Here is a 198172-nt window from a genome sequence, read left to right as displayed (position 1 = left end):
GAAAGGCAACATTACAGGCAAAAAAGAAATCCGGCAGCAACATCCTCCCCCTTATATGCGTCCCTTCATTCAGGAGGAGTGGGCTCATAGAGCTGCTGCTGCCGGACTTAATGCCGTTTTATCTTATGCATCAACTATTTAAGCTTGCCGCCGGCAATATATTTCTCATTCAGAAAGGCGAAGCCTGCCGGATTTATACCAGCATCAAATGAAAATTTTCGCTTGCCTGACTGATCAAAAACATACACTTTGCCTGCACCCGTAAAACCTTGCGCATCCGACACATAAACCAAACCAGAAACCGGATCGGCCGCCACGCCATACACCGTTTGCAACACCGTTCCATCGGTTATAAATGAGTTGCGGATAACCGTTTCTGTTTTCACATTCAACATCAGTATGCTGCTTTCTGCTGTAGCCCAATCATAATTATACACATAAGCCGTATCACCGGCAATTGAAAAATTGATGGCTTCAAAATCCTCAAAAGTATGCTTCACGGCCCCGGTAGCTCCATCAATAATCTGCAACCGGCTCTTGATATCACCATAATTCCCGCGTGCGACCAGGTAAATATCGCCGTAATTGTCTGCAGCCATTTTAAATGGATTCAAACCCACTGTAAGTTGTTTCTCTTCGGTTAAGGCCACAGGGTCAATCACCGAAAGGGTATTGTTATAATTGGGGAAGCTGAGCCCACCCGAGTTGGACACCCATATTTTTCCACCTGTTGCCAGAATGCCATCAGGGTTTAGCCCCACCTGTATGTATTTTTCCACAGCCAGTGTTGTGGTATCAATCACAGCAACAGTTCCGTCGAAATTGCAGACAAAAGCCTTAGAACCATAGAAAGCTATTTTGCGGGGTTGCCGGGCCTGCGTTCCATCAAACAACGGAATCTGTTTGATGCTCATACACGTAGTGGCATCCACCACTTCAACCTGGCTGGAAACATTTACCACCACATACAATTTACTACCGTAAATAGCCAGATCGCTGCCTGTATCACCCAGTCCGCGACCATTCTGCCGGGCAAAAATATCCGGCACAGCAGTTGAATCATTGAAGGTAAAACGTGTAAGCGATGCATTGTTGCCATTAAAGGAACCTTCGTTGATAACATAAACCCCCGAACTTCTTAGCAGCGTATCCTGTGGCAGAGGTTGATTATCTTCGGGTTCGTCGGTGCATGAAATGGCCAGCCATACCAGCGGCAGTGACCACAAAAGAAATCTGAGTTTCATAAAGTTGATTATTTAGTATTTGTAAGAAAACGTTATATAAAATCCCCTGCCGTTCATCGGAAACCCTTTAATTACCTCATATTGGGTATTTAACAGATTGATTACTTCCGCTTTCAGGATAATGAAATGCGATTTATAAGGCTGCTGCCAGCTGGCCGACACATCAGTCACCCACCAGGATGGCAGAAAGTTAGCGGCAATATTTTCGCCCTGTGTGTACCTGTGGCTGTTGTATAGCATATTGCAGGTAAATGAAAGCTTACGGAATCCCATGGATAACATTCCTGAGAATGTTTGAAACGGAATATATGGAATTTGCTGCCTGTAGGTTGCGCTTCCGGGCGTACTCATATCCAGCGCCTGCTGGTGTGTATAGTTCAGGTTCAGTGAAACAGCGCCTTCATGATGCAGCCTGTATTTGATGCCGGCCTGCAAATCCAGCCCTTTGGTATCGGCTTTGCCCAGATTGCGCATCGACCACACAAACAGGTTTTGAGTAGGCACCGCCACAATTTTATCCTTCACACGGTTCAGAAAAATATCGGCCATAACATCCAGTGTGATGTGAGCGGTTTCGCCTGAAAAAATTAAGCCGGCATTGAGCTGATGAACATACTCAGGCTTCAGATTTACATTGCCTATATGATTATAGTATAGATCGTGAAACGTGGGCATCCTGAAACTGTTTTTATACATGGTCCGCAGCCGAATCAGAGGAGCACTGCCAAGCCTGGTTACCACCGACAGCGAAGGGGTAACTGCCGTATTCCAGTTTTTATCCTTTCCGGGAGCCGACTCATTGACAGCGGTGGCCAATAAAATGGCAGTGGCTTCAGTCCTTCTGGTTTTAGCCCTCAAACTCAACGATCCCATGCCTGAATAGCGCAGGGGATTGCCCGTTTGATACAAATCAGTTTGCAACCCATTAACCACAATATCGCCGGCAGCGCCCATGCTGAATATGCGGCCGGGCGACCACGACAAAGCCTGTGAAGCATAATATTCCTGTTGATTGTATTGATTATCAAGACCTCCACTGTTGTTCAGGTAAGCCGGATCGCGGTAATGCAGCCTGCTGTCTGAAAAATTCAGATTAGTCAATAACTTCAGTTTTCTGCGCTGCACCTGGTACTGAACATTGCCGTAAAAATCGTTGTTGTTCAAACGCTGCACTGAATAAGGGTTGTAATAAATAACCGCACCGGGCAAACCCCGTTTTGACGCATAATAAGACAGCCTCACCTTCAGTTTACTGCTGTCGCTGTAGCGGGTCTCCGTTCTGAAAACCAAATTGACAGACTCCATCTCAGCATTTGTTCTTCTGAGGGTGGTATCGGGCAGATTGCCATTCTTTAAAACAAAGGGATAATCACCCCTGGTATGGTTATAGTCAGCTGTAACACCGGCCAAAGTACGTGAACTTAGCTTAAAGCCAGCGCTGGCAAAGGGATTGATTACGCCAAAGGAACCGGTTTTAAGACCTGCCCTGAGCTGTAGTTTTGTATCGGAAAAATCAGGTGCCTGAGAAAAAAACTCAACCACACTGGCAGAAGCCTGGGCCCTGGCCGACTGGCACAAAGGACTGACCTGCCCAACAGACAGCTCAATGGTTTCCAGATTTTCAAGAGGGATTTTCCCCAGATCAATCTGGCCGCTGGCCGCATCGCTCAATGGAACCCCGTCAACAAAAATACCGGTATGATTTGCGCCCATGCTGCGCACCACCATCGTTTTAAGCCCGCCCAGTCCACCGTAATCTTTAATGGTAACACCGGCGAAGTGCCGCAAAGCTTCGGCTGCAGAGGTTCCGGGCAACTCTTTAAGCACTCCTGCCTCCATCCGCTGAACAGGCGAAGCAGCCCGGCTGACTACAGAGGGCGCTTTGCCTGTTACTTCAAAAGCCTTTAAATTAACCGTATCGGCAACCGGTTGCTGCGCACCAACATACGTGAGCGAAACAAAAAACAACAGACCGGTAACGACAGAATACTTCAAAACGAACCTTGTTAAAATGAATTTATGCCAACGTAAAAAATCAGGCGATTACAGGAGACACTTCCCCAATACTAAAGTTTAACCACCCTGATTGACTGCACCTTTTCGTTTTTACTCACCCTGAGCACATAAACACCAGGTTGCAGATGCGAAACAGGAATGTTCAAATGATCAGTTTCACAGAAAGCATCATACACTAAACATCCTCTGCTATCAAACAGCCTGAGGCCTGTGCTGGCAACGCCGCTGAGGTTTAACTGCTCCGCACAGGGATTGGGATAAACCAAAGCCATAACAGGACTAACTTCATTTACCCCGACTGAAGAATAGACTTCAACTGTAAACGTATCGGTTACAGTTATCCCGTTGGCCGAAGCAGCAATGCTAATTTCCGAAAGGCCGGTAACATCAGGCATAAATTCAAGCCCAAGCTGATGATCACTTACAGAAGCGAATACGACTGCAGGGTTGCTGTTAACACTTATTTCAAATGTAATGGGCGCCCCTGAAGCAGAAAAATGAGACAAGAGGTCAATGTTTACAGGAGCTGCATTTACCGGCACTGAGATATCAGCCAAAGGTTGACTGATAAAAGGAGCCTGTGCAGCCATCACCGTCAGGTTATCCATGCAGAAATAGGCAGGTGTGTTGATACCGAAGTCACCCGAATCAGAAGACTCAAGCACAAAACTCAGCGATTTGACTTCGCCCAGCGCCGAAAGGTCGAACCACCGCCAATCCTGCACAATGTAGTCGAGTGAGTTATCGGTAAAACGAAAATCGGCCAGGTAAAACACAAGAGGTTCGGTCAGACTGTTGTCGGCACGCACACCTCTCACTTTAATTCTGAACCAATCGGGGTCGTTGCCTGAGTCGCCGCCAAACTTCTTGTTGTAAAGCGTTCCGTCGCGCATGGTAATATAGGCCATGGCATTGTTTGAAACGTAGCAACCGCTAAAAGTGGCCATTTGCCCGTCGGCCAGATTCACTACCGAAGGAATAGGGTCATAGGTACCACCCATCCAGTCGGATGCAACATAAGCTATTGCAAAAGTGGTTGAATCGCCATCCATTCCTCCGTTGGTAACTGCCACAAACTGATCGTTGGTATAATCACCATTCAGGGTTACACGGCTTGAATAGGAAAAACCCGACCAGTAACCGGTGCCGGCTTCATAAGGAAAAGAGCAGATGCCTGAATTGAAAGTACCATTTTCGGCAGGCAGAAAATAACTATCCGGGGCAAGTTGCAGATCAGTTAAACCAGCCAGATAGTTGGGTGTTCCTCCGTTAATAACGGCAACGCCATCCAAATCAAAGCCTCCAGAGTTAAAAGGGGTGGGCCACGGGTCGTTAATAATATTGCCCTGTGCATCGTGCGAAGCATAGGCAGGCTGGATACAACCTACCACATCTGTCACCCTTACAAAACGAATGGCATTTACGTCCAGCAATGGTTGATCGGCCACATCATCCAGGTTGAAGGGCGTACCAAACCCCTGGCGATACTTTCCGGCAAGGTTGTGAATAAGGGTCGGATCCGTTTCCTCCCAGGCACCAGTCTGCACAGCCGTGGGCGTAAGCGAAACCGATGGAAATCTGACAAAATGAACGCCATCAGAGCTTACCTCTACAAAGGCCAGTTCGAGAAAGGTATCGCCGAATGAATTTTCAAACACGGCAAAATCAGCGCCCGGACCATTCACAATGTAGCGGTCAAAAGTAAGGGTAGCCATACCTCCGTCGCCCAGACTAACCACCCCGGTTGACGAACCTTCGGCCATACCCAGCGCATTGGCCGGATGACCAAACGTAGCTTTGTTAGAGCCTGCATTGTACACAGTAGTATCATCTACCTGAATATAACCCCGCACTATTTCAATACCCGAAGCCCATGACTGAATAATGGCAGAGTCTTTTGAAATGGCGGTTGTGCCAGGCACACCGGCAGCCGGTGGAAACGGGCCCTGTGCAATGGAAGTAGCTGACAGAAATATCAGAAAAGCAGAAAGTAGTTTTTTTAGCATGATTGATTGATTTGTTGAATGAAAGCTATGTAAGGACAGGCAGAAGCCGGTTTACCAAAGGAAGTAACTGCGGCCAGTCTGAATCCGGTTGACTAATTGGCAGTTTTCAGCAAGGGAACTTTGCTGCCCGCAAATTCGAATGCGTAAAAAATAGCAAAGCTGTAAACCAGGTCGCCGCTCAGCGTGTTGCGGAAGAATGGAATGGCAGCTGCAAAACAGGCGCCAAGCCCTGAAGGCGTTAAGGTATACATGCCACTGAAAGCCCACACACCCAGATTGGAGACCACAAAAAAGATAACTGAAGCAGCCAGGGATGTAAACAGCAGTTTACGGGCAGAAAAACAGCGCAACGCCCGCGAGCCTAATAAAACAATAAGAGCAAAAGCGGCATATGTTACAAAGGCTCCATCGTAAAAAGCCACAAAGCGGCCGTAATAGGCATAATTCAGAACAAGATCGCTGCCCCATACTGCTGCCAGCGGAATCATATATGCTGCCACCCGGCTTTTATAACGCGCTCCGCCAAACAATGCCAGCGCAGCCACGGGTGAAAAGTTAAACGGATGAGGAAACAAACGGCTAAAAGCCATGAAAAGTACAATGGCAGTAATCACAACAAAACCCAGGGAAAATTTTTCGTTTTTCATTACAGCTGCATTTTTTGATGAATGAATAAATGTGCGGATTCTGCAGCAATGGTGAAAAACCTGTAAGTAAAAGGGCCGGATTAAAAAGGTAAACAGGGCCAGGCTTTCCGATCAGCAGTTCATTCTCCGTAAACTACAAAATCCACAAGGCAAAGGCAGGTCTTCTGACTTACTCCGTTTGTTTTCAACGCCTTCCCGTCCGTTTGGAGATGAACAGTGGCACTCAGTTGAAACCTTTAAAGAGCTCACAGCAGCGGGAACTGTAGCCGAATTTCACGACATTCCCTATTATCCGTTTCCGGAACCATTGCGCTGCAAAATTAGACAGATTCATTGAAGCAAAGCAAATTTTTCATGTTAAGTTTTTATTTGAATTTACATCCTGTTGATTCATAATATATTAAATCACACCCTTTAAAAAGTTTTGTTTTCCCATTGGCCTGTTTATTCACTTTCAGATAACTCATATATACTGCTTTATAGCATGATCAAATACCTAAAGCCCAACATTCCAATGAAAAAAGCGCTTGCCTGACAGCGCTTTAAGCACATATCAACTCCGATCAAACTACGGGGTTAAACCAATGTTTAACCAATTATAATTGGTTAAACATTGGTTTAACTACAGACTTAACATAGCCCTTAACCGTACCTGACCCGGAGTATATACTGCGTCCCCAACAAAACAGGATATTTTACGAAAAAAGGAGATAAAACAGTTACAGCATTGAAACCATCAAAAAATTGACTGCAAAAAAAGGAGGTCATCTGAAAAGTAATTGTTTTTTCGTAAATTTGTGGCCAATTAAATAACCACCATGAAGTCAGCCGTTGCTGTATTTACTTCCTCCTTTTTCACATCATGGTCATGGTGGTGGCCCAACCAGGCCTCCTAAATAAATATACACCCCAGCCGGGAGCAGTCTGCTCCTATCCGTTTCCGGATAACCGATTCCGTTATGGACGCTTTGTTTAACCAATAAGCTTCATTTTTCCGATTTTTTATTGCCATACAGCCAATTTCAATAGGTTTTATGCGAAAAAAGTCAAACCTGTCTTATTGTTTGCCAAGCGCAAAGCGCCAGTCATACTAAATCTGACACCTGATGTCAGCCCACCGGAATACGAACAAGATTCTAACCTTATTTATACTTTAAAACACTCATCAAAATGCAACGTAAATTTAACCTCACTGAACAGGAAATACCCCGCTTTTATTACAATATTGTGGCTGACATGCCCAACAAACCACTTCCGCCATTGCATCCCGGCACACGACAACCTATCACTCCCGATTTGCTGGAGCCGCTTTTTGCGCGGGAACTGATACAACAGGAAGTATCGACGGAGCGCCTGATTGAAATTCCGGAAGAAGTCAGAAAAATATATGCCCAATGGAGGCCCACCCCACTCTTCAGGGCTGTAAATCTTGAAAAAGCACTGAATACTCCTGCCCGTATTTATTACAAATACGAAGGCGTAAGTCCTGCAGGCTCGCACAAGCCCAACACCGCGGTTGCCCAGGCTTTTTACAATAAAATTGAAGGAATAAAAAAGATAACAACCGAAACCGGAGCGGGACAATGGGGAACGGCCCTTTCGTATGCCTGCCAGATGTTTGATATGGAATGCGAAGTGTTTATGGTAAAAGTTAGTTACGACCAAAAGCCATATCGCAAAATTATGATGAATACATTTGGAGGCAGCGTATATGCATCGCCATCCAACTTAACAGAGGCCGGCCGGGGCATTCTCAGTGCCCATCCCGATTCTTCAGGAAGCCTGGGGATTGCTATTTCTGAAGCCATCGAACGTGCAGTATCCGACCCGACTGCACACTACGCCCTGGGCTCGGTGCTGAACCACGTATTGCTGCATCAGACCATCATCGGACAGGAGGCTATGGTTCAGATGGAAAAAGCAGGACAAATGCCCGATATCATTGTTGCCCCTTTTGGCGGAGGCAGTAACTTTGCCGGAATTGCTTTCCCCTTTTTGAAGTTAAATCTGACCGAAAATCAAAAAATCAGATGCATCGCGGTAGAACCCGAATCATGTCCAAAACTTACACGCGGTGAATTCAGGTATGACTTTGGCGACACCATGGGCATGACCCCGTTGCTGCCCATGTTTACCCTGGGGCATGATTTTATGCCATCGCCCATTCATGCCGGAGGACTCAGATACCATGGAGCAGGAGTTATTGTAAGTCAGCTACTTAAAGACGGGTTGATTGAAGCTGTTTCGCAAAACCAGCAACGTTGCTTTGAAGCTGGCATGCAGTTTATCAAAACCGAAGGCATTATTCCTGCACCTGAGGCAACCCATGCCATTGCAACGGTGATTGACGAGGCCAACCGTTGCCGCGAAGAAGGCATCTCCAAAACCATTCTCTTTAACCTGTGCGGCCACGGATATTTCGACATGGCAGCCTATGAAATGTTTATGTCAGGAAAACTCAATGGCGAGTCACAGGTATCCGACAGCAGCATCAGAGCATCGATTGACAGTCTTGAAATGCTGCAGCCCTGAATACACAACACTCCGGCCTCTGTTATCAGCAAACTGTATGACGGGGCCGGAGATTATTTACCCCTGATTATTCATTCATCAGCATCTGCCTGATTTCGTCAAGTTTTGCTTTTTCGGCATCAGGCAGTTGCGGATAATCAAGGTTGAGCTCTTTGAGGCGATGGATAATGATATTGCTTACCGCATAACGCATATACCATTTGCGGTCAGCAGGAATCACATACCAGGGTGCATATTCGGTGGAAGTAGCTGTAAGCATATCGCTGTAAGCACTCATATAATCATCCCAGTAACCGCGTTCTTTGGCATCGCTGGCCGAAAACTTCCAGTTTTTCGACGGGTCGTCAATGCGCTCCAGAAAACGTTTCTTCTGTTCTTCTTTCGACACGTTGAGAAAGAATTTAAGAACGATGGTTCCATTTTCCACCAGATGTCTTTCCAGGTCATTGATTTGCCGGTAACGCTTTTCCCAGAAATGGTCATCTACATCACCGGGCGATTTGATACCGGGAAGGTTTTGCGCCATCAAAAAGGCCGGGTGTACTTTTACCACCAGCACTTCTTCGTAATACGAACGGTTAAAAATACCGAACCGCCCGCGCTGCGGCAGGCATTTACTGGTTCGCCACATATAATCATGGTCCAGCTCGTTGGCTGAAGGCGCCTTAAAACTGTACACTTCACAACCCTGTGGATTCAGGCCCGACATTACATGCTTGATTGTACCATCTTTGCCAGCAGCATCCATTGCCTGAAAGATTAACAGCACTGCATAGCGGTTATCGGCGTAAAGCCTGGACTGCAGTTCAATAAGTTCCTCCACATTCTCCTGCAACATTTTTACACCATCGTCCTTTCCATTCAACACGCCTTTATATGAAGGGTCATAATCAGAAACCCTCACTTTCTTGCCGGGTGTAGCAATGACTTCAGGCACTTTCAATAAATTTCTCATAAAACAGGGTTTAAAAAGCTTTTAAATATACTTTATTTTTAGCAAAAACAGATGAAAAACAATCCAATGATACGGCTCACCCCAGTTTCGAATTCAGGCAGCCAGTAGCCAAAAAATTACACTTAAACCAAAACCGGAATAAACCACAGACATAAAAAGAACCCTGACACACCAGTTGTTAAAACAAACACCAGTGCATTGCTTTTCATCTCATGACATCTTTAAAGATAAAGAAAAATAATCACACATAGGACGCCATACAAATTAGCAAAAATAAATGATTGACAATCACATAGATACTATTTTTATTTGGCCTGTAGCACAAAAATGCTTACCTTGCAAACCGAATAGTCAAATAATCCTGTTTCGGTTCCAAAACTGAAACCTCATTCAGAAACCACAAATCAACGGGAAAATAAAAACACCTCACTCCCCGGTTTCAACACGAATGACCATTATACAGTATTCATGAAAAAAAATCAGGCTTTTCGGAAGAAGTACAGCGTTGATTGCTGAATCAGCATTTCAGACAATACTTGACCCTTTGGCAGTGATTTTTTTGCACTAACTGTCAATAAAACCTTAAATACTATGGCATATATTACGCTCGACAGAGCAAAACTTAAAGACAATTTTAACTATCTTAACAAGCTGTTCAGTCATGAAGGGATAATGTGGGCAGCAGTTTCAAAGATGCTATGCGGCAACCGCCTCTTTCTGCAGGAATTAATCAACCTAGGCGTCAAGCAACTATGCGATTCGCGCATTACTAACCTGCGGGCCATCAAAAAAATGTCGGAAGAAATAGAAACTATTTACATAAAGCCACCTCCAGCCAGGTCGATACCCGAACTGGTTAAATATGCAGATATCAGTTTCAACACAGGACTTAAAACCATGAAGCTGATTTCGGCGGAGGCCGTTAAGCAGCAGAAGATTCATAAAGTAGTGATTATGATTGAGATGGGCGAGCTACGCGAAGGCGTTATGCGCGAAGATTTGATTGAATTTTATGAACAGGTTTTTACTTTACCCAATATCGAAATTGTGGGCATTGGCACCAATCTCAACTGCCTTTACGGAATACTGCCCAACCACGACAAGCTCATACAGCTCAGCCTCTACAAACAATTGATTGAAGCAAGATTTAACAAAAAAATACCTTATGTTTCAGGCGGTTCGTCAGTTTCTATCCCCCTGATATTTGAGAAACTGCTACCCAAAGGGGTTAATCATTTCAGGGTAGGCGAAACCCTTTTCCTGGGAACTGATGTTTACCACGATACAACCATCCCCGAAATGCACAATGATGTATTCAGGCTTTTTGCCGAAATTATTGAACTGATTGAAAAACCGACTGTCCCCATGGGCGAGATGGGCACCAATGTCGAAGGACATTCATTTGATTTCAGCAACGACGAGGTTGGCAAAACTTCGTTCAGGGCCATTCTTGACCTCGGCCTGCTCGACGTGGAAAGTGAACACCTGAAACCGGTAGACAAAGAAATTGAGTTTGTGGGCTCCAGTTCCGATATGATTGTCATTGATTTGGGCAAAAATGAGCAAAAATACAAGACGGGCGACTTGGTTGAATTTCAGCTCGATTACATGGGTACGCTCCGCATTATGAACTCCCGCTATATCGAAAAAAGGCTATCCTGATTACAGAAAACCTCCAGGCTGTTCCTGCTTTTCAGGCATCACATGTCAAAAAAAAACATGCCAGCTGTGCCGGCAGCCTTTATGCCATCCCTATAAACCTTACTTCAGCATACCGCATAATTAAAAAGCGGATTATCTTTGTACTTTTCAGAAAACTATAAACCCAACCTTACCACTTATGCCATATTTGGTTGTTGACCTTGAAATGAGCGGCCCCGAGCCGGGCTATCACGAAATTATCCAGATTGGAGCTGTTCTGCTCAACGATAACTGGGCCGAGCTGGGCACCTTTCTCAGCAATGTTTATCCTGAAAATCAGGAAGCTTTTACGGCTTCAGCTGAAAAAGTACACGGCCTTTCACTCGATGAACTTCAGGAAGCGCCCATGATTTACGAAGTACTTGAAGATTTTGAAAAATGGATTCGCAAAATGCTGAAGAGGCAGAGCGGCGATTTGCGCGACCTCGTTATTTGCGGTCAGAGCGTCATTTTTGATGTAAACTTCCTCAAGTTTGCCTACAGTGGTGAAAACCTCGACTGGCCATTCAGCAACAAGCTTATCGACCTGCACACCATTGCTTATTATACATTCAAAATTCTGGAGGCCAATGGAAAAAGTGTACCCCGTTCGCTCAGTTTGAAATCCATCTCGGCCTGGTTTGGCTTTGAACGCGAAGGCACAACGCATAATGCGCTGGAAGACTCACAACTGACCATGCTGTGCCTGCAGAAATTTTTTCAGATGGCAGCCCGGTTTAAGGTCACAGAGTTGTAACAGCGCAAGCAAAAAAAAGCAAGCAGGCCGAAAGCATCACCCCTGCCTGTTTGCACAATTTAAAATCATCACTTTACATCTTCAAATCCGGTGTTTGAAGAAAAAAAAAACATCAGAATCAGATTTTTATGAATCTCTTATAAAAAACCAATTGGATCAATTTACATATTTCACTACCTTTGCAGGTTGATTATCGAATCTCTCATGTTGCCTGACTTTGCTCATATAAACTCCATTGCCGCTTCAATCCTGACGGAAAACGCCTATCTGTTTCCATCAAGTTACCCTGACATACCTTTAAATGTCACCATGTTGAAGAATGCATTGTTGAAAGCAGGCATTGAAGCAGATAAGACGGAGTTTCGTGTAATTATGCAGCAGGTTGAACTTGCGCTGGCTTCCATGGTGCCACTCAACTGGAACAATTACGGTTCGATTGCCCTTTTGCTGAATCAGCAAAATCCACAGGAAAACCTTTTAGCCATCAGCGAGCAGAGAATCATAGAATTAACCAGGGGGCTGCCCAATTTCAAGGATGAAAGCGAGCCCGATGCCGACATCATTGACTCGGTTATTTACACCTGGATAAGCCTTACCGACGCTGAAATTGATTTTATTGAAAACGAATCCTGGTCATAACCCGGGTTAAATGCTTACCTTTCCCGTTTATAAGAAACCCATCGGAAAATATGCTCAGATATATAACTGGAGTGCTGCTTGTAGCCTGCACCCTTGGCTCATACGCCCAGAAAACCCAATTCGCCGCCCCGGATTATAAAAAAATCAGCAAAAGCATTGAAAAAAAGGGTGCCTCCACCTCTTATCAAACTCTGATGGAGCGCTACAAAGCCCATGACACCACCCTGAGCCCCAAAGAATATCACTTACTATATTATGGCTTTCCGCTTCAGACTGAATACAACCCAAGCGTTTCGCAACCACTGGCCGACAGCCTGATGTTTTTTATGCAGAAAGACCAGAAAACCAACATAGAATACAGCGAAATTATCAGGCTGGCTCATGCCATTCTCGAAAAAAATCCTTTTGAAATGCGTTATCTTGACCCTCTGATATTCGCTTACCGCATGCAAGGTAAAAACGAACTTGCCACCAAACTGGAGTTTCAACTGGGCCGGATTGCCGAAACCATCTTTTCGTCGGGCGACGGACTCACTGAAAATACTGCCTTTTACGTTATTTCGCCCACTCATGCCTATGACATGCTGCGCGCACTGGGCTTTGGCTACAAGGGCGGGCAAAGCATAAAAAAAGGCACATGTGAGTTCATCAAAGTGGAGTCCAACGATTTTGGCATTGAAGGTATGTTTTTCAAAACAGCCTCACCAACAACCTCCCGCAAATAAGTACACAACTGCCTATATTAGCTGTGTATGCGCCCATACAAAACACGGCCTTGTAATCACAGATAAAAACCTGTGGCAGGCCAGCCATGCAAAACCTGTATACCAGGCCAGTTAAACAATCCGGCTTACAGTCCGGCAATACTTTCGCCAAAAAACCACAATGCGCAGGATTCCTGCTGCATCATTCCCACCTCAGCTGCCCGAAGCCCACTCTCCTAAAAAGCTAATTATCAGACACAAGCCCCGATTAACCAGATTACACACTTCATTACCCTCCCAACATCTGCCTGCCCTCACCGTATTATCCCTATATACTTTCGGCCGGCAGATATTTTGCCAGTTCAGGAAAATTCCCGAAATTTGAGCGTAACATATATCAAAAAGTATCTATGTTGCCCATATAGTCATCATTTACGCCTTGTAATTATACCACAAACCCAGGCTGTTTCAGCATGATTTTTGCAAATGAAAAGCAGTATCAACCATTGAAAACCTGAAAAACAAAAAGCAACTCACCAAAAAAATAACCTGGTAGCCATATACCCGGAAAAAATCACGAATGAAAAACAAGGCTTTCAAACAAATGCAAGCACCGCGGTTTTAAATATCAATATGAAAATCAACCCAATAACCCTTCTGAGTATCTGGTTAATGACCTGGTTGGCAGGTTGCTTCGCTTACGGACAAAATCCGGAGCAACATCTGGTTGCCGGGTATAAGCTCAATGGCAATGCCAAAGAAATCAGCCAATCGGCACTCAGAGGCAAGCCAAACGGAATAAAGCCAGCCACCGATCGGTTTGGCCAGGCAGGGCAAGCTACTCAGTTTACAGAGGCAGGCTATGCCATCAGGGGCTACATCACCCTTCCCGTTCAGATTTCGCCCGAAAAACTACCTCAAATCAGCATTTGTTTCTGGATTAAGGCAAATGAAACCTACCAGAAAGCATCGCCTCTGCGCAGCGGCAACGATAAAGCCAGGGGCATTTCAACCACATACAGCAACGGAACACAGCGCTGGGCAGCTTCAGCCGGAAAAGATGGCGTAATTGAAGGCCCTGCAGTCCTAAAAGATCAATGGACTTTTATAGCCATCGTCTATGATCACCCGAATCAACAGGCCAGATTAATCGTGAACAATGAGGTTTTCGCTGGCAGAGCACGCATGCAAAAGAGCGAAGCTAACCTGGAGATAGGCTCAATCAATGGCGCCATGGACGACTTGCAGATATTTGACACCGTATTAAGCCTGGCCGAAATTGAAAAAATATACGGGAAACCAATCGATAAAAATACAGAGGCTTACACCATTGACGACCGCAGCGAATACCGGAAACGGCTTGAAGAACGACGCACGTGCAAGGTTCAGCCCGGCGACATATTCATTGTTGGTTACGATGAAATACTCATCCGCGACAGCGTAAACAGCCCCAATACCCTGCATGTATTCAAAGAGGGTGACACAGTAAACGTTTTAAATTCAATGAGAAACGAGTGGTTTGAAGTAAAAAACCAGCAAAATCTCACGGGCTTTATCAGCGGTCATCAGCTTGAATCTGCCTGCTATAAAACCGGAGGTTTAAAAACCATGCTCCGGCTCAACAACCTGATTGGCAACATCTTTCGCTTCAACCGGTTCAGCAATTGGCTGATTATTGCTGTTTTTACCTTTATACTTATCATCATTATCAGAAAAAGGGACGAGTTGAATGCCTGGTTTCAGATGAAAGGTCACACAGATCCGCGTGAAGCATATGCCTCAAAAAGTGGCGGCACACCTGCAATCAGACGAACCAGTATTTTTGACAGGTATTTTCCTGTAGAGCGCCCCAAGTGGTGGATAATCTCGCCGGGGCTTGTTTTCGGGTTTATGCTCATAGCAGGCTCTCTTTGGGACAGCCGCGAGCTGGAATGGTTTTTCAATGAAGGCGCAAGTATGATTCCAAAAGGTTTTAGCCTTCCGATACACTGGGCACTATGGGGGTGCTCCATCGTCATCATCATGCTCCTGCTTGCTCTTTTTCTTGAAAGCCTTACCATTGCAGGCCCGTTTTGGGGGCTATTAAGAATGGGATTGCTCATGGTAATGAATATAATGGCGATGATAGTCGCCTTTTATCTGATAGCCGGATTGTTGTTTGTCATGATCGGGCTCCTGCTCATCCTTTTTGCCTTGTTTGCCTTGCTTGGCCGGCGCCGGCGTTATTAAAAACCTGATTTCATATCAGTTTATCAGTAAAACCAATCTTTATGCAATCTGAAACTTATCATACCTGCAGTAATTATCCTGACAAAGAAATCAATGCTGCCTGGGAAAACAACGAACAAATACAGGGCATTGCCTTCGGCGAAGGCAAATGGATACTGCTCACTTCAGCCCAAACAAGCTATGGACTTCAGCGATGGGCTACCAATGCCGTATTTCCGGCCGATGAAATCAAGGAAGGCTGGGACGAAGGCTTTGACATTATTTTCCTTTCGTATGTTAATGACCGGTGGGTTGTTATACAAGCCAAACAATCAGGGTTTACTGATCAGATTTGGCGCACCAGCAGCCAGTTTCCTGAAAAAGAGATACAGCAGGGATACAAGGATGGATATGCTGTTACGAGCCTTTCATATGGTGTTGACCGATGGGCCGTTGTGATGTCGAAAGGCACCAAAACACAAACCCAGTATTTTGAAACGCTCTCCTCGTTTCCCGAAGACCTCATTACTGCAGGATGGAACCGCGGCAGAGACATTACCTCTTTGGCTTACGGCGATGGCAAATGGGCGCTCATTATGTCAGACAACACCGGTTTTGTCACCCAAAGCTGGGCCACCAGGGGAAAATTTGACAAAGCACTCATTCAGGAAAAAGCAAAAGCCGGTTTCAGCATCAGCGAAATGTTCTATGCCGACGAAATGTGGGTATATGTATTTACAAAATTCCCCAACGCCAAAACCACTGAATCATCAGGTGCTACAGCCCGCGACCTGATAAATACACCGTTGCCTGAACCTTCAAAAAACCCGGCAGCGGTCACGCTTTTTGAAAAAGGCAAAAAGCATTCCGAAGACAGCGAATATGCGCAAGCCATCGATTGTTTCAAAAAAGCCATCAAACTGGAGCCTGAATATTATTCTGCTTACAACTCACTGGGCGTAACACTCGACCTGGCAGGCAATAAAAATGAGGCCCTTGATAACTTTCGCAAGGCTTTTGAATACTGCGAAACAGACCCGGTTATCCTGAGCAATCTTATTTGCCAGGTTATTGACTGCGAAACAGATGTAGATGAAATAATACAGGCTGTTGAAAAAGCGAAGCCCGAAGTAACAGAAGGCATTGAAAATGCGATAACCTACAACAATATCGGATTTGCCTACGCCGAAAAAGACAAATTTGAAACAGCCATTGCCTATTATAAAAAAGGACTGTTACTTGACCCGGAGAATGAAATACTGAAAAGCAATCTGGCTGAAGCCGAAAAGTCGCAGGCCGAAAGTCATATCGGCCGCTACGAGCCCGGCGAGCCAACGCCCGTTGAAAGTCCTGACACCATAGAAAGCCTGATGAAGGAGTTGAACAAACTTACAGGACTGGAAGAGATAAAGAGCGATTTGGATGCGCTCATCAAATACATTAAAGTGGAGAAAAAACGGAAAGAAAGAGGTATAGCCCTGGGCAACACCACTTTGCACACCGTATTTGCAGGGCCTCCGGGAACCGGAAAAACCACCATGGCCCGGCTCATGGGACGCTTTTTTAAAACCCTCGGAATATTGAAAAAAGGTCATGTTGTTGAAGTTGACCGCACCGCGCTGGTTGCCGAATTTGTAGGACAAACAGGCATCAAAACCAATAAAGTTATTGATTCGGCTTTAGATGGTATTTTGTTTATTGATGAAGCTTACAGCCTTGTTCCTTCCGGATCAAAAGGCGATTTTGGCGAAGAGGCCGTCAATATTCTGGTAAAACGAATGGAAGACCACAAACACAACCTGATTGTGATTGTGGCCGGGTATACCGATGAAATGAAACGCTTTATCAACTCTAACCCCGGACTTCAGCATCGTTTTACACGCTATTTTTACTTTAAAGATTACTCTGCAGCACAGCTCACCGTTATTTTTGAGGCCATGTGCAACGAAAATAAGTTTCTGATTACCGATGAGGCCGAAGCAAAAGTCAGACGGTATTTCGACTTTCTTTATCAGTCGAAAGACAAGCAATTCGGCAATGCCCGTACTGCCCGCAACCTGTTTGAAGAGGCAGTCCGTTACCAGTCGGCCAGACTGGGATTGCAGGATGTAGACCGGCTTTCTGACGAAGAGCTGCTCACCATCACCGTTGACGATATCAAAGCTTCGGTTCAGGATGAGTTTGAAGACAAAGATGTTGAAACAGTTGAAGAAATAATGGCCGAGCTCAACAAGATGGTTGGCCTGAAAGAGATAAAGGAAAATGTAATATCGCTGGTCAACTACATTAAAACGCAGCAAAAGCTTATACAAAACGGGTATGAAGCGGACCCGATAACGCTTCACAGTGTATTTTTCGGCCCTCCGGGAACCGGAAAAACCACCGTAGCAAGATTGCTGGGCCGTATTTACAAAGCCCTGGGCCTTTTGCCCAAAGGCCATTCGGTAGAAGTAAGCAGAGCCGATTTGGTAGCTGAATTTGTAGGACAAACAGCGCCCAAAACCAATCAGGTAATTGACTCAGCCATGTATGGCGTATTGTTTATTGATGAAGCCTATGCCCTTACTTCCGCCAAAGGGAGCAACGATTTTGGCAGTGAAGCGGTTCAGGCTTTGCTTAAAAGAATGGACGATGAGCGCGATAAATTTGCAGTAATTGTGGCCGGTTATACTCAGGAAATGCAAGACTTTATTCGCTCGAACCATGGGCTCGAATCGCGTTTCAGCAATTATTTCTTTTTCAATGATTACACTCCTGATGAGCTGCTCGATATCTTCAAACGGATGGTTATGCGCAAAAGATTTGAAATTGAGCCTGAGGCACTGCAGCTGGTCAACCATTTAATCAACAGGCTTTATCATGACAAAACAGCGAGCTTTGGTAACGGAAGAATGGTAAGAAACTTTTACGAAAAACTGGTAAAAGCGCATTCAAACCGCATAGCCAACATGTCAGACTTACCAAAAACCGACATGGTAACCTTTACGGTTTCAGACGTTGAAAATGCTGAAAAAATGCTGACTTCCATTTTTTCAAAGTCTTCAGGAGAGGGCTCAAGAAAACCACTGGGTTTTTAAACAAAAAGGGCTTTCTTCAACAGAAAGCCCTTTTTGTTTTCAGGCAACAGCCTAATCCATATCAATATTAGGTTGAACCTTGAGCTCCATGGTACCCAGTTCGAGTGCCACAAGATTACCAAAACCATTCCGGTTGGCCATATAACATCCATTATCCAAATCGATAAACGGATAGCTGGAAGATTTTATGGTAAGATCAATAAAATCGAGGCTAACCGGAACATGACCATGAATAAGCCTGCGATAACCAATCTTATAGGATCTGACTTTAAATTCGCGCACCCACAGCATGGTGTGAGTATCCTCAAAAGGATTGGGGATATCAAAATTTAATCCGGCATGAACCAGCACAAACTTATCCAGCTCATGATACAAGGGAAGATTGCGCATCCATTCAATGTAATGTTCAGGAATATCAAGCAGGTTTTCGGTATGGAAGCTTTGCATGGCTTCCAAACCTCCGTGCTTCAGCCACTGCAGTTTGGATTTGTTTCTTTGTTTAAAGAAAAGAAAACTCTTCAGCTCCTTTTCTTCATCGAACGATTTCACAAAAAACTCTTCGTGGTTCCCTTTCAGGGGAAAAACAGTGTATCCTTGTTGCTGAAGCCCCATCACATAATCAAGCACGCCTTTTGAGTCAGGGCCACGATCAACAAAATCGCCCAGAAAATACAAATGATCGTCTTTTGCGGGCACAATATGCGATTCGACCAAAGCACGCAGACTCCGGCTACAGCCATGAATATCAGGGACAACCCACTGTTTAGGCATCAGCTCAGCTATTTGGCTTTCCCTTGATTAGCCACAGCATCCATCAGTTTTTTAATCTCTTCAGGATCGCCCAGGAAGTAATCTTTCTGGAGGTTCAACTCATCATCAAATTCAAAAACATAAGGAATACCAGTGGGCAGATTGAGGTTAACAATATCCTGATCGCTGATATTTTTCAGGTATTTGATCACAGCCCTGAGGCTGTTGCCATGAGCAGCCACCAAAATCTGACTGTTATTTTTCAGCGACTCGCGAATTTCGCCTTCCCAGTAAGGAATCATGCGGTCAACAGTATCTTTCAGCGATTCAGTCAATGGAATCAATTCAGGATTTTCGCTTTTGTAGCGGGCATCCAGGCGAGGGTTACGTTCGTCGTTTCCGGCCAGTGGTGCGGGTGGAATATCATAGCTGCGGCGCCAGATATGCACTTGTTCATCACCGTATTTTGCAGCTGTTTCAGCCTTGTTGAGGCCCTGCAGGTTTCCGTAGTGTTTTTCGTTGAGTCTCCAGCTTTTCTTCACAGGAATCCACAGTTGATCCATTGATTCCAGAGCCAGGTTCAGCGTTTTGATAGCCCGTTTCAGGAAAGAAGTATACGCCATATCAAAATTGAATCCGTTTTCCTTCAATACCTTACCTGCTTCAGCAGCTTCTTTTACACCTTTTTCCGAAAGGTCAACATCAGTCCAACCGGTAAAACGGTTTTCCTTATTCCATTCACTTTCGCCATGACGCAATAAAACGAGTTTTTTCATAAAATGAAGATAATTAATGTAATAATGATGCTTTGATTTGCTTTTGCAAAGATACGAAATTGTTATCAGAGATCTCAAATATGAGATGGGAGGCTCAGGCAAATTACTCAATATAATGGGGCAGATTACCAGTGTTTTCATCAGCAGATTATCATTTTTAGCACAGTGTAAGTTTGCTCAAAAAGCCAAGGCCAAAAAATATTACCTTCGCATCTTCAACCGGTTTACGGGAAAAGCATAAAAATAACACGCTATGAATCTTTACAGGCGCATCAACAACATGGCAGGCTGGATAGTTTTTGCCATAGCGAGCACAGTTTATCTGCTCACTGCCGAGCCCACGGCCAGTTTCTGGGATTGCGGCGAATACATTGCCACAGCCTTTAAACTGCAGGTTGGTCACCCACCGGGAGCACCACTATTTCAAATGATTGGCCGTTTTTTTTCTCTTTTTGCTTTTGGCGATACATCTAAAGTGGCCTTTATGGTCAATGCCATGTCGGCCATCAGCAGCGGATTCACCATTTTGTTTTTATTCTGGACCATCACCCACCTTACACGGAAGCTGGTTTTGAAGGAAAACACAGCAGAAAAAGGCGACATCATCACCATTATCGGCGCCGGTCTTGTGGGCTCTCTGGCCTACACTTTCAGCGATTCATTCTGGTTTTCGGCAGTTGAAGGAGAGGTTTATGCCATGTCGTCATTCTTCACTGCATTTGTTTTCTGGGCTATGCTCAAATGGGAAGACGCTGCCGAAGAGCCACATTCCATCCGATGGATAGTATTGATTGCCTTTATGATAGGCCTAAGCATTGGGGTTCACCTGCTCAATTTACTGGCCATTCCAGCCATTACACTCATCTTTTACTTTAAAAAGTACAAGCCTTCAGCCAAAGGCATGGTGATTGCACTTCTTGCCTCAATAGTGCTGCTGGGGCTTATCATGAACCTGATTATCCCCTGGGTGGTAAAACTTGCCGGGCTTTTCGAGCTGTTTTCCGTCAACATCATCGGACTACCATTTAACACAGGCACCTTGCTCTATTTTTTGGTTTTGGGCTCTGCCATTATCTGGGGGTTATCCTATACCCGCAAAAAGAAAAAAGTGTTGTGGAATACTGCTATATTGGCCTTTACTTTTATCCTTATCGGATATTCGAGTTTCTTTATGCTGATAGTGCGCTCCAATGCCAACACCCCCATCAATGAGAATCAGCCTGACAATGCCATCAACCTGCTCAGTTACCTTAACCGTGAACAATACGGCGACTGGCCATTGCTGCACGGACCCTATTACAATGCTCCTGTGGTTGACCGCAAAGACGGCAAACCCGTGTATATAAAAGACATTAAGTCAGGAAAATACATCATTATTGACGAGAAAAAAGGGAATGAGCCCGTTTATGACCCGGCCTTTTCCACCATTTTTCCACGTATGTGGAGCAGCAGCGAAAAATCACACGCTGCCAATTATATCAAATGGGGAAAAGTTAAAGGAACACCCATTACAACAACCAACAGCGATGGCGAACAGGTGGTCATCAACAAACCCACCTTTACCGAAAACCTGAGGTTTTTCTTCAGCTATCAGCTGCAGTTTATGTATGTGCGTTATTTTATGTGGAATTTTGCAGGCAAACAAAACGACACACAAGGCTTTGGCAACGACCTTGACGGCAACTGGATCAGTGGCATTCAGGCTCTTGATTCCATGCGGCTGGGACCACAAAGCCAGTTGCCTGAAAGCATGGAAAGCAAAGGACGCAACAAGTTTTACCTGCTGCCATTGCTGCTCGGCTTTGCAGGGCTTTTATGGCACAGCAACCGCAACTCAAAAGATGCCCTGGTAGTAGCCCTGCTTTTTATCATGACCGGTATTGCCATTGTGGTTTATCTGAACCAGTATGCATACCAGCCCCGTGAACGCGACTATGCCTATGCCGCCTCATTTTATGCATTTGCCATATGGATAGGCATTGGCGTTGCAGCATTGATAAGCCTGGCTAACCGATGGATCAGCAGGATTCCGGCAGCTGTTCTGATTACAATCATCTGCCTGGCAGCCGTACCCGGCATAATGGCCTCGGAAGGATGGGACGATCACGATCGTTCAGGCCGCTACACTGCCCGCGAAATTGCCCGCAACTACCTTGAGTCATGTGCCCCAAATGCCATTTTATTTACCATGGGCGACAACGACACCTTTCCTTTGTGGTATGCACAGGACGTTGAAGGCATCCGCACCGATGTAAGAGTCGTAAACCTGAGCCTGCTGAATGCTGACTGGTATATCAGGCAAATGCAGCGCAAATTGTACAATTCGGAACCCCTGCCCTTCAGCCTCACCTACGACCAATACAGAACAGGAACCCGCGATGTGGTGTATCTGACCAATGATAAACGGCTGGATGGCCCGGTTAACCTGAGCGACCTGTTCGACATCATACATACACAGCCCAAAGCACTTCAGGTAAACAGCTCCATTGGACTGGTTGATTATTTTCCGACCAACCATTTCTTTATCCCTGTTGATTCAGCCAAAGTTGTGAGCAACGGAACTGTACCCGCGGCTGATGTACCTTACATGGTTGATTCACTCTCATGGACCATCAACAGCAGTATGCTAACCAAGGGATCGCTGATGATACTCGACCTGCTGGCTCATAACAACTGGGAACGGCCTGTCTATTTTTCAACCACTACCGGCGAAAGTGCCTATCTGGGACTTACGCCCTATTTCAGACTCGAAGGCATGGCTTATCGTCTGGTACCGGTTAAAAAACCTGTGGACGAAAACGCCATCGGATATGTAAATTCAGCCATCCTCTATAACAGACTGATGGAAACTTTCCGCTTTGGCAACATGGAAAAACCAGGCATTTACCTTGATGAAACCAACCGGCGTATGGTTACCAACCTCCGCAACAACTTTGGCAGACTGGCCACGCAACTGGTATCGGAAGGCAAATATAAGGAAGCCATTGCGGTGTGCGATCGCTGTGTGGAAATCACGCCCGACCAATCGGTAAGGTTTGATTATTTTATTCTGCCGGTTGCCGAAGCCTATCTTAAAGCCGGTGCAGCTGAAAAAGGCAATGCTATCCTGTCAAGGCTGCTCGAATTAAGCACACAGGATTTGAACTATTATTTCAGATTCCCGAAAGGTAAAATAGCCGGACTGGAAATGGAAATGCAGCAATCGCTGGCCATCATTAACAGAATTGGATATATAGCCGAGATGCATGCCAGCAGTGAACTTGCCGGAAAAGCCAAATCAGAATTACAGAAACAGTATGAGATTTATATGCAAAAAACCGGCAAACAATAAGTGCACTTGATAGAAAAACAACAGAAACCGTTATAGCGATTTTATAAAGTAAAGTAATCTTACCCAACGGGCACTCCAACGCAATCAAAGGCTTGGTTTGCCCGTTTTTATTTCACCGCTTTAAGCACCCGAAGGTTAAAGAGCCGTGGAAACAATAACTTCATGCAGGTATTGCCACGCGAAAAGCTGTTACATGCGCTTATTTATTAATTTAGCTGAATCAAAGCCCTAATCTGAGCACCATACATGTCACTGGTAATTGACAACATCCGCCTCGACGAAGACAACGCTGAATTTCGGTATGCCGCTGAGTTTGTAATACATACAAATAAACTGCTTTACCTTACCGGGAAAGCAGGAACAGGAAAAACCACGTTTCTGAAATACCTGAAGGCGACCTGTGATAAAAACATGGTGGTACTGGCTCCTACCGGAGTAGCAGCAGTGAATGCAGGCGGACAAACCATTCATTCATTTTTCAACATCAAGCCCAGTGTATATGTGCCGGGCGACAAAAGATTGCGGGTACGGGCACCTGAAAACGACCCTGATAAAAGCGTAATTGCTGACCATTTCAGATATAACCGCGACAAGCTGGACATCATCAGGGGGCTTGAACTGCTGGTGATTGATGAAATTTCGATGGTGCGCTGCGATTTGCTTGATGTAATTGATCGCCTGCTCAGGGTCTTTCGCAAACGCGAATTCACCCCGTTCGGAGGGGTACAGGTTGTGCTGATTGGCGATACTTTTCAGCTCCCTCCTATTGTTAACCACGATGACTGGAACATCCTTGGACAGTTTTACAGAAGTTCGTTTTTTTTCAATTCACGGGTTCTTCAGGAGCAAAAACCTGTCTATATAGAGTTAAAGAAAATCTACCGGCAGCGCGATCAGGAATTTATTGATTTGCTTAACCGGGTCAGGGTAAACAATCTCCATCCCGATGATATACGCCTGCTGAACAGCCGGTATCTGCATGGATTTACACCTGAGGAAGAAGAAGATTATATCATACTGGCCACCCATAATCGCATGGTGGAGGAGACCAACGAAAAACGACTGCGCGAAATTGACGAACCCCTCCACCGTTTTGAAGCATTGGTTGAAGGCACTTTCCCCGAAAACAGTTATCCTGCCGACGCAGTACTCAAATTAAAAGAAGGCGCTCAGGTAATGTTTCTGCGCAACGACAGAAACAAACGCTTTTACAATGGCAAAATAGGCCACGTAATCGAAATTTCAGAAGAAGGCTTGTTTGTTGAATTACCCGAAGGGGATATTATTACTGTTGAACGGGAAGAATGGGCCAACATCCGCTACTCATGGGACAGCGCTGGAAAGAAAGTTATTGAAGAAGCCATAGGTTCATTTGTTCAGTATCCGCTTAAACTGGCCTGGGCCATAACAGTACACAAAAGCCAGGGTCTGACTTTCGAGAAAATTATTGCCGATTTGAGTGAAGCCTTCGCTCCCGGTCAGGTGTATGTTGCATTAAGCCGGTGTACTGCTTTTCAGGGTATTTTGCTTAAATCTCCAATGAACGCCCGGGCAGTTATGACCGACCCTGTAGTGCTTGAATTTGCCGGGCAGGCCACGCCTGAAACGCTGATTGTAAAAGAACTGGAAGCCGGAAAAGCCAGCAATTATCTAAAACGTGCACTGGCTGCTTACATGAACCATGATTACATCAAAGCTAGTGATATGATGCTGATTGCCATAGGCCAACAGGCTAGCGAACCTCGTTTAAAATCTGTTCGGCTGGCAACTTACGCTATTGAGCGCTTTTTCAGAAATGTGCAAGCCTTGTGCGAGCAAGCCAACACAGTGATTCAATCGCTGGAGACAGAGTTCACTCACCCTGATAAAAATCAACCGGCTAATGAGCTGCTCAGCCAGCGAAAAGAGATGCGAAAACTGGAATCCAGCCTCAAGTCAGAGCTCAGACAAGCCGAAGCTATCACGACTTTTTTCAATAAACTTCAGGTACAATCCGTTGTTTTACCCGACCATTCACCCTTACAGGCAAAAATCGACCTGCTGGCCGGTGATCTGAATCAATCCATTGAAAAAATCAAAGAGGCCAAAAAGAAACTGGTCAGAAAAAAGAAAAAGTAGACGGAGTTTCCTGCCAGCTTGTTTAATCTGACCATAATTCAAATACAAAAGCAAGTCATTGCAGCCTGCGTTGCAAAGGCATGACCTGCACTTTCAAAATCAATAATAAAAACAGCCTGACACCCTGACAGATACAACAATCAGCTTCCCAGTTGAAACCAGACCATCAGTTTTCAGCCATTTCGCACAATATTAACTTCCAAACAGGCCTTTAACTTTTCCGAACAAATCGCCACCATCGCTACCGGTGAGCGAACCAATAATACCCTGCAAATCGATGCTGTTGTCATTCGGATCATTGGTCTTGCTTTTCAGCTGATTCATTACCACAGGCAATATCTGGTTAACAATATTACCGGCAGTAGCCTCATCAATCCCAACTTTCTTCATTAAATCACCGGCAACTCCCGAGGTAAGGTTGCTCATCACCGGGCTGGCAGAAGCTTCGCCACTGTTTTTAAAGATATCAAGAACAGCGTCAAGTTGCCCGCCGCCAGCCACTCCCTTCAAGCTATTGAGCAATGAACCGGCAGCGGTTTCAATAGTCAGGTCATTTTTTTCGTTAGGAACAGCAGGATTATTGACAATGGCCTCCGCTGCGTTTTCTTTTACTAATTTCAGGATCTGGTCTAACATAATTTGATTGATTAAAAAATGAAACATGTATTTTCCGGCACTTAATATTCGGCCTATTTCTTGCGCGGGCCATTTGAGTAAACACCGGCCAGTTTGATTTGTTTGATACTGCGAACAGACATTAAGGCATGACACTCATTGGATGAAGATTTTTTCGCTTTAAAAACCTTCACCCGGGAAGCATACGAATTGTTAACTTTGCCCGAAATTAAAATCAGATGGAAGATTATACTGACGATGACCGCTTACCGGTTACCATACTCACCGGATTTTTAGGCGCCGGAAAAACCACCCTGCTTAACTCACTGATAAAAAAACACCCCGATCATAAATTTGCTGTCATTGAAAATGAGTTTGGTGAAATCCCCATCGACAACGACCTGATTGTTGGGGTTGAGAGCGACAATATTTATGAAATGTCAAACGGGTGCATTTGCTGCACACTTAATGGTGAACTTGCTGAGTTGCTGTTTGACATACTGAACATTCGCCACAAGCTCACCCACATGGTAGTTGAAACTACAGGCATAGCAGATCCCTCCACGGTAGTGCAGGCTTTTATGTCATCAGAACAGATTGAAATGTTCTATCGTATTGACAGCGTTGTATGCCTGGTTGATGCACGCAACATTAAAGTAATAGCCTCTGATACAGAAATGGCGGCAAAACAAATCAGCTATGCCGACACCATTATCATCAATAAATGTGATTTGGTGAACGATGCAGAACTGGCTGAAGCAGAAGCACTCGTTCGCTCATTCAATCCATTTGCCGTAATCAGTTACAGCAGTTTTGGCGGTTTGGATGGTACAGAAATTCTGGACACTTATGCCTATGCCCCTCAAAAGATTGAATCCTTTTCGGTAAACGCCGGGAAGCTGCGGCTTAGCACAGGTACGTTGAAACCCGCAGGATTTGCCATGGTAGCCAAACAGGAAACACCGCTGGCTCACGATATACAATCCCACAGCTATACCTTTACACGCAACTTCGACCCTCACCAGTTCAACTTCTGGCTCGACCATCTGATTGAATATTATGGTGCAGGCATATACCGCATCAAAGGAATTATCAGTTTTGAGAAAGTAGCGCAAAAAGTGGTAGTCCAGTCGGTGCGCGACCATATCATGATCTCGGCCGGCGAGGTATGGCAACCAAACGAAGAACGAAGCAGCAGAATAATTTTTATCGGCAAAAACCTGGGGAAACTCAAATTAGAAGAAAGCCTGATAAAGCTGCTAAGCGGAGAGTTACAGGACAGTGTAAGCGTTCTTCAGCGAAATTTCTGACAAACGGGAGTTCTGCCCCGGATTTTTCCAGCATCAATAGCCGCACAACTGCTATTAAAACACGGCCCTGGCAATATGATAAATATTGTCGCTCTTGCCCATTGTATAAAAATGCAACACCGGCACTCCCGACCGGATGAGCTCGCGGCTTTGAGCAATCGCCCATTCAACGCCTAACTGACGGACATCATGGTTGGTGCGGCACTTCTCGGCCTCATTCACCAGCACTTCAGGCAGGTCGATAGAGAAGGTCTTGGGCAGGTTTGACAATTGCGCTTTTGTTGACAAGGGCTTTAATCCCGGAATAATCGGAACTGTAATTCCCGCCTCACGGCAAGCTTTCTCAAATCTGAAAAATACGGCATTATCGAAAAACATCTGTGTAACAATATAACTGGCTCCGGCATCAATTTTCTGTTTTAAATGCGCAATGTCAGCAGTCAGATTGGGTGCTTCTGCATGTTTTTCGGGATATCCGGCCACGCCAATGCAAAAACCGGTGGGATGCGCATTTACAATATCTTCCTCAAGATAAATCCCTTGATTCATATTCACAGCCTGCCTGACTAATTCAAGCGCATATTTATGACCATCAGGCTCAGGGTGAAACACCTTCTCACCAGCAGGATTATCGCCCCGCACAAGCAGTACATTGTGAATACCCAAAAAGTAGAGATCAATCAACGCATTCTCCGTTTCTTCACGGGTAAATCCGCCACAAATAATGTGTGGCACCACATCCACATTGTATTTAAACTTAATGGCAGCCGAAATACCCACTGTTCCAGGCCGTTTGCGCACAGTTCGTTTTTCAATCAAACCATCTGCTCGCTGTTTATAAACAATTTCTTCGCGGTGATAAGTCACATCAATCAATGCCGGGTTAAATTCAATTAATGGGTCAATGGCCTGACTGATAGAGTCAAAGTTTTCACCTTTTAAAGGAGGCAGCAATTCAAAGCTGAATAAAGTTCTGCCCATGCGCCTGTCAATGTGTTCTGTCAATTTCATCGTCAATCATATAATTTTTTCAGCTACCCAACCAGCTTGTGAATGGCAGGCAGAGTTTCTTTGAGTTGTTTTAAATAACTGATTCACAATACTGCAAGCAACCATAATTATCGTTTACCCTGATGATGGATGGCTTAAACCAATCTTACTAAAAAACAATAAAGTGAGGAACATCAGCATTTACGATAAAACCATGGTATAAAGCTGCCGGAGAAACTCAATAATTGAGGTTCTGGGCCAGCAATTTTTCAGCCTCTGCCACGGTAATATGCTTGCGTGCAGCATAATCAGCCACCTGATCAAGGCCCAGGCGGCCCACATTAAAATACTGAGAACCAGGGTGTGAAAAATAATAACCGCAAACAGATGAAGCAGGATACATCGCATAATTTTCGGTAAGTGAGATACCCGACTTTTCTACCTCGAGCAAATCGAACAACTTTCGTTTTTCGCTATGTTCAGGACAAGCCGGATAACCCGGTGCCGGACGCGTACCCTGATAATCTTCCACCAAGATGCGTTCAAGTGCGAGATGCTCGTCAGGGGCATAACCCCAATACTGTTTTCTGACATAAAGGTGCAGCACCTCGGCGAAAGCTTCAGCCAGGCGATCGGCCAGTATCTTTATCATAATGGCGTTGTAGTCATCGTTTTCGGCAGCGAATTTTTCAGCATGTTTTTCGACACCCAGCCCTGCTGTAACTGCAAAAAATCCGATATAATCCTCCACCCCGGAATCAGCAGGAGCAATAAAATCGGCCAGACAGAGGTTTGGAACCCCGGGTTCCTTTTCTTCCTGATTTCGCAAAAAATGGAATGTTGTTGAATTATTGCCAGTCATTTCGCCAAAAACTTCCACAGTATCGCCCACCGAACGGGCAGGGAAAAGTCCGATAACGCCATCAGCCTGCACCATTTTTTCATCTATCATGCGGCGCAGAATCAATTGAGCATCTGCAAACAATTGGCGGGCTTCTGTTCCCTTTTCGGGATCTTCAAATATTTCAGGATATCGGGCTCCAATCTTCCAGGCATAAAAGAAATATGTCCAGTCAATATACCGGCTGATTTCTTCCAAAGGCCAGTCAGTAAAGCGCGTTACACCTGTTTTTAACGGTCGGAAAGGAGAATATGATTTCCAATCGGGACTAAAACGATTTTTCCGTGCCATATCAAGAGGCAGATAAGTAATGCCTGCCTTAGTATTTTGATGTTTGATGCGCAAACTGGCATACTTATCGCGCAAAGCAGCAGAAAATGCAGGTTCCTGTCCGGTTGACAATAGCGCAGCAACCACCGCGGCTGCCCTGCTGGCATCACGCACATGCACCACAGATCCGGTGTATTCAGGAGCAATTCTGACAGCTGTATGCATTTCGCTGGTAGTGGCACCTCCGATGAGCAATGGTATTTTCAGATTGGCTTTCTCCATTTCGCGGGCCACCTGAGCCATTTCTTCCAGCGAAGGAGTAATAAGCCCGCTCAGTCCTATGATATCAGCTTTATGCAGGATGGCCTGTTGCAGAATTTCAGAAGCCGGTACCATAACCCCCAGATCAATCACTTCATAGTTATTACAGCCCAAAACTACCCCTACAATGTTTTTTCCTATATCGTGCACATCTCCCTTAACAGTGGCCATCAGTATTTTACCTGCCTGGTGGCTGCCACCAGCAGCTTTCTCAGCTTCCAGAAAAGGTAATAAAGTGGCAACAGCCTTTTTCATAACTCTGGCACTTTTAACTACCTGAGGCAAAAACATTTTTCCTGCACCAAAAAGGTCGCCTACTACATTCATTCCGGCCATTAAAGGCCCTTCAATCACGTCGAGAGCCCTGGGGTAAGCCTGACGGGCTTCTTCCACATCGCCGGCAATATATAAATCTACTCCGTGTACAAGAGCATAAGAGAGACGTTCGTCAGATGGCAGCGAGCGCCATGCCAATGTTTTTTCTTCTTTAACTTCACCGGCTTTCATCTGCGACGCAAAAACGGTCAGACGTTCGGTAGCGTCGGGTCGGCGGTTAAACAAAACATCCTCTATCAGTTCAAGTTCATCAGGGGCGATATCATCATAAACCGGAAGGCTACCCGCATTTACAATACCCATATCCATTCCCGCTTTTACAGCATGGTAAAGAAATACCGAATGCATGGTTTCACGCAGTACATCATTTCCGCGAAAAGAGAACGAAAGATTACTTATACCACCACTAACACGGGCTAATGGCAGATGACGTTTTATCCAGGTTATGCTCTTCAGAAAATCAACTGCATACTGGTTATGTTCTTCAATACCAGTAGCAATCGTTAAAATATTCGGATCAAAAATAATATCTTCGGCCGGAAAGCCAACCTCATGAACCAGAATTTGGTAAGCTCTTTGGCAAATTTCTATGCGGCGTTCAAAGCTGGTAGCCTGACCTTGTTCGTCAAAAGCCATCACCACTACAGCGGCCCCATAACTGTGAATAAGGCGGGCATGATCTTTAAAAACCTGTTCGCCTTCTTTCAGGCTGATAGAATTGACGATGGCTTTCCCCTGAAGACATTTTAAACCTGCCTCTATCACTTCCCAACGCGATGAGTCAATCATTACAGGTACTTTGGCAATTTCAGGCTCTGCCATCAACAGGTTCAGAAAACGAACCATGGCCTTTTCGGCATCCAGCAGGGCATCGTCCATATTCACATCAATAATCTGAGCCCCATTTTCAACCTGGTGCCGGGCAATGGCGAGTGCTTCGTCAAATTTTTCGTTACGAATGAGCCGGGCAAATTTACGGGAGCCTGAGACATTGGTTCGTTCACCAATATTGATAAAATTGCTTCCCTCATAAGTTTGAAAAGGCTCAAGTCCGCTAAGCCTGAGTTTTTTAGGGACAACAGGTCTTGGCCTTACTGAAGCTTTCGCGGCTAATTGGCTTAAAGCCCTAATATGATCAGGTGTTGTTCCGCAGCAACCGCCAATAATGTTGACAGAACGATTGGCGAGAACAGGTTTTACAAGGCGGGCCATTTCGTGTGGTGTTTCACGATATTCCCCGAATTGGTCGGGCAAACCGGCATTGGGATAAGCGCTCACAAAAAAAGGAGAAATCGATGACAATTCTTCGATAAAAGGCCTGAGCTGTTCGGCACCCAGGGAGCAATTAAGCCCGATACTGAGCAAATCGATATGAGATACTGAATTCAGGAACGCTTCGAGGGTTTGCCCCGACAAGGTTCTGCCACTTAAATCGGCAATTGTCCCCGACACCATTACCGGAATTCTGGTTTGGCGCTCACGCAACACTTCATGAATGGCAAACAACGCTGCTTTGGCGTTGAGTGTATCAAAAACTGTTTCAACCAGCAACAGATCCACCCCGCCATCCAGCAAACCATCAATCTGCTCAGTGTAAGCAGCAACCAAGTCATCATAATAAATGGCTCTGAATCCGGGGTCACTTACAACAGGCGACATGGATGCCGTTTTATTGGTTGGCCCGATAGCTCCGGCAACAAAGCGTGGTTTTAAGGGTTGTAGCCGGCTGTATTCATCTGCGGCTTTTACAGCGATTTCAGCAGCTGCGCGGTTCATCTCATACACCAGATGCTCCATATGGTAATCGGCCATTGAAATACGGGTGGCATTAAAAGTGTTGGTTTCAATAATATCGGCTCCGGCATCGAGGTAAGCCAGGTGAATTTCGCGGATAATATCTGGTCTTGTTATAGACAGCAGGTCGTTATTGCCTTTAACATCCGATGGGTGATGGCGAAAACGCTCACCACGGTAATCTGCCTCTTCGAGCCGGTAACGCTGAATCATGGTACCCATAGCACCATCAAGAACCAACACCCTGCTTTCAAGCTCTTTACTAATATTTTTTTCAGTATCCATAACATACATTTTAACCAGCTCCGGCAAACATGTAAAGCATGCTGCAGTGAACAGTGAATGAAACAATAAAACACATCTGGCTAAGCGGGAATGCGCAACGCACTGGTGTTTCAATTATAAGCTTCCCTTCACAGGGAACAGGTATTGGCACCGTTCAGCTTGTGGTGGCTGTGGTTGCCAGAGGTTCGCAGAGCCTGGTCTCTCCCCTCTTCTTTATAATTCAAACTTTTCCCTTATGGAATATTAGGTTTGAAGATGCAAAATTAATAAATAATGCACTGGAATAACAGTTTTTGACGGCAATTGTTTAAAGGCATTTGCCAATGAGGAAGTTCATCAGGCATTTAGTGCAAATACCCGACGCTTAAAAAATCTTTGTCAGGCAAAGCATATGGTGAAGCAACCCGCAATGACCTCAGGCATTGCAAGAAAGCAAAAAAGAGACTCCTTAGCGGAGTCTCTTTTCAGTTAATAAATTCAAAATCGATTGAAGTCCTGAAGAATTATTTCCTTGCGTCGATCAAAATTTCAAGCATTTTGATGGCAGCATCAGGAATAACAGTACCCGGGCCAAAGATGGCCATTGCACCGGCTTTGTAGAGGAAGTCATAATCCTGATGAGGGATTACGCCACCCACAATCACCATAATATCTTCGCGACCAAGCTTTTTAAGTTCTTCAATAACCTGAGGAACGAGTGTTTTATGACCGGCGGCGAGGCTGGAAACGCCCAGCACATGCACATCATTTTCAACTGCCTGGCGGGCAGCTTCGGCCGGGGTCTGGAACAAAGGTCCGATGTCAACATCAAATCCTATATCGGCATAGCCGGTTGCTACCACTTTGGCACCCCGGTCATGGCCATCCTGCCCCATTTTTGCAATCATGATACGAGGCCTGCGGCCTTCCATAGCTGCAAATTTATCGGCCAGTTCACAAGCTTTTCTGAAACTGTTGTCGTCTTTCGACTCAGAGGAGTAAACTCCGGAAATTGAACGAATCACGGCTTTATACCTTCCATACACTTTTTCGAGTGCCATAGAAATTTCACCCAATGAAGCACGTTTGCGGGCTGCATCAATAGCCAGTTCGAGCAAATTGCCTTCGCCGGTTTCAGCCGAACGGGTAAGTGCATCAAGTGCCAGATGCACATCCTGATTGTTGCGGTTAGCACGCAGTTCAGCCAGACGTTTAAGCTGGGCTTCCCTTACGGCAGTATTGTCAACTTCAAGTGTATCAATCGGGTCTTCTTTGGCAAGACGATATTTGTTAATACCCACAATTGTATCGCGACCTGAGTCGATGCGTGCCTGTTTACGTGCCGCAGCTTCCTCAATACGCATTTTAGGAATTCCGGTTTCAATGGCTTTGGCCATACCGCCGAGCTGTTCAACCTCTTCAATCAGTTTCCAGGCCTTATGCGCCAACTCATGGGTCAGAGATTCAATATAATATGAACCAGCCCAGGGGTCAACCACGCGGGTAATATTGGTTTCTTCCTGAAGATAAATCTGTGTATTACGGGCAATACGGGCAGAGAAATCAGTGGGCAAAGCAATAGCTTCGTCCAAAGCATTGGTATGCAAACTCTGTGTATGTCCGAGTGATGCAGCAAGCGCTTCAACAGCTGTACGGGTTACATTGTTGAAAGGATCCTGCTCGGTCAAACTCCATCCTGAAGTTTGAGAATGGGTACGCAGCGCCATTGATTTGGCGTCTTTCGGGTTGAACTGTTTCACAATCTTAGCCCAAAGCAGGCGTGCAGCGCGCATTTTGGCTATTTCCATAAAGTGGTTCATACCAATGCCCCAGAAAAATGAAAGACGGGGTGCAAAGGCATCTACATCAATACCGGCCTGAATACCTGTGCGGATATACTCCAGACCATCGGCCAGGGTATAAGCCAGCTCAATATCGGCTGTAGCACCTGCTTCCTGCATGTGGTAACCGCTAATGGAAATAGAATTGAACTTCTTCATGTTTTTTGAAGTAAATTCAAAAATATCAGCGATAATTTTCATGGAAGGAACTGGTGGATAGATATAGGTGTTGCGCACCATAAACTCCTTCAGAATATCATTCTGAATAGTTCCGCTCAATTTTTCCATTGGTACTCCCTGTTCTTCGGCAGCAACAATATAGAAAGCAAGAACTGGTAGAACAGCACCGTTCATTGTCATAGAAACCGACATTTTATCGAGCGGAATCTGATCGAACAAAATCTTCATATCGAGGATAGAGTCGATGGCAACACCAGCCTTACCCACATCACCCACAACACGTTCGTGATCTGAGTCGTAGCCACGGTGGGTTGCCAGGTCAAAAGCCACTGAAAGGCCCATCTGACCGGCTGCCAGATTACGACGATAAAAAGCATTGGATTCTTCGGCTGTTGAAAACCCTGCATACTGGCGGATAGTCCATGGCTTCATCACATACATAGTACTGTATGGACCACGAAGGAATGGAGCAATCCCGGCCGCGTAATTAAGGTGTTCCATTTTTGCCAGGTCAGCCGCCGTAAAAACGGGTTTGACCGGAATCTGTTCGGTAGTCATCCATTCACTTCCCTTTTCAGGAGAAGCAACGGATTCCTTTTCAACCGGGTTAAGATTCACATTTTTAAAATCGGGACGCATATGATTTTTGTATAAGTTACTTGTTGTTAACTGATTTTGAACTGACAGTCATTTTGATTCAGCGAAGGTTTGTCACAAGGGCAAAATCGATACTTCCGAACCCAGGTTTTGTCATTTCAAAGCACTTCAGGCATTAAACAGCAAATCCGGCAAAGGATTTACAGCATTACGCCAAGTTTCTGCTGAAAAGCATATAAAGTTTCAAGAACATTGGTGCGGACATGAATAAATTCATCAACGCCGGCAGCTTTCAGAGACTCTACAATTTCTTTCGGGAAACCGGCCACAACGACCTGAATTTCGGGATTAGCTTTTTTGAGTGCCTGAGCAGCGGCAGGTGCAATTTCGGCATACTCTTCGTCGCTACTGCACAAAACCACAATATCGGCATCGGCATCAATGGCAGCTTTTACACCTTCATCGATGGTTGCAAAACCGGCATTATCGGTAACTTTGTAACCGGCACAGCCAAAGAAACCAGTGCTGAAACCTGCACGTGCTTTTCTGAAAGCAAGGTTGCCGATGGTGAGCATGAATACATGCGGCCTTTTATTGCCTTCATTTTCCCATATTTCAGTAGCAAGCCTCAAATCTTCAAATCCATCGGCACCACGGAAAACTTCAATGGTTTTATAGCGGGGAGTCAAACCTGGTGCTTCCGACTCATCCCCTTCATCTTCAGCCTGTATTTTATCAAGCATATTCTCAAGGGTATTCGGATGCTGGTTGGTTCCCAGAACAATCGTTTTGCGGGATGCAATCTCGGCCTTACGCTGTTTGGCACTTTCGTTTACCAAATCCTGAACAAATCCGGCTTTTACAGCCTCAATCATACCTCCCTTTTCTTCTACTTCAAGGAAAAGTTTCCAGGCAGCATCAGCCAGCGCAGCAGTAAGTGATTCAATGTAATAAGAACCAGCTGAAGGATCCACCACTTTATCGAGGCTTGATTCTTCTTTCAATATAATTTGCTGGTTACGTGCAATACGTACAGAGAAATCATCGGGCTCCTTGTAATTTAAATCAAAAGGAAGCACCGTAACCATATCGGCTCCGCCAATAGCGGCTGACATGGCTTCAGTTGCTGTACGCAACACATTTACATACGGGTCGTAAATGGTTTTGTTCCAGTTGGCTGTGGTTACATGGATGCGCATTTGAGCCGAAGCAGATTGAGCAGGTTTGTATTGTTCAACAATTCGGGCCCACAACATACGGGCAGCACGCAGCTTGGCAATTTCCATAAAATAATTGGAGCCTGTGGCGAAAGCAAACACCATACGCGGCGCAACCTGGTCAACACTCAGGCCTTTGCCAGTAAGATAAGCCAGATACTCATTGCCCGAAGCGAGTGCAAAAGCAAGCTCCTGAACCAGTGTTGAACCTGAATTATGAAAATACTGACCATTTACAGTCATTACTCTGAAACCCGGCAAATCAGTTTCTGCCAGTTTAATCAGATCATAACCTTCATTCAGATCTTCTTCCTGTGAGTAATGAAAATTTCCTTTTAACAGAAGATAACTGATCGGGTCAAAGTCAAAAGAACCTTTTATCTCAGCAGCATTACTGCCCGATAAGGAAATTCCTTCCTTTAACCATCCCAGAAATTCAATATAGGAACTTGAAGAGTTGAAATGCAGACTGGTACGAGCAGTATCCAATCCTTTGAGCAAAGTAGCTACCGCAGCAGCTCCTTTAAGGTTTGCAGCATTAATTGACAAAGCATTGGCGCCTTTTTGGGTAGCATCAATTGCACACTCATTGGCACGTTCAGGCATGGCCGTTTCAATATCCTGACATATTTCCCAATCGTTGGTCACAGCCTTTGTGCCGCGAACATAAGGAAATTGCCCGGGCAGTGAGCCCAGCTGACTCTTCAGACTCTCCAGGTCTTCAGCCCTGTAATAAGGTTTTACGCTGAATCCCTCGGCTGTTTTCCAGATGAGTTTCTTCTCATAGTCGGCACCCTTTAGGTCCTGCAGGATTTTGGCTTCCCATTCGGACGTAGCCACGCAAGGGAACTCAGTTAAAAGCCCTCCCGGTTTGCTATTCTTTTCTGTATTATCCATCGAGGTATTGGTTATTGGTTTTTTACAACCTTTTACTTACTTTTATTGTTTACCATTTCGGTAAAAACGGTGCAAAGGTATAGGTTTTTTTATCCTGCAAATATTTTTAGACCATAATTTTGTCTGTAAATCAATGTCAGAACTTTGCCCGGATGCCATATGTAATATTCTATATATGAAAGTATTAATCAGTGGATCAACCGGTTTAGTAGGCACCCAGCTCATGTCTGCCCTCAGGCAACGTAACCACGAAGTAACAACCATCGGAAGAACTGATTTTGAAAAGGATATAAAATTCCTGGCAGAAAAGGTAAGCCATGCGGATATAGTAATTCATCTGGCAGGCGCCCCGATAGTTGCGCGCTGGACCGAATCATACAAAAAAACTATTGTTGCCAGCCGGATACTCACCACCCGGATGATAAGCCAGGCCATTGAAATGGCCGAAAGTAAACCCGGACTATTTATCTCAACCTCAGCTGTTGGCATATACCCCGGCGATAAAATTTACACTGAAAGCAACACCGCACACGGCACCGACTTTTTGTCACAAGTTTGCATCGACTGGGAAGCTGAAGCCCTTAAATCAAAGGCATTTACAAAAGTAGCCATTTTCAGATTAGGCGTAGTGCTTTCCAGAGATGGCGGCGCTTTACCTAAAATGCTTCTACCTTTCAAAACAGGTCTTGGAGGACGGATTGCCAGCGGCCGGCAGGGATTCTCGTGGATTCATATACAAGATTTGATAAATGCCTATTTATTTGTAATCGAACAAAATATCGATGGCATTTTTAATTTAACATCTCCTGAAGTAACCAACAATGCAGGTTTTACAAAAGCACTTGCGAAAACCCTTCACAGACCGGCTCTTTTGCCAGTCCCGGCCTTTGCGTTAAGGTTGATCTACGGAGAAGGAGCAGTCACACTTACTTCAGGCCAAAAAGCAATTCCTGAACGGCTTCAAAAAGCCGGATTTATGTTTCAATTTCCTGAAATTCATGAAGCACTTCGCCATCTGACAAAGAGCAAACAGCACATATAAAAAACGAAGCACATTTTTATAAAACACCGGGTGTTTCAAAATTAATAGCGAATAGACGGGAAATTACATATGCTCCAGGCAAAAAAGCAAAACATCCTTCTAAAACATAAAAAAACAGGGATTTACAACGAAAATTTAGTACTTTTATACTGAAAATCAACTTTTTCCAACAAAAAGCCTCTTTTCAAATAAAACAGGCCTCATCACAAAAACCAAGCAGCATGAATGAATTCAACGATACCGATATCCTTTTGGTAGAAGACAACCCGGATGATGCCGAATTAACAATCAGAGCATTAAAGAAAAACAATCTTGCCAATAACCTGGTACATGTTTGGGATGGAGAACAGGCATTTGATTATCTGTTTGCACGAAACAAATTTGCAGGGCGAAATAAAGAAATCCTTCCCAGGCTGATACTCCTTGATCTCAAGCTGCCAAAAATTGACGGGCTGGAAGTATTACAGGAAATCAAAACAAATGAAATGACCAAAACTGTTCCGGTTGTCATCCTCACCTCTTCGAAAGAAGACCGCGACATTGTGGAAAGTTACAAATTTGGTGTAAACAGTTATATAGTAAAGCCTGTTGACTTTGCCAGTTTTATAACTGCTGTAAAAGAAATAGGTTTATACTGGCTTATCTTAAATCAGCCACCTGTTTAATCAGCATAATCAGAAATTTCTGCTCTTTTTGCAGAAAAATGACCTGTTTTTTTCGGGGCTGGCCCAAGCTGTCAATGAAAATTCACATTTTTAACATCTTTTAACCTTCAGATTAACGCATACCGTTTAACTTGCGACTTTTTTTTAACCAACCACCTATGAAAAACCACTTTTATAAAATTCTGGCTTTCACTCTGCTCCTCTGCATTTCAACAGGAGTGAAAGGCCAAAACGACGCGCGTTTACTGCGGTTTCCCGACATCAATAAAAACCTCATTGCCTTTGTATATGCAGGCGACATATGGACTGTTGAGGCCACAGGCGGAAATGCGCGCAGGCTTACCTCACACGAGGGGCTCGAACTTTTCCCCAAAATATCTCCTGATGGCAAATGGATTGCTTTCTCTGCCGAATATTCGGGCAGCAGGCAAGTATTTGTGATTCCTTCAGAAGGCGGTTCGCCCCGGCAGCTTACTTTTTACAACTCTGTAGGCGTGATGCCACCACGCGGCGGATATGACAATGTGGTACTTGACTGGACACCTGACAGCAAGCAGATCATGTTCAGGGGCAATCGCACTGAGTTTGGCGATCGCAACGGAAAATATTTCCTTGTGGGACTCGATGGAGGGTTCGAAAAGCCTCTGCAAATAGTAAACGGTGGATTTGCAGTGCTTTCGCCCGATGCTTCCAAAGTTTGTTTTACACCGGTTGACAGGGAATTCCGCACGTGGAAACGGTATAAAGGAGGAAGAGCAAGCAATCTGTGGATTTACGACCTGGCCAATAACACTTCGGAACAAATTACCGACTTTGCAGGAACAGACCAATGCCCTACTTGGTTTGGTGATAATATTTATTATGCATCCGATCGCGATTTAAGGCTCAACATTTATCGATATAACACCCAAACCAAACAAACTGACCAGCTTACCTTCCACAAGGACTTTGATGTAATGTGGCCTTCGGGTGAAAACGGACAGCTTGTTTATGAAAACGGCGGTTATTTATACAAACTGAACCTCACCACCGGCGTTTCAGAAAAAGTTACGGTAAATCTGAATTTTGATAATCCTAACCTGGTGGCCTACTTTAAAAACGTAAAGGACGACATCAACAACTTTTCCATTTCACCTACGGGTAAAAGAGCTCTTTTTGACGCCCGCGGCGACATCTTTTCGGTTCCGGCTGAAAACGGAATGATTGAAAATCTGACCCAGACACAAGGCATTCGCGAACTTTACCCCTCATGGTCGCCCGATGGCAAATACATATCCTACTATTCAGATGCAACGGGTGAATATGAAATTTACCTGCTCGAAAATAAGAAAGGAGCTAAAGCCAAACAACTTACCAGCAACTCAGCCGCATGGAAATATGAAGCTGAATGGTCGCCCGACAGCCGCTACATGGTTTATTCCGATCGCACTTTAAAACTGTGGTTGCTCGATACGCAAACAGGCAAACAAACCGAAATTACCCATGCAGCCAATTCAGAAATCCGCTCTTACAGCTTTTCTCCTGATTCAAAGTGGATTACCTATCAAAAAGAAGGAAGCAACGAACAATCAGCCATATGGGTATACAACATTGCTGATGCAAAGAATTACCAATTGACCGACAACACCTTTGATGATGTTTCACCGGTGTTCTCCAAAGACGGCAACTATATTTTCTTCGCTTCAAACCGCGACTTTAACCTTGCATTTTCAGGATTTGAGTTCGACTATTTATATAACAAAGCAACCCGCATCTATGCCATTGTCTTAAAGTCGGACGGCCCCAGGTTGATTAAAGACAAGAACGACATTGAGGAAATCAGGGAAACGGCCAAAGCAGATGAGCCTAAAAAGCCAGCCGGTAAAAAAACCGAAACTACGGCCAATAAACAGGATGAAGGCATAAAAGTAAGCATTGACATGGAAGGCATTGTCAACAGGATTATCGCCTTACCCATGGAAGCCGGCACTTATTTCGGTCTGGCTGCTGCCGATGGCGGATTGCTTTATATCAGCAACGGCAAACTGATGCGCTATAACCTATCGGAAGAAAAATCAGAAGAGATTCTTGACAGAACGGGTGGTTATGTTGTTAGTGCCGACGGCAAAATGGTATTGTACGCTTCGGGAGGCGATTACGGAATCACCAAAATTGCACCGGGCGTAAAACCCGGTACCGGCAAGCTCGACCTTAGCCAGATGGATATGAAAATTGACCCACGCAAAGAATGGAATCAGATATATACCGATGGCTGGAGAATCTTCCGCGATTACTTTTATGTAAACAACATGCATGGCGTCGACTGGGCTGGTCTCAAACAGCGCTATGGAGCCCTGCTTCCATATGTTGGACACCGCGCCGACCTTGACTACATTCTAAGCGAAATTATTGCTGAGACCAACGTCGGTCATGCCTACAACAACTGGGGCGATTTCAAAAACGTTAAACGCGTGGATGGCGGATTGCTGGGCGCAGAACTGGTGGCAGATGAGGCTGCCGGACGATATCGTATTGCAAAAATTTATGATAGCGAAAACTGGAATCCTGAACGCCGTTGCCCGTTAACAGAGCAAGGAGTAAATGTAAAGGAAGGCGACTACCTGATTAGCATCAATGGTCATGAAATAACAACAAAGGAAAATCCTTATGCATTCCTTGAAAATCAGGCCGATAAAAAAGTTGAAATAACTGTAAACGCCACCCCTGAAACCGGTGGCGCCCGCACCTCGCTGATTGTTCCAATCAAAAGTGAGCTGGAGCTTATGTACCTCGACTGGGTAAATGAGCGCAGGGCAATGGTAGACAAGCTATCGGGCGGCCGGATTGGATATATTCATGTGCCCAACACCGCTGTTGAAGGCAACCGCGAACTGTTTCGTGGCATGTATGCCTACCACACCAAAGAAGCGCTGATTATTGACGACCGTTACAACGGAGGTGGTTTTATTCCCGACCGCATGGCCGACCTGCTCGACCGGAAAACACTAAGCTATTGGCAACAAAACGGCCTGCTTCCCGGACGTGCTCCAGCCATTGCCCACGACGGCCCAAAAGTTATGCTCATTAACGGTTATTCCTCATCAGGAGGCGATGCCTTCCCCTATTACTTCAAAAAACTTGGACTTGGTAAACTTATAGGAACCCGCACCTGGGGCGGACTTGTTGGAATATCCGGCAATGCCGGACTCGTTGACGGTGGCTACATCTCAGTACCCCGCTTCGGCATATTTGACGAAAACGGAGAATGGATCATTGAAGGAATTGGCGATTACCCGGATATTGAAGTGGTAGATCGCCCTGAACAGTTAGCCAAAGGCATCGACCCCGGAATTGAAAAAGCGGTGGAAGTATTGCTCAAAGAACTGGAGGCAAATCCGGTGAAGAAAGTAACGCCTCCTACACCACCTGACCGTTCAAAATGGATTGAAAAAGAGATAAAATAAATATCACCCACTCATTCCAGCGAAAAATCCGGCCGGTAAGCTAACTGACCGGATTTTTCATTTTTATCATGCAACTACTTATCAATCAAATTATTTATAGAACAATCATCTTTTTATAATTACATCTGTATCTATCAAAAAAAAACACCACTTTGGAAGTATCATCAAAACACAGGCGTTTTGCAAAAAATACAACCTCTTTTTCAATCAACTCACAATCAATGCATCACACTTCATTTCTTGTAATTCAGACACAATATTTGTACCTTTGAGAAAGTCCGGTTGTTTCCGAATCAACTTTCAGCAAATTCCAGGTCAGTTGCCGCTGTAAAACACCACTTTCACTCCCTTCCATTTACATTCAGGCAATGTAAATTCACCAAAAAAACTTGCAATCCGCTCTTTCACAGGTTCCCATGAATCGTTATTTTAACCCACGGCCATGAAAATAATGATAAGCTTTTTATTGACACTTGCCCTGTTTTCAAGGGGAGAATCACAAACAACCTATCGCAGTGGTGTATTTCTCCATCATTCAACCGGCGAAAACATATGGGGGCCTAATGGCTCAGCAACCAGTATACCTTCAGAGATAATCAGCTACAACAACCAGCATGGATATTCAGGTGCCGACCAGGTATCGATGCAGGAACAGGACTGGCCGTTAAACCCCTGGGTGAATGAATGGGAACGCTGGCACAGGATTTTTGACAACGAGGACCCAAACGCAGATCTGTCACCCATCCTTTCCTCTCAAAAAATCATTGTCATCAAATCATGTTATCCATCGTCAGAAATGACCGGATACGGCCAGGCATCAGATACGCTGAACTATAGCATCAAATCGGTGTACAACTACAAATGGCACTGGAGGCACATGGTAAGAAAAATGTCGCTCCACCCTGAAAACTTTTTCGTCATCTGGACCAATGCCCCACTGGTAGAAGGCGCCACAAATCCGCAAGCCGCAGCATTATCGAAAAGCTTTACCAGCTGGGCCAAAGACACCCTGGCCCAGGGACTGGACCCGGAAACGGGCGTTTTCCCATCCAATGTTTATGTATTTCACTACTTCGAAAAACTGACAGATGAAAACGGATACGAACAATTGCAATATGCTGTCAGCAATACTGACAGTCACCCAAATGCAGCAGCTACCGCATTGGTAGCACCTCAGTTTGTAACGGAAATATTTGACGCAGCCATTGCATACGAACAAGCAGGCACCATACTGAGTGTTACCCCGATATCACAATCTGTATCGGCCAATGCCGGCAGCGTTACGTATTCGGTACAGTCAAACACCAGCTGGACAGCACAATGTGATGCTGACTGGTGTACAGTAACCCCATCGGGCAGCGGGAACGGAATCATCACAGCCAGCTATACCGAAAACCAGAATCTGACAGACCGGACTGCCACCATTACAGTTTCGGCAACAGAAGGAGGCGACCAGCTAGTTACGTTACAACAGGCTGGTATAACCGCAAATCTGCAGGTAGAGCCCGAAATACAAATAGTGAACCCACCGGCCGGTACAACTTATTTTGCGGTGACATCCAATACAAATTGGAACGTAGAATGCGATGCAAGCTGGTGCACAACAGCATTTTCAGGCTTTGGCAATGGCGTAATTGATGTTTCATATGCAGCAAACCCTTCTACTCAAATCAGAACCGCTAACCTTATAATCAGTGCATGGGGAATAAGCCCGCACACAGTACAGGTCATACAATCAGGGTTACCTGTAGCAGTTGAAAAACAGGAATTACTGTTATTTGAGGCATATCCCAACCCGTCAACAGGCGAAATTCATCTATATTATGATAATCTGCTAAACAGAACTATTGATGTAATTATAAGCAATCAGGCCGGAAAGCTGATTTATGTCAAGTCCTTCCGTAAAGGCATATCGGAAATAATAAATCTTGAAGAATCGGGAAAGGGGGTTTACACTCTTCGCATTTCAGACAATAAAAGCCTGATATTCAAAAGAATTATCATTATTTAAATCCTAAAGAGCCTGAAAAAGCCGCCTGACTTCACTTAAATTTCAAAACCTGGAGCAAATCAGTCAAAAACAAGGGCAGTGAACGGCTAAGCATCAGCATTGAACAAAATACATATAATGCTGATTAATTGCACATTACCAGCATGAAAATCAATCAGCTGCAGAAATATTTCAACAAAACAACCCTCGGGATTAGATTAAAATCCTTTTTATCAAAACATTATGTTTATCTTTGCAGCTCATTAAAGTAGCTGATACTCATTTATAGGTTTATATCCTTTCCCGCCAATCGAACCTTCGTTAATACAGGAAATCTTTCAGAATTAACACAGGACACTCCGAAAAGCCACGGTTGTTTGCCGGCTGCGATCATTTTATTAATTATACATGACATTCGAAAATCTGAACATCATTGCGCCCATAACCCAGGCGCTTAAACAAAAGGGTTACACAGAACCAACCCCCATACAGGAAAAAGCAATACCGCATCTGCTCAAAGGCTCCGATGTATTCGGCACCGCCCAAACCGGAACGGGCAAAACGGCGGCATTTGCCATTCCAATTTTACAGAAACTTTACGCCGGACAGGCCGACAGAAGAACTGCAGGCATCAGGGCACTGATATTGGCCCCTACCCGCGAGCTGGCCATCCAGATAAGTGAAAGCTTTTCTGATTACAGCAAAGGTTTAAGGCTCAGACATACCGTTATTTACGGAGGTGTATCGCAAAACCCTCAAACAGCTATCCTGAAAAAAGGGGTGGATATATTAATTGCTACACCAGGTCGTTTACTCGATTTAATGAATCAGGGCTTTGTCAAGCTCAACAGTATTGAATTTTTTATCCTTGACGAAGCTGACCGCATGCTCGACATGGGCTTTGCACCTGACATTAAACGTATCATCGGCAAGCTGCCAACATATCGCCAAACAGGCTTTTTTACAGCCACTATTCCGCCTGAAATCAGGTCGTTGGCCGACAGTTTGCTGCGCGAACCGGTAATGATACATGTAGCACCGCTCTCAGCTCCTGCAGAAAGTGTGAATCAATCTGTTTATTTTGTTGAAAAGGCCGATAAAAAAGCACTGCTTCACCAGGTATTTGCTTCGGAAGAAATTGAAACCGCATTGATATTTACACGCACCAAACATGGCGCCGACAAAGTAACCCGCGAGCTGATCAAAATAGGCATTCCGGCAGTAGCCATCCATGGAAACAAATCGCAGCTTGCCCGCCAGAAAGCATTACAGGGATTTAAGAACCGCACCATAAAAGTGCTGGTTGCTACCGATATTGCATCGCGTGGCATTGATGTGGACAAACTTTCACATGTAATCAATTTTGAGTTGCCGGAAGTGCCGGAAACCTATGTACACAGAATCGGACGTACAGGACGCGCCGGGGAATCTGGAACAGCTATCTCTTTCTGCGCATCAGATGAACGCGGAAACCTCAAGGACATCAACAAACTTTTACCTCAGAACATTGAAGTTAAAAAAATGGATGGATTTGTAGCCAGCACGCCTGTTGCTGCCGAAGTTACAGTAGCCGACAGGTCGCGTAAGCCCGCACATCAAAAAAGGCCTGCACGACCCTCATCGTCTGCGCAGCGCCCCTTCCAGAGAAAACGTTGGTAATTTTCCAAGGGGCATTGCACCGATGCTAATCCTCAGGCATATGCACCTTTACTTATAAAAAATGCGCTCTTGTAACAACAGGAGCGCATTTTTTGTTTTACCGGGTTCATCAACAATCCCACTTATATTATAACTGGTCATTAAAAAAGAAGGATTAAATTTGTGGGCTAAAAATAAACCGAGTGAACCAATGGAATCCGGACTTAAATTCCACTGGTACAAAGAAACGCATTCTGAACACATCCTGTTCAGACTCTATTCTTCAGAGGCCCTGACCTAAACCTGCTTCATGTACATTTCCAAATCTCCCGGGCTGCTGCGCAGTCTTACACGAAAGAACCTCACCTGGCAAATAGACAATCAGCCTGGTAAGATATTCCTGACATTTGACGATGGACCAATCCCTGAAATTACGCCGCAAGTGCTGGATATTCTTAAAGAATACAATGCCAAAGCCACTTTTTTTTGCGTTGGAGATAATGTAAACAAGCATCCTGATGTTTATGGCAAAGTACTGGCAGCCGGACATACAACCGGTAATCACACCTATCACCACCTGAACGGCTGGAAAACCCCTTTGAATGAATACCTGGCCGACATCGGGCAATGCCATCGCATGGTAAAAAGTCCGCTATTCAGACCGCCCTATGGCCGCATCAGGCCGTCATACATCCAATCAATAAAGCCTGACTATCAAATTATAATGTGGTCAGTATTAAGTGGCGACTTTGATTTAGACTCCAGTCCCGAAAAGGTACTGAATAATGCCACGCAAAACACTTCAGATGGCAGCATCGTTGTTTTTCATGACAGCCTGAAGGCCGCCGACCGGTTGTTTTATGCCCTGCCCCGCTTTCTTGAACACTTTTCACAACAGGGCTTCACTTTTAGTGCCATCACACCTGAACTGACTAAACAGCAAAGCGGATGATAAAAAGCTTTTATTAAGTGGCCCCCTTTTCCAACTGCCACCCTTATCAATCATGAACTGCAAGTTTTGCACTTTCAGGAACTTCACCCGTTAGGGTTTTAAGAAATGCTACAATGCCGGCAGTTTGTTCGGTTGAAAGCTGTTTGTTCAGCTCTGCCCTGCCCATAATTAAAACCGTCCTGTCAAGCTCTTTAACACTACCATCGTGCAGATATGGCCAGGTTTCAGCCACATTTCTAAGCGAAGGTACCTTAAACAGGTACTTGTCAGTTTCAATTTTTGTAGCCTGCATTTTGCCCAAATCATCAGTTTTACTGCCGGTAAGCTCCTGATGAGTGCCAAACAAAGGATATTTCTGAAACATACTTCCTCCTTTAAGGGGACCAATATGGCAGGCTGTACATCCGGTATTTATAAAAATTTCCACCCCGTTGAGCTCCTGCAGGGTTAATGCCGTACGATCACCCTTCAGAAAATCATCAAACTGCGATGGCGTAAGCAAAGTACGCTCAAAGGCGCCAATGGCTTTACGCATATTTTCAAAAGTAATCGGTTCTTTTAAACCGGGGAAAGCCGATGCAAACATCTTTTTGTAACCAACATCACCTGCGAGCCTGGTTATCACCAGCTCCTCGCTGGGCATATTCATTTCTGCCGGATTTACAACCGGCCCGCCGGCCTGTTCTTCAACATCCTTCATCCGTCCATCCCAAAATTGCGCAAAATGCAGGGCAGCGTTGAGCGTAGTAGGCGAATTACGGGTTCCGGGCACCCCATTATCGCCCGGGCTGGTAGCCTTGTTATCTACACCATATGTATCAAGATTATGACATGTATTACAACTTTGTGTGTTGTTTGCCGACAAGCGATTATCATAATACAGCATCTTTCCCAACGCTATTTTTTCTGGTGTTAATGGGTTATCCGGATTTATAGCTTCGTCGGGCAAAGGCTTGAAAACACGTTTTGCCTGCACAAGCACACTGTCAGCTTTCAGGGCCAGCAGCTTGTCTGCAGTTGATTTACTTTTACAAGAACCTGTTATGACCAACAGTGCCACCGCGAATAAAAGAATCAGGTTTTTCATCTGCTCAAAATTTGAATAATCTAAAATAAGCATCTTATCCCATGCCAGCAAATATTTCAACATATATCCCCTATCAATCCAGCCGGGGTCTGCAATCTGACAAATTATCACATGAGCACATCATTCCTCAAAAACAACCGGTTTAAGAAAGCCGGCGTACATCTGTTACATTGATTTAAAACCTATAATTTCAAAAATTTAGCCACTCTGCTTCCATTCACACTATTAATCCGTATCAAGTAAATCCCTGCAGACAAACTCGTTGCATCTACTGAAATGCCATTGCCTTCAACAGAAAAATCCACTTTTACTTCACGTCCTGCGCAGTCGGTTACCGAAATTCCGGTCAGGCTCTCATTTGCAGGAGTAACTCTGAAAACGTCAACAACCGGATTCGGATAAATTTCAACGAGATTTGACTTTCGTATCAGTGTGTCAAGATTATTAGCAGAAACAATCCATTGGTCAGGGTCGAAAACGACCTGCTCGATTTCAAAATCAGGAAAAATAGTAAAAACCTGTTTATCTGCCTGATGGTTGAACACAATGAGCGTATCTTTACCCGAGCCCGAAAACCTTACCGGCACAGGCATTTCGAAAAATGAGACAGAAGGGTGCGACTGAGATTGACTAATCTCTACCTTATAATCGTTGGCCGCCATCTGATAGCACCTGATTTGGTAGGCCGGAAAACCCTGCCCGTAGTACCAGTCGTTGAAAAATTCAGTCAGATCAATTCCGGAAGCTGATTCAAGATGTGCTTTGAGTTGCGCTGTTCCGGCAAAACTATACTTCAGGGCCGGATCCTCAAGATAATTCCTGCAGGCAGTAAAAAAGGCCTCATCTCCGCAAACCCACCGCAGCATATGCAAGAGCAAAGCACCTTTGTAATAAGAAAGGCGGGCGCTGAAAATTCGGCTGACATCAGTTGTATCTTCAACAAAAACAGCTCCGCCAGGTTCAGAGGTAACAAATCCTATACTTTGCGACTTCCAAACAGGCCAATAATAACCATCAAAAAAATGTTCATAAGTAAGCGCCGAAAGATAAGTGGCAAATCCTTCATTTAGCCATATATCCTGCCATGAGTTCAGGGTAACCATATTGCCAAACCATTGATGAGCAAGCTCGTGCGCAATAATTTCAAAATCAAAACGCCCCATAAATGACATCGTTTGGTGCTCCATTCCTCCACCCCATCCAAACTGCGCATGGCCATATTTTTCATTGGCAAACGGGTAAGGTGAAAACAAATCACTGTATAGCTCCATTACCGGAACTGTTTGTGCCGTGCGGGGCATGATGTCAGCTTTATCTTCCGGATAAACATAGTTCAGAATTTCAACAGGGCTGCCACCGGGATAAGCTACATCGGTATAAACATCATAATTAGTAACAGCAACAGCAATAAGATAAGGAACTACGGGATAACGATGTTTCCAGTGACAGGTGCGTACACCTGCGCTTACGGTATCGCTCACCAGCACACCGTTGGATGCAGTACGGTATTTTTCGGGAGAATGAACAAAAATATCTACTGAGTCTGCCTTATCTGTCAGATCATTTTTACCGGGCCACCAGTCGCGACAACCGTAGGGTTCGGAGAGTGTCCACATAGCCCATTCGCCATTGTGTTCCTTGCGGCCAACAGAGCCAAATCCCTCACCCGGAGAAGGAACTCCATGGTAAAAAACCTCGACTGCGGCAAAACTCCCTGATTGAAATGAGTGAGGGGCATTTATGGTTAGAGAAAATTCGCCCATGTGTGAAAAAGACACAGATTGACCGTTAAAAGTAACCGAATCTACCTGCAGCGTTGTAGACAACTCCATTTTCAGGCCTTCCGACAAATCGCCTTTCACTTCAAACAGGGTATAAACAGAGCCGGATATATCTTCCCTCGAAGGATCAATAAAAAGATTAAACCTCAGGTAATGTACATCATAATTAGCAAACGCTTCTTTAGCTTCAGGCCTCAAACGTTCAGTCACGCCTGTTTTAAAGCAACAATGCCTGACGCCTGCGCCCACAATGATACTATCCTGCGCCAAACTATAAAAGGCAACCGATATAAAAAGCAAGAAAAGCAAACATATTTTCCTCATTCTTATCAATTTAACAAAATAATGAATGTTTGATAAAGTTAATCAATTCCAACAGGTATATGGCAAAAGAAGGATGTAAAAAAACAGAACACCAGCCCAAACTTTGCATGGATGCCCACAGTCACCTCTTATTTTTAACAAACAAATCATCATCAGGTTGTCAGAATATTGGCAAGATGAACAGTAAAATACCAGTGTATTCCGTTTTGCCTTAGCTTAAAAATTCCCATCTTTGCAAAGTAAACCAAATTATGGGCAATCTCACTTCATATTTAAAACCAATATACAGACTATCAATAGCCTGTGTACTGTTTTTTACTGCATGCGCCAATCCTGTTTCACCCACAGGAGGCCCCAAAGACACAACTCCGCCGGAGGTTACCAAATCGGAGCCTGCCAACCAGAGCGTCAATTTCACTTCTGACAAGGTAACGCTTACTTTCAGCGAATTTGTATCACTCAAAGAAATTTCGAATCAGCTGGTTATATCACCGCCTATGGGAGAACAGCCCGAATTTACCATTCGGGGCAAAAGCCTGATAATGAAATTCAAAGAAGCGCTACGCGCCAATACAACTTACAATTTCTTCTTTGGAGATGCCATTGTAGACATCACAGAATCAAATCCGTTGGCAGGCTTTCAATTCACCTTTTCAACCGGAGCAGTTCTCGACTCCTTATCTGTTTCGGGCAATTTAACCAATGCTTTTACCAATCAGCCGGTTAAAGGAGCATTTGTAATGCTGTACGACACCATTTACGACTCCATTCCATACAAAGAAAGGCCTTACTATCTGGCCAGAACAGGCGCATCAGGTGAATATAGCCTCAACAATCTGCGCCAGGGGAATTATCTCATGTTTTCGCTGACAGATATCAATGCCGACTACATTTACAATCTGCCGACAGAAGAAATTAGTTTTTCCGACTCTATCATTAAGCCCGGATTTGCAGGCAGCCCTGCCGAAAAACCGGACAGCCTTACTAATGAGGAAACTACAGAGGGAACAACAATGCAAGCACCCACGATAAATCTGCGGCAATTCAGAGAAGCCGACACTGTTCAGCGTATTCTGAAAGCATCGCTTTTAAGTGAAAACGTGCTGAGCCTTGCCTTCAGCTGCAGCACTGTGTCGCCTGAATTTAAAGCCCTTCAGCCTGAGCTCAATGGCCATTGGTATTATGAGAGCATCAATCGCACACGCGACACCATTACCTTGTGGATACCTAACCCGGGAGCCGACAGCCTGACAGTAGCTGTATCAGACACCGGTATGAAAACCGACACACTCGAGTTTTCATTGAAGCCTCGCACAAAACTTACGGGCAAAAAACAAACATCAGAACCCACTGACAAAAAAACAGCCCTTTCCATTAAAAATTTTCTGATTTCGAGCCGAATAAAGCCTGACCAGCCATTGGTTCTCAAATTTTCAGAACCTGTCATTGCCGCTGATTTTGATAAAATTCAACTGACAAAGGATTCAATTCAGATAAAGCCATCCATTGCCTTTACTGACTCCGTTAAAACCCGCCTTGAATTATCGTATCCATGGGCTGAGGGCTCAACGTATCGCCTGATTTTACCCGACAGCATATTTACGGGTGCGTTTTCTTCTGTGAACGACAGTACTGCCATGAAATTTACGGCATATTCAGAAACTGAAACAGGCTCTTTAAAAGTAAATATAAGCATCCCGAAACCCGGTATAAATTATATTGTGCAATTACTCGGCGACAAAGAAACACTGATAGAACAACATATTATTGAAGATAATGCCATAGTGGAATTTAAATATCTGAGTCCCAAAAAATACAGGTTAAAGGTTATTATCGACAGCAATAAAAATCAAAAGTGGGACACTGGCCGCTATCTGAAAAAGCTCCAGCCGGAGTTTGTGATCTACCATCCCAAAGAATTTGAGCTTAGATCAAACTGGACAATGGAAGAAGACTGGCAAATTACAATGCCTGACTAACGGGTAACAAAAAAACAAAACAAGGTTGTACAAGGAGCAATAAAAAATATCCGGAAGAAGTCTTTAAATAAAGCTTCACCCGGATATTTTTTTACAATGTAAAATTGCAAATACTTAATTATCAGCCATTACATTTATCAATACACTGAATAATCTCAGTAATTGAGCTTGTTCTGACAGAATAATGAATTTGTTTTCCTTCTCTTTTGGACGCTAATATTCCTTTACTTTTCAGAATATTGAGATGATGAGAAGCAGCAGCCTGTTCAATACGCAAATATTCATATATTTCAGTTACGCTCAGTTTCTTTTTCTCATTCAGAAGATCAATAATTGCAATCCGCATTGGGTGGGCAATAGCGCGCAACTTACTGGCGGCAGCCTCTAGTTTTACAATGTCTAAGACGATTTCTTTTGCCATGACGCGATGTGTTTAAAATTTTTCACAAAGTTACATAATAAATTCTTAATTAATAGTATATGTTACGTATGTAATTTATTTTATTCAAATAAAGAGGTAAAACTGAAGGAATTACCATCAAATATTCCCCTATCACTAAGTTTGATAGCCGGAATCACCAGCAAAGCCATAAAGGAAAGGGTCATAAACGGGGCTTTGAGCGAAGAACCAGTCTGCATAACCATTTCATTGATCTGACTATAAAGGTTTGCGACTGAATATCCATCTTTCTGCGACATAAGTCCGGCAACCGGAAGTTCAAGAATCATCTCTTTATCACCATCAACTGCCGAAATTCCTCCTTTAGCTTTAATAACCAGATTAACTGCACGTGCCATAGACTCATCATCAACACCTACGGCAATGATATTGTGGCTATCATGCGCTACTGTTGAGGCAATAGCTCCCCGTTTCAACCCGAAACCACTTACAAAATCAATGGCTGGTGAAGCCGGGGCATAGCGATTCATCACCATCATTTTAAGAATATCGCGACTGGTATCTGAAACAGCCAAACCGTTCACCACCCTAGCCCTTTCCAACTTCAGCATGGTAATAAGCTGACCTTCAAGTGCATGTTGCACTTTTAAAGCATCACCCAAGGCTGGCACAGCCAAATCGGCCGCCGTTATATTTTTAGCATTAAAAACATTGGGTGTATCTTCATCCATCCACTGCAGCAACGAATGACCATTCTCTGCCACTAACTGACCATTGATATAAGTTTTAAGAATATTAAAATCGCTCAGATTATCAACCAGAATAAAATCAGAGGGATCGCCTTTTTGGAGCAACCCGATGTTCAAATTATAATGTTTCACGGGGTTAAGCGTACAGGCTCTGAGCACATCCATCAAATTATAGCCGGCACCAATCGCCCGCTTAACCAACAAATTAATGTGGCCATTCACCAAATCATCAGGATGTTTATCGTCGGAGCAAAACATGATCATCTCCGGATAATCTTTTATAAGCGAAATAAGTTCATCAAAATTACGGGCTGCACTTCCTTCTCTGATTAACACTTTCATGCCGGCATCCATCTTATCGATGGCTTCTTCGGTAGTAAAGCACTCATGATCCGTTGAAATGCCGGCTGCAGCATAGGCTCGTGCATTGTCGCCATCAACACCCGGCGCATGACCGTCAACAGGTTTTCCATATTTTTGGGCAGAAGCGAGCTTTGCCAACACTTCCGGATTGCCATTAAGCACACCGGGAAAATTCATCATCTCAGAAAGGTAGCTGATTTCAGGCCAGGAAAGCATTTCATCAACTTCGGCCGGACCCAGTGATGCGCCTGATGTTTCAAAAGGTGTAGCGGGCACGCAAGATGGAGCACCAAAGAAAAACTTAAAAGGAACTTTTCTTCCATTTTCAATCATAAAACGCACCCCTTTCATACCTAAAACATTGGCAATTTCATGGGGGTCTGAAACAGTAGCAATGGTCCCGTGCACAACAGCCAGACGGGCAAACTCAGAAGGCAGCAACATGGAGCTCTCGATATGCACATGAGCATCAATCAAACCAGGCAGAATAAATGGACCTTCTGCCTTTTCATCTCTAACAATATTTATAATCCGGCCATCAGAAACTTCAACCGAACCCGAAAATATTTCACCGTTTAAAACATCCACTATTTTACCCTGAACAATAAGCTTTGTTATTTCTGTTGCCATAATTTATAAATTTTACAAGCAAATATAGTGTTAAAAAGACATATTTAAAAAAGCAGGAAAACAAAAAGCCCGCACCAATGAAGGTAAATCCCCGCATTCGGGAAGTTGACCCCTCCAATACAATAAAATCAGAAAAAAAAATTATTCAGCTTCGTTAAAGCTTTTATAAACCGGAATAATATCTACATCCAGGTCATGAAGTTCTTTCTTGGCCTTATCAAAATCGTCGGTAAACCCCAACAAGAATCCACCGCCTCCCGAACCACACAATTTCAGGTAAAACGACTGTGTTTCAAGACCGTACCTCCATATTTTTTTAAATGTTTCCGGAATCATCGGAGCCAGATTATCATATAAGAAACCCGAAAGCTGTTTAAGTGTAGAGAAAAATTTAAGGGTTTCTCCTTTAATTAAACTTTTGATACAGGCATCATTCAGCGGAATCATTTCTTCGCGCACACGGGTCATGAAGTCATCAATCTTACACTTGTCGAGAAACAGATTTACCAGTGGACCGGTTTTCCCGGGGCTTCCGGTGTTAATTAAGAAGATGGCTCCTTTTTTGTCATGTTTATTCCTTGGAATACCTACCATGCAGATATCACGTTTATTATGAATCAGCAATGGATGCTTTACGTAGCAGTTAAGCGGATCCATACCTGAGCTCGTTCCGTGAAAATAAGACTCCAGCTGAGAAAAAACATCTTTCAGCTCCAGGATTTCAGGCTTTGTTAGCCTTTTGGCACCTGACACATGGCCTTCAACATATTTTTCATACAGGGCGGCCACAAGTGCTCCTGAGCTACCAACTCCATACCCCTGGGGAATAGATGATTCGAAATAAAGGCTATGATTAATATCGTGCTCAAAAGCGTCAATATTAAAATTGCATAATAAAGTTCCACTATCCTTGAGGCCCCTGATATAAACTGAATATTCGCGGAGCAATTTATTTGAACTAACGGCAAAGTCGTAATCGGTATATTTATCATCCTTGATAAAACTCAACTCTCCTTTAAAATGCGTGTAAGGGATTGTTAACCCCATAGAGTCACACAAAATGCTATATTCACCAAAAAGCAGGATCTTTGCATAAAAAGTCCCGGAAGTGTGTTTCATATTATCTGCAATTTAATTTGGCCGGTCCGCTTCCCATCATATCTTCAATGACCGAATTGTTATAACAAAAATCCTTCAATTCAGAAACAAGAGGTCTTAGGATGGCCATTTCCTGATGAGGATACAACAAATGTATATTGGGTCCGGCATCCAGGGTAAAACAAAGCTTTGCACCGGTTTGTTTTCTGAAGTTTATTATTTTATCAATGATTATGAGCGAATTAGGATGCATAAGTACATATCCGGGAGACGAACTCATCATCATGGCATGCAAACTCAGGGCTTCATTTTCAGTAATGGCCGCAAACAAATCCCAATCACCTGTGCGGATGGCCTTCAGTATTTGCGACATGTTCATTTTAGCCTGTTCATAGCGGGCCTCTGCAAACACATGGCCGTTCATCAGGTTATGACCAACTCTGCTCGACACTTTTTTGGCAGTGGGGTCAACAATAAAAATAGTATCATGAATATTTTTCATGCTATCATGAGGTTCAAAGCCGAGGGAAACTGCATATTCATCTGCCGAGTCTTCCACGTCCTGATGTTTTCCCCATACAGCATATTGACCAAAAACCGACCGACAAGCACTGCCAGAGCCAATACGGGAGATAAAGGAAACTTTCCTTTTAAACTCATTTTCATCAACTGGTTGCTGAAGCAGTTGATTTTCAATTGAGCAAAGGCAAACAGCCAGTGCGCTCATGCCTGAAGCAGAAGACGCAATACCGGCCGAATGAGGAAAATTATTGCCGCTTTCAATCTCAAGTGAAACCTGATCGAGAAATGGCATAAAAGGCAAAATATCTTTCAGGAAATTCTCTATTTTGGCTGAGAATAACGAATTGTGCTCCCCTTCAAACCAGAATAAGACTTCAGGGCCATTACCCGGTTTCGCAGCTGGCTTTGCTTTAACCTTTGTTATGGTGTAAGCTTCGCTAAGCGTAATACTAATGGAAGCGTTGGCAGGAATCTGATTGCCTCTTTTGCCCCAGTATTTCACAAGTGCAATATTCGAAGGACTCTTCCAGCAGGAAGATACACCATTTAACAAAAGTTCGTTGAAGCCTGACATTTTTCCGGATTTATCCAACTGTACACCTATTCATTCAGGTTAGCAGTGCTATTTGGTTATAGGAGAATATTACATCAAGTCCTTTCTCCGTGAAATAATTACGTACATATGTTTCATTCTGTACTGAAGCAACAAGAACAAAATCCCCGCCCCAGGCCCCCAATGACTTAACAGCTCCTTGAAAATCAGAAAACAGCCTTTTTTTTACAGCGGTTTTCTCAAGAACTGCCTCCATAATTGACTCATGCTGATTCATTAATTCAATAATTACTTCGACACGCTCAGCTGAGGCCATTTGATCCGATATTCGGGATATATGTTCAACCTGCGATGTAAAATTATGGATTCTTCCTTTAAACGCCGCAACTTCTTTATCAGAATTCTGTTTTTGCCCAAGATAGACCAGAAAGAGGTGCTGACTAAAGGCGCTGCCAAACCTGACCGGGCTAATATGAACTTCGCCCTCACAAATTTGAAAAAGCAAAGGAGAAGAAGCATTGGCACAAGCTACATCATATCCTGAGCCACCCGAAACTTTTCTATGCAACTGCATGGCATCAATGCCAGCCCATTGCGAAACCAATGAAATAAGTGTTGAACTACTGCCAAAACCCCAATGACGGTCGAATTCAAGCCTGGTATTTACGCGCAGCGACAACTCATCACGCAAAAAATCAGGATTAAGAGCACGCACTTCAGTTAAAAGCAACTGAAGCCGTTGAGCCACATCCCGATCTGTACAATTTTCAAAAGAAAAATCTGAAATATTAAAATGTCCCTCAAACCACAAACCCGACAAATCAAAGGCTGACCAGTGCAATATTCCCGGTTTAGTACCAACAGAACATTCAAGCGTCTGCCCTGATTGCAGAGGCACTGCCAACGCCCTGGCTCCTATTAAAACCAGATATTCACCTGAAATCAACACTTTGCCATTGGCACGAAAACGGTACATCAACAAAAAATTAATTATTGGCCTGTGCAATTCTGCCAGCCTGAATGTAAGCTGCTACAGCATTGTGTGTTACCTTATGATGTTTAAAATATTCCACAGCCCCGTTTTTTTCCGATTCGCTGGCATTAAAGACATTCAGAATGTTCAGCAAATGCATTTTCATATGTCCCACCTGAATCCCCTTGGTTGTTAATGACCTTATAGCTCCGAAATTGTTGGCCAACCCAATAGCAGCAGCAATCTGCATAAGCTCAGGTGCCTGTGGATTTCCCAGCAAATTTAACGAAAACCGCGCCATTGGATGCAAAGAGGTTAAGCCCCCAACTGTTCCAATGGCAATAGGAACTGTGAGGCTATAATGAAACCTTCCGTTTTCTACTTTTACATCAGTCAGGCTTCGGTATTTTCCGCTGCGTGCTGCCCAGGCATGACCACAGGCCTCAATGGCTCTGAAATCATTTCCGGTAGCCAGAACAACAGAATCTATTCCATTGAAAATTCCCTTATTATGTGTGGTTGCCCTGTAAACATCAATGTGTGCAATTTTTACGGCCTGCTCAAATTTCCAGGCAAATTCCTCCCCGCTCAACTCCTCACTTATATCAGAAAGATCTGCCACATCGCATTCAACCCAGGTTTTTACCAAACACTCAGGGGTATAGTTTGACAGGATAGACATAATGATTTTCAAATCCTTTCGGCTGAAATATGCGGTTTCATTGACAAACTCCCTTATTCCGGCGGCATACTCTTCGAGACAGGAATTAATAAAATTAGCGCCCATTGAATCACGGGTATCAAACTTTACCAATAACTGATAGTAATCTTTAAGTTCGTGGGTCATATCGACCAGCTCCATACTTAAAACACCTCCTCCACGGGCTTCCATATTGGCGGTAATTGCAGCAGTGCGATCAAGCAACAACTTTCGCAATTGGGGAAACATATTTTTTAATTCAGCAAAATTGCCCGACCAGTTAAAGTGCACCTGCCCAATTTTGGTAACCGAAATAACCTCGCTGTGAAATCCGCCTTTTCCTGCCCAGTATTTGGCACTGTTCGACGCTGCAGCTATAACCGAGCTTTCTTCAATCACCATCGGAACCATATACATCTTTCCGTTCAGCAATACATTAGGTGCCAAACCATATGGGAAATAGTAATTTGTAAGTGTATTTTCACTGAACTCATCAAACAATTTCTGCACTTTAGGATCAGAATGCCAAAAAGACTTAAGCTGTGCTATAACTTCTGCAGGATTGGGCGACCCACTTGCTATAAGCTCGAGTTTCTTGTTTTTAGAGAGTTTGGAAAACCCTGACAATATTTTTATTTTATTCATTTACAGAGTGTTAAACCAGCCTTCTGCATTTATCATCTCAGAAACCTGATGTTTTTTAATTCCGCTGCAAAATTATCAAATTGTAAAAGGCGATAACAAAAGAATCGCCCTTTAATAACTGAATCAATTGTAAGCAGCGATTAAACTATGCAATAAACTTCATTTGCCTGTTTTTGTTCAATGTTCAATAGCTTTTTCTTAAACAAAAAGGGCTAAAAAGCCGTTTAAAACAACAGGCGATGAGAAGAGCGGCAGAACCTAATTGACCATTGGCTCAACATTAAGATAAATTTCGTATTATTGACAAGGTAAAAGCATTTAGTAATGGTCATTTTTGTTAACAATATATCCATTTCATTATTTGAAGGAGCAAAATTAATAGATGCCATCAGATCTTATTACAGAGTTCTTCACCAAACAATTCCGGAAGAGTTGCCAATCGTTGTTGACAATTATGGCAATATCATTGAGCCTGATGGAGAACTGAGCGCGCAAAGCCATTTTTATTTCATTGACAAATCAAATTCACTTTCTTATGATTAAACGTGTTTTACAATTCGGTATTGTTCTGTTAATTTCACTTGCGGGTCATTACTCATTTGCCTTAAGCAAAGGTGATACAACCACCATTGTGGTTCTATCGGTAAACGATATGCACGCAAAAATTGACAATTTCCCCAGGTTTCAGGCATTGGTAGATGATATCCGGAAAGAAAATGAAAACGTATTGATTTTTACTGCCGGTGATAACTTCACAGGCAACCCCATTGTTGACCAATATCCCGACCAGGGCTTTCCAATGATTGACCTGATGAATTCAATAGACTTCACTGCAGGGGCTATTGGCAATCATGAATTTGACTACGGACAGGAGACGCAAGGGAAAAGATTTGCACAAGCCAATTTCCCTATGCTAAGTGCAAATATTAGTTCTGCTGACCCATCAGGATTAAATCCTCCAGCTTACAAGATTTTTACACTAAAAAATGGTTTAAAAGTTGGTGTATTGGGACTTATCCAGGTAAATTCATCCGGAATACCAGACACCCATCCTACAAAAGTAACAGGTGTTATTTTCAGCGATCCGTTAAAAAAGGCAACAGAGTACAGGTGGTTGCGCGACAGTTGCAACATTTTCATTGCGCTGACGCATCTGGGTTATGAAACAGATATTGAGCTTGCAGCAATTTTCCCCGAGCCAGATTTGATTCTTGGCGGCCATTCCCATACCCTGGTGAGCAATCCGAAAGAGTTTAACGGGGTTTTGATAATGCAGGCAGGCTCTAATCTCAAAAACCTTGGTAAAACCACGCTTCAGCTGGTTGATGGTAAGGTTGTGAATAAAAAAGGAGAAATTATCAGTGTGATTGATTATCCTCGGTTAGATTCGGCTGTTTACAAAAGAGTTGAAGCATTTAATGATAATCCCGAGCTTAACCGCGTTATTGGTACAGCCAAGGCTGACATCAACGGGAACGACGAACTTGGCAGTATGATAACTGACGGTATTACTGCAATTGCTCCTCTTGAAGTTGCTTTTCAGAACAACGGAGGAATAAGAATTGACAACCTGAACAAAGGCAATATTACCATGAAAGACATTTACAAACTGGATCCTTTCGGAAATGAAATTATTCAGTTCAACCTTTCAGTTGCAGAGATCAAATCATTGATACTTTCGGCCTATAAACGTGAAAACACCCTGGATCTTCAGGTATCTGGCCTTCAATATACAATTATAGCTGACACAACCAATCAAAAACTGGATGTGGAACTAACCATGCCCGATGGGAGCATCTGCGACGAGAATCGTGTATTTGTGGCAGGATTGAGCAGCTATATTGCCAGTAGTTATCAGTTTGACCACAAAGACCCGGGCAAATCATTATATATAACTACCGCCCAGGCCCTCATCAATTTGATTACCGAAAGAAAAGAGATGAATTACGCAGGTGTAAAAAGAGCTTTTATAAAATTCAGGTAAATTCCGGCTCTACCATTTTACCTCCTGCTTTTCGGGCACAGGCGCCATACCGGCTTTCAGATCGCTAATCAGATTTTTAACATAAGTATCAATCTGAACCAGGTATGAATCCCATAAAGGCGAATACATTTTATCGCTTTTATCAAACCAGCGCTCAACAGGGTAACGCGAAGCCTGTCTGAGAGTAAGGTCAGTAATTGTATAGCGATACCTGCCGGGTTTAAATTCGAGCTTAAGCGTATAGTTTACAATTCCGGCATTGAGTTTGGCATCTCCATCATAATTAAACAGCTCAATGCGGTGAAGGATTTCTATCACCTGGCTTTCGCGGTTGCGCACCTTGCATACATCCGCGGGGTTTTTATATGATTTATTAATCCAGTCAATACAGCGGATGTACAACTCATCAGCTGTGCCGGGTTCCTGCACAACCTCCTGATAAGTAATTAACTGGGTATCTTTATCTATTGGAAAATCAGGAAGTGCAACTTCTTGTGCATGAGCAGATAATGTAAAGTAAATCAGCGCTGAAAGCAGCACCCATAGCCATTTGTTTTTCATCTTTCTGAGTTTTGAATATCGGTACAACCCGGGTTCAACATTACTTCAGTACAAAAATAATCATTTTCACAAGCATATAACTGCTCATAAAACAAAAGCCCCGTGAAAACGGGGCTTTGCAATATATAACGACAGAAAAAGTATTTTAGTACATTCCGCCCATACCACCCATACCAGGATTAGGCATAGCAGGTTCTTTATCTTCTTTAATGTCGGCAAGAACGCATTCGGTAGTGAGCAACATTCCAGCAATAGAAGCTGCATTTTCCAGGGCAACGCGTGAAACCTTGGTAGGATCAATTACACCAGCCTGCATCAGATCTTCATACACTTCGCTGCGGGCATTAAATCCGAAATAACCTTTTCCTTCACGAACTTTCTGTACGATAACGGATCCTTCAAGACCAGCATTGGCCACAATCTGCCTCAATGGTTCTTCAAGTGCACGTTTTACGATAGCCATACCGGTTTCTTCGTCTTCATTTTCAGCTTTCAGATTTTCGAGAGCTGAGATGGCACGAATATACGCTACACCTCCGCCGGGGATAATTCCTTCTTCAATGGCAGCGCGGGTTGCATGTAATGCATCGTCAAAGCGATCTTTCTTTTCCTTCATTTCAACTTCACTGGCAGCGCCTACATAAATAACAGCAACTCCACCGGCAAGTTTAGCCAAACGTTCCTGAAGTTTTTCACGATCGTAATCAGAAGTGGTTGTTTCAATCTGAGCTTTAATCATGCTAACGCGTGCTGCAATATCTTCTTTGGCACCACTGCCGCTAACGATGGTTGTATTTTCTTTATCAATAGAAATTTTCTCAGCCTGACCCAGGTACGAAAGATCTGCATCTTCCAGTTTATAACCTTTTTCCTCTGAAATAACGGTTCCGCCAGTGAGAACAGCAATATCCTCAAGCATTTCCTTGCGGCGATCGCCAAAACCCGGAGCTTTTACAGCTGCAATTTTGAGCGAACCACGGATTTTATTCACCACTAATGTAGCAAGAGCTTCACCATCAACATCTTCAGCTATAATTAAAAGCGGACGACCTGTTTGAACGGTTTTTTCGAGAATGGGGAGAAAATCTTTCATGACAGAAATCTTTTTATCGTAAATCAGGATAAAAGGTTTCTCATAAACAGCTTCCATTTTCTCGGTATCTGTTACGAAATATGGAGAAATGTAACCTCTGTCAAACTGCATTCCTTCCACTACTTTTACAGTAGTTTCAATGCCTTTGGCTTCCTCAATGGTAATCACTCCTTCTTTCTTAACTTTATTCATCGCTTCAGCGATTTTCTCGCCTATAAAGCTATCGTTGTTAGCTGAAATGGTAGCAACCTGAGTAATTTTTTCACTACCTTCTTCAATTTTGATTGACATTGTTTTCAGGTGCTCAACCACTTTGGCAACAGCTTTGTCAATACCACGTTTCAAATCCATTGGATTGGCACCGGCAGTTACGTTTTTCATACCGGTAGTAACAATAGCCTGAGCAAGAACAGTGGCTGTAGTTGTACCATCACCAGCTAAATCTGCAGTTTTGGAAGCAACTTCCTTCACCATTTGCGCACCCATATTCTGGATACCTTCTTTTAATTCAATCTCTTTTGCAACAGTTACACCGTCCTTGGTAACTACAGGAGCACCATAAGCTTTATCAATAATCACATTGCGGCCTTTAGGACCCAGTGTTACTTTTACCGCATTGGCAAGGGCATCAACCCCTTTTTTCAGCTCTTCGCGGGCTTCGATATTGAAAACAATTTGTTTTGCCATTTTATCAATAATTTAAAATTTACAATCTGAAAAATTAGATAATTGCCACGATATCCGATTCACGCATAATGAGGTAATCTTTGCCTTCAACACTGATTTCGGTACCGGCATACTTTCCATAAAGCACAACATCACCAACTTTTACAGTGACAGGCTCATCTTTTTTACCCGGGCCAACGGCTACAACGGTTCCTCTCTGGGGTTTCTCTTTGGCAGTGTCGGGTATAATAATACCACCGGCTGTTTTTACTTCTGCAGCAGCTGGTTCAATTAAAACACGATCAGCTAATGGTTTTACATTCACTTGTGTCATTGTTATGGATTTTTTTGGTTTACGGTTAATAATTAAAATCTACTTCACGGCTTTGTCATATTTTGTGCCAAACATCCCCAAAAAGACAAGTTTACTTTAAACAGATGCGCAGACAGCCTATATATACCTGATTATGAACACAAAACAAAATATTTGAATTTGAAATGGCTATCAATAACCGTCACTTAAAGACAAAAAAAATGTCAGATTGCCGTGACAATCTGACATTTTTCGTCATTACAATAAAAATATTATTCTGCTGGCGGAGCTTCAAAATCCTGAACAGGAGCTGACTGCTCGTTAATCAACTGACGTAATTCGGTATCTGTTGAGCGGGCCACATTGGCATTGCGTGGGATTACAAAAATTGAAAACAGACTGAGCGCAAGAAGAATAATTGCCAGAGTCCAGGTTGTTTTTTCGAGGAAGTCAGCAGTTTTCCGAACGCCCATAAACTGGTTCGATGATGAAAAATTTGAAGCCAGTCCACCACCCTTTGAGTTTTGAACCAATACAACAAGGCCCAGAAGTACACAGGCGATTAGAATAAGCACTGAAACTAAGATATAAGCTCCCATTTGATTATGTGTTATTTACGTTAATTTCAACCGTTCATACGGTCTTCCTGAATTTTTGCAATTTGGGCTGCAAAGTAAGCGCTTTTTTCCGGAATATTCAAACTTAATTTTTCATAAATTTTTATAGCCTTATCTGCATTGCCCTGAAGCAGTTGAATTTTGGCAAGCGTTTCCGATACAATATCATCATGTTCCACACTGCTTTGCCTGGCTTTATCAACCGGGCTAAAGAATTCACGCTTTGGCTGACTAATGCGCGGCTCTGTTTCAATAAACCTGTTGATGAGTTCCTCTTTCCTGTTATTGACTGAAGGATCGGAACCTGATCCGATATTTGATGCATTGCCTGAAGCGTGGCTTGTTGAATTATCTTCAGCCTCACTATTCAACGATTGTTCAAGACTGTACGAAGCCATGCTCATGCCGGCCAGCAGCAAATCATCAGGAAATCTTTCATTCTCTTCAGTATCTGGCTGCTCATCCGACTCTTCCTCCGAAACTTCTTCGCCGGGCTGCTGAAATTCAGGCGGAAAATCAACTGCCGTTTCTTCCACAGACTGCTCTTCGGCAATCTCTTCAGAGACAAGGGCAGCAGAAGCAGACTGCTCAGCATTGTGAGTTTCTCTTGAAATTTCTTCAAGTCTTTTTGAAACAATTTCCTGCAAATGGCGAAGATACTTTTCTTCATCTTCCTTTGCGGCATGTTCTTTTTTAACAAGCTGGGCAATTTCATCCAATTCAGGCGCAGAAGCCGGCTTAACAACTGATACATCATCCATGTCAGCCAGTTCAACAGGTGCTGGGCTTCCTGCTGCATTACCCTCTGCAACATCTTGTGCGACAGCAATACTTTCAGGCTGATTCACCTGAATATCAACATGTTTTATCTCAACAACTGGAGTCTCGGCTTGCCTGGCATCATCGTGCACCCGGATAGTATCCTGCTCATGAGCCGATTCAAGTAAATGACGTAACCGCCCTCGGTCGCCTGCACATGCAGCTGCCAGTTTGAGCTGATTGTTATACCGGATACTATTTACCTTCTTATAATTCAGCGCCAACATCATTTGCGCAATCTGGCAATAAGGCAGCTCTCTGGCCACCTGTTCCAGAACAGGAAGGCTTTCAGCACCCAAAGCGGATGGATTGTGGATGTACGAACTAAACTGAGAAGGTTTCATTTTAAAATTACCAGTTTACCACTGATTTGTTGAAAATATCTTCTACAAGCGCTTCATTGATTTTAGTAATCAGGTCAGATTCGACTGATGAAAGATTCTGACTTGAGCTATAATCCTCGTAACGGGAAAATGAAGTTTCAAAATTATCTTTTGTGCTGAATTTGTTAACATACCTGACGTTAACTGTAATCTTGAGCCTGATGAGTGCAGCTTGCTGTTCACCTGTAATAGCCACTGGCTCAGTAGTATAACCGGTAATTTCGCCTTCAAAATGCAGATCTCCGCCACGTGGAACCAGATTAAGGTTGGTTTGTGAAGCAAATTTATCGCGCAAGGCATCGGTAAATTGCTGACTAAGCGTAGGTTGAACAAGTTGTGCCTTATTCGGGAACAGGGAAATAGAAACAGTTTTTGCCTCAGGAGGTACCGATGCCCCTGTAAATGAATAAACTCCACAACCCGAAAGCATGAACACCATTGAAGAAAAAACTATCAGAAGGCTCAGAAGGCCTGTTTTTTTCCGAATGCCAGTGCCGTTTTGACTATTCAATACCATATTCCTTGATTTTTCTATAAAGCGTACGTTCGGAAATGCCCAGTTCCTTGGCTGCAATTTTACGTTTTCCACCATGTTTTTCAATGGCACGACGAATAAGGTCTACCTCTTTTTTCTGAATAGAAAGAGATTCTTCCAATTCTTCATGGGTATAAAAAGTATCCAAAGGATGGGGCTCGTTACGAGGCTGAACCTCCACCTGGGGAATGCTGGAAAAGTTTTCATCAAACTCTTTGTAGAGTTGTGTTAATATGGGCTGATGTTCACGCTGCAATTCATGGCTCAAATCGCTATGGTCAACAATATCCACAACAAGTTTTTTCAACTCATTGATATCGCGTTTCATATCAAACAAGACCTTGTATAGCAATTCACGTTCTGAAAACTCTCCACCGGCCTGCTCTTTTTGGTAAAGCACCGGCAAATCGCGGCTTTCCTGGGGCAGATACTTCTGAAGGTTAAGCGAGGTTATAAGACGGCTTTCTTCAATAATTGAAATTTGCTCCGTAATGTTTTTTAATTGTCTGACATTTCCCTGCCATCTGTAGTTCATCAGCATGATACGTGCCGACTCGTCAAGTTCAAGAGGAGGCATACGATACTTTTCGGCAAAATCAGCCGCAAATTTCCTGAACAGCAGCACGATATCGTCATTTCTTTCGCGCAAGGGCGGGATATAGATTGGAACCGTATTTAATCTGTAATAAAGATCCTGTCTGAATTTACCTTTTTGAATGGCATCAGGTATATCAACATTGGTTGCCGCCACCACCCTTACATCTGTTTTGATTACCTTGGAAGAACCTACTTTAAAAAACTCGCCGGTTTCCAATACGCGCAACAACCTCACCTGTGTTGACAACGGCAGCTCTGCCACTTCATCAAGGAAGATAGTTCCACCATTCACCACTTCAAAATATCCTTTGCGAGCTTCATGAGCGCCTGTAAACGATCCTTTCTCATGCCCAAAGAGCTCGGAATCAATCGTCCCCTCAGGTATGGCACCACAGTTTACAGCAATATAGGGGCCATGTTTGCGGCCACTCAGATTGTGAATAATTTGCGGAAAAACCTCTTTACCAACACCACTCTCCCCATTGATTAAAACTGTAATATCAGTTGCTGCCACTTGCCGGGCTATATCAATTGCCCTGTCGAGCAATGGGGAATGACCAATAATGCCAAAGCGTTGTTTTAGTGATTGAATATCCATTTTATTTGAACTACTTACTTTAATTTCAATGCAAAATTAACAAATAATGACCTCTTTATGTCATAAAAAATGCAAAAACTGACATTTTGTCAACGAATGAGATGCCATACAATATTAAACCGGTGCCGCAAATTTCACGGCACCGGTTTATGACATTTGATTGATCAATTATAATCAGCAAACACAGCTTTTTTTCATTCACTCAGATATTGGGCTGACACCCATTTTTCATTGATATCAATCCGGCACCACCCGTCTTGCGTTTCGTATACCAGCACTTCCGTGTTTTTCGGAAGAGAACCCAAGGCTTGAAACCGGGCACCGGGGCCCGACCTGATATTCAAACTATCGGACAATACATGGCTTTTGCGAACTTTTATGACATACCTTTCAGCAATCCATTCGCTGGTTTCAGCAATGCGCAGCCAACCGCCGGCAGATTCGTAAATATTCACCATGGCTCCTGCACTTAACTTTCCGGCAAGCCCAAACCCGGTTCCCGGACCTTGCCGCACATTGAGTGTTGAAGCAGAAACTATTCCTGCTTCAGGAGTAACCGGATGAACAGGAGCAACAGTACCTGAAACCACTCCTCCCAGGGCCGACATTTCCTGCTTAATCAGTGGAATGAAGCCCGCATTGGCATCTTCAACCTTATTCCCTCCAAAAAAAGCGGTGCCAGGGCAACTTTTTGTAACACCTTCACCATTCAATCTCATCCCGTTATTCAAATCATACCAATGATGATACACAACATGGTCAGTATCAACAGGCAGATTAAATTTACGGCAAAGCAAAGCATTAATTTTAAGGATAGTGTGACGATGAGCAGACGACATCTGGTCTTTATCTTTGTCAAAATTGCCAAAATGCTCAATACATATTCCTTTTGAATTATGGCCTTTAATCCCCACAGGCACTTCATTTAACGGACGGCAAACAGCCACTTTGCCATCAGGGAAGGTGGTTAGTGTCTGCGCAATATTGCTCCACCCGTTGTTAACCATGTGGTAATCCTTCATTGACTTAAGGCGAGCAAAATGATTGCTACCCGTAAAATGCGTATAATCTGGCAAATAGGTGTGATGATTCTGAATAAGGGAAATAACCCTGCTGACCTGTTGCGTATCAAGCCAATTGCCAAATTCATCAATATCCATCAGGTGAAATCCGAATTTTGTTTCCATAAGCTTCCGTTTTTTGAGTTTGATTCATGCAATTCATTCATCAACAATCAAATAAACAGCAAACCAGCTTAATGGTTTTTGCAGAGCAATACTTAACAAAAGCATGGAAATACAAGTAACGAAAAGCGCCTTTTGAATGTCAGTTTACTGGAATAAAGCGAATCAAAAAATCTATAAATTATAGATACCGGCTTTATATTTTGCCAGATTAGCAGGAACAGCAAACCAGTTGATGGTTTCGCGAAGCCCCTCTCTGATATTGTATTCAGGCTTCCAGCCTGTTAGGCCAACTATCAATTTATTGTCACCCCACAAACGGAACACTTCTGAATTTTCAGGTCGCAGCCTTTGATGATCGGTAATAAAATGAACATCACTTTGCATCAGCTCTTTGATAATATTGAGCGTATCAGCCATAGAAATTTCGAAATTAGAAGCAATATTGACCTCCCTGCCAATGGTTTCATTACAACGGGCGATGGCCAAAAATCCTCTGGCGGTATCTTTTACAAAATTAAAGTCGCGGGTCGGTGACAGATCCCCGAGCTTTATTTCACTTATGCCATTAGCTATCTGGGTAATAATGGTTGGGATAATGGCACGAGCCGACTGTCTGGGGCCATATGTATTAAACGGTCTGGCGATGGTCACCGGCAGGTTAAAAGCATTAAAAAAGCTCATGGCCATGGCATCGGCTCCAATTTTTGAAGCTGAATAGGGCGACTGGGGTTGTTTGGGATGTTTCTCATCAATGGGCACATACTGAGCTGTACCATAAACTTCAGACGTAGAGGTCACTATCACACGAATTCCGCCAAGTTCCTTGGCAGCCTGACAAACATTAAGCGTTCCCCTGATGTTGGTATCAACATAAGTATCAGGTGCATGATATGAATAGGGAATAGCAATAAGCGCAGCCAGGTGAAAAACAATATCAACGCCCTGCATAATATGCCTGACAAAGTGGGGGTCTCTTACATCACCAGTGACTACCTGTAGATTCTCAACGGCCTTGATATCTTCAAGCCAGCCCCAATAGTTAAACGAATTATAGTAAGACAGGGCAACAACACTATAGCCTTGCTGCAGCAGCAATTCTGTCAGATGAGAACCAATAAACCCGTCGGCGCCTGTTACCAATGCTTTTTTCATAATCTTACATTAAGTTCACAAAAATAACCCAAATTGCACAAGGCTGGTTGTACAAAAATTGACTTGCCGGCTGAAGCACATCCAGCACTTTTGGCTTTTACATTTCATTTAAAGTAATCTCTTTCAAAGCAAGCGAATTCAAGCAAGTTTATCTCAGACAAAGCGCGACGAAATGAAAACCGAACAGAATACAATCCCATTACTCCTTTTACGAAACAATAAAAGACTTAAATAAAGCAGCAATAAGGAGATTTTCAAGAATGCGCTACATTTATAGCCAAAGCATCATTGTTGATTCAGCCAAATCCGGCTTTTATATCCGGCTTAACGCCTCACCTTTGCACCTGTTTCTTTTTCCAGTACTTCGGCCAACCTGTCCATAAATTTATCAATATCCTTATCGGTCAGGGTTTTATTTTCATCCTGCAAAATAAAACTAATGGCATATGATTTTTTACCGGACTCAATTTTATCTCCTTCGTAAACATCAAAGAGGTTAATTCTTTTGAGCAATTGTTTCCCGGTTTTAAAAGCAATAGCTTCTATTTCTGAATATTTGACTGACTGATCAAGAACCAGTGCCAAATCGCGGCGAACTTCCGGAAATTTAGGCACTTCGCGATAGGAAACTGTATGCTTTCTGACAGCATGAACCAGATTTTCCCAGTGAATACAAGCATAAAATACGGGCTGAGCAATGCTAAACTGCTTTAGCAGCTTTTCGTTTAAACGACCAATGGCACATAAAGGTTTTCCATTCATTTGATACACTTCACCTACTGTCAGATATGCAGGCAAATTTCCGCCAGGCTGCAGACGGCTCATTTCGATGCCGGCTTTTCGCAAAGCCCCGGCCACAAAAGCCCTGAGCGCATAAAAGTCGGATTTTTTCTCAGCTACATACCAATTTTCGGGCAGCTGCGCTCCTGTCATAAACAAAGCCAGCTCCTTATGTTCACGGTAATTACGATTAACATCACCCTTTACATTGGCACCGGTTAATTCATACACAAATCCAAATTCGTAGAATTTAAGATTCAACTGGCGGCGATTCAGATTGTGAGAAACCGATTCAAGCCCGCTAAATAACAGTGTCTGGCGCATGGTATCCAGTTCGCGTGAAAGCGGGTTCAGTATTTTAACACTTTTCTCCTGCTCAAACCAGGCATTGCCTTCGTAATAAATTGAACTACTGAGTGAATTGGTCAGAATTTCATTAAAGCCGTTGCTTGTTAGAAAATCGGCAGTAATGTTCTGTAGTTTTTCCCTATCAGGCTTTTGATGATATGAAATGCTGGAATGCAGGCCATCTCCGGCTTCAATACGGTTATAACCATAAATCCTGAGAATTTCTTCAATCACATCAGCAATACCAGTCACATCAACCTTAAAAGGAGGCACGGCAATCTCCAGACCTGAATCACTTGTTTCCAGCATGTTGATGCCCAGTCCGGAAAGAATCACCTTAATATCTTCAGCAGGAATATCCTGACCAACAAAACGATTTACATAATCAAAAGTGAGGCTTACTTTTTTGTGTTCAACAGGTGAAGGATAAACATCAACTATATCAGAAGAAATTTGCCCACCAGCAATCTCTTTGATGAGCATAGCTGCACGTTTTAGAGCAATAACTGTAATTTCAGGGTCAGTGCCACGCTCGAAACGGAACGAGGCATCAGTTTTAAGCATATGCAACCTTGATGTTTTGCGCACCGACACCGGGTTAAAGCAGGCACTTTCGAGAAAAACAGCCGTTGTTGACTCAGTTACGCCTGACTTTGCGCCTCCAAAAACACCCGCAATACACATGGGCTCTGTTGCATTGCAAATCATCAGATCTCCTGCGCCCAATTTACGTTCAGCCTGGTCAAGGGTTACAAAAGGAGTTCCTTCGGCAAGTTTTTTAACTATGACTTTACTTCCTGTAACCTTAGCATCAAAAGCATGCAAAGGCTGGCCGTACTCAAATAAAATATAATTGGTAATATCCACAATATTGTTGATGGGCCTGATTCCGATTGCTTTCAACCTGTTAACCATCCATTCCGGAGAAGGACCAACTTTGACACCTGAAACCGTAATTCCTGAATATCTTGGACAGGCTTCGGCATCTTCCACCACAACTTCAACCGGGAGTGACAGATTATCAACCTTAAAATCAGACACATCAGGTGTTAGCAGTTTAACACCGCTAGTCTCTAAACCTCTGGCCACAATAGCTGCTGCCAAATCGCGGGCAACTCCGATATGTGAAGCTGCATCAGCGCGGTTAGGAGTTAACCCGATCTCAAAAACAAAATCGTTGCTGATTCCAAAGAAGTCAGCAGCAGGCATGCCAACCTCAACTTCAGGAGAAAGCACCATAATGCCATCGTGCGAGTTACCAAGACCGAGCTCATCCTCAGCACAAATCATTCCTTCTGACAGTTCGCCCCTGATTTTTGATTTCTTGATTTCAAATGATTCCTCACCCTTATAAATGATGGTTCCGATGGTAGCAACAACTACTTTTTGTCCTGCAGCCACATTGGGGGCTCCGCAAACGATATGTAACAGCTCAGGCGCACCAACATCCACAGTGGTAACACTGAGTTTATCAGCATTCGGATGGCGTTCGCAGGTTTTCACTTCGCCGGTAACAACCCCTTTTAATCCGCCTTTAAGCGACTCAAAAGTTTCAATGGCCTCCACTTCAAGACCAATATCCGTTAGTAACAGCGAAATTTGTTCAACACTCAGGTTAGTATTGATGTATTCTTTAAGCCAGTTGTATGAAATCTTCATTGTATTGTGTTTAAGGAAGGGCAAATTTAAGGATAATTGGGGAATGAGATGGGTAAAAATTAAATCGGGCAATCTGCAGGCTATCAGCTGGCAAATATTTCAATATTAACTAATCTTCCCCCAGTCATTGGCGCTTATCTGCAGGTATCTGAGCATAGGAAGATTTTCCAGCTTTTTCAATTCGGGATCGTCAGTAAGGGTTCGGTGGGCAAATTCGCGGGCAATCTTCAGCAATTTCTCATCCTTCACCAGACTCGCCAGTTTAAGTCCAACCAGTCCGCTCTGCTGTGTACCCTGAAGGTCACCGGGGCCGCGCAGGTGAAGATCCACTTCAGCTATCTCAAAGCCATCAGTCGTTTTTACCATTGTATCAAGACGTTTTCGGCCATCAGCAGTAAGCTTGTAACTACTCATAAGAATACAGTGAGACTGGTCGGCGCCCCTTCCCACTCTTCCACGAAGCTGATGCAGCTGCGACAAACCGAATCGTTCAGCATTTTCAATAACCATAACCGAAGCATTTGGAACATCAACACCAACTTCAATCACAGTAGTAGCCACCATAATCTGGGTTTTCTTTTCGATAAAGCGGCGCATTTCACTCTCCTTCTCGGCAGCCTTCAATTGACCATGCACCACACTTATCTGGTATTCGGGCAAGGGGAAATACCTTGAAACGGTATCAAAGCCATCCATCAAATCCTGCAAATCGAGTGATTCCGATTCGTTGATTAAAGGATAAACCACATAAATCTGCCGCCCCTGAGCAATCTGGTCTTTCATAAAGCGAAAAACCCGAAGTCTTTCTTTTTCAAAAAAGTGATAGGTCTTGACAGGCTTTCGGCCGGGTGGCAATTCATCAATTACAGAAACATCCAAATCACCGTAAAGTGTCATGGCTAAAGTACGTGGGATAGGAGTCGCTGTCATTACCAGGATATGTGGTGGAATCTGACTTTTTTCCCACAGACGGGCACGTTGCGCCACTCCAAACCGGTGTTGTTCATCAATCACAACCAAACCCAGATTTTGAAATCTAACCTGATCTTCAATCAATGCATGGGTACCAATCAGTATATGTAAAGTTCCGTCCTGAAGTTTTTCGTGCAGAACTTTTCTGTTCGCTTTTTTGGTTGATCCAGTCAGTAACACCACTTCAACAGGCAAACCTGCCAGCATTTTACCAATGGTTTTAAAGTGCTGGGTAGCCAGAATTTCTGTGGGAGCCATAAGGCATGCCTGGCAACCGTTGTCAAGCGCAATCAGCATCGACATAAGCGCAACCAATGTTTTTCCGCTTCCCACATCTCCCTGCAATAAACGATTCATTTGTTTACCACTTCCCAAATCGGCTCTTATTTCCTTCACCACTTTTTTTTGGGCATTGGTAAGTTCAAAAGGAAGATTCTGATGATAAAATGAATTAAAATAAGCACCTATATGGCTGAAAACCCGGCCATGCACTTTCTCCATTCTCACATATTTGAGCCGGAGCAACTGCAACTGAATAAAGAAGAGCTCATCGAATTTCAACCGTTCCTGCGCTTTGGCTAAAGCCTGTGGATTGCGCGGAAAATGAATATTGATCAATGCTTCTGCCCGAGGCATTAATTTGAGAGCCGACAGAAGGTTCTGATTGAGCGTTTCAGGAATAACATATTGAACCAGTTGAAGCAGGTTCCGCATAATCCGTGCAAAATTTTTGGGAGTAAATCCACGGCTTTTAAGCTTTTCGGAAGTTGGATAATAGGGTTGCAGCGGTTCGTTCTGAATCAGTATCTCCTCATCGGCTGGTTCGATATCAGGATGCGTAAAGTTATACCGCCCGTTAAAGTAATTGGGTTTCCCAAAAATTATAAACTCTTTTCCGGGCTTTACCTTATCCTTAATCCATTTAACGCCCTGAAACCAAACCAATTCAATCTCTCCGGTATTATCGCGAAAGTTCATTACCAAACGCTGGGCCCGACCGGTCCCTAACGTTTGCATTCCGGTGATTTTCCCTTTTAACTGAAGCCATGCAGTATCAGTGTTCACCTCGGCTACGGTGTAAAATTTACTGCGATCAACATATCTGAAAGGGTAATAAAGCAGAAGTTCGCCGAAGGTTCGTATTCCGGTTTCCTTGCGCAGAATCTCGGCTCTCAAAGGTCCTACACCTTTCAGGTATTCAACAGGAGTATCAAGTAAATTCACCACTAAATGAACGGTTTAAAAACTCAAAGGCAAATATACAATATAGCGGGTGACCATAAAACAAAAACCGCCCGGCTTTATAAAACAGGGCGGTTTACAATATTTTGATAATTTCTAGAACTCCCAGAGATTATGCTCAAAAGTAAACAGGTCATTTTTAACCCTGTCGGCTTCCATCAAAGCATCAATTCCGGTTGCATAGTCAGAAATTCGTCTATCGTATACATTGTCTTCCTTGTAGATATAGCTGGTGAACATACGTTTCCAGAAGATATCATCATAAGTTTTGCGGGCAGCGCTGTTATTTCTATTGAAGACTTCAGCTTTAGCCAACACCTGACGGGCTTCGGGGAAATAAATCCAGTAGAGAGGATCATAAGCCCTGAAAAGGCCATTTTCATCAAAATTATCGCGCACCGGACAAATACCTAAAATGCGAACCTCCATAACCGAGCGCTGTTTATCGAAAAACCAGTCTTCTTTGATTCTGAACCGTTTAACATCTGAAGGATTAAATTTAACAGAAATAACGGTATCATACCAGTCGTAAGGCGGGTAAGGACGTTGCATAGGAACAGAATCAACTCGTTCGAGTCTGTTCATGATTTCCTGATAAGTTAAAGGAACCAGGAATTCGTCGGTTGAAGAAGAAGCATCGTAGGCTGTAATGGTACCTTCCTTTAAGGCATCCATCAGCACCTGCATAAGGCTGCGTAAATCGTTATGAGGAACTTCAGGATAATAAAAAGCCTGATTCATTTTTTCGCGCAGGTCAATCACGCGCCAGATACGTTTGCTCCAGATAACATCAGCCTCACGTACCCACGGATAGGTAATAGGCTTCTTCTCAATGGTAACTTTCTTATCGTAAATACCATCGCGCGGTGGGCTATCGAGCACCTGAGAGATACTTGTTTTTGCAAAACCAGCCATCAATAAAACAATGGCAAGAAAACCAAATACTTTTTTCATCCGTTAACTTATTTGTTTGTGGCAAGCCGAACCCGACTACCAGAATTTCAATTTTTGGCCGCTAAACCGGCATATTTTCTTTAAATTCCAATCCGGCAAGGTTGATTAATACCCAACCGGATTGGGATTAAATAAACGACTATCCAGGAACTATTATTGTATTATCAAACTGATTGTACCTAACTTACGATTTCCGTCAGGGCCTTTTGCCATGATATTTTCGAGCCAGATACGCTGTCCTCTTTTACAGTTTGAGATAAAATTCTGCATTTCCTGGGTCAACTGATTTCCATTACCCGGACGCTCGAAAGTATCACCACTTTTGATTCCAACAAAGCTGAAGGAAACAATTTCGAAGTTGAGGTCAAAGTCGAAATCTTCGGGCATTTTAGGAATAATAGCTCTTGAAGCAAGCAACATATTTTTTGCTACAGGACCGCCATCAGTATTGGCAATATAAGCTTTTGGATCCGGAACACGTTTGATACGGAATTCAGCACTCCCCATATTACGGGTTGTTTTGCCATCATTATGCTTAACCGTAACAGTTGCTTTTGAGCCCAGAGGCACTTTAACAATCCAGTTTTTCCCATCAGGAGCACGTCTGATTGTACCAGTTGAAATGTCGGCAGAGATTTGCGATTCGGGAATACCTGAAGCTGCAATAGAAACCGGATTTTCAACATTGGCATAGAAAACGTTCATTTTTGTAGGGGCCACTGTTAAGGAAGGAGTCATTACAAAATAAGATTCCTCAAAAGGATACTCTTTGGGTTCTCCATCAGGGCCTTTAACTTTCATGGTACCACGATAGGTTTGTAAACCAGTAGCATTTGCGCTAACAGTATACTTTGCAATACCACCTTCAGCAGGGAGTTGCCTTCCGCCAATGATAACCTCGGGATTTTGCTTGGAGTCGATGGCCGCAACCATAATCTCGGCTTCGTAGTTATCACCTTTGAAAACGAGTTTCGAATTAGGGATTACTCTGGCAGCAACCTGATCTGTTTTAAAGTCATTCGCTGAAACAGAGTTGAAGAGTTTGGTAACAATGTCACCTTCAATGGTTCTGACGTCTGCAATCAGTTTATTGAGAAAAGTTACATTGGCAGCAAGAATAATATGGTAGAAATTATGCATCTCCCAATTTTGTTTTGCGCCACTGGCATCGCGGAAAGGACCTTCGGTATCCAGTCCAAGTTTAATACCGGCCCTGTCCTGCTCATCAAGTAAATTTACAATCTCTTTTTTATAGAGCTCAATTCTATCTTTAATCTCCCTGGATTTTCCTTTCGAACCATCCTGTGAGTTTCCGATAAAATAATTGGTTGATTCGTCGTACTTATCTTTAGATTCTATCTGTCCGAGAGGAATATCACGAACAGCTTCAACAGTACTTCTTTCAGACTTGGCAATAACCTCATATTTAGCTTGTTCGATAAATGAAACAAGATCGTCGGAAAGCTTTTTTGCTTCCTTAGCTTTAGCCCAGAAAGGACCCACTTTTGCTTCATTTAACAGATTCTGTTGTTCAAACCTTGCATAGGTTTCGCTGTTCCTGGATTTGAGGTTTTCATTGGTTCCCTCAATACTTCGGTTTACAATAACGAAAGCCTCAATAATCTCAACAGAAACATTCAAAGCCAGTAGCGCAGTCAACACCAGGTACATCATCGCGATCATTTTTTGTCGCGGTGTCTCCTTGTATCCAGCCATAATTTTTATTTAATAAGTTTTGTAAGAAAATCTGTGAATAGCCCGCGTTACTTAACGTTAACATTCATAGCAGCAAGCATATTGCCATAAACGTTGTTGAGTGCAGAAACCTTTTTGGTTAAATTATCGAGTTCCTGTCTGTAACGGCTCATATCATCGCTCGAACCACTGATATTACTCAGATACTGGTTGATGCTGGCATGAAGTTTATTGGTATCTTCAACATGCGTGTTTGAGCTCTTCAGCTGAAGTTCATATACAGCATTGAGGGCTGAAAGATTACTTGAGATTTTCTGCAATTGCTCACTGTATGTTTTGTTATCAAGACCAGCAAAATCAAATTTTTCAATTGATTTTGACAAGGTTTGAGCTGATTGCTGATAAGTAGCAGCCAGTTGATTTGAAGTTTCAGAAGCTTTAGCAATTGAAACAGACAGTTCGTTTACAGATTTAGATGCATTGGTCAGATTCTTTGTATAGTCATTGGTAGCAACAGCAGCACTTGACATATCGGCCATTTTGCCGGCGTTTTCACTGAGTGTGCGCAGGCCATTACCAAGACTTTGAATCAGTTCAGGACCAATTTTTGCTTTTTCAAGCATTCCATCCAGTTCCTGAGTAGGAGTTTTTCCTTTGGGTCCTTTAGTACCTTCACCGCCATGATACATACCGGCTAACTCTGGATAAACAAGACTCCAGTCTGGTTCAACATGTGGTGGTTCAAAAGCTGAAAAGAAGAAAATCAGGGCTTCTGTTCCCAAACCAACAATAAGCATTTCGTTAGCTCCGGTATAGTGATTAATTTTAAACAAAGCTCCAAGAATAACTACGGCTGCTCCCCATCCATATAGTTTTGCCATGAAGTTTCTGAACCCCTTACCTCTGACTAAATTGTTCAATCCCATGATGTTAAGTGTTAATTTGTTGATTTAGTGTTTGTTAAATATTTAGTCCAATCCCAAATTGATCATACTTAAGCAAAAAAGTAATCCCGATTAGTTATAAATTTTTGATGCTCTGGCAGGATTATCATCTTTCTGTCGTCCCATAAAATTCTGAACACAACGGAATCCGATATAACTTTTGGCAGTATCCTGAAATTCATAAGTACGGGCATTAACCTGAAGGTAATAAGAAATATCTTTCCAAGAGCCGCCGCGCACAACTTTCCTTTTGAGTGCGGGGGGATCGCTGTCTTTTGCATTATAACTGTATGCCGGATTCATATCCCAGGTAAAATTGTAGGATGATTCGTCGTAAGCATCATTGGTCCATTCAGCAACATTTCCAGCCATATCGTACAATCCAAAATCATTGGCAGGATAGTGGGCTACAATTACCGGAGTAAGTCCGCCATCATCTACATAATTACCACGCAGGGGTTTAAAATTAGCGAGGAAGCATCCCTTTTCGTTGCGGGTATATGGCCCGCCCCAAGGATATGGACTGAATGAATTGCCACCACGTGCAGCCCATTCCCATTCAGCTTCGGTAGGGAGCCTGAACTCATTCACTACGGCATTTCCTCTGCTGTTGAGGTATGCACGCAGCAATTCGGTGCGCCAGATACTAAAAGCTTTAGCCTGTTTCCAGTTTACTCCAACTACAGGATAATTATCGTAGGCAGGATGCCAGAAATAGCGCTCAGTCATAGGATCATTATATGAATAGGCATAATCATGAATCCAGGCAAGTGTATCGGGATAAACATTGATAACCTCTTTGCGAACATAGAGTGAACGGTCTTTTAAGCCCTGAGGACGATTGGCCAGGCCAGCATTGATAGGATCTCCGGATGAAAAATCTTTACCGGCGGCAGCTTTAAGGTCAACCCAGTAATATTCATAAAAAAGTTTACGGGTATCAATTTCTTTGCGGCGGAAATAACGCTCATGCTCAGGCAGAAACATATCAGAGAGGGCTTCGCGCTCTTCTTCACCATTCCATTTGATTTCAGTTTTCCAGTTAAGAAAAGCAGGATCGTAGGTTTCGCCTGTTTTTTTATTTTCAGTAATCAGATATTCTTCTTCCTTTACTTCACCCAGTTTGCGACGTGCTATGGAGTCGCGTACCCAAAAAACAAACTGACGGTATTCATTGTTGGTAATTTCAGTCTCGTCCATGTAGAAAGCACTCACGGATACTGTGCGAGGATCGTTGATATGGGCATAAGGCACATCCTGATCGCCAACACCCATGGTAAAACTTCCCATAGGAATATAAGCCATACCATAAGGATCGGGCTGATAAAATTTCTCACGCTTAGAAACACCTACGAGTTCGCCGTTTCCTGAATTGCCACAGCTACTCAGAATAACGGCAGCAATGAGGTAGTTGAAGAGTCTTTTCATGTTTGTTACTGATTTTAATGCAAATAACGGTTTTTACCTCAGGTTTATTTTAGGTTACCGATTTTTTTGAACCGACAAAAATAGTTATAATGTGTATTATTCCAAATTTCGTTTATAAGAAACGCGTGTTGCGGAAACTTCTGCGCGCTTTCTCCAATTCGAGTTTGAAGCAATATCTTACCATAACTTCATGACTTCCTGCTCCTCCGATTCTGGAAAGAGGGATATCATAAGCATAGCCAAAACTTATATCTTTAACTTTCATTCCTACCATTACAGCAGCAGTTTCCTGGATTCTGTAGGTCAATCCGCCCCAGAATTTCTGATTATACTGTAAAATAGTATTAAAATCCAGTTGAATGGTTGATCCGTCATATTTGGCAAAAACCCCCGGAATCAATACAAAAGCAGGGTTACGAATCCATGAGATTTCATAACCGGCTGTTGCATAGTAATGCCGGCGAAGTTTAAACTCAGTTCCGGCGGTACCGGTTCCGAGCTGCCTTGAGCCTTCCAGCAATTGGGTTGCCGACAGCCCCATGTATAATCCATTGGGTTGAATATAGAATGCCCCAACTGCCAGGTCGGTAAACATGGTACTTTCATTGCCTCCCTGAAGCAGCTGATCTCCGGCGTCAACAGGTTTAAATTTAGAGAAATCAAGCGATTTGTTTAAGAATCCAACGTTGAAACCGATTCCGAGCTCTCCATCTCCCAATGAACGGTTGTAAGCGTAGCCCAGCTTAACATAAACGTCTTTAAAATAGCCTATTTTATCCTGCATCACAACCGCTGAAACGCCACCTCTGAGCAGTCTCACAGGAGAATCGCCGGAAATAACATAAGTTTCCGGAGAAACTTTGGTTCCTTCGGCATCCTCAATACCCATCCATTGCTGACGAATAATTCCGGTTACACAAATGGCGTCGCGCAATCCGGCATAACCGGGATTGACAGCCATATGATTAAACATATTCAGTGTAATCTGGGGTTCCTGCTGTGCAGATACCCCAAAGGGCAACATACCACAAATAACCAGTAAAATTACTGGTTTGAGCAGGTTCCTGAAGAAAGACTGTTTAGTTAAGCTTATCATTTTATAATCAATCCGCTAATTGAAAAACTGTTTGCTCAGGTTTGATTTTAAATCGCTGTATGAATCTTACGGGCCAACCACAAAAATATTTGCCGTATTTCCCGAAACAGCAAAGTTACTAACCTTAAAAAAGCAGTTTTATTTTATAGCTGCCGATTTATTTATCCGAATTAGACACAAAAGTAATACTTTCAGCTTTCCAAATGATAGTTATGTAAAAAAAGATGTTGCTTATGAGGCCTCCGATGAAAAAAAAACAGCCATTCTTTGTTTTTTCGCAGGATTCCAGTTAAAACTTTCTGCTTTCCCAATAATAAAATGCTTTACAAAGTCTGCTACTGAACTTCATAAATTTCAACGACATGCACATTTGAGATTTCATGAGATTTTAAGATCAAAATGGTTGATGCAATGAATGACTCAATAAATCACAGAATTTAACAACAATATTTTTCCTTAAAGAACATCAATTATCCCATGCCGGTTATGCCAATTATTTAACGGGATGGCATGAAAATTTAAAAAATCTCCATAGCTTTGCAGCCCCTGATTCAAATATATATTCATCTCATTAACAATAAACTAACATGACATTTCTTGTAAAAGAGAAGCTTTTTTCGAAAAAGTGGTTTATATCAAATACATTAATTGTAGTTGGTTCATTTATACTGGCAGCAGGTTTTGTTTTTTTTATCAACCCTTATAACATAGTTCCCGGGGGCGTATATGGCATCGGCATTGTGGTACATCATCTTTCGAGAGGCCTTTTTTCATTCTGGCCTACCGGTATACCCATCGGCTTGTTTGGCCTGTTACTGAACATTCCGCTAACGATTCTGGGAATTAAAATACTCGGGCCGCGTTTTGGCGTTAAAACTGTCCTTGGATTTGTTTTAACCTCCGTTTTTATGGATCTGCTAACTATGGTGGTTGGTGAACAAGACCCCCTGGGGCTGGCAGACGACATCCTTATGGCCTGTGTGTTTGGCGGAGTGCTGATTGGTTTTGGACTGGGACTGATATTTAAATCCAAGGCTACTTCAGGCGGTTCCGACATTGTAGCCATGATTATTGCCAAATACACCCGCTTACCACTTGGCCAGCTTATGATTTACGTTGACTCGGCCATTGTTCTTCTTGCTTTGGTTGTTTTTCAGGATTGGAAAATCCCCTTGTATTCATGGATTGTTATTTTTGTAACCGGCAAAGTCATTGACATTACCATGCAGGGTGTCAGCTATGACAAAAGCCTGATTATCATCTCTGATCAATTCGAACTTATCAGAGATAAGATCATCAATGATTTACGCCGGGGCGGAACTTATATCCCCGGTAAAGGGATGTTTAACAATTCAGAAAAAACCATCATTTTTACCGTTCTTAATCGTCGCGAGTTAGCTATTCTTGAAGAATACATTCATCAGGTTGATCCTAAAGCATTTGTTACAGTGATGGACGCTAACGAAATTCTTGGAGAAGGGTTTAAGTCGTTGAAAGAGAAAATTTCCGAGTAAAAACCGAATTCACAAACAACAGAAACTTAAATCTAACTTCTCATACATGGCTTTTTTACAAAAGGAAAAGCTCTTTACCAAAAAGTGGTTTATAGCCTATTCACTGATTATTGCAGGCACGTTGATTGTATCAGTGGGCTATGTGTATTTTATTGTCCCTTATAAAATTGTTCCGGGTGGCATATATGGCATTTCCATTGTCCTTCACCATCTGCTTGGGCTACCGGTGGGCATGACAGCGCTCGCGTTTAACATACCACTTACCATTATCGGAACCCGCATTCTGGGTCCGCGTTTTGGCGCAAAAACAGTAACGGGTTTCATTTCAACTTCAGTTTTTGTTGATGTACTTTCCTATTTTTCAGAATTAAAACCATTGGTCGAAAATGATCCGCTTCTTTCGTCCATATTTGGCGGCGCGCTGGTTGGCGTAGGTGTAGGGCTCATTTTTAAATCTAAAGCCACTTCAGGCGGTTCAGATGTTATTGCCATGATACTTGCCAAATATACTCATCTGCCCCTCGGACAGTTAATGATGGGCGTTGATTCTGTTATCGTATTATTTGGTTTTATCGCTTTTGGCGATTGGCGCATACCTCTTTACTCATGGATTACCATTTTTGTGATGGGCAAAGTTATTGATGCTGTTTTATCAGGTGTTTCATATGAGAAAACAATATTAATTGTATCGGATAAACATGAAGCCATTCGCGATAAGATAATCAATGACCTCAATCGCGGCGGAACTTTTCTGAATGGGGAAGGCATGTATAACGGCACCAGTAAAAAAGTAATCTTTACTGTTGTAAATCGCCGCGAGTTAGCAATGCTTGAAGAGTTTATCAACAAAACTGATCCAAAGGCTTTTGTCACAGTAATGGATGCCAATGAAATACTTGGCCAAGGATTTAAATCGCTAAAAGACAAACTGGAGGACTAAACTTCATACAAACCCTTTCTGAAATTCATCCAATAGCCTGAAGCCAGCCATGTAATATCAGGCTGGTGATAATTGATCTCCACATCTGAAATGGATCTTATCTGCCATTGGGTTCACAGAGAAAACAAAATGACATTACCCTGAGATAAAAACAGGCAACAACTTGCTTCACATCGCAATGAAGTTGCCTTCTGATTTTTTCAACCCTGGAATTGCCCGCCCAAAAAAACTGGCAAAAGCAATGATTTTGTACCAAAGCCATCATCCTGTCATGGATCGCTCTCGCACATTTTATTGCAAAAAAATTGCACTACAAAAAAACAGACATGAAGGAATATTAAATCCTGTCATGTCTGCTTTCATCCGTTTGCAGATTCAGGCTACCTGAAGAGCTTTACAATATCATTCCCATTGGCAAAAATAAGAAGGGCAAATAAAAGCACCATTCCAACAATCTGAGCATACTCAAGGAATTTATCAGAAGGTTTACGGCCAGTTACCATTTCATACATCAGAAACATCACATGGCCACCATCAAGAGCCGGAATAGGCAATACATTTAAAATTGCCAGCATAATGGAGAGAAAAGCAGTAAGGCTCCAGAAAGCCTGCCAATCCCAAACCGATGGGAAAATATTGCCAATCGTAATAAAACCACCAACAGATTCGTAGGCTTTAACCTCAGGAGAGAATAAAAGCTTCAATTGTTTAAGGTAATTACCAACGCCCCTCCAGGTTTTGGCAAATCCGGCCGGGATAGCAGCCAACAAAGAATAATTTTTATCGCTGAAATTAAAATGTTTGGCTGGATTGGTAAACGCTCCGATAAGTCCGGTTTCAGGAACCATTACATTTAACTTGAGCGTATCGGCATTTCGCACAACCTTTAAACTGATTTCCTGTGATTTGTAAGCCGGAATCACGTTTCTGAATTCATCAAAAAAGGCTACCAGTGTATCGTTTATACCAATAATTCTGTCGCCGGCTTTTACTCCGGCAGCTTCAGCAGCTGAACCTTTTGAAAAGCCTTCAACAACAAATGGCATACGGGCATTAATAAAATCAGGCGACTGGTGTTTGAGCAGTTTGGCCAAAAAACCTTCGGGAATTTGAACCGTGTAAGGCGCACCATTGCGTTCGACCTGAATGGTTTTGGCATTATCCAGAATAATCCTTCCCGGAATTTTGAAAAAGTCTTCAACTTTCTCATTATCAACCGACAATATCTTATCGCCATTCCGCAACCCCATTTCCTGAGCGACTGAATCGGCGACTATACCATACTTTACTTCAGAAGTAGGCAAATACTGCTCGCCCCAGGCCCAAAGCATTCCCACATAAATGGCAATGGCAAGCAGGATATTTACCGAAACGCCCCCAAGCATAATAATCAGGCGCTGCCACGATGGCTTGCTACGAAATTCATATGGCTGGGGAGGCAAGGCCATTTGCTCCTTATCCATTGATTCATCAATCATTCCTGAAATCTTGACGTAGCCACCCAATGGAAGCCAGCCAAGACCATATTCAGTTTCTCCCTTGGTAAACTTAAACAATGAAAACCATGGATCGAAGAAAAGATAAAACTTTTCAACACGTGTTTTAAATATTTTAGCTGTAATAAAATGCCCGAATTCATGAAAAATAACCAGTATAGAGAGGCTAAGCAATAATTGGGCGGCTTTTACGAGAATTTCCATTTGAACGTCTGAAAGATTAATTAATTTGACTAAACAATATTTTTGGGTGAAGGTTTAAAAGCTAAGCTGGAGAATGTCCGGCCAGGCTGGAAGCCAAGGCCCTGGTTTCCTTATCTGTGGCAGCATAGGCTTCAATATCAGGCTTAGCAATAAACTGTACTTTAGCCATGCATGATGCAATGATGTCTGGAATTTCCAGGAAACCAATTTTATCCTTTAGAAAGCTGTTGACTGCAATTTCATTAGCCGCATTTAACACACAGGGCATATTGCCTCCTGTACGAAGCGCTTCATAAGCAAGACTCAGACACCGGAAATTTTCAGTATCCGGCTTTTCGAAAGTTAAATTCGGATAGTCAGCAAAATTAAAACGAGCGCCTGGTGTTTTTAAACGTGTTGGATAAGACAGTGCATACTGAATGGGGAGTTTCATATCGGCCAGGCCCATCTGAGCCTTTATGGAGCCATCTTCAAACTGAACCATACTATGAATGACTGACTGAGGGTGCACCACCACATCAATTTTATCAGCAGGCACCCCAAACAACCAACGGGCTTCAATTACCTCCAGCCCTTTATTCATCAGTGTAGCTGAATCGATGGTAACTTTGCAGCCCATATTCCAGTTTGGATGCTTTAATGCTTCGGCCCTGGTTGCAGTAGAAAGAAACTCATGTGTTTTCCCTCTGAAAGGGCCTCCAGAGGCAGTAAGATATATTTTTTCGATAGGATTCTGAAACTCGCCGGCCATACACTGGAAAATTGCGGAATGCTCAGAATCGACAGGGAACAGATTCACACCTTTTTGCTGCGCCAAACGGGTAACCAGTTCGCCTGCCACAACAAAAGTTTCCTTATTGGCAATGGCAATTTGCTTTCCGGCAGCAATGGCGCTGAGGGTAGGCTTAAGGCCGGCATAGCCAACCAATGCAACCAGCACCATGTCAATAGATTCCATTTCCAGAATCTGGCACAAAGCATCCTCACCTGCATACACTTTTATATCAAGAGGCTGCAAAGCAGAGGCAACTTTATCATAAAGATCAGGTACCCCAATTATAACGGCATTGGGTTTAAATTCCACAGCCTGTTCAATCAGCAGCCCTGCACTGTTGAATGCAGAAAGCACTTCAATCTGAAAATTTTCAGGCTGTTGTCTCACCACTTCAAGAGCCTGTGTACCAATTGAGCCGGTAGACCCAAGTATTGCCAAACGCTTTTTCAATTGAATATGCTTTAAATCAAAAAACCATGTAATTTTCAGGATCAACTGGCGAACCGTTGATCCACAGTTCAAAATGCAGATGCGGACCTGTTGAATATTCGCCTGATTCGCCCACTATTGCAATAGACTCACCTGCTTTCACAAACGCACCCTGTTTACGCAAGAGCACTGAATTGTGCTTATAAACAGACACGACATTGCCGGCATGCTGAATGGCAATTACATGACCGGTTTCAGCAGTCCATTCCGAGAAAATAACCGTTCCGTCATAAGTTGACTTTACGGCTTCATTTCGTGCAGCTGCAATATCAACTCCATAATGCTGCTGTGAAGCATTGAATTTATTGGTAACAGAACCTTTAAGCGGTGTAAAGAAATTAAGCTTGCTTAACGGCAGATTGCGGCGAACCGCATCCTTTTCACCAACTTTCAGATTATAAAGATTTTGTGCTTCGTATTCAGCCCTGAGTAATGAATCATCTTTAGACTTTTTATTATCGATGCCAGCGTACCGGGCACGCCCTACAGAATCCAACTTTGGTTGCTCAGCAGAGATATCAGAAGGCTCCTCACCAAGCAAAACCCTGCGCATATTGTTAATATACAAATCCTTTGCTCTTACGGCCTGTTCAATAGAGTCTGACTTCAGCTGCAATTCGTACAAATCTTTTTGAATATTGGTATCCTTGTACCCGGGAATATATTCGCGAAGCGGAGTAAAAGCTATGAGATAGGAAGTAAGAAAAACCAGGATGATGGCCAGCATACCTGTAACTACAAACACATTCAGACGCGACAACCTGAAGGAAAGTTTTTCCTCAAAAGTGTCTTCATTCAGAATGATGAGCCTGTATTTATCCCTGAGTTTGTGGTACCAGCGGACTTTTTTCTCAGCATCAGCATTCACGCCGGATTTTCTAGAAGCCATGTAAACGGTATAAAAATTCTAATCAGCTGCAAATATCGGAAAAAAAGTACTGCCATGAAGTTTAAGCCTTTAACTTTGCATAATCAATATCAGATTGCCCTTCATAAATAAAGACATCTGAAAGCCAACACCAGTAATTAATCTGCTTCCTTAACAACTCTGCTTCCATAATTTTAGCCTTTCATATTTGCAGAAACAGACATATATTTGCGTTTGGCACAGTCCGATTCGAAAAAATAAAATATTTTTGCAAATTATCAGTTAATTAATGGAACTGTAAACCGGTATATCCTTGACTGCAAATTTAATTAAACCCCGTACAATATTTCTTTGGGCATTCGCAAGCCTTTTGTTGGTAACAGCCTGTTCAACCAAGAAGAATACATTTACCAGAAGAGCTTATCATAACCTTACAGCGCATTATAATGCATACTGGAACGGAAATGAAAGCCTTAAAGATGGTATATCTGAACTCAGAAAAAGTGCCCGCGATAATTACACATCGGTTTTGCCGGTTTATAATTTCGGCACACAAAGCAATGCCCAGGCCATCAATCCAAATATGGACAGAGCTATTGAAAAAGCCTCAAAGGTCATTCAGCGTCATTCCATGGTTTTCGACAAGAAGGAACATGTGAGATGGGTGATATACAGCTATATGCTGATAGGGAAAGCCAATTTTTACAAACAGGATTACAATGCAGCCCGCAGAGCCTTTGAATATGTTAGCCGTCAATATAGCGACGAGCCCGTTAAATACGAAGCCATGCTCTGGATGGGACGCACCTATAAACAGTTGAAGCAATACGACAAGGCCATCACTACTTATGATCTGATCTCTTCTGAATCTGTCGGGCAATTACTTCCCTGGATTGTTCGCAAAGATTTACCCCTTGCTTATGCTGATATGTTTATTGCACAGGGAAAATATGGACAAGCCCGCGAATTTCTTGAAAAAGCCATACCTCTTAACTCAAACGGAAAACTCCGCACACGCATTAACTTTATCCTGGGCCAGATTTATCAAAAGGAAGGTAAGGACAACCGTTCAGGCGAATATTATACAAAGGTGATTAAAGGTTCGGCTTCTTTTGAAATGGCTTTTAATGCCCGCATCAACCTGGCAAGAGTTTACAATGCCAACAGCGGCGATAAAAGGCTCATTGTTAAGGAACTCGAAAAAATGCTGCGAGACGCCAAAAACAAGGATTTTAACGATCAGATTTATTTTGCCCTGGCCGAAATCGCATTGAAAGACAAAAACGACACTCTCGAAGTTCAATACCTTCGCAAGTCAGTTGCCAGCAGTGTTTCAAATGACTACCAAAAGTCAACCTCTTCGCTCAGGCTGGCCGATAAATATTTTAAAAGGCCTGATTACAGGCTGGCGCAGGCCTATTACGACAGTGCCATGATGTTTCTGCCTAAAGACTTTCCGGACTACGAAAAAATTGCAGAAAAAACCGACATCCTCACCCGACTGGTGATCAACCTGCAAACAATCCATGTGCAGGATAGTTTGCAAAACCTTGCCGGAATGCCTGAAGCAGAAAGAAATAAAATAATTGACAAGGCAATTGCCGAATACATCAAAAAAGAAGAAGAAGCTAAAAGAAAAGAAGAAGAGGAAAAGCTCGCAATGATGTCAGGCGTAGGACTTCAGGGCCGGCAAATTGTTGATCCGACCAAAGGTACTACATCAGTTGGCGGAGGTGGTTGGTATTTTTACAACCCATCAGCTATCAGCATGGGCTTCAGCGAGTTTACGCGCAAATGGGGCAGAAGAAGGCTGGAAGACAACTGGCGTCTGAGCAACAAGCGAGAGGTGAATATCGAACCAATTGCTGATGAATCGGGAGAATCTCCGGCTGATTCAACGCAAACAGCATCCGAAGGAGGCAAAGGCAGCTCAGACATGAAAAACCGCGCTACCTACCTGAAAGACTTACCTACAACTCCTGAAAAATTAACGGCCAGTAATGGTTTAATTGCTGACGGGCTGTTTAATTCAGGCATTATTTTCCTGGAAGAGCTGTTTGACAAACCTAAAGCAATCGAGTCGTTTCACCAGTTGATTACCAGGTTTCCTGAAGACAAAAACGCTCTTCAGGCCAATTATCATTTATACCGTGCCTTTCGTGATATGGGCGACTCAACAAGAATGTCATATCACAAAGATCTGATTATTCAGAACTTTCCGGAGAGCGATTATGCAAAAATACTGATTGACCCGAATTATAATGTTGAGCTGGAAGCCATCCGCAACAGGGTAAAATCATTATATGAAGAAACATATGTTGCCTTTGAAAGAAAGCAATTCAGAACAGCCATCATATACAGCAACGAAGCACTCTCAAAATACACCGATGTAAATCTGATGCCTAAATTCGCTTTCATCAGAGCTCTTTCGCGCGGGAAAACCGAAAATGCTGATACCATGAAAGCGGAACTTACAAGGTTAATAGCGCTTTACCCTGCAAGCGATGTAGTTGACATGGCACGCAGATTACTTGGGCCTGTTAGCCCCGATGGCAGCATAACAGCATTGAAAGAAGGAGAAAGCAACTCCTCAAATGGTCAGGCCGAAGCAAAGCCCCTTGATTACTCTATGTATAAAGTAAACACAACTGCCACCCATTTTTATGCCCTGGTGGTGGATGGGTCTGCTGTTAATGTTTATGGAACCAAAGTCAGAATTACTGATTTTAATACAAAAAATTACAGCGTTGACAACCTACAGGTCAACAGTGTATTACTTGACAACAACCGGCAAATGATAACCATCAGCAGCTTCGGCGATCTGGACAAAGCGAAGCGCTATTTTAATGGAATAAAGGAAGACAAATATGTATTTTCAGGCATAAAAGAAGGTACATTTGTACAGTTCCTTATTTCTGCTGAAAACTATCCGGTTTTCTTTAAAGAAAAAAACACGGATGCATACCTGCAGTTTTTCAATAAAAACTATTTGAAAGATTAACTTTCTTTCGTTTTAAAACACAAGTACCAACATGGCCAAGAACACAATACCCGAGCCTCCATCATCAGCCAACCTGATTCAATCAGGAACATTTATTACCGGCGACATACAATCAAATGGAAATATAAGAATCGATGGTTCATTAAATGGCAATGTTGAAGCCGGAGGAAAAGTAATTTTAGGCTCTACCGGCTCCATAGAAGGTGAAATTAAATGTATCAATGCTGATATCGAAGGCCGGGCCTCCGGAACGATTATCGTAAAAGAACTTCTTTCACTTAAAGCCACCGCCGTTGTGTCAGGTGAAATATACACCAGCAAACTGGCCATAGAACCGGGCGCAAAATTTAATGGTTCATGCAGCATGGACAATCAGAACCAACAGGAAGCGCCGATAATGTATGCCGAAAAACCACAGGAAGCATAAACCAGGGCGCAACCCTATGGCCAATTACGCCAGGTATTCAGCCCTGGCTGTACAAATGGGTGTGCTGATTGCCGTGGGTGCGTTTGGCGGTTATCTTACCGATGAATGGTTAAATCTGGGTATACCCATTTTTACAATCCTTTTCTCTCTTATTGCTGTTGCCGGATCAATCTGGTTGCTTATTAAAGAAATAACTGACATCAATAAATAAATCAATGAATCAGAAATTAAGATTGTTTTCAAAGCAGCTGCTGATTATGGCAACCATTACCGGTATGGCAATTATAGCAGCCATGCTGGTAATTCCACCTTCATTTATTAGCCCTGCCCTACCCTATCTTCTCGTATTCTTCACTGCCGCAACTTTGATTTCATTTTATTTTTTGCAAAAAAAAATTGAAAGCACTCCCTCCGGTTTTGTTACAGCATTCATGGCAAATTCCATAATCCGACTGCTGGGCTACCTCATCGTTATTGTTGTTTATGCTTTCACCAATAAACCTGATGCGGTTAACTTTATTATCAGTTTTTTTATTCTTTACGTCATTTTCACTGCATTTGAGGTCACCTTTTTCCTTAGAAAGTAAAATTGAAATTCAATATAATTTCACTGATTTGGCCGGAATCAATGCCATTCAACCCGGCACCCCGATGATATTCTGGCCCTAAACTCAGGCCTCGGCAAACAGGCCGATATCATCTTCAGGCATTTTACCTTCAAACTGTTTCACTTGTTTAGTACTTTTGTGTGAGCAGTCATTCACAGCATTATTCTTTATACAAAAATCAATAAAACCTCCTATTTATGTCAAATCCCCCAAAAAAGCTATTCCTTTTAGATGCCATGGCACTGATTTACAGAGCCTATTATGCTCTCAATAAAAATCCGCGCATCAACTCAAAAGGACTCAACACCTCTGCTGTTCTGGGATTTGCCAATTCGCTTTATGATGTCATAAAAAACGAGAAACCCACGCATATTGGCGTGGCCTTCGACACACAGGCTCCTACAGTAAGGCACGAGGGATTTGCCGAATACAAAGCAAACCGCGAAGCCATGCCTGAAGATATTGCCTCTGCCATACCATATATTAAAAGGCTGATTAAAGCCTTTAACATTCCTATACTGGCAGTTGATGGCTTTGAAGCCGATGACGTCATCGGCACATTGGCCACTGAAGCAGGTAAAACAGGGTTTCAAGTATTTATGATGACACCCGATAAGGACTTCGGGCAACTTGTAAATGAAAATGTATGGCAATATAAGCCTGGCAAACCCGGTGAAAAACCAGTCGTTATGGGCATCAGGGAAGTTTGCGAAAAATTTGGTGTAAAACGGACCGAACAGGTCATTGATATGTTAGGTCTCTGGGGCGATGCTTCTGACAATATCCCCGGCATTCCCGGGGTTGGAGAGGTAACCGCCCGCAAGTTACTTGAAGAGTATGATACAATAGAAAACCTGATTGCCCATGCCGATAAAATTGAAAAGGCATCAATGCGCGAAAAAGTAAAAACTTACGCAGAACAGGCACTCATGTCCAAGCAACTGGCCACTATCATCCTTGATGTGCCCATTAGCTTTAACCCTGATGCATTATTACTCACAAGCCCTGATGTTGCTGAACTTAAGCAACTGCTCGAAGAGTTGGAGTTTCGCACATTTGCAAAAAGAGTCTTTACAGATATTTCATTGGCAGAAGCCGGAGCTGACTTTACCGGAGCTGCTTCATCATCCTCAACACCTGATTTATTCAGTGCAATGGGAGAAATACTGCCTGTTGAATCAGATGTGAGAACCATTGAGAACACGCCTCATACATACCACCTGGTTGACACCATTGAAAAAAGGGCAGCACTTATCAGCCGGCTTAAAACCGCCGGAGCATTCTGCTTCGACACAGAAACCACAGGATTGGATGTTAACAATGTAGAGCTGGTCGGAATGTCTTTCTGTATTGAGCCTTTCGAGGCATGGTATGTGCCTGTTCCAGATAATTATGCTCAGGCTCTTGAGATTGTAAAAGAATTTTCACCTTTACTTGAAGACCAGTCCATCGAAAAAACAGGGCAAAATCTCAAGTTTGACATTGCAGTGCTGAGCTGGTACGATACCCGCGTGAATGGCCCCATGTTTGACACTATGCTTGCCCATTATCTGGTCGAACCTGATTTGCGGCATAATATGGATTACCTTTCGCTTACCTACCTTAATTACCAACCGGTTTCTATTGAAAGTCTGATTGGGAAGAAAGGGAAGAACCAAAAAAATATGCGTCAGGTAGAATTGGAAAGCATCAAAGAATATGCTGCAGAAGATGCAGATATCACGCTCCAGCTCCGCCAAAAACTGGAGCCAATGCTCGAACAAACAGCTACACGACAGCTTTTTGATGAAATTGAAGTTCCGCTGGTAAAAGTGCTGGCATCAATGGAAGCCGAAGGAATAAAAATTGATACACAAAACCTGAACACATACTCTGCCGGTCTTGAAACTGAAATCAGACAGGTTGAAAATGAAATTTACCAACATGCCGGAGAACGTTTTAACATTGCTTCACCCAAACAATTAGGTGAGGTATTGTTTGACCGCATGCGTTTATCAGAAAACCCCAAACAGACCAAAACCAAGCAGCATTCAACCGGCGAGGAAATTCTTCAGAAACTTATTCATAAACATCCAATTGTTCAGTTAATCCTTGATTATCGTTCGCTCACAAAACTTAAGTCAACTTATGTTGATACTTTACCCTTGTTGGTGAATCCGCGCACGGGAAGAGTACATTCATCATTTAATCAGGCAGTGGCCGCCACAGGCCGTCTCAGTTCCAACAATCCTAATCTGCAAAATATACCTATCCGTACTGAACGGGGCAGAGAAATCAGAAAGGCATTTATTCCCAGAAATGAAGAATTTACCTTGCTATCGGCTGATTACTCGCAAATTGAATTGAGAATCATCGCTCATATGAGCAAAGACGAAGCAATGCAGGAAGCTTTCAGGCAAGGACTTGACATTCACACTGCTACGGCAGCCCGCATATACAATACAAGTATCGAAGAAGTAAGCAGAGACATGCGCCGAAACGCCAAAACGGTTAACTTTGGAATTATATACGGCATTTCTGCATTCGGGCTTTCAGAGCAACTGGCCATTCCTCGCCGCGAAGCAGCTGATATCATCAGCCAATACTTTGACCGGTTTCCCGGAATAAGACAATACATGGACGATACCATCGCTTTTGCAAAAGCAAACGGCTATGTTGAAACATTGAAAAAACGCCGTCGCTATTTGCGCGACATCAACTCGAACAATGCCATTGTCAGGGGATTTGCCGAGCGAAATGCCATCAACGCGCCTATTCAGGGCTCATCAGCCGATATGATTAAAATTGCCATGATTAACATTCACAACGAGTTTACACAAAAAAACCTGAAGTCAAAAATGATACTTCAGGTTCATGATGAACTGGTGTTTGATATTTACAAGCCGGAACTTGAAATGGTAAAGCCTATCATCGAAAAGCTGATGAAATCAGCCCTTGAGCTCGATGTGCCGGTTGAAGTTGAAATGAGCACCGGGAATAACTGGCTGGAAGCTCACTGAGACCAACAACTGACCTGACAAATCATTCACCGGAAATTCCGGACTGCCATCATTCCATGATGCATTTACCGTATTTCAATACAATAACAAGCAATGCATCAAATTTTAATTTTACGAGTGTCCGCCAACCACAATTTTAATAATTCTGAGATTGAGCACAAAAAATCTGATGGCTTGCCAGGGCATAAACCGTCTCCAGAAAAGAGTACTCCTGGTTGGAAACGGGGGATAAGATTCGTCTGAATATGCTTTTATAGTTTTGTTTTTCATTGTACAGTTTTTTATTGAATTCAACGGAAAAATGAATTTAATGCAAATGGAATAAGCCAGATGTGCACCATTTTTCAAGCTGCCGTAAGAGGCCATGGTGCATTACTCAGCTAATTGCTATTCAGGCAGCAGCCACCAAAATGGATAGCCTTTGGCTTTATGCAAAAACATATAATGCATAAACCATTTCATCCAGTGGCCGGCCAAACCGGCTTCGCCCATGGTATATTTAATATCACGGCCATATTCAGGATATTTCTCCCAATCAGGCACAATCGGATGCACAGTCATGGTAGCTGCAGCACCCCGGCGCATGCCATAACCGGCAGAAACAATACAGGCTGCACCCATTTTGCCCATACTTGCCCTGTGTTTAAACTCCTGTTTTCCGGTTTTAATTTCATTGATAATATTTTCAGCCACAATTTTACCCATTACTCCTGAAGGCATACCGGTTCGCGGAGGTGAAGGGAAAATGGCAGTTCCGTTTTTACTGGTCATTGGCTTTGAAATGGCATGAGGCGGAGCAAAAGCAATGCCTGGTGCATAAATATTATGATATGCCGGGCTTTGATAAGTTTCAGGCCAATCAGCAGCGCTCCAGTCATCGAACGGTTTGGGGGTGTAATCTGCATCTACTTTCATAAGGCCATTAGGAGCAAAAAGCACCGATGAAATATCGGCCCCGGTTTTGTCAAAAGCTTTGATACCTACCCCTGCAAAGGCTGGAATCAGCATCGAAAAATCAAAATCGATCTTATTTTCCTCTCCATCCAGGGTTTCATAATGAATAACACCTGCTTCCACCTTTTTCACACCAGCTCGTTTAACCCACTTAATGCCGTTTTCGCCAAGAAACGACTCAGCAAATACACGGGTAGAAGTGATATATCCTCCTCTTTTTATATAGGCACCTCCCATACCAAAATCGCCAAGTTCATATTCATTGGTTAACCATGTTATTTCGGCAAGATGGTCAAGCTTTCGTTTTCTGATTTCAAAAGCTACATTCAGAATATACTCAAATGCTGCGCCCTGACAGGTAGCCATAGGATGACCGGTACCTATTACAAAACGTTGTTTTTCACCATTTTCCATTTTTGCAAATGACTCCTGCAGTTTTTCCCATGCATGAGCTGCATGATCGTAAGAGCAAACAGAAACAGAATTCTTACCGGGGCCCAGACCTTCGGTTGCATCAAAATTAAGTTTAGGGCCTGTCGCATTTACCAAAAAATCGTAATCTACCTTATCGGTCTGCGATTTCTTTTCCTGAGTTGTATATTCAATAGTGACAAAAGGCCTGGCCGATTCGGCATCTCCTTCCGGATGAATACTCAAAGCCCTGGCCTGCCTGAAATCAATGCCCCATCGTTTGTATAAAGGCTCCAGTTTAAACCTGACCTGATCAACGGTCATTCTGCCAACCCCAACCCAAATGTTTGAAGGTATCCATTGATAATAAGAGTTGGGTGTAACAACAACCACTTCGTGCTGCTTCCCCAGTTTTTTGCGTAAAAATGCGGCTGCGGTATGACCTGCAATACCAGCGCCCAATACAACTACTTTTGCCATTTTGTAGAACCAGAATTAAATTTTACATTAAATACCAAACATCTCTATTGCAAATTTATATGTACGAAAGTTAAGGATAAAATTTTACGGATTGAGTCCGGACAGAAAAAAAATTGACATTCATCCAACAGCAAGCCTGAAAACGCCCGCACTCAACTCAAAATAAGGCTCACTCAATAGTGAAAAGCAAACAATTAGCCGTCTTTTGATTAAGTTTGCGCCAGTTAAAATAATTTCCGATGAAACACCTTCTTTTTTCTTTGCTTGTAATATCCAGCTATATAGTTCAGGCGCAGCAAGCCATTGATTATGTAAACCCGTTTACTGGCACTGATCACATGGGGCATACTTTCCCCGGAGCAACAGTCCCTTTCGGGATGGTTCAACTCAGCCCCGATACCGATACCATTTCTTACTCAACAGGCCAGGGATACAACAAAGAAGTTTACGCTTATTGTGCTGGCTATCAGTATAATGATAAAACAATCTGCGGATTCAGCCACACTCATTTTTCGGGAACCGGCCATAGCGATCTCGGTGATTTTCTTTTGATGCCAACCACTGGCAAATTGAAGCTTAACCCGGGAACAAAAGACAACCCTGACAGCGGATACAGAAGCCGGTTTTCGCATGAAAAGGAAAAAGCCTCACCGGGATACTATTCAGTAATACTGGACGATTATAACATTCAGGCTGAACTTACCGCTACTGCCAGAGCAGGATTTCACCAATATACTTATGAAAAATCAGGTGAAACAAATCTTATACTGGACTTGACAGCCGGTATATACAATTACCCGGGTAAAAACATCTGGCAATTCATACGTGTTGAAAATGACACATTGATAACCGGTTACCGGCAAACCCGCGGCTGGGCAAGAACACGGACCATTTATTTTGCCATGGTTTTATCGAAACCCATCAGCAACTATGGCTACGAAAATGAAGAGCCTCTTTTATACCGGGGTTTTTATCGTAAGTTCAATGAAAAGGAAAACTTTCCCGAAATGGCAGGTAAAAACATCAAAGCCTGGTTTCGGTTTTCAATGCAGGCCGGTGAACAGCTCAAAGTTAAGTTTGCCATTTCAGGAGTAAGTACCGAAGGGGCTTTGCACAATCTGCAGGCTGAAATTCCGGGTTTCGACTTTGACGAAATAAGACTGGCGGCTGCCGGATTATGGAATAAAGAGCTGGCTAAAATACAGGTATCGGGAACAGAAGCCCTCAAACAAAATTTCTACACCAGTCTTTACCATGCGTTTTTATCGCCAACAATATACATGGATGCAGATGGGAAATACCGCGGGCTGGATCAAAACATACATCAAAGCAAGGATTTTACAAACTACTCAACTTTTTCACTTTGGGATACATACAGGGCATTACACCCCCTATTCACAATAATTGAGCAAGAGCGAACATCAGATATGATAAATTCCATGCTGGCACACCGCAGGCAAAGTGTCCATGGAATCCTTCCGGTTTGGTCACATCAGGCTAATGAAAACTGGTGTATGACCGGCTACCATGCCGTTTCTGTAATTGCCGATGCATATGTAAAAGGAATTAGCGGTTTTGATGCAGCTGAAGCGCTCGAAGCAATGGATGCAAGTGCAACCTATGCTCTGTATGATGGGTTAGGCGACTATATCGGATATGGTTATGCTCCGGCTGACCTGACATCCAATGCGGCATCGAAAACTCTTGAATACGCTTACGACGACTGGTGCATTGCTCAAATGGCCCAAAAATCAGGACACAGAGGACTTGCCGGCATTTATAACCGCCGGGCCCGCTCTTTTGAGCAAATTTATGACAGCACAAGTGGCTTTATGCGGCCAAAACTTTCAGATGGGTCATGGCAGAAAGATTTTGACCCGCTAAAAACCGAAGGTCAAGGATTTATTGAAGGCAATGCCTGGAATTATTCGCTTTATGTACCTCATGACCCGGCAAAGCTGATTGAATGGGCCGGAGGGAACACACAAATGGCTGCCCATCTTGACTCACTGTTTACCATGCAGCTTGACGAGAAGCATATTGAAGAGTCAGAGGATATTGACAAACGCGGTATTATTGGAAATTATGTACATGGCAATGAACCCAGTCATCACATTCCTTACTTATACAACTATGCCGGCGAGCCATGGAAAACCCAGCAGCGGGTTCACCAGATAATGGACAATCTCTATGCTCCTGAGCCAGGAGGGCTTCCCGGAAACGATGACTGCGGCCAGATGTCGGCCTGGTATATTTTCAGTGCTTTGGGATTTTATCCTGTATGCCCCGGAAGTAATGAGTATGCATTGGGCAGCCCTTCGGTGAACGAAGCGATCCTGCACCTTGAAAATGGCCGGAAATTCACCATTCGCACCAAAAATCTGACCAAAGAAAACATTTACATAAAGCGTATTTTCTTAAACGGGAAACCATACACCAGACTCTACATCACGCATGAGGACTTAATGGCCGGAGGCGATTTGTTATTTGAGATGAGCAAAATCCCAAATAAGAGAAGAATTGCGCAGGAAAATCTGTCGGGAAAATTCTGAAAACCAATATAGAAGATTAACTTTTGTTCAACACACAGATTTTTTCAGCACAATACTCAAACAGATGATAGCCTGCAGCCCCCTGTTCAATCAAGGGCATTACCAACTCAGGTTTGATAATCCGGGTTCCACCCAACATGCTTACATTATGCTTAAAAAGCACATCAGGTAGGACACTGCTCGAAGGACCTGTAACAATAATTGTTGAATTTTTATTGCAACTGGCAAGCAGATGACCGAGTGAATTGTTAACCAGTGTAAGTCCTGTGATTATCACCATATCAGAATCAGGCAATACCTTAGCATACTCACCGGCACGTACAAAATACCGGCGATGTTCAGGCATCAGAGCCTGTTCGTTCAGCTCAAGCACATGCAGATGGTTACGGGTTGCAGCAATTTTCCTGACATAGCTCTGAAAAGCCCCTACAATTGTAATGGTTTTTAGCCCGCTCAGGTCAAGCAAGTCAACCGGATCGGTATTGCTAAGCACTTGGTAACGCTCACTCTTCAGCAGCTCGGAAGAAATAGCGTTTAAAACTGCCACCTTTAAAGTCCGAACTAAAGATGTTTGCTTTGGACTTTGAAGCAAATCGCTCACATTCCGGCCTAAGATACGGAGAGGCGTAAATTCGCCAAAATCTCGGTCTTTCTTTGAACAATGAATCTGTTGGTCGGCTTCTGCACTGGCAATGCCTATTGAGCCATCCGATAACTGCACAGCAGCCATAAACAGTCCGACACTCACGCCGGCTATGGTAAGTCCTGAAAGATAATCAGCGTAATTTTCAAATAAATGCTGGTTTATTTCATCAATCATCATGTGTGTCACAAGAAATTACAAACCCAAGAAACTAAATATTTACAAGCCAAAGATAACCTTAATATAGGTTCAAATCATCTTGTTATACGCAGTAAATTTGGTTTAGCCAGTTTATTTTTCAAAAAAACGAATACCCCTGCTATTGAATATACAGCTATAATCTGTTGATAAATTAAACAGGGTAAATATGGTTCCTAAATGAACCGCCCATCACTTAATTCAGACACCCATTTACTGTCAGACGAAACAATAAAATATAACCGTTATTGAATTGAAATGCAGGGGCAATCAATCTTCAACTAAAACCAGCAGACAATATTTAACTGAGTGAATGGAATGATAATCACTAACAAACTAAACTTCTTTGCTTTACAAATGTTTATAAATACAAATACAATAGTAAATAAAATAAAAATATGAAAACAGGCATTTACCTTTCAGTAATTTTCTTCATCTTCATTTCACTTGCTAAGGCTCAGAAGCCAATTACCATAACAGATGATACAATAAAATTCGGCAACACATTGTGCCCCGGGATTTGGGTTGACATTCCGGAAGTGAATGTTGAAGCGGCGCGCGCGAACTGGAAAAAAACAATTGAAAAAGGTTCGAAATCAAAAGCTATAATCAATGGGAGTGAGATAACCATTTTTGGGGCACTTTTAAAAGACATTTCAGAGACCCCGATAAATATATTGAGCGCTTTAAAAAACAACGACTCTGTTGTCAAGCTTTTTGTTGCTGTTGAACTTCAGCGCGATGTATTTACAAGTATCAACAGCAAGGAGCATGAACAAATGAAAAGCATGGCAAAGCAGTTTTCTAAAGACCAATACATTGAAGTTGCCGAAGAACAACTTTCAGCTCAGGAATCGAAACTTAAGGATCTCGAAAAAGAACTGGCTTCACTCAGAAAAGATAAAAAAAAGCTTGACGAGATGATTCAATCTTCAAATGCATCCATTGCACAAGAAAACTATCAAATAGCATCTGTTAAAAAGAGCATTGAAGTGACAGACAATGCTTTGGACGCCAAAAGCACTGAATTAAGTACAATGGCAAATGATGATTCAAAGAAAGCAGTACAATCAGAAGTGAAGAATTTGCAAAAAGAAAAAAAATCAAATCTGAAGAAAATCAGTGCATCTGAAAACAGGATTTCGAAAGCCAATGATGCCATCAAAGACAGCAACAATGCTATTTCGCTGAATCTAAAGCATCAGGAAGATGTAAGTTTTAAAATAAACACCCAGAAACTTGAAGTAAAAAAATATTCCGAAAAACTTAAGACTATTGAATCGTACTGATTTATTGAAAAACAAAATTATTAGTCCGGCAAATCCGGACTTTTTTTTGCCATTATTTTTACTGTTATCATAGTAAATAAATTAAATAAATTTGCCGTATAACAACTAGGATAGTTTAACCTGCAAATAAATTTACATCCATGATTCTGAGTCATCCATTCATTTTAAAGTGCCCTGAATGCGGGGCCCTGCACAACCGCACAAACCTCATTTCAGGCAATAGTTTTGGCGGCATATTCTGGTCCGACGGATATTATATGGCGCCTATGCTGCCAGATATCCCCCGATTTTCAAAATGCTACCAATGCGGAGCCGTATTTAATGTAGAACTGTGCGAGAAAACTGAATCAGAGCACGAATCGACAGACAGGTATCCTGAAGTAAGTCTCCCTGACAAGGAAGGGCTTATGTCAGCAATTGAGAACAATATATATAAGGACAATATCGACGACGAGATTTACCTGCGCATTAAACTTTGGCAGGAAATGAACCCCCGTCCTTTTCAAATTAATGAAACAGTTATGCTTGAACCGGACGAAAACTACAGAAATAACGCACAAGCTTTGTTAAAACTGCTTGATCCCGATGAAGACTATAACCTTTTAATCATTGCTGAAATCCATAGAAACCTGAGCGAATTTAAAGAAAGCCTGGCATCTCTTGCGAAAATCTCTGATATAACGCTAAAAGACCGGACTAAACAAATAAAAAATGCCTGTAAAAAAAGAATAAACGGTGTAATCAGGTTTCAGTAAAAATAACATCACACAAGGGACGCTGAACTTTCGAACGGTTTTTTCAAAAATAATCTGTATTTTTTTTGAAAATACAGAGGCTTATAGTACATTCGCATTTTAAAAGCTACGTGTAATTCATACACTTAGCTACATCAGGAAAAACCCTAAAAGTCTAATTTTAAATTCAATAAATATGCGATTCAACACTGACAACCGGATTGTAATGACCCTTGATGCAGGAGGAACAAATTTTGTATTCTCTGCAGTTCAGGCAGAGCAGGAAATCATTGACCCTATTAGCATACCCGCCGAGGGCGAAACGCTGGAAATTGTGTTGAACAAAATCATTCTTGGGTTTAATGAGGTTAAGGCAAAACTTAAAACTGCGCCAGTAGCCATTAGTTTTTGTTTTCCTGGCCCGGCAGAGTATGAACTTGGCATCATTGGCGACCTTGAAAACCTCCCTACTTTCAGGGGTGGTGTTGCTTTGGGCCCCATGCTTGAAGAAAAATTCAACATTCCTGTATACATTAATAATGATGGCGATTTATTTGCATACGGCGAAGCCATTGCCGGACTGTTGCCTGATATAAACAAGCGTATCAGCACCAGCAACAGCCCCAAAAACTACCAAAACCTGTTGGGAGTTACTTTTGGAACCGGTTATGGCGGAGGCATTGTCAGCCGCGGGCAATTGTTTTTAGGCGACAACTCAGCCCAGGGAGAAATTAACCGCATGCGCAATAAACTTCACACCAACGCCACTGTTGAAGAAAATGTGAGCATCAGAGGAATCAGGCGCACTTACTGTCGTGTGACCGGACTGAATGCTGACACCTGCCCCAATCCACGCGAAATTTTTGAAATTGGTATGGGCACACGTGATGGCAATAAAGAAGCTGCAATTCTTGCTTTTCACCGGATGGCCGAAGTTGCCGGTGACTCAATTGCCAATGCCATTACCATGATTGATGGCCTGGTTGTGATCGGAGGAGGCCTTTCCGGAGCTTATCCCCTTTTCCTGCAAAGACTGGTTGATGAAATGAACTCCAATTTCACCACAATGGTTGGTACTGCCGTTGACCGTATGGAAATCAAAGCCTATAACCTGGAAGACGAAAATGAATTTGCAAGATTTTTTGAAGGCGACACCCGTGAAATAAAAGTCCCTTTCAGCTCACGCCGCATTAAATACGATCCTATGAAGAGAATTGGCGTTGGAATAAGCCGACTGGGAACATCCAAGGCCGTTTCAATCGGCGCCTATGCTTATGCCTTAAGCAAACTCGACAGCAAGTAAATAGTGTAACAAGATAAACAAAACGGGGCAGCTTCAGGTTGCCCTGTTTTTTTATTCCATAGTCAGTTTAAAAAGCCTGAAAACCTCTGCAATTTATCAGACCCGGTAAAACCGGCATTTTCCCTCCTTTCAAACACAAAACAACCCCATACATCCTTCGATCAAAGGAGCCATAAACAACATGATATCTTCTGATAACAGTCCCATCATCCATTAGACGACTCCCATCCATGACGAATTCTTAAAACTCCAACAATCCATCAATCTGAATATCATAAAACTAGCCACAAATCGCCCAAAGTTTCAAACTGGATAGCGCAAATTTTCACCACGCACAAGCAAATAACCATAAACCTATCGATATAAAATATGCATTATGCTCAATCAAAATAAAATGATTTTACAACTAAACTTACTCACCAACAGACAGAAATTAAATAAATGTGTATATTCGGCCGCCGATTAAGATCATTTTGAAAGTGCATATTCACTCCTCACTTTTCACATTTTTAAAACTTCTGATTTTCTGACTATGAAACGCTTCTTTACAATTTTGCTGATTACATTCATGGCATTCAGCTCAATGGCTGAGACCATAGAAAAAGTTTATTACTTTAACAATCCGACCGTTAAGAACCTGGGCATGCAGCAGGAAATACGTTTCAGCAACACCCTCACAAGCGGCATTGCGGGCGAACCTGCCTTACCATACAACGCAGTCAATCTGCTGTTACCTCCGGGACATGAAGCCATCAGCATCAGCTTTGAAGGATTTGACGAAACAGAGCTTGCCGGATATTATGTCCTGGCCCCGGCTCAGCACTCAAAGCCTATTTCGGAACCGGGCAAGTCAACCTGGGTTGAAAATCAGGAAATTTATCGCTCAAACCAACCTTATCCTAAAACGCATACCGGAACCCTTTCAACTCGTTTTATGAACGGTTACAGCTACGCGCAAACAGTTTTCACACCGGTAATATACAACCCCGTAAAAGGCCAAATCAGCTTTTACAAAAAGGTAGTCATACGAATTGAGACCCGCGCAACTACAAAAGGACGCGAAGCATTGAAAAACCTGAGTTCGGCACCTGTAATCATCAACAAATGTGCACAAAAAGCCCAAAATCCGGATGCTATACATCAGTATCCGGTTAAAAGAACCACGACAAATGACTATCAGATATTGATTATCACCCCACAAGCTTTTGCTGAACAAATTTCAGCCTTATCAGATTTGTACCTTCCCAGAGGGATGAAATCACAAATAACCACCACACAATTTATTGAAGCCAATTCAAATGGCATTGACATGCCTGAAAAAATCCGCAATTATATCATTGAACAATATCAGCAAAATGGCATTGAGCATGTTGTACTGGGAGGTGATGTTGAGCATGTGGCCTATCGCGGTTTTTATTGCCATGTGCAATCATCCAGTGTTTATGAAGATAACAATATACCTTCCGATTTATACTATTCAGCGCTCGACGGTAACTGGAACACCAATGGCAATAACTTATGGGGTGAAATTGGAGAAGATGACTTACTGCCAGAAATTTCTGTAGGTCGCTTATCATTCAGCAATACAGCTGAATTGGCTGCCATGATCAACAAAACAACAAAATATCAAAACCAGCCGGTGCTGGGCGAGCTGCGCAATCCATTGCTGGCGGGCGAGAACCTCTATTCAGGCCCTGACACCTGGGGCTCAGATTATCTTGAATTGCTGATTGGCACCCATGATGACAACGGATACACAACCACAGGAATTCCCGAAGACCACAACTTTGTTAAACTCTACGACGAAGTCGACAACTGGAGTGCCACTGATTTAAAAAACACCATCAATGCCGGGCGCAATTTTATTCACCACGTGGGACATGCCAATGAATCAACAGTAATGAAGTTTTACACCTCTGACATAACGAATGCCAACTTCCAGGGTGTAAACGGAATTACCCACAATTTTCCGGTAATATCGACCCATGGTTGTATTTGCGGAGCATTTGACGTAAGCGATTGTATTGCCGAAAAAATGGTCAGCATTGAAAATTTTGCGGCAGCCTTTATAGGAAACTCCCGCTATGGCTGGTTTAACGAAGGCCAGACCGAAGGCCCTTCAGCTCACCTGCACCGCGAGTTTGTGGATGCCATGTTTACCGACAGCCTCAACCGTGCCGGGCAAGCCCAGTCGGAATCAAAAGCCGCCACTTCTCCCTGGGTGAATGCTCCCGGGCAATGGGAAGAAGGTGCACTCCGCTGGTGTTTTTACGACTGCAATTTACTTGGCGACCCTGCAATGGCCATTTGGACCAACGAGCCCATCAACATTAACACCGTTTACCCGGCAAGCCTTACTATCGGAACCAATCAGTTTGAAATCAGTGTAACAAATAACGGAACTCCTATCAAAGGTCTTACCGCTGCTTTACTGAAGAACGGAATGCTTTACGGAAAAGGCACCACCGGTTCAGACGGAACTGCCACCGTTACTATCGACCCACTGATTGTCGAACCGGGAGAAGCTCAACTTGTTATTTCCGGATACAATTGCCTTCCGACCTATTACACTATAACATTTCTTGCAGGTGAATCGCCGTTTGTTGTATACCTGTCGCATACCATAAATGATACCGAAGGAAACAACAACGGGCTGGCCGATTTCGGAGAGAACCTTAAACTGAACATTACCTTACGGAACATAGGACTGGCCGAAGCTCAGAATGTAACAGCAAGTATTGCATCAGACGATCCTTATGTAACCATTACCGACGCAAATGAAACTTACGGAAATATAGCCGCAAACGGGCAGTCAGCTATCGAAAACGGATTCAGCCTTTTGATCAGCAATGAAATACCCGACAATCATATCATTGATTTTAGCCTTACAGCAACTTCAAACGAAACATGGAACTCAAGTTTTCAGATTCAGGCATATGCACCGGTTATCGAAGCCGGGACAGCTTCTGTTGACGATGCCCCTGGTAATGGAATACCTGATCCGGGTGAAACTTTCAATCTGAACATAAACGTTCTTAACACCGGACACAGCAACAGTCTTCCTGTCACCGCTCAACTTCACTGCAACGACCCATTTATTAATGGAAGCCTTTGGCAAACAGATCCAGTCTCCATTTCAGCCCTGTCATCTGAAAACATGAGCTTCATGAACATTGAAGCATCTGCGCAAACACCCCTGGGAACTCCAGTCATTTTTACCCTTACTCTTACCCAGGGAAGTGAAGCAACAGTAATACTTGAGAAAGAATACATTTTTGTAATTGGCCAGGTTGCCGAAGACTTTGAAACAGGCGACTTTACCCGTCATCCCTGGGAACTTTCAGGCAATGGAAACTGGACAATAAGCCAGACAAATCCGTACGAAGGATTATATTGTGCAAAATCAGGTGCAATTTCTGACAATCAAAAATCAAATTTATCTGTTAATTATGAAGTATTAACCAACGACAGCATCAAATTTTGTCTCAAAGTTTCCTCAGAATCATCCTATGACTACCTGAGGTTTTATATTGACAATGTTAAAATTGGCGAATGGTCAGGAGAGGAAGCATGGCAACAGGTTGCATATGCAGTAAGTGCAGGAACTCATAGTTTTAAATGGTCGTATGAAAAAGACATATCAGTGAGCAATGGTGAAGACGCCGCCTGGATTGACAATATCATTTTTCCACCGGTAGATACATTTACCGGCATTTCAACACCAGAAGTCAAATCCTCGTTAATGACCATTTATCCCAATCCTTCAGCCGGGCAGTTTACGCTATTGATTGCTGCCGGCAGTGGAAACCATTCAACCATCACAATTACCGATCAGACGGGCAAATTGATCGTTGAAAAAACGAATGTAAGAGGAGGCGAACAAATACAGTTTAACGAAGGCAACATTCCGGCTGGAATGTACTTTGTAAGGTTAAGCAACCAAAAATCGACCTCAGTGCAAAAAATCATTATCAACTAAACCTGAACATTATCATTTTTTTTACAAACCCTAACACAGAAACCGTGACAAAACAACTCATCACAATTGCTTTGGCATTGCTTTTTTCGGCATCAGGCGTTATCGCACAGGAGTCGGAAAAAAAACTGTACCTGCCCGACTCACCGGTACCGGCAAAATACAAGCCCGACACCAGAATTGACAATATGGCCTACTGGAGACGGTTAGCCTCACTTGGCCTGGTGCCAGTTGCTCCCGACACAAAAGTGCCGGCTGCAAAATATACTGGAAGCCAGCTAAATGGTCGTGGCGTTGCATCAGAAGATTCGCCTGATGTACCAGTTACAACAGAAAATTCCACACAAAGTGAAAATTCAATCTTTGTAAGTCCGCTCAATAACCAGCATTTATTACAGTCGAACAATTCAACCGGAATTCCTGCCTCAAATATATACGGCGCCAACGATTTTTTGTCAACTGATGGCGGAAACACCTGGGGTGGAGAACTTCAGGGCGCCGGCGGAAATAACAGTGGAGACCCGGCTACAGCTGTTGGTTTAAATGGCAACTATTATGTGGGTTATATCCATAGCAGCGGCGGACAGGGCGTATCCTATTCAACCAATCAGGGACAAAGCTGGACTCCGGTCCTTGTTGCACCCTCGCCTGGAGGATGGGGTTCATTGCTTGACAAAAACCACATGTGGATTGACAACAGCGTTACCAGCCCTTATGAAGGTAATCTCTATGACGCATGGACTAATTTTGGCGGTTCTAATGATACTGAAATTGAAATCAGCAGATCGACAAATGACGCGGTAAGCTGGTCAGCACCTGTAAATATCAGCTCAGCCATCAATGCAGGCAGCCATAATCAGGGTGTCAATATCAATACAGGACCCAATGGCGAAGTTTATGTTATCTGGGCGATATATGATAGCTGGCCAAGTGATGAGTCATCTATTGGAATGGCCAAATCATTTGACGGAGGCGTAACCTGGCAAACAGCCACACGCATCATATCCAATATCAGAGGTATCCGTAACAGTGGTACAGGCAAAAATATGCGTGTAAATGCATTCCCTACCATGACAGTAGACATCAGTAACGGCGCCAACCGCGGAGCCATCTATGTTACTTGGGCCAACACAGGAACGCCAGGTATAAATACCGGCAACGACATTGACATTTACATGATAAAATCTACAGATCAGGGAAGCACCTGGTCTGCTCCTGTAAAAGTTAACCAGGATGCATCCGGACAAGGCAAACAGCATTATTTACCATGGATTACATCTGACCCTGCCAACGGAAACCTGAGTGTTATTTATTATGACGACCGCAATGTATCTTCAACCCAGTGTGAAGCCTATGTTTCAACTTCAACTGATGGTGGCGCTACCTGGGAAGACATGAAAGTGAGCGACGTATCATTTACACCTCAATCCATTGCCGGTTTGGCTGATGGATATTTTGGCGATTATTTAGCTATTACAGCCCGCGATCGCTGGGTATTTCCTGCATGGACTGACAACAGAACAGGCACTGCCATGACCTATGTTTCACCTTTCCAAACCGGGCCTCCACCCAATCAGCCCTGGGTTATTTACAATGCCAACACTATTGACGATGCCAGTGGTAATAACAATGGCCTCCTTGATTTTGGGGAAAATGCACTTCTTGATATCACCATGGAAAACATTGGCGATCAGCCTGCTACTGCTGTTGAAGTGATTCTTTCAACTGAATCACCTTATGTTACAATCACTGACAACACTGAGCAATTTGGAGATTTCACCATCGGCGAAATAAAATCAATTGCTTCAGCCTTTGCCATTGAAGTAAGCTCAGAAGTACCTGACGGAGAAGCATTAACTTTCACTCTAACTGCCACAGATGCCGTTGACAGCACCTTTATCAGCAACTTTATGATAGAAGCTCATGCTCCTGCTCTGCAAACAGGAAGTATCAGCATCAACGACGGCGCCGGAAATGCCAACGGACGTCTCGATCCGGGAGAAAGTGCCATTATCAGTATTGAAACATTTAATCCCGGTGACTATACTGCTGAAAGCACTACAGCTCAGTTAACTTCACCCAGCCAGTATATTACCATTACGAACCAAAATGTTGAACTAGGCGACATTCTCCCGGGTTCACTGAATACAGTTACTGCACAGTTTGAAATTCAGGTTGCACCTGAAACTCCTGTCGGACATGCTGCCGCATTCAATTACACAGCTATTTCGCAAATGCTGACTGCAACCAAAAGCTTCAACCTGCCGGTTGGCCTCATTCTTGAAGACTTTGAAAGTGGTGGATTTGAAACATTTGACTGGCAATTTGCCGGTACTGCTCCCTGGACTATCGCAACAGATCAGATTTTTGAAGGCGCCAACAGTGCCAAATCAGGCGATATCAATGACTCTCAGTCAAGTGAAATGAAAATCGATTACAATGTAATGAACGAAGATTCAATCTCTTTCTATGTAAGAGTTTCTTCAGAAAGCAGCTACGATTTTCTGAAATTCTACATCAACGGAACCATGGCCGGTCAATGGTCAGGGGAAGTTAACTGGACCAGAGTCGCTTTCCCGGTTCAACCCGGAGAAATTACCTTTAGCTGGATTTACAGTAAAGACGTTTCAGTAAGTAATGGCAGTGACGCAGCATGGGTAGATTACATTGTTTTTCCAGCTCCGTTACAAACCACTGTTTATGCTGGCCCTGATGCCATCACCTGTGAAAACACACCGGTAATGCTCAATGGTGTTGCTACTAACTATGAAAGTTCAATGTGGACATCAATGGGCGATGGAACCTTTGAAGATGCCACACAATTAAGTACATTCTATACACCAGGGCCTGGCGATATCACTGCTGGAAGTGCCTCACTTCAACTTACAGTAAATGGCCTCGATGGTGATGTAAAAACCGACATCCTTGAACTCTCTGTTTCAGCTGCTTCCGTAATAGTTGCAGGTGCTGATACCGCTATATGTGCCAACACCGAAAGCATTCTGCTGAATGCTTCAGGCAGTAATTACAGTGACATTTTATGGACAACCACCGGCTCGGGAGCCTTTGATGATGCAACCTCCCTCACACCGGTTTACACCCCATCAGAAGCAGACATCACTGCAGGCTCAGTTATGCTGAAAATTTTAGCCATTTCTGCCACGCCATGTTCAAATGCGATGGATTCGCTGGCCTTACAGTTTATTCAGGTTCCAACAGCAACTATCGGAGGCGAAACAGGTATCTGCGCCGGCTCATCGGTTAGCTTTAATGTTGAACTCACGGGAACAGCTCCATGGACATTCGAGGTAAACAATGGTGTAGGAACGATTATGACTTCTGAAGCACCTTACACTGTAGAAGTAACCCCGGCAGAAAGCACATCATATCAGGTTCTGTCAGTTACAGATGCCAATATGTGTTCATCGTCCGGCACTGGCGAGTACAATGTTACCATTTACAGTCAGCCCCAGATTTCCTTAGTATCTGACACAACAGCCTGTGCTAATCACACTGTTTTACTTACAGCTCATACAACTGACGAGGTAAGTTTCCTTTGGATGCCAGGCGAATATACTACACAAAGTATTTCTGTTGACACAACCGGGTACGGTATCGGAACAACGGTATGGACTGTTACAGCCACAACCGCCAATAACTGTTCAACAAGTGCATCGGTAAATGTAAACTTTAACGATTGCACAGGAATTAATGAAATCAGCAGTCAGCCAGTCAGCCTTTATCCTAATCCCACATCAGGTGAGTTTAGCATTATTGCTTCTGGTGCAGTGTCAGGCAATTTCAGACTTGACATTTATGACGCAGGAAACAAACTAGTATACACACAAAATACAGTTGTTTTAAATCCCGGGAAAAAAGCCCTGGTAAAAGCCGGCAAACTTGCCCAGGGTATATATCTGCTTAAACTTTCCGGAACTTCAGAAACTTATTCCACCAAGTTAATTGTGAAATAAAGGAAAAGTTAAACATTTCATTATCAAATAATAAAGGGGCTGCCAAACAGCCCCTTTATTATTTGTACAAAATATAAATTAGCTGAAAAATCAAACATCCTACAGGACTTGTTCATTTTTAATTATTTTTGTGAAGTTTAGACATCATTCCCTCATGATTTAGAATACAATATTGATTCTAAACAACTTAAATTCTTCACCAACAAACAATAACATGAAATCAACATTACCAGGGATTGGTTTGATAACCGGTCGCTTTAGCAGGCTTGCACTTGCTATTGCTTTGACATTGATTATCAGCAGCGGTTTTGCAGCGGAGCAAACCTACAGCGACAGTTGGGGCTCACAAGGACTAAGTTTAACCCGTCAGGGAAGCGATGGACTGAACCTTAACTTCTCAATCAGGCATTTTAATTTTGCCGAACGGGATATTAATGGAGAGCGGATGACAACGATTGAATTCTCAGAATCGCTTTTACCAAATGATGAAGGCGCACCAGACCTCCCAGGCCTGGGCCGGTTTATAGCAATTCCACAGGGAGCAACCCCGGTAGTTGATATAATAAACCTGCGTACTGAAAGATTCAGTAACATTGAAATGGCACCGGCACCCCGTATTCCGCTGGACACCGATCAGAGTCCATTGTTCTACGCAAAGAATGAAGCAATTTATACCAAAGATGCATTTTATCCCGCTCAACCAGTTACACTGGGCGATTTCAGTCAGATAAGAGGAGTTGATGTATGCATGTTGGGCATCAATCCTTATCAGTATAACCCTGTTACCAAAGAACTTATCGTTTACCGCGACATTGAATTCAGTATCAGGTTTGAAGGCGGAAACAATCAATATGGCGATGAGCGCCTGCGCAGCCGCTATTGGGACCCAATTCTTGAAGACGCCATTTTTAACTTCGGAGCACTGCCCAAAATTGATTATGACGCCAGAGTAGCCCGGAATACCCGTTCAACCGGTTATGAGTATCTTATCATTGTACCCAATGACCCGATTTTTATGCAATGGGCCGACTCAATCAAGAAATTTCGCACTGAAGAAGGCATTTATACAGGTATTGTTCCTTTGTCAGAAATAGGGACCAATGTTAATGCCACCATGCTTGAAACCTATGTAAATACCCTATATAGCACCTGGGATATTGTTCCTTCGGCCATTCTTCTTTTGGGCGATTACGGCCAGGCTACAGCCAACAACACATCCATTATTTCGCCGATTTGGGACAATTACTGCGTTTCAGACAATATCCTGGCCGATGTTGATAACGACGATATGCCTGATATCGTTTTTGCCCGCATCACAGCACAAAATGCGTCACAGCTCGAATCAATGATTGGCCGTTTCTTAAAATATGAAAGAAACCCGCCGACCAATCCATCATTTTACGATAAGCCAATTACTGCCCTTGGTTGGCAAACAGAACGCTGGTTTCAGATTTGCTCTGAAGTTGTTGGCGGATTCTGGAAAAACGGATTAGGAAAAAACCCTGTACGCATCAATGAAATTTACGACGGTAACCCCGGAACCATCTGGTCTACTGCCACCAATACTTCTACAGTTGTTGGCTTTTTCGGCCCTATGGGACTAGGATACATTCCTCAAACACCAAATGAACTTGGCAACTGGAGTGGTGGAAATGCAAATATGATTAACGCTGCACTCAACGCAGGTTCATTCATGCTGATGCACCGCGACCACGGTATGGAAACCGGATGGGGAGAACCATACTATACCAACAGTAACATCAATGGACTTACCAATACTGATCTTTCATTCATTTTATCTATCAATTGCCTTACCGGTAAATACAATTATGGTGGTGAATCATTTGCCGAAAAATTTCACCGTTATACCTACAACAACCAACCTGCCGGTGCGCTGGGCCTAATTGCTGCCTCTGAAGTGTCATACTCATTTGTGAACGATGTTTTTGTTTGGGGTCTTATTGACAATATGTGGCCGAATTTTATGCCAACTTATGGCACAACTCCGGAATCCAGAGGGGTACTCCCTGCTTTCGGAAATGCAGCCGGAAAGTATTTCCTGAAACAATCAAACTGGCCATACAACACTGGAAACAAAGAAGTTACATACAACCTGTTTCATCATCATGGCGATGCTTTCTTAAGAGTTTGCACAGAAGTTCCACAAAATATCTCTGCTACCTACAATAATACACTTTTCGAAGATGAAACTGTTTTCAACATTGCAGCCACTCCTGCATCCCTGGTTTGCCTGACCGCTAACGGAGTTATTCTGGGAACCGGAACAACCGGACTGAACAACAGCATCAATATTACTATTCCTGCCCAAACTGAAGGCACAATGATTAAAGTAACCATTACGCGTCCAAACTTTAACCGTTACGAAGGTTATGTTAGCGTAATACCATCTGTTACAGCCGCATCAGCAGGTGAAGATGCCACCATTTGCGAGGGCAACACTTACCAGCTTACAGGACAGGCTACCAACTACACAAGCTTACTTTGGGAAACCAGCGGAACAGGTACATTTGATGATGCCAGCATCCTTACTCCTATTTACACACCCAGCACTGAAGATGTAACAGCAGGAGCTGTTGTACTCTCACTTACTGCTTTTAATCCTGAACTCAGCGACTCTACTGACTACCTGACACTTTCGCTCAGACAAGCACCTTTAGCATTTGCCGGAACTGACGCTGACATCTGTACCGATCAGGTTTTTCACGCTGAAACCGCAACCGCAGCTAACTACACCAATCTTGAATGGATAACTTCAGGAACTGGTACTTTTGATGACAATACTGCCGTAACCGCAAGCTATACATTAAGCGAAGAAGATATAGCAGCCGGCAACGTCAGCCTTACCTTACGGGCATGGAATGACATTTGTGATCCTGTTGAATCTATGATAGCATTGACTGTAAGACAGTTGCCCGAACCCATGATAAGCGGGCAGGATACAGTTTGCCAGAATATTGCCGGTGTTGAATATACCGCATCAACTGAAAACAACACTTATGCCTGGGAAATTACCGGTGGCTCAATCACCGAAGGTCAAAATGACGCCATTGCACAGGTAACCTGGGATACCGCAGGTGAAGGCAACCTTATACTTACCGAAACAAACGAATTCGGGTGCTCACAATCAATTGAATATCCTGTATTGGTAAATGAGGCTCCTGCTCCCGCTGTAAATGGCAGTGAAAATGTTTGCGCCAACAGCCAGATGATTGTTTATGCAACAACAGCCAGTGAAAATAACACCTTTGAATGGATGGCCAATGGCGGCGAAATTATCGCCGGAGCCAATACCAACGAAATCACTGTGAACTGGGGCGAAAATGGCACAGGCTCTCTGTCTGTCATTGAAACAGATGCAAACACATCTTGTGCAACTGAAGCCACTTTCAATGTAACAATTAGCTCACCTGTCATTTCACTGGGCAATGACACTACGATATGTCTGACACACGAACTGACATTGTCGGCCGAAACTGGTTTTGCTACATATGCATGGTCAGACGGCAGCACAGGCAGCAGCATTCTTATTAACGGACAGGATCTTGGAACAGGTGCATTCACCTACATGTTAACTGTTACAAATGGAATCGGCTGCGAAGGAACAGCTTCAAGAGTGGTTACAGTTGATGCCTGTGCAGGAATTGATGAAAATAACTCGCTGAACGGAATCAATATTTATCCAAATCCAAACAGCGGAGACTTCACCATTGAAATTCTAAATGCAGCGCCGGGCAAAGCCAACATAAGCATTTCAAATGCTACCGGCAAAATTGTTTATTCAGGCCGTACCGAGCTAACCGGCACCAACTATACCGGACAATTAAGCCTTGGTCATATCGCAAGCGGAATTTATATCCTTAAGGTTGAAACTACTGACGGGGTAACTCTTCAGAAACTTATAATCAGGTAATTATCCGCATTAAATAAGAAGAAGCCTGCTGTTTGAAACAGCAGGCTTCTTCTTTTATTCTCATCACACTATTTCCATTTAACTTCCTTGTATATCAAAACTCCGGTTTTTGGGCTAAAACTTCAGCAATAATTTTTCTAACCCACCAATTGCGTAAAACAGAATTTTCAAATAAAAACACAGTCATTCAAACCTCAAAATACAGCTTTTCTCAAACTCAGCATATCCTTCAGAATAAGAAGCGATAAATTAAATGATATTTTAAGAAAAAACATTAATTTTAAACCGATTAAAAGCAAACGGCCGGAATATTACAAACCAGACAAATGTCAATTACAGAAAAGCCTAAAATACTTATTGTTGACGATCTCGAGGTGAACCTTATCCTGCTCGAGACCATACTACGTAAAGAGCAGGCAGAAATCCACAAAGCACTGAATGGACCAGCTGCACTTGAGCTAAGCGAAATTCACGATTATGCGCTAATTATTCTTGATGTTTCAATTCCGGGCATGAATGGTTATGAGATAGCACAACGTCTCAGACAGCAAAGCCTCAATCAGCTTACACCTATCATATTCGTCACTGCTATTCATTACGACGATCACAGCATTACGCAAGGTTACAAGGCAGGGGCTGTTGACTATCTCACCAAACCATACCAGAACGAGATACTTTTAAGCAAAGTCAGGATTTTCCTGCAGCTTTCGAATCAAAACCGGGAACTAGTCAGCCAGCGGATTGCGCTGACCGAGAGTATCGAAAAATACCGCAAAGCAGAAAAAACCATCCTATTTAAATATCAGCTTGAGAGAGCCGTTTCTCTCGCTTCAGCGAGGTTTTCAGGAAATTTCGATCCTGAAAGCTCTATTCAGTTTATGCTGATGGATATGGCTCGGCTTTGCAATGCATCAGCCGGGGTATTTATTTGTGATAAATGCTTTGTGCAAAGAATAGAAATAAAGGGAAATGAATTTTCAGGCTCAGAAATCCCTGACACTTCTCCGGAACTTTTACAACAGCTCAGCCATCAGTATAATCAAACCGGCAATGAATGCAATGTACTTATCAACAAAAGTGCGGAAGAAAGCCTGTGGGTTAAACCTGAACATAATCTTACCGATAACAACACCCAGTCAACCATTGCCATAAAAGTAAATGTTTCAGAGCTTTTCGAAGGATTTATATTGCTGTACAATTGTGCGGGAATTTATGAATGGGATGCATCCGACATCAGCTCACTCGAGATATTTGGAACCATTACCGGGAATGCACTTGAGAGGTATCTGACACGAAAAGCACTTGAACAAAGTGAAATCAAATACAGAAGTTATATTGAAAATGCGCCCGAAGGAATTCTTGTTGCTGAATCATCAGGTATTGTAGCTGATGCTAATCCGGCAGCAATACTTATGTTCAAACATATTTCTTCAGAATTAAAAAACAGTGACATCCACCAGTTGCTAAAAAAAGAAAACCTCGCCGGAAGTTTTCCTGATTTTATAAGCCTTACAGGCAATGAACGAAACTTGGGAGAATTCTTTGTTACTTCCGGTAAAATCATAAAAATCATCAGGGCTGAAAGTGTAAGGCTGCCTGACAGCAATTTCCTTATTTTCTGTACCGATATGACTGCTACCCGTGAGATGGAAAAGCATCTGATATATACAGAACGAATGGTTGGCATTGGTGAAATGGCTACGGGAATTGCGCATGAGATAAATCAGCCCCTTAACATCATTTCATTCGGCATTGACAATCTGCTGTATGCACTTAACAATCAAAAGGCAGACGAAGAATACATCAAGGAAAAAACACGAAAAATATTTGAAGGCATTCACCGGATGCGCACTATCATAGATCATGTACGCACTTTTTCGCGCAGCAACGACGATTATATTCACTCTGCTTTTAGTGTAAATGAATCTATTGAAAACGCATTATCGCTTGTAAGTGAGCAATTCCGCAATCATGGCATCAGCCTTACAAGCAAGCTTGCTGATGAACAAAGCGTTGTTGTTCAAGGGAATACATTTAAAATTGAACAGGTTATCCTCAACTTGCTTTCAAATGCCCGCGACACGCTTGACGACAAAATAAAAAGAAAAACTGAAGGATACATTCCCTCAATTATAGTGAGCAGCCGACGGGAAGATAAAAAAATTCTCATTTCTGTTGAGGACAATGGAAACGGAATTGACCCTGAACATCTTGAACATCTAACAACTCCGTTTTTCACCACAAAAGAGCCCGGAAAAGGAACAGGGCTGGGTTTAGCTATCTCTTACGGCATTTTAAAAGAGCATAAAGGTGAAATAGTATTCAAGAGTGAACCCGGCAATGGGACTACTGTTGAACTGCATTTGCCGGTTTCTGGCAGCTTAACCAACAATAATACTGGCGCATAAATACCCTCAACTGTATGAGCAAGGTAAAATTAAGAGTTCTCATTCTGGATGATGAAGCCGATTTCGCCGGCGAGTTAAAGGAATTTCTTCAGCTACGCGACTTTGAAGTGTATACAGCCAATACACCGGAGGAAGGATTTGCAAGTTTAAGAAGAAGGCCCTACGATATGATGATATTGGATGTGCGATTACCCGGCATGAGCGGGCTCGATATCCTTAAACAAGTAAGAAAACTTTACCCATCGATGGAGGTGATTATGATTTCAGGCCATGGCGACATGGATACGGTCATACAAGCCATGCGCGATGGAGCCATTGACTACCTGCGCAAACCTTTCAGACATATCGACATCCAATTGTCCATTGAGCGCACTGAGAAATACCTGAAACTATACAAGCAGTTCCGCGAAATGCAGGATCAACATTCCCTCATATCTACTGAACTTGAACGAATGATTGACCGCGATTTTATTGGCGAGAGCAGGCAAATCAGGCAGGTGCTTGAAGTTGCAAATACAGCCTCAAAATATGCAAATACAAATGTATTGATTACAGGGGAGAGCGGAACCGGCAAGGAAATTATTGCCCGTATTATTCATTTTGCAAGCGAACAGCACAACTTCCCGTTTTGTGCAGTTAACAGCAGTGCAGTAACCGACTCGCTGCTTGAAAGCGAATTCTTTGGCCATGTAAAAGGTTCATTCACCGGAGCCATCAATGAAAAAAAAGGATACTTTGAAATTGCCAATGGAGGCACACTCTTTCTTGATGAAATTGCCGATATGCCCTTTAACCTTCAGGCAAAACTGCTCAGAGCAATTGAAGAAAAGAAAATAAAACGGGTAGGCGGCACTGATGAAATTCAGGTAGATTTCAGAATTATTGCTGCCACGAACCACAATGTTGAAGAATTAATTGCAAGCAAACAATTCAGACTCGATTTATTTCACAGGCTTAATACACTTACCATCAACATTCCCCCGCTTCGCGAACGCCCTGAAGACATTGAGCCTTTACTCAGATACTTTGTAAACTACTTTGCCATCAGGCTTAAAAAATCCACACCCAAAATCAGTGCTCCGCTTGTTGAGCTACTTAAAGGTTATGATTTCCCCGGAAATGTCCGCGAACTGCGTAATATGGTGGAAAGAGCCATGATTTTCTGCAATACGCAAACACTCAGTCCAATTGACTTCCAGCTTACCAACCGCAAAACAGGTAAAGCGCCCACCGGTATTGTGCTCAACCTTGAAGAGCAGGAACAAAACCTCATACTTCAAGCCCTGAATGAATGTGGCTATAACCAGATGCTTGCTGCTAAGCTGCTGGGCATTTCGCGCGATTCGCTGATCAGAAGAATGAAAAAGTTTAACATCAAAATCATGAAAGAATCTGATTAACCTTCATGCATTTATTTGGTCAAAAACCTCATTTTAGCCAAATTTTCACTCTTTAAAAACTTCGGGTATCACACACAAAAAACCGCACAGTTGTGCGGTTTTTTGTGTGTTTTCAACTCCCCTTTTTATCCCATGAAAAATAATTCAGATCAAAAATAGCAGAAAAACAGCTTTACAAAAACACCCTATCCACCTGTTTTTCTTATAGTTACAAATCCATATTATTTCATCTCATTTTTTCAGACAATCCGGAATTGAGAAAACGGAACAGCACTTGACTATGGGAGTGTGCGCCAATAAGGTGCAACTTAAAAACCATAGCCATGTTAAGGAAAACCGCACTGTTCATAAGCACACTTCTGCTTGCCTGCCATGCGTATGCCCTTGATTGGGTTGCCATCAACAGCAATCATCCCGCAGAGCCCATCATATCTACATCGATAAACCAAAATGGCAACATTCTCACCCATGTTTCTATTCCCGGATACCACACCAAAACCATAAACCATAACGGTATTTCGCTCATGCTAACAGGCGGTGTAAACGAAACAGAAGCCGGCAATCCTGAAATGCAACATCTTACCATCAGTCTTCAGATAGCTGATCGCGGAAATACACGCGCTATTCTTACAGATGCCCAATACTACGAATACACGGATATAAATATTGCCCCATCCAAGGGAGACCCTCAATTCTCTGACAAACCCGACTATGATAAGACAAGGTATAACGATCAGATATACAAAAACAACCATTTTTACCCTGCACAGCTTATTGAATTAAACGAACCATATATCTGGTGCGACGTCCGCGGGCAAGCCATACAGGTTTATCCATTCAGCTACAACCCGGTTACCAAAGTATTAAGGGTATACTATTCAATCAGTTTTGAGATTTACAACACCAATAGCCCCGGCCAGAATGAACTTACACGATACAGTGCCGATTATGGAACATTGAAAGGAATGCGGGCTTCAGCCTCTGAGCATTTTGCAAATTACAGCAACAACAACCGCAACATTGCCATTGATGAACCAGGGAATATGCTGATTTTAGCACAAGCCTCATTTGTAGAAACATTACAACCATTCGTTGAATGGAAAACCAGAACCGGACTATCGTGCGAAATTGTTGACGTAGCCAATCTTGGCAATGCTCAATCAATCAAGCAATTTGTATCAGAATACTATTATAATCATGGCCTTACCTATCTTTTATTGGCTGGCGATGCCGGGCAAATTCCGTCTATGCAGGCCGAAAACGGTGCCAGTGACAATATGTATGGCTACATTTCAGGGAATGATCATTATCCTGAAATACTTGTGGGACGATTTCCGGCAGAAACAACTGCACAACTAGCCAATATGGTGCAACGCAGTTTAAACTATGAAATGAACCCTTCGTTGGAGGCTAAATTTGACCATTTTCTGGGCATAGCCAGCGAGCTTGGCCCGGGCGACGACGGCGAGGCTGATTATGAACACATCCGTAATATCGGAGAAATCATGCTTGAATCAACCTACACCAATTTCAGTGAGATGTATGATGGAAGCCAACAGGGAGCTGATGCCAATGGAAATCCAACAAAAAGTCAGGTAGAAAATGCAATAAATGCAGGACAAGGAGCCATCATGTATATTGGCCATGGCACAAAAAACGAATGGACTACCAGCGGATTTTCATACACCGATGCTCTTAAACTAAAAAACACAGAAACACAGCCATTTATCTGGTCAGCAGGTTGCAGCAACGGCGATTTTGTATCATCAAGCTGTTTGGCTGAAGCATGGCTAAGAGCCGAATACAACAACCAACCTGCAGGTGCGGTGGCCGTAATGATGTCAACCTGCACTCAAAGCTGGTATCCACCAATGGAAGCTCAGGATGAAATAGCACTCATCCTGTCAGGCAAAAAAGCATCAGTTACTACCCGCACATTTGCCGGTGTATCGATGAGTGCCTGTGTAAGAATGAATGACAAATATGGCATTGGAGGATATCGTGTAACCGACACATGGACCATTTTTGGCGACCCTTCTGTGCAATTACGCACATCGCCGGCACAAAATATTTCAACGCATCACGTACCGGAAACCGGTGCTGATACACGGGTGTTTGTGGTTAAATTACCCGATTCCGAGGCCCTGGCCTGCATCACGCAGCAAAACACCCTGCTTGGTGCGGCCCGGGTTACGGATGGTATCGCTAACATCTCCATTTCAGCACCCATTACAACCGATAATATAACGCTTACCGTAACTGAATTTAACCACCTTCCCTACACTGCTCTTGTTCCGGTTACCAAAATGCCTGCTGCTGCTACACAAAGCATCCCCGAAAACAACAACCGGAAAATCTCAGTTTACACTCCGTTTTCCTGGGAAACAGGCACTGGAATGAATCCCGACTATTACGAGTTGTTTATTACTGAAGGCAATAATCCCGAATGGACAGAAAATGGCATCATTGTTCCGGGTAAAACATTTTCGCCTTCACAAAAGCTGTCTTACAACACAACTTATACCTGGAAAGTCGTATCTCACAATCAATATGGAGAAACTGAAAGCAAAAACTTTACTTTTACCACTATTAATCCACCCGACGAAGATTTCGAAAGCCAGGGATTTCCCAGAAGCAACTGGATAAATGACAGTCGCGAGACCTGGTTTATTGATGCTGCCAACGCCTTTGAAGGACATTTTTCGCTCAGATCAGGCGCCATTGGAAACAGCGATACCAGCAGGCTTTCTTTTGAATGCTATACTCCTTCCTGCGATTACCTGGGATTTCGCAAAATGATATCGTCACAGGCTGGTGCCGACAAACTACAACTGGTAATTGACGGACAAATAGTAGCTGAATGGAGTGGTGAATGCAACTGGACTGAAGAAACTTTTCCTGTTGAGCCAGGCAACCACCTGATTACATGGAACTACATAAAAGATGGCAGCCTTCAGCAAGGTGCTGACGCAGCATGGATTGACAATATTTACCTTCCGGTAAATGACGCAGCCGCTTTGATAACCACCGATATCACCACCTGTAATAATGAAACAATATACCCTTCAGCCATTGCTTCAAATTATACAAAAGTTCGCTGGACAACTGCTGGCAACGGATTATTTGAAGATGAGACCAGTCTAAATCCGGTTTATTATCCTTCGACGCAGGAACGCCTTAACGGCCACATATTACTCAATGTAATGGCCTACAGCAATAACTTTTGTGACCCGGTAAGCAGTTTCGTATCCATTTCACTTGAATCTCTGCCCGAGCTTCCAATAGTAAACGACACATCTATTTATGCCGGTGAAAAGCTTATCATCAGCCTGCCAGACAACAATGCCTCCTCTTTTAAAGTTACACCTGAAGGTTTGGTAGACCGCGACCTGATTATTGACGGCTCAAACTTACAGCCGGGCGCAAATGAATTTACCATAAGCAGTGAAAACGAAGCAGGATGCACCGCTGAGCACAAATTTACAGTCACACTGCTGAATGGTAGCCGCCCCATATCAGGAGAAGAATTACTTATTTATCCCAATCCGGCTAAAGAAAATATTAACATTGCTTCCATAGGTACAATTGAGGAAAACTTCAATCTGCAGGTGCTTGATTTAGCTGGTCGGGTGGTTGCAAGCCAGGGTAAGACAGGAGCTGATTTGGGCCAAATTGATGTAAGCTCAGTTGGAGAAGGAGTTTATTTTGTCAGAATTCAAAATGGCACCCGCTTCATGACCGGACGATTTGTAAAAGTATTATAGCATAGGGTTTCAGCCCGTAAAACGGACGCTTAGGGGAAACCATATGGGGCCTGCTGATACAGCAGGCCCTTCTGCTGACTTTTTAATTTTTTTTACAATATTGATTCACAAGCAAGCAGATAAGTTTTATCTTCACAAACTTAAAAATCAAAAACAGCTCAAAACATGAAACACCTGTTTACGACTTTGATTTTCGTCTGTTTTATTTCGTTATTATCATTGGCTCAAGGCCAGAAAACGAAAGCCCCGGAAACAGCAACTCCTACGCTGGCTAACATGAGTAGCTACGACTCACTAAAGCTCTCGCAATTGCCCGAATACATTCTGCCTGAAGAAACAAACAGGCGCACCCTGCCATTTATGGTTGACAATTCAGCCAAACCATGGTTCAGGCCGCTGATATCACAAGTTGGGCTTGAATGCGGGCAAGCAAGTAGTATAGGCGTTGTATTCACATATGAGCTCAACTACATGAGAAATGTATCAGGCAGCCTGCCTGAAAACCAATATGCCACTCATTTTGCATATAACTTCATCAACGGAGGAAGTGACGCTGGTGTTTGTTTTTATGAAACTTTTGAAATTTTAAAAAAAGCCGGCAATCCGAATGTTGCAGATTATGGAGGCATGTCAGCCGGTGGACCATCGCGATGGATGAGCGGATATGACCTGTACTACAATGCCATGCACAACAGGGTATCTGATGTTTATTCAATAAAAGTAAATACCCCGGAAGGGCTGCAAACGTTAAAAAACTGGATTTACGACCATGGAAACGGCTCTTCTGCCGGTGGGCTGGGATGTTTTTATGCAGAATTTACACATCCTCCTTCAGTTTTTCCTGAAGGTACACCTGAAGCTGGCAAACATGTAATTTATTCATGGGGCAATTCTGCCAACCATGCCATGTCAATTGTAGGATACAATGACTCTATCCGTTGGGATTACAACAACGACGGACAATACACCAACAACATAGATATTAACGCTGATGGAATTGTTGATATGCGCGATTGGGAAATCGGCGGTTTTAAAATGGCCAATACTTATGGCTCTATCAGCGGATGGGGCGACAACGGATTTGCTTATATGATGTACAAATCGGTTGCCGACCAGTTTCAGCAGGGTGGCATCTGGAATAATACAGTTGTAATTATAAAAACCCGCGAGAATCATGAACCTCAGCTTACGGCCAAGGTGAACCTTTCGCATTCTTGCCGGAATAGTATCCGCATAATGGCCGGAGTATCATCAAACCCTTCTGCCACAGAGCCCGACCACATTCTTCATTTCCCGATTTTTGATTACCAGGGAGGATGTTTGCCCATGCAGGGAAATTCAGGAGAAGAAAACATTGAAATAGGCCTTGATCTGAACCAGCTTTTGCCCTTCGTTACACCCGGAAGCCCTGCCAGATACTTTCTGATGATTCAGGAAAACGACCCTCTTGGTTCTAACGACGGGACCATCAACAGCTATTCTATCATCGACTACACCAATGGCATCAATATTATCAACAGCGGTGCCAGTGATTTACCACTTAACAATAACGAACTGACAATGATTGGGGTAAATGCTGCTATTGATTATAATCCGGTTTTAATCGACACCGAAACCCTTGCTCCTGTTCAACTATACAGCTATTATCAATATCCGTTGCAGGCCAGTGGAGGCACCTCTCCTTACCGCTGGCATATGGCCGAAGATTATACCCGCTTTGATTCAACCTCGGCCATGCCCGTGGTAAATGAACAACAACTGACACTGACCAATAATAACAATGGATTTGCAGAAGTCACACTTCCCTTTGAGTTCCCGTTTTTCGGGAAAAACTATTCAAAAGTTTATGCCACCAGTGATGGTTACCTGATGTTTAAAAACTCATTGCTCCCCTGGCCATATTATATTGAAGGAAGAACCTATTTTATTCAAAATGCGATGATTGCACCTGTAATGTCCCACCCGCTGGTTATCAATCCAGGGCAAGGAGAAGGCATTTGGATGGAACAAACTAACGAATATGTAACTTTCCGCTGGAAGTTAAGCTCCAGCGGCTCGGCCGGCTCAACCTTTAATGCAACTGCCAGAATATGGCCCGATGGCAAAATAGAAATCAATTACGGCGAGTGCATCCTCCCCTCTTTTGTCAACAGGTTTTGTGGCATTTCTGCCGGCGATGGACTGAGCTTCTATCTGCTTGATTACGAGCCAGACTTTTTACCGGAATCGGATGAACTTATCCGGTTTACACCGGTGTCGTCACATACCGGACTAACGCTCAGCACAGAAGGTTTGCTTTACGGAACCACACAACAGATATTTCACAATCAGCCGGTTAAGGTATGTGCTACCGACCAGAATAATATAAGTGCCACCAAAACACTTTATCTCAACACCGAAGGACTTCAGATGGAGTATGCAATTATTGCCGGAGATGATGATATTATTGAATTTGGCGAGCACTGTACGATGAACCTGAGCATCACAAATCTGAATAGCTTTGCCATTGGAAATACTACATTTACACTGGCGACGAACAATCCTGAATTTTTACTGAACAGCGCAGTGCAGAGCATCTCCTCTCTGCAACCTGGAGAAACCCTCAATATTGAAAATGCGTTTACATTCGACGTCAGCAATCATGTTTTCAACGGACAGAAAGCAGCCTTTACACTCAATGCAACCTCAGATGAAGGCAACTGGGCCCGCGAATTCTACCTTACAGCCTACAAAGCTGTTATTGAAATTGCCTCTCTGCGCATTATAGATGGCAACAACGGCATTCTTGATCCGGGTGAAACTGTAGAGCTTGCTATCGACCTTAAAAACATTGGCGGAGCTGTTCTCACCTCAGCCCAGGCCATCATCAATTCATGGGACAGCTTTCTTACCATCAACAACAACACAGGATCAAAAGACACACTTCGTCAAGAAGAGCATTGGCTGCTCAGTTTTGAGATTAGTTTATCGCCCGATGCGCCATTATACCATTTAATTGAACTTAATTTGGGGATTACGGGCAATAATCAGTTTGACTATCTGAAAACAATACCGATCTTCACCGGATTTCTGGTAGAGACATTTGAAACCGGCGACTTTTCTGCTTATGAATGGGAAAACGGTGGCACTGCGCCCTGGTATATTGATGAAAACAGCGCATACGAAGGAAGTGTTTGTGCCCGTTCAGGACTGATATATGACAACGAAACCTCCTCTCTTTCATTAAATTGGGATGTGGCCATTGCCGACACCTTATCCTTTTGGTTTAAGGTTTCATCAGAACCAGGCTATGACTTTCTGCATTTTAATATTAATGAAGATGAAATGGGAAGATGGGCCGGCACCTGGAACTGGACACAGGCAAAAATACCTGTCAATGAAGGGCCTCAGCTATTCTCATGGAAATACATCAAGGATTACAGCGTAACCAATGGCGAAGACTGCGCCCGCATCGACTATATTATACTTCCGGTTTATGCTGTCCCCACTGAAGCTAAAAACATCAATCAGCCCATTTCCGCATTTCAGGTTTACCCCAATCCAACTAGGAATGAGTTTACCATATCTTATACCCTTTCCCAACCAACACAGATAAGAATTTTTATCTGCGATGCTTTTGGAAGAGTTATATACAACCATGAAGAAAACAATCATTTATCGCAAGGCAATTACCAGCTCAACCCCGAAAATTTAATTGCCGCACCCGGCATTTATTCTGTTGTGCTGATGACAGACCAGGGCAAAATGGTTAAAAAAATAATTAAAACTTCGCGATAAGTCCAATCTGCCTTAAAGCAATAGTCATACATTTGCCAAAAAAAGCAGTGAATGAAAGGAGAAACAAATAAAAGCAGCAGCCTGTTGAAAAACCTTATGTTTTCAATGGCCATTCTACTTTTGATTATGCCAGGCCTTCAACAAAAGCTCAGGTGGGTTCATGAGCCTGATCTTACAGGTGCTTATAAAGCAAGCCCCGAACCAGGGCTGGATGAATTTTCCACGAGCTCATGGCTTGACGGCTCCTTTCAGGAAACATTCAGCAACCGTTTGGAACAACACATCGGTTTCAGAAACACATTGGTTCGAATCAATAACCAGGTTGATTATAGCTTATATCATCAGGCACATGCCGAAGGAGTTATTGTAGGATTAAAAGGTGAATTGTTTGAAGAAGACTATCTGAAAGAATACACAGGACTTTATTTTGTAGGTGATAGCGTTTGGAAAAACAAAGCAATACAACTGAAGGCGGTTCAGGATACACTTTCAAAACTGGGAAAAACACTGATTGTTATTTTTGAACCAGGCAAAGGGAGTTTTTATCCCGAACGCATGCCGCGCAAATACAGTGCATTGCAAAAATCGGAATCGAATTACGATTGCATGCGCCGCTATTTATTACAAAACAAAGTCAATGTTCTGGATTTAAATCAGTATTTCATCTCCATCAAGGACCACGCAAAATTCCCTGTTTTTCCGAAAGGCGGCACGCACTGGAGCTACTATGGGGCGGCCCTTGCAGCTGATACAACACTGAAATACATCGAAAATCTGAGAAAAACAGACTTGCCTGATATGGAAATTGCGAATCTCAAAGCCAGCGACAGCATCAGGCATCCTGATTACGACATAGGATTGGCGATGAACTTGCTTTTCAGAATCCCACAACCCGGGTTGGCTAATCCTGTAATCAATTTCAGCAACAGACTTACAAAAACCAGACCTGATGTATTAATTGCGGGTGACAGCTTTTATTTTAACTGGCTCAACAACAGAATTCCGGCCAATGCTTTCAACACCTGCGATTTCTGGTATTACAACAAAAACATAACCCGCAGCGACGGATCAGAAGCAGGCTCAGCCACACAACGCAATTTTAAAGATGAAATACTGAAGCGGGACATCATTATCATCATGATTACCGAAAGATTCCATCATGCCTTTGCATGGCGATTTGACGAACAGATTTACGACCTCTTTTTCCCGGGACAAATACATCCGATAGACCATTTTGCAAACCAGATTAGGTCATTTGGCAATGAGTTTGTGCGCATGTACGACGAATCAAAAAAATTGAACATAAGCCTTGAACAGCGAATCAATCAGGAAGCCGGCTATCTTTTTTATGCTGATCACAAAAAAAATCCCGGTAAATATACCCGTAAAAATGAATTACTCATGCTTTACGAAATGGGTATAGAAGGCACACCCGACTGGTTGGAAAAAGTAAAACAAAAAGCTGAAAAAAATGGCCGTAGCCTGAAAACTCAGCTTCGGATGGAAGCTGAATGGATGTACAACGAGAAGCATAAAAATCAATAAAAACAGATTTCATGAAAAAAACTACTATCCTATTGGCAGTCATCTTGATGGCAGCATGGGCAAATGCACAAAGTTTCATCAATGTAAATCCCAATGCTGAAGGTGAGCCATGGATTGCTGGCGGATTGCGTGAACTTACTGCTGATGATTATGCAAACATTGCAGCAACGCCCAGACTGATGCTGAATGAGGCTCAGCGTAACCGCGATCTTCCCGTTTCAGTTGACAATACCATATACCCTTGGTTCAGACCAATATTTAATCAGGAAGGCGGAAGTTGCGGACAAGCCAGCGGGGTTGGATATAACTTCACTTATGAAATGGATTTTTTGCAGCAGCTGCCCGCAAATGTTACCCAAAATCAATATCCGACACATTACACATGGAACTTCCTGAATGGTGGTGAAGGCGGAGGATCATGGTATTTTGACGGATGGCAAATTATTGCAGCCAATGGATGTCCGAATGTTCAAACCTATGGCGGTACTCCCTGGTATGGAGGCGACCGGCGCTGGATGAGCGGTTACAACAATTACCTCGCGGGCATGAGTAACAGGATGCTTGAAATTGCCACGATTGATGTATCCACTGAAGAAGGGTTGTTAACATTAAAGCAGTGGATGAACGACAAATTAAACGGCTCTCCTTCCGGAGGCCTGGCAAACTTTTCGGCAGGTGTTTCTGATGTTTTCACCATGACATACCTTGCCTCCGGAACGCCCAACGCAGGTAAAAGTGTAGTTACCCGCTGGGGCGCAGAAGTTAACCATGCCATGACATTTGTTGGATACGATGATGAAGTGCGCTATGATTACAATAACGACGGACAATACACAAACAATATTGACATTACCGGCGATGGGATTGTTGACCTGCGCGACTGGGAAATCGGCGCACTCATTATGGTTAACAGCTGGGGCAACTCATTTGGCGAAGGAGGAAAAGCGTATGTCATGTATCGCACATTGGCTCAAAGCCTTTCCGAAGGAGGCATCTGGAATAACCTGCTTCATGTTATCCGCACACGCAATGATTATCAGCCACAGCTTACCATCAAAACAACTGTTAAACACACTTCAAGAAAAAAAATAAGGATTTCTGCCGGCGTTTCGGCCAATACCACTGACACCCGACCAGCTCATATCATTGAATTTCCTTTATTCAGCAATCAGGGTGGCGATTATTACATGAAAGGCGGCTACGCTGAAAGCGATAAAACCATAGAAATAGGACTCGACATTACTCCGCTGCTTAGCTACATAGAGCCTGGCCAGGCTGCCAGATTCTTTCTAAGGGTTACAGAACAGGATCCGGACAATGCTGACAGCGGAGAAATTATCAACCTTTCAGTCAACGACTTGAATCAAAACCAGGAATTTATCAGCACTATGGCGAATACAGCCCTCAACAACGACGATACAACTTTTGTTTGGGTTGATGCCAGTGCCGATTTTATACCGGTTGAAATTACAACCAGCAGTCTGCCTTCAGCACAAGCAGGCCAGGCCTATAACCACCAAATGGAGGCTTCCGGGGCTCCTGCACCATATTCATGGGCGCTGGTGCAAACTTACACCGAAACCCAATCGCAGGCATCATTTCCTGCCATTAACTCAAACCAGCTTATTCCATCCGACAATGATGATGGATTTGCAACCCAAACGATTGATTTTCCTTTCCCTTTTTATGGTGAAACCTACCAGAATTTGGTCATTACCACTGACGGTTCCATTGCGTTTGGTGGACAATTTGAATACATTCGGAATGAAACAGGGCTGAAAGGGGCCAGGGCAATCACAGCTTATGGAGCCGATTTAATGCTCTATCCTGAATACAATGATGGTATTTTTTACGAAGGTGACGCCACACACGCCACTTTCCGCTGGAAAACTTCAAAATTTGAAAACCCCGGATTTGACAACGATTTTGCAGTAAGTCTATACCCCGACGGTACCATTAAATTCCATTACGGGAATAACATTACACCTTCTAACGACTGGGCTGCCGGCATTTCGGCCGGCGACGGGCAAAACTTTATCATTGCAGCCATCTCCGGATCAACAGTGATTGAGCCTGAATTATTACTGCAGTACCAATGCCCTCCTTTACCCGATGGCATTGATTTAAGCAGCTCAGGAATGCTAAGTGGCACACCAACACAGGCAAACGGCTCATGGCAATTAAGCTTCAAGGCTACTTCGTCCAACGGCCTGTTTTCAATGAAGACTCTTGAATTCACAACTGAAGGACAGTTAATGGTTAATCCCGATACCCTTGTTTTCGAAAACGACCCTGAAGCATATTCCGGAAAATCATTCAAAATTACCAATACAACCGCTTCAGATGTTGTGATAACGACTTTTGACACTGATGGAACCATACAACTACAGGATGGCCAATGGTACTGGACAGCTTCATTTTGGGATCAACTGCCACGCACGATGGCGCCGGGCGAAGAAATTGAAGTGTGGGTAAGTCTGGTGTTGCCCGTATTGATGCAACCCATTACAAGTTATGCAGTTGATACGCTGAAATTCACTACAACCACCGAAAACTATCAGGTATTACTGATGTTTAACGACACCATTAACATCTGGGGAAACACAACCGATAACAAGCACCAGCACAATGGCGTAAATCTTGCACCAAATCCGGCAAAAGAATTTACACAAATTCAAATAAATACAGAAGAAACTGGCTTTGCTGAATTGACCGTGTATAACAGTTCGGCGCAATGTTGTATTTATAAAAAGCTTAACCTGATAAGCCCAGAATCAAAGTCAGTTCTGCTTGACACACACATGCTTAAACCGGGCATTTATACTGTAAAAATCCGGATAGCAGAGAAATTATTTACAAAGAGACTGGTGATTCAGTAATAAAGTGAACATTTGAACATCGGCTCCCACAGCTTGTTTACATATGCATTGTGCTTTTAAAACATCAAGTATGAGAACGATTACAGCAATTGGCATCTTTCTGGCGGCCTTTTTACAGGCCAACGCCCAAAATCAGAACACCATCAGGGAAACAGGCCAGATGATAGTTCAAATGAAGCCCCTGACCGATGCCCATGCGATGCAGAATTTGCTGGATAATTTTTCAGAAGCAGGCGCTGGCATAGAAAAAAAACTGTCGGGAAGAATGAATATATGGCTGCTTCATTTTGATGAATCATCAACAAATGCCAATATCCTGCTCGAAAAAGTGCGCAAACACCCTGCAGTTCAATTTGCACAGTTTAATCACCTCCTTCAGGAAAGGGAGCTCATTCCTGACGACCCTTCCTTTAGCAATCAATGGGCACTTCAAAACACTGGACAAATGAGTGGCACACCTGGTGCAGATATAAAAGCCACATATGCATGGGATATTACCACCAGCGGGTTAACTGCTAATGGCGACACCATTGTTGTTGCCATGATTGACGGAGGAGTAGATTTAACACATTCAGACCTTCATCTTTGGAAAAACCGACTCGAAATCCCGTCAAATGGAATTGACGATGATGAAAACGGATATATTGATGACTACGATGGCTGGAATGCGTATACCAATAGTGGCGCTGTGACTCCTCATGACCATGGCACACATGTTGCCGGTATAGCATGCGCCATTGGCAATAATGGGAATGGTGTCAGCGGCGTGGCTTTTAACACCCAGCTTATGCCTGTATCGGGATCTTCAACTAATGAAGCCACGGCTGTAGCAGCCTACGATTATGTTTTTGAAATGCGTAAACGTTACAATGAAACCAATGGAGCAGCTGGTGCCTTTATTGTGGCTTCCAATTCATCATTTGGCATTGACGGCGGTAACCCTGCCAACTACCCTCTTTGGAGCGCCATTTACGATTCGATGGGTTCTGTCGGAATTTTAAATGTTGCATCCACCGCTAACCGTGGATGGGACATTGATATAAATGGCGACATTCCAACAGCCCTGACCAATGAATCAGTCGTTGCTGTAACAAACACCAACAATTTGGATATGCTCAGCAATATAGCCGGCTGGGGACTCACAAGCATTGATTTGGGAGCTCCGGGTACCAATATTTACTCTACGCGCCAGGGCAATACTTATGGTTACAAAACCGGAACATCCATGTCGTCACCATTTGTAACAGGCTCAATTGCACTGATGTATGCTGCTGCCGATGAATCCACACTTCAGCTTTACAAGGAAAATCCATCCATAGTCGCCTATCGGTTCAAACGTTTTTTAATAGCTTCGGTTGATACACTCGCATCGCTTGAAGGCAAATGCGTTAGCGGAGGACGGCTTAACTTATTGAACACTTTGCAGATGGTGCAAAATCAACCTTATTTCCTAGCCAGTCCTGACGTTTTAAATTTTGACATTGCGCCTGAAACCCATGATTCTGTTTCATTGCTAATTCAGTCTTTCAATGCAGAAACAAACCCCATAGCACTCAGCTTTCCTGACTCCATTCAGTGGTTGACTTTGTCAGACACTTCTGTTATTTTGCATGGCTCGGGCGAAGACGCTGTTATGCTTTATTTTAACTCTTCAAATTTGGAAACGGGTCAATACACTACAACTCTTACCATGACTGACTACTTTTTGAACCAGGTGAACATCAATATTCATCTGAACGTAGAAGATGGAGTTGCTACCAGAATCACTTCTGGCCTGGTGTCAGCGTTAAAGACAATGCCTAATCCTTTTGCCAATGAAACTAACATTGTTTATAGCCTGGAAAAAGCATCGCAGGTTCACCTTGCCGTATTTGATCTGAACGGGCGCAAAGTATCTGATTTGTATAAAGGATTTGCTACAACTGGCTCTCATACAATTAAATGGAATTCAAATCTGACTCCTGGCATTTACATGATTAAACTGGTTTGTGGCGACAATGTGCAGGTTTTAAAAGTCGTTAAGCGTTAGTTTAACAGCCGGGCTTCCATTCTTTTTTACTGACTTTACACTTTATCTAAATGCAGTTAGAGTTAACTGCACCAATAATGCTATTTTTTTATCAGGATTCCTGACATAAGAAATCAGAAGAATTAAAAAACCGGGCACATTACATCAAATACATAACAAAAGACACAATCTGAAGTTATCATTAAAGCCCTTCGGTTTATCGTACTGTTTTTCTGCTGTTTATAAAGCAATATTTTCAAACCAACACTTTCAGATTATTTTCACATAATTACCTGACTAAGTAATAGCATTTATGTATTATAGTTATATTTACGTCTATTAATGGCACATGTCAAATGCCATATCTTACAAAGGCATTACCCCATGCTGTTGAACACAAATTGCAACCACTGAGCAATAAACTATTCGAGTTACACACAAATAATCGGTGTAGATGGAACCTTTTTTTAAATACGCAACGCCTGTTATTTACTGGATATTGATGGTTGTATGGACCTACATCCTTATTTTTTATGCTAAAAAGGTAAAAATAATCAGTTCGACGGACAAATTATTGAGGTTGTTGCTTTTAATTTTAGCTTTAGACGCATTTCGCACCTTATTGGAAAGCATGTATTTCGGAGCCTGGTACACTTCACTCTCGGGACTCATTCCAATAGATGTATTTAATTTTTTAGCCAGGCCACAAATCGTATTCATTCCCAAGATAATTAATCTGACAGTTGCTGCTTTGATTATGACTATCCTTATCCGAAAATGGTTATCGTCTGAAATCAAACAAAAAAAAGCAATAAACGATTTAATAATAAAGCAGACATCAGATTTGGCTGAAGCAAATAAGATCCTGCTAAGCGCCAAAGAAAAATCCGAAGAAAATAAAGAAAGATTTAAAGTTTTCACCAATCAGGCCACTGATGGCATAACAGTTGCCGATTTGGAAGGGAATTATATTTTTATAAACCCTGCCTTTTGTAAAATGTCAGGTTATACAGAGGAAGAGCTGTTGAAAATGACCGTTTATGATATGAGAGCGGATTCGCAGACACATGACAGCTTTTTTGAGAGTAAAACAAAACAAGGAGAACCCATTGAAGTAAAACTTAAACGAAAGGATCAAACCGAATATTATACAGAAATCATTGGGAAAATAATCAAGCTTAACAACCAGGAATTTGTATTAGGCACCATCAGAGATATAACCGAAAGAAAAAAAGCCGAACACGACCTGAAAGAGAGTGAAGAGCGATTCACCCTTGCCATGAAAGCTTCCAACGACGGACTGTTTGACTGGAATTTGGTAACCAATGAAATATATTACTCACCAGGCTGGAAAAAAATGCTTGGTTATGCCGACCATGAGCTACCCAATGATTTTTCAATCTGGGAAAACTTAACAGAGCCTGAAGATGTAAAAAAATCGTGGGAATTGCAGCAAAAGCTAATTACAAAACAAGAAGATCGTTTTGTAATGGAGTTTAAAATGAAGCACAAAGAGGGGCATTGGGTTGATATTTTATCGCGAGCTGAAGCCATTTTCGATGATTCAGGCAAAGCCATCAGAATATTAGGAACACATACTGATATTACCGAGCGGAAAAAAGCCCAGGAGAAGCTAAGTAAAAATGAAGAACGGCTTCGTACCATCTTTGAAGCGATGAATGAAGGATTCTCTGTTCAGGAAGTAATTTGTGATAAGGACGGAAAACCATGCGATCTGCGTTTTCTTGAAGCAAATCCTGCATTTGAAACACAAACAGGACTGAAAAATGAAGAGACTTTTGGCCATACCTTACTCGAATTATTTCCTGATTCAGAACCTTACTGGATTGAGCGCTATGGCAATGTTGGACTTACTGGTATTCCCATAAAATTTGAAGCCATGTTTGGCCCGTTAGATATATATTATTCGGTCAATGCATTCCAGATTGAATATGGCAAGTTCGGCGTAATGTTTACTGATATTAACGAACGCAAAAAAGCCGAATTACTTCTCGAGAAAAAAAACGAGCAAATAAAAATACAGAATGAAAAGCTGAAAACAACTAACGCTGAGTTGATTCAAGCCAAAGAGCAGGCCGAAGAAAGTGACAGGCTTAAATCAGCCTTTCTGGCCAATATGAGCCATGAAATACGCACACCCATGAATGGCATTCTGGGATTTGCAAGTTTGCTGAAAGACCCGGACATTTCAGGTGAAAAACAACAGGAATATATCCAAATCATTGAAAAAAGCGGAGCACGCATGCTCAATATCATCAACGACATTGTTGATATCTCTAAAATTGAATCCGGATTGATGAACATTGACCTTCGGAAATCAAATGTCAACGAACAGATTGAAGACATCTATACTTTTTTCAAACCTGAGGTAGAGGCAAAGGGAATCAGATTTTCCTTTCATAACCCTTTGCCATCAAAAGAAGCAATCATTAAAACCGACAGCGAAAAGCTTTATGCAATCCTTACCAATCTGGTAAAAAATGCCATCAAATTTACCAAAGAAGGTTCTATTAGTTTGGGCTACAATGTCATTCACACCAACCCCGGCCAAGACCTCCGGTTTTTTGTCAAAGACACCGGCATTGGCATTCCAGCTCACAGACAAGAGGCGATTTTTGAAAGATTTGTTCAGGCTGACATCTCTGATAAACTTGCTTATCAGGGCGCGGGCCTTGGGCTTTCCATCTCAAAAGCCTATGTTGAAATGTTAGGCGGCAGAATATGGGTTGAAAGTGACGAAGATAAAGGAACAGATTTTTATTTTACCTTACCATACAATCCTCCCCAGATTGAGAACAGTGTAGCTGCCGGCAATGCAGCCCGACCTGCTGAGCCCATTGAAGTCTCAGGCCTTAAAGTTCTTATTGCTGAAGACGACGATACATCTGAAATTTTAATTTCAATTATTGTTAAAAAATTCAGCAAGGAAATCATAAAAACCAGCACCGGACGTGAAGCTGTTGAAATTTGCAGAAAGAATCCTGATATTGACCTTATCCTTATGGATATTCAAATGCCTGATTTAAATGGCCACGACGCTGTACGCCAAATCAGGGGATTTAATAAAGATGTTATCATCATTGCGCAAACCGCTTACGGGCTCTCCGGCGACAGAGACAAGGCGATTGAAGCCGGATGCAATGATTACCTCTCCAAACCTATAAACAGCGAATTATTGACTGTGCTGATTCAAAAACACATAGGTAAACTACGTCCCAGCAACTAAAACACCAAGGCACTACAACAAAACCTGAGCATCATATGCAAACATTAAGCAGAGCAAATCAACCAATTACTTTACGCTTTAATTACTAACCTTCAAGCCTTTTTACACTCCAGGCTTATATTTGGGTTACGCCGGCACTCGATTTGCCCTATCAAACTTGCCGGTTTTTCATTTAAATAAACACCGGATGTAATGCCTAAAAGCCAGAAGTAAGAACCCTGATATTTATCAATTACAACCATAAGAATATAAACCATTCATTTTCAATGAAAATCAATGACTTTAAACTAGAACGATACTTTGCCAAACATGAGTTTTCAGCAAAATACTTGCTGTCAAGTTCTGATTGTGACGGGTATGAAATGCAATACCTGCTTGAGCTGGCCACTGAAACAGAATTGAATTTGTGGAAAAGTATAAAACTGGGTTACACTGAAAGCGAAGGCAACCCGCTTTTACGTCAGTCCATCCTTCAGCACTATCATCTCAGCTCCATTGAAAATGTGATGGTCGCTTCGCCAGGTGAACTGAATTTTATAAGCATGAACACATTGCTGAATCCATCAGACCATGTGATTGCAGTATCGCCTTGTTACCAATCCTTGTATGAAGTGGTCAAATCCATCAATTGTGAACTTTCCTACTGGAAACCCAATCCCCAAAATTGGGTTTTTGACACATCGGATTTGAAAAGCCTGATAAAAAGTAACACAAAACTGATTATCATCAACTTCCCGCACAATCCTACCGGTACATATTTAACAACCCAACAGCTAAATGACATCGTTGAGATGGCCAGGGCTCATAACATTTACATATTCTCCGATGAGATGTACCGTAAGCTTATGGTGGGAAATATGCCTGAATTGCCCGCCATCTGCGATATATATGAAAAAGGAATCAGCCTTTGGGGAACTTCAAAATCATTTGGATTGGCTGGCCTGCGCATTGGCTGGTTGGTTTCGCAGGATCGTGACTTTTTACAGAAAGTAGTATCATTTAAAGATTATTTAAGCATTTGTAACAGCGCACCATCCGAAATACTTTCACTTATCGCTTTAAACCACATTCACGATCTCGTCACTCCTAATATTGAAAAAATAAAAGCCAATGTAATTTTGTTCAATCATTTCGCAACTAAATACCGTGAAATATTTTCATTTATCCCTCCTCAGGCTGGTTCAACTGCTTTTGTAAAACTTAATACCAAAGGATCTTCATTAAACTTCAGCAATCAATTGGTTGCAAATACAGGCATTATGACTGTGCCGGCCGAAATGTTTGAATATCCCGGATCGTATCTAAGAATAGGGTTTGGGCGAAGAAATTTTGCCGAAATTCTTCAAATTTTCGACGCCTATTTAAAAACAATCTAACCCTTTGCATAATGCAGTCTTAAAGTTGAAACTGCAGTTATTTCTTCTTTTATCATTAAATCAAACCTTAAAGGCGCAAGCGCAAATTTAAAACCCTGCATACATCTGCATTATTCACCGCATACACTTATTGTGCATGTTTAAAGATATATCTTCTGAAACAGCTACACGCTTTCGATTCTCTCATTCCCTTTAAAATAAGCTTTGATTTTTAATAAAAGTTTGTATTTTTAAGTCTAGAAAAGTTTTTTTTCATGATGCATTTTTGCGACCCGGCATTAGCAGAGATTGGTTGAATCAAGCAAACATGTGCTAAATAATAAGGGAACCTATAATTTTAAAAGAATATTCAAAAAACCGGGGATCAGACGCAACAACCCGCCCAACTTACAAAACTCCCATTTTTCTACTTTATTCTCCTAAAGCGCCAGTAAAAGTTGGAAATAAGTGCACTTTGAGCAAAGTAAATCCTTCAGGGTTTATTCACTTCATATTCAATTATCAGAAACCAAAAATCAATGTCATGAAAAAGAAAAACTATCTATGGCTTATTGCAACCCTATTGGTCATCAATTTTTGTATCCCATTGCATCCGGCCACAGGCCAGGAAGTTATGAACATTCAAAAAAAAGACAAATCAATCATTTCAATTCCCGTTTCAGAAATTGAAAAAATTACTTTCTCAGGAGCTTCAGTCAACGAAACAGGCATTGTAAAAGACATTGAGGGCAACATTTACCGTACAGTTCAAATTGGTAAACAGGAATGGATGGCTGAAAATCTGAAAACAACAAAGCTCAACAATGGTACATCCATAAAACTGGTAACTGACAATAACGAATGGTATAACATAAAGAGTTCGGCTTACTGCTGGTACAACAACGACGAAATGACAAATAAAAACAGATACGGTGCCTTATATAACTGGTATACTATCAATACAGGCAATCTATGCCCTGCCGGCTGGCATGTTTCATCAGACAGCGACTGGAAAGAGCTGGAAGATTACCTGGTTGATCACGGGCACAATTCAAATGGCGGAGCAGCCGAAATGATTGGAAAATCACTGGCAGCTAAAACAGGATGGAATCCATCATCAAACCCCTCAGATGTTGGAAGTGAACTTCTGCCTGAATTCAGAAACAAATCAGGATTTTCAGCTCTGCCGGGAGGATTCAGGACAAACAATGGCGGGTTTAGCAATCCTTCAGGCATTGGTGGATATTGGTGGACTTCAACTGAAAAAAATGAAAGCCATGCCTGGTTTAAAAATTTAATCAATTACCGTGGCACTCTTGAAGAAACTGCCCAATCAAAGTATTTTGGGTGCTCCGTGCGATGCGTAAAAAATTAAATTAACCTTCCGTTTTCTGAAAACTACCTTATTTCTTAGCAGTAACAAACTAGAAAAGAGGTAACAACCTGACGGATATTTCGTCAGGCTGGTTATTGATTTGCCGGTATTTTTATGTCGGGGGACCTTTTTTTACATTAAGTTCAAATTAATTAAATCATCAGGCAAACCGAAATGCAATAGTTAAAGCCCAACAAATATGTGATTGATTTTTCCATGATGGACATGCGCTGTTGTTTAAATCCTTGAATTCATTAAGCAAACAGACTCGCTGACTAAATTTTTAATTTACTTCTTGAATTCCGGCCTGAAATCTTACTTTTACAACTGGCAAAAACATAGTGTAATGAAAAGATTGGTGATATTTTATTTCTTACTTTCCATAATATCGAATGGATTATCGCAGGCTGTTTACGAAGAAGAAAGATATGTTCCGGAAACAAATCCGGCGATTTTGCACAGACTGGAGCAATGGCAGGATCTTAAGTTTGGGCTGTTGATGCATTGGGGAGCTTACAGTCAGTGGGGAATTGTTGAATCATGGTCAATTTGCCCCGAGGAATACGAATGGTGCGAAAGAAAAGCAGGAACAAACCCCGGAAATTATTATGCTTACGTAAAAGAATATGAGGCATTAAAAACTACTTTCAACCCAATAAAATTCAACCCTTTAAAATGGGCAGAAGCAGCATCAAATGCCGGAATGAAATACGTGATATTCACAACCAAGCATCATGATGGATTTTGCATGTTTGACAGCAGATATACGGACTATAAAGTAACAGACAAAACATGCCCTTTCTCAAACAACCCTCAGGCAAATATTACAAAAGAGGTTTTCAATGCTTTCAGAAGCCGTGGTTTTTGGACCGGCGCCTATTTTTCGAAACCCGACTGGCATCATCCTGATTATTGGGACCCCTATTTCCCGCCGAGAGACAGAAATGTGAATTACGAACCAGAAACTAATCCTGAAAAATGGGAGCGTTTTGTGAATTTCACCCACAATCAGGTCTTGGAATTATTATCTGATTATGGCAAAGTTGATATTTTATGGCTGGATGGCGGCTGGGTGGCCAAAGATTCAAAACAAACCATTACCTCGTGGTATGAAAAACAACTGCAGAATACAACCAACGGCTACATCAAACACCGCATGGTAAATCAGGACATTAGAATGGATGAACTAGCCGCAAAAGCCAGAGAAAAACAACCTGAATTATTGATAGTTGACAGAGCCGTTCATGGCATTAACCAAAACTATCTGACCCCTGAAAACCGGGTTCCCGAAAAAACTTTAAACTACCCATGGGAATCATGTATTATTTCGGGCGGAGGCTGGGCCCACACCAAAAATGCACAGTATATGAGCGGCCGCGAAGGAATACAACTTTTGGTTGATATTGTTGCAAAAGGAGGAAATCTGCTTTTAAATATAGCACCAACGCCCGAAGGAGAATGGCAGCAAGGCGCATACAATCTGCTTCAGGAGTTCAGCAACTGGATGAGTGTGAATGCAGAAGCCATATACAATACAAGGCCTGTTGCACCTTTTAAAGAAAACAACATTTGCATGACCCGCCTTGATGATGGCACAACATATTTCATGTATATGGCCAACGAAGAAGAAACCAGCATGCCCCATGAAATAAGCATACTGTCTCATCAGCCCGCTGAGCATGCACAAATTACCTTGTTGGGAAGTAAACAAAAGTTGAAATGGACAAAAACGGGTAATAACGGATTTAAAATATTCATCCCCCGCACAATTCAACAACATCCCCCATCAAAATACGTGTGGACATTTAAAGTAACAGCCATTAAATAATCCGGGAATAGCCGGGTTCAACCACTTTTACAAGTTTAAACTTAAAATCAGGCTAACATTACAGCTAACCTGGTAACTGAATCAAAACTACAATGCACTGGCAGACAAGATTTAGTTAAAAGTTACATCACATGAACATTTGGTCAACCTTTCAAACAAAACCTATGAATTATAAATCTCTGCTACTCGTCATCTATTTATGCTGTTTTGCATCATTGGTTCATAGCCAGCCTGTGCTTGAAATTGTTTACCAGCAGAAAAACAATGGCAAAATAGATTCAGTAAACACCTACCGCTTCAGATTTTTCAAGAATGTGGCCTTTTTATCAACGGAAACATCTGACACCAGAGAATTTATAGATTTCAACCGAAAAGAGCTGGTTGACATCATGAGATTTAACAATGTAGCCTACAAAACAATAACGCCATTTTCGGAAACAGACCAGCCTGTATTTACAAATAACACAGAAAAAATATTAGGATTCAACTGTTCAAAAGCTATCTACAAATCCTTTTCAAATACTATTGAAGTCTGGTACACAACAGAAACCGTGATAAAAGGGAGTCCTTATAAGAACTTTTTGCCCGAAAACAGTCTGGTCATGAAAATCGTTATCAATGGGAACCGCACTCTTGAGGCTGTTTCCATTCATTCGCTTTCTGATGACACTTTGCCTGACTATCCCTATCAACTGGCCACGCCAATCAGCAAATCACAAGCCAGAGAACTTCAGATAAAATCAAGATACACCCATGTCAACGTGTTCAACAAGCAGGTAATTAATTTTGGCGATTCAATTAAAAACCCTGAATTTGGATTTACCGATTCAACCTACCGGTTTTCAAACGGCACAGTCATCCTGAAAAAAATAGCATTACCTGAAATTAACAAAAAAGGCGGAAGTGTCTTTGCCACAATAACCAACTGGTCAAACGGAGATGCATATGACAGAACCTGCAGCCTGTTTACAATTGCCGGCGACAAAGAAAAAACAATCTTAGATGCCTTACAAAACGGGGTTGAAACAATGCCCATCATCATGGATAAAAACGGTGAGAAATATCAGGGATTTATCAGTACAGCAGAATATGAAGTGCCTGTAGAACTTATGCGCTTCTTTACTTCCTTTGGTGTGTCACATTTTAATAAACTCAGAGAAATAAACAACTACAACTGGCAGGACTCGGTAGTCTATAAACAAGAAATTACAGCTTTAGTCCCAAACACCAGGTCCGACCTTTGGATAGGCATTTTCATAGGAAATTACGACAAAGGCGGGCATAAAGTAAGTCTTGATTTACAGTTTTACCCACCCTGGGACAACGCACCTGTTGCCGAGAAATGGATAAAACCACTGTTCAACACGGTAAATATTCTTGAGATGTCGGGGCAGAATTATGGACGGTTATTCAAAACAGACACACTGTCAACAGAATTTGAGCTTCCACCTCACATTAACGGACTTCAGCTTCTGTTCACCTCAACAGGCCATGGTGGCTGGGGCGGTGGCGATGAGTTTAATCCCAAACTCAATCAGATTTTTATTGATGGGAACCTGATATTCAGTCACACTCCGTGGAGAACAGATTGTGCCACCTACCGCATGTCAAACCCCGCGTCCGGAAACTTTGAAAACGGGCTATCATCCAGCGACTTAAGCCGTTCGAACTGGTGCCCGGCAACATTAACGCCTCCCTGGTTCATACCACTAACCAATTTAGCGCCAGGCAACCACCATATAAGCATAGTTATTAACCAGGGTGAAAACGAAGGCGACAGTTTCAGCCATTGGGCAGTTACCGGAGTTCTCACCGGAAATATTTCAGCAAATCAACCACAATGAAACCAACAAAAATTACGCTCTTGTTTCTTATGCTGGCCATTACCTGTTCAGGCTTATTTGCCCAGGAAAACGAATTGCCCAAAGAAGAAAGACTCGCCTGGTTTAAAGACGCCAAATTGGGTATTTTTATTCACTGGGGCATATACAGTGTTGGAGGAATTGATGAGTCGTGGTCTTTTTATAATGGTTACATACCATATGATGACTATATGAAACAATTGACCGGCTTCACCGCAGAAAAATACAATCCGGTGCAATGGGCTCAACTCATTAAAAATAGCGGTGCAAAATATGCCGTTATCACTACTAAACACCATGATGGGGTTGCGCTCTGGAATACCCGCCAAAGCGACCTCAATGTTGTGGAAAAAAGCAAAGCCCACCGCGACCTGATTCAACCTTTTGCCGATGCCATTCAACAAGAAGGCCTCAAATTGGGCTTATATTATTCACTTTTGGACTGGTCGCACCCCAACTACCCTTATTTCACCAGAAAACAAAAACGCTATGAGAACGACCCGGCGCGGTGGCAAAAATTTGTCAGCTTCAATTTTGCCCAGTTAAAGGAAATCAGCCGTTTTCACCCTGATTTGTACTGGTTTGACGGCGACTGGGAACAAAATGCAGAAACCTGGCATGCACGCGAAATCAGAGAGATGATACTGAAGGAGAACCCTGCAGCCATTATCAATTCCCGTTTACAAGGCTATGGCGATTATGCCACCCCTGAGCAAGGTATTCCTGTAACAAAACCCCACGACGAGTATTGGGAATTGTGTATGACCATGAACAACTCATGGGGTTACCAGCCCAACGACAAAGAATATAAATCAGCAAATCAGATTATCAGAATATTAGTTGATTGCATAAGTATGGGAGGAAATCTGTTGCTTGACATTGGTCCCAAACCCGATGGAACCATCCCCAACGAACAACAGGAAATCCTTGAAAGCCTGGGACGCTGGACCGAAAAACATGCCGAAGCTATTTACGGCACCCGTGCCGGCATCCCTCCTGGTTATTTCAACGGATACACAGCACTTTCAAAAGACCGCACTACACTCTACCTTTATCTCGATAACAAACCCAATGGCCCAATTTTGGTAAAAGGCCTTCAAAATAAAGTGAACAGAGTATGGGTGGTAGGAAATGGCACAAAGCTCTCCTATAAAGTAATAGGAAAGCAATACTGGAGCGATGCGCCCGGTTTGCTTTACATTGATGTGCCGGATGAAGTCCAGGATAAAGATGTTACAGTAATTGCAATTCTTTTAGAAGGCGAAGCAAATCTATTTTCAAATGAAATCAAACCTATTGAAAGCAATTAACACAGTTTCAAAATGTCTGAAAGAAAAACAATTCTTTATATTGCAGTAAGTCTGGATGGATATATTGCCGGGCCCAATGACGATCTTGGCTTCTTATCAATGGTAGAACAGGAAGGTGAAGACTATGGATATGGCGAATTTTTAAACACTGTCGACACCGTAATTCTGGGACGGAAAACATATGATTGGATTATGAACCAGGTGCCAGTTTTTCCGCATATTGACCTTACCACATTTGTGATCACCAGATCGGCACGCCCTTCAATTGGCAAAATCAGCTTTTACACAGGTAATCTTCGTAATCTCATCCTGCAATTGAAAAGCGACAAAGGCAAGCACATTTTCATTGATGGCGGAGCCCAAATCACCCATGAATTATTAATGGAACAATTCATTGACGAAATGATTATTTCAGTCATACCTGTTTTACTCGGGAATGGCATACGCTTGTTTAAAGATGGGCGTCCTGAACAAAAACTAACTTTATTAAGTGCAAAACAATTTAAAACAGGGCTAACACAACTGCACTATACTTTATAAAAAAAACAGCTTGACTTCGAAAAAACCTGTAAAGGCAACATTGCTGTTTCTCATTTATTGCATATCCAGCGCTCTTTCAGCTGAACTCAACAAAACAAGATTAGAGGCCTAACAATAGAAAACAGCCACGATTTCCATAAACTCGTATTACTTACCACAGCAATGAGTATTAAATTTAAAGCTAAGCGAAGCTTATTTTCAGGAATTTTTATCTTTGCCTGACTTCTATATAAATTTATTTATGAAAACTAACCTGCTAAAACAGCTAACTATTTTAGTCTGTGTATTATTGAGCCTGAGCCTGTCAGCACAGGAAAACAACAAATATCCCAAGCCCCGGTTAACTCACCAGATGAGTGCTGAAGAGGCATTAAACAAACATTTAATTGGCAAATCGTTTGTTGAAACAGCTCCTCCTACGGGAACAATTACCAGTTTAGGTGAATTTGAACGGGCAAAAGGAGTACTTGTAGCTTATCCATTTGGCATCCCAATGACATTGATTCGCGAAATGGCCCGCGATGCCATCGTCACTACACTTGTTTCAGGTGCATCGCAGGAAACCAATGTTAGAAGCCAGTATACACAGGCGGGTGTAAACCTTGACAATTGCAATTTTATTTACGCACAAACAGACAGTTACTGGACCCGCGATTTCGGGCCCTGGTACATTATTTATGGCGACAATCAAATTGGCATTGTTGACTTCCCATACAACCGGCCCCGACCAAATGATGATGAAGTACCCAAAAAAGTAGCCGCAGAATTAGGGCTTGAATGGTTTGGCATGAATGTAATTCACACCGGAGGCAATTATATGACCAACAGTTACGGAGAAGCAGCATCAACCACCATTGCATACACTGAAAACCCAACACAAACACCTGCAGAAGTTGATCAGAAAATGCACGACTATCTTGGCATTAATGATTATCATGTACTGGAAGACCCCAATAATACTTATATAGACCATATTGACTGCTGGGGAAAATACCTAGCAACCAACAAGGTACTTATCAGATCAGTACCTTCAACACACCCTCAATATGACGAAATTGAAGCAACTGCCGCCTATTTTGCCTCTTTAACTTCTCCATGGAATACGCCATACGAAGTATACAGAGTCAACACACCTGACAACCAGCCTTACACAAACTCATTTATTCTCAACGACAAGGTATTTGTACCCATAACAGGCTCGGCTTATGATCAGGCTGCATTGGAAGTCTATCGTCAGGCTATGCCTGGTTACAAAATTTTCGGTATCACCCAGCTTCCGGCAGCGCCATGGGAATCAACGGATGCATTACATTGCCGCACACACGAAATGGCCGACCCTGGCATGCTTCGCATTAAACACATTCCTTTGTTGGGAAACGCACCAACAGCTGATAATTACAATTTTACAGCCGAAATTACCGCTTTCAGTGGCTCAGCAATAATTGCAGACTCTGTCATTTTATATTACAGGGTAAATCCAAACCCCTACACTCCGTTTACCGCCATCAACATGACCAATACGTCTGCCAATAACTGGACGGCAAGCCTCCCTTCACCTGATTATGGCAGTACTGTTCAATACTATATTCATGCTGCTGATGCGTCAGGCAGAAGTGAGAACCACCCCTTTATTGGAAAGCCCGACCCACATGAATTTTACATCGGAGAGCAATATTTTGCACAGGCAGAAACCAGTCAGCAACAAATGTCTTTCGCAGCCATGCAGGGGCTAAATGATGTACAATCGTTTTACATCAGCAATTCTGGTCAGCTTGGACTAAATTATTCCATTACACTTTCAACTTCGGTTAATGATACCATAACCAAAACAGTTGCCAATAGTCCGGCTGCAAGCTCATACAACTATAATACCTATACCGAAGCCGGATGGACCAATATAGCTGTTGCTGAACCAGGAGAACTTGGCTCAATGCTGGTTTCTTACAACTGGAACACAGACAATTACGCTTCTGAAGGATCCATTTGGGCTGAATCACCAGCTGGCAATAAATTTATGCTTGCCTCCGGCCAGGCCGACGGTTTTTACACCGTAATCAGCGATGCCTTTGCAGGTGAATCTTTGCAGGGAACCTGGAAACTGTGGATTGAAGATACTTATGGTGATGGCGGACATCAGGCAACAAATGTTACAGTGAAATTTGTACGTCCGACCGAAACCGGCAACTGGCTTACCACTGACCTTTATGAAGGCTCTGTTGCAGCAGGCCAGAATCAGGAAATTACAGTTACATGCGATGCTGCTGATTTAAGCATTGGCTCATACCAAGGAATCATCTCAATACTCTCAAACGACCCTGACCAGCCAGTAATTGAAATACCTGTCACTTTTGAAGTATCTGTAAATACAGCTGTTGCTGATTTTAAAGAAAACGCAATATCTGTAAGCGCATTCCCCAATCCTGTAAAGGACGTATTGAATCTGGAAATAAACGCTGAAGTCCCAATGAAACTTCAACTAACTGTTTCTGATGCTTATGGTAAAATTGTAATGCCAGTTAAAAACACATCAACGAGCAAAGGTTCAAACAGGATTTCACTTCCTTTTAATGATTTGCATAAAGGCATCTATTATCTGAAAATTCAATCAACTGAATTTGAAAAAACGCTCAAAGTAAGCAAACTTTAAAAAAAAATCCCCGGTTTAAAACCGGGGATTTTTTTTATTCTATTCATGAGGGCTATTGATAATTTCATCAAACAAATCCTGACTAATAAACTGGGGTTGGTAGTTTACACCCACTTTGAGCAAATGAGCCACAAACGATCTGAGATGGTTGCGAGAGCCCTTGGTTAGATTTGCAAAAACCAACAGAATGTCAGCATTATCAACCTGTTCTGACAACTGCATCAAATCAAAGATATCCATATCTTCAATGGTAGCTCCTGCAGTAAAAGCTCCGGTAATAGACTCCTCTCCCATTGCAATCAATGAGTTATACAATTCCTGCAGCTCCTGATTCACAAAAACTCCGGCCTGATGATCTGCTGCAATATCATCCAATCCATATTTTACCAATAAAGCTGCTATGGCCGATGCATGCTGTTGCTCACTCAGAGAGATATTTGCAAATACAGGCGTGGAATAAAGACCGCTTAAGTAAACATATACATCGCGGGCCATTAATTCTTCTTCGCGCATTAACAAAAGCGCATCGATTTCTGTCTGACTCAATGTCTCTACAGGTAATGTATCGGCTGAAAAGCAGCATGCGACGTCAGTAACAGCAGCTTCAGATTTTTGTTGAAGCTCTCTGGCATCAGCCAAGTCATCATCCTTACCTGTGCAACTTATCAGAAAAGTAGCCACAGAAACAATCATGATAATCACAATTGCACTTAATCTTGATTTTTTCATGGTTTATGGTTTTAAGTTCGACAATTATTGATTTAAATGGCATTAGCATCTCCATCCTGTCAATATTTATAATACTTATGACACCTGAAGGGGGATGTTCGTCTTATAGAATTTTAAGATTATATTATAAAATTTAAGCTAAGATGTAACCAGCTATTAATGTGCAACTTAAAAAAGTTGATACGGCCCGGATGTTAACTTTGGGGCAAATAAGGAAAGAGTAAAACAAGATTTTAGATCTAATAAGCCTTGTCCTTAAAACAGAAAACCAAGATTGATATACAATCCGCTATCACCATCGCGTTTATCTGCGGCAAGTCCGTAATCTACTGCAAGAATAAAATTCTGATTCATGGCTAATCTTAAGCCTGCTCCATATGAAACGTGAAACCCGGGACTATCCTGCGTAAAATAATTGCTAAAAGTCTCACTTTCAGGAATCAAACTTTTGTCAACATATGCAGAACGGGTAATGGTTCCCATATCGCTAAACAAGTTGAGTGAATAGTAAAAATTCTGTTTCCATCGATAAAATTTCCTGAATTTCCATCGCAGTTCAAAATTCCCATAAGTAAAGGCATCACCCACAATTCTGTTTCTTAAGATACCACGTAAAGAGCGCGCACCTCCCAATCCATCATTTTTAGTAGTACGCGTAAAGGTGTTAACCATATATGGCTGCATATAGAATGGTGTATGCCCGCCAATAGTAGCTTGCCAGCCAAGTCGGTAAGCCAGGGTGAGTACTTCTTTTTTCAGAGGGAAATATTGCCGGTGTGTAATTGCCAATTTTGAAAAAGCTTTTTCTGATTTTCCTGAAAAACCCGGTGCGGCCATAAGCACAACTTCAGACCACATGCCATTGTTTGGGTTTGCTTCATTGTCGCGGGTGTCATAAACAAGTCCAAGTTTCAGAAAGTGATATACACCTCCAACCGCTTCATTTTGAGGAATAATTCCCCAATTCACATATTTATCATAAAGGCCATCCACAGCAGGTAATTTATCAGCTTCATCAAGCCCTTTATTTAATCTGTCAATATCAACTGAACCAATTTTAACATTAAAATAACCATATCCAGCCAGCCACCGTAGGGGCAATTGATTAATTTTTCCCTGAAAATCAAAGGTTATTCTGGCTAATTTGCGCTCATGCCTGTAGTAAACACGTGAGATATATCCATCTGCATTGTCATCTTCAAACGAAGAATTATAAACCGATTCAAAACCATTAAAACCGTAAAAATCCAAAGCCCTTTCGGTCAGAAAACTAAAGTCGGCAGTTATCCGAATCTGATGAGGCAGCAGGTATTTTGAATCGAAGAACAACTGATTTATTCCACTGCCTTTCGTCGTTCGAGACCATTCACCGTAAAGCGACCAACGATAGTCTGGATAGGTTGTTCCATCTCCATATTGAAAAAGATTCCCCAATAATCCATATTGAAATCCAAGATCAGAATCAAACGCTACGGCAGGGAGAGCACCAAAATTAAGCCCTGTTTTCACTTTTTCAGCTACCTGAGTACGTTTCTCACTGGTAGAATCAGCCTGACTATAAACAAGGTTAAACTGGTTTGAGATTAAAACTACGGTGGCCATCAAAACAGCACGAAAATAACTCGCCTTGTGTTTCATAAATAGTGATTATGGATGGCCGAAGATACTAAATGAAAACGAAATCAAATCAACCAGTTAAAAAATATAATCGCACACCACAAGGCAGACATTTGCCTGCGGCACGACACAATTTTAAAAACAGGAAGAGAAAAAATCAGGCTAATTTAAGAGTCAGCACCATCTTTCAAACACTTTCCATGTCAACGGTCACTAACCTGGAAACTACCCCATCCTTGGTACAAAGCGGACATTCATGCAGCGGCTCGGTAAAATAAACCTTGCAACGCTTGCAATAAAAGCGCTTGAGATGAATAACATAAGAAGGAAGCGAGCGCCTGTAAGCAATAAAACCAATGACCGGCGTAAAAACAAGACTATAAAAAAACAGCCTTAACCTGCTTATCTTTTTTTGCGGAGTAAATAATGCCAACATCACAACCAACATCAGATAAAGCGCAAAATTCAAAATCATTGAAGAAAAAAAAATCATCAGCACAGCAATTGTTAGAAAGTTACTAGTAGAAATAGTTAGAGCTGGCAAAATTATTAGCTTTTCCAACATCATTTACATCTCAAAAAAATTATTTACCAGAATGTAAAGAGATGAATCAAAGCAAAAACGCCAAAACTTAAAAATTTGATTACATGATGTTTATCTCAAAATTCATAAAATGTAATTCGGTCAGGCAATAAAAAAAATCGCCAGTCAATTATCAAATAATTTTACAAACCAGACTGCTCAAGGAAGTAAAGAAAACAACGACCATGTTTCGTTATAAAAAACCATGCATCCTCTATGGTTTTGACCTCTCATTCATAAAGAACAAACAATAATTTTTCTACATTAGCGCACTTAACAAAAACCTGTTTTGAAAAAAGCCTATAGAAATAAACCCATTAAAAAGAATGACCCAAAGGTAATCAGAGGTTGGGTTATGTATGACTGGGCCAACTCTGTTTATCAGCTTACAATTGCCTCAACCATATTTCCTATCTATTACAATCAGGTAACCCGAACCGGCCCTGATAATTTTATGGTCAGTTTCTTTGGCAAAGAAGTTATCAATACCGTTTTATATTCATGGGCAATTGCAGCCGCTTACCTGATTGTTGCTATTGTTACCCCATTGTTATCATCGCTGGCCGATTACACTGGCCGCCGGAAGTCATTTATGCAATTCTTTACCTGGATAGGTGCTTTGTCATGTGGCGCATTATTCTTTTTTAATGAGCATAATATTGAATTTGGAATCATCGCATTTGCACTGGGAACTATCGGCTATGGCGGCAGTATTGTTTATTATAACTCATTTCTACCAGTTATATGCCCTCCTGAGGAACAGGATAAAGTCAGTGCCAGAGGATATTCAATGGGGTATCTGGGCGGAGTGGTCCTATTGATTTTCAATTTAGTGATGATAATGAAACCAGCATGGTTTGGCATTGCTGATCCGTTTTTGCCTGCCCGTATTTCATTTCTGACGGTTTTTTTGTGGTGGATTGGCTTTTCACAAATTACATTCAGGCGTCTCCCCAGGTATACTCATCGTAAAAGACAAAAAGATAAGGATAAAAGTATCTTCTTTGAAGGCTACAGAGAACTGGCCAAAGTTTTTGATCAGGTCAGACAATCAGCAAGGCTCAGTCTATATTTAATCGGTTTCTTTTTCATGATGATGGGCCTTCTGACAACCATGTTCATGGCAGCCACATATGGCGAAAAGGAGATTGGACTTAAAGAAGATATCCTGATTCCTACCATTCTTATAATACAACTGGTGGGAATGGGAGGCGCATGGATGTTTTCGCGCCTTTCAGGCAAAATCGGCAATCTGCAGGCTTTATTGATTTCTGTATTTATGTGGATTTTTGTTTGTGTCGGAGCCTATTACATCTCTGACTCCACCCAGTTTATGATTGCTGCATTTTTCATTGGGCTGGTAATGGGTGGTTCACAGGCTTTGGCCCGCTCAACATACAGCAAAATGCTCCCCGAATCAACCACAGACCATACCAGTTTTTTCAGCTTTTACGATGTAATGGAAAAACTCGCAACTGTTGCCGGAACTTTCAGTTTTGGCATGATTGAAGCACTTACAGGAAGCATGAGATTTTCGGTGCTGGCTATCGGAATATTTTTTATTATCGGAATTGTATTCTTACTGATGACATTGAAAATTGAACGCACAGGTGTTGCTAAGAAACAAATCAATACCAATTATTGATTTATTATTGCCCGGGCAACAACCCAATATTTGTTTCTTTGTTTAATGATGAAGGCCACCAAGCCGAAACAGCTTGTTATGTTTACATGATGAATCACAACAAATGCTTCTTTTTAAAGCACATACTACTTTACACACAGCCATAACATAAAACCAACCAGTCAAGTTGTGAAATGACAACAAAACCCAACCATTCCATTGTTTTGCAGGCCCTTGATTATGCTTTTGAAAAAGCAGTATTGGGGCTTCCGGGAATGGACACAGCTGAAGATCTGGCAAAAAGCTACCTGCAACAAAAAGGCACACTCACCGAAAGGGTGAACGCACTCATCAGATGGCAAAACACCAAAGCTGGCTCCAGCGGTTTTATTACCGGAGTGGGGGGCTTTGCAACACTACCTGTTTCAATCCCTGCAAATCTTGTGAGTGTTCTTTATTTTCAGGTCAGAATGGTGGCAGCCATTGCTTTTATGGGCGGCTACGATATACGCGACGACAGGGTAAAATCGCTGATCTATATATGCCTTGCAGGAAATATGGCCAAAGATATCCTTCAGGAAATAGGAATCAGAGCAGGGTCACGAATCACCGCCAGTATTATCGGGCAGATTTCCGAAAAAACCATTATGGCCATTAATCAGAAAATCGGGATTCAATTGTTAACCAAAACCAGTGGGCGCGGCACCATTAATATTGGCAAGGCCGTGCCGCTTGTTGGTGGTTTAATAGGTGGAACTTTTGATGTTTTTACGACCAATCTGATAGGCAATATTGCCAGAAATACATTTATTACAGAAGAATAATGAATGCCTACAGAGTTATTATTTTATGAAAAAGGGCCTCCGCACGGAGGCCCTTTTCAATTACATCGATTGAACGATTATTTGGTTACGACAACTTTCTTAACAAAGCTTTCGCCTGAACGGGTTACAAATTTAACCAGATAGGCGCCAGACTCATATTGACTAACATTCAAGCCAATAATCTGTGCTTTGGTAATATTCTGCTCAAAAACAACCTGTCCAACATAATTGTAAACAACTACCTGGCTGATGTTTTGAGTTAATTTGAGATTTACTATGCTGTTTGATGGATTTGGATATACCATAACACTATTCATGTCAGGATTATCAATACCAACAGGAACATCAACACATGCTTCATTTGAAGGCTCAGACTCACCGCACAAGCTGTAAACTGCAGTTACGGTATAACATGTGTTACCAGGAGTAACCTCTACATAAGTATAGGTTGTTTCAGGCCATAGCTCTTCTAAAAGTGCGCCTTCTCTGTAGATATTATACCCTACAAACTCTCTATCAGCACTTTGTGCGCTTGTTTCCCACTTTGGTTCACCTGTAATTACAGGCTGCGAGGAAGCAGCGTATACAAAGTCACTATTAGAAGCGGTAGTTGTATTGGTATTTACAGCATAAGATGCAGTAGCACCCGGAACGCCCATGGCTCTAATCAAACCATTTAATGTAAAGTTATAGGTTTCCCATGTTTCCCATCCGCCAGCTGTGTAGTCGCCAACAAAATAATGGGTATTATTCTGGAATACATATGGAGCTCCAACACCATCATCAGTACCAAGGGCAACAAAACCATTAGCACCGACTCCGATAAAGAATCCACCTTCTGCCATAATTGCAGCAGGGAAGGTATGCGTGTTCCAGGTATCGTCAGTATTAGAAACAGAGGCTGTATAAAGCACATTGTTACCATCAGGCAATCCGGCAGTTGTAAGGCCAAATACGTAAATCTGCACGGTTGTGTGCGGGCCTCCTTCATTGGTCAGATACCAGCTCATCTCTGTCAATTCAGCACTTTCATTATGTTTTGCACCCAAAACAGTATTGATTGTACCTGTTGAACTTCCAAGCTGACCTGTTGCAACGCCATCATCATACCTGAATTCCTGAGCCTGAACCTGATTCCACATCAGACTAACCTCATTGGTTCCATCTACCAGTTCTGCAACCAGATTAACCGGTGCAACGCAGTCTTCGGTAAGTGAAATTTCAATACAATTAGCATCGGCACATGACTCAGCACCACTTTCGTAAACATAAGTAATGCAATAGTTGTATGTACCGGGATCAACATCCATATCAAGATAGAATGTATCAGCTACCATTTCAGCAATCATCATACCATCACGATAGATATTGGCTCCCATAAACGGGTCGTCAATACGGCTGGTTTTGTTCACTGACTGATGAATCACAGGTATTTCCACATTGTTGGTATTAGCCAATCGCGATTGTGCAGCAGGTGCCTTAACCAGGTCAAAATTAACCGGAGTAGCCTGAACAGCGCCATAAGCCGTGTAGATATACATATTCATCAGGAAGTTTCCAATGGTTGAAGATCCAATGGCATTTACATCTGACAGCGGTCCATAGATAGAACCCTGAGGATTGGCTTCATTGTCTGATGAAAGATCAGGATAAGCATCAGTAGCAGAGTTGCTCAACGGCTCCATCAAAAGGGCTACAGTACTTGCACCACCAGTCGAAATATCGCCTAACTCGACGCCCATTTCCCAGATATCGTTGCCGGTAGTCTGGAATGGACCGTAAGTTCCGATCAGAGTTTTGGTATCCCAGTTGTAGATATGGATTTTGTAATTCCATGTCCCGGTAACTCCCCACGAAGCATGGTGGAAGTCAAGACTGTTAACCAATGCATCAGGATAAGCACTCAGGTCATAAGCTACACCATATCCATAACCATAGTTCTGGTAATAACCGTTAGCAGGTGCACCCGGATTCTGGGTTATCTGAATAAGTTCCAGAGGAACTACGTCAGACCATGTAAGCAACACGTCGGTTTCGTCAATAACTTCGCCGTTAAATACTACTGGACCAGGGAAGCTATCGCATGGAAGATAAGTCCATACATACTGCATTTTTGCTGACATTCCGGTAGTGTACATAGCTGCCACCTCAGCCAGATATTCCTGACCAGGAATAAGATTCTGGGTGTCGTACTGATAGAAAGTATTTTCAGTATCGGTTGCAAAAACACCATCGAGCCATACTTTGTAGTATTGTAACTCACGGTTGGCGTAGCGATCCATGTTGTCTGTAACCACCACATTATCAACAGCTACATACCAGTTCCATCCGTTTGAAACATAATTGAAACGTACCTGGAACATTGGGTTGGCATATTCAGTAACGTCAATTGATTCACTAACGGTTGGTCCCCATGGGAACGGACCAGAATCAGCTGCAGTGTAGAATACTTCCACCCAGTCGGCTCCATCATAAACATCTACCGAGAAATGCTCATTTCCAATATATTGATATACGTAATCAAACATCAGATAGAGTTCATCAGCGTTCTCAGCATTGATAACAGGAGAAATCAGCTGCTCGTCCATGGTTGAACCTGAACCAGCTGCATCAGAATTGGCAAACATAAACGGTGTACCGTCAATACTGTTACCATTGTAACTTGTGGTAAGTCCCCAGGTAAAACTATTAGATCCTCCATCAACGATGGTCCATGACTCTGGTAAACCATTATTGAAATCTTCCATAAATGGCTCGAAAGGAATGATGCCACCATTTCTCCATGTAGCATAACCTGTTGGGGTTACATACAAATCGGCTACCGGCAGCAGTAATTCTTCGAGAACCCATTCAAAAACTTCAGGTCCATCAATTACATAACCAGTAATGGAGATAGGAGCGAAACCATTCTTCTCAACATAGATATCATAGGTTCCCTTGCGGAATTCATCCCAGGTATAAACACCTGAAGCATCAAGAGTAGTTTCATATACCAATTCAAGATCAGGCTCTGAAGTATTGGTAAACATTACGTCTGTTTCTTCAGGACTGTCAAGGCTGTTGGTAATAACGGATACGCTTACAGTTGTAACCATATCTTTATCCAGACAATTGGAGAATTGAGGCTCAGCTGTATTGTTGGTATAAACAGCTTCGACTGCCCATTTGTAAACTCCGGCGTCAAGATTTCCAAACTGATTATCAACAAAAGTGGTATCCAGTGTATACCCTAAGAATGTAAGTCCGGCTGACCCATCGCAAGAGGTACGCCAAACATTATATCCGGTTAATTCGCGGCTACTGCCGGTTTTAGGAGTATGAACTTCAAGACCTTTCGGTTCAACATTATTTTCATAAGTTAAAAACACTTCCTGCAGGTTACCTTTGGTTTCATGTGATACATTGTTGGTAGCATAGTTGCGCACAACTGCCCCCGGTTCAATCATCATATAATCCCAAACAGTAGTTGCAGCAGCAGTGCCCTCATGGGCAAATACGCCACAATAGCCACCTGTAAGAGTAGTATTGGTTACAGTATGCACCAGAATACCATTGACCATAAACTGAATGGTTGATCCTGACGCAACAGCAGATATTACATTTGGCCCACCGGTATTGATAGCAGTTGAGGTTAACCATCCTGTCCAGTCACCCATAAGGTCACCATTGAGCATGGTTGCATACCAGTATGAACCGCCCTGAGTAATGGTAAATACATTAGCATAGCCACCATTACCTGCAATCGGATTCATAAAGCCGTTTCCTCTGACATAAATACCCATAGAACCGGTAGTAGATCCAACAGTACGTTGCATTTCAACCTCATACACAAAATCGGTAAACTCCGAATTGTAATAAGCTGAACGCCACACGCCAGCACCTGTTGTATTCAGGTTCAGCAGGTCATTGGCTACTGTCCAGCTGGCTGCAGGAGTATCTGTTACCAGCATGGATGGCATACCATTGTCAAACTCTTCATAAACAGTATTGCTGCCACCCGATGTTGTTCCTGGTGAATTCCAGTAAATTAATGCGCTTGACTGCTGATCAACAGCCACAACATTGCTTACCGGGAAAGGATACTCCATCAAGACGAAGTTATTGGTAACAGTAGCTGTTTCAGCCACAAATACATCAGATAATGTAGCAGAAGTATAACCGCTGGCACTTACCAAATAATCATATGTTCCAGCCAAAACTTCACCGCTATAATTACCGGCTGCATTGGTAGTAAAGGTAAACACAATGCTGTTGTCATCTGTGTTAGTCAACTTGACTTCAGCACCTTCAATGTTGGCGCCACCAAGATATGCAGCGGCTTTTACGTTACCGTTTACAGTACCGGCACCTGTTACTTCCACTGTTTGACAAATGGTAGCAGGGCAGGTTTCGGCACCACTTTCATAAACAAAGGTGATGCAATAGGTATAAGTACCAAAGTCTAATGATTCGTCCAGATATGAGCCATCGGTAACTTCTGCCAATACTTCACCATCACGGTAAATGCGGGCAAATGCTATCTGATCGTCAGCCGGCGGAATTGTTGGAGTTGTCCAGGTCAGAGACACATCAATAGTTCCCTCTAACTGAACAGCAGCAAAACTACCAGGAGTCGGATAGTTATCGCATGCAATGTATGTCCAGGTGTAGCTGGCCCTGTCTGACTGTCCGGTACTGAATACTGCAGCAACTTCAGCCAGATAAGTTTCTCCGTCCACGAGCGCTTCACCATTGGTACCATATTGATACATAGGCTGAGTAACTTCAGCAACCAGAACTCCATCATGGAAAACTTTGTAAGCCTGGAACGAACGTACAGCTGGAGCAACATTGGTTACCAATACATTATCAATGGCAAAAAACCAAGCCCAGGTATTACCATTTGTAGAATACCAGAATTCAAAATACACATTTGAAGGATCTGCATAACCACTTGGGTCAATCATATATGTTTTATGAACACCGGCACCAGGATCATCGGTGGTTGCCCAGTCTAATTGTTCTTCAAAGTTACCGGCTCCGGTCCCTCCTGAATACACTTTTACACTTATTTCACCATCACCAGCATAATCCTGGAAATTGCGATCATAGTCCAGATATATGGCTGTTTCTCCTGTTAAATCGTATGGAGCTGTAAATAAGCCAACGTCAAATACGAGTGATGAATTGCCGTCACTATTTGCAATAGCAAATTTTCCATCAGTATTAATTGGTTCATAACCAGCACCACAGTTATCACAGAATTCCCAGAAACCGTTACCACTATAGGTAACCTGTGTCCAATCGGCAGGAATTCCCTCATCAAAAGATTCAAGAACCGGAGCAAATGGAGCTACTGATCCACCTTCCCATGTTGCAAGACCTGTTGGGGTGACATAAAGATTCGTAGGTTTTGCCAATATTTCATCCATCAGCCATTCAAATGAAGATTCATCAAAAATATCCACATTTGTTTCGGTAATGGTTCCATAACCAGGCAGACTTACCATAATATCATAGGTTCCTCTGCGGAACATACTCCATTGATAAGTGCCGGAGCTACCTAAGAGCGTTGAATAACCAAGAGCAAGTTCAGGCTCTGAAGTGTTTGTAAACTCAACAAGCGTACCGGCAGGACTGTCGCCTGAATTCAGGGCAACGGTTACATCAACCATGGTATTCATGTCTTTGTCTAATGAGTTTGAGCCAACAGGAGCCGACTGGCTGGCAGTATAAACGGCAACGATATACCATTTATATACACCCCAATCCTGAATTCCCCAGTCAAAATCAACAAACTGGGTTTGCGAGGTTGTTCCAATTTGTTCGAATGCACCGGGCAGATAAACTTTCTCGCGCCAAACCTGGAATTCAACCAATGCACGGTTACTTGTTCCGTTTCCGGATGCATTGTATCCATTGGTTCCGAGAAAATCTTTCCATGCACGTTCAATCTGAGATGCACTCATGCCTTTGGTATCAAACGGATAATGCTGAGGCACAAATGATTCAAGGTCGAAGCCCCATTCAAGCATTACACTATTGTCGTTCAGCTCACTGGCGATTACAAAATCGACAGGATAAGGAACCTCAAGCAGCAGGAAGTTATTGGTAACTGTAGCATTATAAGGTACATTTACATCCAATAAATCCTGAGTGATATAACCATCAAAGCTCACGCGGATGTCATAAACGCCTGCCCAAACCATACCGGTGTAGTTGCCGTTTGCATCGGTTGTTAAAGTCATGGTTTGATCAACGCCAAACTCATCTTCTCCAACCAATGCAACAGTGGCACCGGATAAATTGGCCAAAGTCAGCGCATCCTTAACATTACCGCTAACAGTTCCCTTGCCCGTTACCTGAGCAGTAAAAGTGTTAGAATATGCAGATTCTCCTTCGTCAAATACTGAAGTTACGTTATAATCGTAACCAAGCATATTGTAAGCCGGAGCCACATCGGTAAAAGTTGCAGCAGTAAGAATAGCATTATTGATCTTTATACCGTCGCGATAAACATTGTATCCGAGCAATGCCCTATCTAACGGGCTATCCCACGTCAGCACAACATTTTGTCCCATATAAACTTCGGCATTACCATCAAGATTAGCCGGAGGGGTGATGGTGGTTGTAAATCCCCAAACCTCAGGATTAATGGTCGTACCACTGGTATTACGGGTATTTACTTTCCAGAAATACTGAAGATTGGGCTGTGTATTTGTCAAAGTATAAGTAGTAGCCAGGTCGCTGGTCCAATCAACAACAATTGTTGTTGGCGGATATGTTGTACCCAGAATTAACTGATACTCAAATGTATTATCACCGAAAGCCCATTCAAGTTCCATTCCATTGACTATATTAATGGCCCCATCAGATGGTGCAATATAAGTGGCAGCATCGGGCGCTGGCATAGCCACAGATACATCAAAATAAACGTTGAAATCAACGCCAGTAGTGCTGAAAACCAGATAATAAGTACCTGCAAAAAGAGGATAACCAGCGATCACTCCCGTTCCATGCACAAGTGAATTGTCAACATCAGGACCTCCAACACCTTCAAAGCCATCAGCATATAAAGCCCATTTGGCATTGGCAGTTGTTAATGGATCGAGAAAGAACAATCTGTCGTTGGGGATAACAAATTTATAAACAAAGTTTCTGCCATCTGCGGGTAAGGCATCAGGCAATTCATAAACATTGTTTAAGCCCAGGGCTGAGTTGATTCCCGAGCCGTAAGGAGCATTCACATTTGCGTATATAAAAGGATTCTCCCATACATTTCCCTGAATAGGGATATAAGCCTCTGCAGCAAAATCGGCTACAGATACAGCCCGGGAAGCGCCCCATTGTGCCACATAGCTTCCGGATAGAAGGCCTGGAGTTGCATCGCCGGGAGTGTAAACATAAACCTCTACCGATTCACCTTCTTCCAGGGTAGTTGGAAGCGTAGGATTATTTAATGCAAAGAAAGCCGGAGCATCCAGCTCGCTGGCATTCACTGTTACAGAGCCTGTACCTGTATTGGTAAGGGTAAAAACACCGGGTTTTCTCCAGGCGTCAATTGGGCGTTGACCCAAATCCAGCACCAGAGGCGTAATTTCAAGACGGGGAACAGTAGCCACAACGGTAAAATCAAAGTAACCATAGAATAAATAATCATCATCAAACCATTGTACCAGTGTTGTAGTTCCTTGTTTGACTATACCCGAAATTCCGCCGTCACCAAAACCGTCCCAAACATCAATTGAGTAATCTCCGGGGGATAGATATTCGGTTACGTTCACAGTCTGATATGAAGCCGAAAATGTTTGGTCAGATGGATAAACGTATGCTACAGCATCATAGCTCCATATATTCCAGGATGCTTCACCATAGAAAAAATCTACTGTTACACTAATATCAACAGCTTCACCGGTTGCCCGGTTTACGGTAAATGTTCCGGCGTTGAGCCTGTTGGCCGGAATCTTCTCAAATGTTGCAGGATCGGCAGGGGCTCTCCTGACTTTGCTTTGCGCAAAAGCTGAAAGGCCAATTCCGGATGTGAGCATAACTCCCACCAGAATGGCGCCAAGCCATCGCATAGTAATCGTTTTCTTTTTCATCATGTTTGTGTTTAGTTAGTATTAAAAGGTTATCCACAAAATACTTATAATCAGCTGCAGAAGCAGTCGTTACCCATTATTTCAACTATTTGCCCTTAACCTCCTTTCTAAATTATCAAAAACTAAAAAAGCTAACCAAATTTTACAGAGGGAAAATTCGCAAAGAGAGAGTCAATTTATTGCGAATGTGAGTGCTACTAATCTGCTTAAAGAACTGTTATAAAACTTATAAACCCCGGACAGACAACTTGCGTCATCTGTCAAACAGGTTATAAGTTAGTGTCCGATTCCTTTTCAAAGCAATCTTAACAAATTTGAAAAACGCATTTGAGAAGCAAAAACCTGAACCTGACATGTTCAGACAATATAGCAGCAGGAGAAAAAATAGTAGTTTCAGAGAATATAAACGCAGTCGAAATAAAGCAAAATCTATTTAGGAGAGAAAGAAAAGTTAGATTGAGCGACTTTAGTTTTAAGCTATAACACTAAGACAATCGAAAGGCATTTTACCCTTATTCAGATTTACTTTTTTTATTCCTTTTTTTTCGGTATTTATCTGTATGCCAATCCAATTAAACAGGAGACCCTGACTTTCATATCAGCCGGCCCTCCATTCTATAAGCAAATATAAAATATTTTAGTTTAGCAAATCCATTATATCATTAAAGAACCCAAATCCAAAAGACAGATTACCCCAACCACCCGGAATGGCTGAACTCCAATAAATCAAGAACTAAATTAAAAACTAAAAAATGAATATTTCAAAAACACCAACTACATCAATGACAATGCAAAAATATTGGCAGCAACGGAACTTTTTAACAATTAGCGGGTAATGACGAGTTTTGATGAGTAGGAATATCCATTATCGGCAGAAATCCGAAACACGTATACCCCCGGCATTAAATTTTGAATATCAATTCCGCTATAGCCTTCGCCTGATAAGACATCGATCGAATGGAGCAAAACAATCTGCCCAAGGGCATCACTCAATGTGAATTCCAAGTGATTAACGCTGTTCATAACTTCATTGTTAATCCAGATTCTGTCATTGGCGGGGTTAGGATAAACAACTGCCTCTTTACTATATGCAAATACCTGTGGAACAGATATTTCTATTCTTTTTGGAAGAATATTTAAACGTACTCCATCCACCTGGCTATTTTGCGGGGTTAAAGTAATCACCGGTGATGATGCATTTGAGAAGCCCGCTTTCTCTCCCCATAATCTGTAGCTACCGAAAGGCAGGTTGTTAAAAGAAAATGCCCCGTCGGCATCGGTAAGGGCCCAGTCAAATATCCTGTTTTGCTCTGAGTTCATGAGCATGACAGTATGATTGGGCGCAGGATTATCAGCAACTGCAAATGAAGGACCATTGCCTGACTTGAACCAGGGGGTATTATACACACTATCCTTATCTTGCGACCTTTCCATATAAAAGAAAGAACCGCTAATCACACCCTCACCTGCGGGAAGCGTTGTGTTCATGGGTATCAGTCTGATATCCACATCATAAACATCGGCATTTAACGGCAACATGTATGCATCCTGCCAAAAACAGCATGAAGCGTAATAACAGGGCATCCATTGGGTCGTTGACTCAGGGTTGATAACAGCGTACAAATAATAACCTCCTGCCGGTAAATCCATAAATTCGAATAAACCTTCAGTATCTGTAGTGGCAGTTGAAATCGCTCTTGGGTTTTCATTATCAGTATTCACTGCAACAACAACACTGGCATTAACAGGAGTATCATCATGATAAACGCGCCCTGAAATACGAAATGTAGGAACAATGGAAATGGTGATTGTATCGCTCAGATCACCGCAATATGAATTTAGCCGGAGTATAAGGTTGACATACCCCTGATGAATATCCGACTCTCCCGGAAAATAAGAAGTATGAAGTGACAAAGAGTCCTCAAACACGCCATCACCCATAGAAGACCAGTTAACATATTCAAAATTACCGGCTTCGGCAGAAGTTGTGTTGTAAGCTCCATGCTCGAAAATAACAGTATCGGCACCCGCATTTACAAATGGAAGATAATGGATTTGAAGTAACAATTCGTCAGTAATCTCCATATTTTCAACCTGTTGCTTCAGCGTGAGTTTTACAGAGCCAACGCTTAAATCATCTTCACCAGGTATATATCGGGTACTTAATTCTGTTAAATCAGTAAATGTTCCGTCACCTGACGAACTCCAAAAGAGGTTTTCATGGTATAAAGTGGTGGCTGAAGTAGTCAAATACTCTTCTCCATAACAGATCAATGTATCGTTACCAGCCCATGGCCCAGCCACAGCATAATTCACAGTACTCTCATGGCCTTCCAATAAATCGGCAAAACCGTCAGCATCATTATCATAAGCAGAAACAGCAATGGTATCAGCTAATAGCACATCAGGAATTACAACCAGTGTATCAATTCCAACATCAATCATATGCTGGAAATTATTTTCCGAACCACCGCCATAATATACTTTATAACCAGCTAAATCTGTTTCAGGATTCTTATTCCATTCAACCCTTACCACATTGTTAACCAAGCGCTTAATAACCACTGATGGCATCGAAACAGGGCTAAGCGGATCGGGATAATTTAGGAAAGGCTTATAAATCACTTTCCCATAAATGGCACTGTCGTAATGATCATATATCATCCTGTCAATCAACAAAGTATCTGTCGTTCCAAACCAGTTTTCGGTAGCCAGAATATCAGTGGAGTTATGATTTACAAAAACATTTTCGTCATTTGACCCATAAAACGAATTAAACTTCAGGGGTAATTGGGGACCGGATTCAAATAAAAACGCCTCATGCACACTCCTGCCTATCAGATTGTATGTAAACAGATTGTTGACAGAGAGATTCATATCTTTTTTAGTCACCTTTACACCCTGATTGTTAATACATAATCTGTTTTCGGAGATTAAATTATTGCTTGAACCGTCGGTAAGCAAAATACCGGTTTCAGAACTATTGACTATTGAATTGCTATGAATATAATTATTACTTGCTTTAACCAAAAGCACACCTGTCGCGTTCGACTCAATAGTATTGGCTTTTAATGTGTCGCTATTTTGAGAGAGTTTAACACCTATATTATTAAATTTGATTATGTTATTATAAAAACTATTAAGCCCCTGATCGTTTAAACCTCCATTACCAATATACAATCCAATATCGTTGTTATTGAGCGTATTTCCATAAACCCTGTTAAACTGCATGCTACTTTGCCCGATACTAAAAAAGATTCCAATAATGGTATTGTTGGTAATCACATTGTTAAATATACGGTTATACTTGCTTTGGTTATTGGATGGAAAGAAGATGCCAATATCACATTGATTTATAGTGCAATTGCGAATGACATTGTTTGCTGAATTTTTAATAGAAACACCAAAACTGCATTGTTCAATACTGGAATTTTTAAAATACATAGAGGAACCTGATTGCATGGTAATCCCATATTCGCAATTAAAAATTGAAGTACTATCAATCAGTACGCTGGCCGAATCGGAAAGGACAAAAGCTGAAGTAGATTGTTGAATGGATGCAAATTTAACAATGTTGCCACCTTCATAATTTCCTTCATCGTCGAATAGCGCTCTTGAACCCTTAAAGTTCAGACCATTCCATTTTTCATTGCTGGTTCTGCTGGCAAACTGAATAGGATATTCCTGTGTTCCACTGGCTTTCAGAACTCCACCATTTACAACAATAGAAGTTCTTACCATAAATAAAATCTGCACCCCGGGCTCAATAGTCAACGTGAGACCTTCAGGTATTTCAACCGATTCTGTAACAATGTATGGATTCAGCTCAGCATGATAAACAGTATTTTCTTCCAGTACGCCCCCCACAATTACCTGGGCTTTCGCCTGCGGCAGCCCGATAACAAAAGTCGTTAGGATTACTGAAAAAAAACTGCTTATAAACTTTACCATTCTGTTTTTAATCACTTTGAAATATTTTCATGATAAGAAACCCACATAAAGCTCAGAGTATGTTTTTTAAAGTTTTAAATAAGAGCTAAAGGAGCTTCCTATTCATGCAAATATACTAAAACCTGAAGCAAACTCCTGCATTTATTCCTGTAGCGCTCAATCTCTTATCAATTGCGAAATGCGTGTAAATCCCCTGCAACTGCTTACGGTATACAATTCCAACATTAAAAGTAACATTTTTATTTAAAGGCAAAATTGCTCCTGCGCCCAGCAACCACGAAAAGTTCACAGGCTTGAATTCCAAATCAGAAACAGGGCTCACCTCCAATTCTTCCGCATGAAGGAATAAGCCTTTACTACCTGCATGAACAGATGTAATAATACCGGCTTTACCATAAAGCAATGCCCTTCCCAGAGGCTGGTTGTATTGAAAGGCCAGCGGCAAATCAATGTAATGATGCTTTATATCAGATACATATCTATAGTCCTTTACGTCAACAGGTTGATATGTTGAATCCAATACATAATACCAGGCTGTATCACTTTCCGCTATCGTGTAATATATATCAAGCGTATCTTTTAAATAAAATCCACCGGTCTTCACCTTATAGTTAAAGTCAAATTTTTGATTAAAGGCCGTGTAGGCAATACCAGATTCAATCGAGAACCGGGCATACCTTAACCGAAAATCAAAATTAATGCTACCTGAGATTGGGCTGTTGGAATTAGCTCTGCGATAATCTTCCAGCCTGGCATTATACTGCTCATCGGCCGAATAAGCAACAACAGGAGAAAGCCAGCTGAGCGAAAAACCAGCTTCAACAGTAAACTCCCTTTTTAACTCTTTTCGAAGGCTGCTGAGATCCGAAAAAATATCTTCACTCGTAATGGGTTTTTCGCGGTTAACAGTTTTGAGAATAAAAACAGTATCATATTTGGTTATGGTATCCACGCGTGTAATGGTATCGGTTCTGATTTCAGTTTTTGTAATATAAACTGTATCAGGCTGAATGGCCACTTTAGCTAAAGTTACAGGTGCATCCACCTTGTTCTCAACCACACTTTCCCTTTCTTCAGGAAGATTGATTGGTTTAATATCCTTCAGCTTGTACAATACCACTTTACGACCCGAAACTTTATATCCAAAATCATCTGCCGGAACAATAGCCTCCAGCACTTTGATTAAAGGAACCTTGACAAAGCTGACAGAAACCGGATTTAAGGCGTCGATATGATCCGGGTTGTAAGAAAAAGTAAAGCCACTGTTTCTGGACAACTGATCAAGGGCTACAGCAACAGGTTGATTAACTGTAGAGAGGGAAACAAGGACTTCGAGAGATTTAGATTGACCGTATAGACAGACCGAACCTGGTAAAACACTCCAGGTAAATATAAAACAGAAGAGGAGGCATTTTATGTTATTCTTCATTCCGGAAAGGCAATCACTACGCTTATCCGAAATTAACTGTCAGACTAATGAACTTTAACGGCTTGCCCTTCATTTTCAAATTTGACATTGAAAATGAGAGAAAGAGTTTCCAGAACATCATCTAACGAATCATTCTCAAAGCGGGCAGTTAATCTTAGGTTCAACACTTCCGGGTTTTCAACTAAAAACCTGGTTTCATATTTCGTTTCCAGCGCTTTGAAAACATCAGCCAATCTTGACTCTCTGAAAGTAAGCACACCGGTCTTCCAACTTAACACGTTCAGGTCATCATTAACACCTTTGAGTATTTGACCCGATTGATGGCTATAAGTTGCATTTTCACCGGCAGTGAGGTGAATACCGGCGCTTTCAGAATCATCCGGCAATGTCTTTGTCGGATAAACCAGCACTTTACCAGTATTAACAGTCACCTTAACAATGTCGCCACCTTGCGGAGCCTCAACATTGAACGAAGTACCCACAACCTTGATATCCAGCCCTGAAGCATGTATAATGAAAGGTTTGTCAGGATTTCGGCTAACTTCAAAAAACGCTTCACCAAAAATAGAGATTTCTCTGATATTTCCCGTAAAATATTCCGGATATTTTACCATAGAATTTTTGTTCAGGAAAACCGATGAACCATCAGGCAACAATTGCTCTCCAGATACGGAGGCTGTAGTCGAAAACTCCTTTATTGCAGGTTCTTTCTGCAGAATACTAAAAATACCGATAGCAAGGACCAGAATGGCTGCTATACCTGCAACTGCAAGATAAGAAGTCATTTTCCTCACAGGCTTTTTGCCTACATGGGCAGATGAGCTATACTTCTCGGCATGAATTCTGTTTTGCAGATTCATCCATGCCCGATCTGTATTAAACTCATCCTCTTTTCTTGATGTAAGAATTAACAAACCCTTATAGGCTTCATACAAACGCTGATTCTCCGGGCTTTTTGAAATCCACTGCTCGGCCTGTTGTTTCTCCAACGCAGTAGCTTCGCCCTGTATGAGCTTTATTATCAGTCGCTTATATTTTAGCTTTGTAAGGAGCATTCGGTATTGTATATATGCTTTGACTTAATGACAACTTAGAAAGGGTTTACCCCTATTCAACTGTTAAAAATATTTAACAATATTTTAAAACAAAGAAGAGAGGAGCCAGAAAACCAAAAGAACCGGAAGGTAATCACGCAATTTGTTTCGCATGAATTCAAGCGCTTTTGACATCTGAACTTCAACAGTTTTTACACTGATTCCCAGCTTTTCGGCGATATCATTATAACGGAGCCCTTCATGGCGGCTCATTTCAAAAATCATCCTTCTGCGCTCAGGCATTGATTTGATCAGACGAAGCAACTCTTTTTCAAGATCAGAGTTTACAAGAGCATCATGTGCCGAAATAGAAACATTGTCATCGGTTCTGAAACCAACATATTCCTGATATTTTTGAATATGCTTCTGATACTTCAAATAATTAAGGGCGTGATTGGTAACAGATTTGTAAAGGTAAGCAGCCAGTGAAGAGTTGATGGTCAGGCTATCGCGCCGATCCCACATTTTGAAAAACATATCCTGAACCACTTCTTCGGCAATATCAGGATCAATAAGATAACGTCTCGCATGCAGACACAAAGGGGCATAAAATTCCCGGAAAATAGATTCGAAAACCTGCTCATCGCCATTTTTAAGCGCCAGAAGTTTAACTTTATCCAGTTCAGTTATCATGCCGGGACTTTGCTATCAGGTGACAAAAATACTAAAAATGCCTTGCAATGAAGATAATTTGCTGAACGAAATATATCAGATTTATTTTACCTTCCATAAATTTTCAATCACCAAATTATTATCACACCAATATCACTCAAAATCTGATTTTTATCGCGAAACGTTTAAAATGATTTAACCAGTATCCGGGGTTCAAGCATGTCCAGCATTGCATATTTCACCCCTTCCCTGCCAATACCTGAGTCTTTAACGCCTCCATATGGCATATGATCAACTCTGAATGTTGGAACATCATTCATAATTATTCCACCGGCTACAATACTTTCGAAGGCACGGTTCATTTCATCCATGTTATTGGTAAAAATACCTGCCTGCAATCCAAAACGGGTATTGTTGAGCAGCGCAATGGCCTCATCAAAATCCTCATAAGGTTCCAAAGTTACCACTGGTCCAAAAATCTCATCACTGCACACCTGCATTGAATGATTGGTATTGGTCAAAATGGTTGGAGCATAAAATGTGCCCGTTCTCTTACCTCCAGCCAATACACGTGCACCTTCGGCCTTTGCATCATTCACCCATTTTTCAACCCTTTGGGCATTGGCCTCATCAATCATACAACTGACGTCTGTTTGTAAAGAAGCCGGCTCCCCTGATATGAGCTGGCTGGTCATTTCAGCAAATCGGGAAGCAAACACATTAAAAATATCTTTATGCACAAAAATCCGTTGTGTGTGAATACAAACCTGCCCCGAATATGAAAATGCGCCACTCAAACATTTGGTCAGCGCTGATTCAATATCCGCACTTGGTGTTATAACAACGCCTGCATTCCCTCCCAGCTCGAGCACTACTTTCTTTTTGCCCGCTGCAGCCTTCATTTTCCATCCTACTTCAGGCGATCCGGTAAATGAGAGCAAAGCAATTCGTTCATCCGTCACCAACAGGTTGCCTGTTTCCCTGTCCATTGGCAATACAGAAACTGCACCTGCCGGAAGGTTTGTTTCGGCAATAATTTCGGCCAACAAAAGCATTGACAAAGGTGTTGAGGAAGAAGGCTTAAGTATAACAGGGCAACCTGCAGCAATCGCCGGCGCCAATTTATGCACTGCGAGGTTCAGTGGAAAATTAAATGGCGCTATGCCAGCAACAACTCCAACCGGAAAATATCTGACCAAACCTTCTTTCCTTTCGCCCGCTTTGGTCCAATCAAGGCTTATATACTCACGCGGCGTTCTCTTCGACTCTTCAGCAGCTACTGTGATGGTTTGAACTGAGCGGTCAACTTCGCCTGATGCATAACGTATTGGTTTCCCCGACTCCTGCATTATCAAGTCAGCAAACTCAGAATGCCGTTGTTGCAGGCGCGTTTTTATGTGCATTAAAATCTCATATCGCTGATAAGAAGAAAGACTTTGCATAGGCCGCCTTGCTGCCAGCGCAGCCTGAATGGCTTCTTCAAGCTCCTCAATGCCAGCCCAAAAGGTGCGACCAGCAATATTTCCGTTGTATGGATTGATCACATTCAACCCTTTATTGGTTTTTACGAAACGGCCTGCCAAAAATATATCCATAATCTTCAATTTGTTAGAATGAATAAGCTTGTGAACAACACTACTTCCGAAGAATCTTCAATTCTTCAGGTGAAGGATATTTGAGCAGTTTCGAAAAGTTTATTTTCCAAAAATCCAAATCAAGCAGGTTGTTATTTTTGTCTTTGGTAAGCGTTATAATCACCTCAATTCCGTCAATGTCGGTATATTCAGCCTGTATTAAATCACTTTCGTACAAATCAGGATCGGAGCCGGCCAGGTTAATGCTTCCCATGACGCCTCCTTCATATTCAACCACATTTTCGGCCAACGGAAAATCATCAGTAGTATAGCCGCATTGTGAAAGAAGAAACACAATCAAGTCTCTTTCATTATCCCTTATGCTTCTTCGTTCATTTGTTTCCATATACTTTTCAACTTTTAAATTAATTTCAAATTACCTGATTTAACCAACACTAGTCAAACAAATAAAGCACCAGATTCCATATTCTAAAAAATTAAAACAGATGATTGCCATTTGTGCTTTCAGCAAATAAAAGTTACCAGCAATAAGCAATTATCCATTATCCGCTTATGCTCCTAACTATTAGAATAAATAATACATTCAACCATCTGGTTATCTGTGCTTCAGTTTGTCAACAATTACCTTCTGCCCAGCAAACCCATCATCACCACACAAATACAGACACCGGTTAATCGTATATGCAAATATACTTTCGTACACTAAACTTAGCAGAAAAAAGCAACATTTTAGCTTCAAACAGTTATGCAAACCTTAAAAACTAAATTCTTTCTCCTTTTCAGAGCAATTATTTTCGAAAGGCCGTAAATACAATCCTGATACTGTTGCAGCGTTTTTTCGATTCACTGCAAACGTGCGTTTCAGCGTTCTGACTTTCGCTGAATATCATGAATTTCAAAAACAGCCCGAACCTCAGGGACAATTTGTCTTGCTCATTAAGAATCGCTTCCGGTCAGCCACCAAAATCATATTTTTTCGCGCAACTGTTTATCCCGTCCAGTCGTATGCACGTTTTTAAATATTACTTTTGCTCCATAAATAAATCGCTGAAATCCATTTCATTTTTATAAAATGTACAAGAAAAGGCCTTGGTTGCCATGGATGATACTTATTGTGCTGGCCATTACATGGGGCAGTTCATTTATCCTGATAAAGCGCGGTCTTGAAATATTCAGTGCCGGAGAAGTTGGGGCTTTACGTGTTGTCATTACCTGGTTGTTTTTATTGCCCTTTGCGTTGAAAAGACTACGCGGTTTATTGCCGGGTCAATGGCTGATGTTTCTTGCAGTAGGTATTGTAGGCAGCCTGCTGCCTGCATTTTTATTTGCGGCGGCTCAAAAAGGCATTGACAGCTCTCTGGCTGGCATTCTCAATTCGCTTACCCCATTATTTACTTTGGTTGTTGGAATATCATTCTTCAAAACGAAGCCCAAATGGTTTCATATAGCCGGAGTTATCATTGGCCTGGCCGGGGCATTAGGATTGGTTAGCATAAGTGGGAATGGCGACTTTACATTCAATATGGGTTATGCTATTCTGGTCATAATTGCAGCAGTTTGTTATGCCATAAATGTAAATATTGTAAAAGCGTTTTTGCAGGGCGTAGACCCTGTCACCATTACGGCCATGTCGTTTTTCATGGTAGGGCCGTTAGCCACAGCCTATTTGCTGGGATTTACGCCTTTTACCATTGATTTGGTTCAAAACCAGCATGCTTATGCCGGTCTGGGATACCTCGCTGTTTTATCTATTGTAGGCACCGGGCTCGCGCTTATGCTTTTCAATCACCTGATACAACTAACGAGTGCCGTATTTGCATCTTCGGTCACCTACTTTATTCCCGTGGTAGCTTTGCTATGGGGGATAGCTGATGGCGAACACTTCAGGGCAGGATTCATACTTTGGATCTTTCTGGTTATCACAGGTGTTGTATTGGTTAATACCAGAAGCCTGACCAACAACCGGCTTTACAAAATTTTAACGCAATCTTCAAAAAAACAGAAGATTTAGTTGGGAGTTTCATAAAAATTATTAATTTTGCACCCCCTGAGAAAAGGGAAACTGTAAAATCAAATACAAAACAAAATGTACGCAATCGTAGAAATCGCCGGCCAGCAACATAAAGTTGTAAAAGACCAGGTGATCTTCGTGCATCGTCTTGAAGGTGAAGAAGGCACAACCGTTCAGTTAGACAACGTAATGTTGATTGACAACGACGGCGCTGTTACCATCGGACAGCCAAAGGTTACCGGCGCTGTCGTATCGGCTAAAATCCTTTCGCATTTACGTGGCGAAAAGGTAATCGTCTTCAAAAAGAAGAGGAGAAAAGGTTATCAGAAGTCGAACGGCCACAGGCAATACCTTACCAGGCTGCAAATCGATTCCATCACCGCCTGAAAAGGCTGAATCCAAATCATTGTTTAACAGCTAAAAACGAAAAGATATGGCTCATAAAAAAGGTGCCGGTAGTTCGAGTAACGGTAGGGAATCACATAGTAAACGTCTTGGCGTAAAAATTTATGGTGGACAGGCTGCTCAGGCAGGCAACATCATTATTCGTCAGCGCGGTACGGTTCACAATCCAGGCCTCAACGTAGGCATGGGTAAAGACCACACCCTGTTTGCTCTGGTTGATGGTGTTGTTGAATTCCGTCGCCGGAAAAACGACAAATCCTACGTTTCGGTTCTTCCGATTCAGGTTGCTGAATAATCTGTAAATCAGATAATACTGGCTTAAAATATAACTCCCGGTTAATCGCCGGGAGTTTTTTGTTTTCAAACATCCGCCAGTATCGCATAAAACCCGGCCTGAATAAAGAAAAACCACCGCCAGGGGTCAGAAACTGAAGCAGATGAACATTTAGGTTACTTAATTGCTGATTATTCAATTTCATCTTTTACTTCATGTTTCCTTACCCCAAATCTCATTACCTTTGCACAGCTAAAACGAAATCTGATGCTTGAACTGAATTATATCCGTGAAAATGCGGCAGAAGTTGCCGCCAGACTGGCCATCAAAAACATTGATGCAGCCGAATCGCTCCAGAAAATTATAGAAATTGATGCCCGACGCCGCGAAGCTCAGCGTGATCTTGATGAAAACCTTACCGAATCAAACGCCATCGCCCGTAAAGTAGGCGAGCTATTTAAATCGGGTAAAGCCGCTGAAGCCGGCGAATTAAAAGCTCGCACTGCTGAACTTAAAATTTTAGCTAAAGACCTTTCAGAAAAATTAGACAATCTTGTTGCTGAACAAAACAATCTTCTGGTTCTTCTGCCCAATGTCCCTCACCCATCTGTACCTAAAGGAAAAACGCCTGAAGACAATGAAATTGTTTACAGCGAAGGAACAATGCCGGAACTTTATCAAGGAGCTGTTCCTCACTGGGACCTGGCTTCAAAATATGATATTATTGATTTTGAACTCGGCAATAAAGTTACCGGTGCCGGTTTCCCGTTTTACAAAGGCCAGGGAGCCAGACTTCAGCGCGCTTTAATTAACTTTTTCCTCGACAATGCGATTGAAGCCGGTTATAACGAAATTCAGCCACCATTGGTGGTTAATGAAGCATCGGGCTATGGCACAGGACAGTTACCTGACAAAGACGGTCAAATGTATTTTTGCGATGTTGATAAATTATATCTGATTCCAACCGCTGAAGTACCTGTTACCAATATATACCGCGATGTGATAGTAAAAGCTTCGGATTTCCCGATTAAAAACGTTGCCTACTCCAACTGTTTCAGGCGTGAAGCCGGATCTTACGGGAAAGATGTACGTGGGCTAAACCGCTTACATCAGTTTGATAAAGTTGAAATTGTTCAGATTCAGCACCCCGACAACTCTTATCAAACGCTTGAAGATATGCGCAATTATGTAGCCGGACTGCTCAGAAAGCTTGAATTACCCTTCAGGGTACTCAAACTTTGCGGAGGAGATATGAGTTTTACATCTTCACTTACATATGACTTTGAAGTTTATTCTGCTGCTCAGCAAAGATGGCTTGAAGTAAGCTCTGTTTCAAATTTCGAATCGTTTCAGGCTAATCGCATGAAACTTAGATTTAAAGACGAAAATGGGAAAACAAGGCTGTGTCATACACTGAATGGAAGTGCATTGGCTTTACCCCGCATTGTAGCTTCACTGCTTGAAAACAATCAAACAGCTGAAGGCATCAGAATACCTGAAGCCTTAGCCAAATACACTGGTTTCGATATGATTAAGTAATCAGGGCAATCTGATTTAACTTTCTGAAACCCTGAAAGACCAATAACCTTCACAATAAAAGCTGAAGTTATGCGTCATATAATCTGCCAGTCTGATTACTCATAACAGCACATTAAATTTTACGGCTGACCTGTGCAGTTATCAATGGCAAAACCAATAAGTAATTTCATATAACCAACGATGAAAAAGCTTTTATTCCTGTTGATATGTTTACCAGCCATAATATGGCCGGCAGGAATGGTCAGGGCTCAGGCGGTAACTGATGAGCAGCTTGGTCTTCAGTATTATAATGCACGCGAATTTGAGAAGTCGGCCGCATTGTTTGAAAGGTTATTCGACGAAAAACCATCCTTATACAATTATACTTATTTGTTGCAAAGCCTGCTTGAAATCGGCGATACTGACAAAGCAGAAAAAATTGTAAAACGACAATCGAAAAGAAACCCTGACGATCAGCGTTATCTGGTAGATTTGGGCTATGTACTTATACGCAGCAATGAAAGTAATAAAGCCACCAGAATTTTTGAAGATGCTGTTAAAAATGTAAAGCCCGAACTCAGAAAAATAATTGAGCTGGCCAATGCTTTTCAGGCCAGGCGTGAAACGGATTTTGCCATCCGCACTTATCTGAAAGGAAGACAATTATTATCTCCGGCCAATACTTTCGGATTTGAGCTGGCCAGCATTTATGAATTTCAGGGCAACTTTGAAAAGATGGTAAATGAATACATAGATTTGCTTGAAACACGCCCTGACTTACAAAATCAAATTCAGGACCGCCTTCAAAACTCTCTGAATAACGATCCGGAAGGGCTTAAAGGTGATGCATTGAGACTGGCTTTACTCAAAAAAGTGCAGAAGAACCCCGACGACGAAATGATGGCAGAGCTCATGCTTTGGCTTTCAGTTCAAATAAAGGATTTTGAATCAGCACTTATTCAGGCCAGGGCACTCGACCGCAGACTTGAAGAAAACGGAAACAGGGTTTTTGCGCTTGGTCTTTTAAGCAGCAATAACGCCAACTACAAAGTTGCTTCTGAGGCATTTACGTATGTGATTGACAAATCAGGAGATCCAAACCTTATTGTTCAGTCAAAAGTTGAACTTTTAAAAACCACCTTTGAGCTCGTTACTAAAAAATATCCGCTGAACCAGTCTGAACTTTTTGATCTTGAGCAAAAATACACCAACACACTCGATGAATCAGGCCGAAATCCATTGGTTTACCCCCTGATGCAAAAACTGGCCAAACTTAAAGCCTTCTATCTAAACGACCCTGATGGTGCTATAAATCTCCTTGAAGAACTTATCAGGCTAACCAACAACAATAAAGCACTTCAGGCTGAATGTAAATTAGAGCTGGCTGACATCATGTTATTCACCGGCGAACCATGGGAAGCTACATTGCTGTATTCACAGGTTGACAAGGCTTTTAAAAATGAGCCCATCGGCCATGAAGCACGTTTCCGGAATGCACGGCTTTCGTTTTATATTGGTGAATTTGGTTGGGCAAAAGCTCAGTTGGATGTATTAAAAGCAGCCACTTCTAAACTCATAGCCAACGATGCTATGGAAATGTCGCTGCTGATAAGCGATAATATTGAAGAAGACAGTTCAACTGTAGCTTTGGGAACTTACGCACGTGCCGATCTTTTATGGTTTCAAAACAAGCCTGAAGCCGCCCTGGCAGTGCTGGATTCACTGCTTGCAGCCTTTCCAGGTCATTCGATTACAGATGATGCATTGATGAAAAAGGCTGAAATATCACTTAAACTAGGAAAGTTTTCAGAAGCAGAAGCATTGTTTCAGGAAGTAGACACCCATTACAGCGAAGGCATTTTAGGCGATGATGCATTGTTTTCTCTGGCTCAGCTTTATGAAAACCAATTGAACGACTCAGCCAAAGCAATGGCAGCTTATCAGGAGCTCCTGGTAAAATACCCGGGAAGCCTGTTTACTGTTGAAGCCCGGAAAAGATTCAGGACCCTCAGGGGAGACCAGGTCAATTAATTCATTTCTGCATATTTTTGCGCCACAACCCAATAAACCAAAAAAAGAGTCAAAGGGTGAAATTCATCCGCAAAAGCCCTGATCCTCTTTATATTCGCCGCAAATAAAACGAAACAACCGGATGAGTCCGGATGGAGTATTCTCAATTAATCTTTAATCCAGAATTTAATGGAACCCATCAGAGCAAAAAAACATTTAGGACAACATTTTTTGAAAGATGAAAATATTGCCCGTAAAATAGTAAACAGCCTTAGCCTCCCCTGTTCATCCTTACTTGAAATTGGCCCGGGCACAGGAGTACTTACCAAATACCTGATTGAGCTTCCTGTTGACCATTTTATTGCGATTGATGTTGACCGTGAATCCATCCCTTATTTGAAATCAACTTTTGCTTCTCATGCGGATTGTTTTATTGAAGGTGACTTCTTACGCAAGCCTGTTGACGAATTATTTCAGGGCAATTTCTCTATTATTGGCAACTTTCCTTACAATATTTCAACCCAAATTTTCTTTAAAGTACTGGAAAACCGCAACAGAGTGCCGGAAGTTGTTGGAATGCTGCAGAAGGAAGTAGCCGAACGGATAGCCGCTCCTCCGGGCAGTAAAACCTATGGAATTATGAGTGTATTGCTGCAGGCATGGTTTGACATAGAATATCTGTTTACTGTGGATGAACATGTATTTGTGCCACCTCCAAAAGTGAAATCTGCAGTCATCAGGATAAAAAGAAACAATGTACAATCAATTGGTTGTGATGAAAAGCTTTTTTTCAGCATAGTTAAAACTGCCTTTAACCAGCGCCGCAAAACTTTGCGCAATGGATTAAAATCAATTCAGTTTAAAAATGACGAAAGACTCTTACAATTATTCACTAAAAGAGCCGAACAGCTTGGTGTTGAAGATTTCGTATACATCACCAACCAGGTTATTCAACCTGAGCTTAAGCCATAAATACAAGGCATTATTTTAAGACTATAAAACCTCTTCCGGGTTATCAAACAAAAAGGGCCTCCATGTGGAGGCCCTTTTCAATAACATCGATTTAACGATTATTTGGTAACGATAACTTTTTTGGTGAAGCTTTCGCCTGCTCTGGTTACAAATTTAACCAGGTAAGCGCCAGATTCGTAGTTACGTACATTTAACTGAAGAGTTTCAGCTTTGGTTACATTCTGTTCGAATACGACCTGACCTACATAGTTGTATACAACTACCTGGCTGATATTGCTGCTCAGGTCAATGTTTACTACGTTGTTTGATGGGTTAGGATAAATGTTAACATTGCTGATAGCTGGGTTTTCAACACCTACCAATACGTCAACACATGCTTCGTTTGAATGTTCTGACTCACCGCAAAGGCTGTATACAGCTGTTACTGTGTAGCAGTAGTTACCCGGGGTACCTGGGGTATCCTGGTAGGTGTTCTCAAGTACTAGCTCGCTGTTTACCTGAACGCCTTCTCTGTATACATTGTATCCAAGGAATGCGCGGTTTCTGCCGGCTTCTGACCTGTTTACATTTACGGCTACCGGTGATGATACCAGGTTAGCTGAAGTTGCTTTGCTGATTACACTGCTCTGTACAGGTACATTTGCAGTGGCTGCGGTTGCTTCTCCAATGTGTGTCTCAATTAACCATGAGTAAGGAATGTAGTTATTCAGGTTATCCCATACACCATCAAGGAATACTAAGTCACTGTTTGGTGTGCCGGCATAATTCTGTGCACCACATGGGTAAGCATCATAGTTGCTTACTGTGTAACCTACTCTGTATGATTTGGTTGCATCAATTACTACTGGTGAGTTGAAGGATAGCTCATTCCATGATTCGCCTACGATGGTGCTCGTTACAGCTTCTTCACGAATTAGGGTTGTGCCTTCCCATACCTGAAGCAGGATGTTGCCAACACTGCCTGTTCCGTAATAAATGTTTACCTTATCAAATGCTCTTCCGTTATATGCAGCCAAATCAGCAGGATTCCACTGTACAGCTACGGTAATCGGGCTAAAGTCGGTTAAGCCGATAGCATCTGCATATACACCGTCGCCATATGACAACCATGCGCCTGCAAAACTATTCCAGGTCAAAATTGCAGTTGCAGGATCTTCTGCCAATACGGCGGTTAAATCAACCGGTGCTACGCAATCTTCGGTAAGTGATACTTCAATGCAGTTTGCATCTGAACATGATTCAGCGCCACTTTCATATACGTAAGTAATGCAATAGTTATATGTACCTGGCTCAACAGCTGCATCTACATAGAATGTATCTGCTACCATCTCTGCAATCATCATACCATCACGGTAAATGTTGGCTCCTACAAATGCATCTTCTACACGGCTTACACGACTTACGTCCTGTTTTACAACAGCACTGGTCAATGAAGCATTGTGGTTAGCTATACGTGCGGTGGCTGCTGGAGCCTGTAACACGTCAAAGTTTACTGGTGTTGCTCTTACGTCGCCATTAGCGGTGTAAATGTAAGCTTCCATCAGGAAGTTTCCAATGGTAGATGAACCAATGGCATTTACATCTGATAATGAACCAAAGATTGAACCCTGTGGGTTAGAAGCATCGTCTGATGACATATCAGGATATGCATCGGTAGATGAGTTGCTCAGCGGCTCCATCAAAATAGCAACGGTATTAGCGCCACCTGTTGATACGTTACCTAACTCAACGCCCATTTCCCATGTGTCGTTACCGGTGGTCTGGAATGGACCGAAGGTGCCGATGAGGGTTTTGGTATCCCAGTTATATACATGAATCTTGTAATTCCATGTTCCGTTTAAGCCCCATGATGCATGGTGGAAATCTACACTGTTTAACAGTGCATCAGGATATGCGCTCATGTCATATGCTACACCGTAACCGTAACCAAACTGCTGATAGTATCCATTTGCAGGTGCTCCCGGATTCTGGCTAATCTGTACAAGTTCTAATGGTAATGCATCTGACCAGGTCAGTAATACGTCGGTTTCATCAATAACTTCACCGTTGAACTGTGCAGGACCCGGGAAGCTATCGCATGGAAGGTAAGTCCAGGTATACTGCATTTTTGCGGATATACCAGTGGTGTATACTGCTGCTACTTCTGACAGATACTCCTGACCTGGTACCAGGTTCTCAGTTGCATACTGGTGGAAGGTTTCTTCTGTATCGGCTGCAAATACTCCGTCGATCCATACTTTGTAGTTCTGTAATGAACGGGCGTTGGTTTCAGTTGCCTGTGTAATTGATACATTGTCAACTGCCCAGTACCAGTTCCATCCTGGTGATACATAATGGAAACGTACCTGGAAGGCAGCATTCATGTATTCAGTAACATCAATAACCTGATGGTTTGCACTTGCCCATGAGCCTGCATCAGCAGTCTGGTTAAGAACAGTAATCCATTCAGTACCATTGAATACTTCAACTGTACATACTTCGTTTGAAGCAAATCTGTTATAATACTGGTCAAACTGAAGGAATAATGCATCTGCATTAGAAGCATCAACAACAGGAGAAATTAACATTTCATCCATAGTTGTGCCTGATCCAGCTTCGTCAGAATCAACAAAAGCAAATGGAGTACCATCAAGTGATGCACCAGCTGTCTGAGGATTGGTTGCAGGAGTTTCCATGTACCAGGTGTCAGCAGCATTTGCGCCTGTACCACCATTAACAATGGTCCATGTTTCAGGAATACCAGCGTCGAAGTTTTCAACAAAATCTTCGAAAGGAATAACGCCACCATTTCTCCATGTAGCATAACCAGTTGGGGTTACATAAAGATCTGCAACTGGCAGGAGCTGTTCTTCAAGAATCCATTCAAAAGCTTCAGGACCATCAATTACATAACCTGTAATAGCAATAGGCTCAAATCCGTTTTTAACAACAGAAATGTCATAGGTTCCTTTGCGGAATTCTTCCCATGCATATACGCCGGTTGCATCAAGTGTAACTTCGTAAGTCAAAGCTAAATCAGGCTCTGATGTGTTGGTGAACATAACCTCTGTTTCTTCGGGGCTGTCAAGACTTGTGGTGCTAACAGCTACGCTAACATTGGTAATCATGTCTTTATCAAGACAGTTAGAGAATACGATTTCTGATGCATTCTGCTCATATTCAGCTACAACGCCCCATTTGTAAACACCAGCTGTGGCAGCACCCCAGGTGTTGTCAGTAAACTGCTGATCCAAAGTGAAACCTAAGAACTGAAGGTCACCAGTTGCGCAAGTGGTACGGTATACATTGTATCCAACCAATTCGCGGCTTGATGTAGCCTGTGCATATTCGGCTGATTTAGCCTGAATCATGCTTTCGGTCATACCAGCAGTTTTAAATGGCATGGCAGTTGAAACGCCAGCTGATACAGAAGCTGTATAAGCAGCTCTGCTAACAGTGTTGGTTACTGTTACGTCGTCCAGTTTAAGGAAGTACATATCAGTTACATTGGTATGCTGGAAAGCAATGTAAATAGTCTGTCCTGCAAATGCAGACAAATCAACTACAACTTCTCCCCAGGTAGCTGGTGAAACAGCTGAGTGGATGGTTGTGGTGAAATCAGCAACAGCATTACCTGTTGTTGAAACTTTTACATAATACTGTTCTGCTGCATATGCAGGATCCTGTCCGTCAACCCAGAAGCTGAGTTGTGAATTTGCTGTAATTGCAAGTGCAGGAGAAACAAGCCAGTTATTAGGTGTTAATGCACCTACACCATTTACATAAGAAGCACTTGTCATACAGTAAAGTCCGGTATGAGCATCAAATGTTGTATAGTTGGCAGCTGTGTTTTCCCAGTTATACATATCACCATCAACATTGTAGGTTACCCAACCTGTTGGTAGTGTTCCGGCTTCGAAACCTTCGAAGAAATCTTCGGTTGTTCCTGTTCCGCCACCACCATTGCCGCTCCAGTCAATCTGGGCAACATTGTCTGACAGTTCGGTTGCAACAACTGTTCCAACTGAATAAGGATACTCCATCAAAATGAAGTTTTCAGTTACTGTAGCAGTTGTAGGAATGCTGATTCCTTCAAGTGATGCAGAAACATAACCTTCAGCGCTAACTTCATAATCATATGTACCAGCAAGAACTTCACCGGTATAGTTACCAGCAGCGTCGGTTGCAAATGTGAAAGTAATGGCACTGTTAGTTGTGTTGGTAAGAGTTACCTGAGCACCTTCGATGTTAGCACCACCGAGGTAAGCAGCTTCTTTTACATTACCGTTAACAAAACCGCCACCAATTACATTTACAGTTGCGCAAATGCTGGCTGGGCATGTTTCAGCACCGCTTTCGTAAACGAATGTAATGCAGTAAGTATGGTTACCAAATGCTAAGTCAGCATCAAGATAGCTTGTACCTTCAACTTCAGCAATAACTTCACCGTCGCGGGTAATGCGGGCAAAATCAACAGCATCGGTATCACGGTTAGCTGGCATTGTCCAGGTAACAGCAACATTTGTAGTTCCTTCAACCTGTACTGCGGCGAAGTTCTGTGGTGTAGCGTAGTTATCGCAGGCAATATAAGTCCATGTGTATGATGCAAAAGCAGACTGACCAGTGCTGTAAACAGCAGCTACATCAGCTGTATATTCTGTACCATCAACAAGGGCTTCGCCATTGGTTCCAAACTGATATGAAGGATCTGTAACTTCAGCAACCAAAACACCAGCATGGAAAACTTTATATTTCAGGAATGAACGATCGTAAGGCATAGCATCACCAGCTTCCCATGTAGCCAATCCGGTTGGGGTTACATAAAGATTTGCAGGAGCTGCGAGTATTTCATCTAACAACCATTCGAATGAAGTCTGGTCGAAAATATTTACGTTAGTCTGATAAACACCAGTATAACCTCGTTTGCTTACTTCAATGTTATAAGTACCTCTGCGGAATTCATTCCATGAGAAAGTACCTGTAGCACCTAATAAAGTTGAATAGGTTAAATCAAGAGCAGGCTCAGAAGTGTTGGTAAACTCAACATAAGTACCGGCTGGGCTGTCAGCTGAATTGAGCGCAACAGTTACATCAACCATCGTATTCATGTCTTTGTCAAGTGAATTTGAAGCTACAGCAGGAGACTGGCTGGCTGAATAAACAGCCACTACGTTCCACTGGTAAACGCCCCAATCCTGAACACCCCAGTCAAAATCAACAAAACTATTCTGTACAGTATTTCCAACTAATACAGCAGTTTCAGGCTGATAGATTTTCTGACGCCAAACCTGGAATTCAACAAGTGAGCGACTTGCATCGTTGAAGCCCCACTCAAGAAGTACATTATTGGCATTCATTTCGCTGGCAATAACAAAATCAACAGGGTAAGGAACTTCATCAAGTTGGAAGTCGTTGGTTACGGTTGCATTGTGTGCAACAACAACACCACTGATGTTTTCGCCGATGAAACCTTCAGCAGCAACAGCAATAGCATAAGTACCAGCATAAACCTGTGAAGTATAGAATCCGTTGGCAGCAGTAGTAAGGTTATAAGTTCCTGCAGGACCACTAACAACAACAGTTGCACCAGCAATAGCAGTTGTTGGATTTAATGATTCAGTAACAGTACCTCTAACAATACCTACACCTTTAGTTGTAACAACAGCAGGAACTGAAGGAGCAGATTCACCTTCATCGTAAACAGCAGTAACTGTATATGAGAAGGTTGCATTTCTGGCAAGACCGGATTGAGCAAAAGTAGTACCGGTTAACAGAGCGGTATTCTGTTTTGATCCATTGCGATATACATTGTAACCAAGGAATGAGCGGTTTGTATTGGGAGTCCAGCTCAGGTTAACAGCAACGGTAGGAGTTGTTGGAGAAAGGTCAACAACTGAAGCAGTTACTCCGGTAGGAACATCAATGGTGGTGGTGAAACCCCAAACAGTTCCAGCGGTAGTACCTTGGGTATTGCGTGAAATTACCTGCCAGAAATATTGCATATTTGGCTGTAATCCGCTTAATACATAAGAAGTAGCAAGGTTAGAAGTAAAAGGAACAACAATCGTTGTTGGAGGATATGTAGTACCCAAAACGAGCTGATATTCATCTGTATAATCACCGAATGTCCAGTTAAGGGTCATTCCGTTGTTGATACTGTTGGCACCATCAGCAGGAACAGGATTGCTTGCAGCAACCGGAACCGGCATAGTAGCTGTGCTAACAGCAAGGTCATAAGAAGCACCGGTTGTACTAACAACCAGGTAATAAGAACCAGCAAAAAGCTGATAATTAGTAATAGCAGCAGTTCCGCTTACAAGCGCATTGCCTGCATCAGGACCACCAATACCATTGAAGCCAGCAGCATAAACAGCCATCTTGGCATCAGTTGCAGTCAAACCAACTGTTAACAGTTTGTCTGAAGTGGTAGTGATTTTATAAACCACATCTTTACCATCGGCTGTAGCACCGGGAAGATCATAAACATCATGGAAGTTAGTTGTTGCCACAGCTGCATAGTTAGCAGGATATGAGTTAATGACAAAAGCATTTTCCCATACATCTCCCTGAACGGGAGCGAAAGCTGTAGCAGCGATGTCAGCAACAGTTACTGCACGTGAGCTTCCCCAACGAGCAACATAACTTCCTGACAGAGCGCCTGCAGTTGCCTGGCCACTTGTAGTTAAGCCAACCTCAACTGATTCACCTTCTTCAAGGGTGATAGGGAGTACAGGGTTTTGCAAACCAAAGAATGCAGGAGCATCCAGTTCGCTGGCATCAATAGTAATTGCGCCAATACCTGTATTGGTAAGGGTGAAAACCCCCGGTTTCATCCAGGCATCAATCGGACGCTGTCCTAAATCAAGCACCTGAGGAGTTACTTCAAGGCTGGATTGAGCCTGCACCTGACCAGCGCCTACAAACAGGAGTAACCCCAGCATAGCAGCACCAAGCCATCGCATTAAAATAGAATTCTTGTTCATAATAGGTTTTTTTAGTTAAAAATTAAAGGGAACTTCCTTTAAAAAGTAATTGAGTTTGATTCATTTGCTGCTTTTGCAGCTTCTAACCCCTAGTCTGTTTGCCTTTACCCTCCTTTCACAATTTTAAAACAAGTTAATATTCAGTTAATTGATTATTTAAATTAAAAATGATTCAAAAAATGGTCCGGGAATTACACGATTTTATAGTTGTTAATTCAGCCTCAAATTGAAAATTAAATTGAAATTTTTATGACTGCACACTACAGAAATTCAACCAACACATATCTTATTATAATTTCCCCTATTTTTCTGTGAGTTCTATTACTCTCGTGAGTACCTTCTTTTATCAATCCGGGCAGAAAAATGAATAATTACTTATTCAAAAATTTCTGCTGGTAGGGAGCCATTCTCTATTTTTTTTCGCAATTCCGTTCAATCGGATAGGAGCATTTTTCGTTACATATAAAAAAAATAACCGGCAAGTCCTATAATTAAGGCTTACTGGCTATACTGCAGACTAATCTATTAATGTAAAAACAGTTATTCAAGTATTTCGAGTTTTAAGAGTTTTGAGGGTAACCTTGTACAGAAATCTTCCTATAAACTTTCAGTTGCACTTATTGTTCACCTCAATTTTAGTTAATTATTATCATATGTTTCACGATAGCCACTAACAACTTGATTACCAGAAACATTTTCGATTCAGACAACGAAAGCAAATGCCATTATTCAACTCACCCGTCTAATTCGTCACTTCAAAGACAACTGAAAGCAGATTTACCCCTATTCATCTTTGAAAAAAAAATTAGGAAATCCACTTTCCATCCAATCAATCCGGATTGTCTGACTTTATTTTCAACCATTCAATTTGATTTACCAAGGCTAGACCGAAAATTCATTGACACAACAATCAACCAATTTAAGATGCTTCAATGTATAATGACCCGGAAGATTATTCCTTGAATCACTGAATTCACTGCCACTTCAATCAATTTAAAGGCTGCAAAGGAACATAAATTTCATCAATTATGCCAACATAAACAGACCAATTTGCATTGTCATTACTTTCTCAACAATTACGAAACCCTTAAATTTTTAGCCATATGTTTCTTGCTATTACCACTTTAGATTCTACATTTGCAATTAATTCATAAAAAATAGTTTTACACACAACTCACCGATCATTATGAAAAGCTACATGCTGCTATTGATGGCCACTGTTTTAGCCGTTTTTTCAAGCTGCAAAAACAACCAAAAAGCGGAGAAAGACATGGACAACCCATTCTTTACCGAGTACACAACCCCATTTCAGGTGCCTCCCTTTGATAAAATTGACACCTCGCACTATATGCCGGCATTTATTGAAGGCATGAAACAACACAACGATGAGATTGCATCAATTGTAAACAATCAGGATGCTCCTACATTTGAAAATACAATTCTGGCCTTTGATAAGTCAGGAGAGCTTTTAACCAAAGTGAGCAAGGTTTTTTTCAATGTAATGCAAGCAAACACCAACGATAATTTGCAGTTGATTGCTCAGAAAATTTCGCCCATGCTTTCGCAGCACAATGACGAAATTTCAATGAATCCCAAACTATTTGAGCGCATAAAAGTCGTTTATGAAAAACGAAATGAATCGGGGCTTGATGCTCAGCAAATAAGAGTAACAGAAAAATACTACCGTGATTTTGAAAGACAGGGCGCAAACCTTTCAGCCGGGCAACAAGAACAGCTTAAAAAAATTAACGGGCAACTTGCCTCTCTGGGCCTGAAATTTGGCGACAATCTGCTGGCAGAAACCAACAAAAATTTCAAGCTTGTTATTGACAATCAGGCTGATTTGGACGGGCTACCTGAGGGAGTCATTTCTGCTGCTGCTGAAACAGCCAAAGCATCAGGCATGGATGGGAAATGGGTATTTACACTAGCCAAACCCAGCATGATTCCATTCCTGCAATATGCTAAAAACAGAGCTCTGCGTGAGAAAATCTATCGCGGCTACTTCATGCGTGGCAATAACAACAATGACAACGACAACAAAAAAGTGCTGTCTGAAATGATTCAGCTCAGAGCAGAAAAAGCAAAATTATTAGGTTATGACAACTATGCAGCCTATGTTATTGACGAAAATATGGCCAAAACAACATCCAATGTTGATGATTTCCTGAACAAACTGATGGTTGCTGCTCTTCCGGTTGCAAAGGCAGAACTTGTTGAAATGCAAAAAATTGCAGATGCTGAAGGAGCCAATTTCAAACTTGACTCATGGGACTGGTGGTTTTATGCCGAAAAACTTCGCAAACAGAAATATGATCTCGATGAAAATGAGCTGAAACCCTATTTCAGTCTCGACAATGTGCGCGACGGAATGTTTGCTGTAGCCGGCAAACTTTATGGAATTACATTTAATAAACTAACTGACCTGCCTGTTTATCAAAAAGATGTTGAAACATTTGAAGTGAAAGAATCTGATGGCTCACATCTGGGAATACTTTATCTGGACTATTACCCTCGTGATTCAAAAGGCGGCGGTGCCTGGTGTACAGATTTTCAGGCATCTGGATGGAAGAATGATAAAAAAATCGATCCGGTTATTTCTATTGTCTGCAACTTCACACCTCCTACCGGCGACATGCCTGCCCTCTTAAACTGGGACGAAACAACCACTCTGTTTCATGAATTTGGACATGCACTTCACGGATTATTTACACAAGGAAAATACACCCGTACTGCAGGTAATGTGCCACAGGATTATGTTGAACTTCCCTCACAGGTTATGGAAAACTGGGCCGGCGAACCCGAAGTTTTACGCATGTATGCCAAACATTACAAAACAGGTGAAGTTATTCCGGATGCTTTGATCACTAAAATTGAAAACAGCGGACTATTCAATCAGGGATTTGATAACGTTGAATACATTGCTGCTTCAATTCTGGATATGGACTACCATAAGCTTCCGGCGCCAGCAAATGTTGAAGATGTGGTAGCATTTGAAAAACAGGCCATGGATAAAATTGGACTGATTAGTGAAATCTGGCCACGTTACCGCTCAACCTATTTTGCGCATATTTTTGATGGTGGTTATGCTGCAGGGTATTATGTTTACCTTTGGGCTGCCGTGCTTGATGCTGATGCTTTTGATTATTTCAAACAGTCGGGCGACATTTTTAACAAAGAGTTAGCAGCCAGCTTCCGCAAAAACTGCCTGGCAGAAAATGGTGATGACGAAGGCATGATTCAATATAAAAAATTCAGAGGCCAGGAACCTTCACTTGAGCCATTGATGAAAAAAAGAGGACTAAAATAAATCTCTTCAGGATAAAACAAAAAAGGCGGGCATTTCAAACACCCGCCTTTTTTATTCAATTACCCCGGGATTATTTATTTCTTTAGCAATAGTTCAGCACGGGCAATGGCAAAATTGATATCAGAGCAAACATTATCATGGCCAACCAGTTCAAAGAACCCATTCTTTTCAAGAGCCTCATAAACTGATTTTACTGGACCTGAAATTATAACTGTTATTCCATTGCTTTTCGATTTCCTGATAAAACTTTTGAGATTGCTCATCCCTGTAGCATCGATAAAAGGCACTCTGTAAAGTCTGATAATCCTGATGCGGGGTCGTTTGGTAACCTGCATTTCAGCCTCTTCAAACTTATTGGCAACGCCAAAAAAGAAGGGACCATTCACTTCAAAAACTTCCACCTTTTCAGGAATTTTAAGTTTAGGTGGATTTTCATCAGCATCAGCTCTTTCATCCTCCACAGCCATATTAAGCACTTCAACGCCCGAAGTATCAATAACACGCTTGAGAAAAAGCAGAACAGCCAGCAAAAGTCCGAATTGAATGGCAACAGTCAAATCAATAAGTACAGTAAGAAAAAAGGTAGTCAGCAAAACGGCAACTTCATTTTTTGAATTTCTGAAAAGCCCTTTAAACGACCGCCACTCACTCATATTATAAGAAACAATCACCAGAATACCTGCAAGGCAACTCATCGGAATAAGCCTGGCCCATTTTCCAAAAAACAGCAAGATCAGCAACAGCACAATGGCATGAATCATGCCGGCAACAGGTGTTTTTCCTCCGTTGCGGATATTGGTCATGGTACGGGCAATAGCACCAGTGGCAGGAATGCCGCCAAAAAGCGGTGTAATAATATTGGCAATTCCCTGCCCGATAAGCTCCGTGTTGGAACGATGCCTGCCACCAGTAGCACCATCGGCTACCATGGCGCTAAGCAAAGATTCTATAGCACCCAGCATGGCAATGGTAAAAGCAGGAGCCAACAACAATCTGAAGGTTTCAAAACTTATAACCGGCAGAGATGGGAAGGGGATTGTTGCTTTAATTTCGCCAAAACGGGTTCCAATGGTATCAACCGGCAGTTGGAAGGCTGAAACAGCAATGGTACTCAACAGCAGTGCAATCAAAGTGCCGGGAATCTTTTTATTTATTTTGGGCCACATAACTGAAACCAGCACAGTAAACAAACCTATTCCCAATGTATAGATATTGATGGCATCAAAATGGTGAAAATAAAACTCCCATTTTGCGATAAAGTCGGCCGGAACGCTTTGAGTAACCTGCAACCCGAAGAAATCCTTAATCTGTGACGAAAAAATAACAACAGCAATGCCCGACGTAAATCCAACAACAATCGGATAAGGCATAAATTTGATGATGGTTCCTAGCTGCAGCAGCCCCATGGCCACCAGCATAAAACCAGCCATGATTGTGGCAATAATGAGACCTTCAACACCAAATTTCTCAACAATACCATAAACAATCACAATAAAGGCACCTGTTGGACCTCCAATCTGAACACGACTTCCTCCAAGGGCTGAAATAAGAAAACCAGCAATAACAGCCGTAATCAGACCTTTTTCAGGAGCCACTCCGGAAGCTATGCCAAAAGCAATGGCCAGCGGCAAGGCCACAACACCCACAATAATACCGGCTATAAGGTCAGATATAAAAGTCTGGCGGTTATAATCTTTTAGTGTTGTGAATATCTTTGGATGAAAAACCTGTGAAAATTTAAGAAACTCCAGACCTGACATAAAACACCTCCTTAAAAAGAAGGCGCAAAAGTATAAAAAACTACCATGGCTTATTTGCGAATTGAATTCAATTTTTTCAAATCAATTCTTAAAGCATACTATATCTGACCGATAACGCTAAAAAAATTTAAATCCTGAGCTATTCAGGAATATTCAAATCATTTACATTGAATTTCCAGGTTTGCTCATCATGATTCATCGTTTTTGTAATTAAAATTAAAATCACATCAATGAAGAAAAGCCCGGCCAAAAATCATTGACCAATGAAATCAGGCCCGTAAAATAAACATCTTGTATAGCTCAAAATCTTTACAAGCTGAAGACTATATTTTTGGCGTTCAACTAAATATTTGTTATCTTAGCAAAGAGTTTTACACTCAGAAAAAGCATATTTTTAACTTCACACTTGCAGCTGTGGGTTTAGTTACCTCTTTCTGAAAAAACCATTACCAGGCAACCAATTTGCTAACTATTTACAACCTTAAAAATAATTTCTCCACAAACTCAGTTACCTCAAAATTAGCTCAACTTCTACAAAAACCAATATTACCGGCGGGTTTTGCAAACTTGAAAACTAAAAAAGATGAGCAATTGTGACAACCATATACAGGAACTATCTAATGAAATTAAACGGCTGAAATCAGCGATTGAATTTCTGGAGAAAAAAAATAAAGACCTGGAAAACGAATTAGCTACCCGCTCTGACCCTAAAAAAAACAAATGGAGAAAGGAGTATGAACAACAATTAGTGGAGAGCGAAGAAATTTTTTCGAGCTTTCTGGAGAACAGCCCCATTTATATATTTTTTAAAGACAAGCACATCCGCCCAATCAAATTAAGCAAGAACTATGAATCGATGCTGGGGCTTCCGCTCGACAAAATCCTGGGCCGGACTATGGATGAATTATTCCCCAGCGAATTGGCCGCAAAAATGGCACAGGACGATATGAAAGTTCTGCAAAAAGGCGAACCAATTAAAATTGATGAAGAGCTTAATAACAAGTATTACACTACCATTAAGTTTCCGGTTTTCATCAACGGGAAGCCCAAATATCTGGCTGGCTACACCATTGACAATACTGAACAAAAACTATCGGAGCAAGCGCTGCGCGATAGTGAACAAAGATTCCGGAAGGTATATTCAGAAGGAACATTTCCAATTGCCATGCTTAACCGGCAAATGGTTTTCATACGTGCCAACCACGCTTTCTGCGAAACATTCGGATATTCAGAAGAAGAGCTCATGCAGATGTCGTTTAAAACAATTACGCATCCCGAACATATTGAGAAAGATCTTGAATCCATTAATCAGCTCCTTGAAAACAAAATTAATGTTTACAGGACTGAAAAACGATATATTACAAAAGATGACCGGATTGTATGGGGAAATGTGCAGGTTAGCATTGTTTCCGACTCCAAAGGACAGTTTCTTTATTTTCTGGTGATGGTCAACAATATCACCAATTATAAATTAGCTGAGGCTGAAATCAGATATAAAAACGAACAGCTTGAAAAATCAAATGCCGAGAAAGACAAGTTCTTCTCTATTATAGCACACGATCTCCGGAGCCCGTTTAATGCATTTCTTGGCTTTACTGAAATGATGGCTGACGACTTACAGACGATGACCCTGGACGAAATTCAGCAAATCGCTACTGAAATGAAGAACTCGGCCAATAACCTTTACCACTTACTCGAAAACTTATTGGACTGGTCAATGATACGCCGGGGGATAAAAACATTTAAACCCGAACAACTTAAATTGGTTGATGTTACCAATGAATGCATTCTTACCCTGTCTGACTCTTTCCGCAAAAAAAGTTTAAAGTTAAGCATGCAAATACCCTCAGACGTACTACTTACAGCTGACTCAAACATGCTGGGGACTGTCATCAGGAATTTACTTTCCAATGCAGCCAAGTTTACTCCTTTTGGCGGTCATATCAAGATTACAGCCCATATTGAAGACAGTCAGTTTGTACACATGACCATTGAAGACTCCGGAATTGGAATGAACAGCGAAATGCTGAAAAACCTTTTCAGCTACAGCACAAAAGTAAACAGACGCGGCACCGAAGGCGAACCAAGCACCGGACTGGGACTGCTGCTTTGTAAAGAACTAATTGAAAAACACGGCGGAAGTATTCAGGTTGAAAGTACTGTTAGCGAAGGAAGCAAGTTTTCAATTGCTCTGCCGCTGGATTATAATTCAGGCATCCGTAAAGATTAAATAGAAAATAATTTTATAGTCCGGGAAAGCTTCGACTGATTATGATCCTACACACCTTAAGTCAATCGCAGTAAGTTATAACTAATCTCAGCAAAATGAATACTTTTATCCTCTGAATCAACAAACATCTGAAAACGCTTCATTTTTATCAAACCAGCTTTTAATGAAAGAAAAACATGATTCATTTTCAATTCTAAGAGCCGAAAACTCGCAACTGAAAAAAGAATTGGAAGCGCTGCAAACCACCTTATTACAATCTGAGGCAAAAAACAAGGAGTCTATTTCCAGTCTGCATGGACAATTAAAAAGGCAGGAGCACTTAAACAATTATGCATCGGCTCTTTCCAATGAACCGGAAAGCACTTTTTACCCTTTCATTATTTCAGAAATCACAAAAATTTTTGAAGCAGAATCTGCCATTATCTCCGTTTTCAACGAAAAAACGTCGGAACTTGAGGTAAAATACACCAATCTCAACCGCACAAATAAATCCATCATATCCAGGGCGCTGGGCAAAAAAATATCGGAACTCAAAATACCCGTCACACCTGAGCAGTATAACCTGATAACTGACTTGCCCTACACGGTAGTAAACTCGCTGAGTGAGCTGACTTTTGGCGCCATATCAGAAACCGTTGGCCGGCTTATTGAACGTACGCTGCATTTGAGCTGGCACATAGGCATTGGCCTGGTATTTAATCAAAAACTTATCGGCACCATTGTTTTAACCGGCAACACTAAACAACCCAAACCAGAGAACAACGAAATTGCAGCATTCTCAAGTATAACAGCCAATGTAATCGGGCGAAGGATTAGCGAAAAAGCGCTTTATGAAAGCGAAACGCAATTTTTACAATTGCTGAACGAAGCGCCTGTCGGATTTCAGACACTTGATTCCAAAGGAAATATTACCAGTGTAAACCAATTATGGGTAAGCATACTGGGTTACAAACAGCAGGAAGCTGCCGGAAAGCCTTTTGCGCACTTCCTTTCACCCAAATCAGCAGAACTTTTCAATAAAAAAATACCAACAATTCTCAGGCAGGGATATTTCAGCTGCGAGCTTGAATTTATTCATCAGGAAGGGCAGGTCATTAAAACAGAAATCCATTTTAAAACAGGATATGATATAAATGGCAGAGCTAACCAGATACTTTGCCTTTTTAAAGACTTAAGGATACAGCAAATAGCAGAGAAATTAGCTTCGGAACAGGAAGAAATCTACAAAGCCGTAGCAAATCATATTGCCAACTGGGAATCATGGTTTGACAATACCGGGCGCGTCATATGGACAAACCCGGCAGCTTTCCAGTATACAGGTTATACACCTGATGAAATACTGGCAATGCCTGATTACATTTCAACGCTTGTAGCTGAAGAAGATCAGGCACGCATTCGTAAAGAATTAAAAAACATAATTGCCGGGAAAAAAGGCCAGAATCTGGAATTCATTTGCAAACGTAAAGACCAATCGAGGTTTACCATTTTGATGACATGGAGTCACATTTCTGATAAAAACGGCAAAGCCATGGGCATCAGAACAAGCGGGTATGATATAACATTGCAAAGAAAAACAGAAGAAGCCTTTACCAAAAGCGAAAGCCTGTACAAACAAATGGTTGACAATGCGCCATTCGGGATGCATTTTTATGAAATCAACAACGACAACAAATTGATTTTCACAGGAGCCAATCCTGCTGCCAACAAAATACTGGGCATCGACAATTCAAAATTTAAAGGACTTACCATTGAAGAAGCTTTTCCCTCACTGGCAAAAACAAAGATCATCCAACATTATCGGAAGGCCGCCTTGAACAACAACACATGGGTTTCCGAACAAATTGAATACACCGACCAAAGAATCTCAGGGGCATTTGAAGTAAAAGCATTTCAGACAATACCCGGAAAAATGGTCGCCATCTTTACTGACATAACCAAACGAAAAAAAACAGAAGAAGCCCTGAACGAAAGCAGGCAACTTTTTGAAGCCCTTACACGGGTTTCTCCTGTCGGAATTTTCAGAACCGACCAATACGGTGAAACCACCTATGTAAATCCGAAATGGATGTCGCTTACAGGTTTGAACTTTGAAGATGCGCTTGATTCAAAATATCTGAATGCTATTCACCCAGACGACAGGTTTGACCGGATTGTAGAATGGAAAAACGCAGTGGCCGAACAAAAACCAATCGTTTCGGAATATCGGTTTCTTCGCAGCGATGGAAGCATTGTATGGGTTCAGGGTCATGCAGTTCCTGAATTTGCTGACAATAAGCTTAAAGGATACATAGGGTCAATTACCGATATCACGAACCTAAAACAGGTGGAAGCAGAAATGGTAAAGGCCAAAGAAAAAGCAGAAGCAAGCAACCGGCTCAAAACCACATTTATGGGCAACATTTCTCATGAAATCCGCACACCATTAAATGGCATCATTGGTTTTGCCGAATTAATCAGATCAGGCGACAACACGCCCGAAGAGAACGATGAATGTATGGAATATCTGAGCCACAGCATTAACAGGCTTACCAGAATTATTGACAATATTATGGATGTTTCGGTGATGATGTCAGGCAATATCAATATTAACAAAGAGAATTTTAAACCAGCTGATGTTATCCGCGACATTTTCAATAAATATGAGCCCGAAGCCCTCAAAAAGAAAATAGCCTTTCAGCTGCAATCACCTGAACAAGACGCCGAACAAACTGTAAACAGCGATAAATCACTGATTACAAGAGTTATTACCGAGCTTATTGACAATGCAATAAAATTCACCACCAAAGGAAAGGTAATACTGAAGTACGTTTTTCGCAATAACAAACTGCAGCTTCGAATCAGCGACACCGGCACCGGGGTTTCAAAAGAGTTCCTTCCCTATATTTTTGAGCCATTTCAGCAAGAGGATGTTTATTCGGCACGAACAAACAACAGCAATGGGCTGGGTTTATCCATCGTGCAGGAAGCAGTGAGGCTGCTCAATGGAACCATCTCAGCCGAATCAACCCTGGGCATCGGCACAACCATATCTGTTGAGCTGCCTGTTATGTACATTGAAACCATTGAAGTTGGAAAAACAACCCGAGAAAGACAAACAAAAGGTTCAGCACAACCCACCATTCTTGTAGTTGAAGATGAAGAAATTAACATGATATATATCAAGCGTCTGCTTCTACAGAAAAACTATAATGTGAAGCTTGCCAGTAATGGCTCCGACGCCATCAGCATGATAGAACAGGGCGCTGAAATTGACCTGATTCTGATGGACATGAAAATGCCCGGCATGGACGGATTCGAAACAACACGCATCATCAAAACCATTGCTCCGGAAATAAAAATAGCGGCCGTGACTGCTTATGCCAGTGAAGCCGACCACAACAGTTGTATTGAAGCCGGATGTGATGATTACATTTCCAAACCCTTCCAGAAAAACGACCTTTATCAACTTATTGAAAGAAATTACCCGAAACCGCAACAAGCTGAATAGCACCAGCCTAATTACACTTTAATAAAACAGTGGACCCAAACTGCTGATTTATAATTGGCAAGGTAGAGTTAATAGTACCAGGGGAAAGTAAACCTGATAGTACAAACTTTCATCCAACATATTATTTTCAGTTAAACTAACAGCAAACTGCTAAATTATTGTTTTCCATCTGTAACCTTTACATAATACTATAGTCATATTGCCATTGAACAGATAAAGATACTCACCAAATAAAAACCAACACATTAATTAAACCCCACCAACATGAAATCTTTTACCAGTAATTTTTTTTTAGCTTTCGCCATTCTAATTCTCACCCTGGGGGATTCGGCAATTAAAGCGCAAACATTTTCGGGTTACCAGAAAATCGATACATTGCTTAACCTGCTCTCAACAAACAATAAGTTTATGGGAACAGTTGCCATCTTAAAAAACAATGAAACTGTATATTCTTCAGCTTGCGGGCTGGCTGATATTGAAAAGAACATCCCGAATACAACAAATACCAGATTCAGGGTGGGTTCCATATCAAAGATGTTTACTTCGGTCATGACCTTTCAGCTAATTGAAGAAAAGAAACTACAGCTTGACACCAAACTTTCAGCTTTTTATCCGGCTATAGTAAATGCTGATATAATTACCATCAAAGATTTGCTGGTTCATCAGAGCGGCCTATGGAGTGTAACTGATGACAGTCTCTACCTTTCGTGGAATACACAACCCAAAACCCATGAAGAGCTGCTTGCCATGATAATGGCACAACCGGCTGTTTTTGCGCCAGGAGAGAAATCTTCATACAGCAATACCAATTATCTGTTACTTGGCTACATTCTTGAGACCATCACCGGAAAAGATTTTGCCACCAATCTTCAGGAAAGAATTTGTAAAAAAGCCGGATTGGAGTCAACTTATTATGGTGTTCCTACCAACACTGCCAACAATGAGAGCTACTCCTACTCGATAGAAAACGCGAAATGGGTTAAAGACAACGAAACAGACATGAGCATTCCGAATGGAGCAGGAGGAGTAGTTTCAACAGCCGAAGATTTAACCACATTTGTAAACGCACTTTTTAATGGACAGCTTATTTCAGAAGGTTCCCTGTCCGAAATGATAAAATCGGAAGGAAAATATGCAAAAGGCATATTCAGGATGCCATTTTATGAACTTCAGGGATATGGACATACCGGCGGAATTGACGGTTTCAGATCGGTGCTGATATATTATCCTGAAGAAAAACTAGGCCTTGCCATTTGTTCTAACGGATTGAATTACAACCAAAACGATATGATTATTGCCGTTTTGAGTATAGCATTAGGAAAAGAGTATAAATTGCCTGAGTTTAAAAATCTGCAAATAACTGCGGAACAATTGAAAAAATATGAAGGCGTATATTCAAGTGATGATTTCCCGATAAAACTCACCATTAAGCTTGAAGGCCAATCGCTTACAGCTCAAGGAACGGGTCAGAGTCCATTCCCTCTCGAAGCAGAAAGCGAAACAGAATTCAGCTTTCATGCCGGTGGCATTAAAATTGCCTTTATCAATGACAATCAACTAAATATAAAGCAAGGCGCGATGGACCTTATCATGACAAAAGAGTAATGAATAAAAGTTAAATAAAAAAGGAGGCTTTTCAGCCTCCTTTTTTATTTAAGAACCATTGGCCTTCATAAATTCGCTTGGAGTAAGGCCTGTTATGCGCTTAAACGAAGAGTTGAAACTCGATTTTGAGCCAAAACCCACCATTTGAGCAATACCAAGTATGGTGTATTTTTCCATACCGCCCGACAACAAAAGTTTCTGAGCCTCTTCAACACGATAAGAGTTGATGTAATTATAGAAATTCTTGCCATATTGCTCATTGATAACCTGTGAAACATACTTTGAATTGGTGCCCAGCCGGTTGGCCACATCTTCGACACTCAGACTATCATTCACAAATATCTTTTCTTCAAACATCAGCGCTTCAAGCCTTTTAACCAATAACAACTTATGTTCAGTGCTAAGTGCTGAACCCGCATATTTTCCCTGCGATTTTGTCTCTTCAACTTTTTCATCGTCCTCATTTTCATCTTTAACTGTTACATTCTCTTCAGCAGCAACAACCTGTTCTTCCGTACTTAACACATTTCCCACATTGGCATTCACCGGCAAAACATCAGGAATCTCCACAGATTCAGAAGCCACAAATGACAAGGAGAGTTCAGACGGCTTCAAATCGCGCTGATAAAGCGCATAATAGCCCATAAAAAGAGTAATGCCCAACATTACAATATTATAGTACAGAGGCGAAAAAAAACTGTGATCAATTCCAAACATATAAAGCATCTGATTGCTGATAAAAAACAGCACCAGGCTGGCCATTAGGGCAACTATCCAGTTAAGACTTATATTTTCAGTAAAGGAATAATGGTTTTCAATGTATTTACGATGACTCTTGTAAAGCTTTACAGCCATATAGAAATAATACACAAGTTGTGCCGAAAGCACGCCGAAAATACCTACAACATAAACTACTGTAAGATAAAGTATAACAGAATTATAGTTAGCCGAATCAAAGCTATGCGAAATATAGGCCAGCCGTTCCTGGTATGAAGCAAATAAAAACGGGAGATTGGCTAACAAAATAACGAATGCCGGTAAAAAATGCCAAAGATACTTCTGCTTAAAACGAAAACTCACAGTAGTAACCGATAAAAGATAAATATAAAACATTGGCAGGAAAAGAAGAATAATCGGCAGAATCAGAAAATAAAGCCTGACCAGAATTTCAAAACTCCTGAGAGCATATTGAAAATTAAACACAAAATACAATGCACAAATCAGTTCAAAGAAGGCCATAATTATCCTTGAACGGCTTCTTACCTGCCGGCCATTAAAAAAAAGAAGCAATGCCAGGGCCGAAGACTGGTAAACCGGCAACGCATAAAGAATTTTTATAAACAAATCCATCGGGCAAACATCAACAATAAAATTTCCGTGTAAAAGTAAGCAATATTCATCACCTGACACGCCGTCATTATTGACTTTACGGGTCCAACTGAAGCATTTACAGATAAAAACAAGATTGTACGAATTCAGGAATCTGCACTCTTTACATGTGGTCTGAACTAAAATCTTGTCCTTACTTTGTATCAGGTTTTAAACGTTAAAAATTTCAATTCTAAATTTACACTTCAACAACTTACTTTAAAAAAATGAGAACGAAAAAAACTCTGACCATTTTTCTGAGCCTGCTTGCCCTGGTATTTGCCAGCACAAGTTTTGCCCAGAATTATACTGAGGTCGGTACCGGAACTACCCAGACATCAATGCCGATTTATTCATCATGGAATTACAGCTGGAGCTCTGTAATTTACAACCATGCCGATCTTGGATCTGCCAAAACCATTACTTCCATCGGTTTAAATTGCACCAACGGACCCAAAACGGTTACCAATCAAAAAATCTATGTTAAACTTTCTAATATAGATGTTTTTTCGGGTGCAGCTTATGAAGATCCACAAAACAACGGTTACACCCTGGTATATGATGGCAATCTGACATTTCAAAATGGTTGGAATGAGATTACACTCACCACTCCTATTGCTTACGACGGGGTGAATAACATTATTTTTCACTGGGAAAACCGTTGGGGACAAACCTATGGCCCCATGTTTAATTCAACACTATCAACTATAAACAACAATAAAAACTGTGGCAGCGATACTGGCTTTCCGGGAGCAGGCAGTTCAGGATACCTGAATCCCTACCCCGGCTCTGTCACCAACATGAGATTTTATTACCAGTCTTCAGGCCCTGCAACCCCGACTAATCCAATACCAGCCGACAATGCAACTGTTGTTTCCATTGATACAGATTTAAGCTGGACATTAGGTGAAAACACCACTACATATGATCTTTATTTTGGAACAAGCGCCACCAACCTTACCATGCTTGCCAGCAATGTTGCAGCTGTAAACGGAATCAACTCTTTTACAATAGATGGTTTACTGGCCGATTCAACCATGCATTTCTGGAAAGTTATTGCAAAAAATGGCACACAGGAGGAATCTTCTCCCATCTGGAAATTTAAAACCGAAGATGTTATCACTGACTTCCCATATACCCAGGGATTTGAAGACTCAGCAGTTTTCAACAGCTGGCCTGTTCAAAGTGCTTGGGTAACTGAACCTGAATTTTCATGGTATGCATCTGAAGTAAATGTCAATTCCGGACTTTTATGTGCCAAATCTTTCTTTTTAAACAACAATTTACAAGCAATTCTCAGATCACCCAAAGTGTTACTTCCGGCAAATCACCGCATTACATTCAATTGGGAAAACCAGAATGCGAGAGTTGAAGGACATGATACAACCTATTTTGAAGTTAGCGCTGATGGCGGACAAACATGGACTATACTTGATTTTCTTTCACCTGAAGCACCTTCCAGTTATGTTGAAAGGTCACACAACCTCAACGCCTATGCCGGCAATAATTTCTTTTTCAGATTCCGTTATGTAACCGACAACACTACTGAGTCAAAATCGGTCTATCTTGATGACATCACCATTGAAGCCATCTCAGATGTTCCGGAAATTGATTTGAGTGCCACTGCAATTGCATTCAATGAATTATTCTTAAATGGAACAACAACCGAAGAATTTACGATTACAAATACGGGTTCAGTTGATCTCACAATCAACTCAATTACAGCTCCTTCACCTTTTTCGTGCACATATTCCGGCACAATAGCCCCCGGTGAATCTGTTAGTCCTGTTGTACATCTTAATGCTTCTCAGGCCGGCAATTTCAACCAAACGCTGGTTGTAAATGTAAATGGTGCATTTACAGGAGTGAATACTTTACAATTATCAGGCACTGTTCTTGAAAACAATACTGAAATATTTGAAGCTTTTGACCTGTCAAATGAAATTCCTGAACATTGGAATAAAATTAAAAGCGCAACTGAGCCTTATCACGATATTACCATTGTAACTTCCTCTTTCGACTCTTATTCAGTACCCAATGTTGCAAAGATGATCAATGCCAACGACTCGGTTTCTCCGTTAATTTTCATATTGCCGGGTGTAACTGAATTTGGCATCAATGAGTTAAGTTTCTATGCCAAAAAGGGTGGCGATTCCTATGATTTGGATCTTATTGTCGGATTAATGGACGATCCTTATCATGCTGAAAGCTTTGTTCCGGTGCAAACTATTTCTTTGAGTCCTGAACATACACTTTACACCATTACTTTTGATGCCACGA

Annotated in this window: 115 protein-coding genes and 2 riboswitches (1 of these 117 running past the window's edge); of the genes, 61 read left to right on the top strand and 54 right to left on the bottom strand. The window is 42.3% G+C overall.

Going from position 1 to position 198172, the window contains the following annotated elements; genetic code table 11:
* Nucleotides 1-134: 134 nt before the first annotated feature.
* The 4 genes from H6541_11925 to H6541_11910 all read right to left on the bottom strand — a co-directional run bounded on the left by H6541_11925 (nt 135) and on the right by H6541_11910 (nt 5913).
* The gene (locus tag H6541_11925; protein MCB9016498.1) at nt 135-1244 is read right to left on the bottom strand and encodes a YncE family protein; all 1110 of its coding nucleotides are present in this window, start codon (nt 1242-1244) and stop codon (nt 135-137) included.
* A gap of 12 nt (nt 1245-1256) precedes the next feature.
* A complete protein-coding gene (locus tag H6541_11920) occupies nt 1257-3239 on the bottom strand; it encodes a TonB-dependent receptor (GenBank protein MCB9016497.1) in 1983 nt (660 codons plus the stop codon).
* 71 nt (nt 3240-3310) lie between these two features.
* Nucleotides 3311-5266, bottom strand: coding sequence for a DUF4465 domain-containing protein (locus tag H6541_11915; GenBank protein MCB9016496.1), 1956 nt, complete (start codon nt 5264-5266; stop codon nt 3311-3313).
* A gap of 92 nt (nt 5267-5358) precedes the next feature.
* Complete coding sequence (locus H6541_11910; protein ID MCB9016495.1) at nt 5359-5913, bottom strand: hypothetical protein; 555 nt, start codon at nt 5911-5913, stop codon at nt 5359-5361.
* A 136-nt stretch (nt 5914-6049) separates the two neighbouring features.
* Nucleotides 6050-6237, bottom strand: a riboswitch (cobalamin riboswitch).
* An 846-nt stretch (nt 6238-7083) separates the two neighbouring features.
* Between H6541_11910 and H6541_11905 the strand changes: the two genes are divergently transcribed.
* Nucleotides 7084-8445 carry a TrpB-like pyridoxal phosphate-dependent enzyme gene (locus tag H6541_11905; GenBank protein MCB9016494.1) on the top strand — a complete coding sequence of 454 codons (1362 nt, stop codon included), beginning with the start codon at nt 7084-7086 and terminating at the stop codon, nt 8443-8445.
* A 67-nt stretch (nt 8446-8512) separates the two neighbouring features.
* Here the strand turns inward: H6541_11905 and H6541_11900 are convergent, their stop codons facing one another.
* Nucleotides 8513-9400: a polyphosphate kinase 2 family protein gene (locus H6541_11900; protein ID MCB9016493.1), complete on the bottom strand. Its 888-nt coding sequence runs from the start codon at nt 9398-9400 to the stop codon at nt 8513-8515.
* A gap of 591 nt (nt 9401-9991) precedes the next feature.
* Between H6541_11900 and H6541_11895 the strand changes: the two genes are divergently transcribed.
* The 6 genes from H6541_11895 (at nt 9992) to H6541_11870 (ending at nt 18465) form a co-directional block, all read left to right on the top strand.
* Nucleotides 9992-11062 carry an alanine/ornithine racemase family PLP-dependent enzyme gene (locus H6541_11895; protein ID MCB9016492.1) on the top strand — a complete coding sequence of 357 codons (1071 nt, stop codon included), beginning with the start codon at nt 9992-9994 and terminating at the stop codon, nt 11060-11062.
* 178 nt (nt 11063-11240) lie between these two features.
* On the top strand, nt 11241-11837 hold the full coding sequence (locus H6541_11890; GenBank protein MCB9016491.1) for a 3'-5' exonuclease: 597 nt from the start codon (nt 11241-11243) through the stop codon (nt 11835-11837).
* A 186-nt stretch (nt 11838-12023) separates the two neighbouring features.
* A complete protein-coding gene (locus H6541_11885) occupies nt 12024-12476 on the top strand; it encodes a hypothetical protein (protein ID MCB9016490.1) in 453 nt (150 codons plus the stop codon).
* 50 nt (nt 12477-12526) lie between these two features.
* Entirely contained in the window at nt 12527-13201 is a 675-nt protein-coding gene (locus tag H6541_11880) for a DUF4919 domain-containing protein (protein ID MCB9016489.1), read from the top strand.
* 612 nt (nt 13202-13813) lie between these two features.
* A complete protein-coding gene (locus tag H6541_11875) occupies nt 13814-15409 on the top strand; it encodes a LamG domain-containing protein (protein ID MCB9016488.1) in 1596 nt (531 codons plus the stop codon).
* A gap of 41 nt (nt 15410-15450) precedes the next feature.
* Complete coding sequence (locus H6541_11870; protein ID MCB9016487.1) at nt 15451-18465, top strand: AAA family ATPase; 3015 nt, start codon at nt 15451-15453, stop codon at nt 18463-18465.
* Nucleotides 18466-18516: 51 nt separating this feature from the next.
* On the opposite strand, the gene H6541_11865 is transcribed toward H6541_11870, so the two are convergent.
* Nucleotides 18517-19236, bottom strand: a complete 720-nt coding sequence (locus H6541_11865) for a serine/threonine protein phosphatase (GenBank protein MCB9016486.1) — start codon at nt 19234-19236, stop codon at nt 18517-18519.
* A gap of 8 nt (nt 19237-19244) precedes the next feature.
* On the bottom strand, nt 19245-19991 hold the full coding sequence (gene gpmA, locus H6541_11860; protein MCB9016485.1) for a 2,3-diphosphoglycerate-dependent phosphoglycerate mutase: 747 nt from the start codon (nt 19989-19991) through the stop codon (nt 19245-19247).
* Between the two features lie 253 nt (nt 19992-20244).
* Between gpmA and H6541_11855 the strand changes: the two genes are divergently transcribed.
* Both H6541_11855 and H6541_11850 read left to right on the top strand, forming a co-directional pair.
* Complete coding sequence (locus H6541_11855; GenBank protein ID MCB9016484.1) at nt 20245-23322, top strand: DUF2723 domain-containing protein; 3078 nt, start codon at nt 20245-20247, stop codon at nt 23320-23322.
* A 246-nt stretch (nt 23323-23568) separates the two neighbouring features.
* Nucleotides 23569-25440 (top strand): AAA family ATPase, encoded by a 1872-nt coding sequence (locus H6541_11850; protein ID MCB9016483.1) that lies wholly within the window; start codon nt 23569-23571, stop codon nt 25438-25440.
* A gap of 192 nt (nt 25441-25632) precedes the next feature.
* On the opposite strand, the gene H6541_11845 is transcribed toward H6541_11850, so the two are convergent.
* Nucleotides 25633-26076, bottom strand: a complete 444-nt coding sequence (locus H6541_11845) for a DUF937 domain-containing protein (protein MCB9016482.1) — start codon at nt 26074-26076, stop codon at nt 25633-25635.
* A gap of 218 nt (nt 26077-26294) precedes the next feature.
* Here H6541_11845 and H6541_11840 point away from each other — a divergent pair, with 218 nt between their 5' ends.
* On the top strand, nt 26295-27365 hold the full coding sequence (locus H6541_11840; GenBank protein ID MCB9016481.1) for a GTP-binding protein: 1071 nt from the start codon (nt 26295-26297) through the stop codon (nt 27363-27365).
* A gap of 54 nt (nt 27366-27419) precedes the next feature.
* Here H6541_11840 and H6541_11835 read toward each other — a convergent pair whose 3' ends face one another.
* The 4 genes from H6541_11835 to H6541_11820 form a co-directional block, all read right to left on the bottom strand.
* The gene (locus H6541_11835; protein MCB9016480.1) at nt 27420-28376 is read right to left on the bottom strand and encodes a methylenetetrahydrofolate reductase; all 957 of its coding nucleotides are present in this window, start codon (nt 28374-28376) and stop codon (nt 27420-27422) included.
* Between the two features lie 217 nt (nt 28377-28593).
* Nucleotides 28594-32262, bottom strand: a complete 3669-nt coding sequence (metH, locus tag H6541_11830; GenBank protein ID MCB9016479.1) for a methionine synthase — start codon at nt 32260-32262, stop codon at nt 28594-28596.
* 111 nt (nt 32263-32373) lie between these two features.
* Nucleotides 32374-32484: riboswitch (SAM riboswitch) on the bottom strand.
* Nucleotides 32485-32765: 281 nt separating this feature from the next.
* Nucleotides 32766-34901, bottom strand: a complete 2136-nt coding sequence (gene scpA, locus H6541_11825; protein ID MCB9016478.1) for a methylmalonyl-CoA mutase — start codon at nt 34899-34901, stop codon at nt 32766-32768.
* 158 nt (nt 34902-35059) lie between these two features.
* On the bottom strand, nt 35060-36973 hold the full coding sequence (locus tag H6541_11820; protein ID MCB9016477.1) for an acyl-CoA mutase large subunit family protein: 1914 nt from the start codon (nt 36971-36973) through the stop codon (nt 35060-35062).
* 175 nt (nt 36974-37148) lie between these two features.
* On the opposite strand from H6541_11820, the gene H6541_11815 reads away from it, so the two are divergent.
* The 6 genes from H6541_11815 (at nt 37149) to H6541_11790 (ending at nt 46703) form a co-directional block, all read left to right on the top strand.
* Nucleotides 37149-38015, top strand: a complete 867-nt coding sequence (locus tag H6541_11815) for a TIGR01777 family protein (protein ID MCB9016476.1) — start codon at nt 37149-37151, stop codon at nt 38013-38015.
* A 221-nt stretch (nt 38016-38236) separates the two neighbouring features.
* Entirely contained in the window at nt 38237-38680 is a 444-nt protein-coding gene (locus H6541_11810) for a response regulator (GenBank protein ID MCB9016475.1), read from the top strand.
* A 158-nt stretch (nt 38681-38838) separates the two neighbouring features.
* A complete protein-coding gene (locus H6541_11805) occupies nt 38839-42123 on the top strand; it encodes a PD40 domain-containing protein (GenBank protein MCB9016474.1) in 3285 nt (1094 codons plus the stop codon).
* A 442-nt stretch (nt 42124-42565) separates the two neighbouring features.
* The gene (locus H6541_11800) at nt 42566-44134 is read left to right on the top strand and encodes a T9SS type A sorting domain-containing protein (protein ID MCB9016473.1); all 1569 of its coding nucleotides are present in this window, start codon (nt 42566-42568) and stop codon (nt 44132-44134) included.
* 387 nt (nt 44135-44521) lie between these two features.
* The gene (locus tag H6541_11795) at nt 44522-45772 is read left to right on the top strand and encodes a DEAD/DEAH box helicase (GenBank protein ID MCB9016472.1); all 1251 of its coding nucleotides are present in this window, start codon (nt 44522-44524) and stop codon (nt 45770-45772) included.
* Nucleotides 45773-46061: 289 nt separating this feature from the next.
* Nucleotides 46062-46703 (top strand): polysaccharide deacetylase family protein, encoded by a 642-nt coding sequence (locus tag H6541_11790; GenBank protein MCB9016471.1) that lies wholly within the window; start codon nt 46062-46064, stop codon nt 46701-46703.
* Between the two features lie 46 nt (nt 46704-46749).
* On the opposite strand, the gene H6541_11785 is transcribed toward H6541_11790, so the two are convergent.
* Nucleotides 46750-47790 carry a c-type cytochrome gene (locus H6541_11785; protein MCB9016470.1) on the bottom strand — a complete coding sequence of 347 codons (1041 nt, stop codon included), beginning with the start codon at nt 47788-47790 and terminating at the stop codon, nt 46750-46752.
* 182 nt (nt 47791-47972) lie between these two features.
* Nucleotides 47973-49895 carry a T9SS type A sorting domain-containing protein gene (locus H6541_11780; protein MCB9016469.1) on the bottom strand — a complete coding sequence of 641 codons (1923 nt, stop codon included), beginning with the start codon at nt 49893-49895 and terminating at the stop codon, nt 47973-47975.
* A 251-nt stretch (nt 49896-50146) separates the two neighbouring features.
* Between H6541_11780 and H6541_11775 the strand changes: the two genes are divergently transcribed.
* On the top strand, nt 50147-51874 hold the full coding sequence (locus H6541_11775) for an Ig-like domain-containing protein (GenBank protein ID MCB9016468.1): 1728 nt from the start codon (nt 50147-50149) through the stop codon (nt 51872-51874).
* A gap of 121 nt (nt 51875-51995) precedes the next feature.
* Here the strand turns inward: H6541_11775 and H6541_11770 are convergent, their stop codons facing one another.
* The 6 genes from H6541_11770 to H6541_11745 form a co-directional block, all read right to left on the bottom strand.
* Nucleotides 51996-52295 carry a helix-turn-helix transcriptional regulator gene (locus tag H6541_11770; protein MCB9016467.1) on the bottom strand — a complete coding sequence of 100 codons (300 nt, stop codon included), beginning with the start codon at nt 52293-52295 and terminating at the stop codon, nt 51996-51998.
* A gap of 80 nt (nt 52296-52375) precedes the next feature.
* Nucleotides 52376-54016, bottom strand: a complete 1641-nt coding sequence (gene ade, locus H6541_11765) for an adenine deaminase (protein ID MCB9016466.1) — start codon at nt 54014-54016, stop codon at nt 52376-52378.
* A 141-nt stretch (nt 54017-54157) separates the two neighbouring features.
* Nucleotides 54158-55135 carry a mevalonate kinase gene (locus H6541_11760; protein MCB9016465.1) on the bottom strand — a complete coding sequence of 326 codons (978 nt, stop codon included), beginning with the start codon at nt 55133-55135 and terminating at the stop codon, nt 54158-54160.
* Nucleotide 55136: 1 nt separating this feature from the next.
* Nucleotides 55137-56210, bottom strand: coding sequence for a diphosphomevalonate decarboxylase (gene mvaD, locus H6541_11755; GenBank protein MCB9016464.1), 1074 nt, complete (start codon nt 56208-56210; stop codon nt 55137-55139).
* A 34-nt stretch (nt 56211-56244) separates the two neighbouring features.
* Entirely contained in the window at nt 56245-57165 is a 921-nt protein-coding gene (locus H6541_11750) for a GHMP kinase (protein ID MCB9016463.1), read from the bottom strand.
* 10 nt (nt 57166-57175) lie between these two features.
* Nucleotides 57176-58507 carry a hydroxymethylglutaryl-CoA reductase gene (locus H6541_11745; GenBank protein MCB9016462.1) on the bottom strand — a complete coding sequence of 444 codons (1332 nt, stop codon included), beginning with the start codon at nt 58505-58507 and terminating at the stop codon, nt 57176-57178.
* A 324-nt stretch (nt 58508-58831) separates the two neighbouring features.
* Here H6541_11745 and H6541_11740 point away from each other — a divergent pair, with 324 nt between their 5' ends.
* Together H6541_11740 and H6541_11735 are read left to right on the top strand one after the other, a co-directional pair.
* Nucleotides 58832-59050, top strand: a complete 219-nt coding sequence (locus tag H6541_11740) for a hypothetical protein (GenBank protein ID MCB9016461.1) — start codon at nt 58832-58834, stop codon at nt 59048-59050.
* Nucleotides 59043-60491: a bifunctional metallophosphatase/5'-nucleotidase gene (locus tag H6541_11735; protein ID MCB9016460.1), complete on the top strand. Its 1449-nt coding sequence runs from the start codon at nt 59043-59045 to the stop codon at nt 60489-60491. Before H6541_11740 ends, H6541_11735 begins: the two co-directional genes overlap by 8 nt.
* 9 nt (nt 60492-60500) lie before the next feature.
* On the opposite strand, the gene H6541_11730 is transcribed toward H6541_11735, so the two are convergent.
* The 16 genes from H6541_11730 to H6541_11655 all read right to left on the bottom strand — a co-directional run bounded on the left by H6541_11730 (nt 60501) and on the right by H6541_11655 (nt 80130).
* Nucleotides 60501-61052, bottom strand: a complete 552-nt coding sequence (locus H6541_11730) for a DUF4468 domain-containing protein (GenBank protein ID MCB9016459.1) — start codon at nt 61050-61052, stop codon at nt 60501-60503.
* Nucleotides 61053-61197: 145 nt separating this feature from the next.
* Entirely contained in the window at nt 61198-62832 is a 1635-nt protein-coding gene (gene groL, locus H6541_11725) for a chaperonin GroEL (protein ID MCB9016458.1), read from the bottom strand.
* A gap of 34 nt (nt 62833-62866) precedes the next feature.
* A complete protein-coding gene (locus H6541_11720) occupies nt 62867-63145 on the bottom strand; it encodes a co-chaperone GroES (protein ID MCB9016457.1) in 279 nt (92 codons plus the stop codon).
* Between the two features lie 251 nt (nt 63146-63396).
* Nucleotides 63397-63723 carry a preprotein translocase subunit SecG gene (secG, locus tag H6541_11715; GenBank protein ID MCB9016456.1) on the bottom strand — a complete coding sequence of 109 codons (327 nt, stop codon included), beginning with the start codon at nt 63721-63723 and terminating at the stop codon, nt 63397-63399.
* A gap of 26 nt (nt 63724-63749) precedes the next feature.
* Nucleotides 63750-64904 carry a hypothetical protein gene (locus tag H6541_11710; GenBank protein ID MCB9016455.1) on the bottom strand — a complete coding sequence of 385 codons (1155 nt, stop codon included), beginning with the start codon at nt 64902-64904 and terminating at the stop codon, nt 63750-63752.
* A gap of 7 nt (nt 64905-64911) precedes the next feature.
* Nucleotides 64912-65460 (bottom strand): LptE family protein, encoded by a 549-nt coding sequence (locus tag H6541_11705; GenBank protein MCB9016454.1) that lies wholly within the window; start codon nt 65458-65460, stop codon nt 64912-64914.
* A complete protein-coding gene (locus tag H6541_11700) occupies nt 65447-66673 on the bottom strand; it encodes a sigma-54-dependent Fis family transcriptional regulator (protein ID MCB9016453.1) in 1227 nt (408 codons plus the stop codon). The genes H6541_11705 and H6541_11700 overlap by 14 nt, the downstream gene beginning before the upstream one ends.
* A 194-nt stretch (nt 66674-66867) precedes the next feature.
* On the bottom strand, nt 66868-67860 hold the full coding sequence (locus H6541_11695; GenBank protein MCB9016452.1) for an SH3 domain-containing protein: 993 nt from the start codon (nt 67858-67860) through the stop codon (nt 66868-66870).
* Between the two features lie 171 nt (nt 67861-68031).
* A complete protein-coding gene (locus tag H6541_11690; protein MCB9016451.1) occupies nt 68032-69012 on the bottom strand; it encodes an SDR family NAD(P)-dependent oxidoreductase in 981 nt (326 codons plus the stop codon).
* A gap of 324 nt (nt 69013-69336) precedes the next feature.
* Nucleotides 69337-71799, bottom strand: a complete 2463-nt coding sequence (locus H6541_11685) for a phenylalanine--tRNA ligase subunit beta (protein ID MCB9016450.1) — start codon at nt 71797-71799, stop codon at nt 69337-69339.
* 105 nt (nt 71800-71904) lie between these two features.
* A complete protein-coding gene (gene recG / locus H6541_11680) occupies nt 71905-73998 on the bottom strand; it encodes an ATP-dependent DNA helicase RecG (GenBank protein ID MCB9016449.1) in 2094 nt (697 codons plus the stop codon).
* Between the two features lie 111 nt (nt 73999-74109).
* The gene (gene gldN / locus H6541_11675; protein ID MCB9016448.1) at nt 74110-74967 is read right to left on the bottom strand and encodes a gliding motility protein GldN; all 858 of its coding nucleotides are present in this window, start codon (nt 74965-74967) and stop codon (nt 74110-74112) included.
* A gap of 153 nt (nt 74968-75120) precedes the next feature.
* Nucleotides 75121-76683: a gliding motility protein GldM gene (gldM, locus tag H6541_11670; protein MCB9016447.1), complete on the bottom strand. Its 1563-nt coding sequence runs from the start codon at nt 76681-76683 to the stop codon at nt 75121-75123.
* Between the two features lie 47 nt (nt 76684-76730).
* Nucleotides 76731-77588, bottom strand: coding sequence for a gliding motility protein GldL (gene gldL, locus H6541_11665; protein MCB9016446.1), 858 nt, complete (start codon nt 77586-77588; stop codon nt 76731-76733).
* Between the two features lie 90 nt (nt 77589-77678).
* Nucleotides 77679-79034, bottom strand: a complete 1356-nt coding sequence (locus H6541_11660) for an SUMF1/EgtB/PvdO family nonheme iron enzyme (protein MCB9016445.1) — start codon at nt 79032-79034, stop codon at nt 77679-77681.
* Between the two features lie 112 nt (nt 79035-79146).
* On the bottom strand, nt 79147-80130 hold the full coding sequence (locus tag H6541_11655) for a type IX secretion system membrane protein PorP/SprF (GenBank protein ID MCB9016444.1): 984 nt from the start codon (nt 80128-80130) through the stop codon (nt 79147-79149).
* Between the two features lie 587 nt (nt 80131-80717).
* Between H6541_11655 and H6541_11650 the strand changes: the two genes are divergently transcribed.
* Both H6541_11650 and H6541_11645 read left to right on the top strand, forming a co-directional pair.
* Nucleotides 80718-81644, top strand: a complete 927-nt coding sequence (locus H6541_11650) for a YitT family protein (GenBank protein MCB9016443.1) — start codon at nt 80718-80720, stop codon at nt 81642-81644.
* A gap of 46 nt (nt 81645-81690) precedes the next feature.
* Nucleotides 81691-82584 (top strand): YitT family protein, encoded by an 894-nt coding sequence (locus H6541_11645; GenBank protein MCB9016442.1) that lies wholly within the window; start codon nt 81691-81693, stop codon nt 82582-82584.
* Between the two features lie 380 nt (nt 82585-82964).
* Here H6541_11645 and rseP read toward each other — a convergent pair whose 3' ends face one another.
* The 3 genes from rseP to H6541_11630 all read right to left on the bottom strand — a co-directional run bounded on the left by rseP (nt 82965) and on the right by H6541_11630 (nt 86437).
* Nucleotides 82965-84284 (bottom strand): RIP metalloprotease RseP, encoded by a 1320-nt coding sequence (gene rseP, locus H6541_11640; protein MCB9016441.1) that lies wholly within the window; start codon nt 84282-84284, stop codon nt 82965-82967.
* 61 nt (nt 84285-84345) lie between these two features.
* Nucleotides 84346-85515, bottom strand: a complete 1170-nt coding sequence (locus tag H6541_11635) for a 1-deoxy-D-xylulose-5-phosphate reductoisomerase (GenBank protein MCB9016440.1) — start codon at nt 85513-85515, stop codon at nt 84346-84348.
* Between the two features lie 10 nt (nt 85516-85525).
* Nucleotides 85526-86437 (bottom strand): M23 family metallopeptidase, encoded by a 912-nt coding sequence (locus tag H6541_11630; protein ID MCB9016439.1) that lies wholly within the window; start codon nt 86435-86437, stop codon nt 85526-85528.
* A 292-nt stretch (nt 86438-86729) separates the two neighbouring features.
* On the opposite strand from H6541_11630, the gene H6541_11625 reads away from it, so the two are divergent.
* From H6541_11625 to polA, 5 genes are all read left to right on the top strand, one after another.
* The gene (locus tag H6541_11625) at nt 86730-89417 is read left to right on the top strand and encodes a tetratricopeptide repeat protein (GenBank protein ID MCB9016438.1); all 2688 of its coding nucleotides are present in this window, start codon (nt 86730-86732) and stop codon (nt 89415-89417) included.
* 31 nt (nt 89418-89448) lie between these two features.
* On the top strand, nt 89449-89844 hold the full coding sequence (locus tag H6541_11620) for a polymer-forming cytoskeletal protein (GenBank protein MCB9016437.1): 396 nt from the start codon (nt 89449-89451) through the stop codon (nt 89842-89844).
* A gap of 16 nt (nt 89845-89860) precedes the next feature.
* Entirely contained in the window at nt 89861-90055 is a 195-nt protein-coding gene (locus H6541_11615) for an AtpZ/AtpI family protein (protein MCB9016436.1), read from the top strand.
* Nucleotides 90056-90059: 4 nt separating this feature from the next.
* The gene (locus H6541_11610) at nt 90060-90431 is read left to right on the top strand and encodes a hypothetical protein (protein MCB9016435.1); all 372 of its coding nucleotides are present in this window, start codon (nt 90060-90062) and stop codon (nt 90429-90431) included.
* Nucleotides 90432-90649: 218 nt separating this feature from the next.
* Nucleotides 90650-93451, top strand: a complete 2802-nt coding sequence (gene polA, locus H6541_11605) for a DNA polymerase I (protein MCB9016434.1) — start codon at nt 90650-90652, stop codon at nt 93449-93451.
* A gap of 111 nt (nt 93452-93562) precedes the next feature.
* Here the strand turns inward: polA and H6541_11600 are convergent, their stop codons facing one another.
* Complete coding sequence (locus H6541_11600) at nt 93563-93721, bottom strand: hypothetical protein (GenBank protein ID MCB9016433.1); 159 nt, start codon at nt 93719-93721, stop codon at nt 93563-93565.
* 117 nt (nt 93722-93838) lie between these two features.
* Nucleotides 93839-95296, bottom strand: a complete 1458-nt coding sequence (locus tag H6541_11595; GenBank protein MCB9016432.1) for an FAD-dependent oxidoreductase — start codon at nt 95294-95296, stop codon at nt 93839-93841.
* A gap of 239 nt (nt 95297-95535) precedes the next feature.
* Between H6541_11595 and H6541_11590 the strand changes: the two genes are divergently transcribed.
* Entirely contained in the window at nt 95536-97848 is a 2313-nt protein-coding gene (locus tag H6541_11590; protein MCB9016431.1) for a glycoside hydrolase family 92 protein, read from the top strand.
* 16 nt (nt 97849-97864) lie between these two features.
* Here the strand turns inward: H6541_11590 and H6541_11585 are convergent, their stop codons facing one another.
* Entirely contained in the window at nt 97865-98671 is an 807-nt protein-coding gene (locus H6541_11585) for a DUF364 domain-containing protein (GenBank protein MCB9016430.1), read from the bottom strand.
* A 416-nt stretch (nt 98672-99087) separates the two neighbouring features.
* On the opposite strand from H6541_11585, the gene H6541_11580 reads away from it, so the two are divergent.
* The 21 genes from H6541_11580 to H6541_11480 all read left to right on the top strand — a co-directional run bounded on the left by H6541_11580 (nt 99088) and on the right by H6541_11480 (nt 145841).
* Nucleotides 99088-99978: a hypothetical protein gene (locus H6541_11580; GenBank protein ID MCB9016429.1), complete on the top strand. Its 891-nt coding sequence runs from the start codon at nt 99088-99090 to the stop codon at nt 99976-99978.
* Between the two features lie 140 nt (nt 99979-100118).
* On the top strand, nt 100119-100733 hold the full coding sequence (locus tag H6541_11575) for a hypothetical protein (GenBank protein MCB9016428.1): 615 nt from the start codon (nt 100119-100121) through the stop codon (nt 100731-100733).
* Nucleotides 100734-100908: 175 nt separating this feature from the next.
* A complete protein-coding gene (locus H6541_11570) occupies nt 100909-102015 on the top strand; it encodes an ROK family protein (protein ID MCB9016427.1) in 1107 nt (368 codons plus the stop codon).
* 532 nt (nt 102016-102547) lie between these two features.
* Nucleotides 102548-105994, top strand: a complete 3447-nt coding sequence (locus H6541_11565) for a T9SS type A sorting domain-containing protein (protein ID MCB9016426.1) — start codon at nt 102548-102550, stop codon at nt 105992-105994.
* A gap of 44 nt (nt 105995-106038) precedes the next feature.
* Nucleotides 106039-109965: an exo-alpha-sialidase gene (locus H6541_11560; GenBank protein MCB9016425.1), complete on the top strand. Its 3927-nt coding sequence runs from the start codon at nt 106039-106041 to the stop codon at nt 109963-109965.
* A 214-nt stretch (nt 109966-110179) separates the two neighbouring features.
* The gene (locus H6541_11555) at nt 110180-113896 is read left to right on the top strand and encodes a T9SS type A sorting domain-containing protein (GenBank protein ID MCB9016424.1); all 3717 of its coding nucleotides are present in this window, start codon (nt 110180-110182) and stop codon (nt 113894-113896) included.
* A gap of 326 nt (nt 113897-114222) precedes the next feature.
* The gene (locus tag H6541_11550; GenBank protein ID MCB9016423.1) at nt 114223-116304 is read left to right on the top strand and encodes a response regulator; all 2082 of its coding nucleotides are present in this window, start codon (nt 114223-114225) and stop codon (nt 116302-116304) included.
* A gap of 14 nt (nt 116305-116318) precedes the next feature.
* On the top strand, nt 116319-117704 hold the full coding sequence (locus tag H6541_11545) for a sigma-54-dependent Fis family transcriptional regulator (protein ID MCB9016422.1): 1386 nt from the start codon (nt 116319-116321) through the stop codon (nt 117702-117704).
* 323 nt (nt 117705-118027) lie between these two features.
* Nucleotides 118028-121468 carry a T9SS type A sorting domain-containing protein gene (locus H6541_11540; protein MCB9016421.1) on the top strand — a complete coding sequence of 1147 codons (3441 nt, stop codon included), beginning with the start codon at nt 118028-118030 and terminating at the stop codon, nt 121466-121468.
* Nucleotides 121469-121633: 165 nt separating this feature from the next.
* A complete protein-coding gene (locus tag H6541_11535) occupies nt 121634-125245 on the top strand; it encodes a T9SS type A sorting domain-containing protein (GenBank protein ID MCB9016420.1) in 3612 nt (1203 codons plus the stop codon).
* 51 nt (nt 125246-125296) lie between these two features.
* Nucleotides 125297-126790, top strand: a complete 1494-nt coding sequence (locus H6541_11530; protein MCB9016419.1) for a hypothetical protein — start codon at nt 125297-125299, stop codon at nt 126788-126790.
* Nucleotides 126791-126801: 11 nt separating this feature from the next.
* On the top strand, nt 126802-129669 hold the full coding sequence (locus tag H6541_11525; GenBank protein MCB9016418.1) for a T9SS type A sorting domain-containing protein: 2868 nt from the start codon (nt 126802-126804) through the stop codon (nt 129667-129669).
* A gap of 70 nt (nt 129670-129739) precedes the next feature.
* Nucleotides 129740-131698: a S8 family peptidase gene (locus H6541_11520; GenBank protein ID MCB9016417.1), complete on the top strand. Its 1959-nt coding sequence runs from the start codon at nt 129740-129742 to the stop codon at nt 131696-131698.
* A 433-nt stretch (nt 131699-132131) separates the two neighbouring features.
* The gene (locus tag H6541_11515; GenBank protein ID MCB9016416.1) at nt 132132-134924 is read left to right on the top strand and encodes a PAS domain S-box protein; all 2793 of its coding nucleotides are present in this window, start codon (nt 132132-132134) and stop codon (nt 134922-134924) included.
* Nucleotides 134925-135190: 266 nt separating this feature from the next.
* On the top strand, nt 135191-136300 hold the full coding sequence (locus H6541_11510) for an aminotransferase class I/II-fold pyridoxal phosphate-dependent enzyme (protein ID MCB9016415.1): 1110 nt from the start codon (nt 135191-135193) through the stop codon (nt 136298-136300).
* A gap of 523 nt (nt 136301-136823) precedes the next feature.
* On the top strand, nt 136824-137654 hold the full coding sequence (locus H6541_11505; protein MCB9016414.1) for a fibrobacter succinogenes major paralogous domain-containing protein: 831 nt from the start codon (nt 136824-136826) through the stop codon (nt 137652-137654).
* A 346-nt stretch (nt 137655-138000) separates the two neighbouring features.
* On the top strand, nt 138001-139482 hold the full coding sequence (locus tag H6541_11500; GenBank protein MCB9016413.1) for an alpha-L-fucosidase: 1482 nt from the start codon (nt 138001-138003) through the stop codon (nt 139480-139482).
* A gap of 164 nt (nt 139483-139646) precedes the next feature.
* Complete coding sequence (locus H6541_11495) at nt 139647-141326, top strand: peptide-N-glycosidase (GenBank protein MCB9016412.1); 1680 nt, start codon at nt 139647-139649, stop codon at nt 141324-141326.
* Nucleotides 141323-142654 carry an alpha-L-fucosidase gene (locus H6541_11490; protein ID MCB9016411.1) on the top strand — a complete coding sequence of 444 codons (1332 nt, stop codon included), beginning with the start codon at nt 141323-141325 and terminating at the stop codon, nt 142652-142654. The genes H6541_11495 and H6541_11490 overlap by 4 nt, the downstream gene beginning before the upstream one ends.
* Nucleotides 142655-142666: 12 nt before the next feature.
* Nucleotides 142667-143194, top strand: a complete 528-nt coding sequence (locus tag H6541_11485; GenBank protein MCB9016410.1) for a dihydrofolate reductase — start codon at nt 142667-142669, stop codon at nt 143192-143194.
* A 241-nt stretch (nt 143195-143435) separates the two neighbouring features.
* A complete protein-coding gene (locus H6541_11480) occupies nt 143436-145841 on the top strand; it encodes an agmatine deiminase family protein (GenBank protein MCB9016409.1) in 2406 nt (801 codons plus the stop codon).
* Between the two features lie 39 nt (nt 145842-145880).
* Here H6541_11480 and H6541_11475 read toward each other — a convergent pair whose 3' ends face one another.
* Both H6541_11475 and H6541_11470 read right to left on the bottom strand, forming a co-directional pair.
* Nucleotides 145881-146570 carry a DUF2202 domain-containing protein gene (locus H6541_11475; GenBank protein ID MCB9016408.1) on the bottom strand — a complete coding sequence of 230 codons (690 nt, stop codon included), beginning with the start codon at nt 146568-146570 and terminating at the stop codon, nt 145881-145883.
* Between the two features lie 255 nt (nt 146571-146825).
* The gene (locus H6541_11470; protein ID MCB9016407.1) at nt 146826-148208 is read right to left on the bottom strand and encodes a BamA/TamA family outer membrane protein; all 1383 of its coding nucleotides are present in this window, start codon (nt 148206-148208) and stop codon (nt 146826-146828) included.
* Between the two features lie 917 nt (nt 148209-149125).
* Here H6541_11470 and H6541_11465 point away from each other — a divergent pair.
* Both H6541_11465 and H6541_11460 read left to right on the top strand, forming a co-directional pair.
* Complete coding sequence (locus tag H6541_11465) at nt 149126-150415, top strand: MFS transporter (GenBank protein ID MCB9016406.1); 1290 nt, start codon at nt 149126-149128, stop codon at nt 150413-150415.
* 173 nt (nt 150416-150588) lie between these two features.
* A complete protein-coding gene (locus tag H6541_11460) occupies nt 150589-151218 on the top strand; it encodes an EcsC family protein (GenBank protein ID MCB9016405.1) in 630 nt (209 codons plus the stop codon).
* A gap of 77 nt (nt 151219-151295) precedes the next feature.
* Here the strand turns inward: H6541_11460 and H6541_11455 are convergent, their stop codons facing one another.
* The 7 genes from H6541_11455 to H6541_11425 form a co-directional block, all read right to left on the bottom strand.
* Complete coding sequence (locus H6541_11455; GenBank protein ID MCB9016404.1) at nt 151296-159299, bottom strand: carboxypeptidase regulatory-like domain-containing protein; 8004 nt, start codon at nt 159297-159299, stop codon at nt 151296-151298.
* 825 nt (nt 159300-160124) lie between these two features.
* Entirely contained in the window at nt 160125-163265 is a 3141-nt protein-coding gene (locus H6541_11450; GenBank protein MCB9016403.1) for a right-handed parallel beta-helix repeat-containing protein, read from the bottom strand.
* A 100-nt stretch (nt 163266-163365) separates the two neighbouring features.
* Nucleotides 163366-164679, bottom strand: coding sequence for an outer membrane beta-barrel protein (locus tag H6541_11445; GenBank protein MCB9016402.1), 1314 nt, complete (start codon nt 164677-164679; stop codon nt 163366-163368).
* A 44-nt stretch (nt 164680-164723) separates the two neighbouring features.
* Nucleotides 164724-165734 carry a FecR domain-containing protein gene (locus H6541_11440; GenBank protein ID MCB9016401.1) on the bottom strand — a complete coding sequence of 337 codons (1011 nt, stop codon included), beginning with the start codon at nt 165732-165734 and terminating at the stop codon, nt 164724-164726.
* Nucleotides 165735-165818: 84 nt separating this feature from the next.
* The gene (locus H6541_11435; GenBank protein ID MCB9016400.1) at nt 165819-166406 is read right to left on the bottom strand and encodes an RNA polymerase sigma-70 factor; all 588 of its coding nucleotides are present in this window, start codon (nt 166404-166406) and stop codon (nt 165819-165821) included.
* A 164-nt stretch (nt 166407-166570) separates the two neighbouring features.
* A complete protein-coding gene (locus H6541_11430; GenBank protein MCB9016399.1) occupies nt 166571-167980 on the bottom strand; it encodes an aldehyde dehydrogenase family protein in 1410 nt (469 codons plus the stop codon).
* Between the two features lie 40 nt (nt 167981-168020).
* A complete protein-coding gene (locus H6541_11425; protein MCB9016398.1) occupies nt 168021-168365 on the bottom strand; it encodes a hypothetical protein in 345 nt (114 codons plus the stop codon).
* Between the two features lie 687 nt (nt 168366-169052).
* Between H6541_11425 and H6541_11420 the strand changes: the two genes are divergently transcribed.
* The 6 genes from H6541_11420 (at nt 169053) to rsmA (ending at nt 175170) form a co-directional block, all read left to right on the top strand.
* Complete coding sequence (locus tag H6541_11420) at nt 169053-169991, top strand: DMT family transporter (GenBank protein ID MCB9016397.1); 939 nt, start codon at nt 169053-169055, stop codon at nt 169989-169991.
* 75 nt (nt 169992-170066) lie between these two features.
* Nucleotides 170067-170378 (top strand): 50S ribosomal protein L21, encoded by a 312-nt coding sequence (rplU, locus tag H6541_11415; GenBank protein MCB9016396.1) that lies wholly within the window; start codon nt 170067-170069, stop codon nt 170376-170378.
* A 46-nt stretch (nt 170379-170424) separates the two neighbouring features.
* Complete coding sequence (gene rpmA / locus H6541_11410; GenBank protein ID MCB9016395.1) at nt 170425-170691, top strand: 50S ribosomal protein L27; 267 nt, start codon at nt 170425-170427, stop codon at nt 170689-170691.
* Nucleotides 170692-170937: 246 nt separating this feature from the next.
* Nucleotides 170938-172209: a serine--tRNA ligase gene (gene serS, locus H6541_11405; protein ID MCB9016394.1), complete on the top strand. Its 1272-nt coding sequence runs from the start codon at nt 170938-170940 to the stop codon at nt 172207-172209.
* A gap of 180 nt (nt 172210-172389) precedes the next feature.
* Nucleotides 172390-174219, top strand: a complete 1830-nt coding sequence (locus tag H6541_11400) for a tetratricopeptide repeat protein (protein MCB9016393.1) — start codon at nt 172390-172392, stop codon at nt 174217-174219.
* A gap of 168 nt (nt 174220-174387) precedes the next feature.
* The gene (gene rsmA / locus H6541_11395) at nt 174388-175170 is read left to right on the top strand and encodes a 16S rRNA (adenine(1518)-N(6)/adenine(1519)-N(6))-dimethyltransferase RsmA (protein MCB9016392.1); all 783 of its coding nucleotides are present in this window, start codon (nt 174388-174390) and stop codon (nt 175168-175170) included.
* Between the two features lie 98 nt (nt 175171-175268).
* Here the strand turns inward: rsmA and H6541_11390 are convergent, their stop codons facing one another.
* Nucleotides 175269-182132 (bottom strand): choice-of-anchor J domain-containing protein, encoded by a 6864-nt coding sequence (locus H6541_11390; GenBank protein ID MCB9016391.1) that lies wholly within the window; start codon nt 182130-182132, stop codon nt 175269-175271.
* 1186 nt (nt 182133-183318) lie between these two features.
* On the opposite strand from H6541_11390, the gene H6541_11385 reads away from it, so the two are divergent.
* The gene (locus H6541_11385; protein MCB9016390.1) at nt 183319-185442 is read left to right on the top strand and encodes a M3 family metallopeptidase; all 2124 of its coding nucleotides are present in this window, start codon (nt 183319-183321) and stop codon (nt 185440-185442) included.
* Nucleotides 185443-185516: 74 nt separating this feature from the next.
* On the opposite strand, the gene H6541_11380 is transcribed toward H6541_11385, so the two are convergent.
* Nucleotides 185517-187202, bottom strand: a complete 1686-nt coding sequence (locus H6541_11380; GenBank protein ID MCB9016389.1) for an STAS domain-containing protein — start codon at nt 187200-187202, stop codon at nt 185517-185519.
* A 583-nt stretch (nt 187203-187785) separates the two neighbouring features.
* On the opposite strand from H6541_11380, the gene H6541_11375 reads away from it, so the two are divergent.
* The 3 genes from H6541_11375 to H6541_11365 all read left to right on the top strand — a co-directional run bounded on the left by H6541_11375 (nt 187786) and on the right by H6541_11365 (nt 194524).
* Nucleotides 187786-189432: a PAS domain S-box protein gene (locus H6541_11375; protein ID MCB9016388.1), complete on the top strand. Its 1647-nt coding sequence runs from the start codon at nt 187786-187788 to the stop codon at nt 189430-189432.
* 163 nt (nt 189433-189595) lie between these two features.
* A complete protein-coding gene (locus H6541_11370) occupies nt 189596-192919 on the top strand; it encodes a PAS domain S-box protein (protein ID MCB9016387.1) in 3324 nt (1107 codons plus the stop codon).
* A gap of 264 nt (nt 192920-193183) precedes the next feature.
* Nucleotides 193184-194524, top strand: coding sequence for a beta-lactamase family protein (locus tag H6541_11365; GenBank protein MCB9016386.1), 1341 nt, complete (start codon nt 193184-193186; stop codon nt 194522-194524).
* A gap of 48 nt (nt 194525-194572) precedes the next feature.
* On the opposite strand, the gene H6541_11360 is transcribed toward H6541_11365, so the two are convergent.
* Entirely contained in the window at nt 194573-195934 is a 1362-nt protein-coding gene (locus H6541_11360) for a helix-turn-helix transcriptional regulator (protein MCB9016385.1), read from the bottom strand.
* A gap of 185 nt (nt 195935-196119) precedes the next feature.
* Between H6541_11360 and H6541_11355 the strand changes: the two genes are divergently transcribed.
* On the top strand, nt 196120-198172 hold the 5' portion of the coding sequence (locus tag H6541_11355) for a choice-of-anchor J domain-containing protein (protein MCB9016384.1). It continues 1217 nt past the right edge of the window; 2053 of the gene's 3270 nt are visible here — the first part of the coding sequence; it begins with the start codon at nt 196120-196122; its stop codon lies beyond the right edge, outside the window.

It is taken from the genome of Lentimicrobiaceae bacterium, from assembly GCA_020636745.1.
In the GTDB taxonomy this organism is placed as follows: Bacteria; Bacteroidota; Bacteroidia; order Bacteroidales; family Lentimicrobiaceae; genus Lentimicrobium.
The sequence above is the reverse complement of the archived record's forward strand: the minus strand, read 5'-3'. Positions and strand labels throughout refer to the sequence as shown.

Excerpts from the sequence above, each read along its gene's own strand:
- H6541_11490 (MCB9016411.1), top strand. The coding sequence starts at position 141,323 with ATGAAACCAACAAAAATTACGCTCTTGTTTCTTATGCTGGCCATTACC.
- H6541_11510 (MCB9016415.1), top strand. The coding sequence starts at position 135,191 with ATGAAAATCAATGACTTTAAACTAGAACGATACTTTGCCAAACATGAG.
- H6541_11550 (MCB9016423.1), top strand. The coding sequence starts at position 114,223 with ATGTCAATTACAGAAAAGCCTAAAATACTTATTGTTGACGATCTCGAG.
- polA (MCB9016434.1), top strand. The coding sequence starts at position 90,650 with ATGTCAAATCCCCCAAAAAAGCTATTCCTTTTAGATGCCATGGCACTG.
- H6541_11915 (MCB9016496.1), bottom strand. The coding sequence starts at position 5,266 with ATGCTAAAAAAACTACTTTCTGCTTTTCTGATATTTCTGTCAGCTACT.
- rplU (MCB9016396.1), top strand. The coding sequence starts at position 170,067 with ATGTACGCAATCGTAGAAATCGCCGGCCAGCAACATAAAGTTGTAAAA.
- H6541_11655 (MCB9016444.1), bottom strand. The coding sequence starts at position 80,130 with ATGATAAGCTTAACTAAACAGTCTTTCTTCAGGAACCTGCTCAAACCA.
- H6541_11895 (MCB9016492.1), top strand. The coding sequence starts at position 9,992 with ATGGCATATATTACGCTCGACAGAGCAAAACTTAAAGACAATTTTAAC.
- H6541_11770 (MCB9016467.1), bottom strand. The coding sequence starts at position 52,295 with ATGGCAAAAGAAATCGTCTTAGACATTGTAAAACTAGAGGCTGCCGCC.
- H6541_11660 (MCB9016445.1), bottom strand. The coding sequence starts at position 79,034 with ATGAAAAGACTCTTCAACTACCTCATTGCTGCCGTTATTCTGAGTAGC.
- H6541_11720 (MCB9016457.1), bottom strand. The coding sequence starts at position 63,145 with ATGACACAAGTGAATGTAAAACCATTAGCTGATCGTGTTTTAATTGAA.
- H6541_11805 (MCB9016474.1), top strand. The coding sequence starts at position 38,839 with ATGAAAAACCACTTTTATAAAATTCTGGCTTTCACTCTGCTCCTCTGC.
- H6541_11840 (MCB9016481.1), top strand. The coding sequence starts at position 26,295 with ATGGAAGATTATACTGACGATGACCGCTTACCGGTTACCATACTCACC.
- H6541_11380 (MCB9016389.1), bottom strand. The coding sequence starts at position 187,202 with ATGTCAGGTCTGGAGTTTCTTAAATTTTCACAGGTTTTTCATCCAAAG.
- H6541_11925 (MCB9016498.1), bottom strand. The coding sequence starts at position 1,244 with ATGAAACTCAGATTTCTTTTGTGGTCACTGCCGCTGGTATGGCTGGCC.
- H6541_11375 (MCB9016388.1), top strand. The coding sequence starts at position 187,786 with ATGAGCAATTGTGACAACCATATACAGGAACTATCTAATGAAATTAAA.
- H6541_11750 (MCB9016463.1), bottom strand. The coding sequence starts at position 57,165 with ATGTACCGTTTTCGTGCCAATGGCAAAGTGTTGATTTCAGGTGAATAT.
- serS (MCB9016394.1), top strand. The coding sequence starts at position 170,938 with ATGCTTGAACTGAATTATATCCGTGAAAATGCGGCAGAAGTTGCCGCC.
- H6541_11420 (MCB9016397.1), top strand. The coding sequence starts at position 169,053 with ATGTACAAGAAAAGGCCTTGGTTGCCATGGATGATACTTATTGTGCTG.
- H6541_11790 (MCB9016471.1), top strand. The coding sequence starts at position 46,062 with ATGTACATTTCCAAATCTCCCGGGCTGCTGCGCAGTCTTACACGAAAG.
- H6541_11645 (MCB9016442.1), top strand. The coding sequence starts at position 81,691 with ATGGCTTTTTTACAAAAGGAAAAGCTCTTTACCAAAAAGTGGTTTATA.
- gldL (MCB9016446.1), bottom strand. The coding sequence starts at position 77,588 with ATGGGATTGAACAATTTAGTCAGAGGTAAGGGGTTCAGAAACTTCATG.
- H6541_11485 (MCB9016410.1), top strand. The coding sequence starts at position 142,667 with ATGTCTGAAAGAAAAACAATTCTTTATATTGCAGTAAGTCTGGATGGA.
- H6541_11525 (MCB9016418.1), top strand. The coding sequence starts at position 126,802 with ATGAAAAAAACTACTATCCTATTGGCAGTCATCTTGATGGCAGCATGG.
- H6541_11810 (MCB9016475.1), top strand. The coding sequence starts at position 38,237 with ATGAATGAATTCAACGATACCGATATCCTTTTGGTAGAAGACAACCCG.
- H6541_11850 (MCB9016483.1), top strand. The coding sequence starts at position 23,569 with ATGTCACTGGTAATTGACAACATCCGCCTCGACGAAGACAACGCTGAA.
- H6541_11735 (MCB9016460.1), top strand. The coding sequence starts at position 59,043 with ATGATTAAACGTGTTTTACAATTCGGTATTGTTCTGTTAATTTCACTT.
- H6541_11470 (MCB9016407.1), bottom strand. The coding sequence starts at position 148,208 with ATGAAACACAAGGCGAGTTATTTTCGTGCTGTTTTGATGGCCACCGTA.
- H6541_11745 (MCB9016462.1), bottom strand. The coding sequence starts at position 58,507 with ATGAATAAAATAAAAATATTGTCAGGGTTTTCCAAACTCTCTAAAAAC.
- H6541_11610 (MCB9016435.1), top strand. The coding sequence starts at position 90,060 with ATGAATCAGAAATTAAGATTGTTTTCAAAGCAGCTGCTGATTATGGCA.
- H6541_11515 (MCB9016416.1), top strand. The coding sequence starts at position 132,132 with ATGGAACCTTTTTTTAAATACGCAACGCCTGTTATTTACTGGATATTG.
- H6541_11775 (MCB9016468.1), top strand. The coding sequence starts at position 50,147 with ATGGGCAATCTCACTTCATATTTAAAACCAATATACAGACTATCAATA.
- H6541_11500 (MCB9016413.1), top strand. The coding sequence starts at position 138,001 with ATGAAAAGATTGGTGATATTTTATTTCTTACTTTCCATAATATCGAAT.
- H6541_11425 (MCB9016398.1), bottom strand. The coding sequence starts at position 168,365 with ATGGAAACAAATGAACGAAGAAGCATAAGGGATAATGAAAGAGACTTG.
- rseP (MCB9016441.1), bottom strand. The coding sequence starts at position 84,284 with ATGGAAATTCTCGTAAAAGCCGCCCAATTATTGCTTAGCCTCTCTATA.
- H6541_11600 (MCB9016433.1), bottom strand. The coding sequence starts at position 93,721 with ATGAAAAACAAAACTATAAAAGCATATTCAGACGAATCTTATCCCCCG.
- H6541_11710 (MCB9016455.1), bottom strand. The coding sequence starts at position 64,904 with ATGAAACCTTCTCAGTTTAGTTCGTACATCCACAATCCATCCGCTTTG.
- H6541_11780 (MCB9016469.1), bottom strand. The coding sequence starts at position 49,895 with ATGAGGAAAATATGTTTGCTTTTCTTGCTTTTTATATCGGTTGCCTTT.
- H6541_11615 (MCB9016436.1), top strand. The coding sequence starts at position 89,861 with ATGGCCAATTACGCCAGGTATTCAGCCCTGGCTGTACAAATGGGTGTG.
- metH (MCB9016479.1), bottom strand. The coding sequence starts at position 32,262 with ATGGATACTGAAAAAAATATTAGTAAAGAGCTTGAAAGCAGGGTGTTG.
- H6541_11370 (MCB9016387.1), top strand. The coding sequence starts at position 189,596 with ATGAAAGAAAAACATGATTCATTTTCAATTCTAAGAGCCGAAAACTCG.
- H6541_11465 (MCB9016406.1), top strand. The coding sequence starts at position 149,126 with ATGTATGACTGGGCCAACTCTGTTTATCAGCTTACAATTGCCTCAACC.
- H6541_11900 (MCB9016493.1), bottom strand. The coding sequence starts at position 9,400 with ATGAGAAATTTATTGAAAGTGCCTGAAGTCATTGCTACACCCGGCAAG.
- H6541_11390 (MCB9016391.1), bottom strand. The coding sequence starts at position 182,132 with ATGAACAAGAATTCTATTTTAATGCGATGGCTTGGTGCTGCTATGCTG.
- H6541_11820 (MCB9016477.1), bottom strand. The coding sequence starts at position 36,973 with ATGGATAATACAGAAAAGAATAGCAAACCGGGAGGGCTTTTAACTGAG.
- H6541_11910 (MCB9016495.1), bottom strand. The coding sequence starts at position 5,913 with ATGAAAAACGAAAAATTTTCCCTGGGTTTTGTTGTGATTACTGCCATT.
- H6541_11700 (MCB9016453.1), bottom strand. The coding sequence starts at position 66,673 with ATGGATATTCAATCACTAAAACAACGCTTTGGCATTATTGGTCATTCC.
- H6541_11385 (MCB9016390.1), top strand. The coding sequence starts at position 183,319 with ATGAAAAGCTACATGCTGCTATTGATGGCCACTGTTTTAGCCGTTTTT.
- H6541_11520 (MCB9016417.1), top strand. The coding sequence starts at position 129,740 with ATGAGAACGATTACAGCAATTGGCATCTTTCTGGCGGCCTTTTTACAG.
- secG (MCB9016456.1), bottom strand. The coding sequence starts at position 63,723 with ATGGGAGCTTATATCTTAGTTTCAGTGCTTATTCTAATCGCCTGTGTA.
- H6541_11740 (MCB9016461.1), top strand. The coding sequence starts at position 58,832 with ATGGTCATTTTTGTTAACAATATATCCATTTCATTATTTGAAGGAGCA.
- gldN (MCB9016448.1), bottom strand. The coding sequence starts at position 74,967 with ATGAAAAAAGTATTTGGTTTTCTTGCCATTGTTTTATTGATGGCTGGT.
- H6541_11870 (MCB9016487.1), top strand. The coding sequence starts at position 15,451 with ATGCAATCTGAAACTTATCATACCTGCAGTAATTATCCTGACAAAGAA.
- H6541_11530 (MCB9016419.1), top strand. The coding sequence starts at position 125,297 with ATGAAAGGAGAAACAAATAAAAGCAGCAGCCTGTTGAAAAACCTTATG.
- H6541_11890 (MCB9016491.1), top strand. The coding sequence starts at position 11,241 with ATGCCATATTTGGTTGTTGACCTTGAAATGAGCGGCCCCGAGCCGGGC.
- H6541_11585 (MCB9016430.1), bottom strand. The coding sequence starts at position 98,671 with ATGATGATTGATGAAATAAACCAGCATTTATTTGAAAATTACGCTGAT.
- H6541_11540 (MCB9016421.1), top strand. The coding sequence starts at position 118,028 with ATGTTAAGGAAAACCGCACTGTTCATAAGCACACTTCTGCTTGCCTGC.
- H6541_11455 (MCB9016404.1), bottom strand. The coding sequence starts at position 159,299 with ATGAAAAAGAAAACGATTACTATGCGATGGCTTGGCGCCATTCTGGTG.
- H6541_11365 (MCB9016386.1), top strand. The coding sequence starts at position 193,184 with ATGAAATCTTTTACCAGTAATTTTTTTTTAGCTTTCGCCATTCTAATT.
- rsmA (MCB9016392.1), top strand. The coding sequence starts at position 174,388 with ATGGAACCCATCAGAGCAAAAAAACATTTAGGACAACATTTTTTGAAA.
- H6541_11905 (MCB9016494.1), top strand. The coding sequence starts at position 7,084 with ATGCAACGTAAATTTAACCTCACTGAACAGGAAATACCCCGCTTTTAT.
- H6541_11855 (MCB9016484.1), top strand. The coding sequence starts at position 20,245 with ATGAATCTTTACAGGCGCATCAACAACATGGCAGGCTGGATAGTTTTT.
- rpmA (MCB9016395.1), top strand. The coding sequence starts at position 170,425 with ATGGCTCATAAAAAAGGTGCCGGTAGTTCGAGTAACGGTAGGGAATCA.
- H6541_11760 (MCB9016465.1), bottom strand. The coding sequence starts at position 55,135 with ATGAAACACACTTCCGGGACTTTTTATGCAAAGATCCTGCTTTTTGGT.
- gpmA (MCB9016485.1), bottom strand. The coding sequence starts at position 19,991 with ATGAAAAAACTCGTTTTATTGCGTCATGGCGAAAGTGAATGGAATAAG.
- groL (MCB9016458.1), bottom strand. The coding sequence starts at position 62,832 with ATGGCAAAACAAATTGTTTTCAATATCGAAGCCCGCGAAGAGCTGAAA.
- H6541_11435 (MCB9016400.1), bottom strand. The coding sequence starts at position 166,406 with ATGATAACTGAACTGGATAAAGTTAAACTTCTGGCGCTTAAAAATGGC.
- gldM (MCB9016447.1), bottom strand. The coding sequence starts at position 76,683 with ATGGCTGGATACAAGGAGACACCGCGACAAAAAATGATCGCGATGATG.
- H6541_11695 (MCB9016452.1), bottom strand. The coding sequence starts at position 67,860 with ATGGAAACAAAATTCGGATTTCACCTGATGGATATTGATGAATTTGGC.
- mvaD (MCB9016464.1), bottom strand. The coding sequence starts at position 56,210 with ATGTCAGGCTTCAACGAACTTTTGTTAAATGGTGTATCTTCCTGCTGG.
- H6541_11430 (MCB9016399.1), bottom strand. The coding sequence starts at position 167,980 with ATGGATATATTTTTGGCAGGCCGTTTCGTAAAAACCAATAAAGGGTTG.
- H6541_11440 (MCB9016401.1), bottom strand. The coding sequence starts at position 165,734 with ATGCTCCTTACAAAGCTAAAATATAAGCGACTGATAATAAAGCTCATA.
- H6541_11630 (MCB9016439.1), bottom strand. The coding sequence starts at position 86,437 with ATGGCTTCTAGAAAATCCGGCGTGAATGCTGATGCTGAGAAAAAAGTC.
- H6541_11690 (MCB9016451.1), bottom strand. The coding sequence starts at position 69,012 with ATGAAAAAAGCATTGGTAACAGGCGCCGACGGGTTTATTGGTTCTCAT.
- H6541_11535 (MCB9016420.1), top strand. The coding sequence starts at position 121,634 with ATGAAACACCTGTTTACGACTTTGATTTTCGTCTGTTTTATTTCGTTA.
- H6541_11575 (MCB9016428.1), top strand. The coding sequence starts at position 100,119 with ATGATTCTGAGTCATCCATTCATTTTAAAGTGCCCTGAATGCGGGGCC.
- H6541_11460 (MCB9016405.1), top strand. The coding sequence starts at position 150,589 with ATGACAACAAAACCCAACCATTCCATTGTTTTGCAGGCCCTTGATTAT.
- H6541_11570 (MCB9016427.1), top strand. The coding sequence starts at position 100,909 with ATGCGATTCAACACTGACAACCGGATTGTAATGACCCTTGATGCAGGA.
- H6541_11880 (MCB9016489.1), top strand. The coding sequence starts at position 12,527 with ATGCTCAGATATATAACTGGAGTGCTGCTTGTAGCCTGCACCCTTGGC.
- H6541_11705 (MCB9016454.1), bottom strand. The coding sequence starts at position 65,460 with ATGGTATTGAATAGTCAAAACGGCACTGGCATTCGGAAAAAAACAGGC.
- H6541_11545 (MCB9016422.1), top strand. The coding sequence starts at position 116,319 with ATGAGCAAGGTAAAATTAAGAGTTCTCATTCTGGATGATGAAGCCGAT.
- H6541_11835 (MCB9016480.1), bottom strand. The coding sequence starts at position 28,376 with ATGAAATTGACAGAACACATTGACAGGCGCATGGGCAGAACTTTATTC.
- H6541_11595 (MCB9016432.1), bottom strand. The coding sequence starts at position 95,296 with ATGGCAAAAGTAGTTGTATTGGGCGCTGGTATTGCAGGTCATACCGCA.
- ade (MCB9016466.1), bottom strand. The coding sequence starts at position 54,016 with ATGGCAACAGAAATAACAAAGCTTATTGTTCAGGGTAAAATAGTGGAT.
- H6541_11815 (MCB9016476.1), top strand. The coding sequence starts at position 37,149 with ATGAAAGTATTAATCAGTGGATCAACCGGTTTAGTAGGCACCCAGCTC.
- H6541_11565 (MCB9016426.1), top strand. The coding sequence starts at position 102,548 with ATGAAACGCTTCTTTACAATTTTGCTGATTACATTCATGGCATTCAGC.
- H6541_11495 (MCB9016412.1), top strand. The coding sequence starts at position 139,647 with ATGAATTATAAATCTCTGCTACTCGTCATCTATTTATGCTGTTTTGCA.
- H6541_11555 (MCB9016424.1), top strand. The coding sequence starts at position 110,180 with ATGAAATCAACATTACCAGGGATTGGTTTGATAACCGGTCGCTTTAGC.
- H6541_11590 (MCB9016431.1), top strand. The coding sequence starts at position 95,536 with ATGAAACACCTTCTTTTTTCTTTGCTTGTAATATCCAGCTATATAGTT.
- scpA (MCB9016478.1), bottom strand. The coding sequence starts at position 34,901 with ATGCGTCCCGATTTTAAAAATGTGAATCTTAACCCGGTTGAAAAGGAA.
- H6541_11580 (MCB9016429.1), top strand. The coding sequence starts at position 99,088 with ATGAAAACAGGCATTTACCTTTCAGTAATTTTCTTCATCTTCATTTCA.
- H6541_11445 (MCB9016402.1), bottom strand. The coding sequence starts at position 164,679 with ATGAAGAATAACATAAAATGCCTCCTCTTCTGTTTTATATTTACCTGG.
- H6541_11800 (MCB9016473.1), top strand. The coding sequence starts at position 42,566 with ATGAAAATAATGATAAGCTTTTTATTGACACTTGCCCTGTTTTCAAGG.
- H6541_11685 (MCB9016450.1), bottom strand. The coding sequence starts at position 71,799 with ATGAAGATTTCATACAACTGGCTTAAAGAATACATCAATACTAACCTG.
- H6541_11650 (MCB9016443.1), top strand. The coding sequence starts at position 80,718 with ATGACATTTCTTGTAAAAGAGAAGCTTTTTTCGAAAAAGTGGTTTATA.
- H6541_11795 (MCB9016472.1), top strand. The coding sequence starts at position 44,522 with ATGACATTCGAAAATCTGAACATCATTGCGCCCATAACCCAGGCGCTT.
- H6541_11620 (MCB9016437.1), top strand. The coding sequence starts at position 89,449 with ATGGCCAAGAACACAATACCCGAGCCTCCATCATCAGCCAACCTGATT.
- H6541_11480 (MCB9016409.1), top strand. The coding sequence starts at position 143,436 with ATGAAAACTAACCTGCTAAAACAGCTAACTATTTTAGTCTGTGTATTA.
- H6541_11875 (MCB9016488.1), top strand. The coding sequence starts at position 13,814 with ATGAAAATCAACCCAATAACCCTTCTGAGTATCTGGTTAATGACCTGG.
- H6541_11785 (MCB9016470.1), bottom strand. The coding sequence starts at position 47,790 with ATGAAAAACCTGATTCTTTTATTCGCGGTGGCACTGTTGGTCATAACA.
- H6541_11400 (MCB9016393.1), top strand. The coding sequence starts at position 172,390 with ATGAAAAAGCTTTTATTCCTGTTGATATGTTTACCAGCCATAATATGG.
- H6541_11475 (MCB9016408.1), bottom strand. The coding sequence starts at position 146,570 with ATGAAAAAATCAAGATTAAGTGCAATTGTGATTATCATGATTGTTTCT.
- H6541_11505 (MCB9016414.1), top strand. The coding sequence starts at position 136,824 with ATGAAAAAGAAAAACTATCTATGGCTTATTGCAACCCTATTGGTCATC.
- H6541_11730 (MCB9016459.1), bottom strand. The coding sequence starts at position 61,052 with ATGAAAAACAAATGGCTATGGGTGCTGCTTTCAGCGCTGATTTACTTT.
- H6541_11845 (MCB9016482.1), bottom strand. The coding sequence starts at position 26,076 with ATGTTAGACCAGATCCTGAAATTAGTAAAAGAAAACGCAGCGGAGGCC.
- H6541_11865 (MCB9016486.1), bottom strand. The coding sequence starts at position 19,236 with ATGCCTAAACAGTGGGTTGTCCCTGATATTCATGGCTGTAGCCGGAGT.